This is a genomic window from Zobellia sp. 1_MG-2023 (assembly GCF_030549125.1).
GTDB lineage: Bacteria > Bacteroidota > Bacteroidia > Flavobacteriales > Flavobacteriaceae > Zobellia > Zobellia russellii.
In genome coordinates, this window is record NZ_JAUOSY010000006.1 from 1 (window position 1) to 230686 (window position 230686).

Consider the following 230686-nt stretch of genomic DNA (forward strand, 5'->3'; position numbering starts at 1 on the left):
ATCCTCGCATCGGGGTCCGTGGGGCTGTAATGTGTTTTGTTGCTCGTATACTTGGACCCCTTGTTCTTCGCCCCCGGGCGTTGGTCCTGGTCCTTCGCCCATTTTTTGTTCCTGCCCTTTATAGCCGCCAGTTCGTTCTTGCCCGCCGTAACGCTCCGCTGGCCTTTGTCCGATCTGTCGTTCTTGCTCTTGCGGTGCGGTTCCCCTTTGTCCATTGCGCTCAGCACACGTACCTTTCGCAGGTGTTCGTCCAGTTCCTCCTCCGGAACTTTCAGCTCCAAGGTGTCCATACTCGCATTCGCCTTTACAGGTGCGGAATCTATGGCCTGGGTATGGCCGCTCACCATGCCCTTCTCAACGCACATACTTAACACCTTGGTGAAGACTTCCTCGAATACACTTTCCGGGAACAGTTGGCGCGTACGGCTTATCGTACTGTGCCAGGGAAGCTCCTCGTCTATATCGTAACCTATGAAATAAAGGATGTCCAACCGCAGGGAACAATGGGCCATAAGCTTGCGGTCGCTGATAATGTTCTCCAGGTAACCCACAAGACAGAGCTTGAAGAAGACCACGGGGTCTATGCTCTTTTGGCCGCTGTTCCCGTAATAACCTTCCGTAAGACCGTAAAGGGACCGGAGTTCCAAAACCTCCTTTAACCGCCTGTAGAAATTGTTCCTCGGTATACGTTCGCTCAACTGGAAATGGGCGAACAGCTTTTCTTGATACTCCTTTTTTCCCTGCATACCTAAAGTTAACCGCACAACGTTAAGATCATGTTCTCCCTATGTGGTTTTTTCGTTAACTTGTGCAACAGGCACAAAACCTATAAACAATACGGGCTTCGGGCTTAATCGCAGGGTTTGTGTATTTTTATGATGCCCGCAAAATCTTTGGGATTTCGCTTTGATACAAAAAAAGAAAAAACAAAACCAAAAAGATTTCGCTATGTGCGTGGCGGAAAGCAAACGCAAGTTTGCGTCCGTACTGTTCATAGCTAAAACGTTGTGCTTCATTATAAAAATTGAAAGAGGAAATTTTAAAACCAACATATATTAAGAATCCTGATTTTGTAACAGGAAAAAAGGACAAGATTGAATTTTACGATTTCGATTGTTTATCCTGTGAAAATAAGTTAAAACTGAATTATAAAGTCCAAATCGAAAATAGTTGGACAGGTAAAACGGAAAATATAAGCGAACAAGAATATGAAGGATTGAAGAAACATTACAACATTGGTTTGTCGCAAAAATCGAAAGATGGTGGATTTCCTGTATTTGACAAAATTGTTTGTAGTAAATGCCTATCTGAATACTATACATACGTTGGAGTCGATGAATTTAGCAACTCTGCATATTTCGTATAAGTTCAAGGAATAATGTGTAGAGATAAAATATTATTCGTTGAAATTGATGAGAAAGGTAAATTAAACATTAGACCTTATTCAACAACTTATCCAATGATTTACCGGTCGGCAACTGAAGTTCATTGGGATAAGGACAAAAAAACTCTTTACTCGCCAAAACCAACGGACTGGAGTTATTTAGAATGGTATTTGCATATTTTAAGTGTTATTAAAACTGAATGTTCTGTTATACTCGAATTGACGGACAAAACGGAATGGGTAAATATCAGAAATGAATTGCGAGCGGAAATAACGAAAGCACAACAAAACCTATAAAAAATACGGGCTTTGAACTCTGAGGTCTATGTATATTTACCCAGTCATTGCATCGTATGGATTTAGCTTTGACAAGAAAAATAGAACTAAACAATAGGTTTTAATTTTATTACTTAGACGTAAAATGGCCAGCGCGCCACCAGCCCGCTGCTGTCGCAGACCGCGTTCCCCTAACTGTTCACAGCTAAAACATTGAAGGAGATGACCTAAAGGCATGTTACTCCACTGCAAAAAAAATACACTGCATAAATAGCCTCTTTTTCACGACTCCCGTAGCACTTATTTTCCAAAACGGTCCGCGTATGCCGCTATTTTAAATAGGGCTCTATTGCTTTTATCAACTTTACTACCTACTTTAGACAACCACATACAACTGTCATATACTCTAGAAGTCACAGCAATCCTTCCCTCGGTAGGCTGCGTCTTACGGAAAATATCCCCCCGGACTGTTACCTTGCATTAAGGTCAAAATCACGTTATTGAAAGTTTTGCCAAGAATATAGTTTCTCTCAAATAAAATATTGAACCAATGACCTCTAACCAACCAATAGAACCTAAACAAAGAATTGAAATTCTGGACATCCTAAGGGGTTTCGCTTTACTTGGAATCATTTTCATGAACATGGGATTTTTTAGCGGATACGTTTTTATGCCCTTTGATGACCTTGAACAAATAACTGACTTTCAATTGGATGAAAAATTATATTCGTTTTTAGATGTCATAGTCACAGGAAAGTTTTACACCCTCTTCTCACTTCTTTTTGCCGTAGGGTTCTATATTCAATATGAAAAGAACAAAGAAGATTCCATTAATTTTTTAAAAACATATAGAAGAAGACTATTTTTTCTGTTGTTGATAGGATTTTTGCACAGTTTAATTTGGTTTGGAGACATTTTACTTGTCTATTCGATATTTGGTTTTATCCTCATTTTATTCCGGAATGTCAAGTCGAAAAATCTTATTCTCTGGTCGATATTTTTCCTGCTATTTCCACTTTTAATCGATTTATGTCTTTTGCCATTTTCCGAGGCTTTAAGTTCTGCTAGTCCTGAAAAAACGGCTGCCCTGGCACATGTTCAATATCCGGATATGACCGTTGAAGCAGTTATACGTACATTCCAGAATGGTTCAATTGTAGACCTATTCTTTTTAAACATTCATAATCTTGTCTGGAAATTCTTAGGTTATATTCCATCAGGGGGGTATTTTAAATTCCTTGGAATTTTTCTTCTTGGTTACTATTTCGCTTCAATTGAATTGTTTACAAAAAAAACAAAATCATCATTAGTAATAACCAGTTTAATCGTAGGTCTTTTGGCTACTTTTTCAGCTAAAATAATTGGTGGAAGTTCCTATATGTTCCCATCAACTCCATTAAATATGCTTTATAAGTTCTTAGTATTAGCCGGCCAAATATTTATGTGCATTTTCTATATAACTTCTATATCTAAAATTGTTGAAACTTCTATAGGTAAAAGAGCATTTAAATATTTAATTCCTGTGGGGAGAATGGCTCTGAGCAATTACCTGTTTCAGACTTTGATCATGATAATTATATTTTACAATTTTGGATTTAACTTAATTGGTAAAATTGGTTTACTGCATACATCAGGTATTGCCATTCTTGTTTTAGTTTCGCAAATTATTCTTAGCCATATCTGGTTAAAACATTTCAAATTTGGCCCCTTGGAATGGATTTGGCGTAGCCTGACCTATAAAAAAAGGATAGATATCCGTTATCCAAATAACTATTCAGCCAAATGATGGGATTAACCCTTGGAGATAATGTATTAAAATAATAGCCTAAATAGTAGTAAATTCAAAGTTTGTAGTCCGCTTCAACTTTCTTGTAACTTGAAAGGTAAGTGCCACGCAGTCGGCAACTATACTTATGCTAACCGTTAGGGAGATGACCAAAAGGCCATGTTACTCCGCTGCAAAAAAAACACATACGGCATAAATAGCTTCTTTTTCGCGTCTCCTGTAGCACCCATTTCACAAAACGGTCCGCGTATGCCGCTATTTTAAATAGGGCTCTATTGCTTTTATCAACTTTACTACCTACTTTAGACAACCACATACAACTGTCATATACTCTAGAAGTCACAGCAATCTTTCCCTCAGTAGGCTGCGTCTTACGGAAAATATCCCCCCGGACTGTTAGGCACAATTTAATATTTATAACCAAACTTTAAACAAGTCTAATAATCTTGGACTCCAAACAAACACAAAATGAAATCAACGCAATTACTTATTTTCTTTTTACTTATTACCGTAATCTCAAAGGCACAAACCAGTGAACTTGGCACATTGGCAGATCAAATTTATTTTAATGGAGAGATTTATACCATGAACGATAACAGCCCAATGGTGGAAGCTGTGGCCGTAAGAGCCGATTCAATTCTGTCTGTAGGAAGTAAGGAAGGTGTCATGAAGTTAAAAGGGGATAAAACCCAACTTTTTGATTTAAAAGGCAAGACCATGGTTCCTGGTTTAATAGAGGGGCATGCCCATTTGTATGGTATTGGAAATAGTTTATTGGAAGTTGACTTGGGTGGAACTACGAGTTATGAGGAGGCCATTGAAAAAGTTGCTAAAAAAGCAAAAAATACTCCGAAAGGAGAATGGATTATAGCTAACGGGTGGCATCATGATAAGTGGATTACACAACCTACCTTAGTTAATGGGTATCCTACAAATAAGTTGCTATCTGCTGCCGTGCCAGATCATCCTGTTATTCTTGTACATGCCTCTGGACATATCATAATTATAAACCATAAAGCGATGGATATTGCAGGTATCAATTCAAAGACACCTCAACCGGATGGCGGCGAAATAGTTTTAGATTCAAATGGTGAACCCACCGGAATTCTTAATGAAACTGCAGGAGATTTAGTGTTCAAGTTTTTACCTGAACCTACAAAGGATGATGTAAAAGAAACAATAATTGTGGCTTTAGAAGAGTGCTATAAAAATGGTATCACCGGATTTCATGATGCAGGTTCGGGGGGCTATATGATAAACCTTTATGAAGAAATGGCCTCACAAAACCTAATTAAACTAAGGCTGTATGTTATGCTTCGCGGAACACAACCTGAACTTCTGGAATATTATTTTAAGAAAGGTATTCAAGAGAACTTATATGACAATCAACTAACCATTAGATCCATTAAACTAATGGCAGATGGGGCTTTAGGCTCAAGAGGTGCCTGGTTATTGGAAGAATATACAGATGCACCCGGAGTGCATGGTCATAATGTTACTCCGTTAGAGGATATTAATAAAATTGTCAATAATGCCTACAAAAATGGTTTTCAAGTGGGTATACATGCCATAGGAGACAGGGCAACTCGTGAGGTTTTGGATATTTATGAGAGCGCATTTAAGACTGAATCTACAAATAGTCCAAAAGACGCAAGATTTAGAATAGAGCATGCCCAACATTTTGATCCAGCGGACATTCTTAGGGTTGCGGAATTGGATGTTATTCTTGCAATGCAGGCTATCCATATGTCATCGGATAGACCTTGGGCCATTGATCGTCTAGGAGAGAAACGTATTACGGAAGGTGCCTATATATGGCAGACCTTATTAAAGTCTGGAGCAAAGATTGTGAACGGAACCGATGCGCCTGTAGAACCCATTAATCCTATGGCTGGCTTTTATGCGTCAGTATCCAGAAAAACTCTAAAAGGCATGCCTGATGGTGGTTATGAACCACTACAGAAAATGACTAGGAATCAAGCGCTCAGATCTTATACATTGGATGCCGCTTACGCTGCATTTCAAGAAAATGACAAAGGGAGTATAGAAGTTGGAAAATGGGCAGATTTCACCATACTTAACAAAAATATAATGACAATTCCGGAAAATCAAATCTTAGAAACTAAGGTCGCTATGACAGTTATTGGAGGAGAAGTAGTTTTTGATGATGAAAAAGTTGATTAAATAAACTCTAATTGATGTTGAAGTTGATTAATGTGGATTGGTTTGAACGTAAAAACTTAAGCTAAGGTAAATTCGAAATCGATATTTTTAAATTATATAGAATGAAAACCTGACCGAACATTATTCTTGGGAAATGTATAACGTTGGGCTATTGGAAAAATGAAACTATGGACCTATTAAAACTAGCAATAGAATGGGCAAAAGCCGAAGTATTCTCAACGCGTTTCTTTATTTTCTTCGCGATTGGCTTTTTAATAGCAAGTGCTGGATTTTGGCAATTAGGAAAAACAGATTTAGCAAAGGCTTATATCATTCCAACATTAGTAGCAGGCATATTACTGTTAATAATTGGCAGCGGTACTAACTACGCTAATATTAAAAGAGTTAAACAATTTGAAAAGGATTTTAATACCGATAAAACTGCTTTCTATAAGTCAGAAATTGAACGTTCTGAATCCACTATTAAGCAATTTGTAGTGGTATTTAAAGTAGTTCCAATATTAATCATCATAGCAGCATTATTAATTCTATGTAATAATACACCAACTTGGAGAGCCATTAGTATTACAACTCTTTCCATGTTAATGGTCATCTTATTAATTGACGGAAATGCACAATCAAGAATTGAGAACTACCACAAAGCATTAAAATTGTTGGACTTAAAAAAATGAAAAAAATAATAATACTAATTGTAGGAATAAACATTTGTATTTCTTGCAATCAAAAAAAACGTCAAATCAATGAGTTGTTAGATTCTATGCAAGTAGTTAGAGATTCTCTAACAACTGAATTGGAGAATATTTATGCAGAAGGGCTCACAAACGGTTTTGGAGTCGCTATAGTTAATGAAAAAGGAACTTTGTATAGCAATGGATTTGGGTGGGCCGATAAAGCAAATCAGATTGCTTACACAGAAAATACAGTACAACATATAGCTTCTATTTCTAAAACCTTAATTGGGGTAGCATTAATGAAAGCGCATGAATTGGGCAAATTAAACTTAAATGATCCTATAGATAAATACATCTCATTTAATGTTTTAAATCCTAATTACCCCAATGAAAAGATTACCATACAACATTTAGCTACACATACTTCAACAATTGTAGATACAAAACATTATATGGAAAATGCTTGGATAATCACACCTAATCAAGATTTATCCAAAGTTTATGAAAATTATCCTTACCAACGTTTAAATCCTTCAACTTCAGAAATATCAATGGAGAGTTTTTTAAAAGAAATTCTTACGGTTGAGGGCAAATATTATGATAAAGAAAATGGTTTTTTAAAGCACATACCAGGAGAGAAATTTGAGTATTCTAATATTGGAGCTACACTAACGGCCTTAATTATTGAAAAATCTACAGGAATACCGTTTAATGAATTTACGAAGAAATACATACTCCAACCCTTAGAAATGAACTCATCAGGATGGTCTTTAGATGAAGTTGATGTAACCAAACACTCTAGGTTATATTATGATTTAGATGTACCATTACCTTTTTATACGGCCATAACTTATCCAGACGGAATGCTTATAGCTTCAAGTAATGATATGGCAAAATATCTAACAGAATTAATTAAAGGATATACAGGCAATGGCACTTTGCTCAACAAAAAAAACTATGAAACCTTATTTACTCAGTATTTAAGCGAAGAAAACTTTGATAAACGAAATGAGCAAAACCCCTATAACGATGAATATAACACTGGTATTTTTATGGGCTTTAGCGCCAAAGGGTATATTGGCCATACGGGAGGAGACGCAGGAGTCGTATCATTTATGTTTTTTGATAAAGAAACCAAAACAGGTAGGTATTTAATACGAAATACAAATAGTGATGATGAGAAGGGGCCAGGTCAATTTTATGATATCTGGAAAAAGTTAGGCGAATATACCTCTAAACTGAATTAATAACTGTGTACGACACCAGTAACCATTCTACAGAGCATTGATAAGTCATAAAACAAGACTACAAATGAGTGAAATAGTAGAATTTAAAAATGTGGATGCATATTTTGACGCTCAACCGCAGAACGTAAAAAACATGCTTTTGGAACTAAAAGCCTGTATTCTAAAAGCAGAACCCAAAGCAACGGAATTGCTTAACTACAACATTCCGGCTTATGCTTTAGTCGAAAATGGGAAGCGTGAACAACAGATTATGATTGCGGGCTATAAGAAGCACGTGGGGTTTTATCCGCACCCGACAACCATAGAAAAATTTGACTCGGAATTGACCGAATACAAACGTGCTAAAGGTTCTGTTCAGTTTCCATTAAATAAACCTTTACCCAAAGAACTTATCATACGAATGGTAAAGTACCGGGTTGAATTATTAAAAAACAAAAAACCATGAAAAACCTGATGATTTGTGCGGTCTTAATATTCTTTGGTCTGGCAACACCACCTCTTTTCGCGCAAGGAGACAGCTATATAAATGACTATTTGGAACGGTTGGAAAATTCACGTAAATACATAGTTCTGGTAGCGGAAACCATGCCGGAAGACAAGTATAGTTTTAAGGCCACACCGGAATCCCTAAGTTTTGCAGAGAATTTGCTGCATATTGGCTATGCCATGGATTGGCACAGTCAATCTTTGTTAGGAGGCAGGGCATCCAGAGACTGGCAAACGGACACCATTTTTAAAGTGAGTTCAAAGTCCAAAGCTGAAATGATAGCACTAATTAATAGCACATTTGATGAAACCATTAAGTTAATAGGTGAGTTTGATACCACTCAATTAGATGACCATTTGGACTACTTTGGTCTTAATAGGAATAAACGGCAAATTTTGATGTTGCTTGCAGATCACATCACCCATCACAGAGCACAAATGCTTGTTTCTATACGTTTAAATGGACTTACGCCGCCTAGATACGTTCTTTTTCAATGAACATTTCTTTTATAAAGGGCTGTCTATATCCATTATATTTCGGGCAAACCCTATTTTTGCAAAAATGTTTGATTCAATATGCTGATAAAAATTTTGAAGAAGGTAGTATTTGCAGTTCTTATAGGAATTGGCGTATTGGTAATTGCATACCTATTGTTCAATAGTTTTTATCCAAGTTTTGGTGGTGATGTTGGCCAAGAAAGGCAAGTGGTGTACGAGAACTCAAATCAGTTTAAAGACGGAAAGTTCATTAATGTCAAAGCCGTTCCAAAAGATTTAAGCCTAGGGGAAACCTTGAGTCTTGCTTATACCTTTTTTACGGCCAACGTTCCAAATGGCAGACCTAAGGAAGATTTAAAAGTTGAGAAACTAGATTCCGTCCAAGTAGCCGATTATAGGAGTAAAGCCAGATTAGTGTGGTTTGGACATTCCTCATTTTTGTTGCAAATGGAGGGCAAGAACATTCTTCTGGATCCCATGTTCGGTATGGTTCCTGCGCCACACCCATGGCTGGGAGATGAGCGCTTTAATAGAGAAATGCCTTTGGACGTACAAAAGTTGCCCACCATTGATGCGGTCATTTTCTCCCATGACCATTATGACCATTTGGATTATGAGACCATTTTAGCGATAAAGGATAAAACTGATCACTATTTTGTACCACTTGGGCTAGGGGTTCACTTGGAAGCATGGGGAATTTCAGCAGACAAGATAACGGAGATGGACTGGTGGCAAGAAAAAGAATTGGGCAATATAACTTTGGCCTGCACACCGGCACAACACTTTTCCGGCAGAAAGTTGAGTAACGGGCAAAGCACCTTATGGAGCTCTTGGGTCGTGAAATCCCGTTCAGAAAACGTCTATTTTAGTGGTGACAGCGGTTATGCATCGCATTTTAAGCAAATAGGGAACTTGTACGGACCGTTTGATCTGGCCTTAATGGAATGTGGACAATACAATGAGCTGTGGCCGGATATACATATGATGCCCGAGGAAACGGCACAGGCAGGTTTGGATATTAATGCCAAAAAAATCATGCCCATACATTGGGCCGGTTTTAAATTGGCGCTCCATGATTGGAAAGACCCCATAAGGCGGGTACAGAAAAAGGCGTTAGAATTGAAAGTTAAGGTAATTGCCCCAAAAATTGGCCAAGAAATTATTGTTACCGATTCCGTTACTACTTATCCCAACTGGTGGAAAAACCTATAAAATCGGGTTCTTAAATAGTTGAGATTTTAATCATTGTATCCACGAACTTCGCCCATGTCCAAAGTTATTGGTCCAAGCTTGTGGGAGGTGGGCAAGAAAGCGCCGGTTTCCATAATTTTCCAATCGTCCCAAGTAGCTTGGAGTCCGCCTATGGGAATAATGCTTACCCACATTTGGTAACTTTCTGGTAGTCCGTTAGGGCCTAAATGCCAGAGATAGGAATCTCCTGGCGTACTACCGCCAGAAGAATAGGTAATCATTAGTGCTTTGGTACCGTCTTCCAAGTTTACCACACTACGTTGTGTGCCTTGGTCAAAAACTTTAAACGGGGCCACTAACCAAAAGGAATCATTATTGAAATAACCTTCGGCCTTGGTAATAAGTTCTTTTCGGGAGTTGCCAATAACCTCGGCTTCATTTTCAAACACCTTGCTTCTGTTCGGGTATTTTAGGTTCAAAAGTATGCGATAGGCATCCCATTCTACATCCACCTCTCCGTTTATCTTGTCCCACTTATAGGAATGTGCACCATTGGCAAAACTCCATTCTAAATAGTTGGTGTTCCTATACGCTTCGTTATTAGCAGCCTTTAGCATTTTTTCGGCCAAGGCATCGGCCTCTGTACCGGGAATCCCTTTTGGTAGAGGTTCGTTATAGATTAAATAAACAATTCCAAAACTAATAAGCAAAACGGCGGAAAGGATTAAGATTCCCTTCCCCACAACCTTCAATATTCTTTTTATCATCTAAATGCTCTAAAATCCTACGGCGGTATCATCACCTCGTTTATCCGCTCCGCCTTCTAAAGTTCCATCGGGCAATACACGTATGGCATCTACTTTTCCAATTATAGGGGTACGGTCTTCATTAATATGGTAACCTTTAGTTTTTAAATTCTCTTTAAGTTCTTCCGAAAAGCCTTCGGGCTCAAAAATAACCACATCCGGTAACCATTGGTGGTGAAAACGAGGGGCGTTTACCGCCTCTTGCATGCTCATATTAAACTCATATCCGTTTAGAATGGTTTGGGCCACTGCAGTAATTATTGTAGAACCTCCGGGCGTACCAACTACCATCCAAAGTTTACCGTCCTTTTCTACAATGGTAGGGGTCATACTGCTCAGCATACGCTTACCCGGTGCAATGGCATTGGCCTCGGCACCAACCAGACCGAACATATTGGGTACACCGGCCTTGGCACTAAAATCGTCCATTTCATTGTTCAAGAAAAAGCCAAGTTCATCACAATACAGCTTTGAACCATATGCTCCGTTTAAAGTGGTAGTTACGGAAACCGCATTGCCCTCCGCATCTACAATGGAGTAGTGGGTAGTTTCCATACTTTCGGCCATTTGAAAGTTCCCTTCACGAATGTCCTCGGATTTTGTTGCTTTATCAAAAGAAAAATCGGCCATACGTTCATCCAGATATTCGGGACTTAAAAGTTGGTCCATTGGGATGCTCACAAAATCAGGGTCGCCCAACCAGTAATTTCGGTCAGCATAGGCACGGCGCGCAGCTTCTGTGAACAATTGAACGGTCTTTTCGGAATTGTGCCCAAATTTGGCAACGTCATACGGTTCCATCATCCTCAAAATTTGGTTGATGGTCATACCTCCGCTGCTAGGCGGACTCATAGATATAATGTGAAGGTCTTTGTAATCAAAAACGACAGGTTCGCGCCAGCGGGCCTCATATTGCTCCAAATCCTCTTCGGTGACAAATCCACCTTTTCCCTGAATAAAAGACGCCAATATTTTTGCGGTTTCCCCTTTGTAGAAACCGTCCCTGCCATCTTTAGCAATACGTCTGAGTGTATTTGCCAATGCAGAGTATTTTACCAAATCGCCAGCTTTACAGCCGATCGGGAAGGTTGTAACACTATCGTTAACCTCTAGAATTATCTCTTTATAGTTGGCGAACCTTTCGGCTTGCTTCTCGGTTATGATAACACCTTCATCTGCCAAAGCAATTACAGGGGCGAGGATATCTTCTAAAGACATAGAACCGAACTTTTTGTGTACTTCTACAATGCCGGCTACCGTTCCGGGAACACCAACTGCGGTAGAGCCCTTGGTACTCATACCCGGAATAACATTACCCAGAGAATCTAAATACATATCTTTTGTAGCGGATAAAGGTGCTTTTTCGCGGTAATCCAATGCTCCTATAGAACCATCCGCTTTGCGATATACCATAAAACCACCACCGCCTATATTTCCGGCGAACGGATAGGATACTACCAGTGCCAACTCCGTAGCAACCATGGCGTCAAAAGCATTTCCTCCTTGTTTTAAAATTGTAGCACCTATGGTAGACGCCTCTTCGCGAGCAGAAACTACCATAGCCTTCTCAGCGACTACACCCGTGGGTTTTGCCGGTTTTGGAGGTTCGGTTTTACAATTGACAAAAAGAAGGAGAACAAGGGTCTTCAATAGAATTAGACGTGTTGGTTTCATACGCGGTCGGTTTAAAGGATTGTACTTTTTTTTATTAATTTCTATCTGCCTTGATATTAAAGTGAAATAAATTTTTGTTTTGAAAACACCATGAGTTCATCAAAAAAAGCAGCAAACTCTTCTTCAAACTTTTCATAATGTTCCTCTAGATCCAGAATAGCAAAATTCATTTTGGATTTATTATTGGTCCTACGGTTCATGCCTTTCAATACCTTTGCTATTCCCTCCATTTTGGAATAGTTGTATATCCAATTATCCGAAATCATATAAGGCATCATGCGTTGTACGCCCACCGGTAGAATAGGGTAATTGTCCTCCAGTAGATCATAGAAATTCTCAACATAGGCATCCAAAGGTGTTTTACTATATGTACTCCAGTTCTTGGCAAGGTAATGGTCGTAAAAAATATCTACGATCACCCGACTATAGTGGCTGTAGTTTTTATGTAAACGCTTGCTACTAATTTTAGGAATTTCATGTGTATCCGTAAACGTATCAATTTCCCGGTGCAATAGAATTCCCTTTTGAACCCTTTCCGGCAGGTGCTTAAATTTGTTGCCCCGTATACTGTCCGCAATAAAATTTCCCAAAGTAATTTCTGGGTCGTCAAAAGAGAGATAAATGTGTGCTAAAAAGTTCATAAGCTCGAATTTACAAATTGCAAACATAGTATTGGCCTTAGACCTGTATATTTGCAGAAACTATTTTAAAAAATATGACATTAATAAAATCGATTTCAGGTATACGAGGCACTATTGGAGGTAGCCCGGGAGATAACTTAACCCCTATAGATGCGGTTAAATTTGCTGCAGCATATGGTATTTGGTTAAAAGCGTATTCTAAAAAAGAAAAATTAAAAGTAGTTATTGGTAGAGATGCCCGCCTTTCAGGTGAAATGATCCAAAACCTTGTAGTATCTACTTTAGTAGGTCTTGCAATAGATGTTGTTGATTTAGATTTGTCCACTACACCTACGGTGGAAATAGCAGTGCCTTTGGAAAAAGCCGATGGTGGAATTATTTTAACCGCCAGCCACAATCCAAAACAATGGAACGCCCTTAAACTTCTTAATGAAAAAGGGGAGTTTTTAGATGCGGCCCAAGGTGCTAAAATTTTGGATATAGCCGAAAAGGAAGATTTTGATTTCTCCGAGGTTGATGACCTAGGGAGTATTACCAAAAACGATTCATACATAGACATTCATATTGACGAAGTTCTAGATTTATCTTTGGTAGATGCAGATACTATTCGCAAAGCAAAATTTAAGGTAGTAGTAGACGGGGTAAACTCCACTGGGGGAATTGCCATTCCAAAACTACTGGAAGAACTTGGTGTTGAAGTTGTAAAACTATATTGTGATCCAACAGGTCATTTTCCGCATAACCCAGAGCCTTTAAAAGAGCATTTAGGGGATATTTGTGAATTGGTGGTGAAAGAAAAAGCCGATTTTGGTATCGTGGTAGACCCAGATGTAGACCGTTTGGCTTTTATTGATAATACAGGCGAAATGTTTGGTGAAGAATACACCTTAGTGGCCTGTGCAGATTACGTTTTGGGCAAGACCAAAGGAAACACGGTTTCTAACCTTTCTTCTTCACGTGCATTACGGGACATTACCCAAAAGCATGGCGGCACTTATGAAGCTGCAGCAGTGGGCGAGGTTAATGTGGTTACGAAAATGAAAGCGAACAACGCCATTATTGGTGGTGAAGGTAACGGGGGTATCATTTATCCTGAGAGTCACTACGGGCGTGATTCTTTGGTGGGTACCGCTTTATTCTTAATGCTTATGGCCGAAAAAGGTGGAACGGTTGCAGAACTTCGCGCAAGTTACCCTTCGTACTTTATGAGCAAAAAGAAAATACAGTTAACACCGGGTCTAGATGTAGACGGTATTCTTAAGGCCATGGCCGAAAAGTATAAAAACGAAGAAATATCTACCATTGATGGTGTAAAAATAGATTTTGCCGAAAATTGGGTACACCTTAGAAAATCAAATACAGAACCAATTATCCGTATTTATACCGAAGCTAAAAGTCAGTCTCAAGCAGACGAACTTGCCGATCGTATAATTGGAGAGATAAAAACTGTAGCCGGTTTATAAAATCCGCACCTTCCTGAGCGCAGCCTAAGGATGGTGCTTCATAATAAAACGCTCGGAATGATTGAGTTTTTTCTCATTTTCATTTCGAGCGTTTTTACGTTTAATCAAGAAATATTTTCCCCGGAGCTAGTCTTCTATAAGCCTTGTATTACTCAGCACAATCCTGTTTTATATAATTCATATTAATGAGTAACACCTTTTTGAGCACAGCCGGCCAAAAAGTTTCTCTCTCAGTTGAAGTAACAACTTCCGGTGCGCAGTCGAAGGGAGAGGATTACTGAAACTCCACAGGAACACTATTTCTGTGTTTCCAGCGTCTATGTGTCCACAAGTAGTATTCCGGTTGTTCTTTTATCTGTTGCTCGGCGAGTCTTAAAAAGGTATCCGTTATTTCATTTTTTTCGGTAGAGGCTCCTGAAGTGGTAATAGGTATTAATTCCGCTTTGTAATAGCCTCTTTTAACTTTGGACACTTTTAAAAAAACTACGGCCAAATCCATTTTTCGGGCTAAAGTTTCCGCACCGTTAATCACTGGCACTTTTACGCCCATAAATTCGGTCCAATAATGCGCGCGGCTACGTTGTGGAGATTGGTCGCTTACCATACCAAAAATTCCCTTTATGTTGTTTTTATAGTTGACCAATACGGTTTTGGCCGTTTCCTCTTTGGTAATAAGTGTTGTGTTCCAACGCGCACGGACTTTTTTTACCCATCGGTCAAAATAGGTGTTGCTTATTTTTTGGTAAACTGCATAACCTTTGGAGTTGACATAATTGTTCATGCTAACGTTCCACTCCCAGTTCGCGTAATGCGAACAAACAACCAATATGCTTTTTTCCTTTTCAATTTCTTGTAGAACTTCAATATTCTGAACATCATAGCGCTTTTTAACTGCCGCTTTGGAAAGACTCATGGTTTTTACCATTTCCAGGAACATATCGCACATATGGTGGTAAAACTTTTTCTGTATGTCCTTTATTTCTGATTCCGTTTTGTCAGGAAAGACCAACTCCAAGTTTTGCTGTACCACGTTCTTTCTATAGCCCACAACACGATAGACCCAAAAGAATACAAAATCCGAAAATCCGTAAAAAAGGCGATAGGGAAGTATAGAAATTATCCACAGCAATGGATATACTAAAATAAAAACAAGCAACTGCATCAAGACATTTTAAGTAGACAAATATAACTATATTTGAACCGAAATTAACTGCACCCTATGAACAACCTGGATATTGCCACAATCGTGGTAATTGCTGCTAATGTTTTAGTCTCCTTAAAAGGATTTAACGATACCGCTTTTTTTGAACGTTACAAGTTTGGCATTGGCCAGATTCAGGCAGGACAGAAAGACCGAATGCTTACTTCCGGTTTTTTGCATGTAGACATTGCACACCTCTTCTTTAATATGTTTACCCTATACTTCTTTGCACCTGTTGTGGTCAATTGGTTTGGATCAGGTAAATTTTTAGGTGTCTATTTTATTAGTTTGTTGGCCGGAAGTTTATTGGCCATGTTTTTTCATAAGAACGAGCCGTATTATAGTGCCGTAGGTGCAAGTGGAGCTGTAACCGGAGTACTGTACGCTGCTATACTGCTTCAGCCTAATATGCAGTTGGGCATTATGTTCATACCGTTACCGGTACCAGCCTATGTTTTTGGTATTGGATACCTATTGTATTCTATTTATGGGATGAAAAGCCGATTGGGCAATATTGGCCACACCGCTCATTTTGGTGGCGCTATCGGGGGCTATGTTAGCACACTACTGTTTATGCCCCAATTATTGGTGAACGAGCCCCTTATGGTTGGCTTATTGGCATTACCTATAATAATACTTCTAATTATGGCCAAGATGGGTAAATTATAAGTTACCGTTCATCGATCTTCCTTATTAAAGTTCCTAGTTAACGCATAAAATTTTCGTTAAAAAGGCAAGAAAAGCCCCTTATATAGGTAATTCATCGAAAATAGTTGAGCTGGGTATACACTTCACCGTAGTTTTACGTTCTGTTAGAACCCAAATCTAATAGCTTTTAAACCTACTTATAATGAAAAGACTTTCACTTGCTGCATTAGCGGCTGTTGCATTTGCTACATCTTGTAGCGATGAGACTACAGTTTTTACCGACACCGAAGACAATATTTCAATTGAAGCAAAAGAGTCTGTTTTAGAGAACAGTATTCTTTATGATGATGCTGGTGTGTTAGAAATTTTGAAAGAAGATGGCAGTACTACCGGAAAAACTTCCAAAAGTGGAGAAGAAATGGCGGGAGATTACCCATTAACCCTTATTGCCCGAGTAGACCCACCTTCTTATAGCGGAGCAGAAAATCTTACCGCATCTCATGTGGATGTGGATGGAGATTACGCTTACGTATCCTATAATACTGTTGAAGACGGTTATGCGGGTGGTATAGACATTATAAATGTTAGTGACCCTAACAACCCTCAAGTCTCTTCTAGATTGTACTATTCCAATGCTGATATTAATTCTATAGCTTATGCTAATGGCTATGTGTATGCCGTTGGTGGTGTGGATTCCGAAAAATCAGTTAGAGCTACTTCAAATTCATTTGTGGTAAAAATACCTGCTTCTAGTGGTAAATTGGATGTAAGCGGAGAGTTAATCTACGGTTTTCAAGAAGGTTTTACTGCAAACGATGTTAAGGTAACTTCAGATGGGGTATTGGTAACGAGTGGGAAAGATGGTTTGTTAACGTCTTATAAAATCTCGGACCTTTCTACACAGAACGATGCTTCTTTTTCCGATTTACGTTCAGTAGCACAAAACAACGGAACTATTGCCGTACTAGATGCGAGTCAAGGTGTTAGCATCATGGACAAAAGCTTTACGGTTAGCAAAACAATTGCCATTAGTTCGGATTTTGGGGACAATAGTAAAAGAACCCTTGATTTTTCAGGTGGAAAAATATACGTTTCAGAAGGATCTAAAGGAGCTGGTGTTTATAATATGACCAGTGGCGATTTACTGGAACATATTCCAATTCTTTTAAATCCAGAGGGAACAGAAACTCAAAATATTGTAACCAATGCTGTTGCCATTAATGAAGATGTTCTACTTATGGCCAATGGTGGTGCCGGTCTATGTTTATCGGAAGATAAAGACGGACAGACCAATATTATTGGGGTGGTAGATTTAGATGGTTCTATTAACTATGTAGCTTCTAAAGGTGATTATATTTTTGCTGCTTCGGGTAAAGCTGGACTTCAAATTGTAAAGTTGAACAGACCTGATCAGAGTTTAGAAAGCCGTTGTGCAGAATTATCATACTACTACGGAAGTTCCAACTTATCCGTAAACCAAGGTGAGACCAAAGAGTTTAAAGGTTCTAAGTACTTTAACTCGGTTAACGTAAACGGTTCATTGTTGTTATGCGGAACTTGGGCAGTAAACAACAGCAGTTATATAAACAGTAATGGTTTGTTTGAAATGAACGGTACATTGTACATTGGAAGAAACAACAAACGAAAGAACATTACCGTTAACAAGGATGCCAAACTAAGAATTGAAGGAAACCTAACAGTTTATGGAGATATCATTCTTAACGATGGAGCTACTCTTGAGTTTATTGGAGACGACTCCGTTGCAAATGTATTTGGTAGCGTTAAAAAATTAGGAAGCGCAACCGTAATAGGTACGTTTAGAGATGTAAGAAACAAGTTCTAAGATACTTGTAGATATACAAAAAGCCCCGAGCGGATTTCCGTTCGGGGCTTTTTAGTTATATAAAAATATATTTTACTGCAGTAACTCTGCAACCTTTTGTTCCAAAGCGGGACCTCTTAGGTTTTTAGCTATAATTACGCCATTTTCATCCAATAGAAAAGCGGCAGGTATAGCATCTACATTGTATAACTTGGCAATTGGGTCATTAAAGTAGGCCAAGTTAGAAACTTGGTTCCAGGTTAGGCCGTCATCGGCAATGGCCTTTTTCCAAGCGTCTTCCGTTTTATCCAAAGACACACCTATAATGTTCAACCCTTTATCATGGTATTTTTTATACACATTTACCACATTAGGATTCTCGGCACGGCATGGCTTGCACCAAGCGGCCCAAAAATCTATTAAAGTAACTTTCCCTAAAGCATCGGCAAGTGCCAATTCTTTTCCGTCAGGGGTAGGAGCGGTAAAAGCAGGGGCCTTAGCGCCTATAGCAGTACTTTTTTGGCTTTCCTCAGCTTTCTTTTGAGCATCCAATTTTTCAGTAATTAAAGCGGCCGCCTTTGTTTCCTTTATTTCAGGAGAAAGTCCGTCATACAAACTTTGTGCTTCTTCGGCAGTTACCGCACGTGCTCCAATAGCCCTATCGATCAAAAGAACCGAAATAAGTGCTTCTGGGTGTTCTTTAATATACGTAAGCTCAAAATCTTTGTATTCTTCTTGAAGCTCCATCATTTCGTCACGAAGTGAATTGGCTGTAGCTTCATCAGCAGATTGTTGGGCTTTTTGCATATCCTGTTGGATAGATTGTGCCTGTGCCGTTATTTTCTTAGACTGGTCCATGTAATCCATGAACACCTCATTTTGCTTTGAACCCTTTACTTTGGCAAAACCTAAGCTATCTTTTTGGGCACTAAGTTCTATATCGCCATTTTCTAAAATAACCGCGGTGTATCCCATGAGCTTGTCAACAAAAACATAGTGCATCTCAGGAGAATCGGCAGTACCTTTAAAAACAAAGCTTCCGTTTTCAACAGTGGTAGTGTCAATATCTACAGGTTGGCCATTTTCACCCATAGCTCTTAGAAACACTTTAGTTCCATTTTCAACTTCTCCGGTTATGTTTCCTTTAAAGTTATACCCTTCGGGCTTTTGGTTACAGGCTATTACACCTAGTAAGATACAGACTGATAATACTACTTTTTTCATTCTTTTTGTTTAAGATCAGGTAAATGTAGGTATATATCGGAACAAAAAAAAGCCCTTAACATTACGAGTCAAGAGCTTAAAAGCGTTTTATGGTTATTTTGTTTTTAGAACTGGTAACGAATGCCTAGGGCAATGTCAAAATTAAACTTGTTATCAAAGTTTTTAAAACCTATCAAACCCAGTTCTGGCCTAAAATCCAAAGAGACAACAATAGGCAGGTCAGGATTGTATTCTACACCCACATCACCGGCAATAAAAACAAAGAGTCCGCCATCTGGGTCTTCGGCAATGGTAGGGTTGTTTCTGTTGGGTACGGGGGCAAAATCTACGCTTCCGAGACCTCCACCAGCTCCGTAGAACCAGTTGAACCCTTGATCAATCTCATATATCCACTGGTATACGCCGGTTAGCTTCACGGCATCAAATTCACGACTGTCCCGATAACCAAGATCCAACTCGGCACGGGTATAGCGGCCAAGGGACCTTTGGTAAGAGATTTCGGCTCCAAACCCATCACTGTCACCAAGCCTTAAACCTAGGGCGTTGTCTGCTATTTCTTGGGCCTGAAGGGAAAGTACGGTGGAGCTAAGGCAAATAAAAAATAAAAATTTCCATTTTTTCATATTCTTGTGATTTTTGGTTCTAAAAAGGCGTTTTACGTTCGCCTTTCAAGCATAAAAACTTAATTTAGCGTTCTAAATTGTTTACCGTTGAATAAAAATTTACTTCAAGAATTAGCTAATTCACTGCAAGGTCGTGTTTTATCGGATAGTTTAACCAAAACGCTATATGCTACGGATGCTTCGGTGTATAGAAAAATTCCTACAGCTGTTGCTTTTCCGGAGACGACCAAAGACCTCCAGACCCTAGTACACTTTGCAAACCAACATAAAGTTGGGCTTATTCCTCGTACGGCAGGAACCTCCTTGGCCGGACAGGTAGTTGGTGAAGGTATTGTTGTGGATACATCCAAACACTTTACAAAAATTGTTAGTCTTGATGAGAAAAACAAACAGGTAACGGTACAACCTGGAGTAATTCGTGATGAACTGAACCAATATTTATTACCCTTTGGTCTGTTTTTTGGACCCAATACGTCTACGGCCAACCGTTGTATGGTAGGGGGAATGGTAGGAAACAATTCCTCTGGAACAACATCAATTAAATACGGTATTACGCGCGAAAAAATTGTTTCGCTAAAAACTATATTATCCGATGGAAGCGAAGTAGAATTCAAAGCACTTACCACGAGTGAGTTTGAAGAAAAAAAGAGTCTAAATACCCTTGAAGGGACTATATATAGGGAGATTTATAAAGAATTATCCCCAAAAGAAGTACAAGAACGTATTTTTAATGAGTTTCCAAAACCGGAAATCCACAGGAGAAATACAGGCTATGCGGTAGACGAATTATTGAATACCAATGTATTTGGTGGTACCGATGAAAAAATAAATGTATGTAAGCTCTTAAGTGGGAGCGAAGGTACGTTGGCCTTTACTACCGAAATAACTTTTCAGTTAGACGAGTTGCCTCCTAAACTATCCGCTATGGTGGTAACGCACTACAAATCTTTGGAAGACTGCTTGTCCGATGTTGCTCCGGTAATGGAACACGACCTGCACCTTTGCGAAATGATGGATAAGGTTATTCTGGATTGTACAAAAAACAATAGGGAGCAATTAAAGAATCGGTTTTTTGTTGAAGGTGATCCGGCAGCACTTTTAATGTTAGAGGTGAAAGCGCATACCGAAGAAGATCTGCAAAGACAAATTAATGAACTTCTAGGTACGGTAAAAGCTTCAGGACTTAGTTATTCCGAAGCTGTATTAAGAGGTAATGATGTAAATAAGGCCGTAGTGCTGCGAAAAGCGGGGCTGGGCTTACTTGGTAATATGGTGGGCGACCGTAAAGCTGTGGCCTGTATAGAGGATACAGCGGTTGCTGTGGCCGATTTAAAAGATTTTATAGGTGAATTCACCCAGATTATGGACCGCTATAAACAATCTGCGGTCTATTATGCCCATGCAGGTGCGGGAGAATTGCATTTACGCCCCATATTGAATCTAAAGAAGAAGGATGATGTGGTTATGTTCCGGGATATTACTACGGATGTAGCGCATTTGACCAAAAAATACAAAGGTTCTTTTAGTGGCGAACATGGAGATGGTATTGTCCGGGCGGAGTTTATTCCCATCATGATCGGGGAAGAGAACTATCAGTTATTGAGAAGGGTGAAATCCTTTTTTGACCCCGAAGGTATTTTTAACCCAGGAAAAATAGTTGATGCATACCCCATGGACGAGTCGCTCCGCTATGAAGTGGACCGCCAGGAGCCTGAGATTAAAACCTTACTTGATTTTTCGGATAGTGAAGGAATTTTAAAAGCTACAGAGAAATGTAACGGTGGTGGTGACTGTAGAAAAACGGAACAAGCCGCTGGTGCCATGTGTCCAAGTTTTCATGCTACCCGAGATGAACAGCATACAACAAGGGGTAGGGCAAACGCGCTTCGGGAATATTTAACTACAGGTCAGAAGAAGAACAACTTTGACCAAAAGGAATTAAAGGAGGTTTTCGATCTTTGTTTGAGTTGTAAAGCATGTGCTACGGAATGCCCAAGTAATGTAGATGTAGCTACCTTAAAAGCCGAGTTTCTGTATCAATATCAAGAGGCGAACGGTTACCCCATGCGCAGCAAATTATTTGCCTACAACACCAAGTTGAACAAACTGGGCAGTAAAGTCCCAGGGTTGACCAATGCCGTTTATGACTCTAAATTTTTAGGAGGTTTGTTAAAGAAATCTTCGGGTGTCGCTCCAGAAAGAAGTCTTCCAAAAGTTTATAGATTTGATTTTGATAAATACTTGCAATCATTTAAAAATCAATATACTGCGACAAAACAAAAATTAGTTTTGTATATTGATGAATTTAGTCAGTATTTAGATGTTGAGCTAGGAAAGGATGCTATTGAAGTGCTAACGAAATTGGGGTATGATGTACAACTTTTTTATGGCGAAAGCGGAAGAACCTACTTGTCTAAAGGTTTCTTGAAGCAAGCTAAAAAACTGGCGCTGGCAAATATTCCCAAACTAAAAAGTTTTGCGGACGAGGGTATTCCAGTGGTTGGTTTGGAGCCTTCGGCAGTGCTTACGTTCCGTGATGAGTACAAACGCTTTTCTCAAGATCCAGAAACAACCAATGCCATAGCAATGAATACTTACCTTCTTGAGGAGTTTCTTGCTGCGGAAATACTGAAAAAAGAAATCACGGCGGATTTATTTACAACAGAAGCCAAAACGGTAAAAATACATGCGCACTGTCACCAAAAATCATTGAGTAACCAAAAGGTGACTTTTGATGTGTTGAACCTTCCTGAAAATTATAAGGTTTCCATTATAAGTTCTGGTTGTTGTGGCATGGCTGGTTCGTTTGGGTATGAAAAGGAGCATTATGAGGTGAGTATGAAGGTGGGTGAACTAAAGCTTTTTCCATCGGTTAGAAAATCACCGGGAGACACCATTATTTCGGCAAACGGAACCAGTTGTAGGCATCAGATTTACGACGGTACCAAACGGGAGGCGCTTCACCCTGTAACCATTTTAAAGAATGCGCTTTTAGCTTAAAGCTTTAATTATCAAGTGGAGCTTCGCCTTCTTTTGAAGGTTTTTGCTTTGCTACGGCAATAGAGTTCACCAAGTCTTGCATGTTCATGTTCTTTAATTCCTCATCCATAAAAAAAGGGGAAAGTTTATCGTGATTGTAACGGTAAACTTTCCACCGTTTTAAGGAATACTCCAATGCGGTCAGGTTTTCCACCCAATCTCCCGAATTTAAATAGGTGCAAGAACCTTTATCCGTTTCGTGTCTGATTTTCTTAGGTTGGTGTATGTGACCGCAAATTACGTAGTCATGTCCATTTTCAATGGCAATGTCCGTGGCCGACTTTTCAAAGTTTGCAATATAGGTTAAGCTTCTGTTACCGTTTTTCTTAATTCTCTTGGAAAGGGAATATTTGTCCTTTCCTCGCTTTCGCAATGACCAGTTTAATGTTCGGTTAGCAAAAAAGAGTAGTGCGTATCCGTATCCGCCCAATTTTGCGAACCATTTGGCATTTCGTATTGAAATATCAAACACATCGCCATGAAAAAACCAGGCTTTCTTACCATGTAGATTCAGAATCAATTTATTTACAATATGCAAGTTGCCCAATGAAATCCCAGAAAATCTACGCATCATATCATCATGGTTTCCCGTAATGTAATACACCTCTGTACCCTTCATGGACAGGGTAATTATTTTTCGTAAAACCTTACTGTGTTCCGTAGGGAAATAACTTTTATTGAATCGTCTTATATCTAAAATATCCCCATTTAGTATAAGTGTTTTGGGCTGAATACTGCTCAAATAGGTTAATAACTCATCGGCGTGGCATTCATACGTACCCAAATGAACGTCCGAAATTACAGCGATATCTACTTTTCGTTTTTTCATCCAAGATTTTATAAACTCTGTTAAACACCTTTTTGAGGGTTCCAAGGAGTCAATGAAAGAACATAGGGGAGTAGTTGTTTTTCTCTGACTTTTAAAAGGATATCCAAATTAACCACACCTATGTAAAACCAATGTGAAATTGGCAATATCAATTGATTTTGAAACCATTAAATAAACATTAAGAACCACAATACACATCTTATTCGTGAATACCCAATACCTAATTTTGCGGTCATTGATTTAAGATTTATCTTTACCGCTAGCCAAAACCACTGCACCCCCATATATGGTTCAGTTTTATAGTTTTGGCTACATACGGTTTAGCAACAATTAATTTTAATATTTTAGAATGGCAGGAAACTCTTTTGGAAACCTATTTAAACTCTCAACGTTTGGAGAATCTCATGGTGTAGCAATAGGAGGCGTTTTAGATGGATGTCCATCAGGAATAGAAATCGATTTTGAAGCCATTCAAAATGAACTGAACCGAAGAAAACCGGGGCAATCTGCTATTGTTACCCAAAGAAAAGAACCGGATACGGTTGAGTTTTATTCCGGTATTTTTGAAGGAAAGACCACGGGAACGCCCATTGGTTTTGCTATTCACAATACCAATCAGAAATCTCACGACTACACACATATCAAAGACTCCTACCGCCCTTCGCATGCAGATTACGTGTATGATCAGAAGTATGGTTTTAGGGACTACCGTGGCGGTGGTCGTAGTTCAGCAAGGGAAACAGCCAGCAGGGTAGTGGCAGGGGCTATAGCCAAGCAGTTTTTGAGCGAAATGAAAATAAACGCTTATGTTTCTCAAGTAGGGAACATGAAGATGGAAACCCCGTATCAAGATTTAGACTTTAATCAAATCGAAGCGAATCCTGTGCGCTGTCCAGACCCGGAAATGGCCGCCAAAATGGAAGATTACATTAAGGATATTCGTAAAGAAGGGGATACCGTTGGTGGCGTCATTAGCTGTGTGATACAAAATGTACCTATTGGCCTAGGAGAACCTGCTTTTGACAAACTTCACGCAGAATTGGGCAAAGCTATGCTATCCATAAATGCCGTAAAAGGTTTTGAGTACGGAAGCGGATTTGCAGGTGTTGCTATGAAAGGTAGCGAGCATAATGATCAGTTCAATCAAGACGGTACTACAAAAACCAACTTTAGCGGAGGTATACAAGGTGGTATCAGTAACGGAATGGATATCTACTTTAATGTAGCGTTCAAACCTGTGGCAACTATCATTCAGCCTTATCAAACCATAGATAAGGAAGGTAATTTTGTGCAGACCAAAGGAAAAGGACGTCATGATCCATGTGTGGTACCACGTGCCGTTCCTATTGTAGAGGCTATGGCTGCATTGGTAATGGCGGATTTTAGCTTGCTAAATCGTACTATTAAGGCAAATTCATAATCAATTTATTGGCAATTCATTAAATCCAAAGGCGATTTGTAGGTTGTTTTTCTGCTTTCAAATCAAAAGCAGTATATTACTTGCTTAAACTTTTGATGCATGCAAAAATTGGAATTACACTGGAGGATCCTAATCGGAATGGTTTTGGGTATTCTCTTTGGTTTTGGAATGACTTATGTGGATTGGGGCAAAGATTTTGTCCTAGATTGGATAAACCCTTTAGGGACCATCTTCGTTAAACTTCTAAAACTAATTGCAATTCCGCTTATTTTAGCTTCGCTGATAAAGGGAATATCCGATTTAAAGGATATCTCAAAGTTCAGGAATATTGGTTTGCGAACTATTGCCATCTACATTGGTACTACGGTAATTGCCATATCCATAGGTCTTATTTTAGTCAATTTGCTCAAACCGGGCGAAGGCATATCCGAAGATACCATTACCAAATTAACCGAAACATATTCCAATGATAGCGGAGTTACTTCCAAACTAGAGGAAGCTTCAAGGCAAAAAGATAGTGGCCCGTTACAGTTTCTAGAGGATATGGTTCCGGACAATGCATTTAATGCTTTGAGCAACAACAGCCTAATGCTTCAGGTGATTTTCTTTACCATATTTATGGGTATTTCTATGTTGCTTATAGGCGAGGAAAAAGCCAAGCCCTTAAAGGATTTTTTTGATTCACTAAATGATGTGGTATTGAAAATGGTGGATTTGATCATGCTAACGGCTCCCATAGCAGTATTTGCACTTTTGGCAAACGTTGTGGTCTCTTCCGGAGATTCGGATCTTTTGCTAGCTCTTTTAAAATATGCTGGGGTAGTCACACTTGGTCTGATTTTAATGATTGTTTTCTATAGTTTGATAGTTGGGACTTTTACACGCTACAACCCATGGACTTTCTTGAGTAAAATGAGCCCAGCACAGCTTTTAGCATTTTCCACAAGTTCTAGTGCGGCCACTTTACCGGTTACTATGGAAAGGGTAGAAGAGCATATTGGTGTAGATAAGGAGGTTTCCAGCTTTGTGCTTCCTGTAGGCGCAACAATAAATATGGACGGTACAAGCCTTTATCAAGGTGTTGCCGCGGTCTTTATCGCACAGGCGCTAGGTTTTGATTTATCCTTTTCCGGACAGCTTACCATTGTACTTACCGCCTTATTGGCCTCTATAGGTTCGGCAGCGGTTCCTGGTGCAGGTATGGTAATGCTGGTAATTGTTCTGGAAGCCATTGGTTTTCCTCAAGATAAACTGGCGATAGGCTTAGCTCTTATTTTTGCGGTGGACAGACCATTGGATATGCTACGAACCGTAGTTAATGTTACCGGTGATGCTTGTGTTGCTATGATGGTTGCCAAATCTGTTGGAAAACTGGGCAAGCCGAAAGTGAAGAACTGGGACGATAACTACGACAAAGTTAAATAAACGGCGATAAACTTAATTACTAAACTGACGATACCGTGCCTTGGTGAACATATATACTCCATAGCATACTAGTCCCGTTGCCACTATACCCATTAACCATGGGCCAGATGAGTTTTGTTGAATAAACTGAAAGGCTTCCGTAGTACCCTTCATGCTAGACGAATCACTTCCAGCTAAGCTAAAGCCTGCTTTTAAGAAGAAGTAAGATATAATGCTCGTCATTATACCTCTAGCCATGAGCCCAATATAGCCCACATTTTTTATGAACTTGCGTTGAGTTGTATCGGAGAGGGACGCGAGGTTAAATTTCTTAAGGAAGTCTCCCTTATATACTTTTATAAATTGATAAATACCTTTTCCGGCCAGAGCGATACCAATGACAATAAAGCAATAGGTCCTAATATCTCCGGTTCATAAAAGATATCCACAATTGCAAAAATACCCAGCCCCAAATAAATTAGACCACTAATAAAAAAGCTAACCCTTTTTACCAGGGCTTTGCCATCAGTACCCATATTTTCCGGGTCCTGAATACTTTGGATAAAGCGCCACAATGCATAGCAAATTAAACCAACCCCAAGAGCGGCTAGTAAGAACTTGCCAAAAGGCTGCTTTTCCAGAAATTCTATAATCTGTAATTTCCCCGCTTTTTGACCTCCCAAATTAAAAGCTGCAAGAAAAGCTAATATTCCAGTAATGGCGTATACGGAGCCCTTGGCTACAAAGCCAACATAGGCTACTTGTTTTATTTTATTGTTCATGGCGTATTGAAGTTCACTAATGATACTTTAAACTTTCATTAGCAATTAGCCCGATTACAATAAGTTTTAAACGAATGAGATAAGAAGGGTTTGCGATTCCTATGAGAGGAATTTGGCTTTCAACTCGGGCGTAGGAATCATACACTCCTCTTTTTTGCCGTACCATTTATAGCGATTACGTGCTATAAAATCGTATACGATATTGCGTATACTGCTAGGAATCCATTGTAACACAGATGAAATTACCCCGTAACCGCTGAGTTGTTTTCCTATTTCTAATGCAGCATCGGATTTAATGTAAAAAGCCACTCCCGGATCTATTAAAATAATGGAATCTATCTGCGAAGCATCAATATTTCGCTCGGACATTAACTGCTTGCCAAGGTCACTTTGTAATGCCGCATAACGGAAGACATCCTTTTTGTCCCGTTTAATGATAAACTGAACGGCCCCATTACAAAGATTGCAAACGCCATCAAAAAGAATGATTTGTTTTGAATTTTCCACGGTGTAAAGTTACGAAGACCAAGGCATATATTTTAATTTACAACTCCTAGTTTTCAAACCTCAATTCAGGTTCGGAATTATTTTTTTACCCGTTCCACCAACTCCAGCTGATCAACACTCACATTAGTCGTAAAAATGCCGTAGTTTACGATAGCCTTGTTCTTTTCAAGGTTATCTATAGTACCTACGGATTTCCCGTCTTGCATACGTACACGGTCGCCTACCTTAAAAATGGGGCGTGGTTTGTTTTTTTCTTTGATAATCGCCTTTTTCTTCTCAATTATCTTTTTCTCCCGTATTACCTTGACCTCCTTTTGCACCTCTTGGACTACCTGTGCTTTTTTCGCACGCTCAACTTTGGCTTCCTTGGCGGTCTTTTTCTTGCGTTTGCTGTTCTCGGTCTCCACAATTCGTAAAAGCTCGGATACCAACGGGCGCTTCTTTTTGTCAATGAAGTATCGGTCAGCGGCCTTATCTACTTTATTGCCCAACTGCACCATACGCTGGTCGTGATCGTACAATTCTTGGTAATTCTCCAATTTACTCTTGACCTTGGCATTCAGTTTTTCCAAACGAGCGGCTTCCTCACGCGCTTTGGACTCCTCTTCTTGAAGTCTAGAGCCTGTTTTAGCCATTTTGCTGCGTTCTTTCTGAAGTTTGGCTATCGTGGCATCAAAACGCACTTTGCCTCGTTCTACCTTCTTCTTTGCCTTGTTTATCAAGCTATAGGGAATTCCGTTCTTTTGAGCCACTTCAAATGTAAAGGAGCTACCGGCTTCCCCTAGAACCAATTGAAAGGTGGGTTCCAAAGTTTTGCTGTTAAAGACCATGTTGGCATTCGTAGTGTGCGGCAACTCGTCTGCTAAAGCCTTTAAGTTGGCATAATGCGTGGTTATGACCCCATAAGCGCCACGCTCATAAAAGACTTCTAAAAACGCTTCCGCTAGGGCACCACCCAATTCTGGATCACTACCGGTACCAAACTCGTCAATAAGAAAAAGCGTTTCATCATTACAGATTCGCAGAAAGTTCTTCATGTTCTTAAGACGATAACTGTAGGTACTCAAATGGTTTTCTATAGATTGATTATCTCCTATATCGGTTAAAATCGTATCGAATAAACAAACGGAACTCCTTTCATGAACGGGAATTAGAAGTCCTGATTGAAGCATTACTTGAAGTAATCCTATCGTTTTTAGGGTGATACTTTTACCGCCGGCATTAGGTCCACTAATGACAATAATTCGGTTTTCTAAGTGCAGTTCTATAGTCTGCGGATAAGTCTCTTTACGTTGCAATTTGTTGCTCAGATAGAGCAGCGGATGAAAAGCATCACGTAAAAATAATCGTTTCTCATCGTTTATTTTGGGAAGTAACGAATTGGTTTCCCTTGCGTACGAAGCCTTGGCCGAGGTAATGTCCATATGGGCCAAAAACTCTTGATACTCGGCCAATAGCCAAGCAAAAGGACGAATCTGGTTGGTGAGTTCGTTTAGAATGCGCTGAATCTCCTCTTTTTCATCGTACTCCAAATTGTTCAGCTCTCGGCTATACTTTAAAGTGGCTTCCGGCTCAATGTAAACAATACTTCCAGTTTTGGAAGTACCCATAACCGTACCCTTTACTTTTCTGCGGTACATGGCCTTTACCGCCAGAACACGGCGGTTCTCCACAACGGATTCCCGTATATCATCCAAATAATCAGAACCGTGGTAAGTATTCAGGGCAGAAGCAAAGCTCTGTCCGATTTTTCCTTTTACCTGGTTCATTTGGCGGCGTATATCAAAAAGTTTGTTAGATGCGCGGTCTTTTACTTCTCCAAATCGGTCTATAACCACATCTATCTCCTTAGGGATATCCGTATTCAGCTGAATTTTTTCGGATACCTCAAAAAGCAGTGGATAGTATTCCTTGAATTTTTTGAGGAACTTTTTCTGGGTTGCCACCGTAGTACAGATAGTGGCAATTTTCTTAAAACTAGACACCTCAAGCGTTGTATTTTCAATACGAAGGAGTTGCAGTTCTTTGTTTATTGCATCAAAACCATGAGGCGGTATTCGGTTTTCGTTAACGAAAGAGGATAAGTATTCTGCGGTCTGTCCCAAGACATTCTCTACGGTTTCCTTATCCGTCATCGGAGTTATTTCCAAAGCACGTTCTTTTCCCAATTCCGTGGAGCATCGGGCAGAAACCTGCTTTAAAACTGTGGGAAACTCAAGATCTTGTACCGTTTTAGGGTGAATATTTGCCATTCTTGTTTAATTGCGACGGCAAAGGTAGTCAATGGCGGCGAGATGTGAAATCCATTGGCTTGGCCATATATAAGCTTTGTTATTCAATACGTTTGGCCTGTGTAGTGAACGAAAGACCTTGTTGGGACATGGTAGAGTTCATAACTCCCTCAAAAAGAGGTTCTGGGCAGTTTTTTGGTATTTTCCATTCGATTAAAAAATTGGAACCCGTACCACCTTCAACATCTATTTCATCAATAATAATGGCGGTAGTTTCCATTGGAGCCAAGTAAATGGGATGTGAAAAATAAGTGCGAAGCGATTTTCCGTGCGTATCAAAATATTCGGCCTTGGTCAAGTATATCGTGTCTTTATCACTTGTGTTCCGCAAACTTGCCATGGCGGTCAAATTATGTGTTTTATGCTCTGTCATGCTATAAATTTGGGAGTAAACGGACAAATATGATTTACCGTACTCCAGCGAATCCTTCGCGCTAATATCTATTTTGCGCTTAGACCAGTTTTCAGGATTAATAGAGCTGATTTCCTTTTTATCCTCAATACAACTCAATAGTAACGACACAACCAATAGCGATAAAACACACTTTTTCATTTTTCTGGATATTTAAAGCCGACTTTCCGTAGTCTTTGCACTCTAATTTTTAAGTATTTTTGAAAACGGCGAAATCTACTTGCCATAAGTTTATTTACCGTTGCAATACAAAAATGATCATAATAAATGACAGTACAAATACATAAAAGCTGGATACCACCGCTTTCTCAAGAATTTGAAGCCCCTTATTTTAAACAGCTCATAGAATTTGTAAAGGCTGAATATACTCAAAACACGTGCTATCCCAAGGGAAAGGACATTTTTGCCGCTTTTGACCATAGCCCTTTTGATAAAACCAAGGTGGTCATCATTGGGCAAGACCCTTACCATGGCCCTAATCAAGCAAACGGACTCTGTTTTTCGGTTAAGGACGGTATTCCGCACCCTCCTTCTTTAATCAATATCTTTAAGGAAATTGAAACGGATTTAGGCAAACCTTATCCACGAAGCGGAAATTTAGAGCGTTGGGCAGACCAAGGGGTGCTTTTGCTCAATGCAACGCTTACTGTACGTGCCCACGAGGCTGGCAGTCATCAAAAAAAAGGATGGGAAACCTTTACGGATGCGGTAATCAAAAAACTATCCAACGAAAAACAAGACCTCATTTTCCTGCTTTGGGGCGGTTTTGCTAAAAAGAAAGCCAAGTTGATAGATGAAAATAAGCACCATATTTTAACCTCCGGACATCCTTCTCCATTAAGCGCCAATCGTGGTTACTGGTTTGGAAACCGGCATTTTAGTCAAGTCAACGAAATTCTAAAAAAGAAAGGTCTTGAGCCTATTAATTGGTAGACTGATTATCCGCGATAGCATCATCAAATCGGGACTCTTCATTGGATAAAGGCTGAATTTCGGGTTTAACCCGTAAATATTCCTGCCATTGATAGGGGTAGAGCACATTAGCCATTTCAGAACTTTCATGACTGGACAACAGTTTTAGTCGATAACGTCTTTGCCCGTTTGTGATATCAGGATTGTTCTCAACCGACCTTCTCTTGACTATGTATTTGGCCACGGTATTCCGAAATTCCAGAGCCTGTTCCGTACCCATGACCAACCTAGGTTGATACTCGGCGGTAATATCCTCCGCTTTCATACGGATATTCCGGTCTATTTGTAAAGCGTAATAGGTCTGTGCCTGGGCAAAATGAACACCCCAGAAAAATAAGACTACAGACAGAAATTGAGTTGTACTACGTAGTTTTGTTTTCATTTTCATTAGGAATTAATTCAACTTCAGTTTCGCCAATTCCCTATAAAATTAAAACACATACAACTGCCTGTCAAGTAATTAACTGCTAAAACTTTGTAAAAGTTCGTCAGTCTTAAGTTTTTTATCAATCAACTTTAAGTCGGTGAGGGTATCTTGCACTTTTTCAATGGTTTGTGGATTCGTTTGGGTTTGTCCCCAGCGGGTTATTTTTAACCATTCTCTAATATCTTCCAACTGTTGTCCGTACCTATTAGCCAGATTGCGGTCTATGCTCGGTATTTGTTTGAACTCCACCGTGTACGTATTAATAACTTCTAAAATGTGCTTTAAAATGGTCTCGTCGTCGTTTAGGAATTTTTGCGTTGCGGCAATCACAAAGCAAGGCCATGGTGTAGGGCAATCTCCTAGACGTCTAAAAACACCTTGATCCACCAAAGGTTTAGTGGTGAAATGTTCCCACATAAAATAATCAGCTTGCCCCTCTGTCAAAGCTGTTACCGCTCCGTCCAGATTATTTATAATTTTAAATTGAAGCGCATCCGTGCTCCAACCTTCGTTCTGAGCGTTTACAAAGGCCATTAAATGACTACCACTGCCCATACGGCTAATGGCAGCCTTTGTTCCTTTTAAATCAGCTATGGACTTGTATTGGCTTTCAGCACCCACGTGAATTCCCCATTGCAGAGGGGTGGAAATGTATTCTTGAACAATTTTAGCAGGATTCCCCTCCGTTATACTCTTAACAAGACCTTCGGTAAGAATAATGGCTAAGTCCGTTTCATCATTTTGAAGCATTTGGCACATTCTACCTGTGCCTTCCGGTACTTCCGTCCACTGAAGGTCAATGCCTCTTTCTTCAAAAGCACCTTCTTCCATAGCCATGTGCCATGGTAGGTTAAAATGTTCCGGAACGCCTATTATTCGTACTGTTTTCATATGGTTAGTATTGTGTTTGTATTCGTAAAATTAAGAAAAAGTAAGCCATCGACCTATGTAAAAAAGCATGGTTATGCTCTATTTGCTGCGACAAGGGGAGTGTTCGCCAGAGCCCCAGAACCACTTACGTTTTTTAAATAGTCATAAATAGCGTATTGTGAGCGAATTGAAATTTCTTGTTGCGATGCTACATTCTTGTTTGTATCGTTCGCATCTTGAAAACGTGCTTTTACCGTATCGTTTATCTGAAGCTCTAAAATAGCCTTTAGTTGATTAAAAACGGCTTCATCCAAAATGGGCGTCAGTACTTCAATACGCCTATCCAAGTTTCTGGTCATCCAATCTGCAGAGCCCATATACATTTTTTCCTCGCCATTGTTGTGGAACAGATAGATGCGGCCATGTTCTAGATAACGATCAACTATACTCGTCACTATTATTGGTTTAGCCCCAGATGGAAGCTCATTCTCCGGTCTTGCAACAAGACAACAAAACCCACGAACTATAAGGCGCACTTCAACACCTGCTTCACTGGCACGATACAATGCATCTATCATGGTCCGGTCTTCAAGGCTGTTCATCTTTGCCGTAATTTTGGCGGGCAGTCCTTTTTTGCTGTTTTTTATTTCGGTTTCAATTGATTGCAGAAATACATTTCTAGTGTTAAAAGGTGATACTAACAAGCGTTTTAATTTAGGGATAATCAAATGTCTTTCCAGTGTTAGGAAAACTTGACCCAAATCTTCAGTTATCTGATTGTGAGCAGTAAAAAGTCCGTGATCACAATAAATTCTTGAAGTCTTGGCATTAAAGTTACCTGTGCCAATGTATGCATATCGTTTAAGTATGTCATTTTCCCTACGCTCTATTAAAGCGATTTTGGAATGTACTTTAATGTTGGGGACACTAAAGAAAACTTTAGCTCCATTATCTTCGAATGTTTTACCCCATTCAATGTTATTTTTTTCGTCAAACCGCGCTTTGGCCTCCACAAAAATGGTCACCTTTTTTCCATTCTTTAGCGCTAAGAGCAATGCATCTGTAAGTACTGAGGCTTTAGCGATTCGGTAAAGGGAAATTTTGATATGTGTGACCGTATTGTCTTTTGCCGCTGCAGCGATAAAATTCTCCACAACACTAAAACTCTGATATGGGAAATGAACCAGTTGATCTCTTTCTGCAATGGCACCGAAAAAATCGTTGGTGGTTGATAAAACAGGGTGTGGTAAGGCAGGTTGAGCCTTGTAAACCAAATATTGATTCTCCAAAGGGTTTTCAAAACTGAAAAAATCCGAAAGATTATGATACCGCCCACCGGAAAATAAATCAATTGTACCAATGCCTAAGGCCTCTTTAATGATTTCCTTATTCGATTCAGGCATTTGCGCGTCATAAAGCAATCGTGTGGGTTGTCCGGATTGCCGTTGGTGAAGCGCATCATAAATTTGGTCGGCCAAGGGGGTATCACCAAAATCATCTTCCAAATAGAGCTCTGCGTCGCGGGACAGTTTTATGGAATAGCTAGCTATCACTTCGCTTTGCGGAAATAAATGATTCAGATGCATGCGAACCACATCATCCAAAAAAACATATGAATGACCTTTTCCGGGCACTTTAATAAAGCGTTCGTGACTATCCGTTGGTATTTTTACAAAATAATATGTTTCATCGGCTAAAGCCACAAAAAAATATAAGCCTCCATCTGTCAGTTTAGGGTTTTCCTGTGCCTCGTAAAGGGTGCAATCCGCAGAAATACTATTAAAATAAGCATTGAGGTAGGCAGTCTGTTCCGATGTGTAGGTAGTATCGGTTAAAAAATGAATATCTTGTTTTTGGAGTTCTTTGAAAATAGCCTCCATGATAATTCCGAACCGTTGCTGTTGCTTATCAATGATGCGAAGAATCTTCTTGAGCCGCTTATTGGACTTTAGAACGAGTTTTCGCCGTAATTCTTTATCTACAGATTTTAACTGCCGTAACTGTGACACCCGCACCTTAAAGAATTCATCAAGGTTGGAAGAGAAGATGGCCAAGAATCGTAAACGTTCTAAAAGGGGAGTAGTGGGATCTGCAGCTTCCAGCAACACCCTTTCATTAAAATATAGCCAATTTACATCTCGATGTTTGTAATTTCCGTTTTCCATAGAAAACAAAAATAACCAATCGTTATCTCAAGAATCTAAATTTAGTGTTAAGTAGTTAAGCTTTTGTTAGCTTTTCCAGGGTATATTGAATCAGTTCTTTTACCGATTGGGAAGGATTGGCACTAAATTCACCATTAGCCCGGTTGGCCAGGATACAGTTCATAGAAACCGCACGGTGCCCTAACAATTTTGCCAGGCCGTAGATTCCTGAAGTTTCCATTTCCAAGTTGGTGATTTTAATACCATCGTGCTCAAATGATGCTAGTTTATCTTGAAGCCCTTCATCATTCAGTTTTAGCCTCAATACTCTACTTTGAGGTCCATAAAAGCCTATATTGGTAACAGTGACCCCTAATCGTATACGATTTGAAAATAGCTTATCACCAAGGTTTTTATCATATTTTACTACATAGGGCACTGATTTGTTAGCGGACCAATTGGTGTGTTCAACAAAAGCGTTGGATACCTTTGGCTCCTGAACCGAGTCACTGTCATAAAAATGCAAAAGACCATCAAAGCCCATAGCATATTCACTCATTAAAAAAGAATCGATTGGAATATCCGAACGAATGGCACCGGAGGTACCTATTCTAACAATATCCAAAACCGTTCTGTTCGGTTTTAGGGTACGGGTCTCAAAATCAATATTGACAAGAGCGTCCAATTCATTAAAAACAATATCAATATTATCCGTACCAATGCCTGTGGAGATTACAGAAATTCGCTTACCGTTTAACGTTCCGGTGTGGGTATGAAACTCTCGTTTCCCTTTTTTCACTTCTATAGTGTCAAAAAAACGGGAAACATCACTTACACGGTCAGGATCGCCAACGGTGATTATGGTTTCTGCTATGTCTTCTGGTAATAAATTAAGGTGATAAATGCTCTTGTCGGCATTTAGGATAAGCTCAGAGGGGCTTAATTGCATGCTATTACAGCTTTAAAATTCTACTAGCTTCGGTGTTGTAAAGGAAATTGTATTTTAAGGCACCGCCTAGATAAACATCATTGTCTTGAATGCAAGAGTAGTAACTGGTTTTGTTCTCCAGTATCTCTTTTCCTTTTTTGGTGAGTCTTACTGGATTGAAAGAGGAAAATAAAGGTTTAAGTCTTCCTAAGGCTCTATCATACTGCGTATCGGCGAAGCCCAATAAACCCTGATTTTGAAGAATTTCGGAAACAAAAGCACCTTTTGAGGTAGGCTTTTTGTCTACGGCCAGCCTTAGGATGGTATTTTCCATTTCATTAAGTCCGTTTTTAATACTCGGAAAACGGTGTAAGTGCGTACGAACCGCATCTCCCAAATAATTGAACTGAAATTCGCCAAAATCGGACAGATTCTCTAATCTTATAGGGTTATCACTGCAATAAAGTTGCCATACATAGTCCGCATATTCAATATCGTCTTGTGATAGCTCAACTTTGTTGCTGTATAATTTAAGCAATTGCTCATCGGTTAAGTCATTAAGACTGTACATTTTATCAGTATCGTCTTCTTTACCGCTGCAGACCAAAGAAACTTGGGCATATTTGCGGTTGGTCTTTAACCAACTGAGTACGGCAATCATGTTTACTTGACAAAAGAGATCGTACTCAAACCAGAGCACAATCTCATCTTGTTGTTTATGATTACAAAGGGATCTGTATTCTTTCAAGGTTTTTTCAATAAACCATGACTTGGACACCTTGTAGTTTTTGTTTAAGAATTCAAAACGGGCTTTCCAGAAAGATTCGCTTCCCACATTGGTCAAGGTTTTACCCTCGCAGAGCATCTCGCGCCAGGTAATAATATCTCCCTTGAGCTTTAATGATTTTATTCTCTCCGTAAAACTATCTCCGTTGGTGATGTGTAAAAGGGAACTCATGTAGGATGTGAATTAGGTTCTAGAGATTAAAAGTACTTATAATTAAAAAAAAACCAAAAATAATTAACACAATAACGAAATTGTCTTGATTGCATTGTAAAACACTGTATTTAAACCGGTTATCCTCCAACTCGTTTTACTGCAAATCCTTTTTCTTTTAACAGCGCCATAATTTTATCTCTATAATCGCCTTGTATTATGATTTGACCGTTTTTAAATGACCCTCCTACACTTAATTTGGTTTTAAGTTCTTTGGCCAGTTTTTTAAAATCACTGTCCGCTCCGTTATACCCCTCTAAAATGGTAATAGGCTTCCCTTTTCGTTTCTCGTATTTACAAATAATGGGGTCATCCTGCAGCCAAATAGTATTTTTCTCTTGGGGAGTAGCTTCCGTTTCTTCCGGCTCATGGTCTGGAAAAAGGTTTTTGAGCTGATCTTGTAAATCCATGATTATGCCTTAATAAGTCCTAGTTCAATTAAACGCTCATGAAGGAACTCGCCTGCCGTGATATCTTCAAATTGCTTTGGATGGGCATCATCAACACAATTATCAAGGCAATTTAACGGCATTTCACTAATAGGGTGCATGAAAAATGGAATGGAGTATCTAGAAGTGCCCCAAAGCTCCTTTGGAGGGTTCACCACTTGGTGTATGGTAGACTTTAATTTGTTGTTGGTAAGTCTGGATAACATATCGCCAACATTAATCATCAGTTGGTCAGGCCTGGCAATGGCATCAACCCATTCGCCTTTATGGTTTTTAACTTGAAGTCCACGACCGTGTGCTCCCATAAGCAAGGTGATAAGGTTAATATCGCCATGGGCGGCGGCACGTACTGCATTTTTAGGCTCGGAAGTTATAGGTGGATAATGAATGGGGCGTAAAATTGAGTTCCCGTTCTTTATGTAATCATCAAAATAAGTTTCCTCCAAATCCAAATGAATGGCCAATGCCCTAAGCACGTATTTAGCCGTTTTTTCCAACATCTGGTATGTTTCCTTACCAACCGCATTAAATGTTGGCAACTCACTAACTATAACATTATCCGGATATTCCGCTTCCAATTTTGGATTATCCTGTACATATTGTCCAAAGTGCCAGAATTCCTTTAGGTCTCCTTCTTTTTTTCCTTTGGCATGTTCTTTTCCAAACGAAGTATACCCGCGTTGGCCACCTATTCCTTCAATCTCGTAGCTATCCTTTACTTCTTGTGGAAGGCTGAAAAACTTTTTAATTTCATCATAAAGGTTCTTTACCAAATCATCTGATAAAAAATGGCCACTTAGGGCTACGAAACCAATATTCTCAAAAGCGGAACCGATTTCTTTTATGAATTTCTCTTTTCTTTCGGGACTATCCGAAACAAAATCCTGTAAATCTACACTAGGTATTGCACTCATGATGTTGCTTTATAAATTTTATCAAAGTTAGTAAAATATGCCCAACTATTAAATATAACAATCCAGACGCTAGATGTGGTATTTTTGCTACTTTTATCTTCCAAAATGCAATTTCACCTTAAGAATTTTATGCAATACGATAAAAGGAATTTAAGCGAAGAGACTTTGTTTAAACTATATAAGGACCTTCTGCGGCCACGTATGATAGAAGAGAAAATGTTGATTCTCTTACGTCAAGGAAAAATTTCCAAATGGTTTAGTGGTATTGGCCAAGAAGCCATTTCGGTGGGGGTTACCAATGCCCTGAAAAATGATGAATACATTCTTCCTATGCATAGAAACTTGGCCGTTTTTACAACACGCGGTATACCATTGCATCGCCTTTTCTCCCAATGGCAGGGAAAATTGAACGGATTTACCAAAGGGCGTGACCGTAGTTTTCATTTTGGCACCCAAGACTATAAAATTATAGGAATGATCAGTCACCTCGGTCCGCAATTGGGTGTAGCGGACGGAATTGCATTGGCCGAAAAGCTTAAAAATAACAAAGCGGTCACGGCAGTTTTTACAGGTGAAGGCGGAACGAGCGAGGGCGATTTTCATGAAGCCCTGAACATTGCATCCGTATGGGATTTGCCCGTTATTTTCTGTATCGAAAATAACGGATACGGACTTTCAACACCCACAAGGGAACAATACAACTGTAAGAACCTATCCGATAGGGGACTGGGTTACGGCATAGAATCGTATACGATTGATGGTAATCATATTTTAGAGGTTTACGCCAAATTGAGCGAGATCGCAACGGACCTTAGGGAAAATCCGCGTCCGGTTCTGGTGGAATTCAAGACTTTCCGCATGCGTGGACACGAAGAAGCCAGTGGTACCAAATACGTACCCGAGGAATTAATGACGGAATGGAGCAAGAAAGACCCCATTGCCAACTATGAAACTTTTCTTTTAAAAGAAGGTATTCTAACCTCGGAAAAAATTGAAGCCTTACGCAATGAAATCGAATCCGAGATAAACGAAAATCTCAAACTTGCTTTTGACGAAGAGGAAGTCGAATCCAAACCTGCCCAGGAGTTATTGGATGTATACGCTCCTTTTAAATATGAAGAAACCAAACCGGGCAAAGTGGTGGAACACATTAGATTGGTAGATGCTATTTCCAAAGGATTGCGGCAATCTATGGAGAAACATTCCAACTTGGTCATAATGGGGCAAGATGTGGCCGATTATGGCGGTGTGTTTAAAATCACAGAAGGCTTTATGGATGCTTTTGGTAAGGAACGTGTTCGGAACACTCCTATTTGTGAGTCAGGAATTGTTTCGGCGGCCATGGGGCTTTCCATAAACGGAATGAAAGCCGTTGTTGAAATGCAATTTGCCGATTTTGTAAGTAGCGGTTTTAATCCCGTTGTAAATTATTTGGCCAAATCCCATTACCGTTGGAATGAAAAAGCGGATGTAGTTATCCGTATGCCTTGCGGTGGCGATGTAGGGGCCGGTCCTTTTCATTCCCAGACCAATGAAGCGTGGTTTACCAAGACCCCGGGACTAAAAGTGGCCTATCCGGCTTTTCCATACGATGCCAAGGGATTATTGGCTACAGCTATTAATGACCCCAATCCGGTACTCTTTTTTGAGCACAAGGCTTTGTACCGTAGCGTATACCAGAACATACCTGCAGATTACTATACACTTCCCTTTGGTAAAGCGGCATTATTGAAAGAAGGAAAAGATATAACCATTGTTTCTTATGGCGCAGGTGTTCATTGGGCATTGGATACTCTTGAAAAGAATCCTGATATTTCGGCGGACCTAATTGACCTTTGTACGTTGGCACCTTTGGATATGGAATCAGTGTATTCTTCCGTAGAAAAAACAGGAAAACTGATTATACTTCAAGAGGACAGCTTATTTGGAGGTATTGCCAGTGATATTTCTGCATTGGTTATGGAAAATAGGTTCCAATATCTAGATGGTCCCGTAAAGCGTGTGGCCAGTATGGAAACCCCAATCCCTTTTGCTAAAAAGCTTGAAGACGATTACTTGCCCAAAGAAAGATTCCTCACAGCCCTTAAAGAACTTCTTGCGTATTAGTCATTGAGCAAACATCTTTATTTTTCCCATTAACCCAAACAACTGTAATGCAGTAACTTTGTCCGTATTAATATTTGTTTAACGGTTTGTTGGAAACATTTAAGGATTTCCACTCGTATATAGACAAAACTTAAATTAAAATTATGATGAAGAATAGTATTGCACTGTTCGTTTGCGCACTAGTTTTGACTTCCTGTTCTCTTTCTAAGAACGTGCGCGAACAACGCAAGACCATTAATGGTAACTGGGTATTGGAAAATGTGGGTTACGAAGCTAGTGAAGGCTCTTTTAAATCCATGCTTTTTAATGATGCCAATGGGTTCTGTTTTGAGGGAAGTACGTGGTACTTTTTGGAAAACAATAGCACCGGAAGTTATACCATCCCTACCTCAAATAGTGCCTGCGCGGGAGGTGTAAGGAATATTAGATGGTCCGTTCTTGAAAACGAAAACGGGAACGATCAATTGCAGTTTAAATACATTGATGAAAAGAAAAAAGACCTGTACGGAAGAACAGGATACCGATTAGAGATTCTTTCATTGACCCCTTCTCAAATGACTTTAAAATCTGATGTAAACGTTGATGGAAGTCCGGTTTCCGTTGTATATAATTTCACAAAACAATAAGATAATTATGAAGAAAGTAATTCTAAAATCAGCATATATCGTCATGGCGTTGACCATGGTAGTAGGTTGTAAGACCATACAAAATTCAAACAACAAACAAAGAGGAGCTGTAATAGGTGCAGGTAGTGGTGCTGCTATTGGTGGCGTTATCGGAAATAATGTGGGTAACGGTAACAATACGGTATTGGGAGCCATTCTTGGCGCTGCCATTGGTGGAGTTGCGGGTGGTTATATTGGAGACCGAATGGACCGCCAAGCAGAACGTATTGAAGAGGAAATTCCAGGAGCAGAGGTGAGCCGAGTTGGTGAAGGTATCAATGTAACTTTTAACGAAGATGCAGGTGTTTATTTTGACACCAACAAATCCGATGTCAAAGGTACTTCGCAAACTACATTGAACAGTTTGGCAGAAATCTTGAAGGATTATCCAAAATCTAACGTATTGGTAGAAGGTCATACGGACAGTGCCGGACCGGATGATTATAATATGACTTTATCCGAGCAAAGAGCTACATCGGTTACCAATTACCTAATTTCCCAGGGAATAGATAAGAGCCGTTTGGAAACGAAATGGTATGGCGAAACGCAACCTGTAGGAGATAACACTACCAAAGAAGGAAAAGCTAAAAACCGTAGGGTAGAACTTGCTATTGTTGCCAGTGAAGCTTTGAAACAAGAAGCAAAACAAAAAGTTAAGGGCTAATATTAGATACCCTCACCTATAATTTTATAAAAATACCGGCAGTTCATGTCGGTATTTTTTTTGTTTAATTAACTATCTTCCCCTAGTGGAGCAGTATGATGTTATTATAGTTGGAGGTGGTTTAGCGGGTTTAACAGCCGCTATTCATTTAGCGAAAGCGGACCATAGCGTTTTGGTTATTGAAAAGGAACCCTATCCACATCATAAAGTATGTGGCGAATATGTTTCCAACGAAGTGCTTCCGTATCTAAAAAGTCTAGGAATTGATTTAAAGCAATCTGGGGCGGTTTCAATTGAAACTTTAGAATTTTCGACGGTTACGGGAACCGTGCTAAACGCTAAATTACCTTTAGGAGGAACGGGAATCAGTCGTTATGCATTTGATGCTATGTTGTATAAAAGAGCAACGGAACTAGGAGTTGAATTTGTTTTTGAGAGCGCAACTTCTGTGGTTTTTCAAAAACCTGTATTTAAAATAGTTACATCAACAAATAAAACCTTTACTTCAAAAATAGTGATTGGTGCATATGGTAAAAGAAGTACTTTGGATAAGCAATTGAATCGAAATTTTATACAACAAAAATCATCTTGGCTAGCAGTTAAATGCCATTACCAGCTCAATGATTTTCCTGAAGATAAAGTCGGATTACACAATTTTAGAGGTGGTTATGGTGGACTCTCCAAAACTGAATCCGGTGCAGTAAATTTCTGTTATTTGGCATCCTACAATAGTTTTCAGCAAGAAAAGGATATTGAGCGTTTTAATAAACAGGTAGTTCAGGAGAACCCCATTTTAGAGAACTTCTTAAGCAAAGCCGAACCACTTTTTGAAAAACCGCTGACCATTGCCCAAATTTCCTTTCGATCCAAAAACCCGATAGAGGACCATGTTCTTATGTGTGGAGACACAGCGGGCCTAATTCATCCGCTCTGCGGTAATGGTATGGCCATGGCTATCCATAGCGCTAAAATTGCCTCGGAACTGATTCATGATTTTTTAACCGGAAAAGAAACTGACCGTACGAAGATGGAACGTGATTATGTTAAAGCATGGAACCGTACTTTTGAAAGAAGATTATGGTTGGGTAGGCGACTTCAATCGGTATTGCTAAATCCTAGTTTGGCAGATTGGGCCATAACATTGGTAGCAAAACAACCTTGGCTTTTGAGACAACTGATTAAGAACACGCACGGTAAACCAATTCAATAATGGGTAATTTTTCTAAAAGAAGTACTGAAACCGAGTTGATGGACGACCTGTCCCTAGATCAGACAGAGCTTAAAAAGGTTTTGTTGGATATTGACCGTGCCAATTCATTTTTAAACGGAAATAATCTAACTGTTCAGGCCGTACACAGCCTAATACAGGATAAAAATAAAAAATCATATACGATTTTAGATATGGGATGCGGCAATGGAAGCATGCTCAGAACGTTAGTTCTTTGGTCACGAAAGCATCATTTTAATTTGAAGTGTATTGGAGTGGACCTCAATGAAAAGAGTCTAGAAATTGCACGGGAGCAATCCCTTGAATTTCCAGAAATTCAATATATAAAACAGGATATTCTAGAACTGGAGCAAGATGAATTGCAGTGCGATATTTTGCTTTGCACCTTAACCATGCATCACTTTAAAAACCATGAAATTCCACAGTTTCTAAATCAGTTTTCAAAATTGAGCCGAATCGGTTTTATTATTAACGATTTGCAACGAAGTGCACTTTCATATCAACTTTTTAAACTGTTTAGTACTATTTTTATACGAACGAATATTGCCAAAAAAGACGGACTTACCTCCATTAAAAGTGGATTTCTTAAAAAGGAATTACAGGCATTTGCAGCAGAATTACCAAAAATGAAACATAGCATTACTAAAAAATGGGCTTTTAGAATTGTATGGGTAGCGCAACATTAACGACCGACTAAAATATATGAGCGAAGTACGAATAGTAAAAACGGTCAAGCAATTGCCCGATTATTGCAAGCCCACCGGAGAAATAATACCCTTGGTAAACCTTTGGCTTTCGGGTCAAGAAGACCGTTTCCGTAGAAAAGTCATTAAAATATTTGAAGGAGCGGCGGTTGATAAGCGCTACAGCATTATGAAACCTGAAGAGGTTTTTACGGCAACCTCGTTTGAGGAAAAAAATGCCATTTACATGCGTGAGGTCAAAAAATTGGGAAAAAAGGTCTTGGAAAAGGCCTTAAAAGCCAGTGATTGGGGGGCGGATTCACTGGATTATATCATTACCGTTAGCTGTACGGGCATTATGATTCCGTCGCTAGATGCGTATTTAATAAACGATGTAGGACTTAGACAAGATGTAGTGCGACTTCCGGTTACGGAGATGGGTTGTGCGGCCGGAGTTTCAGGATTGATATATGCACAGAACTTTTTAAGGTCCAATCCCGGTAAGCGCGCTGCAGTAATCGCAGTTGAAAGTCCCACGGCAACTTTTCAGCTTAATGATTTTTCTATGGTGAACATGGTCAGTGCCGCTATTTTTGGCGATGGCGCCTCTTGTGTCCTTTTATCCTCAGAGGAAAACGCCAGAGGCCCAAAAATAAAAGGAGGGGAAATGTACCATTTTACGGATGCTACGCACATGATGGGCTTTGATTTGACCAATCATGGGCTCAAGATGATTTTGGATATAACCGTACCGGAGACTATTTCGGCTCATTTCCCTAACATTGTACATCCTTTTTTGGAAAAGCACGGTACCTCTATTGAGGCGGTGGACCATCTTATTTTTCACCCTGGAGGGAAAAAAATTGTGCAAACGGTGGAAGAACTATTTGGGGCAATGGGAAAAAATATTGACGATACCCGGGAAGTACTACGCCAGTACGGAAATATGAGCAGTGCTACTGTTCTGTATGTCTTGGAGCGCTTTATGGAAAAAGATATTAAGGAGGGTGACCAAGGACTCATTCTTAGCTTTGGTCCAGGTTTTTCGGCGCAGCGTGTTCTATTGGAATGGTAAACGAATTTTAAAAATCAAACATGGCAAAACAATGGGTTCTTATTCTTGGCGGAAGCAGTGGTCTGGGTTTGGCAACTGCCAAAAAAATGGCAAGTCATGGATTTCATATTATTATAATTCATAGAGATAGAAGGTCTGATTTAAAGGAAATTAACGATAATTTTCAAGAAATCACTTCAAGGGGAGTGAAATTGCTAAGTTTCAATATTGATGCTACAAATGCGGAGAAAAGAAACGAAACCATTGATGCTATAAAGACTGCACTTTCTACTACAGGAAAGATAAAAATGATGGTTCATAGCATAGCCAAGGGGAGTTTAAAACCTATGGTATCGGATGATGGCATAACCTTGAATCATCAAGATTTTGAAATCACTTTAAACGCTATGGCATTGAGTCTTTATGATTGGACAAAAGCTATTTTTGAAGCCGATTTGTTCGATGAAGATACCCGTATCGTGGCTTTTACCAGTGAGGGAAGTACCAAGGCATGGGAAGGGTACGCCGCTGTTTCCGCGGCAAAAGCTACCCTTGAGGCGCTCACCCGAAGCATTGCGTTGGAATATGCTCCAAAGGGAATAAAAGCCAACTGTATTCAAGCAGGAACCACGGAAACAAAGGCTTTTGCCATGATTCCCAATAGTGAGACCTTAAAGAAAAGTGCGTTAGAGCGTAATCCCCATAATCGTTTAACTACCCCTGAAGATGTAGCCAATGCCGTTTATTTGCTCAGCAGGGATGAAGCTAAATGGATAACCGGAACTATAATTAAGGTTGATGGAGGTGAAAGCTTGCAATAGAAATTGACAGATTATGAACTATGACCACATAACCAATGTTTTGCCGTACACAGAACCTTTTTTGTTCGTTGATGAACTGACGGAGGTTACCGAAAATGGAGTGGTCGGGACTTATACCTTTCTTGAGGATTCATATTTTTATAAAGGGCATTTTAAAAACGTTCCTGTAACACCCGGTGTAATTCTAACGGAATGTTGTGCGCAAATAGGAGTCGTATGCTTGGGAATTTATCTTTTACAAAACGAAACCAAGTTGGCACCTACGGGAATGCAAATAGGTATGAGTAGTACACAAATGGAATTTCTATTACCGGTTAAACCGAATGAAAAAGTAACCGTGACCTCAAAACAAATATACTTTAGGTTCAATAAATTGAAGTGTTCTGTAAAAATGCATAATACGGAAGGGAAATTGGTCTGTACAGGCGAAATATCCGGAATGTTTAAAACCAGGGACCATGCGTAGAAGAGTGGTTGTAACAGGGCTAGGCGTTTGTGCTCCCAACGGAACGGGATTAGCTGCTTTTACCGAGGCAATGGCCTCGGGCCAAAGTGGCATTCGGTTTCAACCAGAGTTGGAACAGCTGGGGTTCGGTTGTCAGATTGCGGGGAAACCGGAGGTAAGCGATAAACTTCTATCGAATTACTTTACTCCCCTGCAACTACGCGGGCTCAGCGCTACGGGTATTATATACGGGGTTATTGCAGGAACCGATGCATGGAAAGATGCCGGTTTGGACATTGCCGAAAAGGATCAGGCAGATTGGGACAGCGGTATCATTTTTGGTTCCGGAACCTTGGGTGTGGATAAATTCCGCGAAGCCATTTATCAGATTGATGCCAAAAACGTTCGGCGTTTGGGAAGTACCAGCGTTGTTCAAACTATGGCAAGTGGCGTAAGTGCCTATTTGGGTGGTATTTTAGGCTGTGGAAACCAGGTTACCACCAACTCTTCCGCGTGCACAACAGGTACGGAAGGGGTTTTAATGGGGTATGAACGTATTGCGAACGGACAAGCAGAACGCATGTTAGTAGGAAGCTGTAGCGATAGCGGTCCTTACGTCTGGGCAGGTTTTGACGCCATGCGTATTCTTCCCAGAAATTATAACGATAACCCGGAAGCGGCCAGCAGACCTTTGAGTGCTAGTGCTGCAGGATTTGTTCCTGGAAGTGGGGCAGGGGCCTTAGTTCTAGAATCTCTAGAAAGCGCTCAAGCCCGTGGCGCAAAGATTTATGCCGAAATCTTAGGGGGTGCCGTAAACAGTGGCGGCCAGCGTGGCGATGGTACTATGACCGCTCCCAATAGCGAAGCCGTACAACGTTGTATTGGTCAAGCGGTACGGAATTCTGGCATTCAAAATTCTGATATAGATGTGATCAATGGGCATTTGACGGCTACGAGTAAAGATGCGCTGGAAATTGCCAACTGGAGTACGGCTTTGGAGCGCTCTGGTAGTGATTTTCCCTTTATCAATTCATTTAAAGGAATGTTCGGGCATTGCTTATCGGCGGCGGGGAGTATTGAATGTGTAGCTGCATTGCTTCAGTTTAACACCTCTCAAACCTTTGGAAATGTGAACTGTACGGACTTACACCCGGAAATTACGGACCTGATAGCTTCTGATTGTATTCCACAGAAAACCATTCCACATCAACCTACCGTTTTAGCAAAAGCAAGTTTCGGTTTTGGAGATGTAAATGCTTGTGTTATTTTTAAACGATTTAATTCCTAAAACCAGAAGTCCACACAGTTTTATCGACCTAACAACATGAACGAAGAAACAAAATACAATAAACTCAAGGATATTATAAAGGTGTATCTGCCCGAAGATGTTTCGGTAGATGCCATTACTTTAGAGAGCAATTTCATAAGTGAACTCAATATAAATTCCGCTAATTTGGTGGACATTGTTCTGGACGTTGAGGACGAGTTTGACATCATGCTCGAAAATGACGATATGGACCAAATGCAAACGGTAAAGGACGCACTTTCCATTATTGATGCTAAACTTGAAGCCAAGTAAAATGATATCTGATTTCTGGAGTTGGGCGAAACCTAAGTTATTAGCAGATAAGCGATTACTTGTGCTGTATTGTATTGTTTATTTCAGTTGGGGAATGGTCATGAACTGGTTTGGAGCCACGGTAGAAATTGCCAAATTCACCTATTGGTGGCAAGTAATCACTTGCTACATTTTATATATGGTTCCCATATCCTTATTACTTAGGAATCTCCCTTTTCATACCCAATATGCTTACGGACTTGTGGCTATGGGTTTTCTGGAATTTGGTGGGTATTATTTTGAAACTTCGTATGCCTACCCAAACAATCTTATGGACCAGTTCTTTGGTATCCGGAACTTTAGTTTAGGCATGGCATTGTTCTTTGCCCTGTATTTTCCTTTGGGCAATTGGGCCGTAGAAAAGCTGTACAAAAACCTGTTTAAGCGGTCTTAATATTCAATTGAAACCTTTCTTGATTAATTTTCCGGTTCTATTCCTTTCTTTTTCTTTTCAGGAATCAATAATGAGGCTGCAATCCCGGAAAGCAACGCTACGGATATTACCGCAAGGGATAACCATTCCGGCAATTCCACTTGATGGGAGAACAACATTTTAAGTCCCACAAAGGCTAAAATAACCACTAAACTGTAATTGATATAACGGAACTTTTCCAGCATTCTGGAAATTAAAAAATACATGGACCGCAGGCCTAGAATCGCCAAAATATTGGAGCTAAAAACAATAAATGGGTCGGCCGTGATGGCTAAAATAGCGGGAATACTGTCCAAAGCGAACAATACATCCGTAAGTTCAATAACCACTAAGGCCACGAAAAGGGGAGTAGCGGCACGCAAACCTTTCAGTCTTACAAAAAAGTCATGTCCGTGAAAGTCAGATGTTATCGGGTAAATTTTTCCTATTTGCTTGAATATCCATGAATCCTTGGGCTTAAAGTTTTCGTCATCGCCCTTAAGCATCTTAAAAGCCGTCCATAAAAGGAACACCCCAAAGACATAAATAATCCACTCAAATTTGGTAATCAGTGCCACACCAAAGAGAATCATCAACCCTCTAAAAACAATGGCCCCAAGAATACCCCAAAAAAGCACTCGGTGTTGGTACAGTGCGGGAATTTTAAACGCGGAAAATATAACCGCAATAACAAATACGTTGTCTATGCTCAGGGACAGTTCTATAAGGTAACCTGTAACGTATTTTAGAACCGCATTATTTGGGGTTAGATTGGTAGGGTTTTCCACCAAACCTTGACTAAAGAGCCAGTAAATGACCCCACTGAACGCCATAGCCACGGACACCCAAACGGTAGTCCAGATGGCGGCTTCCTTGGTTTTAATAACGTGTTCGTTCTTGTTAAATACGCCTAAATCCAGCGCAAGAAAAACAATGATCAAAGCAATAAAAAGAATCCAGACCCACATATAATGCATTTTTACGCCTGCGAAGATACTTCATTTTCACACTCGTTTCAGGCGCATTTGCAAAAGCCTTTGATTCAATTCAAAAGAAGCGGAGTTTAGAATGATTTAGTTGCTCAAATCAAGAGTTAAGGTCACATCTACCTTATTATCTTGGCGCTCCTTTTTAATATCAATTCCAAAATCCGATGAAAATAGAGTAGTGGTCCCCACGAGTTTGGAGGCCTGTTCTGTAAAGTTGAAGCTAATGGTTTTAGCGGTTCCTTTCAAGGTAAGTGTTCCGGTAACGGTAAACCCGTTGCTAGTTTTGGTAATTTGGGTACTTTCAAAAGTAATAGTGGGATAGGTGTCCGCATCAAAATATTTCCCGCTCTTTAAGGACCAATCCCTGAGGAAATTCCCTGTTTTAATGGTTTCGACTTGTATGGCGCCTTTGAAACTGGATTCCGTTATACGGTCTGGATAAATTTTGGAAGAAGATTCAAACCCGGACAAACTGCCTTCAACATCCTTTGAAATAAAATGAAAGTTGATTTTTGCCGAAGCGATGGAAACCTGGTCCTGTGCCTGAAGCGAACCACTAAAAAACGAGAGACCAATAACTAGGAGCAGTATGAATTTGACACGCATGATATTCTAGGTTTTGAAAATAAGTTAGTATAAATTACCGATAATATGAACAAATTTATCGCTGTAAACAGAATCTGAGGTGCAAAATAGTACTGTTTTGGGTAAATCACTATCTTTATAAAAGAACTAATATGAAGTAATTATGAAAAACCCCCTTTTTATGATAGCTGCCTGCGTTCTTGTAGGTACATGCGGATTGTCTGCACAAGAGATCAAAGAAAAAAAATCTGAGATCACGAAATATACGGTCATGGAACGTTTTGAACCCAAAGCCATCCTAACCGTAGAGGAGCGTATGAAATTAAGGGAAGAACGGATAGCTAAAACAGAACGTAGACGTGAAATATTGGATACATTGGATATTTCCGAACGAAAAAGACAACGATTGCTTGAAGATTTGATCACCGAGCCCTTTTCTAACCGGTTGAACCGGACCATGGCCGAAATTGAATTTGAAGACGAAGAATTAGAGTAAAGACCACCTAAACTAGAATACCTTCATGGAGCGCACTGCTTTATGAGGGTATTTTTTTGCTGTTCACTTCACTTTTTTGACCTTTTAAGCTGAATTTTAGCTAATTCCAGAAGTGAAAATTGAGTCCCTTTTGGTCTAAAATGAAATTTTAACACTTTTAGCATTGAAAAATACGATTTTGAGCAAACCATGCTACTGGTTAATTTTTATTGATGAAAGACGGTCATGAACAACTAGAACCCAGTAGTTTAGCTGTTAATAACTTTTGGATAAAAACTGAAAATGGACTGAGGACATAGTATAGCAAAGAACATTAATTTAATGTTAAAGTCTGATTATATGATAGTTAAGTCTAAAATTGTAGGATTTTTTTTATAACTTAGAGTAACACAGTTTATCTCAACAACCCAAAATCCTGCACCTATGACAACAACTCAACAGCCCGCATCAAGAGTAGAGGAAAATGACAAAAATGCTATTGTCGTAAGACTCGAACGCAACCAAAAAGATTTGGTACAATTACGGACCAAGCTCAATTCTTACCGTTGCGAACCAAAAACCTATTCACTTTATGAACGAATAGAAACCTTACGGACTACAATGGATTCCTTAACCCATTCTAACCGTGAGATCATTAACTCCTTAAAAGACACCCGTAAAACCGTAAATGTTCATTTGGAACGCGCTAAAAGACAGCTTACGGAATTTAGAAGATTAAATGACGGTGTGGCCGAATACCTGGACATTTGCACCAGCCACTAGTACTTTATGTGGTTGATTTTTAAGTAAATGTAAATGTTAAGTTAATTAATAATTTGCAGCAATTTTCTGCCTATTTGTAGTGTATCTTTGAAGACGAAAAAATCAAGGATACACTATAGATTAGGTTTGATATGGAAGGAACATTTACGAGGCAAGAAGACATTCAAACCACGGAACTACAATTACAAAGATTAGAACGAAATTTAAAGGTTGTAGCGCAGCTGTACGCCAAATTATGTTCTTATATGTGTGAACCGCAAACGTATGACCAGTTCATGCGTTTGGATGATTTAAAAGCCGAAGCCCGAATCTTACGGGATACCAACAAAAACATTAGCCAAAAGTTACGTCAAGACCCAAATGCCTCAGCACGTTGTTACCGTCTCTTCTTAAATTACGTACAAGGCTTTGACGTGTTCGTAAAAGACGTGGACCGTTACGTAAAGAGCGTATAACATTACATTTTAATTACAATGGTTTGAACGAAAGGATAGTGGTGTTTAAAATATTCTATTTTACATAATATAAATTATAGTACAGATTGGTGTATGTCGTAAAACGGCGCATGCTTGTATTTGATATTATATCAAAGCCGTTTTACTGGAATGATTATTAAAAATTGTATTGAAAGCAGCCCGTTAGGTTTGTTCAAAACTCCCGTATTCGAGGAAATGAGTGCAAGATTTTTTTCTAGAGGATTCTCGCCAACTTGCCGCAACTGTCGGCGTCCATTTAAAATTATGTAGTTGATATTTTAAAATATGGATGATTGTTATTCTTCACTGAATTCAAACACTTAAATATTAGTAAGTTAAATTTCAAAAATCATGAAAAAATTCGTGAAAAATACATGAAATTTGTCTTCATCAAGCTTAAATGAATTTAGCATTTTTCATGAATTGAATATGCATAACCAAGCCTATGGATTTTATTTGAGAAACTGCCGCTGTAATGTTCATTAGGCCAAACAAAGTATAAGTAATATGCTGTATATCCCATAGTTAAAATTTTAATTATGCGAATACTACCTCTATTAATTAAAAAAGCTAAATCTACTTAGCGATTCCGCTCATATGGTCTAATAAAACTCTCTAAATTACCTGAGATTTCTCCGCTGCTCTCCAAATGGAAGATTCCCCCCACCTTATGCTCGAATGTCGGTAGATTTTTCCTATCGTTCCCGGTAATTTGCTTTTCGCCCTGAACTATCCAAACCAAGCTAAATTTTGACTGGTTGAGATACCCCAAAAGATAATCCTTTCTCATTAAAAGACATGCCGGTCCCTTTTGATGGACAGAAGGGTCGTAACAAACAATTTCCTCGTTCTGCGAGCTATAGGCACCTTCTATTCTGGATGGTTTTAAGCCCAAAGACAGGATGAAAGCTGGCTTGTGATACGCAATTGTTTCCGATTTTGAACAATCAAATTCTTCTTCCCACATATAGTATTGTGTTGTATGGAATGCGTTGGCTATTTTCTTTCCCGATTTATCATAAAGGTCATTAGGCAAAGCCTCGCCCCCGTAGTACGGCCTTGTTTGAAAAAAAAGATTGGCTGGAGACCAGAAGTATTCACGACTAAACACTTGGTACCTGTTGGAAATATTTGGAAACCAATCGCCCCATGATGCGCTTTCCGCATCAATTTTAAGAATTTTAGGTGCTTTGGAGGAAGTTAAATATAAAAAAAATTAACAAGAATCCAATTACGGTTTTCCGTAGAGTATTTAAATTTGTAGTAAAATACCATTCCACACACATTGCCTTCCCTCCTGCTATCGGTCAGTTAATAAGTGTTCCATTATCTTTTAAGAAGAATATTTGTAGTAAGAAAAAAATCAATGAAGCTGGTAACAACTTTCGCTTTTAACCAAAGCTCAAGTTACATAACGCAGAACATTATAGTACAAATTGGTATATGTCGTAAAACGGCGCATGCTTGCATTTGATATAATATCAGATATGACGCCTTTAGGTTCATATCGTCAGATATTATGTCAAAGCCGTTTTACTGGAATGGCACTTAATGGCTGTAAGTCATAATTCTATTATGTACGGAATATTTCAAAAGATTAAGAATCTTTTGAAATTTAGCGAGCTGATGCGGCTGGCAATTCCGTACATTCAGTCATTCAGTTTAAACGTGAATGCTACGCATTTGCCGCACAGCCAAACGCTCGATTGCTTTATAAAATCAAAATGCTCAGGCACAATTTATGTTATACGCAATTCTTTAGTATTTCACGTGAAAATAAATTACTGAATATCAGTATGCACAGCTGGGTTATTTATATATTTGTTTACTACACAACCATTACATTCCCCAAAATGAAGCACGTTTTTCTTTTGATTTCATTTCTGTTTTTGTCTGGTTTAAATGCTCAGATTGTTACTAAAAAGCAGAATAAAACATATAAACATATTATTGAAACTTCTAAAACCAAGAGTTTTCAATCTTTAGTAAATGAAATTGACTCGTATTATTCAACGCCTTTAAAGCAGGAACGAAAAGATTTCAAGAAATATATGCGATGGAGAACATTTGCTGAAAATAGATTGGATGCCAATGGTGAAATTGCAAATGTTGGTCAACTGAATTATGAGGCTGCTTTAGAACAAAATATAAAGTTAAAAAAAGCTAATAAGCTTGCATTAAAATCTGCAAAGAACGGGGATGTACTACAATGGGAAAATGTTATACATGAAGCACCAAAAGAACGTGGTAGGGTTGATTGTGTTGCTGTAGATCCTTCCAACCCAGATATTATTTACGCAGGAGCGAATACCGGTGGTGTATGGAAAACTATAGATGGTGGTTTAAACTGGATACCATTAACTGACAATTTGCCAACGCTAGGTACAACCAGTATCGTAATAGACCCTAATTCTCCGGTTAATAGTCGAAAAATCTATGTACTTGTTGGTGACGGAGGATGGGGAAATCAATATCATAGTACAGGCTTATATGTTTCAAACGATAGTGGGGTCACATGGTCTCCGATGAGTTTGCAATTCGATGAGACCGTTAATTGGCCCTCCGCGCGAAAATTAGTTATGGACCCAATGAATTCGGAAATACTGTATGCCGTATTTTGGACATCAATTTACAAGACATTAGATGGAGGAAATACATGGACAAAGTTGGCTATAAGTAATACTCAGAATTATGGTTTTTTTGACATGGAAATTTGCCCTGATAATAGCGATACGTTATATGTTGTGGAGCGTGATCAAATATTTCATAGGTCTATTGATGGTGGAAATACTTGGATTACTTCAACTATGCCTGGAGATACAGTAACTAGTGGTGCGCAAACCGGAATTGCAGTTACACCAGCTAATCCAAATGTGGTGTACTATTTAAGTATGGAACCCTATGGTACCGATAATTCTAAATTTCATGGAATTTACAAGTCAACCGATAAAGGACAAACATTTTCTTTATTCGAAGATGATATGCCCGATCCTTGGTTTTTAATTCAAAAATATGGAATGGCTGAAATTGCTGTTTCTCCAACAAATGAAAATGATATTTTCACGGGGAGCTACTTTACGCATAGGTATAATTCAAGCACAGGTAATTTAGAGGCTATTGATAGTCAAAACGCACATGTTGATGTTAGGGGTTTGTACTTTATAGATGGGCGGTTATTTAGCTGTAATGATGGTGGTCTTGATATGACCACCGATTTTGAAAATTGGGAAGATTTGTCTAGCGGTATGTTGATTAAACAAATTTATGAGGTTGATACAGATAATAATGATTCAAAGAAAATACTTCTGGGCACCCAAGATAATGGGTTCTCTTATGTAAATAATGGTAGTGAAGATGTTCTTGCTATTGGTGATGTTTACTATGTTGCTGCTTCAAAATTGTTTGATCGTGTGTATTTTAATATCAATTATAGAAATATAGGTGGTGCAAATACAAATCCTAACGAATTGAAAAAAATTGAACCCAAAAACGTAGGTAGTGGCCCAATGCTTGTTTATGATTCGTATTCGCAAGATGGACTAGATACCGACGTTTTATTAGTAGCGGATGGAAATGATATAAAAAGAATTTTTATAGACCAAGATTTTAATTTTAATTGGCAAAATTTAAGTAATGGTCAGTTTAGTGACGGAAATATACGTTGGGTAGGTTTTGATGTTTCTGAAACAAATAAGAATTCTTTTTATGGTGTTTCTGCAAATGGCAATAATTGGAATTTAATAGTGAAATCTGATAATTTGCTTGACACCCAACCCATATTTACAGATATTTCAGATACTTTTCCGGAGATTGAAAACAAATTGACAAGTGTAGTAATGAGTGACAACCAAACTGAAAAAGTTTGGCTGGCTTGTGGAGGATACTCCGCTAGTGAGAAAACATTTTATTCTAATGATGGCGGGCAAAATTGGGTAAATATGTCCAAAGGATTGCCTAATACACCCGTAAATACTTTAGCGTATCAAAAACTAGAAGATGCGGATGTTATTTATGCAGGAACCGATATAGGAGTTTATTACTTTATTAACGATTTAAGCAGAACATGGCAACCTTATTGCCTTGAAACCTTACCGACTACTATTATAAATTCACTAAAATATAACAGTAATGATGGACTACTGACGGCAGGAACTTTTGGGCGTGGAGTTTGGCAAATTGAAGCTCTTTCTGAGGTGCCTAATAGCCTTGACATTAGTCCTGAAACCCAGAATGTTGGTGTTACTTCGGGTACCATAACCTACAGTGTTTCCTCAAATGTTGATTGGAATGTGAGTGAAAGTTCTGATTGGCTGGAAGCAGTTAAAACGAATGACACTACACTGACTGTAACGTATGATGAAAATATAATTACAGAAAATAGGACAGCAACAATATCGATTTCGGGTGGTGAACTTACCAATGAAATATTAGTAATACAAAACGGTATAACTCCAAGTTTAGTGGTTTCCCCAGAAACCCTAACCGTAACTACCGATGCAGGTTCTGAAACTTATAGTGTTGCTTCAAATGTGGATTGGGATGTAAGTGAAAGTGCGGATTGGTTAACGGTGGTTAAGACCAATGAGAATACCTTCACCGTAAATTATGACGAAAATATTAGTCAGGAAATGCGAATGGCAACAATTAACATTACAGCTGATACTATATCAAGAATCATAAGTATTGAACAAAACTTTGTAGAAGATGATTTTTTTAATGAAAGTGAAATTACCATTCATCCGAACCCGACCAGTAGTAAGTTTTATATTAAATCGAATAAAAATATAACTTCTGAATTTGATGTTAATATTTATGATCTTACCGGAAAGAAAGTTGTTTCAATAAAAGCAAATGAACTGCTTTCTGATGAACCATTGGAAGTTAATATTTCCCGCTTACAAGCAGGACTATATGTTGTTAAGTTAAATAATATCGAAATTGAAACACTTAAAAAAGTTTTGAAAAAGTAGCGAGTAATTTATAGTTGTAAAATTCGTAGGTTTAATTGCTTCGATTTTCATTTCACTTAGATTTTAAATTATTACTATTTCCTTCTAAAAATAATTTAACCTAAGGATATTACTTTACGGGATCCTGTAATTAATGAAAAAGAACTGGTTTATAATCCTACAATCAATAATACAACCTAAAATCTAGCAATTTACAGACATTGTAATGTCTTTGGTGAAGCTCTTCAACTACCTCAAACATATCGTCATCTTCTTTAAATAAGTTAAAGAATACTTTATCCAGATTGGCACTGCTTATACCGTTAAAGGCGTTACCGTAGCCAGAGATAGCTTTGGCATTGGTGATGTCCAAGAAATATTGCGCTTCTTCTTCGTCCAAATCAAGGATTTTTGCATTGGAAAAATGTAGAATCTTTCCTTTTAACCGGCCTTCGAACAGTTCTGCAATTTCCTGTAAACTGTAGTAATAACCCATTTAGGCAAATGCTATTCGCTTCTCCCACCATAACCAAATAGATAATCTCATAGTCCTTAAAATTATGATCATCTAAGACCAGTGAATTTAAGCTGTCTTCTAGGCCTTCTATAGTGTCGCAGGTTTTATAGATGCTAGCAATACCGTATTTCATGGCCAGTTGCTCCAGTGTTAACTGCGTTTCGGTAAGTTTTGGGGAATCTATATCTTCTACTCCCTCTAAACAATACACAAAATGGTCTTCATTTAATGGTTGTTCTTGGGGCAACTGGGGTCTTTTCTCTAGCAAGCTCTTGAATTTAAACTGGGTGAACGAAACGCAAAATTAAAATAACCCAGCCATTCTTTTTAGCGTTTTTCGGATTAAATTCATTACTATCTTTATATATAATTGGGATCCGGCATCTATGCGAAAGATGCCCATATAAGTGAATAATATACAGCTAAAATGGTCCCTACTTATCGTTAATCTAATTTGCTAAAAGTACTATTCCAACTCAATTTCAAATGCCATCTTATATGCTTTCTCTCCCAATGAATGATTTTTCCTCAGTACGGTTATCTTGTTTACTGTAAAAACTTTGGAGTATGATTTTTCTCGAAAGTACGCCCAGCTTCGGTCAAATTCTAAATCTGGAATTTTACTTGCAATGGTCATATGAGGGACTCCTATTTTCTGAGTGCCCCTGTTACCAATTTTCGCTCTCTTTCTCAACACTGCCACCATAAGGTTTTGAAGCTTGATAATTTCGGCTCCCATAACACCTATACATAAAGTATTTGAGCCTATAAATTTTTGAAATCCATTGGCATGAACTTCAAATCTCTTTTTACCTCCCAAAGCATAACGCAATTCATTTAAAATGGTTAGCTCCGGAATACTTTCAATCATGAAATTGCTTAGGCTAATGTGGGCAATGGAATGAATATATCTGGCTGTACCAAAACGATACATAAAATCTTTTTTAAAATCGAACAGGTCATTTTTGATATGAGCTGGCGGACTAATAATAATCAGATACTCTCTAAGGCCTTGCGTTAAACAGCATGTTCGTTTTTCCAACTCTAAATTTTGCATTGCGTATTGAGGGTTTCATCAATATTAGTAAAAACTCCTAAAATATGGAATTTATACTGAAAATTGGATTTATTCCAAAAAATAATATCATATCCTCACCCTTGTTTCCAAACCAGTATAACAACGACATTCAAGATAAACATCTCATTTGTTGTTAGGTTTCAACTTATTACCGATTATCGAAAATACTAGAGTGAAACTTGAGTAAATACAATCTTTTTTAGTGTTTTTAGTTTATATAATTCTTTGCATGCGCTTAACGGCTGATATAAAGACTAGACCAAAACCAACCTATACCCCACCCCCATGAAGTACTTACAGGCTCTTATACTAGTATGTGTATTAATCACATCTTGCACAAATGATGATGATTCTTTAGAAAAAACTTTAGTAAATGAGGTTATAAATGATACCATTGCGGTAGATACCACAACAGTAGCTATTGAAGCCATTAGCGATATAGAATTTGAGGCTAAAAATTTTGGAGCTGCCCTAACAACTAATTTTATTGGAGAAATCACGGATATTGACGCTAAACCTTTAGGGCAAGTGAAGGTAACCATTGGGAGTCAATCTGTAGTAACAGATACTAAAGGTGTCTTTGTCTTAAATGAGGTTACTGTAAATGAAAAATTTGCTTATATCAAAGCAGAAACGGAAGGCTATATTTTAGGTTCCAGAAGTATAGTACCATCGGCCAGCGGTAGTAATGTTGTAAATATTACACTACTTAAAAAGAATACTATTGAGACCGTGAATTCTGGTGAAACCTCGGAGGTAAGCTTAGAGAATGGTGCAAAGGTAAATTTTGGAGGAAATTTTATAGATGCTTCCGGGGCTCCATATAACGGAAAAGTAGAGGTTTCTATGCATTATTTGGAACCCAACCAAACACAAACATTTTCCCAAATGCCAGGTTCCCTCTTTGGAAAAAGGGAAAATAACGAGGCTACAGCTATGGAAACCTACGGTATGCTGTCTGTTAACTTATATTCCCCTAATGGAGAGATTTTGAATATTTCAGAAGATACGCCTGCAAAACTATATTTTCCTGTTTCTTCTAGCACACCAAATGCTCCGTCATCCATACCACTTTGGTATTTTGATGAAGCTGTTGGGTATTGGAAAGAGCAAGGTGTTGCTACAATTATAGACGGAGAATATGTAGGTGAGGTATCTCACTTTACCTGGTGGAATTGCGATTTACCGTTAAACACTATTAGGGCATGCTTTGAGTTGAAACAAAACGCAGCCTTACCTAACTCTTATTTTGAAATTACCAGGGCTTCCAATGATCAGCTTGTATATTCCGGTTATACAAATGAACTGGGTCAAAATTGTGGTCTTTTCCCTAAAGAAGAAACCCTTGAAATTACCTTGTTTAGTGATTGTGATCCGGAAAGCCCGGCAGGGTCTAAAGAATTTGGTCCTTTTACAGAAGATGGTTTGAACATCACCATTAATATAGACGACTTGGCAGATGTTTCCATCACAACCTTATCCGCTACCGTAACCAATTGCAACAATGCGCCTTTGACCAATGGTTATGCTTTTATACATTCCACAAATGATATCAATGACTTTAAAATACTCCCCATAACTAATGGTGAAATTGAGCAACAATTAGTGTATTGTAACGAAGCGGACTACCTCATTGTTGTAGTAGATGCTAATACCGATGAAACTTCAGATGAAATTACCTTATCCAGTATTGCGAATGGTATTACGGATTTAGGACAAATACAAACTTGCCCTAATCAAGGAGGTACTATATATGAAGGGTCAATAACCTTGACCACCCAAGAAGAAGTAGATGCTTTTGGTGCTTTTGGATATAGTGAGATTACTGGAGATTTAAGGCTAAACGGCCAACAGAGCATTACCTCCTTAGAAAGTTTATCTAGCCTAATGGTTGTTGGAGGGGAATTTTATATAGAAACAGGAGCTAAAAACTTAAATGGTTTAGAAAAACTTGAAACTGTTGGCAGTAATTTGGCTTTCATTTTTAATATACATCTAACTACGTTATCTGCACTTGAAAATTTAAGTTCTATAGGAGGTAATCTACGGTTTACAATAAATACTAAACTTACGTCGCTAACAGGCTTAGAAAGCTTAACTTCTCTTAATGGAATTGAAATAAATGGTAACGGTAGCCTTACTACACTTACAGGATTAGAAAACATAACTTCAGTTCAGGAATATTTGTTTGTATTGGACAACAATAATCTTACTACGTTACAAGGCTTGAACAATGTAACCTCAGTTGGGAACGGCTTAACCATCGGAAATAATAATAAGCTTAACACACTAACTGGATTGGATAATATAATTTCTGTTGGAGGAAATTTACATATTAGGGGTAATGAAAATCTGGTATCTCTTATAGGTTTGGAAAATCTTAATTCAGTTGGCAACCAAACCGTAATAGGTGATAGTTTCCGTCCCAACCCTAAACTTGAAAATTTTTGTGCACTGACCAATCTATTCACAACCGGTACTTTTAGTACAGTAAGTATCTCAAATAATAAATACAATCCATCTTTTAATGATATATATAACGGAGAATGTGAAGAATTGCCCCAAAGCGGTGGTCTATACGAAGGTTCCATTACTTTAACCTCTCAGGAAGACATAGAGAACTTTGGAACAATAGGCTATACCGAAGTTACTGGAGATGTGATTATAATGGATACTGCTACACCAACTATTACCTCACTTGCAAACCTGGATTACTTAACTACAATTGGGGGCTCATTGACCATTTCTAAAACAGCGGTAACCAATTTGCAAGGTTTACAAAATCTTACATCTATTGGCAATCGTTTGACTATTAGCAATAACAGCAATTTAACCAATATTACGGACTTAAATAATCTTACGGCTATAGAGGGTAGATATATAAACATCAGTAATAATTCTGAGCTTACTTCTTTGTCGGGTCTGGATAATTTAACTAGGATAAATGGGGAATTAAGAATTGCTAATAACCAAAGCCTTACCTCATTAGTTGGCTTGGGGAATATTACATCTATTGATCTTGCGCTTATTATTACCCAGAACATGGGACTAACTTCTCTGCAAGGACTGAATAGTTTAAATTCAATTGGACAAGGTATTGCGCTTTATGGAAGCGAATATAATACCGTAGGATTACAAATTACGACCAATTCCGAACTTACTTCATTTGCAGGGTTAAATAATGTTACAGCGTTAAAAGGTGATTTGGTTATTAGACACAATGCAAAACTAGTTACACTTGAAGGCTTGGAAAACGTTACTGCGGTTAACGGTCATTTACAAATTTCAAGAAACAGCGAACTTATTTCTCTAAAAGGACTAAACAACATTGCATCTGTACAATATAAATTAGAGGTGTATCAAAATTATAAACTTGCCACTATAATGGATTTAGAAAACCTTACTACAGTAGGTTCTGATTTATCGCTACATGAGAATAAGATTACCTCATTGAACGGCTTTGAAAATCTTAGCTCTGTTGGTGGCATGATTACTATTGGGGCATCGTTTGATGAAGATTTTAATATGGTCTATGGAGGCAATTATAACTTAACCGATTTTTGCGCATTGACCAATTTTATAATCAATGGCAGTTATACGGATGTATTCATTGAACAGAATGCTTATAATCCTACAGTAAACGATATTTCATACGGTAGCTGTAGCCAATAAAACGGCAATAGAGATTTAAATATATTATTCATAGGAACCAACACCTACGTGGTCTTCAAAAGTGTAAAGTAAAAGGTGGTGCCTACGCCCTCTTCACTTTCTAACCAAATTGAACCGTTATAATATTTAATGATTCTTTTAACGATGGACAGACCTATTCCAGATGAGGAACCAGTGCTTTCTAATTTGGTGAAGATTTTAAATATTCTTTCAAAATAATCGGATTTGATCCCAATACCATTATCTTTTACAAAAAACTCATAATGGTCACTTTTATCAATATAGCCCACATCTACGGTGCCCTGTTCCTTATCGCCATAGTTTATTGCATTCTGAATCAGGTTTTGAAAAACCTGCTTAAATCTCCAGGTATTCCCGTACAAACTTGGCATGTTCTCTTGAACCGTAACCTTTATATGGCCGGGCACTAAAATAGTTTCCAAGACTTCTTTAATGAGGATATTAAAATCAACCTGTTTGTCTTCTGATTCTATTTTATCTATAGTGGAATAATCCAGAATTCCCTTTATTAAGAAATTCATCTTTTCTACATTGAACAAGGCCTGATGTAAAGGTTGTATGGTATCCTCTCCCAAAGCTTCCTTATTGTCATCTATAAACCAACTCACCAAAGTGTGAATATTAATGAGAGGGGCTTTTAAATCATGAGATACCACATGGGCATATTCACTTAATTCTTCATTTTGAAGCGATAGATTCTTTAATAGTTCTTCCTTCTTCTTCTCTTGCTCCTTTATCCGTTCTTCACTCTCTTTACGCTGTATGACATTAACCAGCATATTGGCATAAACAAAAAGGATGTCCTTTTCATTATCATCATACTTATTGATTTTTTTGACAGAATCAAAACCGATAAAACCGATCAACTCATTATTCTTGATTTTTGGAATAGTAATTAGACTCTTAATGCCCTGTGGCTCTAAAACGGCTCGTAAACCATGTTCTCCGTCTTCTGGTAATTCACTTACATCTTCCACAAAGAACGGCTCTCCCTTTTTATGTGCTTCTATCCATTGCGGAATAAAGTCTACAGGTACATTCTGTAAGTTCTCTATTTCCGGTTCTATACCTTCAGAACACCATTCATAAGTGTTTGAAGTGGTGTTATTTACAAAATCATAAGAAAAGATATAGCTTCTGTCCGATTCTACGAACTCGCCAATTTGCTTTAGGGATGCTCTGATAAGTTTATCAATATCCGATAAATCGGAATTAATATGTTTTGTAGAGATACTGATTAACAAATCCTGAAAGCGCAGTTGTCTTTCAATGATTTTGTCTTTTTCTAGCTGACTAATAGTTGTATGGTTATCACCTTCATTGGTTGTTGAAAGTTGATTTTCAGCGTGTAAGTCTTGTTTTTTCATTCCACTCTTCAAAATAATAAGATAAATAGACTTTTTTATCCCTTGGTTAGAAGTTACAAACTAAGTTAAAAAATATGTATTACGTTACTTGACGTACCATTTACATAGGATTTATACTACTTATTAACTCAAAAGTTTAGGATTTCTTCTAATTGACCAAAAAAAAGTGTGATATAAATTAACTCTTTTTATGAGTTGCAGGTAGTTCTTATACCTTATTTTTGCCGCCTTAAAATAATTATCAAGAATCTCAAAAAAAAGGAGATAGCAACCTGCAATAACGAGCAAGGTGCTAAAGAGATAAGCCAATTAGTTGGAACAAATGTTAACCCATATGTCTATCTATTTGCTTCTACTTCCTTTTTTAGCATAAAGAAAGAAATGGCAAACATTAAAGTTAGAACTCCAAAATTTTCCGCTCTCGTACCCCTATTCATTTTTGTATTTACTTTTTTGGGTGTGGGTATATATCAAAACGATTTCTATGCGTTACCTGCTCCCATTGCGGTAATTGTAGGGATAATTGCTGCCTTCCTAATGTTTGGGCAATCTATAGATTTTAAAATAAAAACGGTTTTAAAAGGCTGCGGAGATGATAAAATACTAACTATGTGTTTGATCTACTTGTTAGCAGGTGCATTCGCTGCAATTACCAACGAAACCGGTAGTGTTGATGCCATCGTTAATATGGGATTGGATTTTATAGCCATTCAATACATCTACGTTGGCATTTTTATTATTGCAGGGTTCTTATCGGTTTCTACGGGAACTTCGGTGGGTGCCATTGTTGCTTTGGCTCCTATTGTAGTGGGATTCGCCGATAAGAGCGGCGCGGATTTGGCCATTTTATGTGGTGCACTGTTAGGTGGTAGCATGTTTGGCGATAATTTATCGATAATCTCGGATACTACCATTGCTGATACACAATCCTTAGGTTGTAAAATGAGTGATAAATTCAAGCAGAACATTAAAATTGCCGTACCCGCTGCCCTATTCACTATAGCTATTTTAATCTTTCAGGGTTTGGGATTAAAGTCCGCCGAAACGGAGACTGTAGTTTATAGTTATTCTGTCATCAAAATTATGCCCTATCTTTTGGTCATTGTTCTATCTATTGTAGGAGTGAACGTTTTTGTTACCTTACTATTAGGTTTAGTATTCGCTGGACTTTTGGGGATTGTTTATGGTGATTTTACCCTTATAGAATCTACTAAAATTGCCTATTCTGGATTTACGAACATGACAGAGATTTTCTTGTTGTCTCTATTAACAGGAGGATTGGCCGCTTTAGTAGAACGAAACGGAGGCATAGAGTTTATACTGGTCAACATAAAGAAGCTTATCAAGAACAAAAAAACGGCACAGCTAGGTATTGCCTCATTAGTGAGTACTATTAATATGGCGATTGCCAATAACACGGTTTCTATCATCATTGCCGGGCCCATTGCCAAAACCATTAATGATGAATACGGATTGGATAACAAGAAAACCGCTTCCATCTTAGATATTTTTGCCTGTATTTTTCAAGGTCTACTGCCCTATGGAGCGCAGGTTTTAATGATTTTAAGCTTTTCAAACGGAAAAATCGATTATATAGATTTGGTTTCCAATACCTGGTATTTACTCTTGTTGTTCATTTACACCATCGTATTCATAAACTTTAAACCATTTCGTGTCCGCTAAGCTTGTTTTCGAAGATAAAAAAGGGCCTTGTAATGTTCTTATAATTTATATACCCTTGTACTCCAACTTCAGTTAAATTCATGCCAAAGTAATTTTTGTTTAAATTCTCATTAATAATTTAAAGTATTATTTACTTTTGTCGCTTATGATGAAAAGCAGCAAGAATTTCGTTTCTATGTTTTTTGTCGCTTTGTTTTTGGTATTCAAAGTGGCAGGACTGCATGCGCTTACGCATCATATTGACGATTCCGACGCGCAACATTGCGAAGTTTGTCACATTACCACAGCGGTTAATTTTACACCGCTTTTAAAAACGGAATCTCCCGTTCTACCGCAAACAGAATTCTATTTTTTTGAACAAATGTTCTCTAACAATGCGCCACAGCTTGTTTTTGAAAACCAATTTTTAGGCAGTAATCGCTTTACGCGGCCTCCTCCACAAGTTTAACAGTCCATTTTGTATGTAGTACCGTCAATTTTTATAGGACCGGTACGCCCTTTTCATTCGTCATATTCTTTCTTTGCCACACTTCTTTTGATTTGTCGCACACCCGAATACGGTATGCTGAAAGCTAAGTGTTGAATATACATATGGACCTGTCTTTTTCGTAAGGACATCTTCTTTATCATTTATATACTTATACCACAAATTGCTGTGTATAAGGATGATTACACGATTTACCTATACTCTTAATTTAGTTATACTATTATGTTGAAAGCAACGAACATAAGCAAGTCTTATCAAGGAAAGGCAGCTTTAAAAGACGTTTCGTTTGAAGTTTCCAAAGGCGAAATATTTTGTCTTTTGGGTCAGAACGGCGCAGGAAAAACCACTACGATCAATATTTTTTTAGGCTTTATATCAAAAGATGGCGGCCAAGCCTTTATTGCCGATAAAGAAGTAGGAAAGGACGATACCAATAAACTTACCGCATACATTCCCGAAACGGTACAACTTTACGGTAACCTTAGTGGCGTAGAAAACTTGGATTTCTTTAGCCGTTTAGCAGGGTTCACATACACCACGGCAGAGCTGGAAGCGTTTCTAGCTAAAACAGGCCTGCAGTTGGATGCACAACATAAAAGGCTCTCCTCCTACTCTAAGGGAATGCGGCAAAAAGTGGGCATTGCCGTGGCATTGGCCAAAAATGCCGAAGTTATTTTCATGGATGAGCCCACTTCTGGCCTAGATCCTAAAGCCACAGCAGAATTTACTCAAATCTGTAAGGAACTTGCCAGTATGGGTAAGGTCATCTTTATGGCCACCCATGATATTTTTAATGCCGTAGAACTGGGCACCACCATTGGTATTATGAAAGAAGGAGTTTTGGCCCAACAATTAAAGGCCAATGAAATTAACGCAAATGAATTAAACCAACTTTACCTAGAAACAATTTAGAAAAGATGAACCACTATATAAAAATAATACTGGCCTTACTACTATGCAACGCAACGTACGGTCAAATAAAAGTGAATGGTAAGGTTAACGATACGAACGGATTACCCGTTTATGGGGCCACTGTTTCATTTTCCAATACGGCTACGGCAAACAAAAGGGGAACCACCACCGAAGCGAACGGAAATTTCAGTTTTGAAATTTCGGAAACCGGCACCTTTCAACTGACGGTGAGTTACATAGGGATGAAGTCTATTACCATTAAAAAGACCTTTGATGAGTTAAAAGATTACGATTTAGGAACCTTGGTATTACAGGAAAATGTAGAACAGCTACAGTCAGTAGAAGTGGTTGGTCGGGCAAGAACGGATTATAATAGTGATTATTCGTTCTCGGCTACAAAAGTGGCCATTGCCAACAAAGAGCTACCACAAGCCATTACTTCGGTAACCAAAGAATTAATTGCGGATCGTCTTGCCTTTCAGGTACCCGATGCCGTTAAGACGGTAAGTAATGTTTCCGTTACAGGGCTGTACAATCACTATAATATTCGTGGTATTACGCAAGCGGATGACGGACAAGTATTAAACGGAATGCGTACCCGTCAATATTACTTCCTTCAGCCTATTACCTCACACTTAGAACGTGTTGAAGTGATAAAAGGCCCCTCATCGGTTACTTTTTCGAGTGCAGATCCCGGTGGTACCGTAAACATGGTTACCAAAAAACCATTGGCAGAAAAACGTAATGAGGTTTCTTTAACTACGGGTAGTTTTGGAACCATAAGGGCTACAGCCGATTTTACGGGGCCCTTAAATGAATCTAAAACCTTGTTATATCGTTTAAACGCCGCAATTCAAGAGGCGGATTCATTTAGGGATGTTGTGAACAATAATGCTATACTATTTACACCTTCTCTAAGTTATATTCCAAACGAGACTACCTCACTTAACGTAGAGATGATTTATAGCAATGCCGAAGGTAACTTAGATAGAGGCCAACCTATTTTTGGCGCTATAAATGGGAACTATGATATAGATAGTACTCCAATTACAATGAACGTGGGTGCTTCAAGCGATCACTACAAAAACAAAGAGCTCATTTTAATGGCGAACTTTAGCAAAAGGTTTACCGATCGGTTAGGTTTCAATGCACAATACATGAAACAAACCTGGGACGAAGATTTAGCCGAGCATAGAGTGGATGGTGCAGCCGTGGATATTGATGGGAATGTTATTCCTACGCTGGCGCGAATGCGATATGATGAGAGACAGCAATTTTGGGAAACGGACAACTTTAGTACCTATTTCACTTATGACATAAAAACCGATAAGATTACCAATAAAACCTTGGTGGGTTATGATGCTACACGTTGGGAGCGGAAAATTGGAGCAGGATTCCTTCGTGCCAGAAGATACTTAACGGTAGATGGTAGTCAGGCAAATTTTGACCCCAGTAATCCGGATAACTTTCAGCAAACGGTGGTAGATGGTGTTACCATACCCGTGCCTGCGGTTCCTCATTTTAACTTAGAAGACCCTTTTAACGGCGCTAGGAATACCAATGCGTACAATCTTGCGGAACTAAGTATTCCTGCAAACCTAAATACTTCAAACGGTTTCTATATTCAAAACCAGTTTAAGGTGGGAAAATTTTCAGCTTTGGTAAACTTACGATATGAGCGTTTCACGGATATTTTTGATTATGAAGGAGATGAGCAAGAGTTTACGAACGATGCCATTGTACCTAGATTTGGTCTAACCTATGAAATTACAAAAACCGTTAGTGCATATGCCACTTACCTAGAAGGCTTTCAACCGCACACCAATACAGTTTCTTTATCACCAACGGCAGAAGGTTTCTTTTGGGCCACTTCCCCGAGTAGATTTGATCCGTTGGAAAGTAGCTTGACGGAATTTGGCGCAAAAGGAGAGTTTTTGAACGGAAAAATATTCGCCAACCTTGCCATTTTCAATATTACTCAAAAAAACATCCTTCTTGGAGATACCTATGATTTGGACAACCTAACCACCAGAGGTGAACAAAGAAGTAGAGGTTTTGAGATGGATGTATCCGGTTATATAGCATCAAACTTTCAACTTACGGCATCTTATGGGTTTGCCGATGCTGAAATTGTTGAGGATGCCATAGAGGAATTCATTGGTGAGCCTATTGGTGGTGCCCCTAAGCATAATGCAAATATTTGGGGGCGCTATGATTTCACCAATCAAACCTTAAAAGGTATCGGAATTGGTTTGGGTGCCCAGTATATGGATGAGCGGTATACATGGTATAACCCTACTTACGATACGGATAGACTACTCCTCCCTTCCTATACCGTATTTGATGCTGCGGTTTATTATAAGCCAAATAACACAGGAATGCAATTGACCTTAAAGTTCAACAACTTATTTGATGAAACATATTGGTTAGGTGGGCTAAACCCATCTAGATTAGGGCCTGGAGCTCCAAGAAATGTATTGCTGAATGCAACCTATAAATTCTAAGTATGAGAAAAAATGTAATCTATCTATTGGCACGCCAATTATGGAAAGATGCCTTTAGGTCTAAAGTACTCTTAATAGCTTCGGTGCTAATGGGCGGACTATTATTATTTTCGGCCTATAGCGGATGGCAGAATTATAACGACCAAAACCATACCCGCCATGAAATTCAACATGAGGTTCAAGAAAGTTGGGAAAACAATCCGGACAAGCATCCTCATAGAATGGCCCATTACGGTTCGTTCGCCTTTAGAATTAAGCATGTACTAAGTATTTTTGACCTCGGGATGGAAAATTTTGTGGGCAACGCCATGTTTTTGGAGGCGCACAAACAGAATACCGTCAATTTTTCGGAAGCAAGTATGTCCACCGGTTTATTGCGTTTCGGAGAAGTTAGTCTGGCCATGTTATTAAAGGTAATCGTGCCCCTTTTAATTTTCTATTTGGGGTTCAACACCATAGCTCAGGAACGGGAAAACGGCACCTTAAAATTACTGATAGGCCAAGGTATAACTAGAAAAGAAATTGTTTTTGGAAAATGGTTGGGACTATGGAGTTTGTCCTTGATCTTTCTTTTTTCCGTCTTTCTCGTGCTCCTATTTTTTATGGTATTGGAACGGCATGAAGTACATGCCGGTGGTTTGTTAAGGTATTTGGTACTTTTTGTTTCCTACCTCCTCTTTTTTGGCATTCTAGGCGCTATTACCGTTTTTGTATCGGCATTTAGTAAAACTGCTAAGGGGGCATTGGTGAAGCTCTTGGGTATTTGGTTGCTGTTCATCATTGTCGTTCCAAAATCATTGCAGGCAATGGGGTATTACCTCTACCCTACACCCTCAAAAATAGAAATGGAGACTGCGGTAGAACACGATTTGGTTCAACTTGGGGATAGCCATAATCCGGACGATCCGCATTTTAAGGCTTTAAAAGATTCCGTCCTTGCGGCCAATAATGTTACCGATGTGGCAGACCTTCCCTTTAACTATGGAGGGTTTGTAATGGCAAAAGGCGAGGCCTTAAGTGCTGCGGTGTATCACAAACACCAAAGTCAGCTGTATGAAGTCTACGGAAAACAGAACAATCTAGAACGGTATTCTGCTTTTATCAACCCATATACGGCTATTAAAAATCTATCCATGGCCTTCTCGGGAACCGATTTTCAATCTTTTCTACATTTTAAGGATCAGGCAGAAAATTATCGATATGATTTAGCGCAGGAAATGAACCAGTTACAAATGGATTTGATTCCTAACAAGGGTAAAGCGGGACCGGATGTTATTTCCAGCGATTACTGGAAAAATTTTCCGCCATTTCATTATGAATTTCTAAGTACTAGGGAACTTTTTAAGAATGAGCTCATCTCCATCATAGCGCTGCTTTTGTGGGGTGTTTTGGCGCTATTTGGACTCTTAAGATTATCAACTAACCTAAAAGCCATATAAATGTATAGTTTATTGTTTAAATCATTTTTTAGGACGAAAATATTCTTGGTAAGTCTTGTGTTGCTCATGAGTGTTGGTCTGATCAGTATTCTAATTGGTAAGCAGTATTTGATAAAACAGGAAAACACTATTGTTGCCGCCCAAAAGTTTCAGGAAGAAAGCATACGGAAAAATGTCACCTACCATAATGATGACCTGGGATTGTTGTTGTATTACCTCCGTTTTACCTTAATTAAAAAACCTGCCAATATAAACGCTCTTTCTATTGGTCAGAGTGATGTAAATCCGTTATTGCAAGCAGTCACCATTCGTGGTCTGGAAGGACAAAAATATGATACCGATTTTGAGAATCCGTCTTTGCTCATGTCGGGAAATTTAGATTTGGGGTTTGTCATCATTTATTTGTTTCCTTTAGTGTTGATAGCCATGACCTTTAATTTGTATTCTGAAGAAAAGGAATGGGGTACGTGGCGTATTTTGGCCGCGCAAACTTCTGGAAAAGCGGCCTTTTTATTCAAAAAACTCTTGGTTAGGGTACTCTTTGTTCTTGCGGTGCTCGTAGTGCTTCTGCTCCTATCGAGCGTTATCCTACAAATACCGATGGACCAGAATTTCTGGGGTATATTTTTACAAAGCCTTTTGTACCTATTATTTTGGAGTACGCTCTGTTTTTGGATGGTTTCGTTTTTAAAGAGTTCTAGTTTTAATGCGCTGGCATTGATATCTATTTGGGTGGTCTTGACCATTTTATTTCCCGCAATGATCAATAATTATGTGCTGAACAAATATCAAGTTCCCGAAGCATTGGATGCCATGGTTGAACAACGTGACGGCTACCATGAAAAATGGGATTTGGAAAAAAGCGCTACAATGGACGGGTTTTTGGAAGCTTACCCACAGTTTAAAAATTATCCTGTTCCCGAAGACGAATTTTCTTGGCTTTGGTATTACGGTATGCAGCATATGGGCGATTTAGAATCTCATGATACCAGTACCGAAATGACCGAAAAAGTAATGTTACGCAACACGGTAAGCGAAACAGTGGCGCTTTTTGTTCCTACCATGCATGCGCAACTTAGTTTTAATCATTTGGCCGGAACGGATATGATCAGTCACTTGGGGTTCTTAAAACAACTTACCGAGTTTCATGAAAAGCTACGCTTGGATTTTTATCCCAAAATCTTTAAAAATCAACCGGCTGAATCTGTAGATTGGAAAAACTATAACATTAAATTTCATGAAGCCAATCGGAGTTTTAGCTGGCTAAAACTAATTCTTCCTCCCTTTTTAATAACCCTTGTCATAGGGGTTTTAGGAAGGATGAACCTAAAGAAATTATAAGTGATAGGGCCGAATTTTTCGGCCCTATTATATTTCATTAAAATAGAAACTGTTTTCTTGCTCCAATTGCATATCACCATCCCTTAAGCCGCCAGAATGGCTTCTTTCTATCGGAGCCCGTTCTCAGCTATGGATAAGTACCAGCTTCTTTGGACGTAGGATTACCCTCCAATGATTTTTCCTTTGGCCATTTTTCCATTCGTAGTCCGAACAAAGGTCGTAAAACCTCAATTCTACGAATTAAAGACTCATAGAGGATAAAACAGATTGTAAAGGTAAAAACGGTAATGACAATGAACTGTAAGACAGGATGTATTTGTAAGGGAAGAATCAACCAAGCCCCCAAATACAGCACGAACATATGGATAATATACACTGGGTAGGCCGCCTTGCTTAAATATTCCAATAGTCGGCTGGGCCTGTTAAGGTAGTGGAACACGAGTCCGAAAATACCGAATATCCAACAGGTAGATTCCATGGCCATCAAATAGCCAGGGGCTTCCATATGATATGATATTAGTCGCAGGGTGTACAAGCCTACAGCGAGTGCCAAATAGGCCCATTTCCATTTTCTCAAGGTGTTCCAGAACGCACTGCCTATATAGACGAACAGGTATCCGAAAAAGAAAGCTAGGGCTCCCAGAAAAAAGCCGTGCCAGGTTTCGGCATAGAGCGAATAAATCTGTGGCTTTACCAAAATGGCCTCCAGTACAAAGAACAAAGAGACGATCAGTGGCCCCACCGCGTTACCCATAATTTTCTCCAATAGCTTTTTAAGCCTTCCTCCACGATGTTTCAATAGAAGAAAAACAGGTAGAAAAAGAAGGGCATAAGCAAAAATATTGCCCAAAAACCACAAGTGGCCCGTATGGGGGTAGTAACTTAAAGGTTGTTTGTAGAACGCTTGAAAAAGATACATGTGCAGGGGCGAAATGGCCACAATGCCAAACAGGAAGGGTATAAGTATACGTTGGGTACGTTCGCCAATCAGTTGTTTCCAGTTGCGCTTTCGCATGGCGAAAAAGAGTCCCATTCCCGATACAAAAAACAGGATTGGAATGCGCCAAACGTTGAGCATGGTCATGGGTACCCATAATCCTTCAAGGGCGTTTTCGCTGCGTACAAAACCAACGAACATGGCCCAGGGCTGAAAAACAATGGCTATATGGTAGATTAATAATAAGGCTATGGCGATGACCCTTAGCCAGTCTATATCGTAACGTCTAACGGCTTTCATGACTGTCGTTTTTTGAATGGTTATTAGGTTATTGTAGCATTATTGCAATGACAGGACGTGCCTTTTCCAGTTCGGCCAAGTTTAGGTCCAATCCAATAGGCCCCAATTGCTGTTGCATCATTTCATAGATGGGCTTCATGTCTTCAAAAGGTCCGGAGACCGTTTCCCGGGCGGTGGCCCCATAGTTATTCTTGGCCGTTTTGTCGGCCTTGGCATCCATTAGTAACTGTACCAGTTCTACCCTACCAAAAAATGCGGCTACATGAAGGGCGGTGGAACCGTCGTTGTTTTTTATTTCAAGATCGGCACCGGCATCGATAAGGGCCGCAGTAATCTCTGTTTTATCAAAGGTTATGGCCGAGATTAGAGGAGTGGCCCCACTTAGGGCATCTTTTTCGTTAAGGTCGGTACCGGCCTCAATATGCTGTTTAACAGCTTCTAGGTTACCAGTTATCACGGCCTGTGTTAGGGGAATATCCGGTGCGCTTACTTCGGTCTTGGCTATCGCTTGATCATTGCTTTTCTGTTTTTGTTGTCCGCAGGCGGCTAAGCACATGGCAATAATAAGTAGTAGATAACTCATTTGTTTAGCGGGACGGTTTTCTTGTTTTCTCATGATTTTACTTTTTAGTGATTCAACATTTTATTTGATGTTTCAAAGGTCCATCGAACGCTGACGCAGTACTAATCACCTATGGGGCAATGTATATAAGCCTTGCGGAAGCGATAAAAATTATGATGCAACCCTATAAACTATGACGCAACTCCCTTATTTTTATCTTGGCGCGTATTCATTTATATTTGTTTGAACCAATGGCCAGCCACCAAAAAAATACCATGCCAGACCCGTTTAAAAAAAGTCCTTTTACTGAGCAGGCCGAAGCCTTGGTCTTAGCGAATTTGAGCGATGAGCATTTTGGAGTGTCGGAACTGGCAGCAGCCATGCACATGAGCCGGTCCAACCTTTTGCGGAAATGTAAAAAACAGACTCAGCTATCTGCTAGTCAGTTTATCAGGCAGATACGCCTACAACAGGCGATGGAGTTGTTGAAGGATTCCGACCTTACGGTTTCCGAGGTTTCCTATCGTGTGGGTTTTGGCAGTACTTCCTATTTTATCAAATGCTTTAGGGAGGCTTATGGTTACCCTCCTGGGGAAGTGGGAAAAAAGTCCATCGAGGCACTCGCTCCACCCGAAGAAACAATCCACCAACCTTCCTTTTTGCAAAAATACAAATGGGTCGTAGCGATAGGAGTTTCCCTATTGTTGGTCTTTCTCTATTTAGTAATTCAAAAAAGAAGTTCTTCTGAAGCCCAAAAGAGAGCGCTTCCAGAAATTGAAAAATCGATTGCGGTACTTCCCTTTAAAAACGAGAGCAGCGACTCTACCAATCTCTATTTCGTAAACGGTCTGATGGAGGCGGCATTGGGGAACTTGCAGAAGATTGAAGACCTAAGGGTGGTTAGCCGTACGTCGGCAGAAAAATACCGTAATTCCAATAAGAACATCGGAGAGATAGCCTCTGATTTAGGGGTCAATTATATTGTGGAGGGCAGCGGGCAGAAAGTGGGCGATCAGGTACTGCTGAACATACAGTTGATAGATGCCGCTACCGATTCCCGTATTTGGGGACAACAATATACACACGAGGTGGTAGACATCTTTGCCCTGCAGAACGAAGTGGCCAAAAAAATCGCCAACGCCGTTGAGGCCAATGTTACCCCTTCGGAATGGGAACAAATCGATAAAAAACCTACCGATAACCTTGTGGCATACGATTATTTTCTAAAGGCTCAAGAACCTTTTATACAAAGAACGGAAGCAGGCTTACAAGAAGCTATTCCCTTGTTTGAAAAAGCTCTGGAAGAGGATCCTGAATTTGCCTTGGTCTATGCCGATCTGGCCATTACCTACTATTATTTGGACCTTTATAAAAAGGAAAAGAAGCACACTGAAAAGATTAACAACTACGCTGACAAGGCACTTTTGTACGATTCTAAACTCACTGAAAGCCTTATTGCCAAAGCCCTTTACTATCAACACACTGGCGATTATCGTTTGGCTGTGCCCCACCTTCAAAAAGCCTTGGAATACAATCCAAATTCGTCGGCGGTGGTACAGATGCTGGCGCTTCTCTATTCCAATTTAATTCCCGATACCGGAAAATATCTGGAGTATGCCTTGAAGGGAATTCAATTGGATATTGCGGCCAATGATTCCGTAGGAAAGAGTTACATCTATCTAAATTTGGGCAACGCTCTGGTTCAATCGGGCTTTACGAAAGAGGCTTTAAGCTATATAGAAAAGTCTCTACAGTTTGACCCGCAAAATTACTATGCACCTTATGTAAAGGCTTATATTTTGTATGCCAGAGACAGGGATTTGCAACAAACCCTTACCCATATTAAAAGGGAATTGCAAAAAGACCCTGCCCGTTTGGATATTTTACAGGAAACCGCCAAGTTGCATTATTTTAAAAGGGAATACGACAGTGCTTATCACTACTACAAACGGTTTGATGAAATTAGAACAACAAAAGGATTGGCAATCTACCCCCAAGAAGATATTAAACTTGCCGTAGTGTATGAAAAAATGGGACTTACCGAGGAAGCTTCCCGGTTTTTTCAATTGTATGTAGACTACTGTGAGCAAGATCAATCCATTTATAAGCCGGCCAGTATGGCCGTGAGATATGCCCATGAGGGAAAACTGGATCTGGCTATTGACCAGCTCAGGGAATTTGCCGACAAAAACCATTATCAATATTGGGTCTTATTGTTTATGAAATTGGATCCGGTGATTGAGCCTTTAGAAAAGCATCCCGAATTTAAATCCGTAATGCAAAAAATCGAAGATCGGTTTTGGGAGAACCACAATCGGCTCCAAGAAACCTTGGAAACCAAAAACCTACTCTAGAAAATCAGTATTTTCTAGCGAAAATAGAGCCTTTCCCCGTTAGTTTAGCTTTCTTTTCACGACACAGTCAAAAAAAGCGTTGATGAATAAGGGTTTGGTGGTCGTAGTTTTCAGTGTATTCTTTTTTTTCAGCTGTACTACCGATGATAATTTATTTGACCCCAATGCCATACGCGTTCCGGCAGAAGTAACTGGTGAGGTGTCCTTTGCGGACCCCAACTTGGTTCAAGAAGCAAAAGACCTACACACACGGTTACGGTCCATAACACAGCAGGGTATCGCCTTTGGTCAACAAGAAGCTATTGGCGGTAGTATTGAAGCGTTTGACCCCAATAGCCTGGAAAGCGATTTTAGTGATATCGCCCAAGATTTCCCCGCCATTATTGGTTTTGATTTAGAAAGCTTAGAGTTTAATGATCCATTAAATCCCAATCTCTCCTTCAGGGATTTCAGAAAGGAATTTATTGTAAAGGCCCATGAAAACGGAAGTATCATAACCATTTCCTGGCATGCAAGCAATCCTATTACAAGGCAAAATTCGTTTAGTAAGGTTCCCGCAGTAACCCAAATGTTGGAAAATGGTTCGCATCGTAAAGTGTTTCTTGAGCATATGGAGCGTTTGGCCTTATTTTTCAACGATTTAAAAGATTCCAGCGGAAACCCAATTCCGGTACTATTTAGACCGTGGCACGAGATGAACGGCGATTTTTTCTTTTGGGGAGAAGGCCTAAGAACAACAGAGGAGTTTAAACAATTGTTCCGGGATACGGTTACTATTCTTACGGAAGATTACAATGTTCATAATTTACTGTACATCTATGCGCCCAATCAATTTTCGCGTAGGGAGGATTATTTAAAAAACTATCCCGGTGATGCCTATGTAGACCTTTTGGGTATTGATGTCTATGATTTTGAAAACGGTGGCTTTTTACAAAAAGCGATTCATAACCTAAAGATCGTTGAGCGGATCGCCATGGAAAAGAACATGCTCTTTGCACTTACCGAAACCGGTCTAGAGAACTTACCACAACCAGATTGGTATACAGAAAACTTGTACAAGGCCATTAGAAGCAGTGGCATTACCTATGCCATGGTCTGGCGTAATGCCGTCAAGACCCATTTTTACGTTCCCTTTCTGGGGCATTCCTCTGAAAACTCTTTCAAGAAATTTGTGGACAAAGACCTCATTCTTCTAAACAAGGATATTCAATAGACCTAATTATTGGAAAAATCGTACGGACTAAAATCCCTAACTCCCTCATGCTTAAAGGGGTGTAAAACGGAACTTGAAATTGTGAATATCTATTCCCTTTTTTGATTTTACCGGCTAATGCTTACCCCTATATTTGGCTCCCCTAAAAGAAAAAGTTATGAGTGCAACGTGGTACGAGTGTAAAGTAAAATATAGAAAGCTAGACGAAACATCGGGAATACAAAAGGTAAAGACAGAACCTTTTTTGGTAGATGCTATTTCCTATACTGAGGCCGAGAGCAGAATTACGGAAGAAATGTCCGTGTATTTAAGTGATACGGACGAAATAAAGATCACCAATATTAAAGTGGCCAATTATGCGGAGATTCACCCTTTTGAAAATTCGGACCGTTGGTTCAAATCCAGGGTGTCTTTAATTGCTTTTGACGAGGAAAGCGGTAAGGAACGTAAAACCAACCAATATTTGTTGGTACAGGCCAATGATGTAAAGGAAGCGTATGACAATACGGTGGGTGTTATGAAGGATACCATGGGAGAATATACCATTCCCGCCATATCGGAATCGCCTATAATGGATGTCTTCCCCTATTTTTCAGGTGAAGAAGATGAAATGGAGCGTTTGGAGAAATTCACCGCATTAAAAAATTCGGTTCCCGTAAACCTTGACATGGACGAGGAGTTGGAATTGGCAGATGTACTTTCTGGCGGAGAGGAAGAATAAATTCCATCCATAAATATATAAAAAGGCTGTCCGGTTTCTTCTCGGGTAGCCTTTTTTACGTTTTATACTCGGCACAATTCGTTTGGGACCAAGAGCTTCATGTAGTATTCTTTAAAATTGATGCGTGACTTCATTTTGTTTGAAAAATATTCAGATTATCCGTAAAATCATTAGGATTAATGCAATAAAAATTGTATTATATAGTAACGAATTAAAAATAAATCAAAATATATGAGGCAACTGAAGATCACGAAACAAATTACGAACAGAGACACTAAATCCTTAGAAAAGTACTTTCAAGAAATATCAAAAATAGAATTGATTACTGCAGATGAGGAAGTAGAGCTCACTAGAAGAATACGTAACGGAGATCAGGTTGCCCTAAATAGATTAGTAAACGCCAATTTACGTTTTGTGGTTTCTACCGCCAAACAATACCAAGGAAGCGGACTACTGCTCTCGGACCTTATTAACGAAGGAAATATAGGGCTGGTAAAAGCCGCCAAACGTTTTGATGAGACACGTGGTTTTAAATTTATCTCCTATGCCGTATGGTGGATCAGACAGGCTATATTATCGGCCATTTCACAACACTCCCGTATGATACGGTTACCCTTGAACAAAATTGGCCAAATAAGTAAAATAAACAAGGTCTACTCCTCTTTGGAACAATCGCACCAGAGACCGCCAAGTGCCGTGGAAATTGCCCGTGAATTGGACATGAGCGCCACACAGGTAAAAACGGCTTTAAAGAATTCCGGAAAACATTTGTCTATGGATGCACCTTTTCAAGAGGGTGAATCTTCCAATCTGTATCAAGTAATTCAATCTACCGATGCCACCAGTCCGGATGCCAATATGATGAACGATTCACTAAAGACAGACCTTGACCTTATCCTAAGTTCACTGCCCAACAGGGAAAGTGAGGTTATTAAATTATACTACGGTATTGGTGAGCGAAACCCAAAGAGCCTAAGCGAAATTGGAGAACTCTTTGATATTACCAGAGAGCGTGTAAGACAGATCAGGGAAAAAGCCATCAGAATCCTTAGAAACCGCAGAAAGACCGATATTCTTCAGGCTTATCTGTAGCATTGCATAAATAGCATTATGAGAAGTCCGACTACTATACGTCGGACTTTTTTTTGATGTATGGAGGAAGACGAATGTTCGGTAAGATTCAGTTACCCCTAAAAATGGCGCGCCCAAACTTCTGAAAAATCGATACCTTTGGGTTAGTAAACCTGATATTAAAATAGCATTCAGAACCATGTCATCTCCATCCCATATTACCGTTAACGGTCACCCGCACGTTATTTACCAAGAAAACCCACTTTCTCCAGAAGAACTGGCCAAACAAAGTGCAGCTTTTTATTCCTTGTTGGACCAACGCCGTTCGGTTAGGGAATATGCAGATACTCCGGTTCCTAAAGAAGTGATAGAAAACTTGATCAAAACCGCCTCCACAGCCCCTTCCGGTGCCCATAAACAACCGTGGACGTTCTGTGCGGTCTCCAACCCTGCCCTTAAGACCCAAATTAAAGAAGCCGCCGAAGCCGAAGAAAAAGAAAGCTACGAAAGCAGGATGAGCGACCGTTGGAAAAAAGATTTAGAGCCGCTGGGTACGGATATGTACAAACCCTTTTTGGAAATTGCCCCTTGGTTGATCGTGGTGTTTAAAAAGGTACATGACCTTGGTGATGAAGGTGAAAAAATAAACAATTACTACGTAAACGAATCTGTAGGTATTGCCTGTGGCATGCTCATTACCGCCATACACAACGCAGGTTTGGTCACTTTGACCCACACCCCTAGCCCTATGAATTTTCTAGCCAAGTTGCTGAACCGCCCCAGTAATGAACGTGCATTTTTGTTGCTTCCTGTGGGATATCCAAAATCACCCACCTACGTGCCGGATATTGAACGAAAACTTTTGGATGAGGTGGCTGAGTTTTATGAGTAGGAATTGAATTACCAGCTATGTAACTGATTTTTAGCGCTTCTTTCAAAAACTACTTTTGATATTATAAATGTTTGATTATCAATTGGTTTTCTTTCGTATTCATTTATATCACTTCCAGAACCCACTCGCCAAATATCAATGTCATGATATTTAACAGATAGTAACATCGACATAAATGTAAAAGGTTTCGGACCTAATGGAGCAATTATAATACTATAATCATCCCTCAATAGATAATAAAGAGAAGTAAGTTCTCTCTCTAATTGGGTCAAATTTTTGAAGTCATAAGTAATAATATCATTACTTTCTTTTAAAATATTAGCATTACTTGATTCTATATGCTTTACGAAGTCGTTATCTAAAGCCGGTTTAGAATAAAAAAGAAAACACCTTTTAGGGTCTAAGTGTTCAATTATACCTTCTGCCTTTTTTTTCTCGTATCCTAAACAAACAATTAAAGCTTTTGGTTTATCAGTTGGGACTACATATTTACCAGGTAAAGGTGCAATTTCAGAATTAGATTTAGGACTTTGGGGTTTTTCATGGGATGACGGCGTGTAAACAAAAAAAACCACTACAGAATCAAGCTTGAGTTTTTTCTTTTTTAAATATAAGATGAATGTATAATACCAAGGCTTAGTCATACAAGAATAATCTAAAACAATATTAACATTATCGGATGGCTTTACCTTAGCAAAAAACTTATCAAGAACCTTTGAGATATCTTTTAAGTTTGAAATAAACATTCTTTCAATCCCACTCTTTTTTTCAATTTTGAGATAATTGCTATATGAAAATTCAATAGCTTTATTTATAGAATTAGTTTTTATAATATTATCATATGCAGTATATTTTCGCTTTTCGTGGTTTACTGCTAATAGAAAAAGTGATATTTCAACTTGAGATATTTCATTGATTTGTAATTGTTTACCAAATTTAATTTCCATTATTATCTATATGTTTAATTGAATAATGTTGTTTGATTAATCCCAGTGTTTTCATAACCATTGAGGCAATTACTCAAACTAATTTCAGAAAAACTTCTTAACGGAATATTGTAAAGGATAAAGAACAAATAAGATAATTTAAACCTTTGACCTCGTATTTTGAAATCGTAAATATTTTCATCCGCTCCGACTAAAATAAAAGCACCTTGATATACACCCTTTTCTATTAATTCAACAATATTTTTTTCAATTCTATTTTCATCTTTATCTACAATGAAACTACCTTTCGGATCTAGTTTAAATTGGCTTCCAATTATTTCATTTTTAAAGTACTCACCTAATCTCTCAACGATTTCGGAAATATTCAATTTATTATTACCCACAGGAATGTTAGCAATAACATTTTTAAACCTATTAGCCGCACCTAAAATCTCATCAAATTGGATGCTTTTTGATACAGTAGATTCATCTCTTGCCCTATTTATTATTTTACTCACAACGCCAATTATCCATCTAGGATTTCCATCACATAATTTGGCAAGAACCTCTATGCCTGAGTATAATTCTATAGATTTTTTTCTACTTCTCAATTCAACATTTGAGCCCGTATTGCGCTCTATAAAATGATTTCTAAAATAAACTATAGATTTAATTTTACGGTACAGGCGATGCTGGTCCTTTTTAATGGTTAAGTCAGGATTATTTATATTAATCCCCTTATTACTTAAAAAATCCTTGAAAGAGATATCTTTTTCAATTAAACTAATAATTTCCTTATAAAATTTACTCTCTCTAGTGTAACTATTGTATTGCTGACTGTAAACATCGTTAGAACCGAAGAATGTGTCTAAGTCTACGTTCTTAGACTTAAAAAGAGACTTAATAATTTCTCTTGAAAATTCTTCGTTGTTAACAGTCCACATTTTTATGAGGTTTACATCATTACCTGATGTTGCACTATAATCATTATTTAACGATTTTTTCAATTCTAAAGGTAAAATAGGACTGGAGCTTAATTTATATAGTATAAATTGCCTCCTACTTCTTAAAGATGTAAATAATTTATCCTTTAGCCAGTTTGGAGCAAATTCTAATTCATCAAAACATAACGCCCATTTTTTATCCCCATTCAAATTGTAAATTCTTTCAAATTTTGGAATCACCTCTTCTACAGATGACTCGAAATTCAAATTAAAATAATCAGGGTGAGGTAATTTATCATCTTTTGAATAATTAAAAATAACTTCTTGAATTAATTGGTTCACAAAATCAATTCTTTCATTTAAAGCTTCTTTGATATATACTAATTTCGGGATTGTAGGCTTTAGTTTCCATGATTTTATTAGACACTTACATAATTCAATCTCTTTTCTTTCGTCAGAATCATTTAGCTCTAAAGAAATTATATTAATGAATGTGTCACACAGAGAAGTGAAAACATTACTATTTACGGAGAAGTGGGATATAATATCAGAAAAACTTCCGTATTCTTTTAGTTGATTACCATAAGTCTGATTCTTTACGTCCCAGTATATGTCGGTAGAAATATAAATAGCGTAAAAAGGTATTTCTTTTCTTATTTTTTCTGCTCTAAAGTCAGACGTCCATGAATATAAAGCTGGAATTGTAAGCATTTTCATCAAAGTGGTTTTTCCACACCCTCTTGCTCCAAGAATAACCGAATGCTCATTTTGAATTAATTCCCGAAAACTATCTGACCAAATAAACTTTTCCGCTACTTGTTGTGGATTGTAATGACGAGCATTGTATGTAGTGTAAAAATCTTCGAGACTCATATTAAATTTTTTGTGTTCCCTATAAATTTTGGAGGTTCAGATATACTACCGCCTCCAAGTATTAAATCATTTTTATTTAACAATTCTGCCAATTCATCGGATTGAGTTGGAATTAGATGTTCAATATCTGGTATAGAACTAACAATTTCTGCCCATTTTACCATTTCTCTATTACCAACCAAGCTCTTTATATTTGTTGCCAATGTATTGACTTCCCCCATATAGCCAAAACCAGTATTGATATGAAACCCATCTACATCATATCTGTTTTTCCAACCACTTCGAGGAAGGAATGACCAAGTCTTAATTTTTCCTTTATTACCTGAGTCAGTTCGTATTAGATCAACTTTATGAAATGTGTTTTTTTTACCTGTGAAAGTAATGTTTGAAGTTGAAGAAAAACTTCCAGAAGATAATATAGGTATTTTACAATTTGATGTTCTGCAAGAATGATATCTTAATAAAGGATCATGCTTATGACCATGAACAAATATATCCGCTTTAGCTTTTCCAAGTATTTCTAGCAATTCATCAGAATTAACAATTTTATCTTCTTCTCCTAAGTTTAACCTAGAGTGATCTATTGGATGATGATGAGCCAAAACGATAAAAAATTTAGTATCGTCAATTTTCGCTAAGTAATCTCTTATGAAATCGAGAGTGTCATCTCCAACTTTACCAGACTTAGCAGATAATTTATTATAGTGGAAATGAGAACTGTTTAATACTAGCACTCGGTAGTCTTCTTTCTCTATAAAATCGCACCCTTTTGACCAAAATTTATCGCAATCGTTTGAGTCTTTATATGGAAAACCTCTTTTTATACCTTTAGCTATTTCATAGCTATACTCTGAAGCACTTCCATAAGAATCTAAATCATGATTGCCTAATGTAGCAATAATTTCTTTACCCTTTAATTCTCTATGGATTTCTAAAGAATACTCCCAACCAGAAATAAAACCTTGCTTATTGGATTTATTTGTAAAATCACCAGGACACAAGGTTAAGTCAGTAGTAATTTTATCATCTCGTATAATCTTTACTAAACTTTCTACGGGGTGATCCAACAAAGGTGTTCTTAATAAATCTGTTTTCAAATACGTTTCGTCAACTTCTGCACTAGAAGGATGACAGTGCAAATCGCTGATTATTACAATCGATAACTTTTTTTTACTCATAGAAGCTAAACAGTATTACAAATAATCAATTCATTATACATTCCCCTAGTTTTATTTCTACCACCAACCTTACTATATCGTGATTTAATAAAAGTTTTTCCCAAACCTTTATAAAGGTCCAAAATGGATGAATGACTGGCATTGGTCATAATAAAATAGGCTTCTTTTTTAATCACTTGTTCAATAAAATTACGCAACCTCACCTGATCTTGCCAGGCAAATAATTTCTGGTTGTACATTATAAACCCATTATTCTCATGTGCCACGGTATATGGGGGGTCAAGAAAAACCAAATCATTTTTTTTAATTTTCCCTAGTGACATTTCAAAATCAACACAACTTATATTTACATCTTGTAATTCGCGGCTAATATTTCGCAAGTTCTCTTCAACGACAACATCAACATTTTTTCTATGTCCATATGGTACATTATAAAGCCCTTTGCTATTAACTCTATAAATCCCATTAAATGAGCACTTATTTAAATAGATAAATCGAGCAGCTTTAGTATGACTTTTAATAGGTTTCGAATTTCGTATTCTATAAAATTCTTCTTCAGAATTTTTTAATTTTTTAAGAGTCATAATCAATTTATCAACATTGTCTCTAATTTCAACATAAGTGTCTATTAACTCTTTATTTAAATCGTAAAGAAAGCTATTTCCGTTTTTTTTTGTGGCAAAAAAAACGGAACCTCCACCTAGAAAACATTCATGGTAATCTTTAAAATCTTTTGGCAAATACTCATGAAGAGAACTTTTAACTAGCCAATTTTTTGATCCAGTCCACCTTAAAAATGGATAACATTTTACAATTTCTTCATGTATTAATATATCTTCAGGCATATAGAAGTTCAATATTTAAAAAATCTAATTTACCGCTATAATTTTAAACAAATAAAAAATCACTTATCCATAACCTCAAAAAACATCATATTTCTTTCGTTTAACAATTTATAATGATACAAACAGTTAATTAACCTCCCACTCCCTCCACCGATTCATTCCATCCTGATACCATCGGTCGCCTGAAAGAAAAAGCAGCTCATTGTTTCTTTCCACTTCAAACTCTATGGGCTGGTTGTAGATTTTTCCGGCTTTCCAAGTATCGAAACACTGTAGGAGCAAGTCCACTTGCGCGTCTTTGGTCAGGTCCATATCTAGCGCATATAGTTGTTTTATGAGCGGTACGGCTTCCGTAGAAAGTTTATCGTCATAATGAATCAATGGCGATAAGCGTATGATGCTATCGTTTAGATTCTTTCCCGTAGCTACCTTAAAGAACATCATGGCCATATAATTAGCGGTGTCCGGCGGTTGGTATAAAATGGTTTTGGCTTGGTTAAAAACGGTTTCCATAAAGAAACTCACTTGTGGTTTAAACTTGTGTAGGAACAGCTTCTTTCTTCTATATTTTTGCGAGTCCAACCTCCAATTATAAAAGTTTTCCTTGGTATCCGAAGACATTAAAGGGTTACTAGTGCCCAAAGATACTATCTGTATGTCTTTTAGGTCTATACCTAATTTATAGGCTTCTATAATCCCGGCCAGAATAGGGTTGTTGAAACCGCCTAAAGCACCATCCCAAAGCTCAAAAAAAACTCCGCTTTCCTTGGCCTTGAAGCGCGCAGGAAAATCAAAATACTGTACCGGAGCGTTGGAGGAACCGTTAATGGCCTGTGTAAGCCGCACGGAATCATAACGGGAAGGCGTTAGCGCGTAGGACTTGAAAAACTTGGCCCTATTGTTTAGCGCATCATAGGTGCAGACCACAATTTTTAGAGACTCCTTGCCTATAATTTTTGGCAACTCGTTCATCTGCACTTTATCTATCTCGGGAAATAGGTATTCAAAAGCTTCTTTCTTTTTGGTAGCGCTGTACTTGGGGCCAAAACCAATACCCACAAACCGCAGATAATCTACCGGAAAAAAGCGGTCCCAAAAGGCGTTCTTATGAAAAATACGCTCTCGGTTTTCCTTAGCCTTAAATAAACTAATGGCTTTGTCTATGGTATAATTTTCGGCCAATGCGGCCAAAACAATACTTCCCCCGGAATTGGCAATGACCAGGTCAAACTTACGGAGCACCTCATGGCCGTTCATATTTCCGTAGCGGTCCTTGAGTGTGAGCAATTGTATTATGGCCCAACTGCCACCACCGTCTAACGATAAGATTTTATACATGAATTGGTTGGTTCTATGAACTGCTGATTTGAAGTGAATAAATATATAAATTTAATACGTAAACGATTACAGAAAGACGTAATACCCAACACCAATTTACAGGAACACGTACCCAACCACAGCCAAATTTAATACGGGTTACATTTTGGGTTCCCTTTTTTGAAATACGGCGTATTCCATGCGGAACAAACCCTAAAAAACCAATATCTTCGCGCCCGCTATGTGGATGTATCTTGGGCTTTTGGCCGCTTTATTCTTAGGGTTTCACAACCTGCTTAAAAAACATGCCGTTCAGGGCAACGAGGTGTTTCCGGTGCTTTTGGGTACGATTTCTTCGGGCTTCTTATTATTGCTTCCGTGCTATTTGGGTTCCATTTGGTTTCCCGCCAAAATGCTGGATTTGCAATTGTACGTCACGGATATTCCCCTAAAAACCCATGGGTTTATCTTTATAAAGTCCGCTATCATGGCAGCCTCATGGTTATTGGCCTACCAAGCGCTAAAGCATTTGCCCATTACCATTGTTACGCCCATACGGTCTGCCGGTCCGTTTTTTACTTTTATCGGTGCTATTACCATTTACCAGGAGAAACCCAACGGCTGGCAGTGGATAGGATTCTTTCTGATTATATTTTCGGTATTGCTGTATTCCAGAATCGGGAAAAAAGAAGGCATTCATTTTAAAAGCAACAAATGGATTTTCGCCATTATAGGTGCTACCTTTTTAGGGGCTTCCAGCGGACTGTACGATAAATTCCTGATACAGAGCCTTACTTTGAATCCACAGACACTGCAATTCTGGTTTTGCTTTTATACCATTCTCATTTTGTTGGTGATTTTAAGCATTACCTGGTTCCCGAATGCGGAAAAGCGCAAAGCGTTTAAATGGCGGTGGTCCATTCCGTTGGTGGGTATACTTTTGCAAATAGCGGATTACTTCTATTTTAAGGCACTACAAGACCCAGATGCATTGATTATGTTGCTTTCCGCCATTAAAAGGAGCCAGATTATCATTGCCGTAGTGGTAGGCGGACTCATTTTTAAGGAACAGAACAAACGCAAGAAACTGGTTCCTCTGGCCGGCATTATGATCGGGGTGTTCTTAATTTTGTATGCTACGTGAGATTGTTAGCCTACAGCATTTCCCCATTTGCGGATTATATGGAACGGTATTTTCAAGTGGACCCAAATTCTTAAAGTAGTGAAAGGTCAATTTTAAAATACTGTAACAAACGTTGTTTAGTCTCGTCTTTAAGGTGAAACGAATGACCAACCCATGAGAAATACACCACAGCTTATCTTCATCGTACTATTAATAATTTCTTGTAGTCAACAAAAAGAAACAAAATATAGCATCGGTCAAAAATCCGTAACATTTGTTGATCAATCCAGAGACAGACCGTTACCGGCTGAAATCTGGTACCCCACTCTAGATACTTTAATTCATAAAGAGCCAAAAGAGAATTCAAAGGGGCTTTTTAAAAATATAGAAACAGTAGCAAATGCCCCTATTCCTGATGAAAAATTCCCGTTAATTGTTGTCTCTCACGGAACTGGAGGGAATCGGTTTTCTCTTACTTGGTTCATAGCAGAAATGGTAAAAGAAGGCTACGTAGTGGTTTCACTGGATCATTATGGGAATTCTACTTTCAACAAAATACCAAGGGAATTCGTAAAATGGTGGGAAAGGGCCATTGATGTTCAATACGTACTGACCGAAGTTCTCAAGGATACCGAAATGGGGACAAAAATAGATACGACTAGAATTGGTGGCGTAGGTTTTTCCTTGGGTGGTTACACCAATATCGCTTTGGCGGGTGGCTATGTTGACAGAACCGTAACCGAAGATGAAAAACCCGAAGAGCGGGAATTGCCAGCCGAATTCCCGGATACGGATGAAATTATAGATTATGAAAATGATAGCCTTATCGTTTCGTCCTACAACCAATACCGTAATCTAGTAAAAGATGATAGGATAAAGGCCTTTTTTGTAATGGCTCCGGCAATAGGATTCGGCTTTCACTCCAAAGAGCAGACCCATAAAATTACAGCTCCAATATTTATAGTTGCCGGAAAGGGAGATTCAGTAGCACCTGTAGGTACCAATGCCAAAAAGTACAATGAATTGATTAGCACCAGTAAAATGTATCTTTTTGATGAAAACGTAGGGCATTATGTGTTTTTAAATGAATCTACAGCTCTAGGGAAGGAAATAGTACCCGAAATAGCCGTTGACCACCCCAACGTCAACAGAAAAAACATTCATGACAAAACATTGCAATTGGCATTGGATTTTTTCAATAGTTCGTTGTGAGGGTTTTAAATTTTATATTCCTAGGGAATAAAATTAGAACACCCCTGTTTTCCATTCTATCATTTTTTAGCCGCTATCATCATATGCGGACTGAACGTTAACAGATTGCTATCGTTCTCCGTAAGGTCCATCAGTTGCATCAAATTATTTTTCTTTTTTTCATTGGCCATACTGCCAAAAAAATCCTTGTCCAGCCAAACCATACCTTCCACGGCATGTATATTTATATAGTTCAATCCTTGTTGTGTGAATTCGGCCTTTAGTTCATCCGGTCTGTGATAGTAGGCTTCCGCCAGCAGCCAAGGGAAATCCACAGGTGGGTTATGGATTCCCGTTTGTAATTCTTCCTTGCACATATCAAAAAAGCTTGGTTTGTGAATGAGTCCGTTTAAAAGCCCTACCAGCGTTGTTGCCGAATAATTTATGGCGAAGCCCAATAATACACCGCCCGTTTTTAACACTCTTTTAGCCTCACAAATGGCCGCTTCCCTATCTTTCTTTTCCTGCAGGTGATAAAGCGGACCGTGCAAAATAATTACATCTGCATAATTATCAGGGAAATCCAGTTTTCTGGCCTCGCCCAAACGGACAGAAAATTTGTTCTTTAGTTTGTGGGCTCTATTTTCCGCAAAGGATATATGTTTGGGAACCGGGTCTATCATGTGCACCTGATGCCCTTTTTTGGCCAACCATTCCGAATATTTTCCGGTACCGCCGCCCACATCCACTATCGTAGATTTGGGGTTTTCAATATACTTTTCAATTAACGATTTTATACGTTCAAATTCAAAGACACCCATTCCTTTATCCAGTCGGGTCTCTTCGGATGCATTGGTATAGAAAAGCTCTATATCCCTACTTATTAATGATTTGTCATACATTTTAACACACTAGTATTTACGCCCTGCCCAAACGAAGTAGTTAAGGTACAGGCTATGTCAATTGGTTTTTTATCCAGTTGATTTACAATTTAAAGTTTTGTGATTATATCTCGAAAGAACATATTCGCACATTAAAGTTTTGACACTTCAATGCAGCCCTCAAGTGGAGCATAGTCTTTAGCTTAAGACCCGAATTTATATGTAGTACTAGTAAAACAGGTGATAAATATATTAATTAAAATTATAAATGCGACCAAAAATAAGATTCAAACCTGAGGTGTTGTGCCTATCTTTGCGTTTGTAACCGGTTTTTTTGAAAACCATAATTTTAGTAGCTACAGCGTATGCCATTTAAAAAATTACACCCGCACTTATTGGAGAACTTAGAGCGATTGGAGATTGAAGCACCAACCCCTTTTCAAAAAAGTAGCATTCCCGTAATAAAAAGTGGCATCAATGTCTTTGCCTTTGCTAAAAAAGGCAGCGGAAAAACCACCACTTTGGTGTTGACCACCTTGCAAAAACTAAAATGTGAAGCCGTAGGAGACGCACCCCGAGCAGTGGTTATGGTTGAAAGCAAAGAAAAAGTATTGGAGTTGTACCAAACCTTTATTGAATTTACCAAATACACCTCCTTACGGGTATATGCCAGTTACGAACAATTGCATATTGACGTGCAAAAATCTGAAATATACTTGGGTATAGATATTCTGATTACCACCCCTAAAACATTGCACAACCTGTTTTTGACCAATGGAGTAAGTATTTCCGAACTAAAAATAGTTAGTGTGGACGATGCCGAATTCTTATCGAACAAAAAAGAATCCACAGGCCTGATCGCCATGGCGGCAAGTATCAAGAAAAGTCAGTTTGTCATTTACGCCGAAAAACCACATCCACAATTACAGCGTTTAGAGAACCACTTTATGGAGCACTCCAGAACCGTAAAGTCTTAAACCAAAAACTATTACCAAGAAATAGGAAAGTAATCCTTTAAGAACTTTCCACACCAGTGTTTTCCGGTATTGATGCCATCAAAAAGCGGATCTACTACCCTAGCGGCACCATCAACAATATCCAACGGCGGCTGAAAATCGTGTACTTCCTGCTTTCTTTTGGCCAGTTCCGCAGGGTCCTCGTCCGTAACCCAACCGGTATCTACGGCGTTCATATAAATGCCATATTTTGCCAATTCCCCGGAAGCGGTATGGGTAAGCATATTCAAGGCTGCTTTGGCCATATTGGTGTGCGGGTGACGCGATTCCTTAAAAAACCGATGGAACTTTCCTTCCATAGCGGTTACGTTTATAATGTGCTTTTGCCCCGTATTTTCCTTTTTCATGACTTCTGAAAGTCGGTTACAGAGAACAAAAGGTGCCACGGAATTCACCAATTGCACCTCTACCATTTCAGTAGTTTCAATTTCACCCAATTTTAGGCGCCAGCTGTTGGTCTTCCGTAAATCTACTTGCTGCAAATCGGCATCTAACTGACTCTCCGGAAATACTTCCTGTGCCACCAAGCTCGCATCAAAACTATACGGAATCTGAGATAGTTTTGCGGAGGATCGTAACCCGATGCCAGGCTCGGGACCGTGCCAAGAAACCGGCATATTTTTGTTGGAAGAAGCTGCAGTAGTTAACGTATTCAGTTCTTCCAGACAATTTATATGGTCCTTTAGAACTCCTTGCGCGAACTTTGGTAGGGATTCAAACGGGCGTTCCTCATTCTGCATAAGGTGGGCATAAAACCCTGCAGGACGGCGTACCGTCTGGGCCGCATTATTAATAAGAATATCCAGTTTTTCATAATTCTGCTCAATGTAATTACAGAATATTTCCACACTGGGAATGTGTCTAAGATCCAAGCCGTGTATTTTCAGGCGATGTCCCCATTCCATAAAATCCTCTTCCTTTGAAAAACGTAATGCAGAATCTACAGGGAAACGTGTCGTAGCAATAACGGTTGCACCTCCGCGGAGCAACATTAACGAAATATGATACCCAATTTTAAGTCGGGAACCGGTAATGACCGCTACCTGCCCCTTAACATTGGCCGTTTGGAAACGTTTGGCATAATTAAGGTCTCCACAGTCCGTACACATGGTATCATAAAAATGGTGGAGTTTGGTGAATTTGGCCTTGCAGACATAACAATCACGAGGCGATTCCAATTCAGGCGTGTCCTTTTGGGCCAGGTCTGCCGCAGCCAATAATTTTGGCGCTACAAATACCGAAGCCTCACGCGCATACCGAATTCCAGTTTCGTTACGCGCACTTCTATCCTTTGCTGCCTGTTTACGCTTTGCCGCTTTTTTAGCATCTTTCTTTCTACGCGAAAACTCTTCCCTACTGGGGCGGGACAATTGCCCCGAAGCTTTGATCAAGGCGGTACGTTGTGCTTTGGGAATTTCAAATATCTGATCGGTATTCGCTACCAATCGCTCTAGAACGGCTATGGCTTGTTTTACCTCGTCTAAAGAAACCTCCTGATTATCCTGCAATTCTTCACTCTTCATTCCGCCTATTTTTCTTTAGCATCCCACTAACCGAACACTATTTTACGCCGCGCGAAATTACACCTTTATTTGTACCGTTGTACTTAAATTCTACAAAAACAAAGATTCGCTGTCCGCTAAGAAAAACAGAATTACACACGAACAAAATACGCCTGTCTAAAGGACAAGCGTATTGTTTCTTAAGGTAACATTCCCCTATTTATTCCATATCGATAATACCTACAACTTCATAAGCTCTGGTACCATTAACCTGTATTTTTTCATACAGTACATTGGCATACTCGTAATAGTTAAGACCGTCTATAGTTACCTTTTCATAATCGTCCGGTAATTCATAAACTACCGTACCAATTTCCGGTTCTACCACTTCATATTCATTACCCACTTCTGTATAAAAAGTGCCCCCAACATTAAAATACACACGATTATTATACCTAACTCTATTGTACCCTACTGGCAAAGAGCTTATTCTAAAACCAATTTTAGGTGCAATTGGAATATAACGATCTCTGGAAGAAGTGTAAAACCTATTATTGGCATAATAGTAATTCTGACCTTGGTACTTTACCACCCTTTTATTAGGTACCGTTCTTACCGCTACCACTTTCTTTTTTGGGGTTTTGTAAACCACCTTTTTACTGGACACCCTACGTGGTGTGTTGTTTACTACCGTTTTGGTAACCGTATTTTTTGTAGTGGTTCGTTTGCGGGTCTGGGCATTTGCCGCAAAAGAGAATCCGACTATTAAAAGCGCTAATGCATAATATTTTTTAGTATTTGTTTTCATGGGTCATACATTTAAAAGTTAAACTTTCACTTAATCATTCGATACTAAGACAACAATTATTGAGCCTGGTTTAACTTGAAAAGCCCATATTTGGGACATAATAGACGAGTTGGCTATTTTTATCTACGAACATTAGAATTTTATAGACAGAAAAAAGCGCAATCCGAGGACCACGCTTTTATACTAAACTCAACTCAAATATTATTTCAGCAAAGCCAAGATGCCTTCCAATTCGGTAAGATTTAGGCTTGAATCATTATCAGTATCCAAAGTGTCAAAATTCTCTGAAACCGAACCCACAGCCTCTGAAGAACTTATAGCGCTATTATTATCGGTATCCAACAAACTGAACAAGCCGGCGACTTGCTGTAAGGTTGAATTAGAACTTAATGAACTTAATAAGGAGGCCGCCTGAGATGCAGTTGACGTATTTACGTTCTTAACACTGTTACAACTGGCCAATACGGCTATAAGTACAAATGAAGCTACTGCTTTTTTCATGGTTTTGTGTTTTAAATTTATATAAGCACAAAAGTACTTTCACCTATGGGAAAAGGGAAAAGATATATACGTACGCTACATTTTACACTACATAAATGCCATATTTATAGATTAAAAAATTTAAAACATTTCTCTTTGATCTAGGAGTGTATATTGATGGCATTTTTGGCCATAAAAAAAGCCCATCCGTTAAGATGGGCTTTTTGTAAAACTTAAAGTATATATAGAATTATAATACTGTTACGTTTACTGCGTTTAGGCCTTTTTTACCTTCTTGTAGATCAAATTCAACTTCATCGCCTTCACGAATTTCGTCTACTAAACCTGAAACGTGTACAAAGTGATCTTTTTCAACGCCTTCTTCAGTGATAAAACCAAAACCTTTGGTATCGTTGAAAAATTTTACTGTTCCTTTACTCATTGTAATGTAATTAAAAATTTATACTGCTTATTAAAGGACAAAGATGACGCCAATTTTTTTAGTAATGGCAATTTAATTCACTTATTTTCAACTTATTATCACAGCACCTTCCTATCCTTTCCCTACTTCGCCCCCAACCCCCTAGAAACGTTGGGTTTGTGTTGAGCTAAGAGCAGTTTAGGCATTACAAAAAAGAAGGAATTACAGCACCGTTACCCTAACTTTCTTATTCTTTAAACGGGAATTGTTCAATTTTTTAGTCAGTTTATCGGCAAGGGACACGGGCACGGAAACAAATGCACAGTCCTGTTTTAGTTCAATAATCCCTAACTGGTCTTTGTTGAGTCCACCTTGTTTAAAGAACAGACCGGCAATATCCCCTTTGGAAATTTTATCCTTACGCCCACCTGAAATAAAGAGGGTTTCCCAATATTGAGGTTGAAAGGCTGCTTTTTTAGAAATATCTACCGTAGCCACATCTTTAATGAATTCCGGTATAAATTCCGTTTTAGACCTTAAAACATAGGCTGTACCCTTGGCGTTTACACGAGCGGTTCTGCCGTTACGATGCGTGAATTCTTCTATAGCCCTGGGAAGTTCATAATGAATGATATACTTCATTTCGGGAATATCTATTCCTCTAGCTGCTAAATCCGTTGCAATGAGCACTTGGCAGGTTCCGTTTCTGAACTTAATTAAGGAACGCTCGCGATCTCTTTGCTCCATACCTCCTGAAAAACAAGTATGGTTGATTTTATTTTTATTCAAAAATGTGCTTACCCGCTCAATACTGTCCTTGTAATTACAAAAGATAATTCCTGGCTGATTGCCAATATGCAATAGCAAATCCAATAAGGTCCGCAGCTTGTCCTTATCTGGGGAAACAACCATTTTGATGGCCAGTTTAGATTCCTTTTTTGAATCCAGATAATCAATAACCACCGGGTTATCCAGCTTAACGAACTTAGGAATCTCAACGCCTTGCGTGGCGGAAGTAAGAATCCGTTTTTCCAAGTTAGGAAGTTGATTGATGATGGTGCTCATTTCTCCTTCAAAACCTGTTTCCAGAGATTTATCAAATTCGTCCAAAACCAAAGTTTTGATGTCTCGTTTTGAAAATCGGTCTCCCCCAAAATGATCCGCTATCCTTCCGGGCGTGCCTATCAATATAGCTGGGGTATGTTTCAGTTCTATTTTATCTTTGGAAATGGGTCTTCCGCCATATACCGCATTTACTTTAAAACCAGAGCCCATATCACGCACCACCTGTTCTATCTGTATCGCCAGTTCACGCGACGGCACTAGTACCAATGCCTGAATTTCCGAACATTCCGCATCTAAGGTTTCCAGTAGTGGCAATAAAAAAGCCAAGGTCTTCCCCGTTCCCGTGGGTGACAAAAGCACGGTGTTCATGTTTTTACCGATGACCGATAAAGCTTCCTCCTGCATGGGATTAAGACTTGGAATCCCCAGTTTCTTTAAAATATCCGCTTGCGTACGAATTGTATTGGACATGGCTGCTTATTTTTTTAGGGATTCCAATTTTGGAGTGGCCGGAGTATTTTGTACAATATGATCTGCCAATACCTTCTCTATCAGTTCTTCCTTTGTTAAATGATGGAAAATGGTCTTTATCTTATCCTTTGTTTCTACGGATACATTGCGATTGGGTTTTGTCTTGAAAACGCGTTTGGCCCAAAGCGTCAAATTGGTCTCTTCCCTATCTTGAGCATCCTGTTTCTTCATTTCATTGAAAACCAGTCCCAATTCTTCTTCAAATTCCGGTATGTCCTTACGCTCTTCCTCCTGTATAATACTTAGCGAAAGTCCTTTAGCTCCTGCCCTAGCAGTACGCCCGCTTCTATGCACATAGGCTTCATAAGTATCCGGCAGGTGATAATTTACCACATATGAAATCTCTTTTACGTCAATACCACGCGCCGCTAAATCCGTAGCAACAAGGATGTCTATATGACCTTCCCTAAATTGCCCCATGATGCGGTCCCTAATTCCTTGGGTTAGACTACCATGAATAGATCCCGAAGAAAATTTATTGATGGCCAGCTTTTTGGCCAATTTATTAACGGCCGCTTTTGTTTTGCAGAAAATAACGCCACGTTCCCCTTCCTTGGTGTTTAAAAAATGAAGTAGCACCTCTAACTTTTCTATAGGCTCTACCACGATATATTTGTGATCAATACCTTTGTTGCCCATCTGCGCCATATCCGCTTCTATGTGCACTACATGTTTGGACATATAGTTCTGTACCAATTGCTTTACGGTGCCGGGCATGGTTGCAGTAAACAATAAGGTTCTTCTGGATTTTGGCATTTCCTTGCCAAGCTTGTCCAAATCAGTCTTTAGTGCGGTTACCATTTCATCGGCCTCGTCCAATACTAAAAACTTTATCTTTTTTATACTGACGGCCTTGCGCTGGAATAAATCGATCAACCGGCCTGGGGTGGCCACGATTATATGGGTAGTCTCCTTAAGACGTTCAATTTGAGGTTTAATGGGTATACCCCCACAAACCGAAGCTATGGAAATAGCCGGACTGTGCGCTGCAAAAGAAACCAAATTCTCATAAATTTGATGCCCCAATTCCCTGGTGGGTGATAGTATTACGGCCTGCACCTCTGTTTTTTCGGTATTGACCAACTGAAGCAAAGGCAAACCAAAAGCTACCGTTTTACCGGTTCCCGTTTTGGCCAGTGCCACCACATCTTCTTTCTGTTTCAGAAGAATGGGAATGGTCTTTTTTTGAATATCCGTAGGAACGGAAATCTTTAAATCGGTTAAGCTTTGAAGTACTTGCTCGTTGATTCCTAAATCGGAAAATGATGTAGACATATAATGGATTTAAACAAAGATAAGTACACCTAGCCCCAGAAAGGTATTAAAAGATGTACTATTTAATTGAAAAAAGGGGCTTTAGAATTAAGCCCCCTTTTGAAATTGTATAAAAATAACGTTTACGCTTCCTGTAGCGTACGTTTGGATTTTCTGTAAATGTATTTTGGGTAAATGCTACGCTTGGCAAAACGGTTCAATTTATTGGAATTTACCATTTTAATATAAACGGATTTGGTTACTCCAAAATACTCATAAGTGGTACCATCCATAAAAGTAATCTCCAACAACATACCTTTGTGTACATAGTCCGCAATACCGGAATTAGTAATGGTTTCCGTATAGGCATCAAGGTTGGCCGCAATGGTTTCAGGAGCAATGCTCACCAAAAAGTGATAGCCGTCAATAATAGCTCGACTTTTAACTTCTGCCTCTTCGCGCTTAGCATCTCCTTCTTGAAACTTATCAGGATGCCATTCCTTAACCAAATTACGGTAGGTGGTCTTAAGTGTCTTAAGATCAATCTCCTTCTCAATTCCGAACAACTTCTTATACTGACTAATGCGTTTCATAGACCCAATTTTTGAAGCGGCGAAGCTACGTCTTTATTTTGAACCACTTACCGTTAATTTTGCCTTTTTTCAAAGGGTTGAAATTAAACCGTTTTTAAGGTGTTTTGGCAGGTGAAAAGAAGCTATGGCAAGCATTATATATAGTTTCATTTATGCGTGTTTTTAATTTACATTTCAAAAGTGAAACTATAGGCGCACACATGAAAAGGGAATAGAAGTTTGACCCATTTGACTATACGAAACTGCTGTTTTTATCGACGGGATTTTTGGGGTAACCCTAGAATCTACACTACTGTTAAACTTCTACCAAAAAACGGTTCTTAAATAAGTTAAACGTAGTCCAATTCCTATATTTGAAATAAGATGAGCCAAAACCTTTGTTTATGAAGAATCTTCTTTTCTCGGTTTTCTGTTTCTATTTTCAGCTCACAGTATATTGTCAAATAGTCCCTAAAGAAAAGATTTCGCTAGATTCTTTACTCATAAAAAATTTATCTCAATACCGTTTTGAAGCTCCCTTGAATTTAAATGGAGAAGTTTTTAAAACCGGTTATTTTGATTACCAGATATCCGAAAAATTCAGTGCCGGCCTAGAACGCAATTATGCCAAGTTTGGCACCCACGAGCAAATTACGGGTGCTATAGTTCTTAACTATGATTTAAATGAGAAGACCTATCTCTATGCACGTACCGGGAAGACCTTTGATATTGACCAACGCACCGGAAATACTGAGAGTGCCTTAATAAATGTGAATTTAGGTATTGGTTACAGAATAAAGGAAAAACAAGTACTGGAAGTAGGCATAATAGCCGGTAAGACCAATATACCTAGTCTTCCCCCAACAAATCAGTTTTTATTGTCCATACGGTTTAGATTCTGATGGCCGTCAACACAAAAAATCCGGCTACCAACGGCAACCGGATTTTCTCTCAAAACTAACTCCTACATCATCTATCATACTCTATAAATAGGTCTAAGCGCTTTACGGTGTTATCTTCAAAAACCACATCAAAATTAGGATCGGCAGATTTGCTATGTGTGGCATCCGTCCAATCCGTAGCTTCAAAATCATTATCCGCATATGATTCCACATAAACTTCGTCATCCTCCGTTCCTTCGTTAGATTCGTCGGTTACTTCTACACCATCTTCCGTAGTAGTTATGGCATCATCATCCGAGCAAGAAATTGTAAACGAAACATGCATTGCCAGCAGGACCAACAGGCTTATTTTTTTCATTGTAAATGTATTTTGAGTTATAATCTATGAAACAAAGGTGCTTATTTGAATTGCACCCTTTTTGAAGAATCTGTGAATGACGGATACTTTTCAGTGAATTCTTAAAACTATACAGTGTAGTATTTAAGCGAGTAGAATTGTAAAACCAATCTTTAGCTTTAGGCAGCTGAGATATTGGTTTTAATGTAAAAAGTAAATCAGAATGACTTAGAAAAGTAGAGACCCACGGAGCCATCCGAATAACGGGGAATTAGAGAGATATTCTTAGATTTTATAAACGGATTCCACTTAAACAAATAGTCAAAATGATAGACCAGTCTTGTCACCAATATTCCTATACCAGCGCCTGCAAGGATATCTGAAATATAGTGTTTGTTGTTGAAAAGCCTTAAGCCACCCGTTACAGCCGCAAAACCAAAGCCACTGTAAGCTAGATAGGCATTGGTGTCTTTATATTCTTCATAAACTGCAGCACCTGAAGCAAAAGCAATGGATGTATGACCAGAGGGAAATGCGTTATCATTAGAGCGATCGGGCCTATACTTAACAACGGAATTTTTAATTGCCCTGGTAAATACATCCGTTAGAATCATGGATACCGCCAAATTTTTTGTTTGATCAAACCAATGATGTTGTGCTTTAACTCCAGCTACATTGGCTACGACAAGGGTGGCCACCGGGGCATACCGTGTATAATCATCCAAGTGGGTGCGAAAGTCATTGCCCACCCAACCTTGAGCTGTTTCATGCAATGATATTTCAAAACCACTATCGGATAAAAGTATTCCTGTTGTAAGTAAGGAGAGGGGTAAAATTGTCCTTTTCAATAATTTGTTCTTGCGTGGTAGCACGATGCTATCTGTTTGGGCACATAGGTTTCCTAAGGTGAAAAATACTAATAGGAGGATACAATTTTTTCTCATACGGGGGTACTGTCTTGGCGGTTCATTATTCCAATTATCCAGAACAATACTATATTCCAAGACTTTAGAACCAAAACAATATACTAAATGTTTTAAAAGGATTCATCGTTCACTTTATTTTTGTTTGCTTTGGGTTTGAGGGGTAACCCTCTATGATTGTACATAAAACAGGGCCAAGAGATGGGAAAATCCACATACCCCTGACCCGTTTTTGTTTTAAAAAACGCTGTTATTAAGCAACTTACATATTAACTTTCATTACAGCTTTAACATTCACGAATTCACGAATTCCGAACCCACCGTGCTCTCTACCATAACCAGAGTTTTTTACTCCACCAAAAGGCATATTGGGCGTGGCCAATCCAAATGAATTGATAAATACCATTCCCGTATCAAAATGTTTCTTGGCTAATTCAAACGCTTTGTCTTCATTTTTGGAGAAAATTCCTCCTCCTAATCCAAACCTACTATCATTAGCTATACGCATGGCATCTTCATTATCCTTTGCTTTAATCAGTGAAGCGACCGGTCCAAAAAGCTCGTCATCATAAGCTGGCTGTCCGGGTTCCAAGTTTTCTAGAATCGTTGCAGGGTAAAAGAATCCATCAGTATCCGGCATCTCACCGCCAATAAGAACTTTTGCTCCTTTTTTTACGCTCTCCTGAACTTGCCCATGAAGAGTTTCACGTAAATCTTCTCTCGCCATTGGCCCTAAATCCGAATCCTCTTTTGTAGGGTCTCCCAATTTAACTTCTTTCATCGCTTTTACAAAAGCATCACGAAACTCATCGTAGACCTTCTCAACTACAACAAATCGTTTAGCAGCTACACAAGTTTCCCCGTTATTATAAATCCTGCCCATTACGCTGGTTTTGGCAGCCAATTCAATATCTGCATCATCAAGCACCAAATACGCATCATTACTACCCAATTCAAGTACCGTCTTTTTTAGTGCGGCCCCTGCTTTTTTGGCAATGATTTTACCTGCATCCGGGCTACCGGTTAGGGTTACACCACGAACAAGTTCATTTTCAATAATTGCATCGGACTGGTCATGTTCTATAAGCAGAACGGTAAATAGATTCTTAGGCAAGCCCGCACGCTCATAAATCTCTTGCAGTAGCAATGCTGATCCCGTTACACCACTGGAGTGTTTTAAAAGAACCCCGTTACCCGCCATTAAATTGGCAATTGAATAACGTACCGCTTGGTAAGCCGGGAAATTCCATGGCTGTATACCGTAAATTACCCCGGTTGGAGAATAGGAGATTATCCCCTTGCCCCCGTTCGGCAATTCTCGTTCTTCATCTTTTAGATGCTCTTGACCTTCGGTTGCCGTATATTCGCAAATAGCACTGCACAAATCTATTTCTTGAGCACTTTGTTTTAAGACTTTACCCATTTCCTGGGTCATCAGTTTGACGAACTTGTCTTTATTTTTTTTCAGCTCTTCGCCAATGGCCTTTATTATTTTTGCACGCTCAGCAAGTGATTTTAAGCGCCATTCTTTAAATGCGTTATGACATTTTTCAACTGCATTTTGAGCTTCTTCATTGCTCATATATTCATATTCCTTGATTTCCTCTCCCGTTGTTGGGTTTATTGTAGAAAATCCGTTTACTAAAGTTTCCATTTTCAATTTAGATTTTAGGGTTAAACTATCTTCTGGTCTATTGATTGGGGATTAGTTCTCTCGTTTTTGCTTCATAATCAGTGTAGCCCTTCTTTCCCGTTGTATAAAAGGTATTTTTGTCCCATTCTGAAATTTCTACGTTTTCCCGAAAGCGACCTACCAAATCAGGATTAGATATAAATAGTTTTCCAAATGCTACCAAATCTGCATTTCCTTCTTCTAAAACAGCATTGGCCTTCTCTTGGTCAAAACCACTATTTATCATCAAGGTTCCATCATATTTCGGCCTGTAGCGTTTAGCTATGTGTTGCTCGGCAAACTCAACTTCAGACACATCATTAAAAGGTTCGGATAAATGGATGTAGGCCAGGTCATATTCCTTATCCAACTTCTCAATAATATAATCAAAGGTGGGAATGGTTTCTTCATCTACTGTCATTCCAAAAATGTTATGTAACGAGGGGTTAAACCGAACTCCAATTTTTATCTCAGGAATTACTTCTTTAACAGCATCTAAAACCTCAAAGAAAAAGCGAGCTCTATTTTCAATACTACCTCCATACTCGTCTTCTCTAATATTGCTGGTTCCATTAAAAAATTGATGAAATAAATAACCATTGGATGAATGTATTTCAATACCATCAAAACCAGCGGCAACTGCATTTTTGGCCGCTTGAACGAATTCATTCTTAGTGGTTTTGATATCCTCCTGGGTCATTGCCTTTGGAGTAACCGTTTTTTTGCTGCCTTCGGGCGTAAACACTTCTGTTTCCGGATTGATTGCGGACGGTGCCCAAGGGAGTTCACCGTTGTGAAAATCAGGATGCGAAATTCTACCTACATGCCAAAGTTGAGCAAAAATTATTCCACCGGCCTCGTGAACAGATTGTGTCACTTTCTTCCACCCTTCTACCTGTGGTTTTGAATAAATTCCGGGTGTATTAATATAACCAACTGCCTTCTTAGACACTTGGGTGCCTTCTGTTATTATGAGTCCGGCAGTAGCCCTTTGAGTGTAATAGGGTACATGCAAATCTTCTGTAGGTGCATTTTCACTGTTATTTGCCCTACTACGCGTCATTGGTGCCATTACAACACGGTTGGGTAATTCTATATTGCCTAAAATATAAGGTTTTAAAATACTTTGTTCTTTCATATTTCCTTCTTTAAAATTCTAAGTAAGACTGTTCATCTTTAAAGTCTTGTTCGTGAAGTTAAGGAAGGTGAAAAGGGCTCAATGATTCAATAAAAATTGATTTTAGCTTATATGTGATGGTTGAAAATGTGATGTGCCACTAATTAGCAACACACTCTTAATAATTGCTCTATATAGCATTTAATAAATACAATCATTAGTTCGAAAATTGAGAAAGGAAAAAGGACAAATTATAGTGTTTAATACAAGACACTCTTTCTCACATCAAACTGCAATACTAGGTTATAGATAAAAAAATAGGGCAAAAACAAGTGTTCATGCCCTACTCCTACTAAACTAACAACTCAACATTATTGTTCTATTCCTTTTTTACCAGTTGATAGGTATGTATCCAATCTACTTTCATTGTATTGATAGTACTATCCTGCAGATGCTCCTTTTTAGCCAGTCCTCCTAGCCAATCTGCATCAACGGTCCACAAGTCCCAAATGATATTTAATTCCCTTGTAAAATTGCGTGCGGAAACCACTTTTCCTGCTGGTTCACCGTCCAAATAAAATTGAATGTGTGTTTCGTCCTTCCACCAAACACCAAAAGTGTGGTAGGCCTCATTCCACTGTATTCCTTTAAGTGGATTGTCGTTGGAGAGTTCCCTATTATCAAAATTACCTTTGTTGCGCTTGGTGTCATCATCGATTACGTGAAAATATTGAGAGTTCATTTGCCACGGAAAATCAGGTTGACAATCGCATGACGGGTTGGAATTGTTCTCAATCACATCAATCTCGTTTCGGTTTGAGATATTACCGTTGTTCAACCAAAATGTATTGTATGCGGATATGTGTGCTCCTTTTATACGGCTGACCGTGTACATGGGATAGTTAATTCGTGTTTTGGACATTACACGAGAAGACTGAAACCAACGTTCCTCATTTTCGGCCAAGGTTGCCTTAATCCATAAATTTCCATCATTTACACCAGAGTTTTCAGAAACCATATTCACCGGTACGCCATAGTTCCACAAAGACTTCGTCCATTTTGTATCATCAAAGGTATCGTTAAACTCATCCGAAAGTTCAGATACTAAATTCCATTCCATTCCTTCTGGGGCTTGCGGTGGTGTCTGTCCGCTAAAATCATATACTATATTTTCAGAAACGGGTTCTTCGGTCTCCTCTTCTTCTTCTGTAGGTGTTAATTCTTCCTCGTTAGGTAGTTTCTCCTCTGTTTTTAATTCATCTACTTCTGGGGCTGTTTCGCTTTTGCAAGAAATACATAAAATGATGAATAAAATCACTGTGCTTTTGAGAAAGGTCATAGAAGAGAATGTTGAGTCATTAATACAAAACCGAATGTAATTGTATAGACCCTACACGCCATGAAAAAACACTCAATAAAAACTTGACAAGCTCATAAAGCAACCCTACAATTTCTAATCAAAAAATTCTAAACCACTGATTAACAGTATAAGTACTGTTTTAATTGAGTCTGCCTGGAGTAGCCGAAATCAGTTTCTTTAGTCTTGAAAAATATGATGTGTCAATTCTAAAACAAGTCTATTTTAGAGTATTCGTACCGCTGAGCATAGCTCTAATTTGTTCACTATCCCAATGATTATCAAACTCTACTACGCCTCGTTTTAAATCTTGTTCCAGTAGTTTTTCTTGTTGTTCCAGCTCTTTCCTTGCCTTAAAGATATAGTCCTCATCACCTATCTTTGTTTCTTTGGCCAATCGTCTTAAACTATCTTCATCATACTTAATGAAATTCTGCGCTTGACGCTGTAAGGTGTATTTTCTAAAGCCCATTTGACTAAGAACTTCACTGGCCAATTTTAAGGAAGTTTCCAAAGACTCCCTATAAATATGATCTATTTCCATGTTCAGGAATTCATAGGCGGCATATCTATTTTTGGCCCGTACCATGACCTTAACCTTTGGGTAGTTACTTTTTACCGTTTTTGCCAAGGTCTTTATCACATCTGGGTTATCCATAGCACAAATTAGAAAATTAGCCTCTGCTATACCTGCCGATTCGAGCAAATCCATACGGGTGGCATCGCCATAATGCACATCAAAACCCATTTTACGTAAAAAATCTACCCGGTTGGAATCGTGGTCCAAAATAGTGGCCTCCACACCATGAGTCCTAAGAAAACGCCCAATAGTGCTTCCAAAATGACCGAAACCTACCAAGATAATCTTTTGCGATTTTGCAATGTGGTCCATAGGCCTTTTTATAGATTCTTTGGTGCCAAAATGAGGTAAAAGCACTCGCTCGTTCACCATACCAATAATGGGTGTAACCGTCATAGTCAAAGCGGTAACCACCAACATAATATCCATTTGGTTTTGCTCCAGAATATTTAACTGAAATGCAAAAGACAACAGTACAAAAGCAAACTCCCCTATTTGTGCCAAACTAAACGTCAACAGCAATTTCTGATTTAGTTTCAACTTAAAGGCCGCGCCGGTGATAAACAAAATCAAAGCTTTAATAACAATTACGGACAGTAAAATGCCACCAATAGTAAGCGGACTCTTTGCTATTACGATAAAATTTATTGAAGCTCCTACGGCCATAAAGAACAGACCCAAGAGTAAATTTTTAAAAGGCTCCAAAGTACTTTCCAGCTCATGCTTAAATTCACTATTGGACAAGACTACACCACCTAAAAAAGCTCCAAGTGCAGGGCTTAACCCAACGAGCTCCATCAAAAAAGAAATTCCAAAAACAATGAGTAGTGCTGCAGCGATTAATAATTCCCTAACACCGGTTTTGGCCACTTTACGGAGCATAGGCACTATTAGATATTTTCCTGCTACCACTATAGCGAAAACCGAGACCAAAATGGATAAGGTCTGCAATCCCAATGGTAAATTCTGAAGTAAATTAGCGTGAGTATCACCATTCTCTACAGGAGCTTTTTCCGTGTTAGCCAATAAGGGCAAAGCACCCAACATAAAAATGACAATGATATCCTGAAACAATAAAATGGAAAATGAAGACTGTCCAAAAGTGGTGTTCAACAGGCCTTTTTCTTTAATGGTCTGTAATGCAATTGCGGTAGATGACAAGGCCACCGCCATTGAAAAAGTTAAGGCGACTTTCCAGTCAAAGCCCAATACAATAAATAGCGAATAAGAAAGTATAATAGTCCCCATAACCTGTAAACTTCCCATGCCTACAATGGTCTTTCGCATTTTCCAGAAGTTTTTAGGCTCTATTTCCAGACCAATCAAAAACAACATCATAACTACACCAAACTCGGCAAAATGAAGAATGTCTTCTCCTTCATTTCCTATAAAACCTAAAACGTAGGGACCTATTAATACGCCTGCCATTAAGTACCCCAATACTGAACTTAGTCCAAGACGTTTGGCAATAGACACGCAAATAATGGCTCCCAATAAGAATACAATAGCTTCAAAAAGTATACTACCTGTCATATCTGCGGATTTAATTGTGGAATATCATTGATAAACGAAAAGTTTCCTACGTCTGATAGGGACATATCACTTTGCAGCAAATCAATCAATTTATCATACTTATGGGCATAATCGTATAATTCCTTATCCTCAATTCTATGGGTGCCCATTACGGCAAAAGGCGGAAAGTATTGCATACCGCATAAATTTGCCGTTTGTTCAAAAGGCCTTAAAAACTCTTTTACCGAAAAACTATTGGTTCCTTGTTCGCAGTACAATGCCCTAGAGCCTCCCGTGGTAATTACGTTTAAACATTTTTTTGAGTACAATGCCTTACCGCTAGGCCCATAAGCCCAACCAAATTCCAGCACCATATCTATCCATTGTTTCATTAAGGGAGGACAACTGTACCAATAAAAGGGATGGTGCCAAATTAAAATATCATGTTCACTTATGAGCTCTTTTTCGGCCTCTACATTTACGTTAAAATCAGGGTATTTCTCGTATAGGTCATGAAATGTTACACCTTCTTTGTATTTAATCTTATCTACCAAAATGGAGTTTGCCCTAGACTTTTCAAACTTAGGATGCGAAAACAAAACCAAAATCTTTTTCATTTTGCGAATTTAGGTGAAAATGACATGTAACAATCCATCCATTTTTCTTTTTAAAAGAAATAACCCCTACTTAATCTACTCTAATGCATAACTATAGCATCTGTAAATTTAATCAACTCTTCAATTTTCACGTTGTTATAAGCCTCCGCATGAGCTTTGTTATATCCACCACGGTCATTATCAAAATACTCACCTGATTTTGCTAAATCTGTCATACTTAAATTGTACAGAATGTCAACTCCTTTTTCTGCAGGAGACCAATGCTGTCCATAAGCTTCTTTAGCCATTTTAGTATTTAATAATGAACCTGGATTTACTGCCACTACTGTAATTGATGGTTCTTGTTCCGCTAAATAAAAACTCCACATTGTTAATGCCAGTTTGCTTTGTGCGTAAGCTTCGTTGGCGCCCAAGCCTGTTTTGCCTTCTAACGCTTGTATATTTATAGTTGATTGCGCGGCGGAACTTAAATTTACAATTCTTGGTGCGTCCGATGCTTTTAAATTTGCTACTATGCCATTAGTTAATACATAAGGTGCAAAGTAATTTACCACAAACCGAATATCCGTAGTATCACTACTACCGTTTGTCATTAAGACACCTGCATTATTGACCAAAACATCAATTACCGGCATTTTTTCAGCAACCTCTTCAGCCATATTTTTAACTGCATTTAAGTCTGAAAAATCCGCTAAAAAGCCAATAACATTTTCATTGTTAGATTGCTGTTTAATTTCTTTTAAAGTAGCGCTTAATTTAGCATCACTCCTACCGTGAATGGCTACAAAGTGTCCTTCTTTAGCCAAACGCAAGGCTAGTAATTTACCTATACCGTCTGTACTTCCTGTTATTAAAATATGTTTCATTGTATTTTTTATGTTGATGAAAACTGGCAATACAACTATTGCCAGTTTTATAATTTCATTTTTGTCTAATATAATAAACTACGCTTCCTGTAATTAGAATGGTGCTACAGTATCCTTAGGACCATCAGGTAAACTCCAACGTTGGCGAGCGGTAACGCTTTCCAAGGCAACATCTTTAATAGAGTCGCTGTTACTATTTCCGTAACTGCTAGTACTACCACGTGGTATTTGCATACGGTCACCATACAGCCAAACTACTAAATTACTGCGTTGTCCGCTTGTAATTGGGTGTGTTGCGTGTGGCACATTACCTCTATGGATGATGGCTTTTCCTGGCTCAAAAATAGCTTGTACCGTTTTTCCAGAAGCTTTATCATAAAAATCGACCTCAGATCCTGTAAACTTTTCATCCGGTAAGTTAATGTTGATATTCAAGGTAGCCGCAGAAGCATCGGTATGTGCGTGTAAATCCTTGTCCTTATCTGGATTGTACTGTATTGAAAATCCAAAAGTCTGATTGTCATAACCGTAAGTTCCCAATAACAAACGCGCTATCGGACGCATAAAACGGTCCATCATATCATTATAAAATGCCTGAAAATTAGGTGCTGCCAAATGCCCTTCAGAACGAGGATCTAACATCATTCCATATCGGTTTAACTGTATACCGTAAGGCGCACGTTTTGGTACTCTTGAGTTTGCCACAGCTTCTAAGTAGTTGCGAAAATCCGCTAAACGATCTACATCAAAAAACTGCGCTACATAAACACCAGGCATAACTTCTTTCCATAAATCGGCAACAGCAGATTCTTTTTCTGGATTTTCCCAAGCGTCTTTAATTGCTTTACGTAATCGCGGGTCTAGCAAAGTTTCGTCAGGAACTAGTAAATCGTCTTTGTTTTCTATTTCCCATTCTGCCCAAGCAGCTTCTAACAATTTACGGTTTTCATTCCAAAATTTAGCAACTGATGGATCGCGTCTTAACGATAGTTCTCTTGATGGTACTTCTAGAGCACGAGCTTCAGTAAGTGCATTTGTATGTTCTATTGTTTTCATAATTATATGTTTTAAGTATAGCTACTGCTATTATATTTTTTATCTATAACAAAATTACGCACAACCGGCTGTTCTGCTTTGGTAGTAAAAATGGAGGTTTTAGTAAAAAACAAGGTTTTACTATGTTTTAAATGAAAAATGCCTCTAAAAAGAGGCATTTAACACTATTAATCAACCATAAGGATACATTGCAAATCCCTATTGTTTCTAGTTCTCAACTACTATTTTACCAATAGCTTTTCCGCTTTGTAAATGTGCGTAAGCATCACCAACTTCTTCTAACGAAAACTTGTTTTCATCTACTATTGGCGTTAAATGTCCTTCATTAGAAATTTCAGCTAAACGCTCTAAAATATTTCCGTGTACATCTCTTTTAAAATTGTGCAACATTGGTATTAGCATAAATACCACGTGTAATGATGCTCCTTTAAAGTGCAATGGCGTTAAATCTAATTCACACAACGACACCGTAGTAGAAATATGTCCGTTTAAGGCAACCGCTTCAATAGAATTGGTCAGGTTTGCACCACCAACTGTATCAAAAACCACATCAAAACCACCATCGGTATATTTTGCAGTATAATCGGCTACCTTTTCAGTTTTAAAATCGATGAAGGTTGCGCCAAATTTTTCAACAATAGCTTTTTGATTATCACCAGTACCTGTAGCAAAAACTTCTGCTCCAAAATACTTTGCCAATTGTACCGCTAAGTGACCAACACCACCAGAACCACCGTGTACCAATACTTTTTGACCTTCTTTTACGCCTGCTCTTGTTAAACCTTCGTAAGCTGTAATAGCTACCAAAGGTAAAGCTGCAGTTTCGCGCATTGTTAAGCCTTTTGGTTTGTGCGCTACAAGGTTGCTATCGGCTACAATATATTCCGTTAAGGTTCCTGGTAAATCGGCTAATCCGCCAGCGCAACCGTATACTTCATCGCCTACTTTAAAACCTTCTACGCCATCGCCAACAGATTCTATAGTTCCTGAGAAATCCATACCTAATAAGGCTGGTGTAGCTGGTGATAATGGTAAATCGGTTCCCATATTCTTAATCATAGTGTCAATTGTATTTACACTAGATGCCGCTATTTTTACCAATACGTGATTTGCCTTTACCGTTGGTTTTTCAATTTCTGATACTTCGAAATTTCCGTTTTCTCCGTAGTTGTTTATAAGCATTGCTTTCATATCTAATTTTCTTTTATTTTTCGTTAATCTGTTTATCTGTGAAAATATCTCTAGCCTTAGACAGAGACTTTATTTTATTCGCTATTCGCTGTGCGCAACACGCTCTAAGCAAACTGCGATATGCGATTGGCATAAAGCTTGTAGCGCAAGGCGCTCGGCGCCCTTAATTTACTTCTTGAATATCCATCACCATTTGTTCCCAATTCTTTTGGTTGTTATGGTCAAACTGAGCGCCATTTTCATCTGCGTAGGTGAATCTTTTTATGGCTGGTGTTCTGCTCGTAGCCTGAAATAACTGGTAAGCTTCTTCTTTTAATGCTTCTTTAATTGGCAAATCTATAGACGCATAAACTGCACGTTTGCTAGCTGCAATAGAATCTGCTGGAAATTTGGAGATACGTTCCGCCAAAGCATCCACATAAGGTCCTATTTCATCTGCATCTAATGCTTTGTTAATAGTTCCGAACTTTTCAGCTTCGTCTGCGTCCCAATCTTTTGCACCCAAAATAATTTCAAGTGCTTTTCCAAGTCCTGTTTGTCTTGCCATACGTGAAGCGCCACCACCACAAGGTAAAATGCCCATACCTACTTCCATTTGCATAAATTTGGCTTTACCTCTTGCTGCAAAACGCATATCTAATGCCAATGCCATTTCGTGTCCGCCACCACGTGCAAAACCTTCAATTTTAGCAATAGTTGATTGTGGCACATTGCTCAATCTTTCTAAAATTGCTTGTAAGTCTAATAACTGTACTTCGTTTCTTGGTACCGCTTCCATAGACATATCTCTAAGTAAGTTGGTATCATAATGACATACCCAATAATCTGGATTTGAAGATTCAAAAACCACTACTTTTACGCTTCTGTCGCGCTCCAGTCGTAAACAAAGACTGCTTAAATCTGCAAGCATTTCTTGCCCTTGTACGTTTACAGGACCAAAGTTGATGGTCACTGTTAAAATTCCTCCTTTTTGTTCTGCCGTAAATGTTTGAAAATTCTTGTATTCCATAATATTGAGTTTTTGGTTAATTATTGTTCTGTTAGTATTACAGTACAAAGTTACCTAGGCACTCAAGCTTTGGATAAGTAAAAAACAAAGGGCTTTTAGTAAAAAAAGAGGTAAATAGTAATTTATTGGGAAATACTTGCCTTATAAGCACCAATAGTCATTCCCTTATAACTTTGGAAGGTTTTGTTAAGGTGACTAGAATCTGTAAAGCCTAATTCCATTGCAATCTCTGAGAACTGCAGATCTGTATATTTTAATCGGGTTTCTACTAGTTTTAATTTGTAGTTAAGAATGTACTTTTTTAGCGATACATCAGTATGTTTTTTAAAATATTCACTGATATAATTGTCCGCCATATGAAACTCTTCTGCCAAGTTTTTGGTGGTCAGCAATTCAGGATTGTAAATATTGGCGTGAATAAAGTTGATGATTTGCTGAATTTTAGAAGACTCCACAATTTTGGTACTCATATCAGCATTTAGAAACTGAATGTTACGGGCAATAAGGTGAAGAATTACAGAAAGTGAATTTTGAATAATAAACAGGTCGTATGATTTCTTTTTATCGTTTTCCGCAGCCACCATTTTAATTAAAGAAATCAAGTGAATTTTGTCCGATTCGGTTTCAAAACGCATTTCACGTAATTGATGACTTTCACTGTTTAGAATCCCTTCAATTTTACGAAACCAATCGTTCACCGGAAGATTTGCATTTTGTGGCGCATCTCCCCTAAAAAAGCTCTTTAAGAATTTAATGGCAATAGTAGTAGTTGCCGATTCCGGATTTAAGATGTAAATATCGTCCGGCACAAAAACGAAAATGCTGTTAGCCGAATAGTTTACCGTTTTCCCATTAATTTTTATGGTGCCGCTACCCTTTTCAAAATACACAATCTCAAAAAACCTGATGGTAGTATACTTACAAAACTCAAAAAAGGTTTGGTCTTTGTATTCTTGAATTACAATATTTTCGATTATGGTACGTGGCATAGGGCTTAAAAGTACTATATAATTTTTGCTTCGGTTTCAAGCGCTAAAAATTTATGGATGTCACTAACTACAATAGACCCTTCACCTACTGCCGAAGCTACACGTTTAACCGACCCGGAACGCACATCGCCAACAGCAAAAAGTCCGGGTAAACTGGTTTCAAAAGTGTAAGGCTTTCTATGTTTGAATACCGATTCGCCATTTAAAGCATTGTCGCAAATAGTGAGCCCTGTGTGTACAAAGCCTTTAGCATCTGTGTCTATAATATTATCTAACCACTCCGTACACGGTTTTGCGCCAACAAATGTAAATAGGTAATTAATGTTGTTTTCTACTAAAGCATCGTTTTGTTTGATTTCTACCTTTTCCAAATACGTATCGCCTTCAACCTTAACGACATTACTACCCGTTAAAACTTCAATATTATCACATGCGAAAATTCGCTGCACAAGGTAATCGCTCATTTTTGCGCCAATATCCTCGTTTCTGATGATTACATGTACTTTATGCGCATGGTTTGCTAAAAACAATGCCGCCTGACCTGCGGAGTTGCCACCGCCCACAATACCTATTTCGCTGTTTTTACACATATTGGCATGCATTGAAGTGGCACTATAGTACACTCCGGAACCTTCAAATTTTTCAATACCTTCTAAAGGCAGTCTTCTATACGCGGCACCTGTTGCGGCAATGACCGTTTTAGCCTTTAGTATAGATGTGTTGTTAGAATTAACTTCGTAATAACCATTTTTGCGCACTATGCCCTCTACCCTATGCGGCACGGATATGGTACAACCAAACTTTTGTGCCTGTATGTAGCCATTATTGGCAAGGTCACGTCCTGAAATTCCGGTAGGAAACCCTAGGTAGTTCTCAATTTTAGAACTTTTACCGGCTTGTCCGCCAGGGGAATTACTGTCTATGGTCAACACTTTTAAGCCTTCTGAAGCGGCATAAACACTAGCAGCCAAGCCAGCGGGACCAGCACCTACCACCAGAACATCATAAATATCATCATCCAATTGTAATCTAACACCGGTACACGTACCAATTTCATCTATGGATGGGCGAACGGAAATTTCATTCTGGCTATTGATCAAAACGGGTAGGTCAGATTCTTTTAAATTGAAAGTTTCCAATAGTTGCACCAATCCGTCTTCCTTATCGGAATCAATGAAATTGTACCAAATATCATTCTTATCCATGAAATCACGGATAGCGTAGGTTTCATTGGAATGTTCAGAACCAATCAGCTTAATACCCTGAACATTGTTTTTCAGTGCATCTTCACGCAATAAAAATGCATTTAGAAGTACATCGCTAATATCACTGAATTTGGCAATGGCACTTTTAAGGTTTTCAGGGCTTATTCTTATAAGCTGGGTATTTGCCAAGGTTTCACCGCAAACCCCAACGGCTCTGTGTGAGAGAATACTACTTGAACCTGAGAATTGATGCCTGGTATGAATGGCAATATTTTCATCTTTTTTATCAGGGTCTATAATTCTGATTCCGCCAGTAAGCACCACAAAAAAATCATAATGCCGGTCTCCAAAATCTAAAACGATCGTTGGCTCCTTATAGAACTCTATTTCACCGTACTTCTTAAGTTTTTCGACCTGAACATTAGTTAATTCAGGAAATTTTGGATCGATCATAATTGGTTTGGTTTAATAGGTTACAAAAGCATAGTCCATATAACACCAAAACCATTTTTCATTAGGTTCTGCCGAATTTATAACGGGATGCTTGGTTGCATGAAAATGAGCCGTAGCATGTTTGTTTTTAGAATCGTCACAACAAAGTGTTACACCACATTCTTGACATGTGCGCAAATGCACCCAGCCATCACCAAGTTTAATACATTCCTCACAAATATGCTTAGTAGCAGTTTTGATATTGGAAATGGCTTTTATGTGGTCGCAAGATTTTTGCTGCATACTAACTTCTTTTTATGGAGTTCTATAAATTTAGCGAAAGAACTTGATACTTACCACTTGCATTTCATCTTAAACTAGATTAATCTTCTGGCGGATGACCATGAATTTGCTCAAAAACGGAATCAAAGTTTTCCCGAAGATAAGCATTCAGCTTTTTCTGATAATCCAGTTTTAGCCAACTAATAAAATTATAGGTGCTTTTACTTATACATTTGCTATATACCTGTATCCTATTATCAATGTCTCCTTTAAGCAATTTTGCCAAGGCAAGAGCGTCGTATAAATCCTCACTGTTTTCTATGCAGATGTAAGCGTGTTGCTCAATGGATTTTTCCAGTACCACTTTAGAAGATTGCCCCGAAAAGGTGGCATCCTTATATAAGTCCTTAATATCTAAATATGTGTCTTTGGATTTTGAAAATTCAGATTTAATGTCATCTGCCAACTCATGTTTAAAACTACCTTCAATTTCCTCATCATCCTTAATACGGTCTATATAGAAGTTAGGCGATTTAAAAATAGCCTCCCAATCTAAGTCCGCACCCCATGGGCCAAAACGATAGATGTTATTACCTAAGTCAATTACGGTAAATTTGGATTTGTTGTTCAATACCCGCGAACCTCTACCAATCATTTGGTAGTACAATGTTAAAGACTTTGTGGCTCTGTTGAGGATAATGGTATCTATAGTGGGTTCATCAAAACCAGTGGTTAGAATACTCACGGATGTTAATATGGCTTCCGGAGTTTCATGAAACCAATTTAAAATTTGTTTTCGTTGCTTTTTTGTGGCAGTATTATCCAAATGCATAATGGGCAATCCCGCATTTCTAAAAGTATGATATACTTGAATTGAGGTTTCAATACCATTGTTGAATATCAACGTCTTTTTCCCTTTTGAATGCTTGGTATAAGCTTCCAGCAGTTTATTCAACATAGACGGACTTGTATACAGGTCTGCAGAAGATTTAACCGTGTAATCCCCGTTGGAACCTACTTCCAAAGAAGTCAATCCCATATCATACTGAAAAGTTTCTGCCCTGGCCAAAAAGTCGTTTTCAATTAAGTTTTCTATGGATTCCCCAGGAATTAACTCATCGTAATTGCTATTCATGGGTAAGTCCTTATTGGAACTCAAAGGTGTTGCTGTTACCCCAAGAACAAAAGAATTTTCAAAAAACTTGAACAGTTTTGTAAAGGAATTATAATGGGCCTCATCTACAATGACCAAACCAACATCCGAGATATCCAATATACCGTCATTAAGCCTGTTATTTAAGGTTTCCACCATGGCCACATAACAGTTATAACGTTCTTGGTCGTCTAGATTGGCCTTGCTGTTGACTACTTTATTTATCACCCCAAAACTAGTAAGCATTTTAGAGGTCTGATTACAAAGTTCTACACGGTGGGTCATCACCAAGACCTTTTTTGAGTGATTTTTAAGATATTGACGGACTATTTCCGAGAAAATAACGGTCTTTCCGCCTCCCGTAGGCAATTGATACAATAAATGGTAATCATCTCTTTCATTATCGAATTTTTCGAATATTCGACTAATGGCACCTTGCTGGTAACTATATAGTTCTTTATCCGTTTTCTTTTCCTGAATTTCAAATAAGGGCTCTTTCATTATATCTTTTTCTAAAGCATGCAAAGGTAAAACCTTCATTAACTTATTGCTAATATATTGTCAGGCTTTCCATAAACAATTCACTTTATTCGTCATAAATAATAAAAACCCGTTCAAAGTAATTTGCGTGTGACCTAGAATTGGACGTAACTCATAAATTTGCTTTGATTCTATTTTAACACAAGACTCCTAGGGCTGTAAAAATATATCCCTTTCGTTATTATTTAACTTCAAAATCACCGTTACTTCTTATGTACAGCACTGTTTCCTTTTCTGTTGAAATTAAAGAAGTCGCATTCTCTTCTGCACCAAAATAAGACCCAGGTCGTAAATCAGCTTTAGCGTCTTTTTTAGAAAACTGATGTGTTAATCCTCCGGAAATTACAACTGCTCTAAAGTTCGGACTCAAATTTTTTATGCTTCCGTTGAAGCCTGCAGGCAATTTTAATAGCGTGGCACGTAATTGATTTTCTTTGTGACTTCCCCATAAAAATGCGGTTTCTACATTGCTCTTTTCAGAAACCCATTGGATGTCGTTAGCATTTAACCAAACCAAGTTTGTTTTGTCAACATTTACAGGTCTTTCGCCATTATCAAAAGCTTCTGATGTTGGTTTTACCAAATACGGACCTTCTTGAATGTCTAAAAACGCCATATTGTCTTCACCGTCAGCAGCAGTAATATGCGCTTCCCCCGCTGGTTGTTGCCAATAAGAACCTGCTGGCAGCCATTGTTTCTCGGCATTTTCATCGTCATTATGTAACAATCCTTTAATTACTACACCTCTATAAGTTATATTGTGAATATGTGGTGGTGATGAAAATCCTTTTTTGAATTTTACCAAAAATCCCGCTGGTTCGTTTTTAGTTCTGTCTCCCCAAAGTTTTCCTGCAGCCGGACTTTTATCGCCTCGCAAAGGGTTTAACCAACCCCATTCTACATTATCTGCGGTTACCACTTCATTTACAGACTTAATGTCGTCTGTTGTTGGTGTTTGTGCAGTTATCTTGTTACTTGCAAATACAGCCGCTACAGCTAAAATTATTAATATATTTTTCATTTTATATTCAGTTTCTATTAATTAAACTTGAAATCCTTCTAAAACAATTTTACCTTTTGCTTTACCCGTTTCTAAGAAAGCGTGTGCTTTTCTAAGGTTTTCAGCATTTATAGTCCCAAAGTTTTCTCCCAATGTGGTTCTTACTGTTCCGTTGTCTATAAGCTCAGAAACTTCGTTTAAGATGTTATGCTGCTCAATCATATCATCGGTCTTGAACATAGAGCGCGTAAACATTAACTCAATGTGTGTAGATACCGCTTTGCCTTTAAAAGGCATTACGTTTAACGATGTTGGGTCATCTATAAATCCGAATTTCCCCTGTGGCTTAATCAATTTTGCAATTTCATCTACGTGATGTTCCGTAGCATTTAAACTCACTACATATTCTGGAGCGGGAAGTCCGTATTTTTCAAATTCTTCACTCAGCTTATTTCTGTGATTAATTACCGTGTCTGCACCCAATTCTTTTAACCAAGAAGTAGTTTCTTCTCTAGAAGCGGTACCAATAATATTCAATTTTGTAAGCTTTTTAGCCAGTTGAACCAAAATAGAACCCACGCCACCAGCAGCACCAATAACCAAAATAGATTTGTTGGCATCCTCTTTAGAAACCTCTAATCTATGAAATAGCATTTCGTAAGCCGTTAGCGTAGTTAATGGTAAGGCAGCGGCTTCTGCAAATGATAAACTTGCAGGTTTTTTACCTACAATACGTTCATCAACCAACTGATATTCGGCATTACTACCTTGTCGGTTTAAATCACCAGCATACCAAACTTCATCACCTACTTTAAAAAGAGATACATCTTCTCCCACTTCCTTAACAACACCTGTAGCATCCCAACCAATAACACTCCATTCTCCATCTGGAGCTGGTCTGTTGGCTCTAATTTTATAATCTACGGGGTTTACCGAAATGGCTTTTACTTCAACTAAAATATCTTTACCTGTTGCTTTAGGCGTTTCTACTTCTATATCTTGAAGCGAATTAACATCTGTTGCCGGAAGATTTTCTTTGTATCCTATTGCTTTCATAAATGTGATTTTTAAGTGAACTTGTCCTTACTTCCAAGTTACGATGTCTTCAAAATCTCTTCTAGATTTAGGAAACTCCGGGTCTGCTTTTCTATATCCAAAGGCTGCCATAAAAGCTAGTCCATATTTATCGGTATCAATTCCAAATTTTTCTTGTAATAAAGCCTCTGCTTTTTCTTGATGAAATCCTTCAATTGGGCAAGAATCTATGCCTGTTAATGCCGCTGATGTCATCATATTACCCAATGCAATATAGGTTTGCTTAGAAGACCAATCGAATAACTTTTTATCAGTATCTAGGTTAAAATCGCGCTCCTGAAATTCCCTATAAAATTTAGAGTACATTTCTATAACTTCGGCAGGCATTTGTTTTACCTCTTTCATCATATGCATGATATATTCCGAATCATGTTTTACCATTGGCGCTTTCATACTTAAACCTAATACAAAGTGACTGGCAGTATCTAATTTTAAAGGTGCACCCCATGCAACAGGTTTTAAAAGCTCTCTTAACTCTTTATCTTGTACAACCACAAAATGCCAAGGTTCAAAACCAAATGAACTAGGCGATAAATGTGCCGTTTCTAAGATGAATTTCATGTCGGCATCAGAAATGGTCTTTGTAGCATCAAATTCCTTTGTAGCGTGTCTGTAATTAAAAGCGTTTAGTATGTCTTCTTTGGCAATATTAGGTGTGCTCATTATAATATATTTTATGTCTGTTGTTGTTTTGTTAGTGCAAATTTAAGCGCGTACCTCGTTCATTTTAGAGTATAATAAAAGGGGATGTTTGTAAGAATCGAGGTTTTGGAGCTCAAAAGCCTTAAAATTTCCTTAATTCCGTTGTCTAAGTTCAAGATTAGCTGCAGAAAATAGTGGATTACTCCTTCAATTATTTAGGTCACGGTCATCTCTTTAATCATAGACTTTTCCTAGTCTGAATACATTTTGAACGCTCAGTTTACAAGCACTCTTTGTACATGAAAATGAGGCTTAAGTTAGCTAGAGTGATGCCATAGTCCGTTTCTCACTCGACTTAACCTGAACAATAGTGTATTTTAAAAGGTTATTTAAGTTAAAATAAATCACCGTGTGGGCACAATTTTGTATTTTTGGAGTAGAAAGCTTACGCTATGCAGATACTAGAAGCAAAAAAACCTTTTGAAATACAAGAAATTGAATTAACAGACTGGAAACAACGGCCTGTTAAGAATAATTTTTTTGAACTAGTTCTCATTAGAGATGGTGAAGGTACGCAGTGCATTAACTATAACCATCACAGCTACAGCAAGGGAAGCATCTTTTTACTTCCACCATTAAGATGTCATTCTTTTACCATTGAAAAACCTACAAAATTCGTGTTTCTAAAGTTTACGGACTCGTTTTTTAAAAGCGGAAAACGAAACTCGGAAGAAAGAAATGAATGGTTTAAAGAGGCTTCCTACATCCTTAGTAATTACAATCAATTACCCGGTGATATTATTAAAAGTGAGATGGACAGGCAGCACCTGTCTATTTTAACTACCATGATTTTACAGGAGTCCATGACCTACAGAAACGAATCCATTGCCTTGGTTAAGAGTCTAATGGTATGTATTATGGAAATCCTCGTTAGAAACATTAAGGAGGGCAATTTTTATGAAATACCAAAGAACAATACTGATGATCGCATAAATAAAATGCTCACTTATATCAATGAACATATAGATCAACCGGAATTACTGAAAGTTGGGAATTTGGCAGAGGTTTTCATGATGTCCCCTACTTATGTAAGTGAGTTTTTCAAGAAGCAAGTAAACATGTCGCTTCGGGAATACATCATTAAAGGAAAGTTGAAACTTGTAGAAATACGTTTGTTGAATTCCGATTACACACTTACCCAGATAGCAGATGACCTAGGTTTTACAGATGTAAGCCATTTATCCAAGACCTTTAAACGTTACTCAGGTACTTCTTTACGCCAGTTTAAAAATAATGGAGAATATATGTTGCTAAAACGAACTGATTGCTCCGCCACCGCTGTAGTTTAGTCTTGCTGTTTTAGTAAAACATTTCTAAGTTCTTTCTAGGCACTCCTCGTTTCCATGCTATGCTAGAACCCATGCACGGATATTGATTGGGGTCTACTTCCTCTCCGGCTAATATTGCATCCAAGGCAGCGGAAAGGTCTGCTCCGGTAGCTGGTTGAATGTTGGGTCGGGTCATATCAAAGCGGCCGGTATAAACACAGGCCAAATCACTATCAAAAACAAATAAATCAAGATTGCATTCCGCTCCATAACTTATTGCTGCATCTTGGTATTCGTCATAGAGGTAAGGAAACGGGTATTTATGATAGTTGGCCATTTGTGCCATAAATACAGGGGCATCTTGGGGAAATTGCTTTATATCATTACTGCTTATTGCAATAAATTGTACCCCTTGGGCTTGATATTTATTGGCAACCTCTACAAGTTTTGGGTTTATGTGATGTACATAGCTGCAGTGGTTACAGATAAAAAAAATAACTGTAGCTACATCAGATTTTAGTTTGTCCAAAGTTAATACCTTACCTGATACGGTATCACGCAACTTAAAGTCTGGGGCTCTTTTCCCCAATTCCATCATGCTTGAAAGTACAAATGCCATGGTTTCATTTTTAGCGGGGTTAATATCCATTAATTTTACTCACTGATAAATTCTGAATTACAGTTCTAATCGGGTCGGTTCAAATACTATATGTAACCTCAATTCCGATAAAGAACTTTTAAACGAATTTTTGATGAGAAGAGAGGACACTAAACTACACCCCTCTTTCCACACTATTAAGGTAGAAATTTTTACGGGGATAAATTGTACTTTTAAAGGTTTTATGCAATATTTTTCGGTATGCTATGCTATGTTACCTAGGAAAACGAGAGGTATTTACACAAAAAATGCCTATTTCATAATTAAAACAGGTCTATTTTCCTTTTTTTATACAAAAATGTAGTAAAACTGATAAGATATCAATGCAACAAAAAGTTCAAATTCCCAATCCCGCAGTTTAAATTCAAATAATTGTTGTAAAAATTACAATTTGTCAATATTTTAACAATAACGATTCTAATTTCAGGCGAATGAACGGTAGCACAGAGAAGTTTTTTCCCAAAAATATGCTAGTAATGCAAGGAAAGTGAATGGTAAACCAGGATTTTTAACGCCACAATTTTCAAGAAGTTTTAGGGGTATCATGTAAAAGTGTGAACAGTTTGGGATGTTCTACTTCAAGTTTCGGATTCCAAATCATAGTTAATTGTGCTTTCTGAGGTGTATCATCCAATTCATAAAAATCAATAGGCAAGTTTAATCCGCGAAGCGAGGAAATTGGCTCCAACGAAACTCCCATACCAGCCTCGATCAATCGTATGCTAGTACTGACAGAATCTGTTTCATGTACCACGTTAGGTATAAAGCCGGCATTGGTGCAGATAGATTCAATAATGTTCACATAGTTAGGTCCATCTGTTTTTGAAGGAAATATAAAAGGTTCTTTGGCAAACATAGAGAACCCTATCTTTTGTAACCGGTTTATATCAAAACCTTTGGGCACCAATACCGCATAATTATCTATATGCAAAACTTTACTCTTTAAACCTGTTGGGACAAGAGGGTTGGTGGCAAAACCAATATCCAATTCACCGGATTGCAAACGTATATATTGGTCACGGTTGTTAAGCTCTTTTAATATAGTCTTCATGCCCGGTAGATTTTCCCGAATGCTAATGAGAATTTCCGGCAGAATGGACTGCATTACGGAATGGGTAAAACCTATCTTTAGTTCTCCCACCTCTCCATTGTGAATTTGATGGGTTCGTTTTAAAATGAATTCATATTGAAGTAATAGCTTCTCCATTTCAGGAATAAAATAGTTTCCCGCATTCGTCAACTCTACGTTTCGTTTGTTTCGTTTGAACAATGGCGCCTGAATAGCCTCTTCCAGTTGTTTTATTTTCCGGCTCAAGGCGGGCTGAACAATATGTAACGCTTCTGCCGTCTTAGTAAAGTTTAACTTCTTGGAGAGCAGTACGGCGCTACGTATATGTTGTAAATCCATTTCAGTAATACATATTTGTTATTAATTCATCAAAATTAAGTATTTATATTTATAAGTAAAGATATCTAGCTTTGTGTGGAATAAAGGATGATGTTGAACCTTAAAGCTATTCATAATGACCAATGATCAAAGTCTTACAAATGTTTATGACGCGGAGAAATTTAGAGCGGTAGGAAAAGAACTGATCGATGTCCTTGCCAACCACTTGGGAAATCTGCAAAGCCAGGAAACCAAAACGGTCTATCCAAATAATGCTCCGAAAGACGAGCTACAGTTCTGGGAGAACAATCTTCAACAACCTTCAGACCCCATAACCACTTTAACCACCTTGCTCCAAAGGTCTCAACAAACACAGCACCCTAAATACATGGGTCACCAGACCGCTGTGCCCGCACCTATAACCGCTTTAACAGGACTGGTAACGGATTTAATCAATAATAGTACGGGAGTGTATGAAATGGGACCAGTTTCAAATGCTATGGAACGGGTAGTAACAGATTTTACGGCCAAGAAAATAGGTTATGGAGATTTAGCTTCGGGCCTTATGACTTCCGGGGGAAGTTTGGGAAACCTTACCGCCTTACTAGCTGCTAGAAAAGATAAAGCACCACAGAACGTTTGGGAAGAAGGTCATAATGAAAAATTGGCGGTAATGGTTTCCGAAGAAGCGCATTATTGTATTGATCGATCGGCACGAATTCTGGGTTTTGGCGATAGCGGAATCATAAAAGTTCCTGTAGATGAGAACTTTAAAATTCGGACAGACCTTCTCCCTCAATACTTGGAAGAAGCAAAGGAAAAAGGACTTCATGTTTTCTGTATAATAGGATGCGCCGGATCTACGGCAACCGGGTCCTATGACGATTTGGAAGCTCTTGCAACTTTCAGTAAAGCTAATAATATCTGGTTACACGTAGATGGCGCCCACGGTGGAGCGGTCGTGTTTTCTGAAAAATATAAGGGACTGACCAAGGGAATAGAAAAAGCGGACTCCGTTGTCATTGATTTTCACAAAATGTTGATGACACCGGTACTGAGCACCGCCCTATTGTTCAGACAAGGAAACAAAATTTACAGGACTTTTGCCCAAAGAGCACAATACTTATGGGATTCTACCGAAACCGAAGAATGGTATAATTCCGCTAAACGTACTTTTGAGTGCAGCAAACCTTTTCTTTCGGCAAAAGTATATGTACTCCTGAAAACACACGGTAACGATATCTTTGAAAAAAATGTAGATCGACTCTATGATTCGGCACAGGTTTTATCGGAACTTATTACGGAAAAACCCAATTTTGAACTGGTACACGAACCGGAATCCAATATTGTAAATTTCAGGTACATTCCAAGTAACAAAATAAACAACACGGAACTGAACGGGTTAAATGGTGAAATACGGAAGCAATTGATCGCTTCGGGAAAATTCTATATTGTACAGACTACAATTAATGGCGAACGCACTTTGCGATGTTCCGTTATGAACCCGTTAACTTCTAAAAGAGATTTTATTGAATTGTTGGATGAAATTGAAAAATTAGCCTTTTCAATACCTGTAGCCACTCCCGCTATGGCTTAGCGAACAATTAGTTATAGTGGTAGGTACATCTTAAAAATGGCAAAATGGTCCGGTTTGCCTATCGCTATAATTTTTCCATTGTGGTTTTCAACAATACGCCTTACAATAGAGAGTCCTATTCCTGTAGATTTATCGTTCTCCTTGCTTTTTAGACGTTGAAATATGTCGAATATTTTCTCACTGTATTGCTGGTCAAAACCCATACCATTATCCTTAACTGTGATTTCGCAATACATTTTAGCTTCCTCTAGACCTTGAACACCAAAAGACTGCCCTAAACCTTGCTTACTATCCACCTCGATCAGCAGCGGTCTTTTATCACTTCTAAAGCTCAAACTGTTGGCAAAGAGATTATAAAAGAGTTGTTCCATTTGAATGGGAACAATATTTAATTTGCATAAATCATTGGTATTGATAATAGCGTTGGATTCTTCCAACTGTGTACTTAACCTGGCTTTTGCCCGATTTATAAGAACATTTAAATCTAGTTCCTTAAAACTTTTAGGTTTAAACTCCGTCTCGGAATACGTTAAAAGGTCATTAAGAATGTTGCGCATTCTTGTGGCCGCCTTTTTAATCGACTTAAAATATTTTTTCCCTTTCTCTGAAAGATTCTTTTCTTCTTTCTTTTCTAACGTACTCGTTAGAATCTGGATTTTACGTAACGGCTCTTGCAAATCGTGACTGGAAATGAAATCATAGGTAGCAAGTTCAACGTCCTTTTTCTTTATTGCAGTATCTTGCCTACGCATGGTCTCTAGGGCATCTAAATGAAAAGCGATCAATTCCGTAAACATAGAGAACATAGCTATAATTTCCGGGTTGTTCACCTTGTTCGGTTTAGGATCCAGTGCACAAAGTGTCCCAAAAAACTCGCCGTTCTTTCTAACAATAGGTACGGAAATATAGCTTTGAAAACCATACTGCGCAGGTATAGGATGGTTATGATATACTTTATCCTTTTCCACGTGGTCTATAACTACCAGTTTATCGCTCTCACGCACCTGCTTACAAAAAGTAGTTTCTATTTCAAGTTCATCACCTACGGAAAGCCCAAAGGGTATAGCATCTAAAACCCCACAAGTTACCCATGTTTCATCGGTTACTCTGGCAATGGCCGCAAAGCCCATACCTGTAGCCCTGCAAACCACATCTAAAATAGTGGGCACTATGCTAATGGATTGGATATCTTCAATATCTTTCTGTAATGCACCTACTATTTCCATACGTATCTCTAGTCAAAACTTAACATTATGCTTCTCTAACTTGGGTTTCACAAAGGATTACGACAAGCGTAGAAACAAGGAATTCCAAACCGATTTATACCAATAATACGATTTTACTTTAATTTTTTTCTCTGGAAACCCATTTTTTTTCTTTGAAATTAATCTGTAAAGCACCTAAATTCCCTATATCACATAGAAATTGGATAGTTTTGCAGCTGAAAAAAATCACTTGCCGCATGAAACAACTTTTACCCATAAGCATAGCCCTTCTTTTCTTTTATAGTTCTTGTGCCCAATTGGTAAATATTGAATCTAAACGAATGCAGAAAGATTCCGTTCGTTTTGCCTTAAAGAGCGATTTGCTTTTTAACTATACGGACAATAATGGGGCTTACATTCTTCAGGTAGGTTCCAATCTAACCACACAGAAAAAATCCAAAGACCTCAAGAAAATTTTCTTTTTCATAGGCAACTATAACCTTATTAGAAGTAAGGACGAAGATTTTCAAAACTCTTACTTCTTTCATGTTAGGTACAATCAAAAAATAACGGACCTATTTAGGTTGGAAGCTTTTATTCAAAACCAGAACAATACTTTGCTCACCATACGCAACAGGAGCTTGGTGGGCGCTGGTGTACGCTTAAAATTAGTTTCGGAAGATAATGCCAAAGTCTATTTTGGTAATGCCTACATGTATGAAATTGAAATTGAAAAAGATACCGAGGTACAATTCAACAATCACCGGAACAGTAGTTACCTTTCCGCCACTTACGCCTTTCCCAAAACGGGACTTGACTTTACGGGAACCTTGTACTTTCAGCCCTTGTATCGTTATATAGCCAACCATCGCGTATTAAGTCAGCTTAAAGCAGAAATGCCCTTATCGGGACACTTAAGCATTTCTGCCTTATATAATTATTCGTATAGCAGCTTTTCGACCTCTACCGAAAGTGACCGTTCATCTAACTTAAAGTTGGGATTGACATTTTCCCTCTAAAAGAACAAACCTAACCTACCAAGGCCTTGCTCATAGCTTCTCCAATTTTAAGCAAACTATTGCGCTCGTCTTCCGTAAAATCATAGGGCACCGGTTTGGCTATGCCCAAGGTACCGTATAATTTTCCGTCAAATAACATGGGCGCGGCAATGGAACCCTCTACTTTGGTTTCTTTGGCAGCAGGACGGGCAACACCGGAATCATCTGTCTGTAAATTACACATTTCTACGGCCTCTTTACGCTCTGCCGCAATACCTGCCATTCCTTTGCCTACGGGGATTGTAGTTAGTTTAGGTATTAGAAATGGAGGAATCCCTTTCTGAGCTTGCAATTGTAATAGTTCTGTTTTTTGATCTAAGAAATGAAGGGTTCCCGTGCTACAGTCAAAAACGCTAATTACATTTTCCAATACTTGTTGCCAATCTATGGTAGACAGCCTTAGGTCGGTTAAAATACGGTCTACGGTCAATTCTTGCTTATCACTCATATTCTTGATGTTTACTAAATAGATGGTTTGTCTCCTTAAAGTTTCTTAGGCCAGACCGGCCTGCCTACAAATCTACTAAAGTAATCCCTAGATAGTCCCACCCTATTGACATTGAAAAACTAAACCTTTGTTAAAAAAGAATGAACGTTCATTTTTATTCTTATCTTTGTACTAGAATTAGAAACAATGACAGAATTAACAAAGAGTCAAATTAAGAGAAACGCACTGGTCAAAGCTACAATTGAATTGGTGAACAACAGTGGTTTTCACGCTGCACCAATGTCCAAAATAGCTAAAATGGCCAATGTATCGCCTGCTACAATATACCTCTACTTTGAGAACAAACAGGATTTGGTAAACAAGGTGTACATAGAGGTAAAAGCAGCTTTTACAGATTACGCGTTTGCTACCTATGACCCCAACATGGAAGTTGAGGAAGGCTTTGAGGTTATATGGAAACGTATTGCCGATTTTAAACTGAAGGAATGCGAAGAAGCAATGTTCTTGGCACAGTGCGACAATACGCCTATGATAGACGAGCAAAGTCGAGAAGAAGGGATTAGGCACTTACAACCCCTGTTGGATTTGTGGGAGCGCGGTAAGAAGGAAGGCAAGATTAAGCCGTTATCGGATTACATCTTGTATGCCTACTCCATCAATCCTTTATCCTTCTTGATGATTACCCAAAAAAGAGGACGTTTTCAACTGAACGAAGACCACTTGGAAGAGGCCTATCAATCTGCATGGAACAGTATAAAAATATAAACACAATCATTTTAAACACAACATACAAATGGAATTACTTGATAAATTAAATTGGAGATACGCTACAAAAGCAATGAACGGCGAAACCGTACCACAGGAAAAAGTGGACCGTATTATAGAAGCGGCCCGCCTTGCCCCTACTTCTAGTGGATTGCAGCCTTTTGAAATTATAGTGGTGACCAATCAAGAGTTAAAAGAAAAAATAAAGCCAGTGGCTTGGAACCAATCCGTGATTACAGATTCATCTCACTTATTGGTATTTGCCGCATGGGATAATTATACCGAGGAACGCATCAATAAGATGTTTGACCTTACCAATGAAATTCGTGGTTTTAAAAACGAAGGTTGGGAAAATTACAGACAACAACTATTGGGTATGTACCCACAACGTGACCCGGAAGTAAACTTCCAGCATGCCGCTAGACAAGCCTATATAGCATTTGCCGAAGCCCTTACCGCTGCCGCTTTTGAAGGAGTAGACTCCACGCCTATGGAAGGTTTTGACCCAGATGCCGTAGATGAAATTCTTGGTCTTAGGGCAAAAGGGTTGCGTAGTTGTGTTTTACTACCGATCGGTTATAGAAAAACGGAGGAAGATTGGTTGGCCAACTTGGTCAAGGTAAGAAAGAGTACAGAGGACTTAGTTACCGTAATGGACTAATTACAAAAAAGAGAATACTATGAAAACTATCTTATTAAAAAATAGACCTAAAGGGAAACCTTCGGTTTCGGATTTTGAATTTATAGAGGATAATTCTTCTTTGGAAATCAAAGACGGAGAGTTGCTTTTGGAAACAGCATACGTTTCAGTAGACCCCTATTTAAGGGGAAGAATGAACGATGCCAAATCGTACGTGGCTCCTTTTGAATTGAACAAACCCGTGCATTCAGGTATTGTAGCAAAAGTTATAGCATCTAAGCACACAGAGTTTAAGGAAGGAGATTACCTTGCGGGCACCTTGGATTGGAAAACCCAACAGGTTTCCAATGGAGAAGGCCTTACTAAAGTTGATGCGGACAAAGCGCCGTTGAGTGCCTATTTGGGTATTCTGGGAATGACCGGTTTAACAGCCTATTTAGGGCTCAACGAAATTGGGAAACCTAAAAAAGGGGAAACCTTAGTGGTTTCCGGTGCGGCCGGTGCCGTAGGTAGTGTGGTAGGCCAAATTGGTAAAATACTGGGGCTTCATGTTGTTGGTATTGCGGGTAGTGATGAGAAGGTAGAGATGCTAAAATCTAAATTCGGTTTTGATGAGGGCATCAATTACAATACTACTGAAGATATGACTGCGGCCATTGCCAAAGCAGCACCAAACGGAGTAGATGTTTATTTTGATAACGTGGGCGGTCCTATTTCGGATGCGGTGTTATTCAATATAAATCATTTTGCAAGGATGGTTATTTGTGGTGCTATATCGGTATACAACAATACAGAACTACCTAAGAGTGTAAGCGTGCAACCCTTTTTAGTGAAGAACAGTGCACTTATGCAAGGGTTTATTGTTTTCAATTATCAGGAAAAATACCCTGAGGCGCTTCAACAACTATCAACTTGGTTGGCCGAAGGTAAATTGACCTATAGCGAAACTATAGTAGAAGGTTTTGAAAATATCCCTCAAGCCTTTATCGATTTGTTCGATGGAAAAAACAAGGGAAAAATGGTCGTTAAAATATAATGACCGAAGTAAAAAAAAGAAAAGAAACTATGACAAATTTTGAATTTAAGAATCCTACCAAAATCATTTTTGGAAAAGATACGATTAAGAAAATAACGGAAGAAATTCCTTCTGATGCCAAAGTATTATTGCTTTATGGTGGTGGAAGCATCAAAAAGAACGGTATTTATGACCAAGTTAAAAAAGCATTATCCAATGCTGATTTGGTTGAATTTGGCGGTATACCTGCCAACCCGGAATATGCAGTCCTCATGGATGCTCTAAAGTTGATCAAAGAAGAGAACATTACCTATTTGCTAGCTGTTGGTGGTGGTTCGGTTATTGACGGAACCAAGTTTTTATCGGCCGCTGCGGTTTATGAAGGTGATGAGCCATGGGACTTTGTAAAGAAAAGAGAGCCTATTAAAAAAGGAATGCCTTTTGGAACGGTCTTAACGTTGCCGGCTACTGGTTCAGAGATGAATTCGGGAACGGTAATTTCCAGAAAAGAAACCCAGGAAAAATTAGCTTTTGGAGGTCCTGCCCTATTCCCACAGTTTTCGGTATTGGATCCCCAGGTAATTACTTCTATTCCAGAAAGACAGTTAGTAAACGGTATCACTGATGCTTTTACTCATGTTCTTGAGCAATATATGACGTATCCGGCGGGCGGACTTTTACAAGACCGTTTTGCAGAAAGTATTTTACAGACTCTTATTGAGATTGCTCCTAGAGTAATTAAAGACCCTAGTGATTATGAGGCGGCATCCAACTTTATGTGGAGCTGTACCATGGCATTAAACGGACTTATCCAACAAGGTGTTCCGGGTGACTGGGCCGTGCACATGATGGGCCACGAGCTTACCGCAATGTACGGAATTGATCATGCCAGAACTTTGGCGGTAGTTGCGCCAAGTCATTATAAATACAATTTTGAATCTAAAAAGGAGAAATTGGCTCAATATGGCGAACGTGTCTGGAATATTACCGAAGGTAGTATAGATGACAAGGCGTATGCCGCTATTGAAAAAACGGAAGCCTTCTTTAAGGAGTTGGGCATTGACACCAAACTATCCGATTATACTTCCGAGTATGAGGGTACAGGTGAAAAAATTGCGCAACGCTTTACCGATCGTGGCTGGAAAGGTCTTGGCGAGCGCCAGGCGTTAACCCCACAGGATGCCGAGAAAATCGTAAAAATGGCATATTAATAAATAAAACTTTAAAAACTTAAAAGATGAAAATACTATTCGTTTTAACCTCTCACGATAAATTGGGAGATACAGGTAAAAAAACTGGATTTTGGGTAGAAGAATTTGCAAATCCATACTATACATTATTGGACAAAGGTGCAGATATTACCTTGGCAACACCAAAAGGTGGCGCTGCTCCCATTGACCCGAGCAGTAATACTCCAGACGCAAGTACTGCAGATACAGAGCGTTTTGAGAAAGACCCGGTAGCACAGGAAAAAATCAAGAACACAAAAGTATTGGCAGATATGAATGCCGATGATTTTGATGCAGTTTTCTATCCCGGTGGCCATGGTCCGTTATGGGATTTGGCAAATGACGCCAATTCTATCGCTTTGATAGAAAAATTCAATGAGCAGAAAAAACCTATCGCTTTTGTATGTCACGCTCCCGCCGCTCTAAAAAGCGTAAAAAGTAATGACGGTGAATTCTTGGTAAAAGGTAAAAAAGTTACCGGATTCACAAATACCGAAGAAGATGCTGTTCAGCTTACGGATGTTGTTCCGTTCTTGGTTGAGGATGCATTAAAAGAAAATGGAGGTATCTACTCTAAAGGTGAAGATTGGGCAGCTTACGCATTGCAAGATGGCAACCTGATTACAGGTCAGAATCCTGCTTCATCTGAACTCGTAGCCGAAAAACTTTTGGCTAGTTTAAACTAATTGTAGTTCCCCCGATTTTCCAAAAAAGCTTACCGGTCTTGCCGGTAAGCTTTTTTTAATTCTAAAAATTAAACAGCTCTGGTTTAAACCCCTTTGTCTACCTCAGTTTTCATTTTTGTTCTGAATATACCTTGGAGCACTTTCAACTCTTTCTTGTACTTTAAATCGGTTCGGGATGCAAAATACAAGGTGTTTTCCGTTTTTACTCTTCCGCCCCAAATACGCTTGATTTCATTATTGGAAATTGCCTCATGGCATAAAAAATCAGGAACTAGGGCCAACCCATTTTCGTTACTCAAACACCTTATAATAGAGCCAATATTGGGCAGAATATAATTGGGTTTAAAACTAGGGCGCTTTTTAAAGTTTTCATACCAGAAACGCCTAAAGTGCTCCATTTCATTAGACGCACTATACCATGTATTCCGCTGAAGTTCTTTTTCCAGTTCCTCATAATTGTGGGACTTTATATGGGCTTCTACCGCAGAGGTATCTGTCTTGATTCCAGCAATTAAAATAATCCGCTCTTTTGAAAAAGCCGTGTATTCTACTAGAGATTTTTTATCACTTTGTTTTCTTGGTGTAATTACTAAATCCAATAATCCATTGTTTAAGTCCTTTATCAAATCCGTATGTGCTCCAAACTTGGCAACCAAATCAAACTCTAATTTGGGAATTTCGTGCTCAATACTGTGTTGGAACATTTCGGAACACATCCCCACATGTAACGATGGATTTTTTTCTTGGGTAGTTTTTTTAAAATGCTGTTCCGCTATCTCTAGCTTGTTAATGGATTCTATGATGTATTCGTACAAAAACTTGCCCTCTTCCGTTGGAATCATTTTCCTTGAGGTACGCTCAAATAGCTTTTTACCCACATAGGCCTCTAAGGCGTTTAGGTGGACACTTACCCCAGGCTGCGAAGCATATAACGCTATGGAAGCTTTGGTTAAAGTTCCGTTTTCATATATTTCCTTAAACGTTCGGTACCATTCCAAATTCACCATCTCTATAAATTTATTGATACAAAGGTATGATTTGTATTATTTTCACAATAGATGTAATGGCTTTAATTTTGTCTTGAATTTTAAAATAAGACAGATGAAAAATATTTTTATTATAAATGGAAGCCATCCTTTTGCGCATTCCAGAGGAAAGTTCAACGAGTCCCTATTTGAAACTACGGCTGCCTATTTTAGGGCGTTAGATGATACTGCCGTACAGACTACACAAGTGGGTGATTCCTATGACCCATTGGAAGAAGTTAAAAAGTTTAAATGGGCGGATTTAATAATTTACCACACGCCTATTTGGTGGTTTCAATTGCCATTTGGTTTTAAGCAATATATTGATGTGGTATTTACGGAAGGACATCAAAACGGTATCTATACCAGTGATGGCCGAAGCAGTAAAAATCCGGATATCAATTATGGAACCGGAGGTTTAATGCATGGAAAAAAATACATTTTAACCACAAGTTGGAATGCCCCTAAAGCTGCCTTTACTTTAGAAAATGAGTTCTTTGAGCAAAAAAGTGTTGACGATGGGGTTATGTTCGGTTTTCATAAAATGAATGCTTTTGCGGGTTTAGAACGCTTAGCTACACATCATTTTCACGATATGGAGAAAAATGCCAACGTACCCTTAGAACTGGAGAAATACAACACTTTTTTAAATGAAGTCACACAACTTCAAGGGATATAAACTGTTGAATATCTCATAAATCTCAGGCTACTAATTGTAATTTATTACGCAGCAGTTGAGTTTTGAAGCCCCGTAGGCATATATATTCCAATCTAACAAAAGAGCTTACCGGAAAAACCGGTAAGCTCTTATAGTTTACTTATAAAGTTGGACTAAATAGCCGTTTTTTTACATTCTATGAAATACATAGGTTGGCTCTCCTCTATCTCTGTAATTTTAAAGAGTCCATACTTTTCAAACTCCGTTTGTACAGATGCCTTATCATAATAAAATAATTGTACGCCTTGGTGAAATTCGTATCGGTCCTGACCAATTAATTTTCCCTTTCCAAAATTAGGGGCGTCTTTTGTAATGGCCGTAAACACCATAGTCCCATTTTCTGTCAATTGATTATAACAATCCTGAATAAGCTTGGTGCGTTCCTTAACATCCAATAAATGGATGAGGGCGTAACAAAAAATTCCGTCGTACTTCACGTCGTCAAATGGCATATCTCCTACTGAACCGCAATGAAAACTCATAGTATTGCCGTAATGTTTTTTGGCTAGTTCTATAGCGGTTTTGGATATTTCAATGCCGGTAACCTGCATACCTTCCTCTACAAAAAGTTGTGCATTTCGGCCATAACCAACACCTGGAACAAGGATATTTTTGGCAGATTGCCCAACAAAAAGGTCTCTGGCCAACAAAGCAGATTTTGCAGGCCTTAAGCCCCACATTTCTTGTTTGTTTACAAAATTATCTTCCCAAAATTCAGCCATTTTAACGGGTTATATTTGTTTTAAAATTCCTCATGGGCCAGCTCCATATTCACTATTGCACCGGCCTTATTACCTTCTGCAACGGCCGATGCTACAGACCGTAAGCGAGTAGTATTGTCCCCACACGCAAACAATCCGGGAACTGTGGTTTTTTGCATGGCATCCACCTCTATATAACCTTCTTCGTTCAACTCACATCCTAAATGAGCCGGTATATCTGAATGTTGTGTAAAGGGTAGACTCGCATAAGTAGCGTCAAAACCTTCTTTACTTCCATCCTTAAAAATCACATTTCTAATATACCCATTTTCATGTTCGATCTCGGATATCTCTTTTTCTATAATGCGTATGTTATTCTTTTGGAGCTTCAACAGCTGTTCCTCATTAAAATCGGCTGGTCCATTGGTTAAAACCGTGAGGTCATCCGTAAGATTATGAACCAAAGAAGCCAAGTGCATCGCCCTATCACCATTGGCCATCAAACCTGTTTTTTTATTCCTTATTTCATATCCGTGGCAATACGGACAATGAACGACCGAGATTCCCCAACAGCTAGAAAAGCCTTTTATATTGGGCATTACATCATGAATTCCAGTAGCAAAAATTACTTTCTTTCCTGTATATATTTTTTCTGATTGTGTTATAATCTGAAAGTTTTCACCCAATGTATTTCCCGTTACGGCAATATCATTAACAAAAGTAACCGTCTCATAGACTAACACCTGAGACTTGGCCTTTTCAGTTATAGCACTTGGTTTTTCCCCGTCAAGGGTTATAAAATTATGAGAATGTGGCGTTTGCCTGTTACAGGGCTTACCGCCATCTAGAATAAGTACGTTTCGTAAGGAGCGCCCCAAAGCCATTGCCGCCGAGAGTCCTGCGTAACTTCCACCTACTATTATTACATCAAAATTTGTGTCTCTAGTCATAACATTGCTTTTTAATGCGAATTTGTCGCATTAGTATACTTTGCAAATATAGCAGATTTTTGTATTATTGCAACACAGTCGCATTAAAATTTAAAAATGCTTTTTTCATGAAAAGACGAAATACGCCAACCAAGGAAGCGGTACTTTCTGTTTTAAGCTCTACCACCAAAGCCATGAGCCAAAATGCCATTGAGCAAAAAATAGACATGGACATTGACCGGGCTACTATTTACCGGGTATTGAACCGCTTTTGTGATGATGGAGTTCTACATAAGGTGGTAGCAGATGATGGCAAGCAGTATTTTGCCCTTTGTATAAAGTGCGATGAAAAGGAGAAACCATTACACCATTTTCATTTTAGGTGCACCCAATGCGAAACTATAGAATGTTTGCCCGTTCCCGTAAACTTTTCACTGGACCATGGCTATGATGTACAAAGTGTAAATTGTGTACTTACCGGGGTTTGTAACGACTGTAGTTAATGCCAGTATTCCCCCTAGTTTTACTTTAGTTTCTTTCTAAGCCGAACAATACCTCCCGTAATCAGAGCCGGGACTGCAGTAAGTACGGCTACCTTAACAAAAGGCAACACCTTTCGCATCCATCTTTTTTAAGTCCTTTTTTATGAGGGTCTCAACTATTCTCTTACTGGAATCAACGGCTTTATTCTAGTTGGACCAATGACGTACGGTTTAGTGGAAATTTGTGTTTTAACTATTCCTTATAATCTACACTATCAAGTATGAAACCTACAATAGGTCCGGGATCTTCCAAGCTGTGCGGATGATGACCTACTCCCTCTTTTCGGATAAGCTTTATGGTGCCTCCAGCAGATTCAAATTTTTCTTTGAGCAATGCCGTGTTTTCCTCAAAAGGAACCACCACATCTACAGCTCCATACACGTGTAGAACAGGAATGCCGGCTTCTGCCACCTTTACACCTGTATGGATGGGAATACCTTTAAAACTTTTTACGGAAACCGAGTCCAGCCCATGGGCCGCCAAACAACGTTCCCAATCTTTGGGACTTCCTTCTCCGCTGTACAGACCTCCCGGCCAACTTTTAATATCACACACCGGGGCATCTGCATAGATGGTAAAAACCTTGTCCGTGTTTTGTGCCGCCCAATTGTATACGATCAGTCCGCCACGGCTCAAGCCTTCCAACACCACCTTTTTGTTCAGGTTATATTCTGAAATACAATAGGCATAAAAATCGTTCCAGAGCTGTATGGCCTGTTCATTCCCGAATAAATGCGCCACATCTAGGTAAACCACATGAAACCCTTTTTCCAAAAGGGCTTTATCTACTTGTGGTTCAGCACCCCAAAAACGGGCACGCCAAATCCAGTAGCCGTTAGCATTTGCTTTCTTGGGAAATACCACCTTGGCATCACGCCCCTGAAACACAAACTCTTTTACCTCATATTCCGAAAAAACCGAGTCTTTTGCAAAGGCCGTTAGCGAAACAAAAAGCGTAATCAGAACAAGAATATGAGTGGTGTTTTGTTTCATTTTTGGGTTGGGTTTATATGGGTTGAAAAAATGGGTTTTTATTTAAAAGTAGAGATAATTATTTTTTTTATTTTTAATACGAGTTAGATGCTTGTGACAATAGAGGTTCGGCAATCCTTAATTCGAGTGTATTTTTACCCAATCTATAAGTTCATCTTTATCCACTGCAACCCAAGTCGCAGCGGTATTTTTTTTCTCTGTATTACTGTCCTCTGGATAAAATATTACCAAATCAGAATTTTCATTTCCCATAAGTTTTAATTGAGCAATAAGTCCAACCATGTCCGGTCCATTATTATCAATCGTTGTTTTTCTTTTCTTCTCCAACCAATATTCTATAGCTACTTCCATATACGCTCTTGTCGGATACTCCTTAAAACAATGAATATGTCTATTGGTTTCATCAGAATAACTATAGGAAGAAAACTCAAGGTATTCTTCTAGATGAGTCGCAGGAGTACCACCAAGATTTTTTTCAAGAACATAATTAGAAAAGGTGCCTTCCCAAACTGCACCTTCATCAAAATTTATTCTTCTATCTCTTTTACCTTCATTGTACTGTCTAACCCAATCTAACGGAGCGTCACAAACAACAAGTCCCGCAATGTTTAATTTGAAATTGGGATTAGTTTTATGAACAAACTCAACATATTTTAATACGCGGTGCCCAGACAAACCTACGCCCATTAGAAAAACATTTTTATTGGGTAGCTTGTTTTCCTTAAACGCCTTTTTTATAGCTAAGTGTGCGTCTAAAATTGAGATATCAGAAAAGAAAAAGTCCAAGGGTATTTCTGTTGAAACCGATAGAACAGCATATCCAGATTGGTTAGACTGGGAATAAATTTGTTTTGCGCTGTTGTTCTTGTTATCAAATTTAGAATCCTCCAAAAAGATAATAACACCATTTATTTTTCCCTTGTCCGGCAAGGCTAACGTATATCCTTTTTCTATAAATTTCAAAAAATCTGTGTCCAATTTACCAATTTGCAAACTATCTTTTTTTGCCTTGCTATATGCTTCAACAATTTGTTGCCCATACATGGGAAAGGTTGCCCAGACTGTAAGGATTATAAGTATTGATTTAAGACTCGTCTTCATAATTTTTATTCTAGAGAAGATTCTGGTTTATCGGAGGTAGGAAATTGATTTATAGTGTTTTGTTTTGTCACCAAGTAAGAGCGCGACGCTTGCACTAGCGGGCCAGGGCTAAATTTTATATAAATTACTATGAACTGATTTTTTTACATCCACTAATTCTTCTAGCTCTGAATTCATCAATATCTGATAAAAGATTTTTCTTTAAGTATTGAAGAGTTTTTATTGATTCGTTATATTTTGTTCGAGCGTAATCATCATTGAAATGCAATTCATTTTCTTGAATTTCGTGAATGTGAATTTTATCTCTTATACCTTTTTGTTCCTTTAATTTTTCAAAAATAGTAGGGTCATAAAACTGAATAATATTTCTATAATTATCCAATAATCCATTATTTCTTATTTGTTTTAAACTTTTAAGATAGAATTCACAATTTGAATTCAATGGACAAGTATTTCCTTCTTCATCGATACAAAAATTTCTTAAGTCGTTATATGAACATTTTAATACCCCTTCTTGAATACTAACAATATTAATAATAGCTTGTTTTCGGAATAAAGCACCTACGCTTAAAAATATATTAAATCGATTAAGAAAATAGTTAAACAAATCGCTTAATTGTAAAGAATAAGCTATATTATCTCTTTGGTTTTTTGTTTTTATTAGTTCATAAAGATTGTACTCTTTTTTATAATATGCAGCACTTCTGATATAGTTTTCTGGAATTCCTATCAATCTGAATTTTTCCACATCAATATTTTCAGAAGGAGTATTATATTTCAGTCTAATATTCTTTTCAACATCTTTGAGAGCATTAGTAGAAATATCTATTAAATTTTGAAGCTCCTTCATCTGTATAAATTTGTTTGTTAACTAACTAAATGCAAAATACATCGTTATATCCAATTTTCGGAATACAAACGATGTATTTTCTTATACTTTATAAAGTAACGAGTTAGTGCAGCCACTATCTCGTAATCTCCCTACTCCACACTCGCCACTTGGCTACTTCCATCATCATAACTTACGCGGTAGATCGCATCACCAAAATCATCGGAAATCAATAAAGAGCCATCTTTAAGGAACAGTACATCTACCGGTCTACCAAATGCTTCTTGGCTTTCTTCATCCAGCCAACCTTCTAAAAAGGTTTCATAAGCTACCGCCTCATTGTTTTCAAACTTTACCAAAGAAATACGGTACCCGGATTTTTTGGAACGGTTCCAAGAGCCATGTTCCGCTATAAAAGCGTACTGCTTGTACTTCTCAGGAAACATATCTCCGGTATAGAACTTCACCCCTAACGGAGCTACGTGGGCACCTAAATTCTGTACGGGCGCCACAAAATCCGAGCAAGGGCGTTGGTCTCCAAATTCAGGATCTTTAATGGTTCCGCCATGACAAAACGGATATCCAAAATGCTGGCCGGCTTCCGTAACACGGTTCAACTCACATGGGGGAATATCATCGCCCATCATATCCCTACCGTTATCCGTAAAGTACATTTCCTTGGTTTCCGGGTGCCAGGTAAAACCAACTGTATTCCGTACACCATGCGCATAGATCTCACGGTTGCTTCCGTCAGGATCCATACGGGTAATAGAGGCAAAACGTTTGTCCACTACGGTAGAATCACAAATATTACAAGGTGCTCCTACTGGTACATACAATTTATCGTCCGGACCAAAAGCAATGTATTTCCAACCATGGTGAAAAGCTTCCGGATAATCATCATAAATAACCTTGCGCTCGGGAACACTGTCCAGATTAGCTTCAATATTATCGTAACGGTACAAAGTACTTACATCTGCCACATAAAGCGACCCGTTTCTATAGGCAATTCCGTTAGGGGATTCCAAAGTAGTATCCAATTCAATTACCTTATCTGCTCTAAAATCCCTATCGCGGTCCTGAATAGCATATATTTTTTTCTCGTTCCTGGTCCCTACGAACAAAGTACCGTCATCTCCCATAGCCATGGAACGTGCGCCATCAACACTATCTGCATACACCTCAATCTTAAACCCGTCCGGTAGTTTCAGACGATCTATGGGCAGTTTGGATTCCGATTCATCATAAGTTACCATGGGCTCTTTTTCTTGGGCCTTTTGTTTTTTCTCGTTACAGGCCGTAAAACCTACAAGCGCAGCGGCAAGCAAAATAGCTTTAAGGGAATAGTTTTTCATGTGTTTGTTTTTGTGTTATTAGAGGTATTGTTTTAAGTTTTTCTTGAAAAATTTTGCACTGTCCGCTATACTGGTCATGGAGTCTTTTGCAAAATTACTTCCTTGTTCTATATAGTAATATTCTAGGGCATTCGTATCTATTTTAGAAAGCATGTCCACATAATCTATGGAGCCATTGCCCAGCTCCGTATAATCTCTAGTGAGTTTGTCCATATCTTTTATATGCCACATTACGTAACATCCGGGCTGCTCTGCAATCCATTCTTGAGGGGTCTTTTTAGAGGAATGCATTACCCAATACATATCCATCTGCAGTTTTACCAATTGCGGATTGGTTTCTTTTAAGATGATATGATAACCGGTTTGCCCATTGTGGTCCGTAAACTCAAAATCATGGTTGTGATAGGCAAAGCCGAGTCCTGCGGAATTTACCTGTTCGGCCATCCAATTTAGTTTTTCGCTCAGTACCTTAAAATTTTCAATGGTTCTAAATTCAGGTGCCAGCCAAGGCCACGTAATATAGGGCTTGTTCAAGATATGCGCCCCTTGGATACAGGCATCCAAATAGCGTCTAAGTTCATCTTTTGGCTTATTGAAATAGGACGAAAAATCATAATGCCCACTAGTGGTGGTAAGGTTTAAATCGTCTAAAATAAGTTTGAATTCCTTTGCCTCATAGCCGTAATAACCAATGGTCTCGGGGTCAAACCCATAGATTTCCAAATCTTCATAGCCCATGGCCCGGGCCTTTTTAAGACTGCCCAGTGGGTCCGCTTTCATGGCATCGCGAATAGTGAACAACTGCAATCCCATTTTATATTTTGATGGATTTCCTAAAGAAATACCGGTAACCGGAAGTAAGGTTGCAGCCGAAGCCATACTACTCTGTTTTATAAAATCTCTTCTGCGCATACTTCCTAACTGTAATTTCTAAATTGGACAAAAAAAAAAGGGTCTGCCTAAAAGCAAACCCTAAGATATTACAATCTTTTGGTACGAACGAAAATATCTATAATTTATGAAACCGAATCTATGGCCTCACCTATTAAAGTATCTCCTGCTAAAATCTCAAAAGTGGTATTTTTAACGGCATCATCATGCAATGCGCGAACCAAGGTCTGCGCAACATCGGCCCTACTTATAGAACCTGATTTCTCCAAACTAGAGGCCGCTTTTATCTTTCCCGTCCCCTTATCGTTCGTTAATGAACCGGGGCGCACAATGGCATACGTAAGATTACTGTCCTTTAAATAGACATCTGCATTATGCTTTGCTTTTAGATAGTCCTGAAGGTCACTTGCCTGTTCCGGATTGTCCGCGCCCATAGAGCTTAGCATGACAAACTTCTTTAGGTTACCGGATTTTGCAGCGTCTACCATTTTCTTGGCACCTTCTTGATCTACTTCCTTGACCTTCTTTCCGCCAGAACCGGCCGCAAAGATTACCTTATCTATATTCTTTACCGTATGTGATATATCTTCTTCCAAATCGCCCATAACCGTAGTAATGTTCTCTTTCTCAAATTGCTCCTTTTGGGATTCTTTACGAACCATGGCAATTGGAGTGAAATATTGGGATTGATTTAAAAGTGTCACTATTTTTTTTCCTGTGGTACCATTGGCACCCGCTACTAATACATTTTCCATTTCTTCATTTTTTTTAGTTATTACAAAGGTAAGCAGCAAGGGTGCTGCGGCTTGATGCAGAATAATTCATTTTTAACCCAGAAGCACAACCGGTCTAGGTTTTAACCCTAAGTCTTCATTACCTTTACGCCATAATTTTTTTGAATGGCCCACCAACATTTTAAAATGTACAAGCCCTTTGGTTTTATCAGCCAAATGGATTCCAACAATAAAAAGGAAAAACGATCTAAACGTTTTATAAGCGAACTATACCCTTTTGAAGATGCGGTTATGGCCATAGGCCGATTGGATCTAAAATCCGAGGGACTCCTTCTAATGACTACCGATGGAAAACTAAGCGATACAGTTAACCGCTCCGGAATAGAAAAGGAATATTACGCCCAATTGGATGGCCTCATTACCCCCGAAGCCATTGAAAAATTACAAAAAGGAGTAGAAATAGGTATTGAAGGCAAAAAGTATTTGACCAAACCCTGCCAAGCTAAACTGATTACCGAAGAACCTGATTTTCCGGAACCGCACCATTTACTCCGCGTGGGCACCCATAGACCTAATTCATGGCTTTCCGTAACCTTAACGGAAGGTAAGTTTAGACAAGTGCGTAAAATGACAGCCGTAGTGGGGTTTCCTACCCTACGCTTGGTTCGGGTGCGTATAGGAGCCGTCACACTTAAAGGAATGAATCCTTCTGATGTGGTGGACTTTCCCGATTTGCCCGTTGTATTGAATTTGGAAGATTGAGTAACCTAAAAATTACTCTGTTAATTGAGAAATAGGTAGTAGTTCTACTTTACGGAATTCTACTTCGGAACCCTCGGCCTGCAATGCAATCTGCCCTGTTTGGGCCGTAGCGTTGTAACCATGGTTGACCAAATCTCCGTTCACCCAAACTTTAATTTCATTTTTCAGGCACTCTATGGTCATACGGTTCCACTCACCTACCGGTTTTTCAGAACCATCGGTAAGGTTAAGAATCCTACGTTTTTTGCCTTCTGTAATGCCCCATTCCGCTTTGGGCCCACGGCGTTCCAACATATCGTCTACCATAATATCTTCAACAATACACCAAAAATCACCCGCATTTTCATGCATCATCTGCACCTCTATAGATTTAGGAAACATTTTGTAAAGTGAGCGTGGCGTAGAGGCAAACACAAGAACTCCGCAATTACCGGGTTCACCGGCAAAACGGTATTCAACATCCAATCTAAAATCTTCGTAAGTTTTATCCGTAATGATATGGCCTGCCGGCGTGCCTAAGCTTACCAACATGCCATCTCTTACAATAAAAGGGTTTCTTGCATCCGTACTGTCCATTGCAGGCACATCTATATGCCAACCGCTCAAGTCTTTACCATTAAACAGGCTTTTTGCCGTAGGGGTACAAGACCAGAAGGTAGTAAGTACTACTAAAAAAAGAGTTAGGAACTTTTTCATAGTTACAGAAAACAAACCCTAAGGGTTTTGCTTAATTAGGATACGTTACGACAACTAGGAAGGAGAAAAAAGTTATATTTTCTTTACTCGTACCGCGTTCATACCTTTCATCCCTTTTTCAAGTTCATAAGATACTTTATCGTTCTCATTAATTTCATCAATAAGACCACTTACGTGAACAAAATACTTTTCTTGATTTTCGGAATCAATGATAAAACCGAATCCTTTTGAGAAGTCAAAATACGACACCTTACCGTTGCGTACAGGGTCAAATTCTTCTTCATCTCCTTCTTCTTTTTTAGGAATACCTAAAACAATGTCTTCGGCATCTACCTGAACTTTTTGGGATGGATCTGGCGGGGTATCTACAAGGTTACCGTTATGGTCAACATAGGCGAAAGGGATTCCTTCTCCACCTTCTTTTGCAGCAGCTTTACGTGCGTCTTTTTTCTTCTGTTTTTCCTCTCGTCTCTTTAGACGTTTTTTCTCTTTTTCAGTCTTGTTGTAAGTTTGCTGCGATTTAGCCATTCGGTATTTTTCTTGTTTTAAAATTAGGTTGATAAGGTACGGATTTATTTTTATTTTATTCTGATTCCCATGTTAAGAAATTAAAGGAGACAAACCATCCGAATTACTTCAACAAAATGGATTTAGTCAACTCATTAACAAATACTTGTAGATAATTTTCACATAAGAAAGAAGTCTGCTTTTATGTTTCTTTTCGTTTACCCAATAACAAATCATGGCTTTGGAGCGATAGTAAAAGGGAATTCCGAAAAATAAATTACAAATTATTACCTAGCTCAGTTCCACGCCTCCTAGTTTTCGGTTTATCTATTATTTTTGTCCTTCACGAGTTAAAACATTCATTAACGGCATATATTAGTATCTTTCAACAGCATTACATCCTTCTGTTTCAAGCGAATAAAACTTTATATTTTGAAAAGACCTATCAACATCCTTGTCCTAATGGTTCTATTGATAACCGGGTATGCCTGTTCTAGTGACAACAATGAATATGAACCCTTACCCGATCAAGAAAACCCTAATCCAACTCCTGATCCAAACCCGGAACCCATAATAGAAGTTGATGCTATTCCTGCATCTGCACAGCGAACCGGCGATACCACAATTGGTTATGAGTTTTTAATTTCAGGAAACTACATGAGCTCCGGCGTACCTTACGAAGCTTTTTTACAGGGTTTTGGAGCTGACAATAGCAATGTTTTGAACCGTAGTGGAGATAACGCCAATATTGGCTATGAATACACGGCCGTAGATGCGGCCAACGGCGTTAGAATAGTATCTCCTAACTGTATGTCTTGCCATGCCGGTTTTATAAACAATGAATTTGTGCTAGGATTAGGTAGCCATGCGGCGGATTTTACTATCAACAGGGCCGTGAATATGGATTTAGTAAGTACAGGTATTTCATTTTTGTACGGTGGAAAAGATAGTGATGAATGGGAGGCTTTTGATCAATTCAGAAAAAGTATAGAAGCAATTGGTCCAAAGACACTCACCGAAACCAGAGGAGCCAATCCCGCCGATAAGATTACCCGTGTTTTAGCAGCGTACAGAGATAAAAATACTTTGGAGTGGACAGACGAACCTCATGTTGGTGTGCCGGACGAGGTCATTCCTACGGATGTTCCGGCTTGGTGGTTGTTGAAAAAGAAAAATGCTATGTTCTACCACGCAATAGGACGTAAAGATTTTTGCAAATCATTTATTGGCTCTAGCCTGCTTACGTTGGATGACAAAGCAAAAGCGGAGGAACTAGACCCAAAAATGCCTGATGTTCTAGCTTACATTTACAGCATTGAAGCTCCCGACTATCCTTTTGAAATTGATGCTAACCTTGCCGCACAAGGGAAACCGGTTTTTGAAGAAAATTGTGTAAAATGCCATGGTTCTTATGGCGATAACGAAACGTACCCCAACCTTTTGGTTGCCCTTTCCACAATAGGAACCGACCCTGAATTATCAAAACTTTACACAGAACCATCGGAACTAAACGATTATTTTCTGGATTGGTTCAATACGGGATGGTTCGGCACAGGCGCCAATGGATTGGAATTTAACGCTGAAGGCGGATATATTGCTCCTCCCCTAGATGGCGTTTGGGCAACCGCCCCTTACTTCCACAACGGTTCCGTAGCAACTATTGCCGAAGTTCTGAACAGCTCTAAACGTCCTAAATATTGGAGCCGAAGCTACAGCAGTACCGATTATGACAAAGAGAACCTAGGATGGAACTACACAGAAGAAACTTCTAAAGTGGACAAAGAAACGTATGATACCACCATAAAAGGTTACGGTAATGGTGGGCATACTTTTGGAGATGACCTTAGCGATACACAGCGCACCGCTTTAATTGAATATTTAAAAACCCTATAGGTACTTAGCGATTAAAAATCAAAAAAGCCCTTATCCGTTTGGATAAGGGCTTTTTGTTTTATTGTTGGTGTTAATCCTATTTTAAAGAAATAGTTTCAACTGTACTATCTGGGTATATAAGTGTAGCGGTATCATCACAAGTGCCATCTCCAAAATCAACAGAAACAGCTAAACCATTTTTATCTAAATTCATAGTACCCTTTCCTATATAATCGCACGTAAATTCAGCTTCTAAATCTGAGGTAATACCAATAGTGTATGTATCATTGTCTGATTTCAGAATCCAATCACCATCAATAGTAAGCATGTTCTTTTCTTCACCAAAAACAAAAGCAAAAGATTTGGTTCCTTTTTCGTAAATCTTTTTATCGTCCTCAAGGGTTAACGTCATATCAACAGTTACATCAAAAACAAGAGAATCATCTTCTCCTTGGCTTATGGCAAAGGCCCTGGTTCCATCTAAACCAATTCCGCCCACCATCAAATCATTATACGTTACGGAATAGGCGTATGAATCGTTATCCGAACCATATACCACACTTAAAGAACCGTTTAAGACTTCGTCATTGCCCTCTACGGAACAATTGTCAAAACTTACCGTAAAACCTGTATCGGAATATTCCGCAACATAGCATGAAGCATCCTTGGCAGATTTACCGGACTCTCTATTACTAAACAAGTCCTGAACGATCATATCAGCCGAGCTGGACATTTCATCCGTTTCAAGAACGGTCTTAATTTCGGTCTGATCAATTTTTTGATCTTGCTCGTTATCTAGAATTTCGTTGGCATCATCACTACAGCTGAACGCCAAAAGACTAGTGGCTACCACTAGTGCATAAGGTCTAACATTTTTAAACAAATAGCTCATAATCAAATTTATAGGTTTTGCTCTCAGAACGGGTATTCCTGTATTTTATTATAGTTCAGGGGCATTTTAAGACCAAATACACTATTCCAAGTTCAATGAACAACAAACCTGAAATCAGTTCACTTAAAAAAACATTGTAAAATCGTATACGATAACTATATTTACGATATGGGAATGAGCATCATATTACGCGATAAAGTACGGGAACACCTTTTACGACAAATGCAAAAGGGAGATTTACAACCCGGACAAGGTATTAACCTTGCCGCCTTATCCCGTAAATTAAACGTGAGCGTCACCCCTATTCGTGAAGCACTAACTCAGTTACAGCAGTCCCATATTGTGCGGGCCATTCCCAACCGTGGTTTTGTAATTGCCGCCGTAAATCCGGAAGAGGCCAAAAACCTATATGAGCTTGTAGCCCATTTAGAAGTTCTTGCCCTGGAAGAATCTACGTTTAACGAAAGTGCCATTAACAAGCTCAAAAAACAAAGAGACGCCATTGCCAATGCAGTAGATGCACTGGAACGTGTTAATGCGTATATGGAGTTTCACCGGTTACTAACTTCCAATTACAAAAATCCCGTTTTTCAACAGATTCTAAAAGACCTCAAAACCCGTGTGTTTTTCTATGAGCGAGCTTTTATGTCCAATGATTCTTTTCATTACAACTCCAACGATCAACATGATGCCATAATCTCCGCCATTGAAGATGACAATATCCCTTCGGCAGCATTGGTTTTAAAAATGAATTTAATGCTCGTTAAAAGTTACATAGAAAAGCAACTTGTAGTTTTATAGATTCTTCAACAATATTCTTAAATCACTTCTTTTTTTAAGCCATTCTTGTGCTTTTGAATCAGTATTCTATGCGATATCACACAAATCGTTGCATACCTTTATACTGTTCATTTTCAAGGGTTCAATTATCAAATCACAAAGTTTTTGTAAAATGATATCCCCTTTTAAAATACCGATTTACATTTGACTTGTAATTCGACTAAAAATCGAAAAGAAAGACAACAATTTTAAACTGAAGACGTTTTAACGATACCTTAAAAAATAGAAAACATGGGTTACTTATCTCCTCAAATAGAAGTTTTGGCCAGAAAGAAAAAACAAGAAGAAAAATCATTGATCAAGAAGGAATATTCTTGTGGTATTTTTCAAGATTATGGCAATCTAGACGAAAAAGAAAGTCTAGCAAAGCTTTAATTTTCTGTAATTACACGGGCAATCTCTAGAATAGTTTTGCCCTCTATCTCAGGCATCCCCTTTAACGGATAAATGGCGTGATTTTCGCGTGCAACAAAGGCTGTTCGTAAACCGGCCCGTTTAGCGCCCAAAATATCCCATCCGTGGGCTGCCACCATCATAGTGTTTTCTGCCGATTCACTCATCTTTGCCAGAACTGAATTATATGATGAGCCTTCAGGTTTATAACGCGCAACAACATCTACGGACATAATAGCATCAAAATAAGATGCCAAACCAGCAAACTCCAATTGCTCGTTCAAAACCTTTTCATTTCCATTAGAAAGCGCTACCAACTTTATATTTGCTTCCTTTAAGAGTTTTAGACCTTTTTTTACATCATCATGCGCCGGTAATTTTTTTATATTCCCTAAAATGCTATCTACTTGAGCATCTGAAAGGTTTTTACCAAACTTTTTCATAGTCATTTGTAACGTTGCTTTTCCAACAGCACTAAAATCTTCATAATTGCCCGTTAGGGTTTCCACCAAGGAATAATGCAACAAGGTCCTGAACCATAATGAAAAAGCATGCTGAGAAGCCAAAGCCGTGTTTATAGCTTCCTCCAAGGGCTTCATGTTTAAAAGTGTCTCGTTTATGTCAAAAATAAGCAGTTTAGGTTTCGTCATTTTATATTTTAATGAACTTGCAGTTCAGTTGTTTCCTTTTTGAATATCCGTAATAAAAGTGCGGAGGGAACTCGGAAGATTGGACTCATTAAACTGAGATTCATACACTCCGTTATTATCCATAAGCTTTACGGTATACGTAAAACCGTCCCGTATTTGACTATTTTTTTCTTGCTTTTCCGCAAGGGCATTCAGCATTTCTTCTTCCTTGGCTTTATCCAAGTCTATTTCACCTTCAAACTGTCTGGGAATTCCCGTAAATCCGCCTTCTATGTTTATATGATATTTCATTAGACAACAATTGGGGTTAGACCTACTTGCGAAAAACTCGTACTTACCGCCTCAACAGCGGCTTCAGCAACTCTATTTTCCGATACCAGCTGCTGTGCGGTACTTACCAATGTTTCTACCATATCATTAAAATCTGCCGTACGCCAGAGTGATTTTAATGTTTCGAACCAAATTAATGCACAATCATCAATGCCAATTTCCAAACAACAGAGATAAAAAGCTTTATTGGGTATACCTGAATTGATGTGCACCCCTTGGTTATCCCCTGCTCCGTTGTAATAATTGTCCATGTGGTCCGGCTGTGTATCAAAATCATTGGCCGTACCGGGAGCTTTCATAGAACGAATGGCCACCCCGGGAAATGCCTCCGTTACCACACTATCTCCAATAAGCCAATCCGCTTCGGAAATATCCTGTTTTAGATACTTTTGCTTGATGACCGTACCAAAAACATCCGAAAAATGTTCGTTGAGCGCCCCAGGTTGACTTTGATATTCCAAGTTGGCGAAAAACTGGGTTACGCCATGTACCAACTCATGGGCTACAACATCTATGGCACTGGCAAAATCAGTGAATTCTTTACCGTCACCGTCACCATACGTCATTTCGTCGCCATCCCAGTAGGCGTTATTATATGCTTCGCCATAATGCACATTAGAAATAATATCCAAACCGTTTCCATCAATGGAATTAAGACCAAAAGTCTCTCTAAAATAATCACGAACAAAACCCGAGGTCTCATAAGCCTTATTCACACTTTCATCCTCTACATCATCTTGCCCCTCTTTTCGCACCAACTCCAACCTTTGCTCGAACTGATTTTTAGAATCATAGATAAAACGCTCTCCATTACCTTCCGCTTCGTTGCGTAACAAAAGATTGTTTAGACTGCTTCGTCTGCGGTCAACAATTCTAGCCGAATCATTTAAAGCTCTTTTACAACTAGTATTACCGTATTTTGCCAATTTTTCAAGTAAATAAGGCGGAATTATAAAGCAGTGGGTCTTTGAGCACATGGGTTTAGGGTTTAGGGTTTAGGGTTTAGGGTTTTAATTTCGCTCGATTTTAACGTATTCGCAAAAAATAAGCGTTAAGATTTTCTACGGATGTTGTAAAGCCGATTAGTCAACCGGAAATAAGCTTTTATCTAATCCAGGAACCAAACTAAGCGCGTTCTTATAATAGACTTTCTTAAGAACTTCATCCGGTAAGTTTAAACCGTACATTGCCCAAAACGCGTGATACTTTTTATAATAAGGAAAGTATTCATCATTTGTTTCCAAGACCCTAAAATAGGTTGGAAATTCTTCTGGTTTCCAGCTATCCTTACCGAATAAAATGCGGTCTTGATACTTAATGAAAAACGCTCGCGCATTTTGCGGCTGACGCCCTAACTCTGCAATGACGGCCGCTATACCTACATACATATTGGGAATTTCGTCTAAAAACTTTCCCAATTGCTGTAAATCGTTGGCATACCAACCCATATGGGCGTTTATAAATTTTGTTTTGGGATGTTTTTTGAACATACGGTGCTGTTCATCAATTATCTGTTGCCATGGTGCTGGGTCTGTATCGGAACGTTTACGGCGTGAGTGTGTTTTCAGCTCCAACCAACGTTCATTATCAGAATTCATATCATCCCAAAATGATTTTGGATCTGCGGAATGAATCAACACCGGCACACCTAGTTCCCCACATTTTGCCCAAATAGGGTCTAAACGGGCATCGTCTACGGCTAGGCGTTTTCCATCACTATCTAGATTCCGAAGGCCCAAGCTTTTAAAAACTTTTAAACCTCTGGCACCTTTTTCAATATCAGCTTCCAATTGTGCCACCGTTCTTTCTGTCCAACCAGGTTTTCCGGCGCCATCAAAATTTACATTGGCAAAAACAACAAACCTATTGGGGTAATTCTCCGCAATATTGTCTACACTTTTTGCAAGTTCATTACCGGAACCGCCACTTAGGTTCACCATGACTCCTTCGTTTAGGGCATCCATATCGGCAACCAAGTTTTTAAGACTTTGCGCACTCATATTTCTCTGGTGACTATGAATATCAATAAAGGGGTACTTGGCCCGCTTTACCTCATGACCGGGAACAACCAACGTAGACTTTGGGTTGTATTCCTCAAAACTCATTTCTTGAGCCGCTAGGCCACCACTGATCAATACTAAAAACGCAATATTAAGTTTCAGGTTCATTCCTCTGTTTTAGTTGTTCATAATCTTCTGCCGTATCAATATCCACTACACAGTCACCTGCGGAAATTGTTATAATTTCTTCCCGCTCCAGCAGCTGTTTTGCCCCAAAATCCTTATCCAGCTTTAAAAGCTCGTCAAAATAGCTTCTGGGGAAAAGAGCGGGTACTCCTGCCCTATTCTTATAAGCTGTAGCGATTATTCTATTTTGGTTATTGGACGATGCCTCGATCAACGAGTTTAAATACTTAAAATTGATTAAAGGCTGATCCGCCAACATTATGAGTACTCCTGAAATAGTGTTTCCCGATTGCAACAACTCTCTTACACCACAAGCAATGGAACTACCCAAACCGGATTGCCACAAGGGATTTTCTACACAACGCTCCCCTTCTTCTAGATGAGATTGTATCATGCGGGCATTGGCTCCTAAAACCGTCATCACTTCCGTGCCATTTGAGGCTTTTGCTGTCCGGATCGCATGTTCCAATAACGACGTGTTTTCCCAAGGCAACAATTGTTTTGGCCTACCCATTCGCGAAGAAGCTCCTGCGGCCAAAATTAGAATAGCAATGTGGTCAGGGGTCTTCTTCATTAAGTATGTATACTTCCCAATTTGTTCTTGAGCATAATAGGCTCCTTATTTCTTGTAACCGAAAGTATTTCCGATAAAATTGCCAAGGCGATTTCCTGAGCTGTTTCCGCTCCAATATCCAAACCGGCTGGACCATGAATCATATCAAAAAAAGTGTCCGAAACTTCAGGGCAATGATCCATGAATTCATTCAATAACTTCTCCCTTCGCTTTGCGGGCCCCAATAAGCCCAAGTACACAGGAACTGATTCTTTGATGGCTAACAAATACTTTAAGTCACGAACGTAACTATGTGTCATTAAGACAATTGCTGTTTGCTTATCTATATCAAGAATGGACAAGGTTTCAGGCTCTTCGGTAATAAATATGTTGGCTCCGGGAAAGTCCGTTATACTTTTTTCCTCTGCCGCCGAAGCTACAACCGTTACTTCCCAACCCGTTAGCGAAGCATAGGAACATAGTTGAACCGCATCGTGTTCGGCACCAATAATAACCAATTTGAAACAAGGCTTCATGTCTTGTTCAAATAGCATTCCATCACCGTTCAAAAGCGCAGTAGCCCTAAATCCAATTTTTTCTCCGTTAAACACCAAAAACGAACTCAGGTCCGCATAACTTCCTTCTTCCTTTGTATAGGACGAAATTATTTTAAACTGTTTTCTACTTTCTAAAATGAAATCAAAAGCATTGAGAAAATCAACCTCTGGAACAAACGGTTCTATTAAAATATACAATATACCTTCGCAACCCAAGCGATAGCGCCCATCATAAATCATCATTTTTGGCACATCGTCCTTAAAAACTGTTTCTGCCTGCCTAACAATTTCTTTTTCTACACAACCACCACTTACGGCCCCAACTCTTTTTCCGTCTTCTTGAATGAGCATACGCACCCCAGGCCTACGGTACGAAGAGCCCTCTAAAGCAACGACCGTCGCGAGGACGGTCTTTTGCTTCTTTTTTTTAGCGGCTTTATAAGCCCTAACTATGTTTTTTAGTTCATGCGTCATATAAACCGTAATCGGATTAAAGAAAATGATTTTTTATCATGGTCTATTTTCTAGCCCAATATCTCTTCTTCTTTTACCTTCCACAATTCTGCATCTTGTATAAAAGGTTGCTTGTATACCCTTTTGCCCGTTGCAGCTTTTAGCGCATTAGCTACGGCCCCACCTGCTGGCGGCAGCGTTGGCTCTCCCAACCCTGTTGGAGAAAGTTCATTTTGCACCAAATGTGTTTCTACCACAGCGGCTTCTTTCATACGTCCCAAACGGTATTTATCGTAGTTGTTGGCCGTAGGCTGTCCGTTTTCAAATCCAAAACTGCCGTACATACTATGTCCTATACCGTCAACAATACCACCTTCAATTTGGTTTAACGCGCCCATTGGGTTTATTACAATTCCGCAATCTACAACACAGGTTACTTTTTTAACTACCGGTAGACCATTTTCAATCTGAACATCGGCAACTTCCGCAACGTGCGTATTATGGCAATAGTATGCCACAAACCCTTGGTAAGTTCCTTTAGGCTGTTTTCCCCAACCGGATTTATCAACGGCCATTTTTATAATATTTTGCATGCGCTCCGGCGAATATTGAATTCGTTCATCTTCCGTACCTTTTACCTTTTCCAAAAGGTCTAAACGCATCTTAATTTTATCTACTTCCATTTCTTCGGCAAGTTCATCAAAGAAACTTTGTTCCGCATATGCTAGGAAGTTTGTATATGGTGCACGCCATGCCCCAGTGGTAATATTACTTTTATAATTGGCTACATCTACCTGATAGTTCTCTACGGCACCTGCTGGAAAGAAATTAGGAATTAGACCATACATGTTTACATTAATGGCAGCTTCTTTCAATTGATAACCGGTTAATTGCCCATCTTTAATAGCCGCTTTAATCCTATATTTAATGGCCGGTCTGTAAACACCGGTAGACATATCATCTTCTCGTGAAGAAACCATTTTAATTGGTTTTCTTACAGCATTACTAATTTCTGCAGCTTCATATACAAAATCGCCATAGAGCCTTCTACCGAAACCACCTCCCATTCGGGTCATTTCCAAGTGAATGTCCTCTACATCACGTCCTAAAAGTTCTGCTACGGTATTGGCCGCATCTTCTGGAGTTTGCACAGGACCTACCAAATGAATTTTTTCATCGGTTACGTTGGCAAAAAAGTTCATGGGCTCCATACAGTTATGAGGCAGGAAAGGCGATTCATAAGTGCGTTCCAAAACTTTATCCGCTTGTGCAAATGCCTTATCAACATCTCCATCCTTACGCATGGTAACAAATTCCTTACCATCTAAAAGGGCATTTAATTTTTCATCATGAAATTCATTGCTCTCCAAAGGAGTAGCTTCTTTCCAAGTAGCTTTAATCGCTTTTTTACCTTTAAAAGCGTCCCAAGTAGTTTTTGCCAAAACCACAACTTTACCTGACCCACTAAGTTGGGCCGTCCAGTTTACTTTTTCCCCACCTAATAAAGCTTTTGCTTTGTCTCCAATCTGAATAACATCTACAACTCCCGGAAGCGCTTTAGCCTCTGTAGCATCAAAAGAGACCAATTCTTGCCCAAAAGCGGGAGGTCTAAGAACGGAAGCATAAAGCATTCCTTCTTCCTTATAATCAATACCAAATAATGGTTGACCTGTAACAATTTTATCAATATCTACATTACGCCTATCCGTACCAATGATCTTATAATCCTTAGGTTCTTTAAGGGTAACGTTTTCAGGTACTTCCAAAACAGCGGCTTCATCTACAACATCACCGTAGCTTAAGGTCTCGCCTGCTTTGTTCGTAATTATTCCTTCGCTTACTGACAGTTCCGATGCATCTACGTTCCAACGTGCCGCAGCGGCATTCACCAACATTTGCTTGGCCGTAGCCCCTGTTTGACGCAAGGCATCCCATCCAAAACGAATAGACTGGCTACCGCCTGCAATTTGTCTTGTATAGTTCTTTGTGTCCAAGGCTCCTTGTTGCACATATACCTTATCCCAAGAAACATCTAGTTCCTCGGCTATGATCATAGGCATGGAAGTTTTTACACCTTGTCCAATTTCCGGGTTGGGTGAAAAAATAGTTACCGCACCGTTTTTGGCTATTTTTATAAAGGCGTTAAAATCATTGTAATTTAAATCTGCCAGATCCACTGGAGGTTTTACATCTGACTTACAAGCTGTAAAAAGGTTGAAACCTATTAAAAGGCCACCACTTGCCAACGACGACGTTCGTAAAAAATTTCTTCGACTAAATTGTATGGATGATTGTGACATGAGCAGTTTGTTATAAAATTGCGGCTTTTGTTCAATTCAAAAGCATAATAGAATTTTTAGGCCATTTTTTCGGCAGCAACACCAACCGCTTTCTTGATACGGTTATATGCGGCACATCTACAGATGTTACCGTTCATTGCATCTTTTATTTCCTCTTCGGTTGGATTTGGATTTTTTGCCAGAAAAGCAGAAGCCGTCATCATTTGACCGGCTTGGCAATAACCACACTGTGGCACGTCTACTTCTTTCCATGCTTGTTGTACGGGATGCGAACCATCTTCGGACAAACCTTCTATTGTGGTGATTGACATTCCTTCTGCTGAGGCTACAGGTAAAGAACAGCTTCTAGTAGCGTTACCCTCTACATGAACCGTGCATGCACCGCATTGAGCAATTCCACAACCAAATTTTGTGCCTACCATATTTAAATGGTCGCGTAACACCCACAATAATGGGGTGTCTTCACTTGCTTCTACCGTTTGGGACTTTCCGTTTACCGTGAGTTGATAGGTTGGCATATATTTTCTTTTAATTAAGTTTCTGACTTTAACCTTTACAAGGTATTAAAATTTTAATCTTTCAATCGTATTTTAACAATTTCTTTAGCTTTAACTAGCACTATTTCAACACAAATTTTTCAAAATTCTCCTACTGACAGTGTATAAAGTTCTCACTCGCACTATTAAGATAGAAATATCACCAATCTCACCTCTATCATGTAGAGAATTTTATGTTGATTTTTCATGTTCTTGCCAGAATTTCATTTTCTATTCCATTAAACAAAAGATATCCAAAAATAATTTTGACCGGTTCCGAAAATCCATACCAAACCTTGTCATTAACATTCTTTAACATCTTTTTTTTCCGTCATCATACTTTTAATTGAAAATTTGCGTTGTGATGGTTGAACGTAAAAACCTTGAAAATGAATTCCTCCTTAAATCGTATTTTATTTTTATTCTCAATTGTATTGTTCGTTTCCTGTGGAAATGCCGATGATGATGTAAATTATGCCTTGAATACAGGCGATGGACTCGGAAAAGGACAGCCAGTTGACAAATGTCTTGACCTTGGGGAAAATGACTTAATACTTTCCATACAAGATCAATTTACTAAAGACCCCGGAAAAGTTTCTGTTTTCTTTAAAGTTTCCAATAGTGACGGTACACCGGTATCAGGATTGACCGCAGACCAGTTTACTATTTATGAGCAAGGCCGAAATGATGAGTGTTTTAATACTATTTCAACTTCGGAGTCCAATGCCAGAATTTCTCCTAACGAGCAAATATTTTCTAGCAACACCTTGTTAATACTAGATTTAAGTAATAGTGTTTTAAGCGGTAGTCTGGAAGAATTGAAAAGTGCTAGTACCAGTTTTGTTAACACGGTAATGCCGGCCACTACTCAGGAATCTTACAAAATGGCCATTTATTGGTTTGATGGTGAAGATGTCCTGCACGAACTTAACCCTCTAACTTCTGAAAAATCTGAATTGACCGAAGCTATTGCCGGACTCAATAAAGATATAAGCGGTGATGTTTCTACAGACCTTTACGGAGCTGTTATTAAATCTACCGATATAGCCTCAGATCTATTGAGCGAAAGTACAAAGGGAGATAAAATTGGGGCTGCATCCGTAGTTATATTTACGGATGGTAGAGACCAAGCTTCACGCTACTCTAAAGAAGCCGCTCAGAAAAAGGTTGATACGGCGGATCCAAATATTTCTTTTTTCACTATTGGTTTAGGAGCTGAAATAGATACGGAAGCGTTAACCGCTATTGGAAAAACCTCTAGTGAGTTTGCGGCAAATAAGGAAGAATTGGAAGATACTTTTAATAAGATATCCGATTTGGTTTCCGAAAGAGCAAGTAGTTTTTACCTTTTTGAGTACTGTAGCCCAAAAAGAGGCGGTGACAATAACTTAGCAATTCAAGTTAAAAAAGGAAGCTTACAAGGCGCCGTTCAGACGAAATTTAATGCTGACGGCTTTACCGGAGGCTGTGAATAAGACTTCGGTTCTTATCAAAATATAAAAAAAGACACCTAATTTAGGTGTCTTTTTTTATGGGACATATTAAAACTGTGGCATCTCAATATCAAACAATTACACTGCTATTCAACCTGTTTCTATAACAGATAATCGAAAAATGTTAATAGGCTTTAACATCTAATTATAGCCCTGCTTCGTATTACTAGTAATCAATATTATAACAAAACATTTAAAATGAAAAAATCGATTATCCTAAGTACGCTTGCCGTTACGCTAATGGCATCTTGTGTTTCTAAGAAGAAATATGTAGCTCTTGAGAATAATTTATCAGAAACGCAGAGCGCATTAACGAAGACTCAAGTTGAGAAAGAAGAACTTGAAGGTAAAATGGCCAAGATAGAAGCTCGCGTTGTAGAATACAATTCTAAAATCAATTCCTTAAAGGAAATTAACGATAGCCAAATGACTTCTGTTGATGATGTTGCCGTAATGAGCAACAACACCAAAGCCAAAATGAGAGCCACACTTGCAAAAGTTGACCCTTCTAAATTGGCCGAAGCTAAAACGTTGCAAGATTCAATGAACTTGGCTATTTCTTACAACCTAAAGAAATCTATCTCTGATGATGAAGATGATGTAGATGTGAACATAGACAAGACTGTTGTTATGATAAACATCTCGGATAAACTTCTTTTTAATAGCGGTAGCTACCGTGTAAGCAGTAAGGCCAATAAGATTCTTGAAAAATTGGCTCAAGTAATCAACTCTGAACCAAGTATGGAAGTTATGGTAGAAGGTCACACAGATTCTAAAACCATTAGCACTGAAATGTTCCGTAACAACTGGGATTTAAGCGTAAAGCGTGCTACTAGCGTTGTAGATATCCTTCAGAACAAATACAAGGTAGATCCAACTAAAATGATTGCTGCCGGTAGAAGTAGCTACTTGCCTTTAGTAGATAATGATACAAGAGAAAACAGAGCGATCAACAGACGTACTAAAATTGTTATCATTCCTAACTTAAACAAGTTCTTTGCTCTTTTAGATGCAGAATCGCTTTAATAGCAAATAAACTTAAGTTAATAAACTTGATGGTTAAAAAAGGGAGAACATACCGTTCTCCCTTTTTTTGTGCCGTTTGACGAATTAAAATAATATTAAGTAGGGTTTTTGACTACTTCGTTGTCTAAAGAACAACGAGTACCCCCATATTCGAAAATGAACGCCTACATCCTAAGAACACGTGCTATGCTAAATGGCAAAATTAGAACACATGGATGTATTAACAGTTATTATTCAAAACACCGCTTTAAACGGAATGCCTAAATGGTACCAGGCCTTGACCCTTTCGTTATTTGCATTAATTGCAACAATGGCAATTACAATGTACTTTAGAATTGCTATACACGCTTCGGAAATGTCCGAAATGGCTACGCGGTTTGGCTATTAGCAGCTAGCCAAAATACCCTTAGCGGTAAATCATTGCATTTTTAAAATTCGTTTTTTTATCGCTATTTAAGTCGATAAGAAAACCATTTATTACGGCATGCGTAAAGACCCCATCCTTTTTAAGAAGAAAGGTTGGGTTTAGCCCTACTTCTATTGAAAAATCAGGCACCTCATACCTCTTGCCAATCATATGGATAGGAAAAGGAGATGCCAATTTTGTTGTAGGTATATTTTCGACCCGTACATAGGCATAACCGGATTTTAAAAGAGCGCGTATATCCAAGCTTCCCAAGGCTTCTATAGAACTTAATAATTTAGGGTATACTTTACCTTGAACTATGGCGTGCCCTGTAGCGTCTAAAGTTTCATATCCGTAATAGGTAGAAAGGTCTCCTTGGTCCAGTATCCTACTGCTGTACCAGAAATTGTTATGCCCTTTTTTATCTACCTCCAAACGGTTCATTCCAATATCTAAAATGTAATCCTTTCCCGAAAGAGGATATGTTGCATTTTCAATTTTAAGGTCAAAAAGTTTCCTGTCATTTTCCGGTATTTTGTCATATTCGGAAATAGCAATATCCTTATAATTTTCTTTCGCAATCGTATAGATAGCAGATAGGATAGAAACATAATTCAATTTTCTGATTTCTTGCTTTTCTACATCGTTGTGATAGCCTCCAGACTCAATTAAAATAGTACTTGTGCCCCATTTTTGAATATTGTCCCCAAAAGCTCTAGGCTCAAAATCATCATTGTAACGCCCCACTTGTCCCGGGGCATATTTTTGGATAATATTGTTCATAAAGACAATAACCTTCATGGCGTTGCCCCGCTTTTCGTTTATCTCCTTTTCGTAGTTGTATGCCGGCGCCAAATAAGAAATGGTAGCAGGTTTTTCGGTTCTTTCTGCATTGTAGTACGTACTTTGGTCATGCAGGTTAAAACCAAAATCGGCATCCAAACTATCACGCACTCGTTTTAATGTTTGCCCTTCGGGGGATTGCAACCGCAATGCATCACGATTAATATCAATTCCCAAAAGGTTTCTACGTTGAAAAACTTCCGCTCCATCCGGATTTAGCATCGGTAGAAAATGTAAGGTGCAATTGGCTAGAATTTCCTGTTTTTCGGAAGAAAAGTCATCACTGTTCAAAAAGTTGAAAATATCAAAAATAGCCTGTGTAGCCGTTGGCTCGTCCCCATGCATTTGTGACCACAAAAAAACATCCGTTTCGCCTTCTCCAATGCTAATCAATGACAACGAACGGCCTTCTATTGAAGTACCAACTTTTGCCACTTTAAATTTTGGATTGGTTTTGCACTTCTCTATCAAAGGCTGTATATCCTTATGCTTAATGCGTCTCTTTTCTAGTAACGGCTCTTTGTAGGTTTCGTAAGTTTCATAAAGTGAGGTGGTTAAATCTTGCTGCTGCGCGGTAGAATACAAACTTGTCAGCAGAAATAATACAGAAAAAAATACTCTCATTGGGTAATCTATTTTTGGGGTACGGGTTCAAAATTAAGATATTTAACGGCCTGTCTTACCTTGTTCGTAAAATCTTGTCCGGGATTCGTTTTTACGGTACGGTAACCTTTGTCTTTTTCCAGCCATAAAGGATGCCCTTCAAAATTAGTATATTCATAATGCCCTATAACAAAATCTATAGCATATTTATTAGCCAAATATTTAACTAGTTCAATATTGGCTTTGAGCTGTGCTTCAGTGAGTGGTAAGGCCTCCGTACCTCCAACATTCTCTATTCCAATAGCACAATGGTTAAGACCAATAATATGTCTGGCCATTGTGGTCTCCGGTAAAAGTTGGTAAATGGTACCATCGCGGTCTACCATAAATTGAGAAGACACATTTAAACCACTTACATTTTTAATATCAGGTCGCCAATTGGGTAAGGTTGGTGGGTTAAAGGCTTCAAAAGATTCCTCTAGGCTTGGTATTACAGTCCAGTGCAAAACAATCATCTTGGGGTTTATATTAGGGCTGCTCCGCTCCAACCCGTAACGATCTTTAAGATATTCCAAGCTTAGTTGTCTGCGGGTTTCATCAAAGATTATAGGCTTATCTACAATTTTGGGAGACCGTACTGTTTCCTTTACGGGCTTACAGTGCATAAAAACTACACAGCATAAAAGCGCTGCAAGTGTTCTAAATTTTTTAATCATTCTTTTTTAATATCGGCTTCCCGCTTAACACGGTATCTAATTTTAAGTTTCTTTTTACCCCAATCCCTAGCTTTATCAACATCGGAACCCATATAAACATCAATTTTATTTTTCCATCTGCTGTTCATCTTATCCATCACCACATAAACTCCCTCTAGACCCGGAATTTTTACATGGGTACCACGTTCCAGCCCCAAATCCAATAAATCCTTAGAAATGGCAATAGCTTTCATGCCCGGAGAAAGTGTGTCTCCCCAAGCTGCCAAACTGGGCTGGTCATCTGTCTGCCAATGAACAGAATTATAAGCGGAAACATGCACTTCTTTTGTTTTCCAGATATACTCATTCTCCTTTTCTGTACATGATTGGTACAGAAAAAGAAGCAATAGAAGTACTATTATCTTTCTGAACATAGCTAAAAGGATTTCCTTTAAAGCTACATAATTTTTAAAATACAGGATAAGGTATAGGTTCCCCTCTATGAAACGCCAAAATATTATGTGCCGCAAAAACTGACATTTGATCACGGGCTTCAACAGTGGCAGAACCAATATGTGGCGTAACCGCTACCTGCTCCATAGACAATAAAGGATTATCTTCTTGCATAGGTTCAGGATCGGTTACATCAAGCCCTGCGCCCCATATTTCCTTGTTTTCCAAAGCAATAATCAAGTCCCTCTCATTATGGACCTGTCCCCTTGCGGTATTAACAAAAATAGTTGTAGGTTTCATTTTTTTAAATGCCTCGGCATTAAACTTGAATTTTGTTTCCGGGGTAAGTGCACAATGCACAGAAATTACATCACTCTGCTCTAGAAGTGTGTTAAAATCTACTTTTGTTGCCCCAAGTTTCTCTTCCGCTTCTCTGTTTGTAGAACGATTGCAATAAATTACATTCATTCCATAGGCACCTTTACAACGGTGGGCAAATTCCAATCCGATCCGCCCCAATCCAAAAACACCAACAGTTTTATTTTTAAGCTCAATGCCCAAATTGGCTTGAGGTCTAAAATGTTGCCATTCACCTTTAGCAATGGTCTTGTGCATATAGAACATTTTTCGGGATACGGCCAAAACGAGTGCAAAGGCCATATCTGCCGTAGCATCGGTCATAGAGTTGGGGGCGTTGGCAATAGGAATACCGAGCTTTTTTGCCTCCTCAACATCAATATTATCATAACCTGCCGCATATTGCGATATGATTTTTAGATGACTGTTCGCATTTAAAAAATCGGCATCCAACTTGTAGTTATTAGTGCTCAATAATGCATCGTGTTTTGCCACTGCCTCATAGAGCTCTTCTTTGGTCATGGGCCGGTCCTTGGTCCATTTAGTTACTTCAAGACCTTCGCTTTTCAGCAAATCAATGCCTTTGTCGGGTATATTTAGAGGTACGAGTATTTTCATGGTAAGCAATTTATAAAATCTAACAGACTGTTTTACAAATTCATTTACTTTTACACTTTTTTGGTGTATTTTTCATCTCAACATCCCAGAAATTCCATGAAAATTATCAAACGCATCCTTTTAATTTTATTTGTACTTCTTACCGTGGCCGTATACTTTAATTTCCCCAAACTAAATTTCATTTCTGGTTATGCCTCAAAAAATATGGCCTCAACCGTTTTTATTACGGACCGTAGTGCCGAATCCGTTCAACTTAACGATAATGATGTTCCCCTCATAAAACTTGCCGATGTTGAGACGGACGGCAAGAGTGCATCGGCCTCTGTTTTTGGGCTTATGGAGCGAAAAGCCATCTGTAATGAAGGTTTGGGCTGTACGCTAGTAAACGATGATTATGACCCAAATACCATAATCCCCACTCCGCAGCGTGTAAAACAAAATAATAAATTAAAATTCCCTTACGGGGATGAAGAAGCCAAAGACACCATTTTCAGCAACGTAGATTATGACCAGCTGCAGAAAGCTCTGGAACATGCTTTCTCTAACAATGACGTGCAAAAGACCAGAACGGTGCTCGTAGCCCATAAGAACCACATCATAGGAGAAAAATATCTGGAAGGTTTTACCAAAGACACCCCCATATTGGGCTGGAGCATGACCAAAAGCGTATTGGCCACCTTATACGGTATTTTAGAATACAATGGAAAAATAGACCTGAATACGCCAGTACTTTTAAAGAACTGGGACAAGGACAACAGGAAGAATATTACCTTGAACCATTTGTTACGAATGCAAAGTGGACTTGCTTGGGACGAAGATTATACCGCTATATCCGATGTTACACGCATGCTTTTTATGGATGCTGACATGACCAAGGCACAAGGAGAGAAAGAAGCTATTGCTGCGCCAACTGAAATCTGGAACTACTCCTCGGGCACTTCTAACCTATTATCCGGCATTTTAAGGAAAAGGTTTAAAACGCATCAAGAGTACATTAACTTTCCTTACAAAGCCCTAATTGATAAAATTGGAATGAGCAGTATGCTCATTGAAACCGATATGAAAGGAAATTTTGTAGGATCATCCTACGCATGGGCCACAACACGGGATTGGGCCAAATTTGGCCTGTTATATCTTAACAAGGGTAACTGGAACGGAGAACAACTTTTTGATGCTTCTTGGGTGGACTACGTTTCCAAACCCACTTTGCACTCAGACGGTACCTATGGCGGCCATTTCTGGCTTAATGCCAACGGAAAATATCCCGATGTACCTAGAGACCTTTATTCCGCTAATGGCTATCAGGGCCAACGTGTTTTTATCATTCCATCAAAAGATTTGGTAGTGGTACGGACGGGACTTGCCGAAGAACCCGATTTTGATATAAACCTTTTCCTTAAAAATATACTAGCCGCAATCAAATAAATCCATCATTTTAGGCTCACGAAACACGTACGAAAAAACTTAAATATCCTTTTTGCGTCGTTACACAACAATTTTACCTTGGCTCGCAACAATAGTTTAGAGAAACGACAAGCATGCCGTAAGTTTACAGTGTTACAAAAAACAAAAAGTAAATTTTTTCATTTTCATATAGTGTTCTCGATGAAAGAGCCTTTTCCTTACCGGATGGGCTTTTTCTGGTTTTAAAAGGATTGTGTTTCAATAGTTAGACATAAAGAAATGCTTCACCAAAGCATCATGGAATATATTTATTCTTTCCAAAGTTAGGTTTCCGCTTTTCTAAAAATGCGTTTCTCCCCTCTTTTGCTTCTTCAGTACCATACGCTAAACGAGTAGCCTCACCTGCAAAGACTTGTTGACCAACCATACCATCATCCGTTAGGTTCATTGCAAATTTTAGCATTTTAATGGACGTAGGCGATTTTTCAAGTATTTCCTGAGCCCATTGATAAGCGGTATCCTCAAGTTCATCATGCGGTATTACAGCATTTACCATTCCCATTTCATATGCCTCTTGAGCAGAGTAATTACGACCTAGAAAAAAGATTTCACGCGCTTTTTTCTGCCCTACCATTTTTGCCAGATAAGCCGACCCATAACCACCGTCAAAACTGGTTACATCGGCATCGGTTTGTTTAAAGATAGCATGTTCCTTACTCGCCAAGGTAAGATCACAAACTACATGAAGACTATGACCGCCTCCTACGGCCCAACCCGGTACTACCGCAATAACCGCTTTGGGCATAAAACGTATCTGCCGCTGTACTTCTAAAATGTTAAGACGGTGCATACCGTCCTCCCCTACATATCCTTGTTCTCCTCTAGCCTTTTGGTCTCCACCACTACAGAAAGCATATACGCCATCTTTGCTCGAAGGTCCTTCCGCCGAAAGTAAAACCACTCCAATAGAGGTGTCTTCCTGAGCATCATAAAAAGCCTGGTAAAGTTCACTTGTAGTCTTTGGTCTAAACGCATTACGCACATTTGGCCTATTAAAGGCTATGCGGGCCACACCATTAGATTTTTTATAGGTTATATCTTCAAATTCAATTGCTGTCTTCCAACTTGGTTTTTGCATGAGGTAATTTTTAAGCTCTTGCAAAGTAAAGCAATTTGAAAAAACAAATTAGTATTGTTGAAGCATCAAATTGTTGTTTAAGATGCACATTATCAAAAAAATTGTTACGGTCTTTTAATGTTTTGAGAAAAGATTTTAAAAAATACGTATAAGTGATAAAAAATTCATTTATTGTAAGATATTAACTATATTAATATACAATAAATTAGCTCAATTAATGTCGAATTAGTTAATATGTACCTTGGGTATCAATTTTATAAAATTTCGAACAGAAATACTTTATTCAATTAAACCTTAGTTGCTTGTAAAAGTACAAGCTTAGTTATATGAATATTGAAAATTTTCAAATACAAAATTTAGATAGCGCTATAGCAGAATTAAATGCTATAGCCAGAATAGGCTATTGGATTTTTGATATTGAAACAGGCACATATAATCTTGACCAAGTTTGTTATGAAATACTGCAATGGCCAAATGGCATTGATTTACGTGATGAAAAAACTACTGGGTATTGTAGGAATCAAAGCAAGTGGGAATTTATTAAAAAAATTATAGCAAATTCCGCTAAAACCAACACATCCTTTAACCATGAAGTTGAATTAGAAGTTCCCAACGGAACTTCAATTTGGGTACTGTTAATTGGTAAACGCATTAAATCCTCTGATGAGCGAATAAAAGTTTCTGGAATGATACAGGATATTACGGTCCGTAAAGTTTCGGAGAACGAATTAATTGAAAAAAACGAGCTTCTAAATTTCCAAGAAAACAAAGCCAGTATTGGCCATTGGAAATGGGATTTGGAAACGAATCTAATTACTTGTTCCAAAAATATATCGCGAATCGTAAAAGTGCCTTATGGAAAACGCATTACAATTGATGAATTAACGGAAGCCGTCCATCCAGAAGATATTGAAGACGTTAGGTCTTGTCTCAATAATGCTATTAAAAACAAGAAATTTGAAACATTTTTTCATCGTTTCTTACTAGATGATGGTTCTGAAAGAATTATTCAAGTTTTGGGAGAACCCATCTTAGACGAGAATTCTGATTTAAAAGGTTTTATATGTAGCTCTCAAGACATTACCAAAATAAAACAATTTGAAGATGAACTTTTAGAAAAAAACCAACTCTTTAAAGTTGCTCAAGAGCGAGCTAAATTTGGATATTGGCAATGGGAGGTTGCAAGTGATACTATAATAGGCTCCGAGAATATGGCCCGTCTTCTTAAAATAGAAGAAAACTCAAAGTTTACTTTAGATACTTTATTGAAAGATGTACATCCGGAAGACGAAGACCACGTAAGAACCAGTCTAAAACAAATTATCGAGAAAAAATATTTTGACGGTTTTTCGCATCGCGTCATAATAGATAACAAACTAATCTATGTCAAAGTACAAGGGAAGGTTATAAAAGATTCAAGTGGTGAGATTGTAAATGTTCTTGGAGTTTCCCAAGATGTAACCGACCAAAAAATTATTGAAAATGAGCTTAGAAGTAACAATCAACTTTTAGGTTTTGCTGAACAAATTTCAAAAATTGGTAACTGGCAGTGGGATTTTTCCACTAACCACATAAAATGGTCAGCTAATCTCTACCGCATTTTTGAAGTTGACGAAGGAACACCCATTTTTTTTGATACTTATTTTGGTTTTATTCACCCGGATGATAAAGAAAGGGTTACAACCAAAATAGATGCATTAATAGAGCACAAAAAATTTGAGGGAGTTGTACACCGGATTGTACTAAAAAATGGTAAGATAAAAACGGTAGAATTATTAGCTACTGTAAACATTGACCGTTCTGATAATGTCACTGAAATGCTGGGTACTTTGCAAGATGTAAGTGAACAACGGGCAGAGGAAATGAAGTTTAAAGCTTTATTGGAATCCGCTCCTAACGCAACACTTATTCTTGGTAAGGACAACATTATACAAATGATAAACTTACAGGCAGAACGTCTGTTCGGTTATACGCCGCAGGAGCTGGTAGGCCAATCCATAGACCTTTTGATTCCATCTAGGTTTGATGAAAGACGCGCTCCTCTGAGAGATGCCTTTTACGCCAATCCAGAAATAAAAACTTATGATATTGGTGATGATTTTTATATGTACGATAAACAGAAAAATGAAATTCCCGTTGAGGTAACTCTGGGACCTCTACAATTGGAGGGAGGCTTTCTTTTATCTGTAGTAGTAAGAGATATAACGGCAGAAAAAGATTACCAGCATAAAATTTTAAAAGCTAAAGAAGAACTAGAAGTACTCACAGAAGAATTAACGGCCCAAAATCTACAACTGGCAGATTTTACCCAGATAACATCTCATAACTTACGCGCACCGGTAAGTAATCTAAATTCACTTGTAGATATTTATAAGTTGATTGATAATGAGGAAGAACGAAATGAGCTGTTCGAAAAATTTGAAATTGTAATTTCTCATCTCACCCTAACCCTTAATACGCTCATTGAAGCATTGAGTACAAAAAATGATACTTCCGTAGAACGTAGCGAGGTTTCTTTTAGAGAAGTACTTATGAGAACACAAGAGATATTTACTGCTGAAATCTCAAAATGCAATGCCGTAATAAAAAGTGATTTTTCTGAAGTAGACACTATACAATGCCACAAAATATACCTAGATAGTGTTTTTCAAAATTTAATCGGCAATTCTTTAAAATACAAATCCAAAGAACGTATACCACAAATAGAAGTTACCTCGGAAATAAATGATGGCAACGTAATTTTAAAATTTAAGGATAACGGTTTGGGTATAGACCTTGATAAACACGGTCATAAAATTTTTGGTTTGAACAAAGTTTTCCATAATCATCCTGAAGCAAAAGGCATTGGTCTATTTATGACCAAAACTCAAATTGAAGCTATGGGAGGAACTATAGCCATAGAAAGTAAAGTAAACGAAGGCACCACCTTTATTATTAATTTTTTTTAAAACATATGAAAAACCCCTTTCACCTTTGTATTGTTGATGACGATGATATCTATAGGTTTACAATTATTCAGTCCGCAAAATTCTTAAAAATCGAACATAAGACCTCGGTCTTTCCCAATGGAGAAGAAGCTATAAATTATATAACAGAAAATCAAAACAATGTAGAGGCTTTACCCAACCTAATACTACTGGACATTGATATGCCCATAATGGATGGCTTTCAGTTTTTAAAAGCTTATCAAGCTCTTGAGGACAAAATAAGCAAGAAAATTGCCATCTATATGGTTTCCTCTTCTGTAGACCCAGAAGATATTGAAAAGGCCAAAAGTTATACATCTGTTATAGATTATTTATCCAAGCCTTTAAAAAGTGAACAACTCAAAGCTATAATAGAAAAATATCTCGTTAAATAGAATTACCAGAGCATGAGAGAATTATTCATTTGAGTTATATCGCAAATTAAACGTAACTTATAAATCTATACTTGATGATATAGGCCTAAGCCCCCAAATACGGAGCATGAAAGATCATAAAAATATTATTGGCCCAGACAATGCCAGCGCAATTCGAGCTTTGCTCCGAATTGGCACTTGGAAGTTACATTTGGAAACCAATACTTATGATTTTGATAATGCCGCCTATGACATCCTAGAAATTCCCTATGGCACCATATTACACCGAGGACAAAATGGACCACTAGACCGACCTAAAAAAACATCAGAACAAATTGAAAAGGGTTTAAACAATCTAATAGAATTTGGCATCCCGTTTGATTATGAACTAGAGTTCACAACACCAAAAAAAAACAAAAGGTGGCTTCATATTTTGGCCATGCGAAAATTAGAAAACGGCATTTGTACGGAAGTTGTGGGTATACTCCAGGACATTACCAAAATAAACCATAGGGAGAATAAACTTTTTCAGCAAAATCAATTATTAAATCTTGCCGAACAAAAAGCAAGGTTAGGCCATTGGAATTGGGATTTTAAAACTGATACTTTTACCTGTTCTGAAAATATGTGCCGTATACTGGACTTTGATACTAATACACAAATTCCCCTAAACACTATTCTGAATAATATATATACGGACGATAAGGAATATGTTAAGGAACGCTTGGCAAGCAACCTCAAAAACAAGTATTTTGAAAATTTTACACATAGACTCGTTACCTATAACGGAGAGATAAGAACCATTGAAGTTTCAGGAGATATTTATTTGGATAAAGATGACAATATCATTAATATTCTTGGTGTTTCGCAAGATGTTACTGCTTATAAGAAAATTGAGTTAGAGGTAATCAAAAAGAATGAACTTCTGGCTTTTGCGGAACAAAAGGCATTATTAGGCCATTGGCAATGGAATATAAAAACAGATGAAGTTTTTTGGTCTGCCAACTTGTATTATCTTTTTAAGCAAGAAGAAAACTCCAAACTAGAGTTCGATACTTATTTTGGTTACGTGCATCCAAAAGACCAGCAAGCTGTAACGGTACATTTTAATAATGCTATTGAGGACAAGGTGTTCAATAAGATTATCCATCGTATTCTTTTAAAAGACGGCACTCTAAAATGGATATTATTGTTAGGGGAAGTAATTGTTGATGAAAAAAATGAGATTACAAAGCTTGTTGGCACCTGTCAAGATGTAACCGAACAGCAACAACAAGCAATAAAATTTAAGGGACTGGTTGATTCCGCACCTAGTGCTACGCTAATAATAGGTAGCGGTAATATGGTACAGATAATCAATAAACAGGCCGAAAACCTTTTTGGGTATTCCCCTGAAGAATTAGTAGGGAAATCCGTTGAATTATTAATACCTACCAGATTTGAAAAAAAGAGAGCGCCACATCGTAAAAAATTCTTAGCCAATCCCAAAGTCCAAAAAATTGATCTTGGCGAAGACTTCTATATGATTCATAAATCAGGAAAAGAGATTCCTGTTGAGGTAACCCTAGGCCCTTTGGAGACCGATGAAGGTTTGCTTATTTCTATGGCCATAAGGGATATTACCGCAGAAAAACGTTACGAACGTAAAATTTTAAGGGCAAAAGAGGAACTTGAGATACTTACCGAAGAGCTTACCGCCCAGAATTTGCAGCTTGCGGATTTTACCCAAATAACATCTCACAACCTACGCGCACCCGTGAGCAATTTAAATTCGCTTGTAGATATATATAAACTTGTTGACAACGAAGAAGAACGAAAAGAACTGTTTCAAAAATTTGAAACGGTAATAGACCACCTTACCTTAACCCTTAACACCTTAATTGAAGCTTTATCCGCTAAAAGTAACACCGCCATTTCACGAAGCGATATCAGTTTTAGTAAAACCCTGATAAAAACTCAAGAAATTCTCACTGCCGAAATCACTAGAACTAACGCAGTAATTACAAGTGACTTCACCAAAGCGGACACTATAAAATATCCCAAAATATATTTGGAAAGTATTTTTCAAAATTTGATAGGCAACTCATTAAAATACAAATCCCAAGACAGAATACCCCGTATAGAAATTACCTCAGAACTAAACAATGGCAATGTTATTTTGAACTTCAAGGACAACGGTTTGGGCATAGACCTTAATAAGCATGGACATAAAATATTTGGGCTGAATAAAGTTTTCCATAAGCATCCAGAAGCTAAGGGAATTGGTCTGTTTATGACCAAAACTCAAATTGAAGCTATGGGAGGAACCATATCAATAGCGAGCAAGGTAAACGAGGGCACTACTTTTAGTATTCAATTCTAAGTCACAAAACCTTCTTATTCTTCTCTTCTATCCATTTAGAAAGGTACTTGGTACTTTGCATACTTTGGTGTTGAAGCAAACTACCCATAAAGTTTTGCTCGCGGTGTTCTTTAAGCTTTTCCTGAATAGTATGTAATGAAGTAGCTAATCGCTCACCTAATTTCTCTTGATTATAAAGTTCATTTATTAGAGTTACCCCATTTTGCTGTGCTTCTTGCCAATTTTTCTCCGAAGTATAAAGTCGTACAGCCTCACTGGCCAATTCCTGGGGAGTTTCGGCAATTGCACCGCTCCAGTTCAAACCTTCGCGCATGCCTTCTGCCCCAATAGTTGTGGTTATACTTGGGGTTCCACTTTGCATTGCCGTGGTAAGTTTCCCTTTAATACCTGCTCCAAAGCGTAATGGAGCAAGGTTTATTCTTGCTTGCTTTAGTACGGTCATCGCATCTTCTGCCCATCCCTTTATAAAAAAACCCATGTCCGGTTTGTGCAATTGGGTTATTTGTTGCGGCATATATGCTCCGTAAATGGCCACTTGAGCTTCTGGTAGCGCTTTTCGTATTAAAGGCCATATATAATGGTACAACCATTTAACGGCATCTACGTTTGGAGCATGTTTTCCGTTGCCAATACAAACAAAATTACTCCGCTCATTAAATTTTGGCCAAACTTCTTGCGTTTCCGGTGTTATGAGCTCCAAGAGAAAAGGAAGGTGCAAGAGTAAGCTTTTATCAATCCTTAGAGTTTTAGTCATTAATTCCATTTCAAATGAAGAAACCATTAATGAAAGATCGCACCTTAGCATACTTGCTACTTCACGCTTGGTTATATCATCTTTTACCCAATCCTTAAGTGCAAAAGGAATTCCTTTTTTATGTGCAAGTTCCCTCACTTTTCTAAGGGAATGCAAATCTTCTGTATCAAGCACTTTTAGTGCCTGGGGCACATTTTCGGATACCCGCCAACCAAATTGTTCCTCAGTTAAAAAACGGTCAAAAAGAACTATGTTCGGGTCTATTTCCTTTAAAACTGCATCAAAAGTGGAATCATTAAGTGCAATGGACTTTGTTTCTATTTGAAGTTCCTCCAAATCAAGTGAGAGTTCTGTTCTAGATGCAGCGCTTGTAAAGATTATTTTGTACCCTTTACTCTTAAAAAAAAGAAGAAGCTGCAACATACGGTTTCCCGCAGCCGTAGATGCGGGTTCAGGCCAGGTAAATCCAATTACCAAAAGGACACTTTGCTTCACCCTTAACTATTTTTCTATTCTGTGAATATATTGCTTTCCTAATCAGCTCCTTTTAGAAACGGAGCTCGTTACATCTTAGCAGCGAACATACGAGAAATACTTGAGCGTAACTTGCGTTCGTAATCCTCTTCCAACCACTCTTTGTAGTTTTTGGTGTTGTTCATAATACAATAAGAATACTGTCTTACACGATACTTAATCTCCTCTTTAAGTTCTTTAGCCAAAATACGTGCATCAAAAACATCTTCGGAGTTTTCCACACAAATTTGTGCGTGTTGATCAATACTACGCTCCAACACAATCTTGGACCGTAATCCTTGTGCAAAGACCTTCTTGTATTCCTCTTTTATATTAAACTCAATATTGGTAGAGTTTTTGAATTTTTCTCTAAGGGCAGCAGGCATTTCATAAACGAACTCCTTCTCAATTTCTTCATCATTCTTGATGTTTTCCAGATAGAAATCCGGAAAATGGAAAATCTCCTGCCAATCTATAGGCGCATCCCAAAGACCAAAACGTGCAACGTTATTCCCTAAATCAACTACGGTAAATTCACTTTTATTTGGTAAAATACGCGACCCACGACCAATCATCTGAAAATATAATGTAAGTGATCGTGTTGCCCTGTTCAATATTATGGTTTCTACGGATGGTTCATCAAAACCAGTAGTAAGAATACTGACTGATGTAAGTATAGCATCCGGTGTGTTGGAGAACCACTCTAAAATCTCCTTACGCTCCGTTGCCGTGTTCTTATTATCTAAATGACGAATATTATAGCCGGCCTTCTTAAACGTTTCATATACGTAACGAGACGTATTAATACCGTTGTTGAAAATTAACGTTTTGGTACCTTCGGCTATTTCTTTGTATGCAGAAAGTAATTTACCCAACATACTCTGGTTACTGTAGAGTTCATCAGATGATTTTACCGTATAATCACCGCTTATACCCAATTTAAGACTCTGCAGACTTACATCATAATTATACATGTTTCCCTTGGCCAAGAAGTTTTTCTTGATCAGAGAACCAATAGATTCGCCCACGATCAACTTTTGATAGTTGTCTTTCATGGGTAATTTTATATTTGAACTCAAGGGTGTAGCGGTCACCCCTAGAATAGTAGATTTCTTAAAGAATTTAAAAAGCTTCCTAAACGAGTTGTAGTGGGCCTCATCAATAATAACGAGCCCAATATCGTTAATTTCAACTTTCTCTTCCTGTAGTCTATTATTTAGGGTTTCTACCATGGCAACGAAACACATGAACTTATCCTGATCGGTAAGTTCCTTTACTTCGCTATTGATAATCTTGTTCTTTACACCAAAACTGTTAAGCATTCTAGAAGTTTGCGTGCTTAGCTCAATACGGTGTGTTAAAACCACGACCTTCTTGCCTGTTTTTTGGATATAACGACGGGCAATCTCAGAAAAAACAACGGTCTTACCACCACCTGTAGGTAACTGGTACAACAAATTTCCCTTCTCTTCAGGATCTTCCAAATGCTTGAAAATGGTATTCAGGTCTTCTTCCTGATAATCGTATAGTTGCTTTTCGGTGGTATCTTTTTTTAACTCCAAGTAGGGTCTAAAATTTAGCGTTCAATTAGTGTAAATAGGTGGGGTTCCTAAAATTCTCAATTTTACAAAATTAAAGGAAATTTGTACTTATCTGAAATTTATTCTGGTTAAATCGATAAAAAGAAAAAAGAAATGCCCTGCCTTTTCCTTAAAACAATAACGTTTTTGGGGGTTCGCATAGAAAATGGATAAAGCCTTAATAGCCTTTATCCATTACTACCTCATTCAGTAAAGGTTTGTTGTTCAACAACCTATTATGATTTTCTAAAATTTGAGGAACTACGGAATCCGTATCGGATACACTTGCGTAATGAGGTGTCATCTGAATCTTCTCATGATTCCAAAATGCATGTTCTTTTGGCAAAGGCTCTTGATGATAGACATCCAACCCTGCACCGGAAAGGTGACCGTTATTTAGCATTTCGAGCAAATCTTCATCCACTAAATGCCCTCCTCGAGCTACGTTTATTACAAAAGCTCCTTTAGGCAGTTGTTTGAAAAGCTCCTTATTCAAAATCCCAGTGGTAGCTTCCGTTAATGGCAAAAGACACACCAAAATCTGAGTAGTCTTAAGAAACTCACCCAAACCAGGTTCGCCAACAAAGCTGGTTACCCCCTGAATGTTTTTCTGTGAATTTGACCAGCCCTGAACCTTGAACCCATATTTAACCAAATCGCCCGCCAATTCCTTGCCAAGCGCACCTAATCCTAAAATACCTATTGTAAAATCTGAAATTCTATGATATTGCATAGGTTGCCAGATTCCCTTTAATTGATTAACCCTGTACCGATCCAAATTCTTCAGGTGACTTAAAATTACCGCTAGCACATGTTCACTCATGTCTTTGGCAAGCATATCATCAACTACACGGGTTATAGGTAGGTTTTTAGGAGCAGTATCATCCTCAAAAATAAAATCCACTCCTGCCCCACTAGAGGCAATCAATTTTAAATTAGGGTAAGGAGCCAATGCACCGTTGGGGTGCTTCCAAACCAAAGCCATGTCTATTTTTTCTTTAGAATGCTCTTCCAAATAGCTGTAGACCTCCAAATCTGGTTGCTGTGCTAAAAGTGCTTTTTTCCATAAATCAATTTTATCATCCTGTCTAATAATTACTATTGCCATACCTAATCTATAATATCTAATGCGCGGGAAAATCCCTCGTTAAATTGCCAATTCTGTTCTTGTGTAATCGTGTAAATTTTAACTATCCGCTCCTTATACTCGGACAATAACCCATTTATAGAAATAAACTGAACTGCTTCCGTAAACGAGTTCATCATACTCTTATAAAAGGCATCAGGTGTATTCCTATCTTTTTCAAATACCTGTGCAATCTCTAAATTATAGAGCATTACATCTGCTATGAGATGCGGGTCTACGCCTAATTTTATAAAGTGCTTTATGAATTTCTGTGCCACGGAGCGGCGTGCCCTAGGTCTTTTTCGTCTTACAGGAAAGTATTCGTTACTAATTTTGGTCTTAGCCTCCTGAACAAGCTTGTCCTCTTTAGGGTTAAAGATAAAATTGTAATACTCCTTTACTTGCGGAAACCGCTCATAGAGGTCTAGAAGTTGCTCTTCTATTGCATCTTTATCAATTTCGGAGAGGTATTTTTTCAGCTTTCGCTTGCTCATTTCTCTTTATTTGTGGTCAAAAATAACGGAACCCATAGAATCCGCCTAGATTCGTACTTGAAATCTTAAACTTCTCATAAATTTTGTATAAGAATACTGACATCTCTTTGGAAAATCGATAATAAAAATGTATACTGTACTCTTGTAGTAATCCTAAACATACTAGATATATGAGGCAACTAAAGATTATCAAGCAAGTTACGAATCGTGAATCAAAATCATTGGATAAGTACTTGCAAGATATCAGTAAAATTGATCTGATCAATGCGTCTGAGGAAGTAGAACTCGCACAAAGGATCCGAGCTGGGGACCAAGTAGCCCTAGAAAAATTAACTACAGCCAACTTACGCTTTGTGGTCTCCGTGGCCAAACAATATCAAAATCAGGGTTTAAAACTACCGGATTTAATTAACGAAGGTAACTTAGGGCTCGTAAAAGCTGCAAAACGTTTTGACGAGACTCGTGGTTTTAAATTTATATCCTATGCCGTATGGTGGATTCGCCAATCCATTCTTCAGGCACTAGCGGAACAATCTCGTGTTGTGCGTCTGCCCTTAAATAAAATTGGTTCTATAAATAAGATTAAAAAGACATTTTCTTATTTGGAGCAAGCTCATGAAAGACCACCTTCTGCGGAAGAAATTGCCAAGGAATTGGAGATGACCGTAAGCGAGGTGAAACAATCCATGAAAAACTCAGGAAGACACGTCTCTATGGATGCGCCTTTAAGAGAAGGGGAAGACTCCAATCTTTATGATGTACTTCGTAGTGGAGAATCTCCAAAGCCGGATAAAATTTTAATGCAGCAATCATTGAATACGGAAATTAACCGTGCATTGGAAACTTTATCTCCCAGAGAGGCAGATGTAGTTAAATTATATTACGGAATAGGTGACCAACAGTCTATGACCTTGGCCGAAATTGGACAAACTTTTGACCTTACACGGGAAAGGGTTCGTCAAATTCGTGAAAAAGCGATTAGAAAGCTACGTCATAATTCAAGAAGTAAATTACTGAAAACATATCTAGGATAGATAGAAAACAGTACCCTATAAAAAAGCCCTGACGATTGAACGTCAGGGCTTTTTTTGAACAACTAATATTCACTAAATAACTAAGAAAAATTTAACTTGTTAATTTCTTCACTGTTTAGAATTTCATTCAAATTTTCAATAAAATTCATGTAAGCTGCATTGTCCGGGTTTTGATTTGCCATAGTTGTAGGTATTAAAAGTTGATGGATTTGGGATCCTGATTACATATAATCTAATTCTACTAATTCGTTTAAACTTAAGATTTCGTTTAAGTCTTGAAGGAATGATAAGTACTCTTCTCCGTAGGTATCGTAAAGCATGATTTGTATAGGTTAAGTTACTATTTTGATTTGGTGTCTTAATTATTATGATGTAAACTTATTCATAAAGAGAGCCTCAAACAACAAATTGTGGTGTAACGAATGAAAAATGTTGTAAAACCTGTTAATCCTGTAAAATTGCTCATTTCTTGAACAAAACAGGTGTGTAATTCATCGTAAAAATATCTCATTTCATCCAATACTCTCTGTCTATCAATTATTTACACTTCATCAACCCTAATATTTATAGGGGTTTATAACGATTTTAACTACAACCCTACCATTTATACTACCCTGTGCCACTCGTTTTACCGAAGATTAGGTCGTGTATGTTTTAAAGCATCCTAATTCTATTAATAAACCGAGAAAAATCAATTTTAGCTTCCTACAATACTGTAGCAATAAGCACGGTTCGTAAAACGTTATATTTTATAGTGTTACTCTTTTACAATTTTGTGCCTCTAGAGTGACTTCTAAATTCTTGTTATCTCATATTCTTCATATATAATGAAAAAGAAAATAAAAATTATCGGTCTAGTTTCCCTGTGCGCTATTTTGTGTTTAGGATCTACTGAAATAGGTTTGGCAAAAACCACCCCTACCATCATAACTAAATCTAATAACGAAACGACCTTAAAGCTGAGCAGCCATAGTTTTAATGCCAAACAAAAAAGCAGCTTTACCATAGCGGGCCAAACAGAACATGTTGAACGTGGACTTACTGTGGTACACTTTAACTCTTCGGACACTTACGAATTCAAGACCTTTGACACATATTCTAGCCCTGAAGAAGTAACCAAATTGGTGGCCCTCTTAAAGAAAATGCAGGCCAACAAAACCACTTTTGCCATCCTAGCACATGATTCGGCGGTAAATGGCTCGCTTAAACCATCTGTAGAACTATCAGGAATGGGGTTTGAAAAACTAGCGACTTTAAAAGGTCGTCAAGCTTATGCTATGCATAACTTTAATGGCATAATAATGGAAGAGGTTAACGATAACTCTGCAACAATTTCAGAAAATATTCCAAAGCTTATTAAAGATAGTACCGTTTATTTCCCACGAATCACCTATGATTTTGAACCCAATAATAACCGATATATCGCCCATGCAGGTGGTGAAATAAACGGCATTAAATCTACCAACACCAAAAATGCCCTTGACGAGAATTACAAAAAGGGATTTAGGTTATTTGAGCTTGATATTATTGAAACTTCGGACGGAGAGTTGGTTGCAGCGCATGATTGGGCCATGTGGGCGCGTTTTACGGATTTTACAGGTGAATTGCCTCCATCCCATTCAGAATTCATGAAACATAAGATTTATGGGGATTATACTACTTTGGACCTTAAGGGAATAAACGCCTGGTTCAAGGCCCACCCCGATGCTACCTTGGTAACCGATAAAATTAACGACCCAATAGGATTTGCCAATAAATTTGTAGACAAAAAACGATTGCTCATGGAACTCTTTAGTCTTATGGCCATAGAAGAAGCATCTCAACATGGCATTTCCGCTATGATATCTCAAGAGCCCTTAATGAAAATAAAAGGAGATAAGCTTAGATGGTTAGCTATAAACAACGTAAAACATGTTGCACTCTCGCGTAGAATACTTTCTGCACAAAACAAATTAATGCTTCAACTGAGAGATAACGACATTAAGGTTTATGTGTACAATGTAAACTTTGACCCGGGCAAGGATGAAAAATACGTGCAAGAGAACGAAATAGGTCTTGTTTATGGCATGTACGCAGATAAGTGGGTGTTTGATACCCATACTCCCAAGGACAGCAAATAAAGAAAGTGTAAACTTAAAATTTTACCTCGTAGGTAATACCTGCGGAAACCCCATAAAAGAACTTGCCGGAAGCAAAGGCTAATTCCTGCCTTGAAGCACCAACATTGGCCCTATAAATATTTGGGCTGTTTTTACCTGTAAATTGATATTCCAAACTTAAACGTTGAGACTCTACATACAAAAGTGTTTCGGCTAAAAGCTCATCACCCGAAGTTAACTGTCTCAGCTCCGGAGAATACCCCATACCCACATTCAATCCCAAATAGTTTTCCGCATCCTTCAGATATTTTCTAACCAACAAGTTTCCTGAAAAACGCGTTAGATTATCCGGCATTGGTGTAATGTACGAACGTAATGAGAAATAATAATTACCACGATAATGCCCCAGCGAATTGGTGATTACGGATACATTGGTGTTGTCATAAGTAATATACCTGCCACCGGCAGAAAACTCAAATGCACCGGGGAGATTGGCATACAAGTCTCCTCCTAGTTTGTGTTTTGGATAAATTGAGGCATTGGAAAATCCGTAGTTCATATACGCATAGAAACGCTTTGAAAATTTGGGGTAAAAATCCAAATCATATTGAACACCATAAGTGCCTAAACGATTGCTGTAATTTATTTTTGGAATGATACTTCCTGCCAAGGTTTGCCTTTGGTATGAAATAGTGGAATAAAACATAGGATCATACCTTGTATCGTATATAGTTGCTGAATTTCTTACGGAAACCCTATTCTTCAACACTTCTTCTGCAACGGGCGTTTTAGCTGCTAACGTATCTACTACTTTAGGAGCTATGGTTTTCTTATCTTCCTTAGTGGATGCTATTCCTTTTTGAGGAGCAATGCCATCATCCTGATTGAACCATCCGGATTCAGGGTACTCTGTTAGGGTTAACCCTTCCTCGGCAATCATTCTTAACCTTTCAACCTCAGCATCGCTTTTAAGATAGACTAAAGCCTTATTTGCCAGGCCCATTGCCGTTGCGTTGTTTTTGGCATAAAGCTCGTTTTTAACGGCTGCTATCCATATGTTTCTATCTCCCTTATCCGAAGAAAGAATTATGTTAAACTCATCTCGTGCTTTATCATAATCGCCGTTCCAACTATATGTACTGGCCAATAACGACCTAGCCGAATTATCTTTATAGTCCGATTTTACCAATTTGGTCAGCATTATGTTGGCCGACCTATAATCCCCTTCATAAGCTAAGTTACGAGCGGTATCAAAACTTACATCACCTAAATTATTATAGTCCGTATCTTGTCCGGTAACCCAAAGGCCAATGAAAAGGCAGAACGCAAATAGGTATGTAGTTTTCGTACTCATTCTATTTCAAACGTATTTACGGCGGTCTCCGTATGGGGGTCTCTTATTTTTTCTAGGTACACAGTACTTCTATTCTTTTGCGCCTGTCTTTTAGCCCTTTCTATTTTGTTCTTAATTTCATGGGCGCTAGAACTATTTGCTTCTACCAATTCTACCAGTTCCAAACCTTCTTTTGAACGCTCTGACCAGAAATAGACATCAAATAAAGCTGAATAAGAATCAATATAATTGGGATTCATCTTAATACATGCTTTCAATATTTCAATGGATTTTTCATAATTGCCCATCCATACATTTACCCGTCCGGTTAAAACCTTAGTGTCAATATGGCTTGGCGCTTCGGAAAGTATGTAACGGCTTAGCAACAATGACTTTTCATATTCTCTTTCAAAAGCCAACTCTCTAGCAATCATATATACTTTGTCAAAATTCTGTCCGTTGTAAACACTATTTATCCATACAATTTCAGAGTCTGTGAACTTTTCCTTCTTAACCGAAAAAATGGCCAAACTATCCGGAATGATCTTATCGTTATTGGTCACGTAGGCGTTCATGGATTTAAAGGCCTTTAACTTGCTCTCTGTCTTTGAACCTCCAAAGGAAGAACCTAAATCCATATTTTCTTCCAAACTATAAATGGAACCATTTGAATATACTTTCTCAGCATCAACAAACTCTTTCAGTTCGTTTTTGTTACGCATAAGCGGAATGTTCTTTACGGAGCGAAATTCTTCACCCATATCTAAAGCGCTTCCCATCCAAGCCACTTTTTTAGGCATTTTTAGTTCATACTTTGCTTCAAGAAGGGATAACAAGGTTGGTGTGACATCAAAATGTGAATTAACGGCACTCATTTTTTTGGTCTTCTTCAAAAGCGGACTATACATAATCAATGGTACGTGAAAACGACTGAGGTTATTGCGCTGAGGTATTGGAATTAATCTGTGATCCCCTGTTATTATGAAAATGGTATTATCATAATTAGGTTGCTTTTGGTATTCCTGAAAAGCATACTTTAGGGCATCATCCGTATACAGTAGCGTTGCAAATACATTGTCATTCTTTTCTATAACATTCTCAACCCTGTTATCGTAGTCGCGCTGTGAGAGCAATTTGGCCACTTTATCTTCATAAAATTCCTGATTGGGCGGTATAAACGGTTCATGCGTACTAATAGTCATATAGACCTCCATACGTGGCTGCTCCGCATCTCGTGGCAAACTCATGCTCTTTTTGAAAAGCTCCTTATCCGGATAGCCCCAAGAAGCACCGGCAGCATCTTCTGCCTGCATCTTATACTTGTTTCCAAACCCGGATTTATCCAATACAAAGTCAAGGTTCTCACTAGATAAAAAACGATCTACATTATCAAAAGAACTATTTGTTCCTTGGTAGAATGAAGTATGATATCCATTATTTTTCAGAATACTGAACAATGTTAACTTGTTGGGATACTTCTCTAGTTCCATAAATCCGCTTTTACCAAAGGGTAAGGAGCCCAATAGTGACGGTAAAACCCCGAACGTACGGCCCGTATTGCTCAGACAATTTTCCCAGTACAGAGATTTGGTGGTAAGCGAATCCAAAAAAGGAGTAAAGCCGCCATACTCCGCCCCTGCTCCTACAAAATCCCTACCTAACCCTTCTACCATAATAAAAACGATATTGGGCTTTTGGTCTTTAAGCTCAAAATATTCACCTAGAACATTCTGTATGGGTTTTGATTTGATCAAAGGGTATTCTATATCCGAATTATAGGAGGTGTCCTCTGTAGACGTATCATAAAGATTAAGAGCTAGATACTGTGTTTTATTATGGTTGATCGGTTTACCTTCTATAAACATCGTAGCAATGAACATGCTAAACAAAATAATGGTAAACGGATACATGCGATTAATGTGATGATAGTGCTTGGAGGTTACTTTATAAAAGCCAAAAAACATGGCTATGATAATTACAAGCCCTAAAGGAAGTACCCAGGAAATACCCCCGGAATTGGCAATCGTCATTTTTATATCCTCAAAACTATATCCTAATAAATCCGAACCTAAGGGTACCAATGCCGTACAGAAATAGCTAATGAGCATAGCTTCTATGATCAATAGGATAAAAAGCAATACAAAGACTAAATTAAAACCATAGCGCGGACGAAGGTTTTCCCAAAAATTAAATGGAAACGCCAGAATGACCCCCACCAAAGAGGTATAACCAATTTGATGGACCACAGCTATAAGAAAACTCGTTCCGAATATGATATCTACAACCCCCTTGAAGTAGAGCGTTGTATATTGATAAATAGTAAGCACCAAAAGACTACCAAAGAAAGAAATCATCAATCTGGTGTAATGCTTTAGAGAATATCTATCTATCTTACTTGTATTCATTTCACTTTTTAAGTGGCCTTGGCAAAGCCTTTACGAACCTGGGATCCCCAGCCCGATTTTATTTTGAATAGTTTTTTATAATTCCCACGTACCGCAGACCACACCACTATGGGGTGAAAAAATAACGGCTCTATAATGGCGCACAGCATAAGTGTTAGGATATCCTTGGTTTTCTTATACTCATTATAGCTGTACACATCCCATAGAATGGCATAAAACGAGAACATTATAGAGAACAGGTAGACCATTGCCGTTATGGCGATAAAAAAGTCCCAATTTAAAATGCCCAGATATATAAAAAGGATAATGGTGAAGAAGCCAAAAAACTCCATGAGTGGAGCTAGCCACTCATAAAAAAACCAATACGGATAACTCAACAATCCTAAACGCCCATATTTGGAATTAAAGAACATGTCCTTATGTTTGAACAGGGTTTCCAGATTACCCCTGGCCCACCGATCTCTTTGGTTTACCAGTATTTTTAAATCCTCAGGCACTTCTGTCCAGCACAATGGGTCAGGAATATATTCTATGGTATAAGGTTCCTTTCTGTCGTGCATGTACCTTCTCATCTTAAAGACAATTTCCATGTCCTCACCTACGGTACCCGTATCATAACCTCCTACCGCAAGTGCTATTTCACGATCAAAAAAACCAAAGGCTCCCGAGATGATAAGAAGACTATCTATACTTCCCCAAGCCATCCTACCTAAAATAAAGGAACGGGTATATTCCAACAGTTGAAACCTCGCCAACCAATTTGTAGGTAAACGTATTTCCTCTAACTGCCCGCCTTCTATGACACAAGAATTGGCCACACGTATAACACCACCAACGGCAATTACCCGTTTTTCCGAACGCTGATAGAATGATTTTACCACATGCAACAATGCATCCGGGAGTAAAAGGCAATCTACATCTATACACCCAACGTAACGGTTGGTGGAAAGGGCCATACCCGTATTTAGAGCATCTGACTTGCCTCCGTTTTCTTTGTCTATTACCGTTAACTTGGAAAAAGCCCTGTGCGGCGATTTATAAATTCCCCTAATGGGTTTATTTTTCCAGTTGGGGTCTATTTTCTGATCTATTTTAACAAGGTCATAGGCATCTATCATTTTCTGGAGCGTATCATCCTTACTCCCATCGTTAACGACCATGACCTCATAGTTTACATAACGAAGCGACATTAACGAACGTATGTTCTCAACAATGGTAAGACCTTCATTATAAGCAGGGGCAATTATTGTGATACTTGGAGATAAAGGCGATGCCATAATTTTTGAAAGGCTGCCAAAACTGTTTTTCTTTCTGTAGTGAATAGAGTTCCTAGTAGATAATACCCCCATAATAGTAAACAGAGTGAATAGAATTACCGTAAACAACAGAAAAACGATGTTTATGTAATCTAAGAGGATATTAAAAAAGGTACTATCCATTTAATTTTCCAATAAATTTTCTTGGGAAATCTATGATGGAAGTAAAAAACGAACTCTCGTTAGGAGATACCTCAATAGCATCTACCTCAATGCTCAATGTTTTTTTATCGTACTTCTTATCAAGTACTCTCGTATCTTCCAGTTCAAAATCAAACTTGATAATTTCTTGGTTGTCTTGCGTATTTACGGCGCTTTTTATTGTTGTGTCCGTTTTGTTGGGTTTTGATTGCGTGAAGGGTTCCAAAATGGAAAGGTCAATAGGAAGTTCCTCAACAGGTTTGGGTAAAAGGTCTTTTTCAAAGTCGCTTTTTCTCGATACTTTTTCCACTAACAACTTAAGGGCACTTTGTGCCTTTTTCCGTATTCGTAAATCAGGATCCTCTAAAAGCCCATCTAAAAAATCGATTTCCTTTTCGTCTCCAACCGAAACAATTTCATCCAAAAGAATTAGTTTGGACTCCGTTCCTATATTTTTGAACAAGTCTGCAAACACACTAAATGCAGGCATATCCAATATAGGCTCCTCAGGCGCTCTATCTCCAATTTTATTTATCATGTTGCCAAAAGAGGAGAATTGCTCAATGAGACTATTAATACGGTCTTTTATAAAGCCTCTAGTCTCTTCTGCCAGAAGTTCTTTCAACAAAGGCACCTCACGATGATCTCCCATTTCCTCCAAATCATCTAGAAGGCCCATCATATAGGTTTCATGTTCATCATAGTAGACAGGCTCCGGAATCAAGTCTAGAAAAGGCTTGGTGGTTTCGTTTGAGTTTACAGTCTCATATTCCAATTCTATCTCTCTTAACTCATTCTCTGCCATTAACCAGGACAGTACATCTTCGTTTTCCAATTCCGCGGCTTTTGGCCCTTCCAAATCGGTTTGCAAAGTTTTATCTGGAGTTATATCACCTTCAGAGGTTGTTACTTCTTGGGCATTGGCAAAATCTACTTCAAAATCCGATAACGTGAATCCGTCCAGACTAGTCGTAATTGGGAAAACCAATTCTTCCGTAGTTTCGTCATGTACCTCCTCCTCAATTTCCACATCATTATCTAAAACGATTGGAAGAAAATCCAGCTCATTAACTTCATCTATTATATTGGACTCTAAATCCTCTAAATCTTTATCCTCCACTACAATTGGGAGAAAATCAATATTAGCAATATCAAAAAATGGCTTTCCGGTATTGGCCCTTTTTTGAAGTGTAGAACTTACTACCACATATTCAACTTCAATATTATTAATATCCGGGCTGTGGTTATCTGAATTGGCCATGGGTCTGTATTTTGTGGTGGGTTGGTTAGTTTGTATTGAATCGGCTATTACAATTGGTAAGAAATCAAATCGTAATGAAGGTTCTGAAAATATTTCGGCTTGTGGTTCTATGGTTTTTGATACAAAACCTGAGACGATAATTGGATCAATAACAAGTAGCTCTGTTATTTCAAGATGTTCTATAGGTTCTTTTACTTCTTCCTTAACTTCTTTTTCCTCTGGAGTCTCAGTAATTGAAATTGTACTATCGCTGTTAACAAACTCTTCTGTCTCTACGGATTTGGCATCTGTGAAGACCTGTAGTTCAGTATCAACGGTCTCCTCTACCGGACTGTTCTCAACAGTATTCTCTTCACTCTCTTGCGAAAATTGGTTGAAACTTGTATCCGGCAACTGCAAATCTTCAACTATGTAGTCTACTTCTTCTTCGCTCTGTACAGGAGTCACCGATGGTAATGCAGCCTCAATAGTAGTTTCATTTATCAATTCTACCTCGGCAAAATCTTCCTTGTATGGTTTTGGTTTTTCCAATCCCTCCGTAGGCATAACTGTTTCCGGAGCAATCATATTTATTGCTGCTAAGGCTTTACTGGACACGGAAAAGTTGCTTTCTTTTTTTGCTACTGATTTTAGGAAATCTATATCATTGGCGCTTCCTAACTCTGAAATAGCTCCCAACACTGCAATCTTACTATCCGTATTGCATTTTCTAAATATTGCTTTAAGAGCAGGTATAGACTCAACTACATAAAACTCTTTAATACAACCAATTGCCTCTTCCCTTATTTGATAATCTTTATGTTTGACCAACTCTATCAATGACGCATTGGCATCATTCTGGTTGTAATATTTAATAAGCCTCAGGGCAAACAACACTACATGCTTGTTTTTTGAAGTCAACCACGTACTAAACCTAGGTGGTTCGTAATTTTCCTGATTTCTTAATACATCCAACAACTTTAGCTGTTGCCATTCAGAAATTTTATATCGAGTAGTATCCAGGAAATAATTTATTCCTTCCGGTCTTAGGGTAACCGTAGCAATCTCGGCCTGCTTTCTTATAGTTCCCTTTTTATGATTGATAAACTTGGTGATAAAACTATATGCCGACTCAACTTGCATTTGAGTGAGTTCTAAAATGCCTTTAGAAATTACCTCCCATCGCCAGCTTTTTAACTTTTCAAAAGCATCTTTTTCAAGTCCTAAATCTTGGTAAAGGGCAAAAAGTCGTTCTTGCGTATCACCAGAAACATCTTTTCTAAGATCTAGCAATACTTCCACCAATACCTTTCTATTAAAATCGTCCTTAAGAAGTTCCCTGATTTCTATTTTTAAGGAGATATAGTTAGTTTTTTCTCCCTTGTCCGCATCTTCCTCATAAAACAAGAACTCACTGATCATTGGAGAAAGTTCTTTCTTTCGCTGCTTGGTACGTGAAGCCGTCGCTGATATTTTGTTTCTAAAAAAGAAAACACAGATAAAATATACCACAGCAAGAACAACGAACAAGATGGATAATCCCCAGAGAATGTTCGTGTCCACTTTAGGCGGCGTAATAAAAGCAGCCCCATGATATGTTTTATAGGTTTCTAACAAATTAAGTTTTTTTCAGCTCGCGGGCAACGCGTACCAGAAGTTCGGACGGACTTACCGGTTTGGATATAAAGTCGTTTGCTCCCAGTTCAAATGCATTAAGAACGTTTTCCTCATTGCCTGCAGATGATATGATAATAATAGGCACTTGGGATTTAAGTTCTTTACGCACATAAGCTATAAGTTCCATACCCGAGAAATAGGGCATCATAATATCGCTCACAATAATGTCCGGCATGTTTTGGGAAAGAAATTCCTTTACCTCTTTTCCATTGCTGCTATGATTTACTTCGTATCCTCCTTTCTTTAACCGAAAGTTGAGCAAAGAAGCAAGTAGCTCATCATCCTCTGCTAACAATAGTCTTTTTTTGTCCATTGTTAGGTGTTTAGTTATTGGTAAGCTCTACATATGCGCGGTCTAATGCCTTCTTAACTTTTGGGAATTCTTCACCAAAACACTTGCAAAGAAACTCTAAGTGTTTAGGATCTTGGTCTAGTTTACAGCCTTTTTGGATTTGGGTAACTATTTCATGCAAATCATCTGTACGCATCATAGCCAGACCAGCTTTTATTTTGTGTGCAGCTAAATCCAACTGATCAAAATCTTGGGTTTGAAGATGTATTTTGGCAGCTCCCATGAACTCTAGGGCATTTCCAATAAAAAGGGTTATTAACTCTCGTAAAAGGCTCATTTCACCCATACATTCGTCCAATACCACCTTTAAATTTATTTCAACATCGGTATTTTTCCCTTTGTTCGTCTTTCCTTTGAGAATTAAAATGTCTTTTTTATCCATAGCTGAATCAATTTGAAGTTCTTTTAAAACATTCCCGTAAGATTTATGATGCTCTATAATGGCTTCGTAGGTCTCAAGGTCCAATTCCGGATAGCCCTTTTCAAACTCATTAATTTTTGCGGAGGAGTTTTTATCTTTCTTGGCACCTTCCGTTTCTTTCATGTTCTCCCCGGTAAGGAAGACCATCTCCAAAAGATTCTTTTTAAAATGCTGAAAAGATATTTTTAAATGGAAAGCCTCATCGGTAGATAATTTCTCAGTAGAAAAATTATTAAGGTGCGACTCTAAATCCGATAATTGGAAAAGTAGGTTTTTCGTTTTCAATGTAGGTAGTTTTAGGTTAATAAGAGTGGGACTGATTTATGGTGTTTCGTTACATTTATCTAGTGTTTGTTTATTTGACATGTTTATTCGATTCTATGTAAAATTCCCTTTTTAGCACAGTGCACACAACTAAATGTTCCCTACAGGGCCTAAAGTGTTGTCAAAATGCATAAATTGTAGGTTTAACTCTTCCTATTATGAGGCATTTTATCTATTTATTGAGCATTTTATCTATAGTTTCCTGTTCCGAAAGCAAGAAAAAAACAGAGGAAACCCTGCAAGAGAAGGCCAAGCGTATACATGAAAAAATAATTACGATAGATACGCATAATGACATCAATATCAACAACTTCACAGACAGCGTAAACTATACCCAACGGCTAGAAACACAAATTAATTTGCCCAAAATGGATGAAGGGGGATTAGATGTTACCTGGCTTATAGTTTATACAGGACAAGATTCCCTAACAGAAAAAGGGTACGCCAAAGCCAAAAAAAATGCAATTTCAAAATTTGATGCCATACACCGTTTATGTGAAGACATTGCACCAAACGATATTGAACTTGCCCTTAACTCCAAAGATGTAAGACGTATTCATGCTTCGGGGAAAAAGGTAGCCATGATCGGTGTTGAAAATGCATATCCCATGGGTACGGATTTAGCGAATTTTAAAAAATACTATGACCTTGGCGCCCGTTATATCTCATTGTCCCACAACGGACATAGTCAGTTTAGCGATTCCAACACCGGAGAAAAAGATAATGTATGGCTACATAACGGTTTAAGTAAATTAGGCCAAGGAGCTGTAAAAGAGATGAATAGATTAGGGATTATGGTAGATGTCTCCCATCCGTCCAAAGAGGCTATGAAACAGATGATTACCCTTTCCAAAGCCCCTATAATTGCCTCTCACTCTTCTGCCAGAGCCTTATGCGACCATAGCAGAAACCTAGATGATGAACAGTTAAAACTCATGAAAGAAAATGGCGGCGTTGTACAGACGGTTGCTTTTAGTTCGTATTTGAATACCGAGAAAGACGAAGCTTACAACGCATATATTAAAACCATTTTGAAGAAAGTAGCAGACTCCATGGGACTTGAATGGTATTCAAGAGAACAATTTCCTTCTTTAACCGATGCACAGAAAGAAGCCTTTATAAAAAACTATCCTAAGGTTAAGAAAATAGGGATTTCCATTGCCGATAAATCTCCTGATGCGCCTCCTATGGTAGATGTATCAGATTTTGTTGATCATATAGATTACATGGTCGATTTAATAGGAATCGACCATGTAGGTATCAGTTCTGATTTTGATGGAGGTGGCGGTATTAAAGGATGGTCAGATGCCTCTGAAACCTTCAACGTAACCTTAGAACTCGTAAAACGTGGCTACACCGAAGAAGAAATTGCCAAACTCTGGGGCGAAAACCTATTACGCGTTCTAGATGAGGTTGAAGCTATTGCTAAAACCATGCAAACTTCCTAATCCTCTTCGGAAGCCAAACGGTCTACAACATATTCAATTTTTGTTTTTCCGTGTGGTTTTGGTTTACCCTCATCATCTAGGTTTACCATGATGATGTTATCTACCGTTACAATGGTCTCATGGGTCATCTTGTTCCTTACTTCACAATTTAAGGTTAACGAAGATTTTCCAAACTTTACTACTTCAATACCAATCTCTACTATGTCTCCCTTTACGGCAGAACTCATAAAGTTGATTTCCGACATGTATTTGGTAACTACCTTTTTGTTCTCTAACTGAATAATACTGTACAGTGCAGCCTCTTCATCTATCCACGCCAGTACGCGCCCACCGAACAAGGTCTCGTTAGCATTCAAATCTCCGGGTTTAACCCATTTTCTAGAATGAAATCTCATGATGTTTATAGTTTAAGTGTGTTGAATTTTTTATAAAATTAGGAAAGAAAGAAACCCTAAAATAGTTTACCTGTAGAATCTTGTAACGTTTTTGGAATTTGAAGATGAGTACTCCATTTTTTATTCAATTTGGCAATAAATTGTGCCGATAATAAAGGGGATTCCAATTCCATATTTTGATGCACAAAGAAATTAATGTTCTTAAGGCCTTGATTTTTCCAACTATCCAATCTTTCGATCCAATCGTCCAAACGGTCATAATCGGTAACGTGGTTTGCACCAACATAGCGTACAAAAGCCTCGTTATTCGTTAACCTCATATGCAGCATATCCCTTCTTCCTGCCGTATCTACCACAATGTTGGCAATGTTGTTTTCTTGCAAAAGGTGATACAACTCTTGACTTACTTTTTCATCATTAAACCAATCTGTATGCCTAAACTCCATAGCTAGGGGAAACTCTTTCGGCCAATATTCTACAAAACGTACCACCCTATCCCAATTCTTAGGCCCAAAATTATCGTGCATTTGTAAAAAGATGGTTCCTAACTTTTCTTTGAGGTTTGAAGTAACTTCTAAATATCTATCAACTATGGGAAGTGAAGCCTCGTTTAGGCGTCTTAAATGACTTATGTCCCTAGAAATTTTTGGATAAAATTTGAATCCTTCCGGAGTCTTGTCATACCACTTCTCATATTGTTCCGCCGGAAAGATGCGATAAAACGTAGCATTCAGCTCAATACTATTAAATTGGGAACTGTAATACACCAACTCATCTTTTGTTCCCCGTGGATAGAAGTTTTTTAAATCTTGACGGTTCCATTTGGCGCAACCCACAGAAATGCTGAGAGGTTGACTTTTATCCGTTCTGGCCAGTACACCGGCGGAATCTATATGGTCTGCCGGTAGTGTAAAATCAACATGTTCCGGGTGTTCTACTTTTCCGAATTTCATCTAATATTATTTTCATTTGTCACGCAATTATTCCTATAACGCGAATACCCTGCCTTTATTAAAACAAAAAAGCGGCTATTTTAATAGTCGCTTTTCACTCATTAAACTTAAAAATTACTTCAACGCCTTCTTTATAATAAAACCGGCCATGTTCTTAGCTAGTTTAGCGTAACATTCCGAAATACGGTACCCGCTGTTATAATCATTACCCATGGCTCCGTAACCTTGAACATCTGAGTATTTGCCTTCCAACAACACGTTACTAGGGTTTGCTGTTTCATACACTGTAATAATAGCATCAATTTCTGCATTTTTGCGAACTACGCCCACATTGTACCCTGCATAAATTTTGTTGGTATGAATCTTCATTGTGTAATCCGCGTCTTCCATAGAAACACTCACTTCTCCATCGTCAAAACGCTTATTGAAAGATTCAATGAATTTGGGCTCGTACCGATCTTGGCGGTCTGCAAACCACGATTTTTTAAACTCTTCGCCTTTACCTGCTTCCTTTTCTTCCCTTTTTGCCATTTTATCCTCAAGGAAATCATCTTCGGAATCATACTTAGGAATCTCAAGGTTACTGTAATCAAATTCTAAAGTATAGGCCGAGATATCTTTTAGGTTTTTAATGTCGCCTTTACTTACTTTCATTTTTTGGGCAAAAGAGTTGGCCGATACGACCAATAATGCCATTACTACGAACTTACGCATCTGAATATAGTTAATTGGTTAATATTCTTACAAGATACGAAGGTTTGAAAAATGTACAACATTATTCTTTTTTCCAACACTATTTTTAATACAAACTGGAGTTTTTAAAGTCAATACAGATGTTCGTGTACTGTATCAATTTTATGAAAAGTCATCCTTTTCAAACTGTAAACGTCAATGAAAAAAAACACATAAATAACTATGTATCAAATCACTAAAAACAAAATTTAAACTGATAGTTAATGTTTTATAAATACCGTTTTTTTATTCACGAACTCTTTGATACCATGCGAAGAAAGCTCTCTGCCATATCCGGAAATTTTAATTCCTCCAAATGGTAACCTTGGATCACTCTTTACAAGTTCGTTCACAAAAACCGCACCTTCATCAAATTTTGGTACTAGGTTTTTAACTCGGTCTTTAGAGGATGTAAACATACTCACCCCTAACCCAAATATGGAATTATTGGAAAGTTCTATTGCCTCTTCATCCGTACTAAAAGTAGTTATTCCTATTGCGGGCCCAAATGTTTCTTCTTTAAAAATTGGCATATCTTGGGTAACTCCTGTAAGTATGGTAGGCTCAAAAAAGGTTCGGTTTCTACTTCCTCCTAAAATAGCTTCTGCTCCCATCTTAACAGAACCTTGAACTTGTTTTTCTAAATCCTCTGCCAAATCTTCCCGAGCCATAACACCTATATAAGTCTCCTTATCCATAGGATCTCCCACCTTTAAGCTTTTAACTTTTTCAAGATACTTTTGGGTAAACTCATCAACTATGTTCTCATGTACCAATAGGCGTTTGCCCGCAATGCAACTCTGGCCAGTATTTTGAAAACGGGCATTAGCACAGGTTTCAACAGTTTCTTCCATATTGGCATCATCAAAAACAACCAGTGCATTACTTCCCCCAAGTTCAAGTACCGATTTCTTAATATTTTCTCCTGCAATAGAGGCCACGGAAGCCCCCGCAGGTTTGCTTCCCGTTAAGGTTACCGCTTGTACCAGTTCATGTTCAATTACCGATTTGATTTTGTCGCTACTCAATATTAAATTTTGAAAACATCCTTTTGGAAACCCGGCATTTTCAAACACTTCTTGAATCATTTCCGCAGATTTCATAACGTTTGAAGCATGTTTAAGAATACCAACGTTACCGGCCATAAGATTTGGCGCCGCAAAACGAAACACTTGCCAAAAAGGGTAGTTCCAAGGCATTACGGCCAAAACAACCCCCAAGGGCTGATACTTAACATAACTGGTTTCAGCATCGGTTTCTATGATTTCGTCCTGTAATTGGTCTTCAGCATTCTCCACGTAGTAATCACATACCCACGCACATTTTTCTACTTCTGCAATAGCCTGAGAAATAGGTTTACCCATCTCCTTGGTGATTATTTCAGCATACTTGTCCTTATTGTTCTTTAACTCCTTTGCAGCCTTATGCATTAATTTTGACCTATCCTTAAAAGAGACATTCTTCCAATTTTCATAGCATTCATGCGCTACTTTAATTTTATCATCTAACTCACTACTAGACAATTCATTAAACTCATATATTTTCTCTCCGTTAAATGGGTTTATGGACTCTTTCATTATATCTATTTTCTTTAAAATCTACTTTGTGTTTTGTTCAAATGAACTTCAATTACAAAATAACAGATTTACACCACTGTTCATAACCTCGTTAAAAACTAATTTTGACACAAAAAAGGCTAGACCTCTTTATCCTTACCTTTATAAAAACCTGTATTATGAGCGATCGATCTCACAGTCTTTTACGTATTCGTCCCGAAATTCCCACTGCAAAAATTACTGATGACATGAGCGAAAACGAAAGGTTTCAAAACCTAACTTTTCGTCCTATTTTAAAACTACAGAACGCCATTTTTATAGCCGTTTTCAAGAACTACATAGCCAAGCACAAGAACAGTTTTTACGAGCTTTCTTTAGAAAAACGTTTTGAGTTCATTGAAAACGCCATTCAGAAAGACATTAAGTTCCGCAATTCATTAAAGGGAATTGTAATTGGACTTTTTACCGTGGAAGAGTATGAAATTTATATTAAAAACTCCTCTGCCTTGAACAAACGAATGATGAACATGGTGATTGATCGACTAAAAGATCAAATACAACTTTTTGAAGAGCCCGTTCTAATTTAAGAGCGATTCTCCATTTAAATTAGTTGTAAGCACATCGCTCATGAAATCAAAAAAGGGCCTAATCGCCCTGTACGATTCATTAACGTCATCAGCAAAGCCTGCTGAGAGCACTTGCTTATCCGTAAAATTTTTGGTGAAAATATATTGTTTTTTCTTAATCAAGTCGATGTCCATATGCTCCTTATCAAACCCTTTAGGCGCTGTTTTTAGTTCATCGCCTTCAAGTTGTCCCCAAATGGTCTTAAAATCGTTCTGAGCTATGATTTCCCTAAGCTCAGATGCGTCTTGCTCCAATTCTTTCCGAATACGGAGTAAATCTTCCTTGTTCGGGTTCCAAAAACCAGTGGCCAGAAAAGACTTGCCAGGTTCTATATGTAGATAATAGCCGCCACGACGCTGAGCTCCTGCACGTGAAAAAGACCCTGCAAGGTGGGCTTTGTAAGGGGTTTTGTCCTTAGAAAAACGTACATCCCTATAAATACGGAACATCTTTACCCTTTCAATCTCATCATGAGTACCCAATTTACCCGCTACGGCATCAAAAAATGCTTTTACGCTCTGTTCATGACGTTTAAATTCTGCTTTATTTTCAGTAAACCATTCTCTGTTATTATTATTTTTAAGCTCAATTAAAAAACTAAGTGTTTCTTTCGTAATTATGGGATCTAACATACGACCTAAATGTTGTTATTTTAGATAAAGTTAACCTTTTTAGGAAATCGGCTTTTAGATTTATGAGTAATTTAGCCCTTTCAGCAAAAACATATGGACCATACCTCTATCATTGATAAAATAAACAAGCACAAGAAACAACCCAATTTAAGGTACAAGCTTAAAGAAAAGGTTGAGGAATTTACCAATTTACTCTTCTACACCCTCTTTGACATTGATACGCCCGTGGAAAAAAATCTGGACAAACTAGAACTACTGTTTGACGATGTTGTGGATTTGGCCTGCTGGGATACCAATAAACCCTGTAAAAAAGTCTGGGAAAACTATGTGGCCAAGTTGCCCAGTATATTACAAAGGTTGAATCTTGATGCCGAAGCTACCGTTAATTGTGATCCCGCTTCATTATCCGTCGAAGAAGTATATATGGCGTATCCGGGGTTTTATGCCATTGCCATCTATCGTTTGGCACATGAGCTATATTCCGAAGGTTTTCCTTTGGTTCCCAGACTAATGACAGAATATGCACATAGACAAACCGGTGTAGATATCAATCCTGGAGCGCAAATAGGTAATTCGTTTCATATTGATCATGGCACGGGTGTAGTAATTGGCGAAACGGCTATAATCAAAGACCACGTAAAAATATACCAAGGAGTTACCTTGGGCGGTCTTTATGTTGCCAAACACTTACAAAGCACAAAAAGACACCCGACCATTGAAAATAACGTTACCATTTACGCAAACGCCACCATATTGGGCGGCGAAACTATCATTGGTGAGAATTCCATTATTGGGGGTAATGCTTGGTTAACAGCATCCGTACCTCCTAATTCAACTGTTTTTCACACACCTGAAATAAAAATAAAAACACTTCCGCATGTCTCATAGTATCCTAGATCTTATCGGTAATACCCCATTGGTAGAATCGAAAGTATTGAACAAGAACCCCAACGTTAAGCTATATTTTAAAATGGAAGGGCACAATCCGGGTGGTAGCGTTAAAGATCGTGCTGCATACAACATGATAAAAAACGGACTTGAACGTGGTGATTTCGATAAAAATTCCAAATTAATTGAAGCAACCAGTGGTAATACAGGCATTGCTCTTGCCATGATTGCAGGAATTTATGATCTAGACATTGAGCTGGTAATGCCGGAAAAAAGCACCATTGAGCGCGTACAAACCATGAAGGCCTATGGCGCTAAGGTTACCCTTACCCCTGCCGATGTTGGTATTGAAGGTGCTAGGGATTATGCCGAAGCCAAGGTTAAGAACGAAGGTTATGTAATGATCAACCAGTTTTCCAATAATGATAACTGGAAGGCACATTACCATTCTACCGGTCCCGAAATTTGGAGAGACACGGATACAAAAGTCACTCATTTTGTTTCTGCTATGGGCACTACAGGAACCATAATGGGCACTTCTACTTTTTTGAAGGAAAAAAATAAGGATATTCAGATTGTAGGTGTTCAACCTACGGATAACTCTAGTATACCGGGCATTAGAAAATGGCCGAAAGAATATTTACCCAAAATTTTTGATGCAAAAAAGGTAGACCAAACCATTGAGGTGAGTCAGGAAGAAGCCAAACAAATGGCCGTAAGACTAGCTAAGGAAGAAGGTATATTTTCAGGTATGAGCAGTGGCGGCGCAGCCGCGGCTGCATTAAGATTGGCCGAAACACTTGACAGTGGCGTCATAGTTTCTATTGTCTGCGATCGGGGAGACCGCTACCTTTCTTCGGACTTATTTGATTAGGATATTCAGGATTGAACACTAATCCAAAACCTTGTTCATACCTTCTTTAAAGACTTTAAAATCCTGTAGATAATTATGTCCCGCGTTTGCTATACTAAAAAACTCTTTGTTATTACCTGGAATGGTGGCAAAGAGTTTTTCTGCTGATTCATAAGGAATTACGTTATCTTCTTTTCCATGGAAAATATAAATGGGACATTCAACCTGTTTTATATATTCATTGGACGGAAACCTGAAGTTTGACAACCAATCTATAGGTAAAAACGGAAAGCGATGCTTACCCAGTGCCACCGCACTATAAAAGGGAGATTCCAAGACTAATTTTTCAGGTTCGTTTTCAGAAGCCAACCATGTGGCTATTCCTGTACCAAAAGAGCGCCCGTACAGTATAATCTCCTTTTCTTGGTACCGTTGTTTGGCATAGTCATAGAATAACTGAGCATCTTTATACAATGCCGGCTCACTCACCTTACCCGTGCTCTTACCATAAGTTCTGTAATCTACCAAAATGGATTCGTAGCCCTTTGCTGAAAAGAGGTTAGCTACGTGAATAAGATGCGATATATTTCCAGAGTTTCCATGGAAGTAAAGAATTAAACCTTTACTGCTATCTTGCTTAATATGAACGGCATTCAGTTTAGCACCATCATCTGTAGTTAAATTGAATTCCTCAAAATCCTGACAAAAATCGTAGGTATGATTAAGAGGCATTTTAGAAGGAAAAAAAACCAATCGTTCTTGATATGTGTACGCCAAAAAGGCAATTAAAACGTATACGATTACAAGTATAACGCCCCATTTCTTTAATCTTCGCATGAACTACAGAATTTTTTAAGTACCATTTATTTCTGGAAAAATACAAATATGCAATTGAATGTGGTTAACGCTATTACAACCAATTTTTCCTTTTAAAATAAACCATCATACCAATAAAGAGGACAATCATAACTCCCCAAACGTAGTAATATCCGTTTTTATAGTGTAGTTCTGGCATATGGTCAAAATTCATCCCATAAATACCGGCAATGAACGTTAATGGAATAAAAATAGAGGCCATAATGGTAAGAACCTTCATAACTTCGTTCATTTTATTGCTCATGTTGCTCATGTACATTTCCATAAGGCTCATAGACATCTCACGATAAATCTGAATGCTCTCGTTTATTTCTAAGGAATGGTCCAAAGCATCCCTTAAGAATACTTTTGTATCTTTTGTAATCAAAGGATTTTCAGTATCGATCAACCTACTGACCAATTCTTTTACAGGAAAGATCCAGCGTCTTATTTTTAGCACTTCTTTCTTTATTTGTTGGATTTCGTGAGCTATTTCAGGTGTGGGATTATCGTATACGATTTCTTCTAAACTCTCTATTCTGTGGTTCATGTGCTCCAAAACCACAAAGTAATTATCTACTATGGCATCTAAAAGTGCAAAGAATAGATAATCTGCTCCTCGCGTTCTAATTCTTCCGGACTTATTGGTAATACGCTGGCGCACTCCTTTGAAAACATCGTCCTGCATTTCTTGAAAAACAAGAACGCAATTGTCCAAAAGCACCATGGCAACGTGTTCATAGACAATTTGATTTTCGTCATTGATATAAAGCATTTTGAACACCCCAAAGATGTAATTTTCATATTCATCTATTTTGGGTCGCTGGTGGGTGTTTACAATATCCTCAAGAACCAAGGGGTTGAGCCCAAAACGTTTACCTACTCTATCAATAAATGCTTCGTCACTAATACCTACAATATCTATCCATGAAATTTCCGGTAATTCTTTCTGTGCTACAATGGCATCAATATCTCCGGGAATATGTTCATTATAGACGTTTTCATTGTATTCCAAAATATTAACTTCGCTGGTTCCTCCTTCCCTACGCCCCATATAGGTAATAGTTCCTGGGGCCTTGCCCATTTTCTTCTGAAATTTTGATGTTTTCTTGGGAAGTATTTTCCCTGACCTTTTTCGTTTCGCCATGAACGGATTTATTTTTATAAATATACTAAGAAGCGTACAACTAGATTTTATGATTTGAAAACTGCAAATCGTGCAAAAGCAGCCCCGAACCCGGTGCTACATACGTAAGTTTTATTCCGCTATCCGGTTGCAACGAATCTTTTATATCCGCTAAGGATAAATCCCCTCTACCTAACTGAATTAGCGCGCCCATCATCATACGGATTTGGTAACGCATAAAGCCTTTTCCTTTTACATGCAGTGCATAGCTCTGGGCAGGAAAAAAATTGGCTTGTAACAGTTCATTCTCTTTTAACTCACAAGAAATTATGGTACGTTCGGTTTTTGTGTTCTCCTGAAGTCTTGCCGTATACACTTTAAAATTGTGACTTCCTTCAAATAATTTCGCGCCCTTTTTCATTATATCAATATCCAACTTATCCAAGATATTAGCCAAAAATGGAGCGCAGAAAGGGTGGTTTTTTTCCCCATGAGAAAAAAGGTACACATACTCCTTTACTTTGGCATCCTGAATTATATTAAAGGAGCTATCCGTTTCCGTAATAGTCATTACCCTTAGGTCCGGTGGTAGGTTTCTATTAAAGATTTCCAAAAACTCATCCTCATGAGCTATTGGCTCATCCTCTATGAACAACTCAAAGACCATAGACAGCGCCGAAACTTTAGCATCCGTACGGCCAGCTCCTAAAATTTTAAACTTTTGCGCAGGTAATACAAACTTTAAGGTTTTGGTCAACATGGCCTCTATTGTTTTTTGACCAGGTTGTTTTTGCCATCCGCTATAGCGGAAACCTAAATATTGTAGACGTACCAAATAACAATAACGGGCAACTTGCATGCAATTTTCTCTTTAAGACCAAGCTACTATTTTTTTTGTATTTTGTAATGAACAACCTTTTAAAACCACCAAAAATGACTTTAAATACAGAAATTAGACCACCGGCGTGGTTTTGGATAATCAGCGTAATTGCTCTTTTGTGGAACCTAATGGGCGTCTCCGCCTATTTAATGGAAGCATTTATGAGTGTAGAAGACTTAGGAAAACTAACACAAGACCAAAGACTACTTTATGAGTCAAGGCCCATATGGGTTACGTCTGCTTATGCCATTGCCGTTTGGGCGGGTGCACTAGGATGTATAGCTCTATTGCTACGAAAAAAATGGGCAAAAACTTTTCTGCTACTCTCGTTAATTGGCGTGCTGGCTCAAAATGTGTATCAGTTTTTCTTGAGCAATACTTTTGAAGTTTACGGGCCTAGTGCCATATACCTACCAATAATGATTATTGTTGTAAGTATCGCACTTTATTTATTTGCAAAATCTAGTGCTTCTAAAGGGTGGATTTCATAATATTGTAAGCAAGAGTTAATTACGTCAGAACAGCATTCGTAAATTACAGGTTGTAACCCCTTAATGCTTAATTGAAAACTGTTGTTTTTATTGAGATGAACAAAGCATGCTGCGTTTTAACGATTTTTTTGAATAAAGTAGGAAAAAAGACGTTTTTTAGTCTCCTATTTTTAACCCCCAACCTCTGGAAAACAACTTTTTATGAAGTTCATTTTAAGAATATTCCCCTGGAAAAGAACAATTCACATTTCTATTGCCGTTATAGCTGCCTTGATTATATTTAGTTTTTACGGCCTATACACCAACACTTTTCACCTCTTTAAACCCAATAACTACATTTTTCCGTTATTGACGTTATCCCACATTACTTTTTTATACGTGCTGTGGTTTAAAATTAAAGAAGACGAGCTGACCGACCCTCAAATGAGAAATATAGAATACATTTTATATGTTGTTTTTGCCGTGTACGTTTTTAAGACTTTTGAATCTTTGTATATTCTTACCAGTTATTCTGATTTTGAAAACCATATTATTCCTGCAAGTTTTTTTCCGGTTGGAATATTGATTTTCCTATTACACGTACTATTATTAGGTCTTACCTTACTTGCTATTAAATACCGTAGGGATATGGTGGGGCCATACGTTTTTGACGATATGAACCAACACATAGATTCTTGGGAATAACGACCAAACTATTTTTATAAAAACACAAAACCCCGTTTTTCAACGGGGTTTCTTTTTTCCGAACAGTTCTAAAGTGTTCAAAAATTAATGGCAATCATAATGGTTATTTGATTACAATCTTCTTTGTAAACGTCTTACCATTTGGCTGGCTAATTCGTAGAAGGTATAAACCTCCCGGCACCGATTGCACATTAAAAGCTATTTTCTTATCCTCTACTTGACTTACTCCTCTTTTAACAGGGTTTCCTGCCGTATCGAACAATGAAACATCTACGCTTCTAGAAGTAAAATCCGGTAATGAAACATTCAATACATCTAAGGCAGGAATAGGGTATGCTTTTGATGTTGTTTCAACTATTGGAGCCTCCTTACGCACCACTTCAATAGGGTTGGATAGGTCGTAGCACCCAACAAGGTCATTGGCGTTGAGCCCCATTTCCGCACCTTGCAGTCCGTCCTCGTAGCGCAAGTGCCAGATGTAACAGGTGCCCGCTCCCGCTCCATCGAAGTCCACTCCTTCCACGGCCGTTAAGGATGGTGGGATGCCGAGTATCTTGCCTTCCTCGTCCGTGATAACGAACGTACTGTTCTTGCCCGAGCGCTTGCCCGTGACCGCTATTCCGCTGACCATGTCAGGGGTACCGTCCACATAGAACTCGAAAGGTCCGCCCGTTAAGGTACCTGCATCCGTTTCCGTGCGTACTACCTTAATGGGGTTGGACAGGTCAAAGTTACCTTTCAGCTCGTGCGCGTTCATACCCATTTCGGCACCTTCAAGTCCGTCCTCATATCTCAGGTACCAGATATAACAGGTACCCGCCCCGGCACCGTCAAAGTTTACGCCTTCAACTGCTTCCAGTGTTGGCGGAAGTCCCAATATCTTGCCCGTATCGTCCGTAATTACGAACGAACTGTTGCTTCCCATGGCATCGCCGCCCAGGGTAATTCCTGAGACCATATCCTCCGTGCCATCAACACAGAAATAGAAAGGACCCCCGGAAAGCTCGCCTGCTTCCACCATCGTTTTCTCCTTACGCACCACTTCAATAGGGTTGGATAGGTCGTAGCACCCAACAAGGTCATTGGCGTTGAGTCCCATTTCCGCACCTTGCAGTCCGTCCTCGTAACGCAAGTGCCAGATGTAACAGGTACCCGCTCCCGCTCCATCGAAATCCACTCCTTCCACGGCCGTCAATGAGGGTGGGATGCCGAGTATCTTGCCCTCCTCGTCCGTGATAACGAACGTACTGTTCTTGCCCGAGCGCTTGCCCGTAACCGCTATTCCGCTGACCATATCAGGGGTACCGTCCACATAGAACTCGAAAGGTCCGCCTGTTAAGGTGCCTGCATCCGGTTGGTTTCGGTACACAGCTATAGAATTGGAAAAATCATAATCGCCCTTTAAATCGGAAACATTCATGCCGCCCTCCAGGCCTTTTAATCCATCCATATAACTTAAATGCCAAATAAAACAGGTGCCAGCACCAGCTACATCAAAGTTAACAGCTTCGGGATTAGGTGGAAGTCCTAGTATTTTCCCAGCTTCATCGGTAACTACCCATTGTGAATTTTCTCCACTATTCTCGCTAACCGTAACTCCAGAAACATGGTCCGGATAATCATCTCCTACACAGAATTCAAACGGGCCTCCACTAATTGTTCCCCCATAAGATGCTGTATCTATATCATTCGCTAAAACATTAGGTGCAACCAACAAAGTTGCTAACGTTAGCAAAAGTGCAGACCAAGACAATGCCCGTGGGCTGTTGTTCGCATTCAAACAAAAAAGTAATTTTCTTTCCATAATTACGTGTTTTTAATTCGTATCCAAACTAATTGTTATATTGATGTGAGAAATCACAAAATGCTAAACTTTTTCTCTAATTCCGTGATACTTTTGTGAACTTTTACGACTTAACCTTCAGGTTATCAATAATATTAGGATTGTAAAGACGATTATGGACTTTTCCTTACCATTTATCTATTTTAAATATCCTGTGATAACTGTGTGATACTTTTTAACTTCATTCGTACTCTGAATTATGAAAGAAATATTGATTATAGAAGATGATCCAGAAATCATCAAGTTGTTAGAGATACACCTTACCGATCTCATTTATAAGACTTCCAAGGCCATGGATGGTGCCCAAGGATTATTAATGGCCCTAAACCATGATTATGACCTAATACTTCTAGACCTTACGCTCCCGAGCATGGACGGTGTTGAAATCTGTAAAAAACTAAGAGCAGAAAAAAATACTCCGGTTATTATGCTTACTGCCAAGTCCGAAGAAATAGACCGTGTACTTGGTCTAGAGATAGGTGCGGATGACTATATTACAAAACCATTTAGTATACGAGAGTTGCTAGCGCGAATTAAAGCGGTTATGCGGCGTACAGATGCACAGCAGGTTAAAGAGGAGAATACGGCAACTATTGGGTACGAAGGCCTTTTTATAGATATCGATAAGAGAAAAGTACTGTTGAACGACAAGAAAATTGAACTCTCTCCCAAGGAATTTGAGCTTTTGGTGCTTATGGCATCCAACCCAGGACGGAACTATTCCAGGACAGAACTGTTGAATATGATTTGGGGCTATAATTTTGAGGGCTATGAACACACGGTGAATTCTCACATTAACCGTTTACGTGCCAAAATCGAATCAGATATGGCAAATCCCACCTATATTCTTACGACTTGGGGCGTAGGTTATAAATTTAACGAAGACATCTCATTATGAGCCAGAAAGAAAAAACCTTGACCCCCAAGCTGATCAAGAAACTTTGGTTGGCCTTTGTCCTACTTGTATTACTCATGGGGGCATCCTATATATTCATTACCGGTTACTTTGCCAATAAATACAGCCAAGAAACAACACAACGTCTTAACGCAGATGTTGCGCACCATGTAATTGCCGAAAAATTTCAGGACGCATCCCCATTTCTTGAAGATGGTAGCGTTAACAAACCTCTTTTTGGTGACTTAATGCATGACATGATGGCCGTAAACCAAGGTATTGAGGTTTATCTGTTAAATGAAACCGGCGAAGTTCTGTATTCTGTGGTTTTGGATCATGGAGACAAAAGTTCCATAAAGAGTGTTTCATTGGCCCCAATAGAGTTTTTCATTAAAAATAATGGAGAACGTTTTGTACTTGGTGACGACCCGAGGAATTCCGGAGAGAAAAAAATATTCTCCGTAGCTCCCTACTCCGTAGATGGTAGGAACGGCTATATTTACATTGTACTTGCCGGGAAAAAATTCCAGGAAGTTAGCGACAACCTTTTGAGTCAATATTTTACCAAATTAGGCATTGGCGCTACCATGCTCACCATGCTTTTTTCGCTCATAATTGGTCTTTTGGCCATTTGGTTCTTAACTAAGAATTTACGCCTGATTACAAAGACGGTCAGGAAGTTCCATGATGGAGATTTACAGGCAAGAATTGCCAATCCTGAAAATTCGGATATTGAAGTCTTTGCAAAATCATTTAATGAAATGGCAGATAGTATTGTTGGGAATATGGATAAAATGCAGTCCGTTGATTTATTGCGCAGGGAGTTGATAGCCAATGTTTCCCATGACCTTAGAACACCTTTGGCAATTCTAAAGGGGTATATTGAAACCCTACAGATCAAAAACGAAACCTTAACCGAGGAACAAAAACAAGAATACCTACAGATTACGCATGACAACGTAGATAAATTGTCCAACTTAATCAACCAACTTTTTGAGTATTCTAAATTGGAAGCCGAGCAAGTTACTCCCGTTAAAGAACCCTTCTCCATTACGGAACTTTCCCATGACCTGATAGCCAAGTTCAAGGTTTTGGCCGAAAAGAAACAGATAGACCTTCAGCTAGACAATCCGGAAGAAAACTGTATGGTCTATGCCGATGTAAGCCTTGTAGAAAGAGCTCTGCAGAACTTAATAGAAAATGCCTTAAAATATACTCAAGCCAAAGGTAAAGTAACCTTATCACTCCAAAAGAAAGGAAAAAACGTAGAGATAAATATTACGGATACTGGTACAGGAATTGCCGTAAACGAGCAGCCTTTTATATTTGACCGTTACAAACAGGTAGACAAAAGCGCCAAAAAGCAGGGATATGGACTTGGTTTGGCAATCGTTAAAAAAATCATGGATCTACATGATACTACCATCACCGTTTTAAGTAAACCAAAAGAAGGAAGTTCTTTTATCTTCAACCTTCCTGCTTATCAGGTTTAACCCTCAACCGATTACCTAAAAATTCATATCGCAATTTCTTGAGCAATGTGGTTAAAAACCTCAAATGCTCAAGAAATTATTTTCATGAATATATAATCCGTAGTTAATAGGGCCTACATATTGTATACCCCTCCATTAATATCCAGTGTTGCCCCAGTTATAAAACCATCATACTCAGATGCCAGATAGGTAACTGCCCGTGCTACATCAGCGGCATTACCGGCGCGTTGAATTGGAATACCGGCAACGGTTTCTGCTGCCGACTCTTTGGTCGTATGCGTATTGTGAAAGGAAGTTCCTAAAATAAGCCCAGGAGCCACGGCATTGACCCGAATGCCTTGTGGGCCTAATTCAGAAGATAGTGCACGGGTAAAAGTTAAAATTGCTCCCTTACTTGTTGAATAGACCAATGACCCCGGATGCCCTCCTTTTCGTCCTGCGAGCGAAGCCAAATTAACAATGCTACTGTTATCGTTTTTTGCAAGATGTGGTGATGCAGCCCTCGTTACGAACATCATAGACGTAAGGTTAATATCCATTACCTTGTTCCAAAATTCGGCCTCCATTTCACCCAGCATTTTACGTGCTACAAGCGAGCCAGCATTATTGACCAATATATCAAGACCGCCAAGTACTTCTACCGTTTTCCCAACAAGAGTATTTGCATCGGCCTCCTTAGTTAAATCTCCTGATATAGCCACTGCTTTTTGGCCTTTCGCAGTTGCGTATTCAACCAACTGATTGGCGGTATCCGCACTAGAAAAATAATGAATGCCAACATTGGCGCCACTATCAATAAAGTGTTGGGTTATGGATTCTCCTATTCCTTGTGCACCAGCGGTTATCAGCACATTCTTACCGGTTAATTTTGTATTCTTCCCCATTCTATTTTTTACTATTTGATTTTATCATTTTTGGTAAAGTAGCCTTCGTTAGAAACAGCATTGTCACTTACAGTTATACTTGCAGTTTTAAACCACACCTCTGCATAGTTACCGTCCGCATATTGTTTTTGGACATCACCACCATGAGTTTCTGCTCCAGAACACCAGTTTTTGTTCACCTCGGGAGACTTTCCATTAGTCTGATTGTAAGCGCCTAGTTTAAAGAAACAACCTTCGCCTGTATACGCTTCTTTACGTTCCACCCCATCTTGGCCAATTGGCACAAATAATTTTTGAGTTTGCTCCGGTATATCCGCAGTGGTTGTATATTCGGATTCGATTAAGTTTTTGGTAAATGTTTTGGTTTCATGGCCCTTACTGGTAAAGGTTAAGTTCATGATACCGTTAACAACTTCAACTTCATAGCTAAACTCCTCTCCCAAAGCAATACCCTCCTTAGGTTCTTCAGGATAAGTGATTGCATCCGTGCCCACAACGGAAAAATCATTGCCCCAAACGGCAGTTGAATAATCCCACCTAGTTGAATTATCATCTCCAGCAGTATTTATTTCATAATGCCAAAAGACAGAACCTTTTGTATGGCCCGGAAATTTCTTATAGAATATTTTGAGCGGTTCGTTCTCATGTGCATCGGCACTATGAATTTGACCTACCACAACAGCATGGGTAGCCGCTACTCTAGCATCACCGGTAACGGAGACATTCATTACTTTTAAAGTTGCTGTCAACTTATCATTTGCAGTTTTAGGATACCACTTTTTTACTTGCGCCAATTCCGTTCTGGTATTGTTTGAAGTTCCATGGGTATTGCCCCCATTGGGTGTTTTAAAAACCACCCATTCATTGGTGCCATCATTTGTAGTAAAGAAGAAATCCTTATTCTCAAAGTTGTTGGCATGTCCCACATTTGAACCATTGCCCAAAATCAATTTCCAATCATCAAAAAATGGAATCACATTACTTGCGTAAACTGTCTTTGTTTCTTCCGTTTTACCCGTATCAGGTGCACCTTCAGTGTCCTTCTTTTTTGTTTCTGTTTTACAACCGCTAAGTATTAGAAAAAAACTAAAGACTAAAAACGTTGTTAGAGAGACTGTTTTTTTTGTATTCATTTCTTGTGATTTGATTTTACTTCTATTTTTCGGTCTAAGCTGAGTTTTAAAATTTACTTTGGCGCTTTACCGTTTATTCTTTTTGGGGAGGTGTTCCTGCTCCCACAGTTGCTTCCTTAAACCAAACCTCTGCATAACAGCCGTTTTCATATTGTTTGGCAATATCTCCTCCGTAAGTTTCGGAACCGGTACTCCAAACCATGTTGTCTTCAGGGTTTTTACCATTAGTTTGGTTGTAAGCACCTTGTTTGAAATACTGTATTTCTCCGGCATAGGCATTTTCGCGCTCTACTCCGTCCCTACCAATAGACGCGTACAACGTTCTTATTTGTTCGGGAATATCAGAATTTTTAGTAAAATCGGATTCCAATAAGTTTTTTGTGAATTTTACGGTCTCATGTCCATCACTGGAAAAAGTAAGGTGCATTATACCTTTGTAGACGTTTATTTCATAACTGAATTCTTCGCCCAGTGCAATACCGTCTTTTGGTTCCTCTGGATATGAAGTAGCCGTTGCCCCAACAACTGACATATCATTACCCCAAACTGCCGTAGAATAATCCCATCGTTTTGAATTATCTCCTTTGGTGTTTATTTCATAGTTCCAAAAAACGGACCCCTTGGTATGCCTCGGAAATTTCTTATAAAAGATTTTAATAGGCTCGTTCTCATGGCCCTCATCACTATGAATCTGCCCCACTACTACGGAGTAAGACGCAGCAACCCTAGCGTCTCCTGAGGTAGAAACATGTTGCACTTTAAGCGTTCCGGTTAGCTTACCTCCAGTCTCGGGAATCCAGTGTTTCTTTTGTCCCAATTCAGTTCGTGTATTGCTAGATGTGCGGGAAGTTACCCCAGAGTTTGGGGTTTTATAGACTACCCAATACGTTTCACCTTCATTCTCAACATAGAAAAAATCCTTTTTTTCAAAATTTAAAAGTTCTTCAGAGCGAGTGCCATCACCTAAAAGAATTTTCCATTCTTCCATAAACGGTATTACATCACTCGGGTATTTTATTTTATTTTCAGTTGAAACTGTGGGCTCCAAACTATTTGAAGAGGTAGACTTGGAGTTGTTTTTACACCCAATCAGCGCTAAAACCATGACTACCGTAATTACTGATTTTTTCATTTATGAATTGATATTTTTCTATTTGAGATTAATTAATACATGAGTTTAAGCGGAAGGTTTTCTTCTACAATCAGCTCTCCTGAATTTTTAATATCGTTGTTGGAATGGGTATTGTTTTTGGCGCCCCACAAGCGGGCAACAAACTTTACCGGGTTATCTGCAAATGAATTCCCTGAAATTTCCACATTTATAATACCGTAAGTATTCAATAAAATTCCATCTTCTTCTTTGGCTCCACATTGTGTAAAATTGCTGTTGGTGACTACAAGGTTACCCCCAACTGTAGATTCATCATATCCTCCTCTGTAATAGTCCACTACATTTTTATCCACTCCTTTAAATGTGCAATTGGCAATAAGAATATTCTCTGCACTGTATTCACCTTTATCATCAGTTTCCTCGGACAGTTCCAAACCGTTATTACAATTTTTGATTGTCGTATATCTTAGCTGAATATACTCCGAGAAAGAATGCTTGTAGGCCTTTAAAACAAAGTCAAAATCAGATATTTCGGAATCAACTACAGTTAGGTTGTACAAACTGGACATATTATTCTTTAAACTGGCGAAAGCATATTGAGTTTTTGTTCCTTTTAAAACCACTCCTTTTAGAGTCAATTCGCCTTTAGGATTCATCTCAAATGCCGGGGTTTCCGGTGCGCCCGCGTAATGGATAGTCGCTTTCTTATTGGCATCCGTAGATTTTATCGTGAGACGTTTATCAATTTTTAAAGACGTTTTCACTTTGTACTTAGCGGAAGCCAATACTATAGTGTCTCCATTTTTTGCTTTCTGAATGGCGTTGACCAACTTGGCCGTTGAACTTACTAAATAGGTTTTAGGCGAAGCCTTTTTTGAAGATTTAGCTGGATACCAATCTGGACCATATTGAGATACATCCATAAGATTTGGCCTTTCAGCAGGTGCTTTAACTACGGCTCCTACCGAGTTTACCTCCTTTCGAGAATTACCAAAAAGGTCAGTCGTAATTAAATCGAACTCAAAACCATTATAAAGTTCTGAATCGGTTAAGTCACTTTTAGGAATCCATATATTTTTTTCTAATTCTGAAACGGCAAAATCTTTAGTTTTAATACCAGAAATTTTCTTGAACGAAACCCCTTGGTTATCTATAAGATTGCTTTTAAAATTTATTCCATCTAATGAGTCATGGGCCACGACCGGCTGTTCATCCCCCGTGCTATTATAAATAAGGTTGTTGGCAACAATGGTCCTAATAGGCCTCTCGGACCTTATTTCAGAAGCAGGCAAAATATCTTTCTGATCAATATTGGAACCTACCCCAAACTGCAATGGTGAATCGCAATCTACCCAAGTATTATAAGCTACTACTACATCGGTTACCTGTATGTACCTGTTAAGTGGTGATTTTGGAATACCGTTCATTACAGCAAGTGGACTCCTAAATGTTTTACCTTTTAGGTTGTAGAAGTAATTATTCGTTACCCAATGTCCCGTACCAATTAAACGTACGCCCCCAATTTGCTCAGAATCCGCATCGCCTATAAAGTAGTTGCCATCAACAATACAGTAGTTCCCGTGTCTCGTTACCAATGAGCCTTCACTTTTATAGAAGACATTATTCCTGAACTCGTTAAAATTTGATTTACTGGAAATAATCTCCACTTCACCATTACATTTATCAAAAAAGTTATTTTCAACAAGGGTATAACTAGGTGCCATGGAGGTAAAACTATTGCCAAGCTGTATGGTTTCTGCACTAGGACCACCCTTAGGAGGTCTAGGCCCAAAATAGTTATGGTGTATCTTATGGTAATTCTTTATGCTATTATTCCCTGCAAGATCAATCCGTACAGTAGGCCCTCTATTGGATTTACCCGCTATATAACAATGGTCCAACTCATTATGTCTCCCTTTAAATAGAACCCAGAGGTCTGTCTGGTTTTTTTGGGACTTATTAAAATCCAGAATCACGGAATTTGTAACCCGAGAATGATTGGCCACCGTATCTTCACTAATGGCAAATTCAATGACCGCATCAGAAGGAGATGAACCATTAACAAAGTTTAAACCACTAACAACGAGATAATCTCCGCCCAGTTTTAAATCGGATTTTCCGCCAATAACCACTTTACCTGCTGTTTCGGCACGTAAGGTAATTGGCGCATTTTCTTTTCCATAACCCACAAAACGGATTTGAACATTGTTCCAATCTCCATTGGCCATGATAATTTCGTCACCAGGACCTGCATTGCCTATTGCCTTATGGAGTTCTACAATATCTTTTACATAAGCCCCTTCTTGTTTTGGGGGTTGTGAAAAAGAGAGGAATAAAAGCGCTGCACTTATGATTAACAGGTTAGTTTTCATTATTCAGATGTGTTGAGATGTAGTTCAATTGGATACTTTACATTGTTGAGAATGCCCAATATTTACCCGTATTTATAATTGGTTTACCAAACTGGTTTACCAAATATAATCATTTAATCATACCAAACAAATTATTTACAGACTATCCTCTTTATTAAATAGAAATATTAAAGACTTTAACTCCCTAAAAAAATACTTTCTGGATTGTAAACGCGACCTAAATCTAGAATAATGAACACTTGGTCTAATCGCATTGAACCACTGCAATATTACTATACCACCACAGTTATGTTGTTGAACTTAAAAACCCCTATTATGACTTTTAAAAATTACTTTTTAATCGGCATCTCCTTAGTCACCCTTAATGCCTGTTCCGATGACGATTTACCATTAGAAATCCCCGAAAAGGAAACAGAACAATCAGAGGAAGAACAGCCAAAGGAAGAAGAACAACAACCTGAAAATGCCGCTCCGGATTCTTTTAGTCTAACTATGTTAGAAGATGGCACGGCCGATGTTGGCCTAAACCCTACACTATCTTGGTCAGCAGCTATTGATTCTGATGGAGATGATATTACATATACTCTTCTTTTAGACGAAGAAGAAACACCGCAAAGTATTCTTGCAGAAAACCTTACAACTCCAGAATTTAATATTGTTGAAGGTTTAGAAAAAAATAAGGTTTACTACTGGAAAGTTGTTGCTAGTGATACTAACGGAGGCGCAACGGAAAGCGCACAAACTTTTAGCTTCAGTACTAAAGGTCTATCTTTTTCCGAATCGGCTTTAACTGCTAATGCCGGGTTTAGTTCCAGAAGAAATCATAGCATTACTGAATTTAACGGGAAACTTTGGATGATCGGTGGAGGAAACGACTCGTCTGGCTTCAAGGACGTGTGGTCCTCTATTGATGGTGAAAATTGGCTGTTAGAAGCGGAGAATCCTTTTGACTTTTTTAGTAAAAACAATCACACTGCTATTGTGTTCAAAGAAAAATTTTGGATAATAGGTGGTGGTTTTAGTGATATCTGGTCTTCTACGAACGGAAAAGACTGGTTGCGAAACGAAAATGTTGGTGCATTCGGTTCTAGAGAAGGACATACAACAGTTGTTTATGATGATAAGCTTTGGGTAATTGGCGGTAACAAAGGTTCTGAGCAAATGAACGACGTGTGGTATTCCGAAGATGGAGCTACTTGGGAACAAGCTACCGAAAGTGCTCAATTTTCTCCACGTACAGACCATACTACCGTAGTGTTTGATGGTAAGATGTATGTTATGGGAGGAACTGCCGTACAGGGTTTTTCACCACTGTTTTACAATGACATGCACACGTCTACAGACGGTGTAAACTGGACAGAAGTAACTACAGAATCTGTATTTGAAATTCGTGCCAATCATTCCTCATTAATCTATGACAACAAAATATGGGTCATTGGAGGTTGGCAAGCGGTAACGAATGAAGAAACTACCGAGCAAGAGCTTACCACATTTGCAGACGTTTGGTATTCCGAAAACGGTAGCGAATGGAATAAGTTAACTACCAATGACTTATACCAACCAAGAATGGGACATGCCTCTGTAGTTTTTGAGAATAAAATACTTATTTCTGGAGGATTGAATATTAACAAAGAAGATTCAAGTAGAACTCATTACAATGATATTTGGGTCATTGAGTAACTACATTTTATGACAATGAAAAAGCCCCTTTAAAATATGCAGGGGCTTTTTACTTTTATTAGGATTGTGAATTTCTACAACCCGTCTATATAACTTCCGTAAAGGTCCTTGAATTGGTATCCTTCTGCAAATCTGTTTTTGCTAAGTTTCTTATGTGATACCAACCCCCATAAAACCAATTCCTTTAAAAAGTACATATCTTCTTTAGGAAAATCAGGTTGATGTTCTTTTATCAACTGGCTAAGTTCAGGAATACTATCTAAGGTTCTTTTATATTCTTCATCTGTAAATTCATCTAGAAGTTCAAAACCTTCTCCTTGAAAAAACCAACTTAACAAATCATCATAAGGAGTTTTTGCATCCTTTCTTTCCAACTTGTTTATGGCCGGGAAATATTTAGGGAACAAACTTTTTACCGCATCATCTATCAATATTTCGGCTACGCCATCAGCACCTTCTTGCTCCCCCTCATAAACCAATTCAATCTTACCGGTAATGGCCGGAATAATACCCATAAAATCACTCAAACGTACCATGGTTTTATCGGCATCAGTTACTAAGGCCCTTCTTTCCGCTGTACTCAAAAGATTTTCAAACGCGGTTATACTTGTTCTTGCACTGACACCGCTTTTTGCATCTACGTACTCGCTATCCCTTGCTTCAAAAATAATTTGCTCTAAAAGATCCTTGGCCAAGTCCGGCACATAAATTGAATCCGTTTGGCGCGAATCTAATTTCGCTTCTTGTTCCGTAATTTTTCTAGCGGTTTCAATATCATCCGGATAGTGCGTTAATATTTGTGAGCCAATCCTATCCTTAAGTGGGGTAACAATACTTCCTCTATTGGTATAATCTTCAGGGTTTGCCGTAAACACAAATTGAATATCCAACGGCAGCCTCAATTTAAACCCACGAATCTGAATATCTCCTTCCTCCAATATATTAAAAAGTGAAACTTGAATTCTAGCTTGTAAATCCGGTAGTTCATTAATTACAAAAATACACCTGTTGGCCCTTGGAATCATTCCAAAATGAATTACCCTGTCATCTGCATAGGATAACTTCAGGTTTGCCGCTTTAATGGGGTCTACATCACCAATTAAATCGGCTACGGTAACATCTGGTGTTGCTAGTTTTTCAGCAAAACGAGCATCTCTATGTAACCAAGAAACTGGGGTGCCATCCCCTTTTTCCTTTATCAATTCCATGGCGTATCTTGACATGGGCTTAAGCGGATCATCGTTAATTTCCGAACCTTCTACCACAGGGATATACTCGTCCAAAAGATTGACCATTAAGTGAGCCAAACGTGTTTTAGCTTGTCCCCGTAAACCTAGTAAGTTAATATTATGCCTAGATAAAATAGCTCGCTCCAACTCTGGAATAACGGAATCTTCATATCCCCAAACTCCAGGAAAAGTTTCTTCTCCTTTTTTTATTTTTTGAATAAGATTGTCACGTAATTCATCCTTAACACTTTTTACTTTATAGCCAGCTTCTTTTAACTCGCCAAGTGTTTTTATTTTCTTGTTATCTAATTTCATATATAGCAATCTCTTTTTCTTTTAAAATCAAGTCCGTCTGAAATGAAGAGGAATTGGTCTATCTTATTTCAATCGTTTTTTTCTATTCGCTTCGTAATCTTCAAAAATCATTTCACCCAAACCTTTTAACCCGGTAAAAAATGCCTTGCCTTTGTTCGCTTCCGTAAAGTGGCGAATAAACTGCATTAAATAAGCATCTTGGGCTATCATAAACGTGGTAATAGGAATATGTAATTTTCTAGCCTGGCGTGCCATATTATAGCACTTCTCAACAATATAGTCATCCAGACCTACACTATTCTTATAATATGTTCCATCAGGTAGTCGCAAGCAACTAGGCTTTCCGTCCGTAATCATAAAAATCTGTTTGTTGGTATTACGCTTTCGGCGCAGCATATCCATTGCCAATTGAAGTCCCGCTACCGTATTAGTATGATACGGTCCCACTTTTAGATACGGAAGGTCCTTTATAGGTATGGGCCAAGCATCGTTACCAAAAACCAGAATATCCAAGGTATCTTTTGGATAGCGTGTAGTAATGAGTTCCGCTAGTGCCATCGCTACTTTTTTAGCTGGTGTAATACGGTCCTCGCCGTACAAAATCATACTATGACTAATGTCTATCATTAACACCGTACTCATCTGTGCCTTGTGTTGCGTATCCTCAACTACTAAATCATCTTCGTTTAAAGTAAAGCTACCCATTCCATGGTTGATCTGGGCATTTTTAAGGCTCTCCGTCATTGAAATGTGCTCTAAACCATCACCATAACGGTATTCTCTTAAATCACCCGTATGCTCATCTCCTTGACCGGATTTTCCGGTTTTGTGGTTACCTGAGCCGCTACGTTTAATTTTACCGAAAATCTGGTCTAGCGCACGTTGGCGAATCAAGCGTTCCATTTTAGCGGTAATGGAAATATTTCCCTTTCCGCCGTTTTCATCGCCTTCTTCCCCTTCTCCACCTGCAGCATCATCGTCAAATTCTTCTTGAATGTATCCTTTTGCTTTTAACTCCTCTATGAAATCATCAATCGTATATTCATCATCTGTTAGCTCATACTCCTTATCCAGTTCACGCAACCAATCAATGGCCTCATCAAAATCTCCCGAAGTATGGGTAATGAGTTCCTGAAAAATATCAAAAAGTTTTTCAAAGGGAGTTTGTTCCGGTGCTTCATAGGTTGAAAACCGAAACCCTTTTCTTGTGTTCATAGCCATACTATAAAATTAGTTAATAAAACCGTCAACACCTCCCTTTTTAGGAAATGTTAACGGTTATAGGCTATTGCCTTTCACAAAGCATTGCTGTTTTGCTATTTTGTAAAGAAATGGTCTTTTTAACTGATGATTCCTAATGGCGCCGTAGTCTTCCAAGCACCGCGGGTGAAATCCGGGAATTCCTGTGGTGCGCCATTTGCAGCAACGGAAGTCTCACTTAAAGGAGAAACCGCACTCCATAGACAACCCTCGTACACATTCTGGTCTAAAGGCTCCCCATTTCTTAAACACTCTACAATACGGAACAACATCATAAAGTCCATTCCGCCGTGACCGCCCATTTTAGTGGCGAGATCACCTACTCGCTTGTACAAAGGATGCTCATATTTTTCATAAATTTTTGCCAAGGCATCATCTTGTGCCCAATGATGGTGGTCTTCCGTAGCACCTTCAACCCCACCTTCCAAGGCCACACGGGTTGGGAAACCTGCCAAAGTACCTTTTGTTCCTTGAATCATGTTATGGCGGGTGTATGGTCGTGGACTAGTTTCATCCCACTGCACCATAATAGTTCTACCTAAATCCGTTTTTATGATGGATGTATTGATATCTCCTCCTTTATAATCCAGTTTGTTCCATTTGTGGTCTACAGGAAAGTTCTTTTCAGCATATAATTGCCTTCCTTTGGCAGGCGATGAAAAAGCATTGATGAATTTAAAGTTATCATCAGTCCGACCAATATTCATGTATTGCGCCACAGGCCCTAAACCATGCGTTGGGTAAAGGTTTCCGTTTCTGTGTGCATAATGCGGTGTTCTCCAAGAACCCGTACCACGGTCTACCTCATTCATTTGAAAACGTAACTCGTGAATATAAGCTGCCTCTCCGTGTAAAAGTTCGCCTATAGCCCCTTCGCGACACATGTTCAAGTACAATAGTTCATCTCTACCGTAGTTAACATTCTCCATCATCATACAATGCTTCTTTGTCTTTTCGGAAGTGTCAACTATATCCCACATTTCTTTTAAAGTCAAGGCCAATGGGACTTCTACAAAGGCGTGGCTACCGGCATTCATGGCTGCAATGGCCATTGGCGCATGCAAACCCCAAGGTGTTGCTATAATAACTGCGTCCGGTTTTTGTTCTTCTAGCATTTTTTTCCAATCGTTCTCCCCATTGGTATACAGTTTTACTTTTTTGTGTCGCTGTCCCTTTCCTGCCTCTTTACAGACATCTGCAGATTTTTTGGCCCAATCTTCATAAAGATCTGAAATGGCAACCACTTCAGTGCCTTCAATCGCGGCAATTTGTGCCACATGACCTGAACCTCTTGCCCCTACACCTATAAACGCGAAACGTACCTTATCCAATTTAGAAGCCTTAAAACCTCCCATATATTGTGCAGAAAAAGGTCGTTCCGTTCCTAAAAAGTTAGCTTTTGAAATATTTGGGGTTAGGGCAATACCAGCTCCTACCAATGACGTTTTTTTTAGGAAGTTTCTTCTGTTGGAATTCATTTGTGTTTGTTTTGTGAGTTGTTGTTGAAATGAAACTACAATATAAAGAAGTTTTAGGGAACTTAGACACGCTCGCCTCTGCTATTAACATAGTCTTACAATGATGCATTATTTTTTTGACAACCCACAAAGAGATCATACCTTCGTGTAAGATGATAAAAGAACAATGTCTTGGCTTTTTAGAAACACCTCCACTGTGGACAGGTGAACAATTCGGTATAGAACAGTTTGTGTTCCCTGAGCTTCATATGAAACGGTTTCTGCCAAAACCCATTTCAAAAAAATTACGTTTGGGTCACCAAATGGAACATGTTTTCACCCAATTGCTCGTCAGAAATAACACATACGACCTTGTTCTTCATAACAAAGCTGTAAAAGAAGAAAACCGTACTATTGGTGAAATTGATTTTATACTAAAGCATAGAGAAACGGAAAGACTCCTACATGTTGAATTGACTTATAAGTTCTATATCATTGACCCAAGCATATCAGAACCCATACACCGGTTAATAGGTCCCAACCGTAGGGATATGTTCTTTACCAAAATGGAAAAAATCAGGGACAAGCAGTTTCCTCTTTTGCACTCTACAAATGGAATTAGAACGTTATCCGAAAATCAAATTAACCATGACGATATAACGCACCAAGCGTGTTACAAAGCCCAACTCTTTATGCCCCATACCAATACCCATGTAGACATTACTCCTCTAAATAGAGATTGTATCTACGGCTATTGGTTAAGGTTCGAGGACTTTGAAAATGGTGATTATAAAAAGTACAAATTCTATATACCCAGCAAATCCGAATGGGTCGTTACTCCACACAAAAATGTAAGATATTCATCTCATTTTGAAACTTTGATGGACGTAAACCTGCGCACCCTGAACCAAAATGCCCCCATGCTCTGGATGAAAAAAACAAATACTGAATTTGAAAAATTTTTCGTGGTGTGGTGGTAGTTAGTAGTTAGTAGTTAGTAGTTAGTAGTTAGTAGTTAGTAGTTAGTAGTTAGTAGTTAGTAGTTAGTAGAATTTAATGATATTGAATTTAAGCAAACAAGTTTGCAGCAATTATTTATCTTGAAATGAATCTTACACTACCTACAGAAGACCCCACAACATTCACTTTTAAGCCAAAAACTCAATACTAACTACTAAATACTCCATACTTAATTTACTCAAACGTATAGCTTGTTCTGTTTACTTCCGTTAGCCTAAAATAGCCATGGGCGTAATTATCGGGATTTGTTAAGTTGATGCAGTTACCTTTTACCGCTACAGGCGTAGCCGAAAAAATATCAACCCCACCTATTTGATCAATTAAAATATCCATGTAATCATAATACGCTTCAGAAATACCGTACATTTCTATGGCCACCACATCTCCAGGCTTTAAAACATCAATTTTATCGGTATCCTCATCTTCTTCCAGTTCATACCACCAATCAATTTCATTTCCATTAACGAATTCATCGTCCCCTACTTCAAACTCAGGTAGTAGGTCTCCTTCTCTTTGAAATTTAAAGAAATAGTAATTCTCTTCATTGGCAGGGTCCGTAAATTCAACATGTAATTCCAATTCTTCATCGTCAAAACCATCTTCCCTATCTTGGTACAAATCCGTAATATCCGTAACGGGCATCAATGTTTCCTGTGCCGTATAGGTTTCTCCGTCATGAACAACATTTAAGGTGTACGATTGATTTAAAACAGGTACAAACTCAGTGGTAGTATATTCTCCATTATTCTGATCGGTAAAAATAAATTCCGCTCCACTGGCGTCATTGGTCACCGAAACCGATGCTCCCGTAACGGCAGTGTTGTTCGTTGTATCAAAAAATTCGGTTGAGGTGCTCAGCTTCACCAGCTGTTCATTTCCCGTAGTGCCTTTCTCCCAATCTAGCGATGCTTGAATAACCAAACGGGTCGGGCCTTGCTGAACTTCTACATCAACAACATCCGTACAGGATGCTAGTAACCCCATCAAAGAGAGTGCTGTTATTTTTATGTAATTACGCATTTTTTTTAAAATTTAAAGTTATAAGTTAAGGAAGGAACAATTCCAAAAATGGCGGTTCTGGTAGCTTCGTTTGCACCGGTCTCCAAATTTTGACCAAAGGAAATAGAGGCCACATTTTTACGATTATATGCATTGTAAATACCTAACACCCACTCTCCCTTAAGTCTATTTTGTGGTTTTCTATTCGGTTTATAATTCACGGATAAATCTAAGCGATGGTAAGCGGGTAAGCGATCAGAATTTCTATCGGCATAACTGGCAACAGAAATTCCTTCGTACTCATACTGTCCGTTTGGGTAAGTTACCGGTCTACCAGTTTGAAAAACAAGATTGGCACCAAAACTTAATTTTTCATTCAACTTATATGATCCTGAAATAGAAATATCATGTGTTCTATCGTATGGGGTATTGTACCATTCGCCATTATTAATTCCTAGGCCACCAGCTATACCTCCTGGAGTACGTTGTTCGGATTTTGATAATGTATAGGCAATCCATCCAGTAAAATCACCCTCGTTTTTACGAAGTAACAACTCCAGACCATACGCTCTTGATTCACCCGTTAAAATTTCGGTTTCAATAGTGTTTTGACCTATTAAATCAGATCCGTCAATATAATCGATTCTGTTATCGGTATTTTTGAAATACACTTCTGCCTCCATAGAATAGGCTTTATCCTTGAAGTTTCTGAAATACCCCAATGCATATTGATTGGATAATTGCGGTTTTATGAACTGTCCGCTTGGTGTCCACACGTCCAATGGCGTTGCAGAAGACGTATTGGACAATAAATGAATGTATTGCGCCACTCTGGAAAAGCCGACTTTTAATGAAGAGTTTTCGTTTAATATATACGCTAGCGAAGCCCTTGGTTCTAAATTGCCAAATTTTTCTATGGCATCTCCTTTTTCATAATTGGTCTCCCCTACAGGCGTACCACGCTGGTAGATACCCAATTCAGAATTGTAGACCACTGGTTGATTATTGGCATAATCAACCATAGGCTGACCCCCTAATCTTGAGAATGCGCTATAACGCAATCCGTATTGTGCCGTTAATTTATCCGTTAGTTTATGCTCGGCATTTACATATACCCCACTTTCCAAAGCTCTTTTTTGATCAAGTTTAAGAGGGTTTACGGCAGATGTTTCTGAAGTAGGCCTAATTTCCCCAGGATCAAAGTCATAGTATATGCCACTTGCACCAAAATCCAACTTAAACTTATCACTGAAGTAGTATTTAAAATCATACTTCAGGTTATAATTTGTGATTGAAGAAACCCAATCAAACTCTGCCGTGGTTATACCCAAATCATAATCATATTTACTGTACACCGCAGATAGGTTGGAGAAAAGCTTGGCATTAAAAATATGGTTCCAACGTAAGTTACCCGTTGAATTTCCATAGCTACTTGTGAAGTTTTCACCCAACTCAAAGGCATCCCTTCCAAAATAACCCGAAAGAAACAACCTATTGTTCGCATTGATTTTGTAGTTCGTTTTTAAGTTTAAATCGTAAAAACTAACGCTATTATCTTCTCCTGCCGCCTTTAACAAAAGGTCTGCATATGAACGTCTCCCAGCTATTAAGAACGATCCTTTTTCTTTAAACAAAGGACCTTCTAGAGCCAATCTGCTAGAAATTATTCCAATTCCTCCTGTTGCTGCAAATTGTTTGCTATTACCATCTTTTTGGCGCACATCCAATACGGATGAAACCCTTCCGCCATATCTGGCCGGAATACCTCCTTTGTACAATTTTACATCCTTAATGGCATCGGCATTAAAAACAGAGAAAAAACCGAACATATGCGAAGTATTATAAATAATGGCCTCATCCAATAGTACCAAGTTTTGGTCTCCTGCGCCCCCACGTACGTGAAAGCCACCGGTGCCCTCCCCATTATTGGTCACACCAGGGAGCATCTGTAGCGATTTTAAAATATCTACTTCCCCTAAAACTACGGGCATTTGTTTTACGGTGGCAATGTTCATTTTAACCACGCTCATTTCCGGTTTACGCAAAATTGCCCTTTCAGGTTCGTCTGCCGTAACCACAACTTCCTCTAGTTCAGTAGACAATTCCGAGATTTCAAAATTGAACTTTTGGTTTCTATCCAAAATTACTTCTTTGTACATTTCTGCATATCCCATATAGGAAATAAGCAAGCGGTACTCCCCTTTTGGAGCGGTAATGGAATAAAACCCGTACTCATTGGTAACCACCCCAATTGTGGTTCCTTCCAAAAATACGGAAGCCCCAAAGAGGGTTTCGCCATCTGCCTTATCACTAATTTTACCACTTACGGTATAACTCTCTTGCGCAAAACCATGTGCGCTTATCAATAATAGCAGTACGCTCAGAACGGCCGTTAGCCGTAATGCCCATAAACTATTCGTTACTTTTTTTGTCATTTTACTTATTTTAGTTTTGATTGATGAACACCTCTATGGACAACTGGTTTTTAAGAAGGTTGCATGCCCATTCATTTTTATTTAAAATGATTAAAGTTGCGAAGCTAATACATAGCCAAAGGATAAGTACCCGTATATTTATACCTTAGTGTTAAATATTTCTCACCAAATGCAACCCTTGCAACTTTTGCTTGTCTTTGTTATTGAAATGTAATTTAGAGTACAATCAACCCTCTTAAATTAATTGGAAACCGATATTCGTTTTAGGCACAAATCACTTGTTGAAAATAGCAAGTCTGGCGATAGAAACGCACAGTACCAACTGTACGAACTCTATGTAGATGCCATGTACAATATTGGTATGCGATTTTTGGGGATTAAAGAAGACGCGGAAGATATTGTACAGGACAGCTTTGTAGATGCATTCAAGAATTTACACAACTTTAAATACGAAAGCACCTTTGGAGCATGGCTTAAACGGATAGTCATCAACAAAAGCATTAATCACTTAAAGGTTAAGCGACTACCCCTTGCGGCAATGGACGACCATGAATACCACCTTACGGAAGAACCGAGCAACGAACCGATAGATAAAACGGATGTGGAAAAGGTAAAAAGAGGTATAGAAAAACTGCCTTTAGGTTACAAAAATATAATTAATCTGTACCTGTTGGAAGGTTATGACCATATGGAAATAGGCGAAGTATTGGGCATTTCAACCTCCACCTCAAAATCACAGTACCACAGGGCAAAAAAGAAACTCGTTGAAATTATAAACACATTATAATGGACAATTTTGAAAAACATATCAGGGAGAACAGGGCGGCATTTGATGACCACAAAGCAGACCGTGCCAAACTCTGGGCTAACATAGAAGCTAAATTAGACCCGCCCAAACCCAAAGTGGTGCCGTTATGGAAATCGCCCGTATTCCGGGTAGCAGCCACTGTGCTTATTATTTTGGGGATTTCAAGTCTTATTGGCATTACCTTTTTAGGCAGCTCCGCCAATGATAACACATTTGTTTCCAAGGAATTACAGGATATAGATATGCACTACCAAGATTTAGTGTCCTACCAAGTACAATTGGTGCAGAAAAACGAGAATCTCTCGGATGCGGATAAAGCCGAATTTCTATCCTTTATGGATGACCTAGATAAGGAATATGACCAGCTAAAGTTGGAGATGCAGAACAACCTAGATAATGAACTGGTACTGGAAGCCATTGTTTCCAACTACAGAAAGCGCATAGAGCTCATTGAAAATCTTTTGCGCCAGTTAAACGAATCAAAATTAAATGATGACGACTATGGATACACTTTATAAAAAACTGCTCCTTTTCGCTGCGGCGATAGTCTTTGGCCTTCCGGTCATGGCGCAGGAAAAGGTGTCTAAAAAAGTAACAAAAACATATGGGTTTACCAATGCAGGTGAAGTTCATTTGGATAATAAATACGGCAACGTAAACATCTATGGGTGGACAAAAAACGAGGTCTCCATTACCGTTAATATTACGGTTACCCATAAAAAGAAAGACAATGCCCAAGAACTTTTGGAGCGCATACACCCCGTAATCAAGGACAGTGAAAACTTTATTTCTATGGGCTATGAAATTGGTGAGACCAGCTCGGGATTCTTTTCCAACCTTTTTGATAAGGCCAACCCTTTTGATTTTGACCGAAGTAATGTTCAAATAGATTACAAAGTGTATATGCCGGAAAAGGCTGAACTGGAAATCATAAATAAGTTTGGTGATGTTTTTATTGAAGACTGGATCGGTATTTTAAAAGCCGATGTGCAGCATGGCGATATGTGGATCAATGACAACCTGAACAAAGCCGATGTGGTTATCAAATACGGAAAGCTTAGGGCCAAAAATATTAATTACGGCAACCTGGACCTAAAAAATGGCGGACTGGACATGGACAATTCCAAAACCATGCGACTGAACAGTGCCGGCAGTGAGATTGATATGCACACCATTGGTTCTTTGGAATTCTATTCTAACAAAGATGAGGTTGACCTTGAAGAAGTAAACACGCTATACGGAATGCTTAAATTCAGTAACATTCGTTTAAACCGTTTGGGAAATGATATAGACCTGGTTTTAAAAATATCGGATTTTGCAGTGGAGAACATCATAAACCCTAGTAGTAAAATTGCCATTGAACAAGAATCATCGGAAGTAAGCCTTAATATTATGGACTTCCCGCACCAATTTACAGCAGTGGTAGAAGAAGGCTTGGTGCGTTTGCCCAAATCATTTTACGAAGTAGACTCCCATATACTGGACAAAGGCAAGAAACTGCGGGAAATTAAAGCCACTTACGGGAAGAATCCAATAGGGCGTATTTCCATTACTGGAAACAAAGGAGTGGTTTTATTGAAGGAGCTATAGTGGTTAGTGATTAGTATTGAGTATGGAGTACCGAGTAGTGAGTAGTGAGTAGTGAGTAGTGAGTAGTGAGTAACAATAGTTAAAAAATTACTTCTAATTATTCGTATTTACACTCTCTAACAAATCTATTCGAGTAATGTAATCGTTTAATTCTAAGGTATTTACACTTCGATATACATCAACTATATATCCGAGAAAAATTTCGCTTCCAATTATAGACTCTATTGAGAGTATATTCTCACCAGTTTCTTTATCATAATTATAGAGCCTATCCCTGGAGTTTGGATTGTTAAAATGAAAGTTAAAAACTAAGAGGTAAGCTTCAAGAAACAATAATTTGTGTCTAAATCTATCATCAATTTTATTTTTAAAATGATTATAAAAGTTGTGCTGAATTTTCTCAACGGATAGCTTTTTATTTTTGAACTCATTATAAAAACTAGTATCCATTATTTTGATAAAAACCAAAAACAAGAATAATCCTGGAACAACTTGAACTCTACTACTAAAACTCTTCAATGAGAGCCCCGTAAGTGCAAAGATTTTCTCTTGTTGTCTTAGTGAAACATTTCCATCACTAAAAAGTAGTTGAGAAATGGCATTAAAATCATCTTTTTCTGATTCGTTAAAAAAATTGCTTAACTTAAAATAATCATACAAGTACTTATAATAAGTATCTTCCTCTGGATTTGGAATTGTATATTCAATATCAATAAACCTTCTTAAATATTCCTCTGAATCAATTTTATCACTTCCATAAACTCCACAAATCGCATGGCCAAGTTGCACTTTATCAATTGACAAGACAAAAACAATATTTGGAATACTGAAAAAATGTTTTATTTGCTCCAAAATTAGGACTGCATAATTGGGTCTGCACCTATCCAATTCATCAACAATAAAAACTACAGGTTTTATCTCCTCTTCCACGTTTCTGTTGGTATCTGCGATAAATTTTGCCAAGCTATTTTTAAAGTTTTGGATACTTTCTTTCTTCTTAATATACTGATTCACCTCATTTTCAAAAATATCTGTAATTCCTTTTGAAATTTCAACAAAAGCTTCCTTTGCAGAATTAGTATCTACGTACTTGTCCGCAATTGCTTTAACTAAAATTGGGGCAATATGTTTTGAAAGCACTGAGGCTTTTTTTAAAACTGATTTAAACTTTTTTTCAGTGGTTTTGCTCGTAAGAGTTTTGAGCTCTCCCATGAGAGCTATTAGAGGATTATCTTCAAAATCATTTTCCCAAGCATTAAAATATATAGTTCGATATTTTTGACTTTTAAGCTTTGCTTCCCACATTTTCACAAACGTAGTTTTACCTGCCCCCCATTTATTATTAATAGCTAAAACAAAACCATCATCATATGACCTAACTATTGATGTAAGAATATCAGCATACCTTTCACGGTTTAATTCACACCCCTCAAAAGGTTCGTTTTCATTAATAATCAACTCTAGTTTTCTGATGCTCATTTATACTTTTCTATAAATTATCAACTATGAATTCCTAAAAGACTAGCCAGTCCTTTAATTTTTCTTCAACAAAATTCTTGATTTCCTGAATAATCTCATTATAGAAAACTGTAACCTAATCAACAATATATTCATGAGACAAACAAATTACTTAGCATAATCCCCTTGGGCATAAGAGGCCGAAATACTACTATTGGGCGTTTTACAGTTTTGAGGGAAATCAAAGAAATAGATACACTTAGGAATTCCGTTTTCAAAAGTAATACGAACCGAACCCTTACTATTTCCGCTAAAGCCCGAATAGGTATAACCTGCACTTAACTGAGTGGGTCTGCCTTGACCATCTCGTGAAGATACGGTTACCCCAGATACACTACCCGCCACATAGCGGTTAAACGCCCAGGTTTTGGCCTGGTCACCCACCAAATCATCTACCAATTTTGTGAAATTCTGAGTGCCAGTAGGGCCTCCAGACGCCTTCATCTCAGTATACTTGCTACTTTCCTTTGTTCGAATTGAGGCTTCGTTTAAAGCGAAACGTTTCAGGTTTTCTTCAAAGCGTCTTAATCCCGGGCTATCACAAGCATTCAATTTATACAGTTGAACCATATCATTTTGAAGTCCTTTTGTCTTGTGGATCATATCCACAGAATTTCCCATGGCATTTGGGTCTAGAATCATTTGCATGGTTGTGCGCAAACCATCCGAACGCTGTATGCCCTCTACCTCCATTTTAGCTTTGTACAAGTCAGGACGTGCATAAAGTCCTGAACCCACCCACTCGTAACGCATGCAAACCCGGCTGATTTCCGTACCAAAACCGTCTCTAGTTACTTCTTCTGTGGCGCATACCTGATCCATAATCTCAACCTTGTCACTCGGCAAGTATGCCGCACAACCACCACCATATGCCCTGAGATATTGTCCAAAAATCAAAAGAAATTCCATATCCTCACGTTTCATGGTGATTTCCTCAAAATGTCCTCTAAAAATATAGTCGTAGAACTCCGCAAAGTAAAGTCCGTCTACATTAAATTCCAATGTTTGCGGTTCACTGGGTAGAATTGTATTATCGGCTGAGTTTTCTATAAAAGAAGCGAATAAAAACCATACTAGAGTTACCGTTAAAAGTTTGGAAAAAGAACCTATAATCTTCATTTTGGTTGGTCGGTTAGTGTCCGTTACCAGATGCAACAGACTGATTACAAGTTAAATTTAGCTAAAACCTGCAATTTTAGCTACAAAAAATTTAAAATCCCCTATTACTCAAACTCTAGTTATTCTAAACTCCTTTTTCTAATGAATCATCAGTAAATAAAAGCAGGTTATTTGTATTGGTTGTAGGTGCAAAAAAACTTTTTTCAAAAAAAATTCATTTTATATGCAACTTTTTAGGGTTTCGGTTGTCTATTAGGTAATCAATCGAAAAACGAACAGTGATGAAACTACTTAAAATGAGTCTCCTTTTTCTTGTATCAGGAGTTACCTTTTCAAGTTTTGGACAAGATGAATCTGACGAATACCTAGAGTTCAACGACCGCAATAATGTGGTGCATGGGGTTTATTTGGGACTTGACCTTGGCGCCGGAGAGATAGATGGCGAACCTTCTTTTACCGGCGGATTAAAAGTTGCCTATGTGGCCAACCAACAATTTGAGGTTGGTTTTGCAGGTACCTTTCTTTATTCGGAACAGGATGTATTTAACAATAGTCTTTCTCGCAACGAAGATTTAATAGGAGCTTACGGAGGTCTTCATCTAGAGCCTATTTTTTTTAGCAAAAAGCGCGTAAACCTTTCATTTCCGCTATTGGTAGGTGCCGGTGGTGTAGGCTATATTGAAAATAACTTTCATGATGAAGATTATGAAGAAGAACTTACCGAAGACGATTTTGATGTAGTCTTCGTGGCCGAACCAGGAATAAGTGCCCTCTTTAATGTCTCCCGCTATCTGCAATTGGAAGCAGGCGTAAAATACAGATTTTCCAGTAGAATAGAACTTCCCCCAACACGTACTACCCGCATAAACGGCTTCTCTGCCGGACTAGGAATAAAAGTGGGCATTTTTAACATGGGTAGAAACCGCTATAAAAAGAACATCCAATGAAAGCAACGAACAAAGGAATTTGCGCACATTGTCATGACGTAATCGAAACACAGCACGTATTCAGTGAGAACAATCAAGTGTTTCTTAAGAACAATTTCACCAGTAATTCCACAGTGGAAGTAGAGTGGTCTCCCATCAATTTTCAGTGGATTCCCGTGGTGCAGCTACAAGAGCGTCTAACCCACGCCTAAAACAGTACAATTCATCAACCAGCTTGGTCTAGAGCAAGCTTAAAATCAATCAAAAATGAAAACAAGAACGATGTTTATCGCCATGGCTATGGTATGCCTAATTTTAACCTCCTGTGATTATGACCACATAAAAGCTTCAGGTGAAATCACCACCAAAGATTTGACCATTTCCGATTATGATCAATTAAAAGTTTCTAATGCCTTTGATGTCTACGTTACTTTTTCAGATGAAGAAGAACAGATTAAAATTGAAGCGAATGACAATCTACACGAACGTATTGTAGTGACCCGAGAAGGAGACGAGCTTATCATTAAGTTAAAAAAGTACACAACGGTTGCCGGCAACCCTACTTTGAAAGCATTTGTAACCGCAAAGAACATTTCGGAATTTGACCTTTCAGGGGCGGCAAGTGTAACTCTTGAAAACCCTTGGGATATTGCAAGAGCAAAGATAGAACTCTCAGGAGCTTCGGATATAACCGGCGAAATTATAGCGGACTATCTTGATGTTGATATGGGTGGAGCTTCTGAGGCCGATGTTTATGGACAGGTAAAATCTTTACATGCAGACCTCTCCGGAAGTAGTGATTTACGGGATTACGACCTTGAAGTTGAACGACTTGATATTGACCTCTCCGGTGCCAGTGAAGCTTTTCTTACCGCAACGGAATCAATAAACGTGGAAGCTACAGGAGCAAGTACTTTAAACTATAAAGGTACCGCTGTCATTAACCACGAACGCATTAAGGGGGCTTCGCAATTAAAAAACAGGAACAAGTAAAACGACTATTTGTGTCGCTTTACCAGTTCTGCTTCTATGTCTTTTAAGGTAAAACCTTTTGCCTGAAGTAACATTAGGTAGTGAAAAAGCAAATCGGCACTTTCATATAAAAAGAGGTCATCGTTATCATCCATGGCCTCTATTACAGTTTCCACCGCTTCCTCCCCAACCTTTTGGGCTATTTTGTTAATGCCTTTTTCAAATAAAGAGGCAACGTATGATTTACTCGAATCCGAAGCTTCACGACGCTGTTTAATAACTTCTTCCAGCTGAGAGAAAAAACCAAAGTTTGAGGTGTTTTCTCCATTCCAACACGTATCGGAACCAGTGTGACATGTTGGCCCTATGGGTTTAACGGAAATCAACAACGTATCATTATCACAATCATTCTTGATATCAAGAAGCTCAAGAAAGTTTCCGCTCTCCTCACCCTTGGTCCATAAACGCTTTTTTGTACGGCTATAGAAGGTTACCTTTTTGGTCTCTTGCGTTTTATCAAAAGCCTCTTGGTTCATATAACCTAACATCAACACATTCTTAGTTACTGCATCTTGAATTATAGCAGGTACTAGTCCGTCTTCGTTTTTATTAAAATCTATTTTCATTCTGTTTGTTTTAAGCAAGGGCAAAATTTACCGCGGCGTACGCATGTTCCAAAGTAGTATCTATTACCGCAATATCACAGTCCTTTTGCTGTATCAACAACGGTATTTCGGTACAGCCCAAAATTACACCTTCTGCGCCTTCTTTTTTGGCCTTGCCAATAATATCTAAATATTTATTTTTTGATTCTTCGCTAATGATTCCTTTAGCGAGCTCATTATAAATTACCCCATGAACCGTATTTCTGTCTTCTGCAGAAGGAATCAAAACCTCTATACCAAACTTATTTTTCAAGATGTCTTTATAGAAATCCAGCTCCATGGTATACTTGGTCCCCAATAGCAGAACTTTTTTACACCCTTTAGATTTAACGGCCTCTCCTGCAACTTCGGCAATATGTAATACCGGTATTTCTATTTTCTCTTCTATTTTAGGGACACTCAGATGCATGGTATTGGCACAGATCAAAAGTATTTCTGCTCCCGCATTTTGTAATCCCAGGGCTATATCGGACATCTTTTCGTGCAACGAATCCCAATCGCCTTTACCTTGTTTATCCGATATTTCAGAAAAATTGACGGACTCAATAATGCAGCTACAGGAATTTTTATCGCCTAAAAGCTCCGCTACCTTGGTATTTAACAACTCGTAATACAATTGGGTAGATTGCCAAGTAATACCCCCTATAAGTCCAATTTTTTTCATCACTTTAAATTTTTATCAGCCAAAAATTTTATAACCGGACCGGAATACCGTTTTCCTTTAATTCTTCTTTTAAATCTTTAATACCGATTTCCTTAAAATGAAAAACACTGGCTGCAAGGGCCGCATCAGCTTTACCCTCCACAAAGGTATCCGTAAAATGTTGCATATTACCTGCGCCTCCGGATGCAATTATAGGAATGTTCAATTCCGTACTTAGTTTACTCAAAGCTTGGTCGGCAAAGCCATCTTTGGTACCGTCATGGTCCATTGAGGTGAACAGGATTTCACCAGCACCACGTTCCTCAACCTCTTTGGCCCATTCAAACAGTTTGCGTTCTGTAGGTACTTTACCACCTACCAAATGAACGATCCATTCGCCATCTATCTGTTTGGCATCAATGGCGACTACGATACACTGCGATCCAAATTTTGCAACCAAGTCGTTAATCAATTGTGGATTTTTTACCGCTGATGAATTAATGGATACTTTATCCGCGCCATTCTGCAATAGAATATCAACATCCTCAACCGAAGAAATTCCACCACCCACAGTAAACGGAATATTCACCTTTTCCGCCACGCGGTATACCAAATCTGCCAAGGTTTTACGTTTTTGTTCCGTGGCCGATATATCTAAGAAAACAAGCTCATCGGCTCCTTCCCTACTATAAATTTCGGCCAGTTCAACTGGGTCCCCGGCATCACGTAAATCAACAAAGTTTACGCCCTTTACCGTTCTACCATCTTTTATATCCAAACAAGGAACTATTCGTTTTGCTAACATATTTTAAAATTTGAACTTTGAAAAGGATTTCAAAAACCTCTATCCCTCCGTTCATTAGTGTACTCCCTTAAACATTAACCTCTTATTTGCAGGATAAAATCCTCTAACTGCTTTAAGCTGATTCTATTCTCATAAATAGCTTTACCAATGATTGTTCCTTCACAACCCATTTCGGCAAGTTTTGGCAATTCATCAAAAGTTGATATTCCGCCACTCGCAATCAATTTTAGGCCTTGGGTAACATTTCCACCAACTTCGCTCATATTAACCTTACATTCTTCCAAAATCTTTTTATATAAGTCGAAAGAAGGACCTTCTAGCATACCGTCTTTGGAAATATCCGTACAGATTACATAGGCTATACCCTTTTCTTGATACTCGGAAATAAACGGAATCAATTCTTCCGTAGATTCTTCCTGCCAGCCTGAAACCGCTACTTTTTCATCCTTGGCATCGGCACCCAAAATAATTTTTTCGGCACCATAGGTCTGAATCCAGCCTGAAAAGGTTTCCTTATCCTTAACGGCAATGCTCCCTCCGGTTATCTGATTAGCGCCACTCTCAAACGCAATACGCAAATCATCATCGGATTTGAGTCCGCCTCCAAAATCTATATTCAGCGTAGTTCCACAAGCTATTTGCTCCAAAATTTTATGGTTTACAATATGCTTGCTCTTAGCGCCGTCTAAATCTACCAAATGCAAATATTGAATACCATGTGCCTCAAAGGCCTTGGCTACCTCTAACGGATTCTCATTGTATATTTTTTTGGTGTCGTAATCTCCTTTTGAAAGGCGTACACATTTACCATCTATGATATCTATTGCGGGTATTATTCTCATATTTTTTTTATAAAAGGTATTAAGTAGTTAGTAAAATCTATAAATTTCAGTTTAATTATAAGAATCTCTAAATTCATTAATCAATACGATTAAGAAAATTCTCCAGAATCCTTTCGCCTACACCACTACTTTTTTCCGGGTGAAATTGGGTGCCGTAAAAATTATCCTTGGCCAACGCAGCGCTGTATTTTAGTCCGTATTCAGATTGTGCTATGGTTTCTTCACATAATGGTGCATAGAAACTGTGGACCAAATAAATGTGCTCTTTGTCATCTATTCCTTTAAAAAGCCCTGACTTTAGATTTGTTATCTGGTTCCAACCAATCTGCGGCACTTTAACCCCGTTATTAAACTTTACCACATCTACATCAAAAATACCTAAGCCGGTGGTATTGCCTTCTTCTGAAGAATGACACATAAGCTGCATCCCCAAACAGATACCTAAAACAGGTTGTTTTAAATTTGGAACTATCTTATCCAGACCACTTTCCCTCAATTTTGTCATGGCACTACTGGCCTCTCCTACACCGGGAAAAATAACTTTATCAGCAGATTGAATCTCCTCTACATCACTACTGAGAACAGCTTCGTAGCCCAAACGCTTAATAGCGAATTTGATGCTCTGAATATTACCTGCACCGTAATTTATAATTACTATTTTCATTTATTTAGCATTGAATATCAAGTAATAAGAACAAAGCGAATTTTAAAAACTTAATACTTTGTAATCAGTACTCACTACTATTTTTATAGAACTCCTTTTGTACTTGGCAGCACCATTTTTTCAACATCACGTTTTACGGCCATTTTAATTGCTTTTGCAAATGCTTTAAATATGGCTTCGATTTTATGATGCTCATTGGTTCCTTCTGCCTTTACGTTTAAATTTGCCTTAGCTCCGTCCGTAAAGGATTTAAAGAAATGATAGAACATTTCCGTTGGCATATCACCCACCATTTCACGTTTAAAATCAGCATCCCAAACCAACCAGTTGCGACCGCCAAAATCTATGGCTACCTGAGCAAGACAATCATCCATCGGCAGACAAAAACCGTAACGCTCAATGCCCATTTTAGAACCTAGAGCTGTGTTGAAAACTTCTCCCAAGGCAATTGCAGTATCTTCTATAGTATGGTGCTCGTCTACCTCTAAATCGCCATCTACCTTTATCTCCAAATCCATTTGACCATGACGAGCCAATTGGTCCAACATATGATCAAAGAAAGACAAGCCCGTTTTTATATCGCTCTTACCCGTTCCGTCTAGGTTTAGGTTAATGTAAATATCAGTTTCATTGGTCTTTCTATGCGTTTCCGATGCTCTCTCCTCTAATTTCAAGAACTCATATATCTTCTCCCAATCATTACTTTCCAAAGCAATGACAGAATCCAGTTCTTCACGCTTTACGGTAATTTCACCCGTACCCAAATTGGTTTCATCGTTTATAAAAATACCTTTTGAACCTAGGTTTTTGGCCAGTTCAATATCCGTTAACCGATCACCGATTACGAATGAGTTTTTTAAATCATACTCCTCGGAAAAATATTCCGTCAACAAACCTGTACCCGGTTTTCTAGTATTGGCATTTTCATGTGGAAACGTGCGGTCCAAAAAGACCTTATCAAAAACCACTCCTTCGTTTTCAAAGGATTTCAAGATAAAATTATGTACCGGCCAAAACGTATCTTCCGGAAAAACATCCGTTCCCAAGCCGTCTTGGTTGGTAATCATGACCAATTCATAATCTAATTCTTTGGCTATTTTACCTAAAAACGTAAATGCCTTAGGATAGAAAATCATTTTTTCAAATGCATCTATCTGCTCATCTACGGTTTCTTTTATTATTGTACCGTCTCTATCTATAAATAAAACTTTCTTCGCCATGGTATGAGTTTCTTGAGCTATTGGTTTAGGTTAGCTTTTTTAATACTTCAATTAATTTTTTGTTTTCGGTTGGTGTACCCACTGTAAACCGCAATGTGTTTTCGCATAATGGCTGCGTTGTTCTGTTCCGTACAACCACACCTTCCTTCAACAGTTGATTGTATCTTTTGGTGGCATCATCTACTTTTGCGAGCACAAAATTGGCATCGGAAGTATAGATTTGCTTCACGTAATACACTTCATGTAACGCTTTAAGTAATTGCTCCCTTTCACTTAAAATATTGGATATTTCACTTTTGACCGCGCTTGTATCCAGGACCCTTTGGAGCGCCTTCTGTTGCGTTAGCTCATTTACATTATAAGGCGGTTTAATTTTATTCACTGCCGCTATAACCTCTTTAGAAGCAATACAGATTCCTAAACGAATTCCGGCCATACCGTACGCCTTAGAAAGCGTTTGCGTAACGACTAGATTTGGGAATTCAGATAATCTTGTCACCCAACTTTCGCTTCCTGAAAAATCAATATACGCTTCATCAATTACAACCAGGCCATTGAACTTATTCAATAAATCCACCATGATTTCTTCTTTGAAAATATTGCCGGTAGGATTGTTGGGCGAACATAGGAACAACAGTTTGGAGTGCTCATCTGCAGCATTCAAAATAGCCTCTACATCTGGCTGAAAATCATCTGTTAACAAAACTTCTCTGTTCTCTACCGTATTTATTCCGGACAGCACTTTGTACATGCCATAAGTGGGAGGCAAGGAAATAATGTTATCTATTTTGGGCTCGCAGAAAGTTCTGAAAATCAAGTCCAGTACTTCATCGCTTCCGTTTCCTAAAAGGATATTCTCCGCAGCAATACCCTTCTGCTCCGCTAATACCGATTTTAAACCTCTTTGTTGCGGATCCGGATATCTGTTTACCCCATTTTCAAACGGGTTTTCATTGGCATCTAGAAACACCATATCCGACCCATCCGAAACATACTCGTCACGTGCCGAACTATACGGACTCAAGCCTTTTACGTTCTCCCGAATCAGGTTTTGTATACTGAATTGCTTATTCATTCTTTAAACTGTTGAGTCTTAGCGTTACCGCATTTTTGTGGGCTTGAAGTCCTTCTGCTTCCGCCATGATTTCAATTGCATTGCCAATTTCCTGTATACCCGATTCACTTATTTTCTGAAACGTCATACTCTTCATAAAACTATCTAAATTAACACCACTATATTGCTTGGCGTAACCGTTGGTAGGCAAAGTATGATTGGTTCCAGAAGCGTAATCTCCCGCACTTTCCGGTGTATAGTTACCGATAAATACAGAACCAGCATTCTTGATATTATCAATAAAGAAATCCTCGTTTTCTACGCACACAATATAATGCTCAGGACCGTATTCATTGATTAAGTCGTTTGCCGCTTGGTCATCCGCTACAAAAATCAACTTGCTATTGGCAATGGCTTTTTCGGCAATATCTTTTCTAGGTAGTTGCGGCAGTTGTTTTTCCACTTCCTTCTCTACGGCATCAATCATGTTTTTTGAAGTGGAAACCAAAATAACCTGGCTATCTACACCATGCTCCGCTTGACTCAACAAATCCGAAGCAACAAATGCTGGATTGGCAGAATCGTCCGCTAAAACCAAAAGCTCACTGGGTCCCGCGGGCATATCTATTGAAATTCCATATTTCGTTGCAATCTGTTTGGCAACCGTAACATATTGGTTACCAGGTCCAAAAATTTTGTACACTCCGGGAATGCTTTCCGTACCAAAAGTCATAGCGGCAATCGCCTGAATACCGCCCACCTTAAATACTTTCTTTACCCCACATAAATTTGCGGTGTACAGAATGGCCGGATTGATTTTACCTTCTTTGTTTGGTGGAGAACACAACACTAATTCTTCACAACCTGCAATGGTAGCGGGTACAGCGAGCATCAAAATTGTGGAAAACAACGGTGCCGTACCACCGGGAATGTAAAGCCCCACTTTTTGAATAGGTCTTTTTTCTTGCCAACATTGCACCCCGTTAGCGGTTTGTACCGAAACTTTTGTAGTTTTTTGAGCCTTGTGAAAGACCTCGATATTATTCTTAGCAAGTTGAATGGCTTCCTTTAATTCCTCCGATACCAGTTTGGACGCTTCTTGGATTTCTTCTTCAGAAACTACCAAATCCTCTAAAAGTACGCCATCAAACTTCTGGGTATATTTCTTTAGAGTAGCATCCCCACTATTTTGGACCTCCTTAAAAACGGCCTCAACCGTCTGTTCAATATCCGCTACGGTCTGCGTTGGACGTTTTAAAACAGTACTCCACTCTGCCCTATCCGGATTGTATATTTTGTTCATTTTCTTTACTCTAAATTCTTAATCATATGGTATCCTAAAGGCTCAAAACCATGACGTTTCCAAAACTTCACTCCTTTTTCGTTATGCAAGTAGCAATTCAGCTCCAAGCTGGCACAATCCATACTCTTGCCGTATTCCGAAAGCCAATCCATCATTAGCCTACCAACTCCTCTACTACGATATGCTTCACTTACAAATACATTGTCCAGCTCCAAGTGTTTGCCCTTATAGAACTTTTGTAAAAACCATATACCACAGCAGGCAATCAACTTTTGTTTATCATAGACTCCTAGACATTGGTATCCGCCCATGGCCAATATATCCTTTAAACGACTTTTCAGTATTTCCTCGGAAAGTTTACCTTGATTCAATTCAAAAATCAAAGGCAGAACAGATTCCATTTTATCATACGGAATCAACTCTAAATTTAAATCGCCCGTCATACCGGAAAATTAAAGTACCATCTTTTCAATTGGACAAACCAAAATACCTTCTGCACCGGCTTGTTTCAACTCATCTATTACATCCCAAAACTTATCTTTATTAATTACCGTATGAACCGAGCTCCAACCTTCTTCTGCCAATGGTAAAACTGTTGGGCTTCTCATTCCTGGCAACAACTCCAATACTTTATCCAACTTATCATTAGGTGCATTCAGTAATACGTATTTAGATTGGCGTGCCTGAAGAACCGACTTTATCCTAAACTGAAGCTTCTTTAAAATTTCCTTTCTTTCTTCGTCAATATTAGGTGACACGGCCAA

At 38.5% G+C, this 230686-nt stretch carries 213 protein-coding genes, 1 pseudogene and 1 riboswitch (1 of these 215 cut by a window edge); of the genes and pseudogenes, 86 read left to right on the plus strand and 128 right to left on the minus strand.

The annotated features are described in order from the left end of the window. A partial coding sequence (locus tag Q4597_RS13230; protein ID WP_303406538.1) for a transposase occupies positions 1-746 on the minus strand: 746 nt, incomplete at its 3' end. A gap of 278 nt (positions 747-1024) precedes the next feature. Here Q4597_RS13230 and Q4597_RS13235 point away from each other — a divergent pair. From Q4597_RS13235 to Q4597_RS13275, 9 genes are all read left to right on the plus strand, one after another. Next, positions 1025-1366, plus strand: a complete 342-nt coding sequence (locus tag Q4597_RS13235) for a hypothetical protein (RefSeq protein ID WP_303406539.1) — start codon at positions 1025-1027, stop codon at positions 1364-1366. A gap of 12 nt (positions 1367-1378) precedes the next feature. Then, the gene (locus Q4597_RS13240; RefSeq protein WP_303406540.1) at positions 1379-1681 is read left to right on the plus strand and encodes a hypothetical protein; all 303 of its coding nucleotides are present in this window, start codon (positions 1379-1381) and stop codon (positions 1679-1681) included. A 616-nt stretch (positions 1682-2297) separates the two neighbouring features. Next, positions 2298-3446, plus strand: coding sequence for a DUF418 domain-containing protein (locus Q4597_RS13245; protein WP_303406541.1), 1149 nt, complete (start codon positions 2298-2300; stop codon positions 3444-3446). A 468-nt stretch (positions 3447-3914) separates the two neighbouring features. Further along, complete coding sequence (locus Q4597_RS13250; protein ID WP_303406542.1) at positions 3915-5630, plus strand: amidohydrolase; 1716 nt, start codon at positions 3915-3917, stop codon at positions 5628-5630. 167 nt (positions 5631-5797) lie between these two features. Continuing rightward, a complete protein-coding gene (locus Q4597_RS13255; RefSeq protein WP_303406543.1) occupies positions 5798-6301 on the plus strand; it encodes a hypothetical protein in 504 nt (167 codons plus the stop codon). Continuing rightward, the gene (locus Q4597_RS13260) at positions 6298-7548 is read left to right on the plus strand and encodes a serine hydrolase (protein ID WP_303406544.1); all 1251 of its coding nucleotides are present in this window, start codon (positions 6298-6300) and stop codon (positions 7546-7548) included. Before Q4597_RS13255 ends, Q4597_RS13260 begins: the two co-directional genes overlap by 4 nt. 64 nt (positions 7549-7612) lie before the next feature. Next, positions 7613-7993, plus strand: coding sequence for an iron chaperone (locus Q4597_RS13265; RefSeq protein ID WP_303406545.1), 381 nt, complete (start codon positions 7613-7615; stop codon positions 7991-7993). After that, a complete protein-coding gene (locus Q4597_RS13270) occupies positions 7990-8532 on the plus strand; it encodes a DinB family protein (protein ID WP_303406546.1) in 543 nt (180 codons plus the stop codon). Before Q4597_RS13265 ends, Q4597_RS13270 begins: the two co-directional genes overlap by 4 nt. Before the next feature lie 93 nt (positions 8533-8625). Then, positions 8626-9744, plus strand: coding sequence for an MBL fold metallo-hydrolase (locus tag Q4597_RS13275; protein WP_368506685.1), 1119 nt, complete (start codon positions 8626-8628; stop codon positions 9742-9744). A 26-nt stretch (positions 9745-9770) separates the two neighbouring features. Here Q4597_RS13275 and Q4597_RS13280 read toward each other — a convergent pair whose 3' ends face one another. From Q4597_RS13280 to Q4597_RS13290, 3 genes are read right to left on the minus strand one after another with little or no spacing between them, the layout of a single operon-like run. After that, positions 9771-10490, minus strand: coding sequence for a hypothetical protein (locus tag Q4597_RS13280; protein WP_303406548.1), 720 nt, complete (start codon positions 10488-10490; stop codon positions 9771-9773). Positions 10491-10499: 9 nt separating this feature from the next. Next, on the minus strand, positions 10500-12203 hold the full coding sequence (ggt, locus tag Q4597_RS13285) for a gamma-glutamyltransferase (RefSeq protein WP_303406549.1): 1704 nt from the start codon (positions 12201-12203) through the stop codon (positions 10500-10502). Between the two features lie 56 nt (positions 12204-12259). Further along, entirely contained in the window at positions 12260-12844 is a 585-nt protein-coding gene (locus Q4597_RS13290) for an ACP phosphodiesterase (protein WP_215912112.1), read from the minus strand. 74 nt (positions 12845-12918) lie between these two features. Here Q4597_RS13290 and glmM point away from each other — a divergent pair, with 74 nt between their 5' ends. Further along, entirely contained in the window at positions 12919-14307 is a 1389-nt protein-coding gene (gene glmM, locus Q4597_RS13295; protein WP_303406550.1) for a phosphoglucosamine mutase, read from the plus strand. A 274-nt stretch (positions 14308-14581) separates the two neighbouring features. Here the strand turns inward: glmM and Q4597_RS13300 are convergent, their stop codons facing one another. Continuing rightward, positions 14582-15469 (minus strand): lysophospholipid acyltransferase family protein, encoded by an 888-nt coding sequence (locus tag Q4597_RS13300; RefSeq protein WP_215440454.1) that lies wholly within the window; start codon positions 15467-15469, stop codon positions 14582-14584. A gap of 57 nt (positions 15470-15526) precedes the next feature. Between Q4597_RS13300 and Q4597_RS13305 the strand changes: the two genes are divergently transcribed. After that, positions 15527-16177 (plus strand): rhomboid family intramembrane serine protease, encoded by a 651-nt coding sequence (locus tag Q4597_RS13305; RefSeq protein WP_215912109.1) that lies wholly within the window; start codon positions 15527-15529, stop codon positions 16175-16177. Between the two features lie 181 nt (positions 16178-16358). Then, positions 16359-17999: a hypothetical protein gene (locus Q4597_RS13310; RefSeq protein ID WP_303406551.1), complete on the plus strand. Its 1641-nt coding sequence runs from the start codon at positions 16359-16361 to the stop codon at positions 17997-17999. Positions 18000-18071: 72 nt separating this feature from the next. On the opposite strand, the gene Q4597_RS13315 is transcribed toward Q4597_RS13310, so the two are convergent. Together Q4597_RS13315 and Q4597_RS13320 are read right to left on the minus strand one after the other, a co-directional pair. Next, positions 18072-19202, minus strand: a complete 1131-nt coding sequence (locus tag Q4597_RS13315; protein WP_303406552.1) for a TlpA disulfide reductase family protein — start codon at positions 19200-19202, stop codon at positions 18072-18074. A 104-nt stretch (positions 19203-19306) separates the two neighbouring features. After that, positions 19307-19825, minus strand: coding sequence for a hypothetical protein (locus Q4597_RS13320; RefSeq protein ID WP_215912106.1), 519 nt, complete (start codon positions 19823-19825; stop codon positions 19307-19309). A gap of 87 nt (positions 19826-19912) precedes the next feature. On the opposite strand from Q4597_RS13320, the gene Q4597_RS13325 reads away from it, so the two are divergent. Then, positions 19913-22825: an FAD-binding and (Fe-S)-binding domain-containing protein gene (locus tag Q4597_RS13325; protein WP_303406553.1), complete on the plus strand. Its 2913-nt coding sequence runs from the start codon at positions 19913-19915 to the stop codon at positions 22823-22825. A 4-nt stretch (positions 22826-22829) separates the two neighbouring features. Here the strand turns inward: Q4597_RS13325 and Q4597_RS13330 are convergent, their stop codons facing one another. Beyond that, the gene (locus tag Q4597_RS13330; protein ID WP_215912104.1) at positions 22830-23693 is read right to left on the minus strand and encodes a UDP-2,3-diacylglucosamine diphosphatase; all 864 of its coding nucleotides are present in this window, start codon (positions 23691-23693) and stop codon (positions 22830-22832) included. Between the two features lie 349 nt (positions 23694-24042). Between Q4597_RS13330 and aroC the strand changes: the two genes are divergently transcribed. Together aroC and Q4597_RS13340 are read left to right on the plus strand one after the other, a co-directional pair. Then, complete coding sequence (aroC, locus tag Q4597_RS13335; protein ID WP_303406554.1) at positions 24043-25113, plus strand: chorismate synthase; 1071 nt, start codon at positions 24043-24045, stop codon at positions 25111-25113. A 99-nt stretch (positions 25114-25212) separates the two neighbouring features. Next, a complete protein-coding gene (locus tag Q4597_RS13340) occupies positions 25213-26538 on the plus strand; it encodes a dicarboxylate/amino acid:cation symporter (RefSeq protein WP_215440446.1) in 1326 nt (441 codons plus the stop codon). Positions 26539-26550: 12 nt separating this feature from the next. On the opposite strand, the gene Q4597_RS13345 is transcribed toward Q4597_RS13340, so the two are convergent. The 5 genes from Q4597_RS13345 to Q4597_RS13365 all read right to left on the minus strand — a co-directional run bounded on the left by Q4597_RS13345 (position 26551) and on the right by Q4597_RS13365 (position 30650). Continuing rightward, a complete protein-coding gene (locus tag Q4597_RS13345) occupies positions 26551-26775 on the minus strand; it encodes a DUF1206 domain-containing protein (protein ID WP_303406555.1) in 225 nt (74 codons plus the stop codon). 98 nt (positions 26776-26873) lie between these two features. After that, positions 26874-27299, minus strand: a complete 426-nt coding sequence (locus Q4597_RS13350; protein WP_303406556.1) for a DUF1206 domain-containing protein — start codon at positions 27297-27299, stop codon at positions 26874-26876. A 99-nt stretch (positions 27300-27398) separates the two neighbouring features. Then, complete coding sequence (locus Q4597_RS13355) at positions 27399-27806, minus strand: thiol-disulfide oxidoreductase DCC family protein (RefSeq protein WP_303406557.1); 408 nt, start codon at positions 27804-27806, stop codon at positions 27399-27401. 77 nt (positions 27807-27883) lie between these two features. Then, complete coding sequence (locus Q4597_RS13360) at positions 27884-30058, minus strand: endonuclease MutS2 (RefSeq protein ID WP_303406558.1); 2175 nt, start codon at positions 30056-30058, stop codon at positions 27884-27886. 79 nt (positions 30059-30137) lie between these two features. Continuing rightward, on the minus strand, positions 30138-30650 hold the full coding sequence (locus Q4597_RS13365; RefSeq protein ID WP_215440442.1) for a DUF3124 domain-containing protein: 513 nt from the start codon (positions 30648-30650) through the stop codon (positions 30138-30140). A gap of 126 nt (positions 30651-30776) precedes the next feature. Here Q4597_RS13365 and Q4597_RS13370 point away from each other — a divergent pair, with 126 nt between their 5' ends. Further along, positions 30777-31442: a uracil-DNA glycosylase gene (locus tag Q4597_RS13370; RefSeq protein ID WP_303406559.1), complete on the plus strand. Its 666-nt coding sequence runs from the start codon at positions 30777-30779 to the stop codon at positions 31440-31442. Here Q4597_RS13370 and Q4597_RS13375 read toward each other — a convergent pair. The 7 genes from Q4597_RS13375 to Q4597_RS13405 all read right to left on the minus strand — a co-directional run bounded on the left by Q4597_RS13375 (position 31432) and on the right by Q4597_RS13405 (position 38210). After that, a complete protein-coding gene (locus Q4597_RS13375; RefSeq protein ID WP_289041795.1) occupies positions 31432-31863 on the minus strand; it encodes a hypothetical protein in 432 nt (143 codons plus the stop codon). The genes Q4597_RS13370 and Q4597_RS13375 overlap by 11 nt on opposite strands. 78 nt (positions 31864-31941) lie before the next feature. Then, entirely contained in the window at positions 31942-32799 is an 858-nt protein-coding gene (locus Q4597_RS13380) for a substrate-binding domain-containing protein (RefSeq protein ID WP_303406560.1), read from the minus strand. Between the two features lie 71 nt (positions 32800-32870). Beyond that, positions 32871-34943, minus strand: a complete 2073-nt coding sequence (ppk1, locus tag Q4597_RS13385; protein ID WP_303406561.1) for a polyphosphate kinase 1 — start codon at positions 34941-34943, stop codon at positions 32871-32873. A 55-nt stretch (positions 34944-34998) separates the two neighbouring features. Then, positions 34999-35871 (minus strand): nucleoside phosphorylase, encoded by an 873-nt coding sequence (locus Q4597_RS13390; RefSeq protein ID WP_303406562.1) that lies wholly within the window; start codon positions 35869-35871, stop codon positions 34999-35001. Between the two features lie 4 nt (positions 35872-35875). Then, positions 35876-36808: a DUF1835 domain-containing protein gene (locus tag Q4597_RS13395; RefSeq protein ID WP_289062645.1), complete on the minus strand. Its 933-nt coding sequence runs from the start codon at positions 36806-36808 to the stop codon at positions 35876-35878. A gap of 119 nt (positions 36809-36927) precedes the next feature. Beyond that, the gene (locus Q4597_RS13400) at positions 36928-37257 is read right to left on the minus strand and encodes a translation initiation factor (protein WP_215440435.1); all 330 of its coding nucleotides are present in this window, start codon (positions 37255-37257) and stop codon (positions 36928-36930) included. A 2-nt stretch (positions 37258-37259) separates the two neighbouring features. Beyond that, on the minus strand, positions 37260-38210 hold the full coding sequence (locus Q4597_RS13405) for an isopenicillin N synthase family oxygenase (protein WP_215440434.1): 951 nt from the start codon (positions 38208-38210) through the stop codon (positions 37260-37262). Positions 38211-38339: 129 nt separating this feature from the next. Between Q4597_RS13405 and Q4597_RS13410 the strand changes: the two genes are divergently transcribed. From Q4597_RS13410 to Q4597_RS13460, 11 genes are all read left to right on the plus strand, one after another. Next, entirely contained in the window at positions 38340-40316 is a 1977-nt protein-coding gene (locus Q4597_RS13410; RefSeq protein ID WP_303406791.1) for a dehydrogenase E1 component subunit alpha/beta, read from the plus strand. Positions 40317-40459: 143 nt separating this feature from the next. Further along, on the plus strand, positions 40460-40942 hold the full coding sequence (locus Q4597_RS13415; RefSeq protein WP_303406563.1) for a lipocalin family protein: 483 nt from the start codon (positions 40460-40462) through the stop codon (positions 40940-40942). A gap of 7 nt (positions 40943-40949) precedes the next feature. Further along, positions 40950-41645 (plus strand): OmpA family protein, encoded by a 696-nt coding sequence (locus tag Q4597_RS13420; protein ID WP_303406564.1) that lies wholly within the window; start codon positions 40950-40952, stop codon positions 41643-41645. 85 nt (positions 41646-41730) lie between these two features. Next, positions 41731-42855, plus strand: coding sequence for an NAD(P)/FAD-dependent oxidoreductase (locus Q4597_RS13425; RefSeq protein ID WP_303406565.1), 1125 nt, complete (start codon positions 41731-41733; stop codon positions 42853-42855). Next, entirely contained in the window at positions 42855-43559 is a 705-nt protein-coding gene (locus Q4597_RS13430) for a methyltransferase domain-containing protein (RefSeq protein ID WP_303406566.1), read from the plus strand. Before Q4597_RS13425 ends, Q4597_RS13430 begins: the two co-directional genes overlap by 1 nt. A 16-nt stretch (positions 43560-43575) precedes the next feature. Then, on the plus strand, positions 43576-44631 hold the full coding sequence (locus Q4597_RS13435) for a type III polyketide synthase (protein WP_303406567.1): 1056 nt from the start codon (positions 43576-43578) through the stop codon (positions 44629-44631). A 20-nt stretch (positions 44632-44651) separates the two neighbouring features. Continuing rightward, positions 44652-45431, plus strand: a complete 780-nt coding sequence (locus Q4597_RS13440; RefSeq protein WP_303406568.1) for an SDR family oxidoreductase — start codon at positions 44652-44654, stop codon at positions 45429-45431. 13 nt (positions 45432-45444) lie between these two features. Continuing rightward, positions 45445-45897, plus strand: coding sequence for a 3-hydroxyacyl-ACP dehydratase FabZ family protein (locus Q4597_RS13445; RefSeq protein ID WP_303406569.1), 453 nt, complete (start codon positions 45445-45447; stop codon positions 45895-45897). Further along, the gene (locus Q4597_RS13450) at positions 45890-47164 is read left to right on the plus strand and encodes a beta-ketoacyl synthase (protein WP_303406570.1); all 1275 of its coding nucleotides are present in this window, start codon (positions 45890-45892) and stop codon (positions 47162-47164) included. Before Q4597_RS13445 ends, Q4597_RS13450 begins: the two co-directional genes overlap by 8 nt. A 36-nt stretch (positions 47165-47200) precedes the next feature. Beyond that, the gene (locus Q4597_RS13455) at positions 47201-47455 is read left to right on the plus strand and encodes a phosphopantetheine-binding protein (RefSeq protein ID WP_289062654.1); all 255 of its coding nucleotides are present in this window, start codon (positions 47201-47203) and stop codon (positions 47453-47455) included. 1 nt (position 47456) lies between these two features. Continuing rightward, a complete protein-coding gene (locus tag Q4597_RS13460; RefSeq protein WP_303406571.1) occupies positions 47457-47888 on the plus strand; it encodes a hypothetical protein in 432 nt (143 codons plus the stop codon). A gap of 23 nt (positions 47889-47911) precedes the next feature. Here Q4597_RS13460 and Q4597_RS13465 read toward each other — a convergent pair whose 3' ends face one another. Together Q4597_RS13465 and Q4597_RS13470 are read right to left on the minus strand one after the other, a co-directional pair. Then, the gene (locus tag Q4597_RS13465) at positions 47912-48874 is read right to left on the minus strand and encodes a TerC family protein (protein ID WP_215440423.1); all 963 of its coding nucleotides are present in this window, start codon (positions 48872-48874) and stop codon (positions 47912-47914) included. Positions 48875-48979: 105 nt separating this feature from the next. Further along, the gene (locus Q4597_RS13470) at positions 48980-49501 is read right to left on the minus strand and encodes a YceI family protein (protein WP_303406572.1); all 522 of its coding nucleotides are present in this window, start codon (positions 49499-49501) and stop codon (positions 48980-48982) included. Between the two features lie 142 nt (positions 49502-49643). On the opposite strand from Q4597_RS13470, the gene Q4597_RS13475 reads away from it, so the two are divergent. The 3 genes from Q4597_RS13475 (at position 49644) to Q4597_RS13485 (ending at position 51193) form a co-directional block, all read left to right on the plus strand. Continuing rightward, positions 49644-49976 carry a hypothetical protein gene (locus Q4597_RS13475; RefSeq protein ID WP_303406573.1) on the plus strand — a complete coding sequence of 111 codons (333 nt, stop codon included), beginning with the start codon at positions 49644-49646 and terminating at the stop codon, positions 49974-49976. Positions 49977-50399: 423 nt separating this feature from the next. After that, entirely contained in the window at positions 50400-50738 is a 339-nt protein-coding gene (locus tag Q4597_RS13480) for a hypothetical protein (RefSeq protein ID WP_215440420.1), read from the plus strand. 131 nt (positions 50739-50869) lie between these two features. Next, positions 50870-51193, plus strand: a complete 324-nt coding sequence (locus tag Q4597_RS13485; protein WP_303406574.1) for a hypothetical protein — start codon at positions 50870-50872, stop codon at positions 51191-51193. Positions 51194-51794: 601 nt separating this feature from the next. Here Q4597_RS13485 and Q4597_RS13490 read toward each other — a convergent pair. Continuing rightward, on the minus strand, positions 51795-52325 hold the full coding sequence (locus Q4597_RS13490) for a hypothetical protein (protein WP_303406575.1): 531 nt from the start codon (positions 52323-52325) through the stop codon (positions 51795-51797). 742 nt (positions 52326-53067) lie between these two features. On the opposite strand from Q4597_RS13490, the gene Q4597_RS13495 reads away from it, so the two are divergent. Then, positions 53068-56184, plus strand: coding sequence for a VPS10 domain-containing protein (locus Q4597_RS13495; protein ID WP_303406576.1), 3117 nt, complete (start codon positions 53068-53070; stop codon positions 56182-56184). Between the two features lie 163 nt (positions 56185-56347). On the opposite strand, the pseudogene Q4597_RS13500 reads toward Q4597_RS13495, so the two are convergent. Both Q4597_RS13500 and Q4597_RS13505 read right to left on the minus strand, forming a co-directional pair. Next, positions 56348-56948 (minus strand): annotated as a pseudogene (locus Q4597_RS13500) (DUF6642 family protein). A 198-nt stretch (positions 56949-57146) separates the two neighbouring features. Next, positions 57147-57737, minus strand: coding sequence for a 2'-5' RNA ligase family protein (locus tag Q4597_RS13505; RefSeq protein ID WP_303406577.1), 591 nt, complete (start codon positions 57735-57737; stop codon positions 57147-57149). 306 nt (positions 57738-58043) lie between these two features. Between Q4597_RS13505 and Q4597_RS13510 the strand changes: the two genes are divergently transcribed. Next, positions 58044-61430 carry a hypothetical protein gene (locus Q4597_RS13510; RefSeq protein ID WP_303406578.1) on the plus strand — a complete coding sequence of 1129 codons (3387 nt, stop codon included), beginning with the start codon at positions 58044-58046 and terminating at the stop codon, positions 61428-61430. Positions 61431-61474: 44 nt separating this feature from the next. Here Q4597_RS13510 and Q4597_RS13515 read toward each other — a convergent pair whose 3' ends face one another. Beyond that, positions 61475-62818, minus strand: a complete 1344-nt coding sequence (locus Q4597_RS13515) for a GAF domain-containing sensor histidine kinase (RefSeq protein ID WP_303406579.1) — start codon at positions 62816-62818, stop codon at positions 61475-61477. Positions 62819-63051: 233 nt separating this feature from the next. After that, positions 63052-63151, plus strand: a riboswitch (SAM-I-IV-variant riboswitch). Between the two features lie 48 nt (positions 63152-63199). Between Q4597_RS13515 and Q4597_RS13520 the strand changes: the two genes are divergently transcribed. From Q4597_RS13520 to Q4597_RS13545, 6 genes are all read left to right on the plus strand, one after another. Further along, positions 63200-64501 carry a Na+/H+ antiporter NhaC family protein gene (locus tag Q4597_RS13520; protein ID WP_303406580.1) on the plus strand — a complete coding sequence of 434 codons (1302 nt, stop codon included), beginning with the start codon at positions 63200-63202 and terminating at the stop codon, positions 64499-64501. Between the two features lie 145 nt (positions 64502-64646). Then, positions 64647-64949 (plus strand): hypothetical protein, encoded by a 303-nt coding sequence (locus tag Q4597_RS13525; protein WP_303406581.1) that lies wholly within the window; start codon positions 64647-64649, stop codon positions 64947-64949. A 261-nt stretch (positions 64950-65210) separates the two neighbouring features. Beyond that, the gene (locus Q4597_RS13530; RefSeq protein WP_303406582.1) at positions 65211-65900 is read left to right on the plus strand and encodes an ABC transporter ATP-binding protein; all 690 of its coding nucleotides are present in this window, start codon (positions 65211-65213) and stop codon (positions 65898-65900) included. A 5-nt stretch (positions 65901-65905) separates the two neighbouring features. Then, the gene (locus tag Q4597_RS13535; RefSeq protein WP_303406583.1) at positions 65906-68404 is read left to right on the plus strand and encodes a TonB-dependent receptor; all 2499 of its coding nucleotides are present in this window, start codon (positions 65906-65908) and stop codon (positions 68402-68404) included. A gap of 2 nt (positions 68405-68406) precedes the next feature. Then, a complete protein-coding gene (locus Q4597_RS13540) occupies positions 68407-69843 on the plus strand; it encodes a DUF3526 domain-containing protein (protein ID WP_303406584.1) in 1437 nt (478 codons plus the stop codon). Then, positions 69844-71184, plus strand: a complete 1341-nt coding sequence (locus Q4597_RS13545) for a DUF3526 domain-containing protein (RefSeq protein ID WP_303406585.1) — start codon at positions 69844-69846, stop codon at positions 71182-71184. A gap of 127 nt (positions 71185-71311) precedes the next feature. Here Q4597_RS13545 and Q4597_RS13550 read toward each other — a convergent pair whose 3' ends face one another. Next, complete coding sequence (locus tag Q4597_RS13550) at positions 71312-72421, minus strand: acyltransferase family protein (RefSeq protein WP_303406586.1); 1110 nt, start codon at positions 72419-72421, stop codon at positions 71312-71314. Between the two features lie 28 nt (positions 72422-72449). Then, positions 72450-73037 (minus strand): ankyrin repeat domain-containing protein, encoded by a 588-nt coding sequence (locus Q4597_RS13555; protein WP_289041861.1) that lies wholly within the window; start codon positions 73035-73037, stop codon positions 72450-72452. A gap of 221 nt (positions 73038-73258) precedes the next feature. Between Q4597_RS13555 and Q4597_RS13560 the strand changes: the two genes are divergently transcribed. From Q4597_RS13560 to Q4597_RS13580, 5 genes are all read left to right on the plus strand, one after another. Beyond that, positions 73259-75337: a helix-turn-helix domain-containing protein gene (locus Q4597_RS13560; protein WP_303406587.1), complete on the plus strand. Its 2079-nt coding sequence runs from the start codon at positions 73259-73261 to the stop codon at positions 75335-75337. An 82-nt stretch (positions 75338-75419) separates the two neighbouring features. Beyond that, entirely contained in the window at positions 75420-76550 is a 1131-nt protein-coding gene (locus tag Q4597_RS13565; protein ID WP_303406588.1) for a glycoside hydrolase family 26 protein, read from the plus strand. A gap of 157 nt (positions 76551-76707) precedes the next feature. Further along, positions 76708-77271: a DUF4494 domain-containing protein gene (locus tag Q4597_RS13570; RefSeq protein ID WP_303406589.1), complete on the plus strand. Its 564-nt coding sequence runs from the start codon at positions 76708-76710 to the stop codon at positions 77269-77271. 231 nt (positions 77272-77502) lie between these two features. Further along, entirely contained in the window at positions 77503-78363 is an 861-nt protein-coding gene (locus tag Q4597_RS13575; RefSeq protein ID WP_303406590.1) for an RNA polymerase sigma factor RpoD/SigA, read from the plus strand. A gap of 178 nt (positions 78364-78541) precedes the next feature. Continuing rightward, positions 78542-79234 (plus strand): nitroreductase family protein, encoded by a 693-nt coding sequence (locus tag Q4597_RS13580; RefSeq protein WP_303406591.1) that lies wholly within the window; start codon positions 78542-78544, stop codon positions 79232-79234. 8 nt (positions 79235-79242) lie between these two features. Here Q4597_RS13580 and Q4597_RS13585 read toward each other — a convergent pair whose 3' ends face one another. The 5 genes from Q4597_RS13585 to Q4597_RS13605 form a co-directional block, all read right to left on the minus strand. Then, positions 79243-80181, minus strand: a complete 939-nt coding sequence (locus Q4597_RS13585) for a hypothetical protein (RefSeq protein WP_303406592.1) — start codon at positions 80179-80181, stop codon at positions 79243-79245. A 14-nt stretch (positions 80182-80195) separates the two neighbouring features. Further along, positions 80196-81977, minus strand: a complete 1782-nt coding sequence (locus Q4597_RS13590) for a hypothetical protein (protein WP_303406593.1) — start codon at positions 81975-81977, stop codon at positions 80196-80198. Beyond that, complete coding sequence (locus tag Q4597_RS13595; protein ID WP_303406594.1) at positions 81974-83155, minus strand: metallophosphoesterase; 1182 nt, start codon at positions 83153-83155, stop codon at positions 81974-81976. Before Q4597_RS13595 ends, Q4597_RS13590 begins: the two co-directional genes overlap by 4 nt. Positions 83156-83160: 5 nt before the next feature. Beyond that, complete coding sequence (locus tag Q4597_RS13600) at positions 83161-84000, minus strand: Dam family site-specific DNA-(adenine-N6)-methyltransferase (protein ID WP_303406595.1); 840 nt, start codon at positions 83998-84000, stop codon at positions 83161-83163. A 126-nt stretch (positions 84001-84126) separates the two neighbouring features. Next, the gene (locus Q4597_RS13605) at positions 84127-85338 is read right to left on the minus strand and encodes a patatin-like phospholipase family protein (RefSeq protein WP_303406596.1); all 1212 of its coding nucleotides are present in this window, start codon (positions 85336-85338) and stop codon (positions 84127-84129) included. Positions 85339-85558: 220 nt separating this feature from the next. Here Q4597_RS13605 and Q4597_RS13610 point away from each other — a divergent pair, with 220 nt between their 5' ends. Together Q4597_RS13610 and Q4597_RS13615 are read left to right on the plus strand one after the other, a co-directional pair. Further along, positions 85559-86461: a DMT family transporter gene (locus Q4597_RS13610; RefSeq protein ID WP_303406597.1), complete on the plus strand. Its 903-nt coding sequence runs from the start codon at positions 85559-85561 to the stop codon at positions 86459-86461. Between the two features lie 153 nt (positions 86462-86614). Next, positions 86615-87652: a hypothetical protein gene (locus Q4597_RS13615; protein WP_303406598.1), complete on the plus strand. Its 1038-nt coding sequence runs from the start codon at positions 86615-86617 to the stop codon at positions 87650-87652. A gap of 59 nt (positions 87653-87711) precedes the next feature. Here Q4597_RS13615 and Q4597_RS13620 read toward each other — a convergent pair whose 3' ends face one another. Then, a complete protein-coding gene (locus Q4597_RS13620; protein ID WP_303406599.1) occupies positions 87712-88533 on the minus strand; it encodes a class I SAM-dependent methyltransferase in 822 nt (273 codons plus the stop codon). A 344-nt stretch (positions 88534-88877) separates the two neighbouring features. Between Q4597_RS13620 and Q4597_RS13625 the strand changes: the two genes are divergently transcribed. Beyond that, a complete protein-coding gene (locus tag Q4597_RS13625) occupies positions 88878-89489 on the plus strand; it encodes a DEAD/DEAH box helicase (RefSeq protein ID WP_303406600.1) in 612 nt (203 codons plus the stop codon). 11 nt (positions 89490-89500) lie between these two features. Here Q4597_RS13625 and Q4597_RS13630 read toward each other — a convergent pair whose 3' ends face one another. The 7 genes from Q4597_RS13630 to Q4597_RS13660 all read right to left on the minus strand — a co-directional run bounded on the left by Q4597_RS13630 (position 89501) and on the right by Q4597_RS13660 (position 96182). Next, on the minus strand, positions 89501-91051 hold the full coding sequence (locus tag Q4597_RS13630; RefSeq protein ID WP_215440373.1) for an SDR family oxidoreductase: 1551 nt from the start codon (positions 91049-91051) through the stop codon (positions 89501-89503). 199 nt (positions 91052-91250) lie between these two features. Further along, entirely contained in the window at positions 91251-91838 is a 588-nt protein-coding gene (locus Q4597_RS13635) for a DUF6515 family protein (protein ID WP_303406601.1), read from the minus strand. Between the two features lie 201 nt (positions 91839-92039). Then, positions 92040-92339 (minus strand): hypothetical protein, encoded by a 300-nt coding sequence (locus Q4597_RS13640; RefSeq protein ID WP_303406602.1) that lies wholly within the window; start codon positions 92337-92339, stop codon positions 92040-92042. A 229-nt stretch (positions 92340-92568) separates the two neighbouring features. Next, positions 92569-92760 carry a cold-shock protein gene (locus Q4597_RS13645; protein ID WP_194527301.1) on the minus strand — a complete coding sequence of 64 codons (192 nt, stop codon included), beginning with the start codon at positions 92758-92760 and terminating at the stop codon, positions 92569-92571. A 201-nt stretch (positions 92761-92961) separates the two neighbouring features. Further along, entirely contained in the window at positions 92962-94275 is a 1314-nt protein-coding gene (locus Q4597_RS13650; RefSeq protein ID WP_303406603.1) for a DEAD/DEAH box helicase, read from the minus strand. Positions 94276-94281: 6 nt separating this feature from the next. Further along, positions 94282-95610, minus strand: coding sequence for a DEAD/DEAH box helicase (locus Q4597_RS13655; protein ID WP_303406604.1), 1329 nt, complete (start codon positions 95608-95610; stop codon positions 94282-94284). Between the two features lie 122 nt (positions 95611-95732). Continuing rightward, positions 95733-96182 carry a KTSC domain-containing protein gene (locus Q4597_RS13660; RefSeq protein ID WP_215440368.1) on the minus strand — a complete coding sequence of 150 codons (450 nt, stop codon included), beginning with the start codon at positions 96180-96182 and terminating at the stop codon, positions 95733-95735. 383 nt (positions 96183-96565) lie between these two features. On the opposite strand from Q4597_RS13660, the gene Q4597_RS13665 reads away from it, so the two are divergent. Further along, positions 96566-97063, plus strand: coding sequence for a hypothetical protein (locus Q4597_RS13665; RefSeq protein ID WP_303406605.1), 498 nt, complete (start codon positions 96566-96568; stop codon positions 97061-97063). 67 nt (positions 97064-97130) lie between these two features. Here the strand turns inward: Q4597_RS13665 and Q4597_RS13670 are convergent, their stop codons facing one another. From Q4597_RS13670 to Q4597_RS13755, 18 genes are all read right to left on the minus strand, one after another. Next, complete coding sequence (locus Q4597_RS13670; RefSeq protein WP_303406606.1) at positions 97131-97421, minus strand: hypothetical protein; 291 nt, start codon at positions 97419-97421, stop codon at positions 97131-97133. Between the two features lie 197 nt (positions 97422-97618). Then, positions 97619-98248: a phosphatase PAP2 family protein gene (locus Q4597_RS13675; protein WP_303406607.1), complete on the minus strand. Its 630-nt coding sequence runs from the start codon at positions 98246-98248 to the stop codon at positions 97619-97621. 337 nt (positions 98249-98585) lie between these two features. Then, positions 98586-99977 (minus strand): NAD-dependent succinate-semialdehyde dehydrogenase, encoded by a 1392-nt coding sequence (locus tag Q4597_RS13680; RefSeq protein WP_303406608.1) that lies wholly within the window; start codon positions 99975-99977, stop codon positions 98586-98588. A gap of 37 nt (positions 99978-100014) precedes the next feature. Beyond that, positions 100015-101133 (minus strand): alkene reductase, encoded by a 1119-nt coding sequence (locus tag Q4597_RS13685; protein WP_303406609.1) that lies wholly within the window; start codon positions 101131-101133, stop codon positions 100015-100017. Between the two features lie 358 nt (positions 101134-101491). Then, the gene (locus tag Q4597_RS13690) at positions 101492-102451 is read right to left on the minus strand and encodes a family 16 glycosylhydrolase (RefSeq protein WP_303406610.1); all 960 of its coding nucleotides are present in this window, start codon (positions 102449-102451) and stop codon (positions 101492-101494) included. Positions 102452-102689: 238 nt separating this feature from the next. Then, positions 102690-104582: a monovalent cation:proton antiporter-2 (CPA2) family protein gene (locus Q4597_RS13695; RefSeq protein WP_215440355.1), complete on the minus strand. Its 1893-nt coding sequence runs from the start codon at positions 104580-104582 to the stop codon at positions 102690-102692. After that, the gene (locus Q4597_RS13700) at positions 104579-105178 is read right to left on the minus strand and encodes an NAD(P)H-dependent oxidoreductase (RefSeq protein ID WP_215440354.1); all 600 of its coding nucleotides are present in this window, start codon (positions 105176-105178) and stop codon (positions 104579-104581) included. Before Q4597_RS13700 ends, Q4597_RS13695 begins: the two co-directional genes overlap by 4 nt. 80 nt (positions 105179-105258) lie before the next feature. Next, on the minus strand, positions 105259-106044 hold the full coding sequence (locus Q4597_RS13705) for an SDR family NAD(P)-dependent oxidoreductase (RefSeq protein ID WP_303406611.1): 786 nt from the start codon (positions 106042-106044) through the stop codon (positions 105259-105261). 93 nt (positions 106045-106137) lie between these two features. Then, the gene (locus Q4597_RS13710) at positions 106138-107100 is read right to left on the minus strand and encodes a 2OG-Fe(II) oxygenase (RefSeq protein ID WP_303406612.1); all 963 of its coding nucleotides are present in this window, start codon (positions 107098-107100) and stop codon (positions 106138-106140) included. Between the two features lie 207 nt (positions 107101-107307). Beyond that, positions 107308-108291: a zinc-dependent alcohol dehydrogenase family protein gene (locus tag Q4597_RS13715; protein WP_303406613.1), complete on the minus strand. Its 984-nt coding sequence runs from the start codon at positions 108289-108291 to the stop codon at positions 107308-107310. 163 nt (positions 108292-108454) lie between these two features. Continuing rightward, positions 108455-109300 carry an enoyl-CoA hydratase/isomerase family protein gene (locus Q4597_RS13720; protein ID WP_303406614.1) on the minus strand — a complete coding sequence of 282 codons (846 nt, stop codon included), beginning with the start codon at positions 109298-109300 and terminating at the stop codon, positions 108455-108457. A gap of 122 nt (positions 109301-109422) precedes the next feature. After that, positions 109423-110289, minus strand: a complete 867-nt coding sequence (locus Q4597_RS13725; RefSeq protein WP_303406615.1) for an AraC family transcriptional regulator — start codon at positions 110287-110289, stop codon at positions 109423-109425. 14 nt (positions 110290-110303) lie between these two features. Continuing rightward, on the minus strand, positions 110304-111947 hold the full coding sequence (locus Q4597_RS13730) for an FAD-dependent oxidoreductase (RefSeq protein WP_303406616.1): 1644 nt from the start codon (positions 111945-111947) through the stop codon (positions 110304-110306). A 12-nt stretch (positions 111948-111959) separates the two neighbouring features. Next, on the minus strand, positions 111960-112229 hold the full coding sequence (locus Q4597_RS13735) for a UBP-type zinc finger domain-containing protein (protein WP_303406617.1): 270 nt from the start codon (positions 112227-112229) through the stop codon (positions 111960-111962). A gap of 79 nt (positions 112230-112308) precedes the next feature. Beyond that, complete coding sequence (locus Q4597_RS13740; RefSeq protein ID WP_303406618.1) at positions 112309-113862, minus strand: DEAD/DEAH box helicase; 1554 nt, start codon at positions 113860-113862, stop codon at positions 112309-112311. Between the two features lie 220 nt (positions 113863-114082). Continuing rightward, positions 114083-114922, minus strand: a complete 840-nt coding sequence (locus Q4597_RS13745) for a DUF4437 domain-containing protein (protein ID WP_303406619.1) — start codon at positions 114920-114922, stop codon at positions 114083-114085. Positions 114923-114943: 21 nt separating this feature from the next. After that, positions 114944-115957 carry a zinc-binding alcohol dehydrogenase family protein gene (locus tag Q4597_RS13750; RefSeq protein WP_303406620.1) on the minus strand — a complete coding sequence of 338 codons (1014 nt, stop codon included), beginning with the start codon at positions 115955-115957 and terminating at the stop codon, positions 114944-114946. Between the two features lie 27 nt (positions 115958-115984). Next, complete coding sequence (locus Q4597_RS13755) at positions 115985-116659, minus strand: NAD(P)H-dependent oxidoreductase (RefSeq protein ID WP_303406621.1); 675 nt, start codon at positions 116657-116659, stop codon at positions 115985-115987. 431 nt (positions 116660-117090) lie between these two features. Between Q4597_RS13755 and Q4597_RS13760 the strand changes: the two genes are divergently transcribed. Then, positions 117091-117987, plus strand: coding sequence for an AraC family transcriptional regulator (locus Q4597_RS13760; protein WP_303406622.1), 897 nt, complete (start codon positions 117091-117093; stop codon positions 117985-117987). A 10-nt stretch (positions 117988-117997) separates the two neighbouring features. Here Q4597_RS13760 and Q4597_RS13765 read toward each other — a convergent pair whose 3' ends face one another. Next, positions 117998-118585: a thioredoxin family protein gene (locus tag Q4597_RS13765; RefSeq protein WP_303406624.1), complete on the minus strand. Its 588-nt coding sequence runs from the start codon at positions 118583-118585 to the stop codon at positions 117998-118000. A 562-nt stretch (positions 118586-119147) separates the two neighbouring features. Next, positions 119148-120032, minus strand: a complete 885-nt coding sequence (locus tag Q4597_RS13770; protein ID WP_303406625.1) for a LysR family transcriptional regulator — start codon at positions 120030-120032, stop codon at positions 119148-119150. Between the two features lie 115 nt (positions 120033-120147). On the opposite strand from Q4597_RS13770, the gene Q4597_RS13775 reads away from it, so the two are divergent. Beyond that, complete coding sequence (locus Q4597_RS13775; protein ID WP_303406627.1) at positions 120148-121608, plus strand: aminotransferase class I/II-fold pyridoxal phosphate-dependent enzyme; 1461 nt, start codon at positions 120148-120150, stop codon at positions 121606-121608. A gap of 11 nt (positions 121609-121619) precedes the next feature. Here Q4597_RS13775 and Q4597_RS13780 read toward each other — a convergent pair whose 3' ends face one another. Then, complete coding sequence (locus Q4597_RS13780; RefSeq protein ID WP_303406628.1) at positions 121620-122834, minus strand: ATP-binding protein; 1215 nt, start codon at positions 122832-122834, stop codon at positions 121620-121622. 236 nt (positions 122835-123070) lie between these two features. Here Q4597_RS13780 and Q4597_RS13785 point away from each other — a divergent pair, with 236 nt between their 5' ends. Continuing rightward, positions 123071-123832 (plus strand): DUF481 domain-containing protein, encoded by a 762-nt coding sequence (locus tag Q4597_RS13785; protein WP_303406629.1) that lies wholly within the window; start codon positions 123071-123073, stop codon positions 123830-123832. A gap of 10 nt (positions 123833-123842) precedes the next feature. Here Q4597_RS13785 and Q4597_RS13790 read toward each other — a convergent pair whose 3' ends face one another. Continuing rightward, entirely contained in the window at positions 123843-124319 is a 477-nt protein-coding gene (locus Q4597_RS13790; RefSeq protein WP_303406630.1) for a GAF domain-containing protein, read from the minus strand. 186 nt (positions 124320-124505) lie between these two features. On the opposite strand from Q4597_RS13790, the gene Q4597_RS13795 reads away from it, so the two are divergent. The 5 genes from Q4597_RS13795 to Q4597_RS13815 are packed head-to-tail and all read left to right on the plus strand — an operon-like array spanning position 124506 to position 128654. Beyond that, the gene (locus tag Q4597_RS13795; protein ID WP_215912003.1) at positions 124506-125084 is read left to right on the plus strand and encodes a TetR/AcrR family transcriptional regulator; all 579 of its coding nucleotides are present in this window, start codon (positions 124506-124508) and stop codon (positions 125082-125084) included. 28 nt (positions 125085-125112) lie between these two features. Further along, positions 125113-125745, plus strand: a complete 633-nt coding sequence (locus Q4597_RS13800; protein WP_215912002.1) for a nitroreductase family protein — start codon at positions 125113-125115, stop codon at positions 125743-125745. Positions 125746-125764: 19 nt separating this feature from the next. Next, positions 125765-126760, plus strand: coding sequence for an NADP-dependent oxidoreductase (locus Q4597_RS13805; RefSeq protein ID WP_303406633.1), 996 nt, complete (start codon positions 125765-125767; stop codon positions 126758-126760). 29 nt (positions 126761-126789) lie between these two features. Then, complete coding sequence (locus tag Q4597_RS13810; protein WP_215912132.1) at positions 126790-127950, plus strand: iron-containing alcohol dehydrogenase; 1161 nt, start codon at positions 126790-126792, stop codon at positions 127948-127950. A 26-nt stretch (positions 127951-127976) separates the two neighbouring features. Then, positions 127977-128654, plus strand: a complete 678-nt coding sequence (locus tag Q4597_RS13815; protein WP_303406634.1) for a type 1 glutamine amidotransferase domain-containing protein — start codon at positions 127977-127979, stop codon at positions 128652-128654. An 83-nt stretch (positions 128655-128737) separates the two neighbouring features. Here the strand turns inward: Q4597_RS13815 and Q4597_RS13820 are convergent, their stop codons facing one another. Continuing rightward, on the minus strand, positions 128738-129661 hold the full coding sequence (locus tag Q4597_RS13820; protein WP_303406635.1) for a LysR family transcriptional regulator: 924 nt from the start codon (positions 129659-129661) through the stop codon (positions 128738-128740). Between the two features lie 94 nt (positions 129662-129755). Between Q4597_RS13820 and Q4597_RS13825 the strand changes: the two genes are divergently transcribed. Further along, a complete protein-coding gene (locus Q4597_RS13825) occupies positions 129756-130358 on the plus strand; it encodes an NAD(P)H-dependent oxidoreductase (protein WP_303406636.1) in 603 nt (200 codons plus the stop codon). Between the two features lie 152 nt (positions 130359-130510). Here the strand turns inward: Q4597_RS13825 and Q4597_RS13830 are convergent, their stop codons facing one another. Continuing rightward, complete coding sequence (locus Q4597_RS13830; RefSeq protein ID WP_303406638.1) at positions 130511-131119, minus strand: bifunctional 2-polyprenyl-6-hydroxyphenol methylase/3-demethylubiquinol 3-O-methyltransferase UbiG; 609 nt, start codon at positions 131117-131119, stop codon at positions 130511-130513. A 20-nt stretch (positions 131120-131139) separates the two neighbouring features. After that, a complete protein-coding gene (locus Q4597_RS13835; RefSeq protein ID WP_303406640.1) occupies positions 131140-132048 on the minus strand; it encodes an NAD(P)/FAD-dependent oxidoreductase in 909 nt (302 codons plus the stop codon). 107 nt (positions 132049-132155) lie between these two features. Between Q4597_RS13835 and Q4597_RS13840 the strand changes: the two genes are divergently transcribed. Then, entirely contained in the window at positions 132156-132530 is a 375-nt protein-coding gene (locus Q4597_RS13840; RefSeq protein WP_215911995.1) for a Fur family transcriptional regulator, read from the plus strand. Between the two features lie 232 nt (positions 132531-132762). Here the strand turns inward: Q4597_RS13840 and Q4597_RS13845 are convergent, their stop codons facing one another. The 6 genes from Q4597_RS13845 to Q4597_RS13870 form a co-directional block, all read right to left on the minus strand. Beyond that, complete coding sequence (locus tag Q4597_RS13845) at positions 132763-133563, minus strand: alpha/beta fold hydrolase (RefSeq protein ID WP_303406643.1); 801 nt, start codon at positions 133561-133563, stop codon at positions 132763-132765. A gap of 117 nt (positions 133564-133680) precedes the next feature. Next, positions 133681-134526, minus strand: coding sequence for a hypothetical protein (locus Q4597_RS13850; protein WP_303406645.1), 846 nt, complete (start codon positions 134524-134526; stop codon positions 133681-133683). Positions 134527-134791: 265 nt separating this feature from the next. Beyond that, positions 134792-135514 carry a hypothetical protein gene (locus tag Q4597_RS13855; protein ID WP_303406648.1) on the minus strand — a complete coding sequence of 241 codons (723 nt, stop codon included), beginning with the start codon at positions 135512-135514 and terminating at the stop codon, positions 134792-134794. A 131-nt stretch (positions 135515-135645) separates the two neighbouring features. Next, positions 135646-136848 (minus strand): sorbosone dehydrogenase family protein, encoded by a 1203-nt coding sequence (locus Q4597_RS13860; protein ID WP_303406650.1) that lies wholly within the window; start codon positions 136846-136848, stop codon positions 135646-135648. Positions 136849-136866: 18 nt separating this feature from the next. Further along, positions 136867-137760: a sugar phosphate isomerase/epimerase gene (locus Q4597_RS13865; RefSeq protein WP_303406652.1), complete on the minus strand. Its 894-nt coding sequence runs from the start codon at positions 137758-137760 to the stop codon at positions 136867-136869. A 104-nt stretch (positions 137761-137864) separates the two neighbouring features. Beyond that, positions 137865-138494: an SDR family oxidoreductase gene (locus Q4597_RS13870; protein ID WP_303406653.1), complete on the minus strand. Its 630-nt coding sequence runs from the start codon at positions 138492-138494 to the stop codon at positions 137865-137867. Between the two features lie 144 nt (positions 138495-138638). Between Q4597_RS13870 and Q4597_RS13875 the strand changes: the two genes are divergently transcribed. Next, positions 138639-139235 carry a pseudouridine synthase gene (locus Q4597_RS13875; protein ID WP_303406655.1) on the plus strand — a complete coding sequence of 199 codons (597 nt, stop codon included), beginning with the start codon at positions 138639-138641 and terminating at the stop codon, positions 139233-139235. Positions 139236-139247: 12 nt separating this feature from the next. Here the strand turns inward: Q4597_RS13875 and Q4597_RS13880 are convergent, their stop codons facing one another. Further along, positions 139248-139931, minus strand: a complete 684-nt coding sequence (locus Q4597_RS13880; RefSeq protein WP_303406656.1) for a DUF1080 domain-containing protein — start codon at positions 139929-139931, stop codon at positions 139248-139250. A 72-nt stretch (positions 139932-140003) separates the two neighbouring features. Next, positions 140004-140459 carry a cold-shock protein gene (locus Q4597_RS13885; RefSeq protein ID WP_215440318.1) on the minus strand — a complete coding sequence of 152 codons (456 nt, stop codon included), beginning with the start codon at positions 140457-140459 and terminating at the stop codon, positions 140004-140006. Between the two features lie 411 nt (positions 140460-140870). Between Q4597_RS13885 and Q4597_RS13890 the strand changes: the two genes are divergently transcribed. Further along, positions 140871-142331, plus strand: a complete 1461-nt coding sequence (locus Q4597_RS13890) for a c-type cytochrome (protein WP_303406659.1) — start codon at positions 140871-140873, stop codon at positions 142329-142331. Between the two features lie 76 nt (positions 142332-142407). On the opposite strand, the gene Q4597_RS13895 is transcribed toward Q4597_RS13890, so the two are convergent. Then, positions 142408-143202, minus strand: a complete 795-nt coding sequence (locus Q4597_RS13895; RefSeq protein ID WP_303406661.1) for a hypothetical protein — start codon at positions 143200-143202, stop codon at positions 142408-142410. Positions 143203-143376: 174 nt separating this feature from the next. Between Q4597_RS13895 and Q4597_RS13900 the strand changes: the two genes are divergently transcribed. Together Q4597_RS13900 and Q4597_RS13905 are read left to right on the plus strand one after the other, a co-directional pair. Beyond that, a complete protein-coding gene (locus Q4597_RS13900; RefSeq protein WP_246560609.1) occupies positions 143377-144003 on the plus strand; it encodes a GntR family transcriptional regulator in 627 nt (208 codons plus the stop codon). A gap of 270 nt (positions 144004-144273) precedes the next feature. After that, entirely contained in the window at positions 144274-144417 is a 144-nt protein-coding gene (locus Q4597_RS13905) for a hypothetical protein (protein ID WP_215440314.1), read from the plus strand. On the opposite strand, the gene Q4597_RS13910 is transcribed toward Q4597_RS13905, so the two are convergent. From Q4597_RS13910 to Q4597_RS13945, 8 genes are all read right to left on the minus strand, one after another. After that, positions 144414-145085: a haloacid dehalogenase type II gene (locus Q4597_RS13910; RefSeq protein WP_303406664.1), complete on the minus strand. Its 672-nt coding sequence runs from the start codon at positions 145083-145085 to the stop codon at positions 144414-144416. The two genes, Q4597_RS13905 and Q4597_RS13910, sit on opposite strands and share 4 nt — an antisense overlap. A 24-nt stretch (positions 145086-145109) precedes the next feature. Next, on the minus strand, positions 145110-145376 hold the full coding sequence (locus tag Q4597_RS13915) for a protealysin inhibitor emfourin (RefSeq protein ID WP_303406666.1): 267 nt from the start codon (positions 145374-145376) through the stop codon (positions 145110-145112). Next, positions 145376-146392, minus strand: a complete 1017-nt coding sequence (locus Q4597_RS13920) for a M4 family metallopeptidase (RefSeq protein WP_303406668.1) — start codon at positions 146390-146392, stop codon at positions 145376-145378. The genes Q4597_RS13915 and Q4597_RS13920 overlap by 1 nt, the downstream gene beginning before the upstream one ends. Before the next feature lie 105 nt (positions 146393-146497). Further along, positions 146498-147583: an amidohydrolase family protein gene (locus Q4597_RS13925; protein WP_303406670.1), complete on the minus strand. Its 1086-nt coding sequence runs from the start codon at positions 147581-147583 to the stop codon at positions 146498-146500. After that, on the minus strand, positions 147567-148175 hold the full coding sequence (locus tag Q4597_RS13930) for a nucleotidyltransferase family protein (protein ID WP_303406672.1): 609 nt from the start codon (positions 148173-148175) through the stop codon (positions 147567-147569). Before Q4597_RS13930 ends, Q4597_RS13925 begins: the two co-directional genes overlap by 17 nt. After that, positions 148175-149185, minus strand: a complete 1011-nt coding sequence (locus tag Q4597_RS13935; RefSeq protein ID WP_303406673.1) for an XdhC family protein — start codon at positions 149183-149185, stop codon at positions 148175-148177. The genes Q4597_RS13930 and Q4597_RS13935 overlap by 1 nt, the downstream gene beginning before the upstream one ends. Before the next feature lie 50 nt (positions 149186-149235). Beyond that, positions 149236-151464, minus strand: a complete 2229-nt coding sequence (locus Q4597_RS13940; protein ID WP_289062740.1) for a molybdopterin cofactor-binding domain-containing protein — start codon at positions 151462-151464, stop codon at positions 149236-149238. Between the two features lie 56 nt (positions 151465-151520). Next, the gene (locus Q4597_RS13945; protein ID WP_289042008.1) at positions 151521-151982 is read right to left on the minus strand and encodes a (2Fe-2S)-binding protein; all 462 of its coding nucleotides are present in this window, start codon (positions 151980-151982) and stop codon (positions 151521-151523) included. Positions 151983-152389: 407 nt separating this feature from the next. On the opposite strand from Q4597_RS13945, the gene Q4597_RS13950 reads away from it, so the two are divergent. From Q4597_RS13950 to Q4597_RS13960, 3 genes are all read left to right on the plus strand, one after another. Continuing rightward, a complete protein-coding gene (locus tag Q4597_RS13950) occupies positions 152390-153475 on the plus strand; it encodes a VWA domain-containing protein (protein WP_215440305.1) in 1086 nt (361 codons plus the stop codon). A gap of 216 nt (positions 153476-153691) precedes the next feature. Beyond that, entirely contained in the window at positions 153692-154519 is an 828-nt protein-coding gene (locus Q4597_RS13955) for an OmpA family protein (RefSeq protein ID WP_215440303.1), read from the plus strand. Positions 154520-154730: 211 nt separating this feature from the next. Further along, positions 154731-154907, plus strand: coding sequence for a hypothetical protein (locus Q4597_RS13960; protein ID WP_215440301.1), 177 nt, complete (start codon positions 154731-154733; stop codon positions 154905-154907). An 18-nt stretch (positions 154908-154925) separates the two neighbouring features. Here the strand turns inward: Q4597_RS13960 and Q4597_RS13965 are convergent, their stop codons facing one another. The 4 genes from Q4597_RS13965 to Q4597_RS13980 are packed head-to-tail and all read right to left on the minus strand — an operon-like array spanning position 154926 to position 158494. Then, complete coding sequence (locus tag Q4597_RS13965; RefSeq protein ID WP_303406677.1) at positions 154926-156392, minus strand: M14 metallopeptidase family protein; 1467 nt, start codon at positions 156390-156392, stop codon at positions 154926-154928. An 8-nt stretch (positions 156393-156400) separates the two neighbouring features. After that, complete coding sequence (locus Q4597_RS13970; RefSeq protein WP_303406793.1) at positions 156401-157036, minus strand: N-acetylmuramoyl-L-alanine amidase; 636 nt, start codon at positions 157034-157036, stop codon at positions 156401-156403. Positions 157037-157083: 47 nt separating this feature from the next. Continuing rightward, positions 157084-157500, minus strand: a complete 417-nt coding sequence (locus Q4597_RS13975) for a 3D domain-containing protein (protein WP_215440297.1) — start codon at positions 157498-157500, stop codon at positions 157084-157086. Between the two features lie 34 nt (positions 157501-157534). Beyond that, positions 157535-158494, minus strand: a complete 960-nt coding sequence (locus Q4597_RS13980; protein WP_303406678.1) for a D-glycerate dehydrogenase — start codon at positions 158492-158494, stop codon at positions 157535-157537. A 96-nt stretch (positions 158495-158590) separates the two neighbouring features. Here Q4597_RS13980 and Q4597_RS13985 point away from each other — a divergent pair, with 96 nt between their 5' ends. Next, entirely contained in the window at positions 158591-159919 is a 1329-nt protein-coding gene (locus Q4597_RS13985) for a serine hydrolase (RefSeq protein ID WP_303406679.1), read from the plus strand. A 274-nt stretch (positions 159920-160193) separates the two neighbouring features. On the opposite strand, the gene Q4597_RS13990 is transcribed toward Q4597_RS13985, so the two are convergent. Continuing rightward, positions 160194-161036 (minus strand): 1,4-dihydroxy-2-naphthoyl-CoA synthase, encoded by an 843-nt coding sequence (locus Q4597_RS13990; RefSeq protein ID WP_215440291.1) that lies wholly within the window; start codon positions 161034-161036, stop codon positions 160194-160196. A gap of 326 nt (positions 161037-161362) precedes the next feature. On the opposite strand from Q4597_RS13990, the gene Q4597_RS13995 reads away from it, so the two are divergent. The 3 genes from Q4597_RS13995 to Q4597_RS14005 all read left to right on the plus strand — a co-directional run bounded on the left by Q4597_RS13995 (position 161363) and on the right by Q4597_RS14005 (position 166738). Beyond that, positions 161363-163984: a PAS domain S-box protein gene (locus tag Q4597_RS13995; protein ID WP_303406681.1), complete on the plus strand. Its 2622-nt coding sequence runs from the start codon at positions 161363-161365 to the stop codon at positions 163982-163984. A 5-nt stretch (positions 163985-163989) separates the two neighbouring features. Beyond that, entirely contained in the window at positions 163990-164397 is a 408-nt protein-coding gene (locus Q4597_RS14000; protein WP_215440287.1) for a response regulator, read from the plus strand. Positions 164398-164503: 106 nt separating this feature from the next. Continuing rightward, positions 164504-166738 (plus strand): PAS domain S-box protein, encoded by a 2235-nt coding sequence (locus Q4597_RS14005; RefSeq protein WP_303406683.1) that lies wholly within the window; start codon positions 164504-164506, stop codon positions 166736-166738. A gap of 1 nt (position 166739) precedes the next feature. Here Q4597_RS14005 and Q4597_RS14010 read toward each other — a convergent pair whose 3' ends face one another. The 4 genes from Q4597_RS14010 to Q4597_RS14025 all read right to left on the minus strand — a co-directional run bounded on the left by Q4597_RS14010 (position 166740) and on the right by Q4597_RS14025 (position 171205). Continuing rightward, complete coding sequence (locus tag Q4597_RS14010; protein ID WP_303406684.1) at positions 166740-167987, minus strand: glycosyltransferase; 1248 nt, start codon at positions 167985-167987, stop codon at positions 166740-166742. A gap of 68 nt (positions 167988-168055) precedes the next feature. Beyond that, complete coding sequence (locus tag Q4597_RS14015; protein ID WP_215440283.1) at positions 168056-169567, minus strand: DEAD/DEAH box helicase; 1512 nt, start codon at positions 169565-169567, stop codon at positions 168056-168058. A gap of 196 nt (positions 169568-169763) precedes the next feature. Further along, positions 169764-170693 carry a glyoxylate/hydroxypyruvate reductase A gene (locus Q4597_RS14020; protein WP_303406685.1) on the minus strand — a complete coding sequence of 310 codons (930 nt, stop codon included), beginning with the start codon at positions 170691-170693 and terminating at the stop codon, positions 169764-169766. 2 nt (positions 170694-170695) lie between these two features. Then, complete coding sequence (locus Q4597_RS14025; protein ID WP_303406688.1) at positions 170696-171205, minus strand: DUF6155 family protein; 510 nt, start codon at positions 171203-171205, stop codon at positions 170696-170698. Positions 171206-171375: 170 nt separating this feature from the next. On the opposite strand from Q4597_RS14025, the gene Q4597_RS14030 reads away from it, so the two are divergent. After that, positions 171376-172239, plus strand: a complete 864-nt coding sequence (locus Q4597_RS14030) for an RNA polymerase sigma factor RpoD/SigA (RefSeq protein WP_194527398.1) — start codon at positions 171376-171378, stop codon at positions 172237-172239. An 827-nt stretch (positions 172240-173066) separates the two neighbouring features. Next, the gene (locus Q4597_RS14035) at positions 173067-174359 is read left to right on the plus strand and encodes an interleukin-like EMT inducer domain-containing protein (RefSeq protein ID WP_303406689.1); all 1293 of its coding nucleotides are present in this window, start codon (positions 173067-173069) and stop codon (positions 174357-174359) included. Positions 174360-174372: 13 nt separating this feature from the next. Here Q4597_RS14035 and Q4597_RS14040 read toward each other — a convergent pair whose 3' ends face one another. The 6 genes from Q4597_RS14040 to Q4597_RS14065 are packed head-to-tail and all read right to left on the minus strand — an operon-like array spanning position 174373 to position 183508. Continuing rightward, positions 174373-175692, minus strand: a complete 1320-nt coding sequence (locus tag Q4597_RS14040; RefSeq protein WP_303406691.1) for a YaiO family outer membrane beta-barrel protein — start codon at positions 175690-175692, stop codon at positions 174373-174375. Next, on the minus strand, positions 175689-178076 hold the full coding sequence (locus tag Q4597_RS14045) for an LTA synthase family protein (RefSeq protein ID WP_303406692.1): 2388 nt from the start codon (positions 178074-178076) through the stop codon (positions 175689-175691). The genes Q4597_RS14040 and Q4597_RS14045 overlap by 4 nt, the downstream gene beginning before the upstream one ends. An 8-nt stretch (positions 178077-178084) precedes the next feature. Beyond that, entirely contained in the window at positions 178085-179515 is a 1431-nt protein-coding gene (locus Q4597_RS14050; protein ID WP_215440272.1) for a glycosyltransferase, read from the minus strand. Then, positions 179508-182390, minus strand: a complete 2883-nt coding sequence (locus Q4597_RS14055) for a HEAT repeat domain-containing protein (RefSeq protein ID WP_303406693.1) — start codon at positions 182388-182390, stop codon at positions 179508-179510. Before Q4597_RS14055 ends, Q4597_RS14050 begins: the two co-directional genes overlap by 8 nt. 1 nt (position 182391) lies before the next feature. After that, positions 182392-182763 carry a response regulator transcription factor gene (locus tag Q4597_RS14060; RefSeq protein WP_215440268.1) on the minus strand — a complete coding sequence of 124 codons (372 nt, stop codon included), beginning with the start codon at positions 182761-182763 and terminating at the stop codon, positions 182392-182394. A 10-nt stretch (positions 182764-182773) separates the two neighbouring features. After that, the gene (locus tag Q4597_RS14065) at positions 182774-183508 is read right to left on the minus strand and encodes an Hpt domain-containing protein (RefSeq protein ID WP_303406696.1); all 735 of its coding nucleotides are present in this window, start codon (positions 183506-183508) and stop codon (positions 182774-182776) included. Positions 183509-183705: 197 nt separating this feature from the next. On the opposite strand from Q4597_RS14065, the gene Q4597_RS14070 reads away from it, so the two are divergent. Continuing rightward, positions 183706-184995, plus strand: a complete 1290-nt coding sequence (locus Q4597_RS14070) for a dipeptidase (RefSeq protein WP_303406698.1) — start codon at positions 183706-183708, stop codon at positions 184993-184995. Here Q4597_RS14070 and Q4597_RS14075 read toward each other — a convergent pair. From Q4597_RS14075 to Q4597_RS14090, 4 genes are all read right to left on the minus strand, one after another. Further along, a complete protein-coding gene (locus Q4597_RS14075) occupies positions 184992-185390 on the minus strand; it encodes an acyl-CoA thioesterase (RefSeq protein ID WP_215440262.1) in 399 nt (132 codons plus the stop codon). The genes Q4597_RS14070 and Q4597_RS14075 overlap by 4 nt on opposite strands. 56 nt (positions 185391-185446) lie before the next feature. Continuing rightward, on the minus strand, positions 185447-186343 hold the full coding sequence (locus tag Q4597_RS14080) for a DUF72 domain-containing protein (protein ID WP_303406700.1): 897 nt from the start codon (positions 186341-186343) through the stop codon (positions 185447-185449). Positions 186344-186457: 114 nt separating this feature from the next. Then, entirely contained in the window at positions 186458-187057 is a 600-nt protein-coding gene (locus Q4597_RS14085; RefSeq protein WP_303406703.1) for a hypothetical protein, read from the minus strand. 239 nt (positions 187058-187296) lie between these two features. Further along, positions 187297-188652 carry an NAD-dependent succinate-semialdehyde dehydrogenase gene (locus Q4597_RS14090; protein ID WP_303406705.1) on the minus strand — a complete coding sequence of 452 codons (1356 nt, stop codon included), beginning with the start codon at positions 188650-188652 and terminating at the stop codon, positions 187297-187299. A gap of 158 nt (positions 188653-188810) precedes the next feature. Between Q4597_RS14090 and Q4597_RS14095 the strand changes: the two genes are divergently transcribed. Then, positions 188811-189218 carry a glyoxalase gene (locus Q4597_RS14095; protein WP_215440254.1) on the plus strand — a complete coding sequence of 136 codons (408 nt, stop codon included), beginning with the start codon at positions 188811-188813 and terminating at the stop codon, positions 189216-189218. Here the strand turns inward: Q4597_RS14095 and Q4597_RS14100 are convergent. Beyond that, on the minus strand, positions 189210-189890 hold the full coding sequence (locus Q4597_RS14100) for a DUF2461 domain-containing protein (protein WP_303406707.1): 681 nt from the start codon (positions 189888-189890) through the stop codon (positions 189210-189212). The genes Q4597_RS14095 and Q4597_RS14100 overlap by 9 nt on opposite strands. Before the next feature lie 93 nt (positions 189891-189983). Here Q4597_RS14100 and epsC point away from each other — a divergent pair, with 93 nt between their 5' ends. Both epsC and cysM read left to right on the plus strand, forming a co-directional pair. Then, positions 189984-190778 (plus strand): serine O-acetyltransferase EpsC, encoded by a 795-nt coding sequence (epsC, locus tag Q4597_RS14105; RefSeq protein ID WP_215440251.1) that lies wholly within the window; start codon positions 189984-189986, stop codon positions 190776-190778. Continuing rightward, positions 190768-191652, plus strand: coding sequence for a cysteine synthase CysM (gene cysM, locus Q4597_RS14110; protein WP_303406711.1), 885 nt, complete (start codon positions 190768-190770; stop codon positions 191650-191652). Before epsC ends, cysM begins: the two co-directional genes overlap by 11 nt. A gap of 18 nt (positions 191653-191670) precedes the next feature. Here cysM and Q4597_RS14115 read toward each other — a convergent pair whose 3' ends face one another. The 3 genes from Q4597_RS14115 to Q4597_RS14125 all read right to left on the minus strand — a co-directional run bounded on the left by Q4597_RS14115 (position 191671) and on the right by Q4597_RS14125 (position 194471). After that, on the minus strand, positions 191671-192468 hold the full coding sequence (locus Q4597_RS14115; RefSeq protein WP_303406713.1) for an alpha/beta hydrolase: 798 nt from the start codon (positions 192466-192468) through the stop codon (positions 191671-191673). 73 nt (positions 192469-192541) lie between these two features. Next, complete coding sequence (corA, locus tag Q4597_RS14120; protein ID WP_215440245.1) at positions 192542-193633, minus strand: magnesium/cobalt transporter CorA; 1092 nt, start codon at positions 193631-193633, stop codon at positions 192542-192544. A gap of 40 nt (positions 193634-193673) precedes the next feature. Next, entirely contained in the window at positions 193674-194471 is a 798-nt protein-coding gene (locus Q4597_RS14125) for a tRNA pseudouridine(38-40) synthase TruA (RefSeq protein ID WP_289042061.1), read from the minus strand. A gap of 74 nt (positions 194472-194545) precedes the next feature. Here Q4597_RS14125 and Q4597_RS14130 point away from each other — a divergent pair, with 74 nt between their 5' ends. Both Q4597_RS14130 and Q4597_RS14135 read left to right on the plus strand, forming a co-directional pair. Then, positions 194546-194983 carry a hypothetical protein gene (locus tag Q4597_RS14130; RefSeq protein WP_215911951.1) on the plus strand — a complete coding sequence of 146 codons (438 nt, stop codon included), beginning with the start codon at positions 194546-194548 and terminating at the stop codon, positions 194981-194983. Positions 194984-195184: 201 nt separating this feature from the next. Next, complete coding sequence (locus tag Q4597_RS14135) at positions 195185-195667, plus strand: hypothetical protein (protein WP_215440239.1); 483 nt, start codon at positions 195185-195187, stop codon at positions 195665-195667. A gap of 103 nt (positions 195668-195770) precedes the next feature. Here the strand turns inward: Q4597_RS14135 and Q4597_RS14140 are convergent, their stop codons facing one another. Continuing rightward, positions 195771-197471 (minus strand): T9SS type A sorting domain-containing protein, encoded by a 1701-nt coding sequence (locus Q4597_RS14140; protein WP_303406719.1) that lies wholly within the window; start codon positions 197469-197471, stop codon positions 195771-195773. A gap of 238 nt (positions 197472-197709) precedes the next feature. Between Q4597_RS14140 and Q4597_RS14145 the strand changes: the two genes are divergently transcribed. Together Q4597_RS14145 and Q4597_RS14150 are read left to right on the plus strand one after the other, a co-directional pair. Continuing rightward, positions 197710-198408, plus strand: a complete 699-nt coding sequence (locus tag Q4597_RS14145; protein WP_289042167.1) for a response regulator transcription factor — start codon at positions 197710-197712, stop codon at positions 198406-198408. Beyond that, positions 198405-199898 (plus strand): HAMP domain-containing sensor histidine kinase, encoded by a 1494-nt coding sequence (locus Q4597_RS14150; RefSeq protein WP_215911947.1) that lies wholly within the window; start codon positions 198405-198407, stop codon positions 199896-199898. Before Q4597_RS14145 ends, Q4597_RS14150 begins: the two co-directional genes overlap by 4 nt. A gap of 113 nt (positions 199899-200011) precedes the next feature. Here Q4597_RS14150 and Q4597_RS14155 read toward each other — a convergent pair whose 3' ends face one another. From Q4597_RS14155 to Q4597_RS14170, 4 genes are all read right to left on the minus strand, one after another. Beyond that, positions 200012-200782 (minus strand): SDR family NAD(P)-dependent oxidoreductase, encoded by a 771-nt coding sequence (locus Q4597_RS14155; RefSeq protein ID WP_303406722.1) that lies wholly within the window; start codon positions 200780-200782, stop codon positions 200012-200014. Between the two features lie 11 nt (positions 200783-200793). Then, the gene (locus Q4597_RS14160) at positions 200794-201915 is read right to left on the minus strand and encodes a polysaccharide lyase family 7 protein (RefSeq protein ID WP_303406723.1); all 1122 of its coding nucleotides are present in this window, start codon (positions 201913-201915) and stop codon (positions 200794-200796) included. Positions 201916-201988: 73 nt separating this feature from the next. Continuing rightward, entirely contained in the window at positions 201989-203047 is a 1059-nt protein-coding gene (locus Q4597_RS14165) for a polysaccharide lyase family 7 protein (protein ID WP_303406725.1), read from the minus strand. A 32-nt stretch (positions 203048-203079) separates the two neighbouring features. Next, on the minus strand, positions 203080-205398 hold the full coding sequence (locus Q4597_RS14170) for a chondroitinase-B domain-containing protein (protein ID WP_303406728.1): 2319 nt from the start codon (positions 205396-205398) through the stop codon (positions 203080-203082). A 315-nt stretch (positions 205399-205713) separates the two neighbouring features. On the opposite strand from Q4597_RS14170, the gene Q4597_RS14175 reads away from it, so the two are divergent. After that, entirely contained in the window at positions 205714-207078 is a 1365-nt protein-coding gene (locus Q4597_RS14175) for a hypothetical protein (RefSeq protein ID WP_303406730.1), read from the plus strand. Positions 207079-207152: 74 nt separating this feature from the next. Here Q4597_RS14175 and Q4597_RS14180 read toward each other — a convergent pair whose 3' ends face one another. The 3 genes from Q4597_RS14180 to Q4597_RS14190 form a co-directional block, all read right to left on the minus strand. Then, on the minus strand, positions 207153-208622 hold the full coding sequence (locus Q4597_RS14180; RefSeq protein WP_303406732.1) for an AAA family ATPase: 1470 nt from the start codon (positions 208620-208622) through the stop codon (positions 207153-207155). Positions 208623-208685: 63 nt separating this feature from the next. Continuing rightward, positions 208686-209843 (minus strand): VWA domain-containing protein, encoded by a 1158-nt coding sequence (locus Q4597_RS14185; RefSeq protein WP_289042181.1) that lies wholly within the window; start codon positions 209841-209843, stop codon positions 208686-208688. A gap of 119 nt (positions 209844-209962) precedes the next feature. Then, the gene (locus Q4597_RS14190) at positions 209963-211360 is read right to left on the minus strand and encodes a Gfo/Idh/MocA family protein (RefSeq protein WP_303406735.1); all 1398 of its coding nucleotides are present in this window, start codon (positions 211358-211360) and stop codon (positions 209963-209965) included. 152 nt (positions 211361-211512) lie between these two features. Here Q4597_RS14190 and Q4597_RS14195 point away from each other — a divergent pair, with 152 nt between their 5' ends. Beyond that, positions 211513-212319: a DUF1853 family protein gene (locus Q4597_RS14195; RefSeq protein ID WP_303406736.1), complete on the plus strand. Its 807-nt coding sequence runs from the start codon at positions 211513-211515 to the stop codon at positions 212317-212319. Positions 212320-212533: 214 nt separating this feature from the next. On the opposite strand, the gene Q4597_RS14200 is transcribed toward Q4597_RS14195, so the two are convergent. After that, positions 212534-213379, minus strand: a complete 846-nt coding sequence (locus tag Q4597_RS14200) for a DUF4249 domain-containing protein (RefSeq protein ID WP_303406737.1) — start codon at positions 213377-213379, stop codon at positions 212534-212536. A 5-nt stretch (positions 213380-213384) separates the two neighbouring features. After that, a complete protein-coding gene (locus Q4597_RS14205) occupies positions 213385-215793 on the minus strand; it encodes a TonB-dependent receptor (protein ID WP_303406738.1) in 2409 nt (802 codons plus the stop codon). 244 nt (positions 215794-216037) lie between these two features. On the opposite strand from Q4597_RS14205, the gene Q4597_RS14210 reads away from it, so the two are divergent. From Q4597_RS14210 to Q4597_RS14220, 3 genes are read left to right on the plus strand one after another with little or no spacing between them, the layout of a single operon-like run. Further along, positions 216038-216580, plus strand: coding sequence for an RNA polymerase sigma factor (locus Q4597_RS14210; protein WP_289062778.1), 543 nt, complete (start codon positions 216038-216040; stop codon positions 216578-216580). After that, on the plus strand, positions 216580-217119 hold the full coding sequence (locus Q4597_RS14215; protein WP_303406739.1) for a hypothetical protein: 540 nt from the start codon (positions 216580-216582) through the stop codon (positions 217117-217119). The genes Q4597_RS14210 and Q4597_RS14215 overlap by 1 nt, the downstream gene beginning before the upstream one ends. Continuing rightward, entirely contained in the window at positions 217103-218191 is a 1089-nt protein-coding gene (locus Q4597_RS14220; protein ID WP_303406740.1) for a hypothetical protein, read from the plus strand. Before Q4597_RS14215 ends, Q4597_RS14220 begins: the two co-directional genes overlap by 17 nt. Positions 218192-218284: 93 nt before the next feature. On the opposite strand, the gene Q4597_RS14225 is transcribed toward Q4597_RS14220, so the two are convergent. Then, on the minus strand, positions 218285-219670 hold the full coding sequence (locus Q4597_RS14225; RefSeq protein ID WP_303406741.1) for a P-loop NTPase fold protein: 1386 nt from the start codon (positions 219668-219670) through the stop codon (positions 218285-218287). A 147-nt stretch (positions 219671-219817) separates the two neighbouring features. Further along, positions 219818-220828 (minus strand): hypothetical protein, encoded by a 1011-nt coding sequence (locus tag Q4597_RS14230; RefSeq protein ID WP_303406742.1) that lies wholly within the window; start codon positions 220826-220828, stop codon positions 219818-219820. A 281-nt stretch (positions 220829-221109) separates the two neighbouring features. Here Q4597_RS14230 and Q4597_RS14235 point away from each other — a divergent pair, with 281 nt between their 5' ends. The 3 genes from Q4597_RS14235 to Q4597_RS14245 are packed head-to-tail and all read left to right on the plus strand — an operon-like array spanning position 221110 to position 222747. Continuing rightward, positions 221110-221775 (plus strand): hypothetical protein, encoded by a 666-nt coding sequence (locus tag Q4597_RS14235; protein WP_215911932.1) that lies wholly within the window; start codon positions 221110-221112, stop codon positions 221773-221775. Further along, on the plus strand, positions 221772-221966 hold the full coding sequence (locus tag Q4597_RS14240; RefSeq protein ID WP_215442118.1) for a hypothetical protein: 195 nt from the start codon (positions 221772-221774) through the stop codon (positions 221964-221966). The genes Q4597_RS14235 and Q4597_RS14240 overlap by 4 nt, the downstream gene beginning before the upstream one ends. A gap of 55 nt (positions 221967-222021) precedes the next feature. Then, positions 222022-222747 carry a head GIN domain-containing protein gene (locus tag Q4597_RS14245; protein ID WP_303406743.1) on the plus strand — a complete coding sequence of 242 codons (726 nt, stop codon included), beginning with the start codon at positions 222022-222024 and terminating at the stop codon, positions 222745-222747. Between the two features lie 5 nt (positions 222748-222752). Here the strand turns inward: Q4597_RS14245 and hisIE are convergent, their stop codons facing one another. From hisIE to hisG, 10 genes are all read right to left on the minus strand, one after another. After that, positions 222753-223352, minus strand: a complete 600-nt coding sequence (gene hisIE, locus Q4597_RS14250) for a bifunctional phosphoribosyl-AMP cyclohydrolase/phosphoribosyl-ATP diphosphatase HisIE (protein ID WP_215911930.1) — start codon at positions 223350-223352, stop codon at positions 222753-222755. A gap of 10 nt (positions 223353-223362) precedes the next feature. After that, the gene (locus tag Q4597_RS14255) at positions 223363-224055 is read right to left on the minus strand and encodes an aspartate/glutamate racemase family protein (RefSeq protein ID WP_303406745.1); all 693 of its coding nucleotides are present in this window, start codon (positions 224053-224055) and stop codon (positions 223363-223365) included. 28 nt (positions 224056-224083) lie between these two features. Further along, on the minus strand, positions 224084-224839 hold the full coding sequence (gene hisF, locus Q4597_RS14260) for an imidazole glycerol phosphate synthase subunit HisF (protein ID WP_303406746.1): 756 nt from the start codon (positions 224837-224839) through the stop codon (positions 224084-224086). 74 nt (positions 224840-224913) lie between these two features. Then, complete coding sequence (gene hisA, locus Q4597_RS14265; RefSeq protein WP_303406748.1) at positions 224914-225681, minus strand: 1-(5-phosphoribosyl)-5-[(5-phosphoribosylamino)methylideneamino]imidazole-4-carboxamide isomerase; 768 nt, start codon at positions 225679-225681, stop codon at positions 224914-224916. A gap of 76 nt (positions 225682-225757) precedes the next feature. Beyond that, positions 225758-226345: an imidazole glycerol phosphate synthase subunit HisH gene (gene hisH, locus Q4597_RS14270; RefSeq protein ID WP_303406750.1), complete on the minus strand. Its 588-nt coding sequence runs from the start codon at positions 226343-226345 to the stop codon at positions 225758-225760. An 83-nt stretch (positions 226346-226428) separates the two neighbouring features. Beyond that, on the minus strand, positions 226429-227565 hold the full coding sequence (gene hisB, locus Q4597_RS14275; RefSeq protein WP_303406751.1) for a bifunctional histidinol-phosphatase/imidazoleglycerol-phosphate dehydratase HisB: 1137 nt from the start codon (positions 227563-227565) through the stop codon (positions 226429-226431). 25 nt (positions 227566-227590) lie between these two features. Continuing rightward, on the minus strand, positions 227591-228640 hold the full coding sequence (gene hisC, locus Q4597_RS14280) for a histidinol-phosphate transaminase (RefSeq protein WP_303406752.1): 1050 nt from the start codon (positions 228638-228640) through the stop codon (positions 227591-227593). Next, on the minus strand, positions 228633-229922 hold the full coding sequence (gene hisD, locus Q4597_RS14285) for a histidinol dehydrogenase (protein WP_303406753.1): 1290 nt from the start codon (positions 229920-229922) through the stop codon (positions 228633-228635). Before hisD ends, hisC begins: the two co-directional genes overlap by 8 nt. Positions 229923-229927: 5 nt before the next feature. Continuing rightward, a complete protein-coding gene (locus Q4597_RS14290; RefSeq protein WP_303406754.1) occupies positions 229928-230365 on the minus strand; it encodes a GNAT family N-acetyltransferase in 438 nt (145 codons plus the stop codon). Positions 230366-230374: 9 nt separating this feature from the next. After that, a protein-coding gene (gene hisG, locus Q4597_RS14295) for an ATP phosphoribosyltransferase (protein WP_215912128.1) crosses the window boundary here: on the minus strand, positions 230375-230686 show its 3' end. Its footprint extends 546 nt past the window's final position; 312 of the gene's 858 nt are visible here — the last part of the coding sequence; the start codon falls outside the window, past its right edge; the stop codon is at positions 230375-230377.

Excerpts from the sequence above, each read along its gene's own strand:
- cysM (WP_303406711.1), top strand. The coding sequence starts at position 190,768 with ATGTCTCATAGTATCCTAGATCTTATCGGTAATACCCCATTGGTAGAA.
- Q4597_RS13720 (WP_303406614.1), bottom strand. The coding sequence starts at position 109,300 with ATGGAATACAAGAATTTTCAAACATTTACGGCAGAACAAAAAGGAGGA.
- Q4597_RS13525 (WP_303406581.1), top strand. The coding sequence starts at position 64,647 with ATGATGAAAAGCAGCAAGAATTTCGTTTCTATGTTTTTTGTCGCTTTG.
- Q4597_RS13465 (WP_215440423.1), bottom strand. The coding sequence starts at position 48,874 with ATGTGGGTCTGGATTCTTTTTATTGCTTTGATCATTGTTTTTCTTGCG.
- Q4597_RS13390 (WP_303406562.1), bottom strand. The coding sequence starts at position 35,871 with ATGCAATTAAGCCCCTCTGAGCTTATCCTAAATGCCGACAAGAGCATT.
- Q4597_RS13735 (WP_303406617.1), bottom strand. The coding sequence starts at position 112,229 with ATGCAGCAAAAATCTTGCGACCACATAAAAGCCATTTCCAATATCAAA.
- Q4597_RS13660 (WP_215440368.1), bottom strand. The coding sequence starts at position 96,182 with ATGAAACGCATTAGTCAGTATAAGAAGTTGTTCGGAATTGAGAAGGAG.
- Q4597_RS13655 (WP_303406604.1), bottom strand. The coding sequence starts at position 95,610 with ATGTCTACATCATTTTCCGATTTAGGAATCAACGAGCAAGTACTTCAA.
- Q4597_RS13865 (WP_303406652.1), bottom strand. The coding sequence starts at position 137,760 with ATGCGCAGAAGAGATTTTATAAAACAGAGTAGTATGGCTTCGGCTGCA.
- Q4597_RS13420 (WP_303406564.1), top strand. The coding sequence starts at position 40,950 with ATGAAGAAAGTAATTCTAAAATCAGCATATATCGTCATGGCGTTGACC.
- Q4597_RS13790 (WP_303406630.1), bottom strand. The coding sequence starts at position 124,319 with ATGAGTGATAAGCAAGAATTGACCGTAGACCGTATTTTAACCGACCTA.
- Q4597_RS13535 (WP_303406583.1), top strand. The coding sequence starts at position 65,906 with ATGAACCACTATATAAAAATAATACTGGCCTTACTACTATGCAACGCA.
- Q4597_RS13920 (WP_303406668.1), bottom strand. The coding sequence starts at position 146,392 with ATGTGCTCAAAGACCCACTGCTTTATAATTCCGCCTTATTTACTTGAA.
- Q4597_RS13775 (WP_303406627.1), top strand. The coding sequence starts at position 120,148 with ATGACCAATGATCAAAGTCTTACAAATGTTTATGACGCGGAGAAATTT.
- Q4597_RS13810 (WP_215912132.1), top strand. The coding sequence starts at position 126,790 with ATGACAAATTTTGAATTTAAGAATCCTACCAAAATCATTTTTGGAAAA.
- epsC (WP_215440251.1), top strand. The coding sequence starts at position 189,984 with ATGGACCATACCTCTATCATTGATAAAATAAACAAGCACAAGAAACAA.
- Q4597_RS13970 (WP_303406793.1), bottom strand. The coding sequence starts at position 157,036 with ATGCACTGTAAGCCCGTAAAGGAAACAGTACGGTCTCCCAAAATTGTA.
- Q4597_RS14165 (WP_303406725.1), bottom strand. The coding sequence starts at position 203,047 with ATGAAAAAATCAGTAATTACGGTAGTCATGGTTTTAGCGCTGATTGGG.
- Q4597_RS13755 (WP_303406621.1), bottom strand. The coding sequence starts at position 116,659 with ATGAGCACACCTAATATTGCCAAAGAAGACATACTAAACGCTTTTAAT.
- Q4597_RS14040 (WP_303406691.1), bottom strand. The coding sequence starts at position 175,692 with ATGAGTACGAAAACTACATACCTATTTGCGTTCTGCCTTTTCATTGGC.
- Q4597_RS13870 (WP_303406653.1), bottom strand. The coding sequence starts at position 138,494 with ATGGAAAATGTATTAGTAGCGGGTGCCAATGGTACCACAGGAAAAAAA.
- Q4597_RS13630 (WP_215440373.1), bottom strand. The coding sequence starts at position 91,051 with ATGAAGAGTGAAGAATTGCAGGATAATCAGGAGGTTTCTTTAGACGAG.
- Q4597_RS14195 (WP_303406736.1), top strand. The coding sequence starts at position 211,513 with ATGATAAAAGAACAATGTCTTGGCTTTTTAGAAACACCTCCACTGTGG.
- Q4597_RS13605 (WP_303406596.1), bottom strand. The coding sequence starts at position 85,338 with ATGTATAAAATCTTATCGTTAGACGGTGGTGGCAGTTGGGCCATAATA.
- Q4597_RS13320 (WP_215912106.1), bottom strand. The coding sequence starts at position 19,825 with ATGAAAAAATGGAAATTTTTATTTTTTATTTGCCTTAGCTCCACCGTA.
- Q4597_RS13645 (WP_194527301.1), bottom strand. The coding sequence starts at position 92,760 with ATGAGTAAAGGAACAGTAAAATTTTTCAACGATACCAAAGGTTTTGGT.
- Q4597_RS13995 (WP_303406681.1), top strand. The coding sequence starts at position 161,363 with ATGAATATTGAAAATTTTCAAATACAAAATTTAGATAGCGCTATAGCA.
- Q4597_RS13330 (WP_215912104.1), bottom strand. The coding sequence starts at position 23,693 with ATGAAAAAACGAAAAGTAGATATCGCTGTAATTTCGGACGTTCATTTG.
- Q4597_RS14135 (WP_215440239.1), top strand. The coding sequence starts at position 195,185 with ATGAAGTTCATTTTAAGAATATTCCCCTGGAAAAGAACAATTCACATT.
- Q4597_RS14125 (WP_289042061.1), bottom strand. The coding sequence starts at position 194,471 with ATGCAAGTTGCCCGTTATTGTTATTTGGTACGTCTACAATATTTAGGT.
- Q4597_RS13830 (WP_303406638.1), bottom strand. The coding sequence starts at position 131,119 with ATGGCTGAATTTTGGGAAGATAATTTTGTAAACAAACAAGAAATGTGG.
- Q4597_RS14045 (WP_303406692.1), bottom strand. The coding sequence starts at position 178,076 with ATGAATACAAGTAAGATAGATAGATATTCTCTAAAGCATTACACCAGA.
- Q4597_RS14145 (WP_289042167.1), top strand. The coding sequence starts at position 197,710 with ATGAAAGAAATATTGATTATAGAAGATGATCCAGAAATCATCAAGTTG.
- Q4597_RS14140 (WP_303406719.1), bottom strand. The coding sequence starts at position 197,471 with ATGGAAAGAAAATTACTTTTTTGTTTGAATGCGAACAACAGCCCACGG.
- Q4597_RS13730 (WP_303406616.1), bottom strand. The coding sequence starts at position 111,947 with ATGATCGATCCAAAATTTCCTGAATTAACTAATGTTCAGGTCGAAAAA.
- ppk1 (WP_303406561.1), bottom strand. The coding sequence starts at position 34,943 with ATGGAAAACGGAAATTACAAACATCGAGATGTAAATTGGCTATATTTT.
- Q4597_RS13750 (WP_303406620.1), bottom strand. The coding sequence starts at position 115,957 with ATGAAAGCAATAGGATACAAAGAAAATCTTCCGGCAACAGATGTTAAT.
- Q4597_RS14180 (WP_303406732.1), bottom strand. The coding sequence starts at position 208,622 with ATGAAATTAGATAACAAGAAAATAAAAACACTTGGCGAGTTAAAAGAA.
- Q4597_RS13540 (WP_303406584.1), top strand. The coding sequence starts at position 68,407 with ATGAGAAAAAATGTAATCTATCTATTGGCACGCCAATTATGGAAAGAT.
- Q4597_RS13805 (WP_303406633.1), top strand. The coding sequence starts at position 125,765 with ATGAAAACTATCTTATTAAAAAATAGACCTAAAGGGAAACCTTCGGTT.
- Q4597_RS13670 (WP_303406606.1), bottom strand. The coding sequence starts at position 97,421 with ATGAAAAAAATAAGCCTGTTGGTCCTGCTGGCAATGCATGTTTCGTTT.
- Q4597_RS13450 (WP_303406570.1), top strand. The coding sequence starts at position 45,890 with ATGCGTAGAAGAGTGGTTGTAACAGGGCTAGGCGTTTGTGCTCCCAAC.
- Q4597_RS13475 (WP_303406573.1), top strand. The coding sequence starts at position 49,644 with ATGAAAAACCCCCTTTTTATGATAGCTGCCTGCGTTCTTGTAGGTACA.
- Q4597_RS14205 (WP_303406738.1), bottom strand. The coding sequence starts at position 215,793 with ATGACAAAAAAAGTAACGAATAGTTTATGGGCATTACGGCTAACGGCC.
- Q4597_RS13555 (WP_289041861.1), bottom strand. The coding sequence starts at position 73,037 with ATGAGAAAACAAGAAAACCGTCCCGCTAAACAAATGAGTTATCTACTA.
- Q4597_RS13255 (WP_303406543.1), top strand. The coding sequence starts at position 5,798 with ATGGACCTATTAAAACTAGCAATAGAATGGGCAAAAGCCGAAGTATTC.
- Q4597_RS13560 (WP_303406587.1), top strand. The coding sequence starts at position 73,259 with ATGCCAGACCCGTTTAAAAAAAGTCCTTTTACTGAGCAGGCCGAAGCC.
- Q4597_RS13710 (WP_303406612.1), bottom strand. The coding sequence starts at position 107,100 with ATGAAAACAATAGAACATACAAATGCACTTACTGAAGCTCGTGCTCTA.
- Q4597_RS14160 (WP_303406723.1), bottom strand. The coding sequence starts at position 201,915 with ATGAATACAAAAAAAACAGTCTCTCTAACAACGTTTTTAGTCTTTAGT.
- Q4597_RS13415 (WP_303406563.1), top strand. The coding sequence starts at position 40,460 with ATGATGAAGAATAGTATTGCACTGTTCGTTTGCGCACTAGTTTTGACT.
- Q4597_RS13900 (WP_246560609.1), top strand. The coding sequence starts at position 143,377 with ATGAGCATCATATTACGCGATAAAGTACGGGAACACCTTTTACGACAA.
- Q4597_RS13570 (WP_303406589.1), top strand. The coding sequence starts at position 76,708 with ATGAGTGCAACGTGGTACGAGTGTAAAGTAAAATATAGAAAGCTAGAC.
- Q4597_RS13935 (WP_303406673.1), bottom strand. The coding sequence starts at position 149,185 with ATGACGCATGAACTAAAAAACATAGTTAGGGCTTATAAAGCCGCTAAA.
- Q4597_RS13260 (WP_303406544.1), top strand. The coding sequence starts at position 6,298 with ATGAAAAAAATAATAATACTAATTGTAGGAATAAACATTTGTATTTCT.
- Q4597_RS13480 (WP_215440420.1), top strand. The coding sequence starts at position 50,400 with ATGACAACAACTCAACAGCCCGCATCAAGAGTAGAGGAAAATGACAAA.
- Q4597_RS14030 (WP_194527398.1), top strand. The coding sequence starts at position 171,376 with ATGAGGCAACTAAAGATTATCAAGCAAGTTACGAATCGTGAATCAAAA.
- Q4597_RS13305 (WP_215912109.1), top strand. The coding sequence starts at position 15,527 with ATGAACAACCTGGATATTGCCACAATCGTGGTAATTGCTGCTAATGTT.
- Q4597_RS14240 (WP_215442118.1), top strand. The coding sequence starts at position 221,772 with ATGAAAGCAACGAACAAAGGAATTTGCGCACATTGTCATGACGTAATC.
- hisB (WP_303406751.1), bottom strand. The coding sequence starts at position 227,565 with ATGGCGAAGAAAGTTTTATTTATAGATAGAGACGGTACAATAATAAAA.
- Q4597_RS13930 (WP_303406672.1), bottom strand. The coding sequence starts at position 148,175 with ATGAAGAAGACCCCTGACCACATTGCTATTCTAATTTTGGCCGCAGGA.
- Q4597_RS14090 (WP_303406705.1), bottom strand. The coding sequence starts at position 188,652 with ATGAAAGAGTCCATAAACCCATTTAACGGAGAGAAAATATATGAGTTT.
- Q4597_RS14230 (WP_303406742.1), bottom strand. The coding sequence starts at position 220,828 with ATGAAGATTATAGGTTCTTTTTCCAAACTTTTAACGGTAACTCTAGTA.
- Q4597_RS13460 (WP_303406571.1), top strand. The coding sequence starts at position 47,457 with ATGATATCTGATTTCTGGAGTTGGGCGAAACCTAAGTTATTAGCAGAT.
- Q4597_RS13435 (WP_303406567.1), top strand. The coding sequence starts at position 43,576 with ATGAGCGAAGTACGAATAGTAAAAACGGTCAAGCAATTGCCCGATTAT.
- Q4597_RS14290 (WP_303406754.1), bottom strand. The coding sequence starts at position 230,365 with ATGACGGGCGATTTAAATTTAGAGTTGATTCCGTATGATAAAATGGAA.
- Q4597_RS13950 (WP_215440305.1), top strand. The coding sequence starts at position 152,390 with ATGAATTCCTCCTTAAATCGTATTTTATTTTTATTCTCAATTGTATTG.
- Q4597_RS14005 (WP_303406683.1), top strand. The coding sequence starts at position 164,504 with ATGAAAGATCATAAAAATATTATTGGCCCAGACAATGCCAGCGCAATT.
- Q4597_RS13550 (WP_303406586.1), bottom strand. The coding sequence starts at position 72,421 with ATGAAAGCCGTTAGACGTTACGATATAGACTGGCTAAGGGTCATCGCC.
- Q4597_RS13360 (WP_303406558.1), bottom strand. The coding sequence starts at position 30,058 with ATGGCAAATATTCACCCTAAAACGGTACAAGATCTTGAGTTTCCCACA.
- hisIE (WP_215911930.1), bottom strand. The coding sequence starts at position 223,352 with ATGAAAATAGATTTTAATAAAAACGAAGACGGACTAGTACCTGCTATA.
- Q4597_RS13725 (WP_303406615.1), bottom strand. The coding sequence starts at position 110,289 with ATGCCACGTACCATAATCGAAAATATTGTAATTCAAGAATACAAAGAC.
- Q4597_RS13380 (WP_303406560.1), bottom strand. The coding sequence starts at position 32,799 with ATGAAAACAGTACGAATAATAGGCGTTCCGGAACATTTTAACCTACCA.
- aroC (WP_303406554.1), top strand. The coding sequence starts at position 24,043 with ATGGCAGGAAACTCTTTTGGAAACCTATTTAAACTCTCAACGTTTGGA.
- Q4597_RS14100 (WP_303406707.1), bottom strand. The coding sequence starts at position 189,890 with ATGTTAGATCCCATAATTACGAAAGAAACACTTAGTTTTTTAATTGAG.
- Q4597_RS13635 (WP_303406601.1), bottom strand. The coding sequence starts at position 91,838 with ATGAAAACAAATACTAAAAAATATTATGCATTAGCGCTTTTAATAGTC.
- hisC (WP_303406752.1), bottom strand. The coding sequence starts at position 228,640 with ATGAATAAGCAATTCAGTATACAAAACCTGATTCGGGAGAACGTAAAA.
- Q4597_RS14060 (WP_215440268.1), bottom strand. The coding sequence starts at position 182,763 with ATGGACAAAAAAAGACTATTGTTAGCAGAGGATGATGAGCTACTTGCT.
- Q4597_RS13925 (WP_303406670.1), bottom strand. The coding sequence starts at position 147,583 with ATGAACCTGAAACTTAATATTGCGTTTTTAGTATTGATCAGTGGTGGC.
- Q4597_RS13990 (WP_215440291.1), bottom strand. The coding sequence starts at position 161,036 with ATGCAAAAACCAAGTTGGAAGACAGCAATTGAATTTGAAGATATAACC.
- Q4597_RS14185 (WP_289042181.1), bottom strand. The coding sequence starts at position 209,843 with ATGGCTATGAACACAAGAAAAGGGTTTCGGTTTTCAACCTATGAAGCA.
- Q4597_RS13410 (WP_303406791.1), top strand. The coding sequence starts at position 38,340 with ATGCAATACGATAAAAGGAATTTAAGCGAAGAGACTTTGTTTAAACTA.
- Q4597_RS13300 (WP_215440454.1), bottom strand. The coding sequence starts at position 15,469 with ATGCAGTTGCTTGTTTTTATTTTAGTATATCCATTGCTGTGGATAATT.
- Q4597_RS13980 (WP_303406678.1), bottom strand. The coding sequence starts at position 158,494 with ATGAAAATACTCGTACCTCTAAATATACCCGACAAAGGCATTGATTTG.
- Q4597_RS13350 (WP_303406556.1), bottom strand. The coding sequence starts at position 27,299 with ATGAACAATAAAATAAAACAAGTAGCCTATGTTGGCTTTGTAGCCAAG.
- Q4597_RS14025 (WP_303406688.1), bottom strand. The coding sequence starts at position 171,205 with ATGAGCAAGCGAAAGCTGAAAAAATACCTCTCCGAAATTGATAAAGAT.
- Q4597_RS13695 (WP_215440355.1), bottom strand. The coding sequence starts at position 104,582 with ATGACAGGTAGTATACTTTTTGAAGCTATTGTATTCTTATTGGGAGCC.
- Q4597_RS13665 (WP_303406605.1), top strand. The coding sequence starts at position 96,566 with ATGAAGAATCTTCTTTTCTCGGTTTTCTGTTTCTATTTTCAGCTCACA.
- glmM (WP_303406550.1), top strand. The coding sequence starts at position 12,919 with ATGACATTAATAAAATCGATTTCAGGTATACGAGGCACTATTGGAGGT.
- Q4597_RS13405 (WP_215440434.1), bottom strand. The coding sequence starts at position 38,210 with ATGAGTGCAATACCTAGTGTAGATTTACAGGATTTTGTTTCGGATAGT.
- Q4597_RS13765 (WP_303406624.1), bottom strand. The coding sequence starts at position 118,585 with ATGGCATTTGTACTTTCAAGCATGATGGAATTGGGGAAAAGAGCCCCA.
- Q4597_RS13825 (WP_303406636.1), top strand. The coding sequence starts at position 129,756 with ATGAAAAATATTTTTATTATAAATGGAAGCCATCCTTTTGCGCATTCC.
- Q4597_RS13910 (WP_303406664.1), bottom strand. The coding sequence starts at position 145,085 with ATGACGAAACCTAAACTGCTTATTTTTGACATAAACGAGACACTTTTA.
- Q4597_RS14215 (WP_303406739.1), top strand. The coding sequence starts at position 216,580 with ATGGACAATTTTGAAAAACATATCAGGGAGAACAGGGCGGCATTTGAT.
- Q4597_RS13240 (WP_303406540.1), top strand. The coding sequence starts at position 1,379 with ATGTGTAGAGATAAAATATTATTCGTTGAAATTGATGAGAAAGGTAAA.
- Q4597_RS14035 (WP_303406689.1), top strand. The coding sequence starts at position 173,067 with ATGAAAAAGAAAATAAAAATTATCGGTCTAGTTTCCCTGTGCGCTATT.
- Q4597_RS13520 (WP_303406580.1), top strand. The coding sequence starts at position 63,200 with ATGGCAAACATTAAAGTTAGAACTCCAAAATTTTCCGCTCTCGTACCC.
- Q4597_RS13580 (WP_303406591.1), top strand. The coding sequence starts at position 78,542 with ATGTCATCTCCATCCCATATTACCGTTAACGGTCACCCGCACGTTATT.
- Q4597_RS14085 (WP_303406703.1), bottom strand. The coding sequence starts at position 187,057 with ATGCGTAAGTTCGTAGTAATGGCATTATTGGTCGTATCGGCCAACTCT.
- Q4597_RS13895 (WP_303406661.1), bottom strand. The coding sequence starts at position 143,202 with ATGAGCTATTTGTTTAAAAATGTTAGACCTTATGCACTAGTGGTAGCC.
- Q4597_RS13370 (WP_303406559.1), top strand. The coding sequence starts at position 30,777 with ATGACAGTACAAATACATAAAAGCTGGATACCACCGCTTTCTCAAGAA.
- Q4597_RS13625 (WP_303406600.1), top strand. The coding sequence starts at position 88,878 with ATGCCATTTAAAAAATTACACCCGCACTTATTGGAGAACTTAGAGCGA.
- Q4597_RS14255 (WP_303406745.1), bottom strand. The coding sequence starts at position 224,055 with ATGAAAAAAATTGGACTTATAGGGGGTATTACTTGGCAATCTACCCAA.
- Q4597_RS14170 (WP_303406728.1), bottom strand. The coding sequence starts at position 205,398 with ATGAAAACTAACCTGTTAATCATAAGTGCAGCGCTTTTATTCCTCTCT.
- Q4597_RS14130 (WP_215911951.1), top strand. The coding sequence starts at position 194,546 with ATGACTTTAAATACAGAAATTAGACCACCGGCGTGGTTTTGGATAATC.
- Q4597_RS13815 (WP_303406634.1), top strand. The coding sequence starts at position 127,977 with ATGAAAATACTATTCGTTTTAACCTCTCACGATAAATTGGGAGATACA.
- Q4597_RS13615 (WP_303406598.1), top strand. The coding sequence starts at position 86,615 with ATGAGAAATACACCACAGCTTATCTTCATCGTACTATTAATAATTTCT.
- Q4597_RS13270 (WP_303406546.1), top strand. The coding sequence starts at position 7,990 with ATGAAAAACCTGATGATTTGTGCGGTCTTAATATTCTTTGGTCTGGCA.
- Q4597_RS13945 (WP_289042008.1), bottom strand. The coding sequence starts at position 151,982 with ATGCCAACCTATCAACTCACGGTAAACGGAAAGTCCCAAACGGTAGAA.
- Q4597_RS13840 (WP_215911995.1), top strand. The coding sequence starts at position 132,156 with ATGAAAAGACGAAATACGCCAACCAAGGAAGCGGTACTTTCTGTTTTA.
- Q4597_RS13975 (WP_215440297.1), bottom strand. The coding sequence starts at position 157,500 with ATGTTCAGAAAGATAATAGTACTTCTATTGCTTCTTTTTCTGTACCAA.
- Q4597_RS13340 (WP_215440446.1), top strand. The coding sequence starts at position 25,213 with ATGCAAAAATTGGAATTACACTGGAGGATCCTAATCGGAATGGTTTTG.
- Q4597_RS13860 (WP_303406650.1), bottom strand. The coding sequence starts at position 136,848 with ATGAAAAACTATTCCCTTAAAGCTATTTTGCTTGCCGCTGCGCTTGTA.
- Q4597_RS13545 (WP_303406585.1), top strand. The coding sequence starts at position 69,844 with ATGTATAGTTTATTGTTTAAATCATTTTTTAGGACGAAAATATTCTTG.
- Q4597_RS13915 (WP_303406666.1), bottom strand. The coding sequence starts at position 145,376 with ATGAAATATCATATAAACATAGAAGGCGGATTTACGGGAATTCCCAGA.
- Q4597_RS13785 (WP_303406629.1), top strand. The coding sequence starts at position 123,071 with ATGAAACAACTTTTACCCATAAGCATAGCCCTTCTTTTCTTTTATAGT.
- Q4597_RS13745 (WP_303406619.1), bottom strand. The coding sequence starts at position 114,922 with ATGAAAAATATATTAATAATTTTAGCTGTAGCGGCTGTATTTGCAAGT.
- Q4597_RS13610 (WP_303406597.1), top strand. The coding sequence starts at position 85,559 with ATGTGGATGTATCTTGGGCTTTTGGCCGCTTTATTCTTAGGGTTTCAC.
- Q4597_RS13650 (WP_303406603.1), bottom strand. The coding sequence starts at position 94,275 with ATGTCCAATACAATTCGTACGCAAGCGGATATTTTAAAGAAACTGGGG.
- hisD (WP_303406753.1), bottom strand. The coding sequence starts at position 229,922 with ATGAACAAAATATACAATCCGGATAGGGCAGAGTGGAGTACTGTTTTA.
- Q4597_RS14115 (WP_303406713.1), bottom strand. The coding sequence starts at position 192,468 with ATGCGAAGATTAAAGAAATGGGGCGTTATACTTGTAATCGTATACGTT.
- Q4597_RS13585 (WP_303406592.1), bottom strand. The coding sequence starts at position 80,181 with ATGGAAATTAAATTTGGTAAACAATTACAAATCAATGAAATATCTCAA.
- Q4597_RS13400 (WP_215440435.1), bottom strand. The coding sequence starts at position 37,257 with ATGGATTTACAAGATCAGCTCAAAAACCTTTTTCCAGACCATGAGCCG.
- Q4597_RS13445 (WP_303406569.1), top strand. The coding sequence starts at position 45,445 with ATGAACTATGACCACATAACCAATGTTTTGCCGTACACAGAACCTTTT.
- Q4597_RS13290 (WP_215912112.1), bottom strand. The coding sequence starts at position 12,844 with ATGAACTTTTTAGCACACATTTATCTCTCTTTTGACGACCCAGAAATT.
- Q4597_RS14220 (WP_303406740.1), top strand. The coding sequence starts at position 217,103 with ATGGATACACTTTATAAAAAACTGCTCCTTTTCGCTGCGGCGATAGTC.
- Q4597_RS13845 (WP_303406643.1), bottom strand. The coding sequence starts at position 133,563 with ATGAAACAAAACACCACTCATATTCTTGTTCTGATTACGCTTTTTGTT.
- Q4597_RS13455 (WP_289062654.1), top strand. The coding sequence starts at position 47,201 with ATGAACGAAGAAACAAAATACAATAAACTCAAGGATATTATAAAGGTG.
- Q4597_RS13885 (WP_215440318.1), bottom strand. The coding sequence starts at position 140,459 with ATGGCTAAATCGCAGCAAACTTACAACAAGACTGAAAAAGAGAAAAAA.
- Q4597_RS13820 (WP_303406635.1), bottom strand. The coding sequence starts at position 129,661 with ATGGTGAATTTGGAATGGTACCGAACGTTTAAGGAAATATATGAAAAC.
- Q4597_RS13780 (WP_303406628.1), bottom strand. The coding sequence starts at position 122,834 with ATGGAAATAGTAGGTGCATTACAGAAAGATATTGAAGATATCCAATCC.
- Q4597_RS13575 (WP_303406590.1), top strand. The coding sequence starts at position 77,503 with ATGAGGCAACTGAAGATCACGAAACAAATTACGAACAGAGACACTAAA.
- Q4597_RS13440 (WP_303406568.1), top strand. The coding sequence starts at position 44,652 with ATGGCAAAACAATGGGTTCTTATTCTTGGCGGAAGCAGTGGTCTGGGT.
- Q4597_RS13875 (WP_303406655.1), top strand. The coding sequence starts at position 138,639 with ATGGCCCACCAACATTTTAAAATGTACAAGCCCTTTGGTTTTATCAGC.
- hisA (WP_303406748.1), bottom strand. The coding sequence starts at position 225,681 with ATGAGAATAATACCCGCAATAGATATCATAGATGGTAAATGTGTACGC.
- Q4597_RS13265 (WP_303406545.1), top strand. The coding sequence starts at position 7,613 with ATGAGTGAAATAGTAGAATTTAAAAATGTGGATGCATATTTTGACGCT.
- Q4597_RS13905 (WP_215440314.1), top strand. The coding sequence starts at position 144,274 with ATGGGTTACTTATCTCCTCAAATAGAAGTTTTGGCCAGAAAGAAAAAA.
- Q4597_RS14020 (WP_303406685.1), bottom strand. The coding sequence starts at position 170,693 with ATGGCAATAGTAATTATTAGACAGGATGATAAAATTGATTTATGGAAA.
- Q4597_RS13365 (WP_215440442.1), bottom strand. The coding sequence starts at position 30,650 with ATGAAAAAGTGTGTTTTATCGCTATTGGTTGTGTCGTTACTATTGAGT.
- Q4597_RS13485 (WP_303406574.1), top strand. The coding sequence starts at position 50,870 with ATGGAAGGAACATTTACGAGGCAAGAAGACATTCAAACCACGGAACTA.
- corA (WP_215440245.1), bottom strand. The coding sequence starts at position 193,633 with ATGGCGAAACGAAAAAGGTCAGGGAAAATACTTCCCAAGAAAACATCA.
- Q4597_RS13940 (WP_289062740.1), bottom strand. The coding sequence starts at position 151,464 with ATGTCACAATCATCCATACAATTTAGTCGAAGAAATTTTTTACGAACG.
- Q4597_RS13345 (WP_303406555.1), bottom strand. The coding sequence starts at position 26,775 with ATGGCTAGAGGTATAATGACGAGCATTATATCTTACTTCTTCTTAAAA.
- Q4597_RS14235 (WP_215911932.1), top strand. The coding sequence starts at position 221,110 with ATGAAACTACTTAAAATGAGTCTCCTTTTTCTTGTATCAGGAGTTACC.
- Q4597_RS13955 (WP_215440303.1), top strand. The coding sequence starts at position 153,692 with ATGAAAAAATCGATTATCCTAAGTACGCTTGCCGTTACGCTAATGGCA.
- Q4597_RS13510 (WP_303406578.1), top strand. The coding sequence starts at position 58,044 with ATGAAGTACTTACAGGCTCTTATACTAGTATGTGTATTAATCACATCT.
- Q4597_RS13470 (WP_303406572.1), bottom strand. The coding sequence starts at position 49,501 with ATGCGTGTCAAATTCATACTGCTCCTAGTTATTGGTCTCTCGTTTTTT.
- Q4597_RS13855 (WP_303406648.1), bottom strand. The coding sequence starts at position 135,514 with ATGAAGGAGCTTCAAAATTTAATAGATATTTCTACTAATGCTCTCAAA.
- Q4597_RS13965 (WP_303406677.1), bottom strand. The coding sequence starts at position 156,392 with ATGAGAGTATTTTTTTCTGTATTATTTCTGCTGACAAGTTTGTATTCT.
- Q4597_RS13700 (WP_215440354.1), bottom strand. The coding sequence starts at position 105,178 with ATGAAAAAGATTTTGGTTTTGTTTTCGCATCCTAAGTTTGAAAAGTCT.
- Q4597_RS13880 (WP_303406656.1), bottom strand. The coding sequence starts at position 139,931 with ATGAAAAAGTTCCTAACTCTTTTTTTAGTAGTACTTACTACCTTCTGG.
- Q4597_RS13690 (WP_303406610.1), bottom strand. The coding sequence starts at position 102,451 with ATGACCTTTCTCAAAAGCACAGTGATTTTATTCATCATTTTATGTATT.
- Q4597_RS14070 (WP_303406698.1), top strand. The coding sequence starts at position 183,706 with ATGAGGCATTTTATCTATTTATTGAGCATTTTATCTATAGTTTCCTGT.
- Q4597_RS13800 (WP_215912002.1), top strand. The coding sequence starts at position 125,113 with ATGGAATTACTTGATAAATTAAATTGGAGATACGCTACAAAAGCAATG.
- Q4597_RS13590 (WP_303406593.1), bottom strand. The coding sequence starts at position 81,977 with ATGAGTCTCGAAGATTTTTACACTACATACAATGCTCGTCATTACAAT.
- Q4597_RS13310 (WP_303406551.1), top strand. The coding sequence starts at position 16,359 with ATGAAAAGACTTTCACTTGCTGCATTAGCGGCTGTTGCATTTGCTACA.
- Q4597_RS14245 (WP_303406743.1), top strand. The coding sequence starts at position 222,022 with ATGAAAACAAGAACGATGTTTATCGCCATGGCTATGGTATGCCTAATT.
- Q4597_RS14225 (WP_303406741.1), bottom strand. The coding sequence starts at position 219,670 with ATGAGCATCAGAAAACTAGAGTTGATTATTAATGAAAACGAACCTTTT.
- Q4597_RS13760 (WP_303406622.1), top strand. The coding sequence starts at position 117,091 with ATGCAGATACTAGAAGCAAAAAAACCTTTTGAAATACAAGAAATTGAA.
- Q4597_RS14190 (WP_303406735.1), bottom strand. The coding sequence starts at position 211,360 with ATGAATTCCAACAGAAGAAACTTCCTAAAAAAAACGTCATTGGTAGGA.
- Q4597_RS13715 (WP_303406613.1), bottom strand. The coding sequence starts at position 108,291 with ATGAAAGCAATGCTTATAAACAACTACGGAGAAAACGGAAATTTCGAA.
- Q4597_RS13985 (WP_303406679.1), top strand. The coding sequence starts at position 158,591 with ATGAAAATTATCAAACGCATCCTTTTAATTTTATTTGTACTTCTTACC.
- Q4597_RS14000 (WP_215440287.1), top strand. The coding sequence starts at position 163,990 with ATGAAAAACCCCTTTCACCTTTGTATTGTTGATGACGATGATATCTAT.
- Q4597_RS13280 (WP_303406548.1), bottom strand. The coding sequence starts at position 10,490 with ATGATAAAAAGAATATTGAAGGTTGTGGGGAAGGGAATCTTAATCCTT.
- Q4597_RS13685 (WP_303406609.1), bottom strand. The coding sequence starts at position 101,133 with ATGAAAGAACAAAGTATTTTAAAACCTTATATTTTAGGCAATATAGAA.
- Q4597_RS13375 (WP_289041795.1), bottom strand. The coding sequence starts at position 31,863 with ATGAAAACAAAACTACGTAGTACAACTCAATTTCTGTCTGTAGTCTTA.
- Q4597_RS14095 (WP_215440254.1), top strand. The coding sequence starts at position 188,811 with ATGAGCGATCGATCTCACAGTCTTTTACGTATTCGTCCCGAAATTCCC.
- Q4597_RS13620 (WP_303406599.1), bottom strand. The coding sequence starts at position 88,533 with ATGTATGACAAATCATTAATAAGTAGGGATATAGAGCTTTTCTATACC.
- Q4597_RS14175 (WP_303406730.1), top strand. The coding sequence starts at position 205,714 with ATGACTTTTAAAAATTACTTTTTAATCGGCATCTCCTTAGTCACCCTT.
- Q4597_RS13795 (WP_215912003.1), top strand. The coding sequence starts at position 124,506 with ATGACAGAATTAACAAAGAGTCAAATTAAGAGAAACGCACTGGTCAAA.
- Q4597_RS13505 (WP_303406577.1), bottom strand. The coding sequence starts at position 57,737 with ATGCAAAATTTAGAGTTGGAAAAACGAACATGCTGTTTAACGCAAGGC.
- Q4597_RS13640 (WP_303406602.1), bottom strand. The coding sequence starts at position 92,339 with ATGAAAAAAGCAGTAGCTTCATTTGTACTTATAGCCGTATTGGCCAGT.
- Q4597_RS13705 (WP_303406611.1), bottom strand. The coding sequence starts at position 106,044 with ATGAAACATATTTTAATAACAGGAAGTACAGACGGTATAGGTAAATTA.
- hisH (WP_303406750.1), bottom strand. The coding sequence starts at position 226,345 with ATGAAAATAGTAATTATAAATTACGGTGCAGGTAATATTCAGAGCATC.
- Q4597_RS14155 (WP_303406722.1), bottom strand. The coding sequence starts at position 200,782 with ATGGGGAAGAATACAAAATTAACCGGTAAGAATGTGCTGATAACCGCT.
- Q4597_RS13495 (WP_303406576.1), top strand. The coding sequence starts at position 53,068 with ATGAAGCACGTTTTTCTTTTGATTTCATTTCTGTTTTTGTCTGGTTTA.
- Q4597_RS13835 (WP_303406640.1), bottom strand. The coding sequence starts at position 132,048 with ATGACTAGAGACACAAATTTTGATGTAATAATAGTAGGTGGAAGTTAC.
- Q4597_RS13595 (WP_303406594.1), bottom strand. The coding sequence starts at position 83,155 with ATGAGTAAAAAAAAGTTATCGATTGTAATAATCAGCGATTTGCACTGT.
- Q4597_RS13565 (WP_303406588.1), top strand. The coding sequence starts at position 75,420 with ATGAATAAGGGTTTGGTGGTCGTAGTTTTCAGTGTATTCTTTTTTTTC.
- Q4597_RS13680 (WP_303406608.1), bottom strand. The coding sequence starts at position 99,977 with ATGGAAACTTTAGTAAACGGATTTTCTACAATAAACCCAACAACGGGA.
- Q4597_RS13395 (WP_289062645.1), bottom strand. The coding sequence starts at position 36,808 with ATGAGTTCCCTTTTACACATCACCAACGGAGATAGTTTTACGGAGAGA.
- Q4597_RS14150 (WP_215911947.1), top strand. The coding sequence starts at position 198,405 with ATGAGCCAGAAAGAAAAAACCTTGACCCCCAAGCTGATCAAGAAACTT.
- Q4597_RS14050 (WP_215440272.1), bottom strand. The coding sequence starts at position 179,515 with ATGGATAGTACCTTTTTTAATATCCTCTTAGATTACATAAACATCGTT.
- Q4597_RS13430 (WP_303406566.1), top strand. The coding sequence starts at position 42,855 with ATGGGTAATTTTTCTAAAAGAAGTACTGAAACCGAGTTGATGGACGAC.
- Q4597_RS13770 (WP_303406625.1), bottom strand. The coding sequence starts at position 120,032 with ATGGATTTACAACATATACGTAGCGCCGTACTGCTCTCCAAGAAGTTA.
- hisF (WP_303406746.1), bottom strand. The coding sequence starts at position 224,839 with ATGTTAGCAAAACGAATAGTTCCTTGTTTGGATATAAAAGATGGTAGA.
- ggt (WP_303406549.1), bottom strand. The coding sequence starts at position 12,203 with ATGAAACCAACACGTCTAATTCTATTGAAGACCCTTGTTCTCCTTCTT.
- Q4597_RS14200 (WP_303406737.1), bottom strand. The coding sequence starts at position 213,379 with ATGCGTAATTACATAAAAATAACAGCACTCTCTTTGATGGGGTTACTA.
- Q4597_RS13250 (WP_303406542.1), top strand. The coding sequence starts at position 3,915 with ATGAAATCAACGCAATTACTTATTTTCTTTTTACTTATTACCGTAATC.
- Q4597_RS13245 (WP_303406541.1), top strand. The coding sequence starts at position 2,298 with ATGAACATGGGATTTTTTAGCGGATACGTTTTTATGCCCTTTGATGAC.
- Q4597_RS13515 (WP_303406579.1), bottom strand. The coding sequence starts at position 62,818 with ATGAAAAAACAAGACTTACACGCTGAAAATCAACTTTCAACAACCAAT.
- Q4597_RS13530 (WP_303406582.1), top strand. The coding sequence starts at position 65,211 with ATGTTGAAAGCAACGAACATAAGCAAGTCTTATCAAGGAAAGGCAGCT.
- Q4597_RS14080 (WP_303406700.1), bottom strand. The coding sequence starts at position 186,343 with ATGAAATTCGGAAAAGTAGAACACCCGGAACATGTTGATTTTACACTA.
- Q4597_RS13315 (WP_303406552.1), bottom strand. The coding sequence starts at position 19,202 with ATGAAAAAAGTAGTATTATCAGTCTGTATCTTACTAGGTGTAATAGCC.
- Q4597_RS13740 (WP_303406618.1), bottom strand. The coding sequence starts at position 113,862 with ATGAAAGAGCCCTTATTTGAAATTCAGGAAAAGAAAACGGATAAAGAA.
- Q4597_RS13960 (WP_215440301.1), top strand. The coding sequence starts at position 154,731 with ATGGATGTATTAACAGTTATTATTCAAAACACCGCTTTAAACGGAATG.
- Q4597_RS13600 (WP_303406595.1), bottom strand. The coding sequence starts at position 84,000 with ATGCCTGAAGATATATTAATACATGAAGAAATTGTAAAATGTTATCCA.
- Q4597_RS14075 (WP_215440262.1), bottom strand. The coding sequence starts at position 185,390 with ATGAGATTTCATTCTAGAAAATGGGTTAAACCCGGAGATTTGAATGCT.